This window comes from Vibrio sp. NH-7, assembly GCF_053643215.1.
In genome coordinates, this window is record NZ_CM132187.1 from 2,651,813 (window position 1) to 2,882,498 (window position 230,686).

Below are 230,686 nucleotides of genomic sequence, written 5' to 3' on the forward strand. Positions count from 1 at the left end.
GATATTGGCGAGGCAATTGGATTCTTACCCGGCAGCGAGGAAGAGAAAATGATGCCTTGGCTTGCCGCTGTCACCGATACCCTCGAAGCGTTGCATAAGAATGATCACTGCACCGAAGGATCGCTCAAATACATCTGTGATAAAGCCAATATTCAATTCAAATCGATCAACTTTATGCGCGGTCGTTCGATCCAAAACGCTTTCGTTCTGCTTGATGAATGTCAGAACCTCACAGCCTCTCAGATCAAAACCATCATTACCCGCTGTGGTGAAGGCACTAAGATTGTTTGTTCCGGTAACTTGGCTCAAATTGACTCCCACTATCTAACCCCTGTGACGTCAGGTTTGACCTACATGGTCGAACGCTTCAAGAACTTCGAAGGCAGCGCCAACATTCACCTCAATGGTGTGGTTCGCAGTCGCCTTGCAGAATATGCTGAAGAGAATTTATAGTCACTTCTGCCGAGATATAATTCATATCTCGGCATTTATTTAAAATAATTATTCACAAACATTGGTTAAATATGTTTAACTAACTCCATTGAACGAATGAACATTCAAGGACTGGAGCATGGCCTTTAATCTACGTAACCGAAACTTCCTAAAGCTACTCGATTTCACTCCCAAAGAGATCCAATTCTTACTTGATCTCTCTGCTGATCTTAAAAAAGCCAAATACGCAGGGACCGAGCAAAAAAAGCTAGTGGGTAAAAACATTGCTCTGATCTTTGAAAAAGCATCAACGCGTACACGTTGTGCGTTTGAAGTCGCAGCGTTCGATCAAGGCGCCCAAGTCTCTTACATCGGTCCATCTGGCTCTCAAATTGGTCATAAAGAGTCGATGAAAGATACGGCTCGCGTTCTTGGCCGTATGTACGATGGCATTGAGTATCGAGGTTTCGGTCAAGAGATCGTAGAAGAGCTAGGCGCTTATGCGGGCGTGCCTGTCTGGAACGGCCTAACCGATGAATTTCACCCAACACAAATCTTGGCAGATTTTCTCACCATGCTTGAACATGGCCGCGGCAAGCAGTTGCACGAAATAAAGTTTGCTTACCTTGGCGATGCGCGTAACAACATGGGCAACTCATTGTTAGTGGGCGCAGCGAAAATGGGGATGGACATCCGCCTCGTCGCGCCAAAAGCCTACTGGCCGGAAGAAGAACTGGTCAACGCCTGCCTAGCTATCGCCAACAGCACTGGTGCTAAAATCACCCTAACAGAAAATGTTGATGAGGGCGTACAAGGTTGTGATTACCTCTACACTGATGTTTGGGTCTCTATGGGGGAAGCACCAGAAGCGTGGGATCAACGCGTCGCCATGATGAAACCATATCAAGTCAATATGGACGTCATTGCTAAAACGGGCAATCCGCAAGTTAAGTTCATGCACTGTTTACCGGCATTCCATAACGATGAAACCACCATAGGTAAAGAAGTCGCAGAAAAGTACGGCATGAATGGCTTAGAAGTCACGGACGAAGTGTTTGAATCCGAGCATTCCATTGTGTTTGATGAAGCAGAAAACCGAATGCACACAATTAAAGCTGTGATGGTGGCCACACTCGGTAGCTAAACAAGGTAGAATATCGACAGGAAAACCCTCGATGTAATCGCTTGCGTTAACAAATCTTCAGCGTATAATGCTCGGCAATTTGTCTGGAGGTAGTAAAAATATGCCACGTAATTCGTGCTCTACAAAGCGTATTACACTGGGTAAGCCAATGAGCTTATCGGCTCTCTATTTTACTATTTCCACCGATTTCTAAAGCCTCCCGTAATGGGGGGCTTTTTTGTGCCTAAAATTCATGACTGGGAAGATGATTATGACAAACACGCTTTACAACAAGCACATTATCTCAATTCCTGAGCTTTCTCGTGAAGAGCTAGAATTGATTGTCAAAACAGCGGGTGAGCTTAAAGCTGAGCCTAGGCCTGAGCTGATCAAAAACAAAGTGGTCGCAAGCTGCTTCTTTGAACCATCAACCCGTACTCGTTTGTCATTCGAAACGGCAATCCAACGCATCGGTGGTGATGTGATTGGTTTCGATAACGGCGGTAATACATCCCTTGCTAAAAAAGGTGAAACACTGGCTGACTCTGTGCAAGTGATCTCTTCTTACGTCGATGCTTTTGTTATGCGCCATCCTCAAGAAGGTGCAGCGCGCCTAGCGTCTGAATTTTCCAATGGCGTTCCCGTCATCAATGGCGGTGACGGTGCCAACCAACACCCAACCCAAACCTTGCTCGACCTCTTCTCGATTGCGGAAACTCAAGGTCGTTTAGATAACCTCAACGTCGCGTTTGTCGGCGACCTTAAATATGGTCGTACCGTTCACTCTTTGACTCAGGCACTTGCAAAATTCAACAACATCCGCTTCTTCTTTATCGCACCGGAAGCGTTAGCGATGCCAGATTACATCTGTGAAGAGTTAGACGAAGCAGGCATAGAATTTAGCCTACACACAGACATGGAAAGCGTCATTCCAGAACTCGACGTGCTCTACATGACGCGTGTACAAAAAGAGCGTTTCGATGAATCAGAATACGCACACATTAAGTCAGCTTACATCCTAACCGCCACTTTGCTGGAAGGTGCGCGCGACAACCTAAAGGTACTTCATCCTCTACCACGTGTGGATGAAATCACCGTCGACGTTGATAAAACACCTTACGCTTATTACTTCGAACAAGCGGAAAATGGCGTCTATGCACGTCAAGCACTGCTTGCGCTTGTTCTTAACGAAACACTGTAATCGAGAGGAAAATTACCATGTCTAAAGAAACTCAATTGCAGGTTGAAGCAATTAAAAACGGTACCGTTATCGACCACATTCCAGCGCAAATTGGTATTAAAGTGCTTAAGCTTTTCTCGATGCACAAATCAGAGCAGCGTGTCACTGTTGGTCTGAACTTACCGTCATCGGCACTTGGTCATAAAGATTTGCTCAAGATTGAAAACATCTTTATTACTGAAGAGCAAGCGAGCAAACTTGCCTTGTATGCGCCACACGCGACGGTCAACCAGATTGAAAACTACCAAGTGGTAAAGAAACTTGCGCTAGAATTACCAGAACAAGTGAACAACGTATTTGAATGTCCAAATACCAACTGTATTACTCATGGTGAGCCTGTAGAGAGCAGCTTTAAAGTATTCGAAAAGAAAGACGATATTCGTTTGAAATGTAAATACTGCGAAAAAGTCTTCTCTCGTGAAATTGTGACAGAGCGTTAATGCATAAGCTGCGGTAATAGCTCACGTTTTCACCCATCCCCGCCTATTCCAGCGGGGATTTTTGCTTTACCCAGCACGTAAATCACGGCAAACTGAGTTTCCTGTCCACTAACCCTAAACAGATGGAACATAACAATGACTAAAGTACTTCACACTGAATCAGCACCAGCAGCAATCGGCCCTTACGTACAAGGTGTAGACCTAGGCAACATGGTTCTGACTTCTGGCCAAATCCCTGTTAACCCAGCAACAGGTGAAGTATCAGCTGACATCGCAGAGCAAGCTCGTCAGTCTCTTGAAAACGTAAAAGCTGTCGTTGAAGCGTCTGGCCTATCTGTCACTGATATCGTTAAGATGACAGTATTTGTTAAAGACCTAAACGATTTCGGTACGGTAAACGAGGTGTACGGTGCATTCTTCGATGAGCACAAAGTAGCTAACTACCCTGCACGCTCATGTGTCGAAGTAGCGCGCCTGCCAAAAGATGTGGGTATTGAAATCGAAGCAATTGCTGTTCGTAAGTAATTGTCTTAGCAAATAGAAAAAAGCGAGCCTCGGCTCGCTTTTTTCTATTTAACGGTCTCGGTACTAGTAGTACTTATCACACCCTTGGTGTAGTTGCGGATTATCCAATAATTCATCAATATGAGCGGCAAATTGTTGCTGAGACTCGCGCCCTTCAAGTAAAACGGCTTGGGTCGTTTCATCTACCACCAACACACGTCCTACCCCATACTTGCTCTCAACCAACATGCCTTTTTTGATGCGACCAATATCCATGACGACTCTCCTCTTTTTATAGGGTTACGAGTCAGCCATAAAAACGATCAAAAAAGCCGACTCGAAAGCCGGCTTAAATTCATCTCGCTAATAGATGCTTACTTAGCGAAGTCGACACCCGTTTGGATATCACCATTAAGTGTTTCTAGCATACCGTCAAGTGCAGCCTTTTCGAAGTCACTTAAAGGACCGTAGCTTAGTACTTCCTCAACGCCTTCTTTACCTAGCTTCACAGGTTGAGCGAAGAATGGAGCATGCTCACCGTCACCTTCAACGTAAGCGTATTCAATCACTTCTTCACCTTGAAGAGCTTTAACAAGTGCAAGACCAAAACGACAAGCAGCTTGACCCATAGATAGAGTTGCAGAGCCTCCACCCGCTTTCGCTTCTACAACTTCAGTACCTGCATTTTGGATACGCTTAGTTAGAGCAGCAACTTCTTCATCAGAGAACTCAACGCCTTCTACTTGAGAAAGTAGCGGTAGGATTGTTACGCCTGAGTGACCACCGATAACAGGAACGCGAACTTCGCCTGGATCTTTGTCTTTCAGCTCAGCAACAAAGGTTTCTGAACGAATCACGTCAAGTGTTGTTACACCGAATAGACGACGTTTATCGTAAACGCCTGCTTTCTTCAGTACTTCAGCAGCAATTGGCACCGTTGTGTTTACTGGGTTAGTGATGATACCCACAAGTGCTTTCGGACATACAACAGCAATCTTCTCAGCCAAAGACTTAACGATACCCGCATTAACGTTGAACAGGTCAGCGCGATCCATACCAGGCTTACGAGCTACACCCGCAGAGATAAGAACAACATCCGCACCTTCTAGTGCAGGCGTTGGATCTTCACCCGCGAAACCTTTAATAGAAACTGGCGTTGGGATGTGGCTAAGGTCTGCAGCAACACCCGGTGTAACAGGGGCAATATCGTACAGGGCTAGATCAGAACCTGCTGGAAGGCGGTTCTTAAGTAGTAAAGCTAGGGCTTGACCGATGCCACCAGCGGCACCAATAACGGCTACTTTCATCGTAGTTCTCCTTGAGATGATTCTCTTATATATATCTTGTAGGGCGAAATGTAATTTGCTGTGACAAAACTAAACCAATCACAACCTGATTACAATCAATTAACGTCAGCTTTGCGACCTTGCGCAATCCGACAAAAACGTGCCACAAATAGGGTGCGCATTATCCTCTTGTTTGCCTTTAATGACAAAGGTTTAACTACCATTTTTGTTATCAATAAAAAGTAAGTTTACAGTGATATCTTAGACATAATTGGCTTCTAGTCTTGGCGTAGAATGCATAGCTATGCGAGAATATTCACTCGCTTTTTATAAACTACTGGTGAAATAACCATGCGCCATTCAGAAAAACAAGATAATCTCGTTCGCGCTTTTAAAGCCCTACTAAAAGAAGAACGTTTCGGCTCACAAGGCGATATTGTTGAAGCTCTAAAAAATGAAGGCTTTGAAAATATCAACCAGTCTAAAGTCTCTCGTATGCTGACCAAGTTTGGCGCGGTACGTACGCGAAATGCCAAAATGGAGATGGTGTACTGCCTACCAGCAGAACTCGGTGTACCGACCGTATCTAGCTCACTTCGTGAACTTGTTCTAGATATCGATCACAACAATGCGATTGTTGTCATTCATACTGGTCCAGGAGCTGCGCAGTTGATTGCGCGCTTGCTCGATTCACTTGGCAAAGCGGAAGGTATTTTAGGTGTGGTTGCTGGCGACGATACGATCTTCATCACTCCAACTCTTTCCGTCACAACAGAACAACTTTTCGACTCTGTTTGCGACCTGTTTGAGTACGCAGGCTAAGTCACATTCATCTCAAAAATAAGAATCACGCCGCCAATATTATGGCGTGATTCAGATCACATCTTAAACAAATCTTCGACGCTCAATAGTTAACCAGTAAGATATTGATTTAAAAGAATTTAAAAGCGTTAAACCCTCATATACATGGATTTAATAATCAGTCTTTTTTACTACATTCGTTAACAATCGTGTAATTATCTGCCGTTTTTTTGGTATTATTCAGCCACTTTTTCAACATACGGATTGAAAAAGATGCCGTTTCCATTAATAGGAAACTCCCAAAGCAACTAAACTTGCAATGGGGTTAATAATGAATAAAGGAAGGGAAATTCATGGCATTGAACAAACTTATTAAAGTTGGCGCTATTGCAGCTGCTGTAATGGGCGCTGGCGCAGTTAACGCGCAAGAATTCGTAACTATCGGTACTGGTTCTGTAACTGGTGTTTACTACCCAACTGGTGGTGCGATTTGTAAGCTAGTTAACAAAGGCCGTAAAGAACACAACATTCGCTGTTCTGTAGAGTCGACTGGTGGTTCGATCTACAACGTGAATACTATCCGCGCAGGCGAACTTGATTTCGGTATCGTTCAGTCTGACTGGCAGTACCACGGCTACAACGGCACAAGTAAGTTTGCTGAACAAGGCCCGTATAAAGACCTACGCGCTATGTTCTCTCTACACACAGAACCTTTCAACATTATTGCTCGTAGCGATGCTGGAATCGAAAACGTTTCTGACCTTAAAGGTAAGCGCGTAAACATCGGTAACCCAGGCTCTGGTGACCGTGCGACAATGGGTGTTGTGATGGAAGCGATGGGCTGGACCAACGATAGCTTCAAGCTAGCGTCTGAGCTTAAAGGTTCTGAGCGTTCGCAAGCACTTTGTGACAACAAAATTGACGCCTTCGTTTACGTGGTTGGTCATCCAAATGGATCAATCAAAGAAGCGACGACTTCTTGTGACGCAAAACTGGTTTCAGCAACGGGTGCTAAGATCGACGACATCGTAGCAAACAACCCATACTACGCGTACAGCACAGTACCTGCAGGTATGTACCGTGGCACAGACAAAGACGTGAACAGCTTCGGCGTTGCGGCAACAATGGTAACAACGGCTAACGTTTCTGACGATGTTGCTTACAACGTTGCAAAAGCAGTATTCGAAAACTTCGACACGTTCAAACGTCTACACCCAGCGTTTGCAAACTTGAAGAAAGAAGACATGGTTCAAGCAGGTCTTTCTATCCCTCTACACCCAGGTGCAGAGAAATACTACAAAGAGATCGGCCTACTTAAGTAAGCGCTCTTTGAACTAGGGAAGCATCGGCTTCCCTAGTCAATACCTAAGTGACGAACCCGTCACCACCTATTTGGAGTTTCAATGTTTGAAACTCTTCTCCGTTTTATACCTAAGAAAAACACACGATTGAGCAATATTTCATCTATTCACTAAACTGAAAGATGCAAAATAGAGGTTCATAACTCAAATAGTACGTGAACCACATATAACAAGGATAAAGTACATGTCGAAGACAACATCTCCGTCTCAAGATGTGCAAGATATGGTCGCTCAAGCCGATACTGGTGCCCGTTCTCCAAGTGGAATTCCTGGTCGCATCTTATGGTTTGTGCCGCTATGTTGGTCACTGTTCCAACTTTGGTACGCATCTCCTCTGCCGTTCATTTTTGATTTTGGCGTACTTAATGATACTGAAGCGCGTTCTATCCATCTGATGTTCGCCGTTTTCCTAGCTTTCACTGCCTATCCAGCTTTAAAAAACTCGCCACGCGATCGCATTCCCGCTGTGGATTGGGTTTTGGCTTTAGCAGGAAGCTTTGCTGCCGCCTATATCTATCTTTTCTATACCCAACTTGCGGGCCGCTCTGGTGCGCCTACCACTATGGATATTGTGGTTGCCGTGATGGGTATGCTGTTACTCCTTGAAGCGACACGTCGCGCTTTAGGTCCACCTCTTATGGTTGTCGCAGCCGTATTCCTGCTTTACACCTTTGGTGGCCCACACATGCCAGACGTTATCGCGCATAAAGGAGCTAGCCTAAACAAAGCCATGTCTCACCTATGGCTGACCACTGAAGGGGTATTTGGTGTTGCTCTGGGCGTTTCGACCTCTTTCGTTTTCTTGTTTGTACTGTTTGGTGCAATGTTAGAGCGAGCTGGCGCAGGGGCTTACTTCATCAAAGTCGCTTTCTCACTACTTGGTCATATGAAAGGTGGCCCAGCAAAAGCTGCGGTTGTCGCTTCTGGCTTGTCTGGCTTAGTTTCCGGTTCATCAATTGCTAACGTAGTGACAACCGGTACATTTACGATTCCGTTAATGAAACGAGTTGGCTTCCCAGGCACTAAAGCTGGTGCAGTTGAGGTTGCTGCTTCTACTAACGGCCAGCTAACGCCGCCAATCATGGGGGCAGCCGCTTTCCTAATGGTTGAATATGTGGGCATTTCCTACGTAGAGGTTATCAAAGCCGCTATCTTACCTGCGCTGATTTCATACATTGCGCTTATTTACATTGTTCACCTCGAAGCATGTAAAGCGGGTATGACGGGGCTACCTCGTCGCCGAGTGCCAACGGTGGTTCAAAGCCTATTATCATTTACAGGAACAATACTCGGTCTGTGCGTTATTAGCGCAGTGGTCTACTACGGTGTGGGTTGGACGAAAGATGTGTTTGGCGATGCAGCAACACCAATCGTAACCGTTGCCCTTCTGCTTGCTTATGTTGGACTTGTTAATATTTCAGCAAGATACGCCAAAGAAGGCGCGATCGAGATTGATGCGGAACTGACCGAAGTTCCCGAGCCAGGTCCGACGATCAAATCAGGTCTGCATTACCTATTACCTATCGTGGTATTGGTTTGGTGTCTAACCGTTGAGCGTTTTTCTCCAGGTCTCTCTGCATTCTGGGCAACGGTGTTTATGATCTTCATTTTGATCACCCAACGCCCACTAATGGCAGTGATGTCGAAGCAAGGCTCTATTGCAGAGCAGACCAAGCAAGGCTTCGTTGATTTACTTGAAAGCCTAGTGACAGGTGCGCGTAATATGATCGGTATCGGTGTTGCGACAGCAGCAGCAGGTACAGTGGTAGGTGTTGTAACGCTGACGGGTATTGGCCTTGTGATGACAGACTTCGTCGAGTTTATCTCTGGCGGTAACATCATTCTGATGCTGCTATTCACCGCGGTGATCAGTTTGATCTTAGGCATGGGCTTACCGACAACGGCAAACTACATTGTCGTATCAACTTTGATGGCTCCTGTCATTGTGACGTTAGGTGCACAAAGTGGCTTAATTATTCCACTGATTGCCGTTCACTTATTCGTGTTCTACTTCGGTATTCTCGCGGATGATACCCCACCAGTCGGTCTTGCTGCCTTTGCCGCAGCGGCGATCGCAAAATCGGATCCTATCCGTACGGGTATCCAAGGTTTTACCTATGATATTCGAACCGCAATCTTGCCCTTCATGTTTATCTTCAACACCCAGTTATTGTTGATGGGGATCGACAGTTGGTGGCATTTGATGCTCACGATCATATCTTCGGTTATCGCAATGCTGATATTCTCAGCAGCAACTCAAGGTTGGTGGTTTACGAAGAATAAATGGTGGGAAACCGTTGCACTGCTTGTGCTTACCTTTACCTTCTTCCGCCCTGGTTTCTGGTGGGATCAGATCTACCCTGCAAAAGTACTGCACCCGGGCACTGAAATCGCCGCAATTGCCGAAACTCTGCCCGTTGGTCAAGAAATCGAGTTGTTAGTTGCGGGTGAAAACCTTGAAGGTGATTACATTTCGAAAACGGTTCGTTTGCCGTTTGACGATAACGCAACAACCGCCGATGAGCGTATCTCATCTATGGGTCTGATGCTCAACGATACGAATGGTCGTATGATTGTCGATATGGTTGAGTTTGGTAGCCCTGCAGAATCGGCTGGTGTTGATTTTGATTGGGAGATCCGTTCGGTTGTTGTTGACGCAGACCGACCAATGAAAGAGTGGGTATTTGTGCCTGCACTTCTTATTCTGATTGGTCTAGCAATGAACCAAAGAAGACGAGCTCGTAGGGACGAATTGAGCGCGTAAGTTAATCAGCCCCGCCACTCCAGCGGGGCTATACTTAAGCTAAGGATGCAGTTATTCCGCTCTCATAAGCGATGATAAAGAGAATAATCAATGTATAAGCAAATTCTTGTTCCAGTCGATCTTAATGACAAAGGCTTTTCTGACAAAGCGATCGAGCAAGCTGTCTGGCATGCGAAACACGCGAACGCACAAATTCATTTGTTGAACGTTCTTCCTGGTATCCACATGTCGATGGTTGCCACTTACTTTCCTAAAGATGCCGCGCAAAAAATGCGTTCTGATGTCGAAGAACAGCTCAAAGCGTTTGCCTCTTCGCACATCCCTGAAGAGGTGGTTTACAAAGCGCACGTTGCCGAAGGTAAAGCGTACTCGACCATTCTCGACTACGCAGAAAGACTTGGTGCCGATTTGATTATTATGCCAAGTCATAAGCGCTCAAAGATTGACAAGGTTGTTCTTGGGTCTGTGGCAAGTAAAGTGGTACAAAACTCTCCCATCAATGTGATGGTGATTAAGCCTCAAGGCTAATCAAAACAACTTCAACAAGGCGCTCAATGAGCGCCTTTTTCATCGTCTTCACCTATCAAACTGATAGAATCAATCCAATTTATTTAATACGAATAATTCTCAATAATAGTCTTATCGAAACAAACACGATTGGACTATCCGATGAAAAAGACACTCACTTTTGCTGCACTTCACTTTACCATCGCGTTTAGCGTTGCTTATATCCTGACGGGTGACATCTTGCTTGGTAGTCTGATCGCGATGATTGAACCTTCCGTCAACACGGTAGCCTTTTACTTTCATGAGCGAGTGTGGATCCGAAGTCAATCACTGCAAGCGCTTGCTCGCTCGGCCAAAGTCAAAACCACTAGCTTTGCAGTGGTGCACTTCAGCGTCGCTTTTGGCGTGGTCTACTTACTGACAGGTGATGCGTTTGTAGGTGGTATAATGGCAGCTATCGAGCCAACCATTAATACGGTGGCCTACTACTTTCATGAAAAGGTATGGCAACGTAAGCACGCTCAACACCTTGCGTGTTGGCATGGTGCTCACGCCTAGTGGTAACTGAATCTCACAATGGGAAATGAGTAACACACAAGTCTTTACTAAGAGCAATGTTAAAGCGCTGAGTCTGACCATCTAACGTCACTTCCAATAGATAAAGGTCCGCAGGCTTGGGTTGCTTGATGTCAGCATAAATGGGCGCTTCAACTTGAAACAATGCACTAGTGTGACTGCTACGAACATCAATGGGTAAGTGGAATGTCATACCATTGAATTTGACTGAAGCCGATACAAGACCTGGAGAATAGGTTTTGTAATGGAGATCAACGAGGAACTCACAGCCACCACCATGATGCCAAATCTGTTCAGTCGAGATATGTTCTAAACGTACATGACGAATAAACTGCAAATACGGCGTCTTCCACACCCCGATTCGCGAGTCATGCTGTTTAACTTCTTCGCCTCCCAATGAGCACAGTTCAGCCCGCTCATCGTCAAACAAAAGATCTTCCTCTTCTTCCAAAAACAGGATCTCGAAGCGATTGCGACCTTTTTGCATATAAGGACGAATATCCTTTTTGTACTCACTTTGAGTGCCATCACAATCGAACACAGCCACGCCATTCAAACGCACTTCAGCATGAAAATCGACACCGCCAATGACTAAATCCACCGAAGGAAATGCCAGCATCGCATCATCCACTTCAATATCATGCATTAGATGCCACTCTTGCTCGGCGATTTGTTGCTCTGTCATAGAGTCAGGAAGCTTATCGCTGAGCGGCGCGGGAAAGGTAATATCATCTTGAGGGATAGAGAGATCGGTCAGCGGTGAGATTTGCCAAAGGCCGGCGAGAGAGAGCTGCATAAAAGAGTGTACCAGTCAAAAATTGCGCTAGATCAAATTAGAGCTGATTATAGTCAAGGCAATAAAAGAAAGATACAAAAATGCCAGCCTCAGAGGCTGGCATTTGTAACACATTTCGCGAATTACTCTTCGTCATCTTCTTCAGGGTACAAGGCATCTTCGCCTTCGTAGTAAGTCCCCCAACCGTCGTAAATGATGTCGTACTTTTCCGCTAGATGAATCAGTTTTTCTACTTGAGCATCAATCGCTTCGGCATCAAGCGCAGACTCCATGGTCGCATCGCAACACAATAGCTTGTTGCCATCTTCATCTTCCGTTTCTTCCGCTTCTAACACTTCAAAACCCATTTTGAATGCTTCAACTACGGCTTTTTCTAGCGTATCAAAATCTTCAGCGAATAAGTGGTGTTCAATTTCATACAACGCGTCTGGATCACTGCCATCTTCTCTTAAGGCTTGGATGATGTCGCGAGTCTCTTCCTTTTGAATCTCAATTAATTCTTCGACTGATAGATATTCATCTTCATGAGACATAAATAGTGCTCCAGATAGTGACAAAAATGATCGTAATTTAACGCAACGGACTATCGCATGGATCCACCGAAATTACTACCTAGAATACACTGAGATCCTGATCTTTCTGCGCGGATTATCCTTGCCCCTAAAACGATCAAGCTCACAACCTGACTCATTTAACATTTTTTATCAAATTGACGATTTAGAACTTTCTTTTGTGATGCTCGGAGGTTCCCACCACAACATTCTGCGTTTTTATTTTTTTCTACTGCATATTGTGAAGCAAAGCAATATTGCATAAAAAATGACTTTGGTGCGCCGCTTTAGCCTTAAGGTGAATAGCTATGCCGTAATGCGCCATGAACTACGAATCGTTAGACTCTTTTTATCGAATAGGGAATCACTCCAAGGCAAAGCCACAAAACTCATCCAAATGAAATTTAATAAAGAGAATGGCACAAAAAACAAAATATAAAACCAACAAAGCCATGTAAGTTAGTTTTAAAGACCAAGTTAAACGCTTGCATATTGATAACAACCTTGTCATAAATACTGGCTGGAACATAGTGTAAGGATACAAAATGAGTAAGCTGTATGTAGGCTCTGAAGTTGGCCAATTGCGACGTGTATTGCTAAATCGTCCAGAGCGAGCATTGACTCACTTAACGCCCTCTAACTGCCATGAACTGTTGTTTGATGATGTACTTGCAGTGGAAGCTGCGGGGGAAGAGCACGATAGGTTTGCCCAAACCCTCACCGAGCAAGGCGTTGAAGTTCTGCTTCTCCACAACCTACTTGTTGAGACCTTAGCGGTTTCAGAAGCCAAAACATGGCTACTCAACACGCAGATATCAGATCTACGCTACGGCCCTATCTTTGCCCGAGACCTGCGTAGTTACTTATCCGATATGGATAACGAACACTTAGCAACAGTGCTGCTCGGTGGTTTAGCCTATTCTGAACTCCCTATTAAATCTGCGTCGATGCTGCCTAAAATGCATCGCCCTCTCGATTTTGTCATCGAACCACTACCTAACCATCTATTTACTCGAGACACGTCATGCTGGGTATACGGCGGTGTATCACTTAACCCTATGATGAAGCCAGCTCGTCAACGTGAGACCAATCACTTACGCGCGATTTATCGCTGGCACCCTGTGTTCGCAGGCCAAGATTTCATTAAGTACTTTGGCGATGAAGATCTCCATTATGACAACGCCAACATTGAAGGTGGTGACGTGTTGGTAATCGGTAAAGAGTCAGTGCTGATTGGTATGTCAGAGCGTACAACAGCACAAGGGGTTGAAAACTTAGCCGCCAATCTGTTCAAACACGGTCAGGCAAAAGAGGTGATCGCGATTGATCTACCCAAGCATCGCTCGTGCATGCACCTTGATACTGTGATGACGCACATGGACATTGATACTTTCTCTGTCTACCCAGAAATCATGCGAAAAGACTTGGACACTTGGCGCTTAACGGCCAAAGATGATGGTGACATGAAGGTTGAGCAAGTACCAAGTTACATTCATGCAATTGAAGAAGCGCTCGAAGTCGATTACCTCAAGATCATTACCACAGGTGGTGATAGCTACGAAGCAGAGCGAGAGCAGTGGAACGATGCGAACAACGTTCTTACGGTCAAACCTGGAGTCGTCATTGGCTATGAACGTAATGTTTATACCAACGAGAAGTATGACAAAGCAGGCATCGAAGTTCTCACCATTCCTGGTAACGAACTTGGCCGCGGCCGCGGTGGAGCTCGTTGTATGAGTTGCCCAATCGAACGCGATGGCATCTAGGGTCAATCACAACGCAAAAAATAAGGGTTGATGCATTCACATCAACCCTTTTTGTTTTTATAGCGAGCCGTATAGCCGACTTAGTCTGTACCGCCTACGGTTAGAGAGTCTAATTTCAAGGTTGGCTGACCGACACCAACCGGAACACTTTGACCTGCTTTACCACACACGCCAACACCGCGATCGATGCTCAGATCGTTACCCACCATAGAGACTTGCTGCATCGCTTCAATACCCGAACCGATCAATGTGGCACCTTTAACTGGGCGTGTGATTTTACCATCTTCAATTAAGTAGGCTTCAGACGCTGAGAAAACAAACTTACCCGAGGTGATATCCACTTGGCCGCCACCAAAATTCGGTGCGTAAAGCCCTTTCTTGACGGTTGAAATGATCTCTTCTGGAGTATGCTGTCCTGGTAGCATGTAGGTGTTGGTCATACGTGGCATCGGTAGGTGAGCATAAGACTCACGACGACCGTTACCCGTTGGATTAACCCCCATCAGGCGCGCGTTGAGTTTGTCTTGCATGTATCCTTTGAGTACACCATTTTCGATCAACGTATTGTATTGACCCAAAACCCCTTCGTCATCGACGTTGAGCGAGCCACGTAGATCTTTTAGCGTGCCATCATCAACAATCGTACAAAGCTCAGAGGTGACCTTTTCACCCACCTTACCACTAAATACCGACGATTCTTTACGATTGAAGTCACCTTCTAAACCATGGCCAACGGCTTCATGCAAAAGGACTCCTGGCCAACCAGAACCAAGAACGACAGGCATTGCACCGGCGGGGGCCGCTTCTGCTTCAAGATTCACAAGCGCCATTCGAATCGCTTCATCCGCAAACTGATACGCAACTTGGCTACCTTGCGATTCGGATAAGAAGAAGTCGTAGCCAAAACGACCGCCACCGCCAGAACTGCCTCGCTCTCGACGTTCTCCGCGCTGAGCGAGTACGCTAATAGATAAACGAACCAGTGGACGCACATCTCCCGCGTAAGTACCGTCTGTCGCGGCCACCAGCATTTGCTCGTGCACGCCACTTAAACTGATCGACACTTCTTTGATCAATGGTTCCTTGGTTCTGATGTAGGCATCCAGCTCTTTAAGTAGCTGAGTTTTTTGCTCTTTTTGCCAGCTTTCCAGAGGATTAACGGCGCCGTAAACGGTTTGGTTATCCGTGCGTTTAAACGCCTGTACTTGACCATTTTGACCTTGTTGGGCAATACCACGAGCTGCAATAGCGCTTTGCTTCAACCCATCTAACTGAATCTGATCGGAGTAAGCGAAGCCAGTTTTCTCGCCGGTTACTGCTCGAACCCCAACACCACAATCAATGTTGAAAGAACCATCTTTAATAATGCTGTCTTCCAGTACTAGAGACTCGTGCCAGCTTGACTGGAAATAGATGTCTGCGTAGTCGATCTGACGCGTTGCTATACTCGCAAGGGTATCCGCTACATCTTGCTCGGTCAGACCTGCTGCACCTAGCAACGCATCCTCTACATGATTAATTGTCATACTTCGCTCTTATACTTTTAATTGATTGTGAAATCGTGAGTGCTGTAGCACTGGCATCGTCGTTCTTAGCTCTTCTACTTGAGCAAGTTCAACATCCACCACAAGATTTTGGGGCTGATTCGTAAGGCTTGCAACCACGTCACCCCAAGGGGAAATGACCATGGAGTGCCCCCACGTTTCTCGGCCACATGGGTGAACACCGCATTGATTGACTGCCACGATCCAGCTTTGGCTTTCTATGGCGCGCGCTCTGAGCAATGCTTCCCAATGCGCTTCCCCAGTCACCGCTGTAAACGCGGCAGGAACCAGCATCATGTTGGCACCTCGCTGCGCCAGTTCATTGTACAGCTGCGGGAACCGGACATCATAACAGATTGTAAGACCTAGATGACCGATAGGTGTTGGCAATGAAACAATGTGTGACCCAGGAGTAAAGGTTTCTGATTCACGGTAACGGCTGTGACCATCAGCAACGTCGACGTCAAACATGTGCAGCTTGTCGTAGTGAGCAACGCACTCGCCATTCGGGTCAAACACCAATGTTGTTGTCGTCACACCTTGGGCACGCTTAATCGGCATGCTTCCAATCACCAGCCAGATGCGATGCTGCTCGGCCAGTTGAGAGAAACGCTGCTGAGCAATGCCCTCTCCCATGATTTCTGCATTGTGGTGATAATCCAATCGACCACCAAATACGACACAGTTTTCAGGTGTGATGATGAGTGACGCTCCTGCATCAGCCAGCACCGCAACTTGAGTGGCTATATACTCCAAGTTGCGAGTGACGTCGGGCCCCGAGGTCATCTGAATTAAACCGACTCTTTCCATGAGTACTCTTCCTATTCCAAGGATTCTCGTAATTTTTCGGGTAACGCAAACTCGCCTTTGCTACGCGAAAGCTCTTTGACCACTGGCGAATCTAACGGCCCTTTAACTTCGTAGTTCACTTGGGTGAATACCTCGACCACCGGTGAGATAACCGTGGTTATCGCCAGCACATACAGTGCTGTTTGCGGGGTGACTGCAAAGGCGGTAAGTACGGGGATCCCTGATGTGATATCTGGAACGAAGTTGACTTCAGCATCAACGGTTTGACTGTTTAAGTTGGCAAGACCACGAATCGTCATCTCCCCCGCCACCGCATCCATTTTGATGTCATTCGTTAGGAAAACCCCATTTTTAATCTGACCACTGCCCGTAATCGAGTTAAACGCCATACCGTTGTCAAAAACGTCGGTAAAATCGAGCTGCATCTTTCGAATAATCGAATCGAGGCTGAACAATCCAAGTAATCTTGCCGCCCCACTCACATCGGAGATCATCCCTTTGCCCAATCGCGTGTTCACATCGCCTTGGAGAGATTCCACTTTCATCGACCATGGCGCCCCATCCCACTCGACGTTCGAACTGATGTCGAATGGCGCGCGCTGAATACCAGAAGAGACGCCAAAGCGTTCCATCACATCGCTGTTGTTCTCGCCCGATATTTGAATATTTAACTGCGTATGACTGCGAGTGTCGTCGAGCGTCCAACGACCGCTCATTTCCGCTTTGTTCGTCCCACTCTCAAAAGAGAGCTTTTTCCATTCGATCGAATCGCCTTGGCGCTGAACATCCATATGGGTTTTGCCCACTTTATACCCTTGCAACCAAAAGTCATCGATGGTCAATGTAATATTAGGCAAGAGTTCATGGAAACTCCGGTCAAACTCACTGATTAATGGGAGATCTTTTGCTTCAGGTTGAAACAACGATTTGTCTTTATACTCGGTGTCCAAGGCCGGAATATAAAGATGCAGTCGATCAAGTGCGACGGAAAGATCATAAGGTGCTAAGTAGCTTGCCTCACCGGATGCCTCTTGGCTTTCAAGGTTCATGTACCAGCCAAGTCCCTTTTTCTTTGCAGAGAAATCGACGTCGTTCCACTCAATGCCCGCCAAGGTCATCTCTTTGGTATTTATCTCAATACGTTGCGGCTTTGGAGTTTCAGGCGTGTTCATTTCGCTGATTGCCGACTGAGCGACAGGCTCAGGCTTGTTCATAAACTCAATCCAACCGTCGAGATCGAAGTGATTCGTCCTAACTTGAGCATGATGACCTGCAACAGGACTGATTTTAAAACTCCCCTTACCAAGGACCAAGTTGGTCGCTCTTAAGACCGGAGTATCAGGGCGAATATCAATCTCAGCTTGATACTTTAAGTTAGGCAATTGTAGACGCGCGGTAATACTTTCTTGGTTACCCGATGCCTGCAACCTAGCTTTACCCGACTGCTGAGTCAGCTTGTTAAGTGGGTATGGGTAATCGCTAGCAATCCAACGTAAATCCGCCGTTGTGTCAATTTGGTAGGTAAAACCGACGTCGTTAAGCTGGATGTCGACGCCCATTCGCCACGGCGCGTGACCTTGTAAAGGATCGGTCCATTTTCTACCAATGTACGGGCCAATTGGTTTGATGTCCCAATCGCCTACCACATCAATATCGACACCATAACCTTGAGCGACATTTTCACCGCTAAAATCGATGGCAATGTCTTGATCGAGCAGTTGTGCAGAGAGGCCAGCCGCTTTGACCACATCATTATCAAACTCGATACGTCCAGTCACATTTGAAAGGCTCATTGGTGGGGCGTCTATTTCAACATGATTACCAGCAAGATCGGCGTAGCCCCATGCTCGTGCATCTAGGTCAGTATCAAACGGGATATTAAGCTGAAAGCTCGATGTGACTGGACCTTGAACTTGAATCGCGGTTAGCGCAGCACCCACCGAGTCAACCAATGGAGTCGTGTTCATATAGTCACGAACGGCATTGCCCTGAGCAACAGCACTCGCTTCAATTTCAATGTGCCCGCCCTCGGCTAACTCTGGAATACGACCGGTAATTCGACTCGCTTTCACATCTTGAAGCGTTGCGCTGCTTGAATCCAAATACATCGCATCATTTTGAAAAAGGAGGTCCAATTGCAAGTCAGTGATTGGCGGCCAAGCTGTGTCAAAACTAAACTTCGCGTCTTTTAACCCCACCCAAGCTTGGAACATGCCGTCATTGTTTTTATAGGGGAAATTCGCCAGCTCGCCATACCAAAGCAACTTGGCGGTATCCACTTTACCCGCTTGGATTGCAGTCGAAAGGTAGTCAGTGAGCTCTTGTCCTAACGCCAACGTCGGCAGGTAACGCCAAGTCTCCCCCGCATTGTAAAGATCGGCTTCAGCGTAGAATGAAAGAAATGGACTTCGCTCTTTAGGAAACTCGAGTCGAAACGCGCCCAAGACCTGCAAATCGGGTGTGGCTGCGGTGACTTTATCTGCCCACAGACGCCAGCCTGAATCGTCTTGTTGCCAAACGATATCCACTTCGCCCTGCTTAATATTCAGCGGCGCTTGAAAGACGTCACCGTATGGTAAGGTGTCATCAATCAAGTTTAACTTCGCACGCGCTTGATTAAGATTACCGCTCACGGAAGCTGAGAGATGATGCAAGCCTGGTAGCAGGTCCCACTGAGACATCGAGCCATTGGACAGCTCCGCCGAGTATTTGAGGCTATCGAGATCTGCGCCCATTGAAATACGCACATCTTCAATCAGCCCACCAATAGCCAAGGTTTCTAACAGTTTGGTCGTTTGAACGGATTCTGGCGCAAGCTTAACGAACGGCGTGATCGCAGCGATATCCAACTGTGAAATGTTTAATCGCCACTGCTGTGGTTGCCAATCGAACGCCATGTCTAATTCTGGCCATGGAATATCGTCGGTGCGAAGCTCTAGTGAGTGAGCATTTACTTGCCAACCTTCATTTGTCGGTTCTAGCTCAAACACGCCCGATTCAATCATCAAATCATGGCGCTGACCTTCTTGCCAAATCAGCTCTGACGCTTCTAGTTCTAGATAAGCGCCAACGGGTTTGGAGTGTCGTAACGTGAGCCAGCTATTGAAACTCAGCTGGCCTTTTTCGATCCCGGTTTCTGTCTTCAGGTATTTGGTCAACCAAGGCGTCACCAAGACATTTTGCGCCGATAAATAAAACTCTCCACTCACATCACTGAGCGATCCATAGTCGACGAAATTGGCTTTGACTTTAGCTGAGTTAATACTGCTATCAGCAAAGCTCACTTCACCATCAGCAAGGTGATGACGGCCATTATTTTGCCAACGCAGCTTAGCGATCTCTAACTGACGCTCTGAGCCATCAACTCCTTGAAAGAGAATGCTCGAATCAAGCAGAGAAAAATCATCCATTTGCCTTAGCAGCAATGAATCGAGCTGCTCAACCACATTCTTTTGTGACCCTTTCGGTTCTAGAACCGTTTTGTCGTCGTCAGTTTTTACCGTTTCAATTGAGGTGATATCGAGGACAAGTTGATGGATGATCAGATCGGCAACAACAGGTTGGCGCCGAACGAGAGACTGGAAAAGGTCTAATTCAACTTCAACCCGATTGGCACTAAAGGCAATCCCGCTGCTTTTTGGGGTGTGCACTTCTACGCCTTGCAACGAAATAGAAGGGTGCGTATTGCGCCAAAAACCATTGATTTCAGCAATTTCGAGATCAAACCCCGTACTGTCGCTGACCCAGTTTTTTATCGGTTCTTGGAAATGGTTAAGTTGAGGTAACGTAATACGCAAAGCCGTCACCGTGATAGCGAGTAACACTAGCACTGTGACGACTACCCATAATACAAACCTTGCTAAACGCGTTGTTGCTGAGCTCACATACAACCTTTACATCATAACGACGTCAAACTGCTCTTGAATATACAAAGGCTCAGCTTGAATCTTAACTTGCTTACCAATAAATACTTCCAGCTCAGCAAGAGCATGTGACTCTTCGCCATGGAGAGTATCCGCAACAGCCGGGGAAGCGTATACAACAAATTTATCTGCGTCGTAGGCTCGGTTCACTCGAGTGATTTCACGTAGAATTTCGTAGCAAACCGTCTCTACCGTCTTCACGCTTCCACGCCCTTCACAAGTTGGACACGTAGAACAAAGGATATGTTCAATACTTTCACGTGTGCGCTTGCGCGTCATCTCGACGAGACCAAGCTGAGTAAAACCGTTAATATTGGTTTTGACGCGGTCTTTATCTAATGCAGCTTCTAATGAAGTAAGTACACGCTTACGGTGTTCATCTGAGGCCATATCAATAAAGTCGATAATGATGATGCCGCCAAGGTTACGCAAACGCAGTTGGCGAGCGATCGCCTGAGTGGCTTCGACATTGGTGTTAAAGATGGTCTCTTCTAAGTTACGACGGCCAACGAAAGCCCCAGTGTTGATATCAACCGTGGTCATCGCTTCGGTCTGATCGATAATCAGATAGCCTCCCGACTTGAGCTCCACTTTGCGATCAAGAGAACGCTGGATCTCATTTTCGGTGTCGTACATATCGAAGATAGGCTTATCCCCTTCGTACAGCTCCAGCTTTTCTGTCAGCTCAGGAACGTATTCGGAGGTGAACTCTTTGAGGTTCTCGAACTCTTGGCGCGAGTCGACTAAGATTTTGGTTAATTCGGTACCAACGAAATCACGCAAGATACGTTGTGATAAACCAAGCTCTCCGTATAAGGTTGAGCGGTTTTTGTACTTAGCTTTCCGCTCCATCACTTTCGACCACAAGCGCTTTAAGAAGGCTGCATCTTGAGAGAGCTCTTTATCTAACGCGCCTTCTGCCGCGGTACGAATGATAAAGCCGCCATTTTCATCGCAGTAATGACCCACAACCTTCTTTAAGCGATGACGCTCATCTTCACTTTCAATTCGCTGTGATACCCCGACGTGGCTGGCTCCCGGCATAAACACCAAATAGCGGGAAGGTAGGGTAATATCGGTCGTTAAACGCGCGCCTTTGGTGCCGAGCGGATCTTTGACAACTTGGACAACGATGTCCTGCCCTTGGCGAACAAGCTCAGAAATATCGCGGACTTGAAACTGCTGCTTTTCGTTTTCCGCGACGCACTCGGTGTGCGGGACAATATCGGACGCGTGCAAAAACGCCGCTTTCTCTAGACCAATATCGACAAACGCCGCTTGCATTCCGGGCAATACCCGACTCACTTTACCTTTGTAAATGTTTCCAACAATGCCACGTTTGGCTTCACGTTCAACATGGATTTCTTGTAGGGTTCCCCCTTCGATCATGGCCACGCGAGTCTCACTCGGGGTCACGTTGATCAGCAACTCTGCACTCATGAGCGCACCTCAATGTAAATTATAAAAATTTTTGCAGTAGCTGGTCAGTTTCAAATAATGGAAGCCCTACCACAGCGTGGTAACTGCCTTCGATACGGGTAACAAAACGCCCACCAATTCCTTGAATTCCATAACTGCCAGCTTTGTCGCACGGCTCACCTGTTTGCCAATATTGTTCTATTTCGTTCTCTGACAGGGTTTTGAACCATACGTCGGTCGATACAACGACCGTTTCTTGTTGTTCTTGACTCACGACGCTGACTGCGGTCATCACTTGATGCTCTCGGCCAGACAGCATCATCAGCATCTGTTTGGCATCTGCTAAGTTTAGAGGCTTTTCCAAGACTTTTTCGTCGCAGACAACGATCGTATCCGATCCCAGCACCACTGCATCAGGGTGAAGCGTTAATGCCGCCATCGCTTTGTCTTTTGAAAGTCGCGCAACGTATTGCTGCGCGGTTTCACTCTCTTGCTGTGACTCTTCGACGTTAGTCACCACAATGGTAAAGGGGTAACCCAGTTGCCCTAATAGTTCTTTGCGACGCGGAGAACCTGACGCCAAAATAAGTGATTTATTCATCGCTACCTTACATGCCAATGACGGCGAACACGACGCATCAGTAAGAACATCCACGGCCACAAAATGCAGTTAATCAAGCCACTCCATAAAGACACTGGATTGAAGGTAACATCTTGAATTAAGTATTCACCAAAGAAAATTAACACGTCGAGCAGCATGGAAAAGAGACCAATTAAGATCGCTTGCTGCCACAAAGCCATGTTTCGAATAACCAAAAAATTCAATGCGACTAGGTAGATAACAACCGACATCATCATACCTCGAATGCCTAACGTGGAACCAAGCAAAAGATCCCAAAGCAATCCGAGAATCAAGGCACTACCGACATTTACTCGATGAGGTAACGCCAGTACCCAGTAGCAAGTCACGAGTAATAACCAAGATGGGCGAATCAGATCTAACGTTCCTGGCCACGGGATGGTTTGCAAGGTCAGTGCAATCAGGAACGAACAGAGAATGACCAAGCGCCCTTTAAAGATACTATTCGCCATCCGAGACTACCTCTTGCATATTTTCCGGCGCAGCCTGTTGAATTTTTTCCTGACGCAAATCACTTGGCCAAATCAGAAGCAAGTAACGTAAACGTTCAAAATCAACCACGGGCTCCGCTTCAATCAGGGCAAACTCACGAGCATTATCGCGCTCAACATTCGCCACATGGGCAACGGGATAACCTTCAGGGTACACCCCTCCCAAACCAGAAGTTAGAAGCAAATCGCCTTCTTGAATATCCAAACTGATCGGAATGTGATCCAAGTTAATACGCTCCATATTGCCACTACCGGAAGCGATCACTCGGATATCATTGCGGATCACCTGTACAGGGATCGCGCTCAAACTGTCGGTCAGTAGTAACACGCGGCTGTTGTGGGCAGAGACAAAGGTCACTTGTCCAACAATACCTTTTTCATTGGCCACTGGTTGGCCAACGTAAACACCATCAATCTGACCTTTATCGATCACGACTTGATGGCGATAAGGGGAAGTATCAACGGCCATCACTTCGGTCACCACTTTGCGTTCGTCACGAACAAAAGATGAACCTAGCAGCTTTCTGAGACGTTGATTTTCTTCTCGATATTGATCAAGAAGAAGGAGATCATTTTTGAGGCGCAATACTTCTCGTTTTAGCGTGAGATTACTTTCTACAAAGTTTTGGCGAACATTGAATCGCTCGTAAACGCCGTCAAACATCACACGAGGGACATCAGCTAAATACTGAATCGGCGCAACCATGCTATTAAGAAAGTAGCGTACTTGAGCAAACGCACCTAAACGACTATCAGCCAGCATAAGGCTGGCTGATAAAACAACGGCAAAAAACAGACGTAATTGAAGTGAAGGTCCTCGGCCAAAAATAGGCTTCATTGAATATGAGTTCCTTATTTCTATGACCCTAGCTTGTCACTAGGTACTACGATTATTCTTCGCTAAATAGATCGCCACCATGCATGTCGATCATTTCTAAAGCTTTACCACCACCACGAGCGACACAGGTAAGTGGATCTTCAGCAATCACAACTGGGATGCCGGTTTCTTCGGTCAGTAAACGGTCTAGATCTTTTAGTAATGCGCCGCCACCAGTCAACACCATACCATTTTCTGAAATGTCTGATGCAAGCTCAGGTGGACATTGCTCTAGAGCGACCATAACCGCAGAGACAATACCTGTTAAAGGCTCTTGTAGTGCTTCAAGAATTTCATTCGAGTTCAGGCTAAAGCTACGTGGCACACCTTCAGCTAAGTTACGACCACGCACTTCGATTTCTTCAACTTCATCACCTGGATAAGCTGAACCGATTTCATGTTTGATCTTCTCGGCTGTCGCTTCACCAATCAAGCTGCCGTAGTTACGACGAACGTAGTTGATGATCGCTTCATCAAAACGGTCACCACCGATACGAACTGATGACGAGTAAACCACACCGTTTAGTGAGATTACCGCAACCTCTGTCGTACCGCCGCCGATATCGACAACCATTGAACCTGTTGGTTCAGATACGCGTAGGCCAGCACCAATTGCCGCCGCCATTGGCTCATCAATCAAGTACACTTCACGCGCGCCCGCACCGAGTGCTGATTCACGAATTGCACGGCGTTCAACTTGAGTCGAACCACAAGGCACACACACCAGTACGCGTGGGCTTGGTTTTAGCACGCTATTGTCGTGTACCTGTTTAATGAAATGCTGCAGCATTTTTTCTGTCACGTAGAAGTCAGCGATTACGCCATCTTTCATTGGACGGATAGCAGAAATGTTACCTGGCGTTCGGCCCAGCATTTGTTTTGCTGCATGACCTACCGCAGCAACGCTTTTACCCGCACGGTTGCGGTCTTGGCGGATGGCAACCACTGAAGGCTCGTCAAGAACAATGCCCTGTCCTTTAACGTAGATAAGAGTATTGGCAGTACCTAAATCGATAGATAGGTCATTTGAAAATATGCCACGAAGTTTTTTGAACATATTCTTCGCTCGTCCTGAAAGAATTATAAGATAGAAAATTGCACTAAATGTACCAATGCCTTGCCACTACAGCAAGGCATTGAAGCGTAAACATGGGCTGAAACCCGCAATTTCTAACAGATTCCTAACGATAGGCAGATAAATGACAAAATTTACTGTCCGAATAACCCAGGCTCGCCACGGAAGATCACTCGATCGTTGCCGCGGAAAATACCAAAAGTGATTACCGCTGGGGGATCTTCATCACCATTGTTGCGCCAATTAAAACGTAACCAGCTCTGATCGTCGATAATGCCATCACTATTACATTGAATCACTTCCTCAGCCGGTAAAGCACTTGGTGGAGTTGAGTTAACACGCAACCAAACTCGAACCTGTTCCCTCAAGTCAACCGTCGAGTTATTGTGGTTTACCGCTAAATCACGAGAAAGACCTGTACCAACACTCCCAGATCCCGTCAGGGAAGCTCCACTTATCGCGGCTCCATCGCTACGCCAAATCACTTGACGGCAAAAGTCATCGGAATCGAATTGGCTGCCGTTATCATCGACATTGATAATAAATCGCGTCTGATCCCAATACTCCATTCTCAGTGGAATAGCTAAACCTGATTGCCCGGTAATCGTGCCACCACCGGTGAGGTGCATTCGGCCATATCGAAAAACAGGCTGTAAAGGGAAGGTAACTTCATTGACAAAAGTGTCCACACCTCCAAGCACCTCTTTAAACTGAACACCATCAACCGCATCACTAATCTCTAAACCAAATTCAGAGTTGGACGGTGTATAGGGCCCGTCGGGCTGTGTGGTGTAGTTACCGGAAGAGTGCGTAATGGTTTGTTTTTCGAAACTAAAGTCATTGAACTCCAATTCAAGTTTCGCGGTATCGACGCTACCGTTTTTTGCCAGTTGCCAATATGATCGATCCCCCCACACGCCACCGTTCCAATTGGTAGTCGCTATAACTCGTCCATTCAAAGACGTGCCATCATTCTGTCGCGCAAGATAGGTAAAATCTGAAATGAGAGCATCGCTGAACAAACCATAATTTGAAGTTGGATTATCACTGACATTTTGAGCTTCGACGGTAAAAGCGTGCCCTATCGGTTGGTTCATGTAAGCAAAGCCATTGTGTCCCGATGCGTACCTCCATTGCTGCGTAATCGACTGCATTGCAAAGTGCGCAGGATAAAAACGACCTATCGCTTGCATATCTTGGTCGAGAGCCATCCCCAAATATGTCGCACTCGTAGCGAACTGCAAGGTGCCGACTTCGTCCCAACTATGAACAACCTCTTTAGTTGAAGATGTCGGTTCAAAACCGCTAACAGTCGCAGGAGCGGGAGAACCTAAACGTCCCCCGCTTGGATAAAGAAGAGTATAAGCTACATTCAGGGGGCCACTGTCTTTGGCATAGTTCTGAGTGATCGCCAATGCACATTCATCACTGCTGGTGCCGCTAAACACCACAGGACGATACGTCACATCAAAATCCAGCCCTGAATTCAAGAATCCGGGACTTCCTGTCGTTGTGGCGGGGTTTGTATTTCCAATATTGCTGCTTTGGTGAATATCACACAACGCAATTTTCCAAGGTCGCACATTTAGGGTGAAACGGCCTGTTAATTCAGCGTTGCCTTCAATCGGACACCCCGACAACCCCGTGCAGTCAAAACGGTCATCAGTCAAGGTGACGGTAAAAACGCCAGACTCATTAATCGTTAGATCGTCTGTTGTTCGACCATTGTCTGAAGCAGAAAACTGCGGAGAAAAAGTCAGATTCCCGTTGATGCCCCCCTGCGCTAGAGCCGGTGTCACTATCGCGTGTGTGACCGTCGGAGTACCGGTATAGCTCTGCGCGACAACTGGGTTGTTGTTTTCGTCACAAGCCAATACTTGACTGCTAACACTTTGTGCTTTTCCAGCGACAGCATCTACATCATCAATCGAAAACTTAAACGGAACAAACTTGTAAGTCGTTGTTTGCGTCTTTGTACTATCTAATGCCATTTCCACGCGCAAGCGATATGAAGTATTCAGTAACGTTGCTGATGGATCTGTCGAGGAAATCGCAAGGTTCAACTGACCATTCGCATTGGTTGTAAATTGACTACCTGAGCCACTGCCAACTCCCCCCTCGACCGAAGCCTGAAGAAACGACGCATCACCGAACGACGCTCTATAAAGCTGAATATTAACTTCTGTGGAAATGGGTGAACCGTTGTTTGTGGTCGTCACCGAAAACTGAGGAAAGTCTGTTCCACACATCAAACCAATATCGGTAGGTGGTGTTACCGACACCTGATAATCATTAGTTGGTGCTGAACATTGCCGTGGAGGCTTAAGATCCATACGGATATTGTTGTTGTTAGTACGGACGGTTTGAGAAGAGATTGATCCCTCAAAGTTCAGATCATTTCCTGAGTAAGTAAAACCATCCGCCGACTCGATATAGAGCAACGCCTTCATTCTTAAGTTTTGTCTCACCGCCTGAATTTGCGAGATACTTCCGTGCCCAATCAGAACAAGATCTTCGTAATCTCCAGTCCAGTTGAGATCTACGGAGTTACCATTCACGTTGAGTCGACGATAATGTATGAAAACTTGACCATTAGTAACAAGATCTGCGCCATTAGCGAAGTTTAAGGTATCAACCCAGTACACCCCCGCAGACAATGTCAAACGACGATTGTTATTGATTAGGAGCGATTGGTAGGTGCCAGGAGAGGCTGAGCAGTTATTTGAATTACAGTTAATGGTTGCCGTTCCCGATTGAAATGGAGGCAAAGTCGGAGGAAAGTCTGGATATGTCACCGACGCATCAAAAATACAGCGCTCTAGAGTACTACCATCATATATGCAGCCGCTGTTTCTTCCTGATAATGAGACTGAGGTAAACGAAAGTGGAGATCGATCTGGTAGATAGACTTCGCTGTTATTACCACTAAGAGAGAAAAGACCTGACGCTGGAAACCCATTTACATAGTAATTGTTCTGTGCCGAGCTAGGAAAGTACTCACATAAGTCAACCGTTGGGGAACCGTAGACAAAATAACCGATCGACTCTGACACGGGGTGACTGCGATTGGTCGCATCCTCTTCTAACGTGAAAGTGAAATGATCATCTGCAGAAAGATCACACGCTCTTAGCCAGCCGCCATCTCCCCCATTACGGGTCTGCTTCTTGGCAACGATCCCATAATTGGTATAGCTTCGGGGCAAATCGGCTCTATTGTTATTACATGATGCTCGCAACCCATTGGTTCCATTGCCTTGATTATATTGACGACTAGGTAAAACAAAAGAAAAATCAATACCTTCAGCCGTTACACCAGAAAATGGAGGCGCGGCTAAATAGCCAAATGTCCGAGTTCTTATATTACTATTCGGCAATGGCTGACGACCAAATTCAAGCGCGTAACGAAAACTGGTGCTACTCACATTATCGACGGTTGAATTTACCCAGAACGTTCTTCCAGCATTCGGTTGTATTTGAGAGAAAACGATCGGGGTTTGACCATTAAAACTGGTGCTAAAAGTACGAGTGTGCCAACTTTCACCAGTTCTATTTCCCTGTCTTTGATAGCGCGAAGCATTCAACTTACCAACTTCAACACGCATAGTCGGCTGGCTTGGGTCTGGCGCCCATACACCCGGTTCAGCAACAAAGTAATATATAGGGTCCATCGTCAAATTAGTGCCACTAAAAACATTGTCCTGCCGTATTTGAGCTTGCGTTGTTGTCACACTTTCGACAACAGCCAAAGCAGGATTGTCGTTTGCCAAGTTATTTTGCTTGATTGAAGACATGAGGAAAACGACGGGCGGCTCAGAGTAGCTTTTGGTAAATCTAATTTCGCACGAACTGCTCTGGCAGTTTTGCCCAGTTATCACACCAAATTCAAACTGAGCAAAAGCCGCTGAACTCATGAGAGCGCAGCCAATTAACAGCCAATGGATAATTCTAATGATCATGGTTCAGCCCTTAGCCACACTTCCTGACGACGCTGCATCAGGTTAATTCCGGTCCCACATTCTGCGCTAGATGACAGTACATACATTTGTTGGCCATCGGCCAATACCCCACCACGTGCCGAACAACTGATTTCAACAGCCGCACAATTCACCCTAGATGGAACTATAACCACAGTGCCATCCGCAGCGTTACAGGCACTTGACACGTCAAACGAGTCAGTTAGAGCACCTCTTGGCGGATAAATGTCCCGGAGAACGCGTTCATTTGCTGAAAACGCGAGAAGGGAAGCTTGCAGCCCAATGATATCTTTTGTATGCGCATCACTGTTTGACCACTCAATACGACTCAGGCTGGTTGCGAGAAAACCCATCACAACCAACACAAAAACAACAACGATGTAAAGGCTCCCTCTCTGGTAATTTTTATGGCACATTCAACACCTGTATGTCTTGGCGATAATTGGTCGACTCATCGCCTTCTTGATTGGTAAAGTTTAGATTAATATGCACGACCCCATTGTGCTGAACAGTCGCGGGCATGTAGTTAAGGCTGCCTCTCACTCCACCATCAGAGATTGGAACTACGTTGACACGGTTAACTAAACGTTGCACCCGTTGATTAATAAGGCAATAGCTCACTTCACCACTCGGGTCATAAATGTAATGCCGATTGGAAACAGACTGACTTACAAGATCGTTAGCAACGCCAGTTAACGTAAAAACATCATTAGCACTAGATACTGAGTTCAGCGGGAACACATTGTTCGTTGGCTGTGATTGTGTTGGGTTAACCACCAGCCTTAGCGAGTCAATGTCCGTCGTTGTTACCCCTTCACTGCCGACAACAAATTGAAGGTCTGCACCTGACACTGCATAGAATCCAGACGTTACAATAGGGAAGAATGAAATACAGTCTGTAGCCCCCAAAAAAACCAGATCATTACTAAACATGTTGGGAACAGCATGGCGTATTTCACGATTCATTTTTTCTAATACAAACTTCGCTTGAGTCTGCATGCGTTGACGGTCAATTGTGTCACTGTACCCACGAGCCCCCAAGTCAACAAACCCTGCGATACCTAATACCAAGATACTCCCGACGATCAACGTCAACACCATCTCAATAAGAGTGAAGCCATGTCTTCGCATCAATAATTACCTCTGTAGGCATGGAGTTCTATTGGGGCTTGGTTTAGTGCAGAAATCGTCAACTCAACACGCTTGAGCAAATCCAGCTCTTGGTAACTAACCGCAATGTCTACACGAAAATTGGCATAAGTTGTATTACCTAGTCCATCACCAAGCAAGATATTGAGGTCTTTGCAGCCATTGGCACCATTGGGCTCCCAGCAACCGATATAATCATCCACATCATTATATTCTGCGATACCTTCACCATCATCCCCCAGCTGATTAATTGAGGGGTTTACATCAGTCTCTTCAGAACAAAACTCGTGGGCCGTACCTATAGCAGCCCCCTCACCACAACGAAGACCTGCACCGCTGAAATCACCATACTGGTCAAAGCCACGCGCCAACACAGTAGACATAATGCTTTGCCCAAGTGCCGCTGCGCGAGCTTGATAATGTGGATTCGCTGAACGCGTAATTTGTGGAACTAGAAATTGGGTAATAGTCACCATAGCTAATCCCATCACCACAATCACAATGACACTTTCAATCAGTGTAAAGCCTCGAGTCGAGCTCATGAGCACCCTCCAGAGAACACATAACCCTGAGAGTTTAGATTGACGACACAGTTCTGGCTGGCTGACCGAACGCGAATTGCAGTCCCTGCAATTGAAGCACCAATAGGATTACCCAACAGGTCAAATTCGATTGGAGAGACCGAAGTAGAAAAAGAAACAACGTCTGAGCTAACCCAGTCACTGCGTGCTTCGTCTCGAGTAGTACAAGCTGCTTGCGAGCCAACACAGTCACTTTCCACCACCAGGGTAAAATCATTTGTCGCAGTGGCGGAGCTTAGCTCAACGTTAGATTGCATACGGTTAAGTTGTACTTGCCGGACAACAGAAATTACTTGCTCCTGAAGCACCTGTGCAGCGACGCTTGCTCGACCAGAAAAGCGACTCGCGGCATAAGCGGAGATAATCGCAAGCAAAAGGATGACAACAATTAACTCAACCAAGGTAAAGCCTTGTGTCCGTCTAAGTTTCATAGAAACCCTAAGTAATGAAATTTACTGCTTTGATTATAAATGAGATTGCGTGCGTGAGAGGCAAATTTATGCAGTTTTGAGAACGATTTAGAAGATGAGAAAAGAAAAGGCCAGCAATGCTGGCCTTAAGTATCACTAACAACCAGTGTTAGTCACAGTAATAGTAGGAGCCCCCGCAGATGCGTTAGTTTCGTAGGAAACGAAGCATGTCGTATCACTGGCGCTACCGGAAAAGCTATAGTGAATCACAGGTGGTGTCGCTGTTGAACCAGAGCCCGAGACTGCAATCCAGTCTCCATCATTTGCACCTAGTCCATCTACCGCGTTGCCAATACCATCTGTGGTTGCAGCAGGGTAACCAAACACAAGAGCAACCCCCGACGCACTGGATGCAGCAGTTACCGCCGCTTGTGTTTCTACACCATCAATAGCTGCTCGGCCATAAACGATCCCAGCAGCGCCAGCCATCGCTCCTTTTAAACCTTGTAGCGAGGACTCGCGTGCATCTGACTGTAAGTTAAGGAATCGCGGTGCCGCAGTTACAGCCAAGATACCCAAAATAACAATTACCACCACGAGTTCAATCAGGGTGAAACCGCCTTGTCTTTTCATAGTTTCTGTCTCTCTATGTTGTTAGCGCAGATCTACTGCAGCGTTACGGTCACACGACCAGTCTCTATTTCATACACGAACTGATGCTCGGTGCCTCCCTCTTGCTGAATATAAGTGCAAGTTGAGGCTCCATTGTCAGCCTGTGCTGAATATTTTACGTTTGAGTTAGTTCTTGCATTCGCCACAGTGTCGACACTTGGTGGGTTTTGCAAAAGATTGTCCATCAAATCAATACAAGCCTGATCCGTTAAGCTTGTTGGGAACGACGTATCATCCTCATTCAGAGCATAAGGATAACCGTCGCGAAATCCTGTATCAGCTCCGCTGCTGTCTTTTGAGCGCGTTAACCAGAAATCAACGCCATCATAATCGACTGTATTGTACTTTTCTGTGCCGACAGTCCTTGAAGGACGAGCCAAGGCTTCCCACTGAGCTCGTGCTGACAGGACACCTGTAGCAAAGCCGCCCGCTACACCTTCAATGCTCGCTTTTTTAGCTTCATCAGTAACATCCAAAAACCGAGGCAATGCAGCAACCGCGAGTAAGCCCACCACAACAATCACAACCACAAGTTCGACTAACGAAAAGCCAGACTGTTTTCTAAACATATAAATTAATCCACGTATCAGTACTGTTTATTATACTGCCAAGCCACAATATCGCTATTGCTCTTGGGCAAAAAATCACTCTGCGACCAAAACAATTTTAGCAGAAAAATGCTTATAGTTCAGATCGATAACAACATGTCGATTCATGCCGTAATCATAATCACAACGATAATGAGAGCCGTCAGAATGATTATGAATATTGATAGGTAAACTCTCCAAAATCTGCTTATCCGGATAGAGTACCTTCAGCCAATAATCGCAATCAATGTCCCCCGCCTCGTTGATAGGCAGCACCCAACCATTTTGCGAAAGAGTTAACAGCTCAGAGTCAATTTCGAGATGACTCGGTTGCTGTTGTAATAGCCACTTCTGCTTATAAAAGCTTGCTCTTTCAATGATTCGCTTGCTAGCAACTAAAAACGCGCTGTCATTAGCCTCAATCTCCACTTTTTGAAAAGCTGACATAAAGCTCGCGGTTAACACCATGACAACAAGTAACCAAACCGAGAAGCGCATCCGCCTCAGCATCAGGATGGCGTTACCCTTTGATCGCATCCAACATTCCCCACATAGGTAGGAAAATACCCAGTGCGAGAATCAACACCATGCCTGCAACAACAAGTAGCAGTATCGGTTCAATTCGCGCGGTTAGGGTTTTAAGATCGTAATCAACTTCTCGATCATAGAAGTCCGCTACTTCTAACAGTAGCTCATCAATTCGCCCTGTCTCTTCCCCGACAGAAATCATCTGAATGACAAGAGGTGTAAAGATGCCGCTATTTATTGCCGTTGAGGAAATGGTTCCACCCGCTTCAATGGAAGATTTCATTTCAATCAAGCGGTTCTCAAGAAACTTATTCCCGAGCGCTTCAGCCGCCAGTGCTAGCGATTGGTTTAACGGAACACCCGCTTTTAACATCAACGCAAATGTCCGAGAAAACCGCGATAATTGAGCTCGATTAACAAGGGGACCAACGATTGGCATTTTTAGGCGAAACTTGTCCCATTTTTCACGTCCATTGGCCGTTTTGACCCAAGCATTAAAGCCAAACAACACGCCTACTATCACCGCGATCATGACCAACCAGTAGTTGACGAAAAAATCTGACATAGTAATCAGAATCCGAGTAGGCAGAGGAAGGTCGACCCCAAAGCGGCTGAACATCGTTGAGAACTGGGGAATCACTTTCACGTTCAAAATGAACAACGCGATAACAATAAAGCTAATAACAAATGTTGGGTAACGCATAGCCGTTTTGATTCGTTTGCGCGTTTCCACTTCTTGTTCATAGTAATTCGCCAACTGCAACAGCGCCTGATCCAATCGACCCGTATTTTCACCAACATTGATCATCGAGACAAAGAGCGGGCTGAAGACTTTCGAATGCATCTGCATCGAACCTGCTAGGCTGCGACCATTTGTCAGCTCCTGAGTCACTTCCTCAAGCGCGTGTTGAAGCTGTTTGTTTGAACAATTGGAACTTAGCCCTTTCATTGAACGCAATAAGGGGACACCCGCTTTGGTCAAACTATAGAGCTGACGACAAAAAATAACCAAGGCTTCAAGAGGAACCGCGGGCGTAAATAGCTGATTGAGGTCAAACTCAAACGCAGATTTACCGCCTCCGAGCGTCAACTTGGTAGGGATGACGCCTTTGTTCATCAACTGTTCTGCAGCCGCTTCTTGATTGGCGGCTTCGATTTGCCCCGAAGCAGCAGAACCATCTAAGTTACGACCTTGATACCGAAATAATGCCATGCCCGAACCTAGATATAGATCGCTTTTTCTACGCCTGATGAATCACCTTCACCTAGGCTCATTACCTCATCGAGGCTGACGACTCCGCTTATCGCAAGCTCCATCGCAGAAGCGAGCAACGGCTTGTATGACGCAGATTCACGAGCAACGCGGGCAAAACCCACAGCATCACTCGCACGAAGCATATCCATCATATCTTGCTCCAATTCAAGCATCTCGAAAACACCAATTCGACCTCGATAGCCGGTAAGGTTGCAGTTTTGGCACCCGCGACCGCGAGAGAATGATGTCTCTACTTGGTTAGGGAATCGCTGCGCGAGCCACTGCTTCCTTGCTTCATCAACGTGCTCTTCGGTTTTGCAGTCAGGACAGATCTTACGAACCAGTCGCTGAGCCACGACCGCTCGCACTGCACTTGCAACCAAGTAGCCTGGTGCGCCCATATCCATCATCCTCAGCGCGCTATCGACCGCGTCATTAGTGTGCAGAGTGCTCAATACAAGGTGACCGGTTAATGCGGCTCGCAGTCCTATTTCGACGGTTTCTTGATCGCGCATCTCACCAATCAAAATAATGTCCGGGTCTTGGCGTAAAAAGGTTCTTAGCACCGTAGAGAAGTCGAGGTCGATTTTAGGGTTAACTTGAACCTGATTGATACGAGGCAAGCGATACTCAACAGGGTCTTCTGCGGTAATGATTTTCTTCCCTGGTACATTGAGTTCACTGAGCGCACCATAAAGTGTCGTGGTTTTACCGGAACCAGTAGGGCCAGTAACGAGAATCATGCCATGAGGACGTTTCAACTGGCGACGAAGACGCTCAAGTAGATGGGAAGGAATACCAGAGTCATCCAATTTACGTACGCCCGACGACTGATTTAGGAGACGCATTACCACCGATTCGCCGTACTGGACGGGCATCGTGGACATACGAATATCAACCGATTGACCCTTCGCCTTGATATTAAAACGGCCATCTTGTGGTAAACGCTTCTCAGAAATATCGAGGTTGGCCATCAGCTTCAAACGCAGCACAAGGGCTGGAGCGATGTTGACCTCATTGAGCAAAGTCTCGTGTAACACACCATCAATCCGCTGCCTTAATCGCAATACATCAGCGTCAGGCTCGATATGAATATCTGATGCGCCGATCTGGATCGCATCTTCAAATAGAGAGTTGATCAGTTTGACTACGGTAACTTCATCGCTGTCTTCGCCTTCAATACTAAAATCGAAGGCTTCTGTAACTTGGTGCTCCGCTTGAAGTTGCTCAGCAAAGGACGCGATCTCTTTTGTCCGACGATAATAGCGGTCAAACCCATCGACGAGCTGCTTTTCAGGAGCGATGACAAACTCAATACCATATTGAGGCAGTTGCCCCAACAAAGCTTCTTGAGCAAACAAGTCTGCCGGGTCACTCATCGCAATACGTAACGTATCTTGCTGGCGACCAATGACCAAAGCGCGCAGTCGACGTGCATGCACTTCTGGCAGTAACTGGACCGCCTCGACATCGACGTTTGCTCGGCTCAAATCAATCAGCGGAATATCCAACTGTTGAGAGAGGAAAGTCAGCATTTGATGTTCAGTGAGGAACCCTAACTCAATTAAGGCGGCGCCCAACTTTCTGCCCGTCGACTTTTGCGCAGCCAGTGCTTGTTCTACCTGCTGTTCGGAGATAATGCCTTCTTCAACCAGCAAATCACCAAGACGTTTTCGAAGTTTGATTTGCACTATTTTGACTCCCCTAACTGCTTGATCAAAGCCAAACGGTCATGAATAAATTGCTGCGACTGTCCCGACAACCCGAATCCAGCCAGCGCTTTGTTGTACGACTGCTGCGCTTGCTCAAATTCAAGTGCTCGCTCTTGCTGAATCGCCAAGCCTAACCACCAGCGACCACTTTCCGGTTCAATCTCTACTAGCTTTAGATAACTCGATAACGCCATCTCATTTTGATTGTTCTGCTGCGCGAGCACACCACGAAGAGAGAGATACTCAACACTTGCCTCTTCTGGTAGCGCCGACAAAGCCGTTAGAGCTGCAGCGTTTTGCTTCTCTTTCATTAACAGTTTTGCTAGCGCGAGTCGCAACACGACACTCTCTTTGTCAAGGCTTATGCCCTTTTGTAAAAGCTCGCCCGCTCTACGCACATCACCTTTGCCGTAATAGAGAGCTGACAGGGTTTGGCGAACCTTTGTGTCATACGGTGTGTATTTCAGTGCCTCACTGTAATTTGCTAATGCTTCATCTAGGTTATTGCTATCTAGGGCTTTCTGCGCCCTTTTTTGAGCATTATTAGAAAGCTGCTCTGCCGTTAGCTCGACCTGCTGAATCACTATGTCACCTGAGTTGGCTTTTGAGCTTACCTGCTCGGATTTATTACCCGCCACTTTTGGCTGAGAAGATGACTCAACTTGAGCAAGTGCAATGACAGGTTGATTTCTCGTAACAAGGGATAAAGTTTGGTCAGCCTCTGACAGCGCAGAAGGGAGACTTTTCACTTCGGAGCGATATATAGTTCCACCCTGAGTGGTCGCTTTCGCCGTTGGAGAGGGCACATGGTTGTTAGTTGCTGCAGACTCATTAAAAACCGAGGACAGTTCAGGTGCTATTTGCTCTATCTGAGAAGGTTGTTGATAGGAGATCGCCCATCCACCGACACCTAAACTGATCGCAAACGTTCCAACAACCCAAGGCACAACGGAGCGTTGCTTTACGGGTGACACGCGAATCTGCTCAATCTCAGAAAGCTTTCCCCCTTTCTTACGAGCTAATTCAGACAATGCTTGGTTGATTGCACTCATTATTCTCTCCACCCCCAAAATATGGGACGTTTAAATTTTGGTTTTCTGCTGTCGTACGTATCGTGGATTGCGTCATAAAGATGTTCGTTGCAGACCTTTTTTTCATCACGGCTGCTCGCTACAACCAGTGCTTTGTGACCAATTTGATTGATTAGCCGAGGAATTCCACGGCTTGCGCGCCAGATGGCTTTTTTCTGCTCACTGCTGAACAATTGTCGACTACCGCCCGACTTTTCCAGCCGATTATCAATGTACGCCACCACTTCATTGAGATTCAGCGTGCGAATATAGGCGCTGAAGGTAATTCTTTGACGAAGCTGGCGTAAATGATGCTGCTGCAGCCTTGCCTCTAGCTCTGGCTGACCTATGAGGACAATGTGAAGCAGTTTCCTATCTTCTGTTTCCAAGTTGCCAAAAAGACGAAGCACTTCAAGGGCATCATCAGGCAGAGCTTGCGCTTCGTCGACAAACACCACCACTTGTTTTCCTTCTCTTGCCAGCTCAATCAAACGGCGTTGAATCAACTCGACCAATGTATTGGTGGTGTGCTCTTCAATACCTAACTCGGCAGCGACCGCAACCCGCAGTTCCTCACCATTGAGTGCAGGGTTGGGCAAGTAAACCAACTGAACGTGATCAGGCAGATACTTGACCATCATGCGGCACACCATCGTTTTACCAGTGCCCACTTCCCCAATCACCTTCACCAGCCCCTCTCCAAGCTCCAAAGCGGAATGGACAGTATGAATCGCTTCATAGTGTGGCCCTAAGCCGAGAAAGAGCTCAGTCGAAGGGGTTAGCCCAAACGGTAATTGTTCGAAGCCAAAATAGTCCAAATACATCCGTTATTGCTCGTCAGGAAACCACTCTTGAAGCAAATCTCGAGATCGCTCTAATTCCTTTTGCCACGTATTTACACCAACGACGGTAGGCTTGAGTAGGATGACTAATTCGGTTTTTTGCGTCAGCTTCGACGTATTTCGGAATAAATGCCCCAAGACTGGCACATCACCCAACACTGGCACTTTCGACACTTGATCAACAGTGTTGGACTTCATTAAGCCCCCTATCACGACCACGTCTCCATCTTGTGCTCGAATCACCGAGTCAGACTCGCGAATAGAGCTTCGCGCTAACGGCAAAGTAATGCGCGAATCGCCAAAACCAATCTCTTTCACTTGTTCATTAACATCGATAACGGCGGGGTGCACATGCAACAGCACGTTGCCTTGGTCATCGATTTGTGGCGTCACATCAAGAGAAATACCTGAGAAGAAAGGCGTCAACTCCACCTCAGGAGAAGGCTCTGAATTGTCACCGTTACCCACCACACTGGAGAGATCGGTAACGAAGTATTCGTCAGTACCCACTTTGATGACCGCTTTTTGGTTATTTGACGCCGTCACACGCGGGCTAGAAAGGACGTTCAAGTCACCTTGGGTTGCCATAAAGCTCAATACGGCGTCGAAACTGCCGCTCGAGATCACCAAGTTTGATTGCCCACCAAGCAAGGTTCCGATTGCATCTAATCCCGGTAGCACTGCGGGAATAATGCTGCCGCTGGTGTCTTTCACGATGGAGCCCTGACCAATGGTGTAGTTGGTACCATTAGAGCTGAATGCCTTAGACCAATTGATCCCTTGTTGATAACCATCACTCAAGGTGACTTCTAAGATCTTGGCTTCGAGGATCACTTGGCGCTGCATTCTCTGCTGTGACACGCCTAAAAACTCTCGCACTTCGCGGATTTCATCTGGGTAAGCTCTTACCGTAATCACGCTAGCTTGAGGCGTTACCACCACACTCTGCCCCTCTCCACCACCGATCAACTGTGTCACTGCCAGTTGTAATTGAGGCCAAAAATCACTTTCACTGATGGTCTCAATCTCTGTGCCGCCTTTCGCAGAGCTCGTTGAGCGTGAAGAGCTTGAGCTATCAGAAGAGTCAGAAGAGCCGCTGTCAGTATTGGTAATGGTACCGGTAGAGATAGAGGTTAATGAGCGACCTGAACGTTTGAACTGTAGATAGTCAACTGGGATTGTGACGGTGCGCAAGCCGGCTGGGTAGACTTGAATAACATTGCCTGTTTTCACCACATCATAGCCATACATATCTCTGACGACGTTAAGCACCTCATCCAAAGAGACGTCCGTCAAGTTGACTGTAATCGTTCCAGCCACGTCTGGGTGGATTGCTGCACTAAACTCAGTTCCTTTAACTAAACTGGTGAAAAAAGCTTTCGCTGACACTGCATTCGCCTGAATACGAAAGCGCTTTACGGTATCGAATGAAGTAGCACTGTCAGAAGAAAGCTCAGGCATCAGGTCTGCTTCAACAGACGCAGGTAATTGCGCTAAGCTACGACTATTCGCTTCATTGATTGCTTCATTCAATGTTTCTTTCGCCTCTATGGGATCTCTGTGCCCCATGGAGCATCCCATCAACGACGCAATCATCACGGCTACGGCGAGTCTACGCATATAATTCCCAATACCTTACTGTTTTATATCCAAAGAAAAGAGCTCTAACGTCCATTGCTTGCCTTTGCGAGACAGCACGACTCTTTCCGATTCAATGTTATTTACGTAGTAGCCACTGACACGCTCCCCCGCCATGACTACTTTTCCATTCAATATTGCTTTGCAAGGCACGTCGGCACCGCAGACAATACTTTGCAGTTTTGGCAGTCGATAACTGACTGGCTTTTTTGCCGGTTGAGCAACTTTTGGCTTCTGCCAATTTAAAGGTGCCGTCGGGTCCTGCTGCGCCCAAGCCAGTGAAGTATTTACAAGCAGCAGAAAGGCAAAAAATCTAACCACCGATAAACTCCTCTCTCGTGCCAAGGGTGTAGACCTCTAGAATCAAACGCGCACTTGGGTACTCTTCGACTTTATAGCTAAAAGTACGCCAATAGTATTTGACGGGCATAGACTCAAGTGACTCTAAGTATTGAACAATGTCAAAATAGCTGCCTGTCAGCTCAATGCGAACGGGATGTAGATAGTAGCCCGAACCGTGATTGTCATTCTCGCGGCTCACTATCGGCTCTGCGCGCTGTGAAACCAGAGAAACTAACTTGAGTTTCTTAGACTCTCTGAGAACGCTTTCTAAAAGATTTGCCATTTCACTAGGAGAAATCAAATTCTCGATGATGTTCGATAGCTGTTCTGAAAGTAGCTGACTTTCTGTCACTAGCTGCTTATAGCGCATATTGATCTCTTGATCAGGATCTTTAGAGAGCTTGGCCGTCATCAAAAGCACATCCGCTTCCAAACGTTGGCTATTGAGCTTTGTAGTCGAGATTTGTTGCTCAAGCTGTTTCTTGGCTAAATAAGCCGGTTCCACCAAGAGCGTAAAAAGCCCCAATATAATTGCGACAAACCCACACAGTGTGATCAACCACTTTTCTCGAGCAGAGAGCTGAGCAAATTTATCACTGGCTTGCGACCAATAGTGTTTCATTGCTTATCTCCTCGGGTTTTCAACTCAAAGATCACAATGTCTTGATCATTTCGACCAATCTGTAACTTTTCAAACGTTCGCCCTACTAAGTTGAGCTCTGTTTTAAACTGGTTGATCCAATTCGGGATGACTTGTGGCTCCCTTGCGTAACCTTGCAAATCTAAACCCGTACTATCAATCGTAATTGAGTTTAGTGAGATGTCGTTTCGCCCAAGTTGAGCCAACGAACGCATAACGCCCGAATAGCCCATCTGCTGGGCATCGTCATATTCACTAACGGCTTGCAAAGATTGACGCTTGGATTCTATTTCCTGTTCTAATCTTGCTACCGCTGCCACTTTAGCGGGCGTTGGTTGGTGCTTAGCCAAGCGCTGGGTTAATGTATCCACTTGAAGGCGAAACTCAGATTCCTGAGATTTCAGAGCGGATAGCTCACTACTCAAACCACTCTTTTGGGTGACAAGCACACAATAGGCTCCGCCCAATAACAGAGATGTTATCCCCCACCCTAAAGCAACGTTTTTTAACGTAAAGTGTTCTTTCTTTGGTTTTAAGTGGTCTGGGAATAAGTTAACTGATTTGTCACCAACCGCAGCAACACTCTTGAGCAAGATAAGCCCGGACGGCTCTTCTCCCTCAACGAGTGGCGAGGCTTTGACGCTCAAACGTTCAGAAAGCTCAGTGGCGACCGTGGCTTGATCTTCTTCGTCACAGCACACTTTCATCTGGTGTAATGACGCCGAACGCAATTGGGAAGAGAGATAGTCGACTGAGCGTTGGAGCTCCAACGCCAAGCTGTCTAGCTGCAACGCGCTACTCGCAACCCCAGTCAATGGAGAAGCAACTCCGCGAATCGTTCTTTGGAACGCACACTGGCCATCAACAAACGCACTGACTTTAAATTGCCCTTTGTGGCTACGCTGAAGGAGTAAGAACTGTGCTAGCTCCCCTGCAGAGTGAGCCCACACTTCGTCCTCGACCAATATTCGTGTCAGTTCGATATTAAACTGCCCCAAAGCACTGTTAAGAGCCTCGACCAAGTGACGATTGACGACAAAAACTTGTAACTTATTGCCGATTGGTGACGGGGTAAAATCAGCGATGATGTCGCTAACGCGCTCAGAAATCAGATCTTTCAGAAGAAATGGCAATGCCGCAGAGAGTTCTTCTTCCGGCATCGAGGGCTTATCAATTTGATAGGTTTGATATAGGTTTGCGCTCAGCACGACTTGTGCCGACAAATCAGAAACGTCAGCGTCTTTAAGTGCCTTAACTAGGGCATCCTGCCAAGACACACCATCGTAGTTGACTTGACTGGGTAGATTACAGCTTGGTAGCGGCGAAAAAAACAAGGCATGAGGTAAAACAACAACCGTAAGTTGCGTCTGTTTGTGAGCGGTTTGCCTGAATTTACCGAATAAGGATTGCATATTCATTTGTCGTTATTTGTCACCAGCGTTTTCGTCGACCAATTTGTACTTTCTTAAACTCAGCGGTTTGCTTATGCTGAATGTGTTGAGGAATCAGTTGTTTCTCTGATTCAAAATATCGCCCCTGAACCCCATGAACACCAAGTTGAAGCACTGTTTTGTGCTCTTGCTTACTGTCGACTCCGACCGCAATCAGTTTGGTGTTTAAACCCGCGCAAGCCCCAAGCAAGCTACGAATGAACAACTGGTTTTCATGACGCTGATCGATCTGTTTCACTAAACTTCGATGCAACTTCAAGTAGCTAATCGGTAACTCTTTTAAGTAGTAAGTGCTAACAATGGAGCGCCCAGCTTGACCAACCGCTACTTTACAACCTAGACCAGAAATCATTTTAGCGACAGGTCTCATATAATCGAGATGCTTCACTAAACGCGCCTCAGCAAACTCAAAAATCAGCTGTTTTCGCTGCTCAGTAGACAACTGCAATAGCTCATCACGAAACCATTTAAAGTAGGCTCGGTCGGCAAAAGGGACGACATGCAAATTTATAGAGTAACACATTGAATCCTTAGAAACTTTCAAATAACGCAGGATAGTTCTCAATACTGCTTTGTCTAAGATTATTTCGTAACCAACTGATTCAATTGCTGAATTAAAACGGGACGCTTTAATTACCCCCTTTTCTGGATCGTTGATCCTTGCAAACAGTTCACAGTGCTCTAGTTGGTTATCTTGCTGATCATCTAACTGGAAACACGGCTGTGAAAAGACGTGCAACTTGTCAGGCTTCAACACTTGATCGAAAAGCGTGCGCCAACGAACGCTACCTCGTTCTTCCTCTGGACTGACATGCTTGTGGAAGCGGCTCCATGTGTTAGAGCGCTGCAACTGAGCACTCTTAAGTGCCGTTTCTGATTCATCAATAATGCGACCTTGACTTTCGCCTTCCCGATATAAACTGACCCCAATGTGAACCCAGTTTTCTGGATCCAGTACGTCGGGAGGCGTAAGACGGGCTAACTGCTTAATACAGCTTGCAGCAATCGCAGAGACTTCTTTGCTCGATAAACTCGGTGCAAAAATAGCGAAATCAGAATTGTAATAGCGAGATAAGATGACATCAGGGTAACGCTGGATGACTGTGGTCAGACTATCTCCGATCTCAATTAAAAAATCATTGGCGACGGTTTTCCCGTACTCTTCTTTGAGTTGCTCCCAATCATCAATACGAATAAGAAGCACACCGCCATGAGAGCCACTTTCTGAAAGCGCTGCTTCGAGCTTGCTGTCGAATAAAACACGGTTTGCGGTACCAGTCAGCTTATCTAGAAAAGTTTGCGAACGAATGAAGGTATCAAAGCGACTGCGTTCTTGACGAGCGTCTCTTAGCTCTTCAATCAATCGATCAAGCGCTTCACTGGCGGTAAAAGGCCACTCTTTAGGATCGCCTTGCGCATACTCTTCAACCCTTCCCGCGAGGATCATTCTGCCTCGCTCTTCCAGCATCTCAGATCCGCTCAGCTGTTCTTTCAGCCATTTCACCCCTTGCATCAAACAGAAGATAATGAGTACCACCGCTAACGTGATGGACCATAGTGCCTGCATCGAATAGCCGTAGCCAATATAAGGAGGGACCGCTTTAAACCGAATTTGATACCCATCGTTGCGTTCGAGTTGATATTCAACTTGGTAAAGCAGTGCAGGGTCCACTTTCGATGACGTATCTTTGAAGCGATAAATAGTACCGTACGTCGATGCTAGCTCCATTTCGACAATGTTCGACGCCTGCAGCATCTTCGGCATCCAGCGTTGCAGTGAATACGCAGCATCCGGATCTTCCATCTCCTTATCTACTACGTTGACGATCCCCTTGAGAGAATGATCTAAGTATTCTTGACCAAGGCGCTTAAACGACAATGTTCCTCCCAAAAAGAGAATGAACATGGCAATAATCACAATCATAGTGACAAAAGCGACCAAGCGGGTACTCAGTTTTAAGGTAGGGGTATACCTCATAGAAATAGAATTCCTTTTCTAATGCAGCTTCAATAAAGATGGTGCTGAGCTACAAGCGGGCATTGGGCAATTCCACGCTATAACGTTAGGGCAATTGATTACTCTAACTATATAAAAAAGCCGCGATTTTCGCGGCTTTTTTTCAGTTCAGGACTCTTAGAATGGGATGTCGTCGTCAAAATCCATCGGCGGCTCATTGTATTGAGGCTGAGCTTGCTGCTGTTGTGGCTGAGAGTATTGCTGTTGCGGTTGGCTCTGCTGAGCTGCAGGTTGCTGAGGCTGCCCCCAACCTTGCTGTTGAGGTTGACCCATGCCTTGACCTGGAGCACCACCTTGAGCACGGCCACCTAGCATTTGCATTACGCCATTGTAGCCTTGTACTACGACCTCGGTAGTGTAACGGTCTTGACCGCTTTGATCTTGCCATTTGCGCGTCTGCAATTGACCTTCAACATACACTTGTGAGCCTTTACGTAGGTACTCACCAGCCACTTCCGCCAACTTGCCAAACAGTGCCACACGGTGCCACTCTGTTTTTTCACGCTGTTCGCCTGTCGCTTTATCTCGCCATGTTTCAGACGTTGCGATGGTGATATTAGCGACAGCACCACCACTTGGCATGTAACGAACTTCCGGATCTGAACCCAGATTACCGACTAAAATAACTTTGTTTACTCCACGGCTGGCCATGTTTCGCTCCGTCTAAAAATTTAGGTATATTTGAATAGCCCAATAGCATAACACGCTTTGCTTTTGGGACAAAAGCCTGTCTACGTAATGCCTGATCAATCTTCATCGCAATCCAATGAGCAGCTAATTTTTCGAGAAAAATCAAAGATTATTTTGGGTGAGCGATAAGTTAATTACTTATCCGCTTGAAACTAAACGCAATGATTCAACCTTGATTCGCTCTGATCGAAAAAATCCTTCAAGCTCATTCCATAAACTAAAATCACAAAGGTTTTATTATGAAGAATAGTTATATGCGTACCATTCATTTCTTATGTGAAGATAAGAAGGTTACTCATCCGATAGTTCAAAAAATAGAACAAGCGTTAGAGATCAACATTCCCTATATCGAACCGCAAGATCTTATGCTCGCACTCCAAACGAGCAAACATCGCATTTTGATGATCGACCACCATGACTATTCTCGTCTGAATAATCAGATACGCGATCTTCCACTGGCAAACAAAACCTTTGAAAACATCGTCATTAATGTTCAATGCCGCTTAACCACAGATGAAATCCTCAATTTTGGTCATCTAAAAGGGTTGTTCTATGAAAACGACTCCGTAGAGGTAATCAGTAAAGGCTGTAGCGAAATTATCAACGGACAGAACTGGCTACCTCGCAAGGTCGCCGCACAACTGTTATTTCACTACCGCAACATGGTAGAAACTCAGTCAGCACCAGTTACCGTTGATCTCACCACTCGCGAAATCCACATATTAAGAAGTTTAATGACAGGTGCTTCCAATAGCCAAATAGCAGAAGACCAATTTATTAGTGAGTTCACCGTCAAATCCCATCTTTATCAGATATTCAAAAAGTTGTGCGTAAAAAATCGAGTACAAGCTGCCGCTTGGGCAAAGCAACACCTGTTGTCTTAATTTTACTACGCACGTAAAATTTCATTACTTTGGGCGAATGGATCGATGATCACTTCGCCCAAAGCATGTTATTGTCGCGTCAGCTAATTTTCGAATAAAAATATATAGGGTTTAACATGATCAAGAAGTGCCTTTTCCCGGCAGCAGGCTACGGTACACGCTTTTTACCTGCCACTAAATCCATGCCAAAAGAGATGATGCCAGTGGTAAACAAACCACTCATTGAGTACGGCGTTGAAGAAGCAATCCAAGCAGGTATGAACGGTATGTGTATCGTTACCGGTCGTGGTAAGCACTCAATCATGGACCATTTCGATAAGAACTACGAGCTTGAGCACCAAATCAGTGGCACCAACAAAGAAGAGCTACTAGTCGATATTCGCGACATTATTGAGAGCGCAAACTTTACCTATATTCGTCAACGTGAAATGAAAGGCCTTGGCCACGCAATTTTAACCGGGCGTGAACTGGTGGGCGATGAACCGTTTGCTGTGGTACTCGCTGATGACCTTTGTGTTAACGAGCAAGAAGGTGTACTTGCACAGATGGTCGCACTCTTCAAGCAGTTCCGTTGCTCTATTGTCGCAGTGCAAGAAGTACCTGAAGATGAAACTCACAAGTATGGCGTGATCTCTGGTGAAATGATCAAAGATGATATCTTCCGTGTTGACGATATGGTCGAAAAACCGGAGCCAGGAACTGCGCCAAGCAACCTTGCCATCATTGGCCGCTACATTCTAACCCCTGATATTTTTGAGTTGATTGAAAATACAGAGCCTGGCAAAGGCGGTGAAATACAAATTACCGACGCTTTGCTTAAACAGGCGCAAGCAGGCTGTGTTCTTGCTTATAAATTTAAGGGCCGACGTTTCGACTGCGGTAGTGTCGAAGGTTATATCGAGGCAACCAATTACTGTTTCGAAAGCCTATACCTGAAAGACTCTAAAAAGTCAGAGCTTGGCAAACAAAAAACGACCAAAGAAGAGGCATAAACCGACGCTTCGTTTAAAAGGCAGCTCATCGAGCTGCCTTTTTTGTTACTGTTTTTTTATCCAGTATTTCTTTGAACATTTCTCACACTATGTAATACTTAGCTGACTAATTTTTGCATTGAGTGATAAGAATGGATCAGATAGAAGTTCGTGGTGCACGCACGCACAACCTGAAAAATATCAATCTTACGATACCAAGAGACAAGCTGATCGTGATTACAGGCTTGTCAGGTTCGGGTAAGTCATCACTAGCCTTTGATACCTTGTACGCTGAAGGCCAACGACGCTATGTAGAATCTCTATCCGCCTATGCTCGCCAATTTTTATCTTTGATGGAAAAGCCTGACGTTGACCACATCGAAGGGTTATCCCCCGCGATTTCTATCGAACAAAAGTCAACCTCACACAACCCAAGATCAACGGTTGGTACCATTACCGAAGTTTACGACTATTTACGACTCCTTTATGCTCGAGTCGGTGAACCTCGATGTCCAGAGCACCACGTTCCCCTCGCCGCCCAAACTGTTTCACAAATGGTAGATAAAGTGCTTGAGCTGCCTGAAGGGGCAAAAATGATGCTGCTCGCTCCGATTGTCAAAGAAAGAAAAGGCGAGCATGTCAAAACGCTGGAAAACTTAGCCGCGCAAGGTTTTATTCGCGCTCGTATTGACGGCGAAACGTGTGATCTCTCTGATCCTCCAACCTTAGAGCTACATAAAAAGCATACTATCGAAGTCGTTGTTGACCGCTTTAAAGTACGCAGCGACTTACAACAAAGATTAGCTGAATCCTTCGAAACTACACTCGAACTGTCCGGTGGTATCGCGGTTGTCGCACCTATGGATGGCACCGGCGACGAAATCGTGTTCTCCGCAAACTTTGCCTGCCCTCATTGTGGGTACAGTATGCAAGAGTTAGAGCCTCGCCTCTTTTCATTTAACAACCCAGCAGGGGCTTGCCACACTTGTGATGGTTTAGGTGTGCAACAGTATTTTGATCCGGCCCGCGTGATAGTCGATGACTCTCTTAGCCTAGCTGAAGGTGCAATTCGAGGTTGGGATCAGAAAAACTACTATTATTTTCAGATGCTCACATCATTAGCGGACCATTACGGGTTTGATCTGCATACCCCGTTCAACGCTTTGCCCAAGAAAACTCGTGACATAATTTTAACCGGGTCTGGACGTACAGAAGTCGAGTTTAAATACATCAACGACAGAGGCGACATTCGGGTAAAACGTCATCCATTTGAAGGGATATTAAATACCTTGGAGCGTCGTTATCGAGATACCGAATCTAACGCCGTACGTGAAGACTTGGCCAAGTATATCTCAACAAAAACCTGCTCAAGCTGTGATGGAAGCCGACTTCGCTTAGAAGCTCGAAATGTTTTTATAGGCAATACGACTTTGCCAGAAATCGTTGAGCTAAGTATTGCTGATGCACTGAACTTTTTCTCTTCGCTACAGTTAGAAGGTCAACGCGCTCAAATCGCGGAAAAAGTGATGAAAGAGATTAATGACCGCCTTCAGTTTTTAGTTAATGTAGGACTCAATTACTTAAACCTTTCTCGCAGTGCAGAGACCTTATCCGGTGGCGAAGCGCAGCGCATTCGACTCGCAAGCCAAATTGGTGCGGGTTTAGTGGGTGTTATGTATGTACTCGATGAACCTTCGATTGGCTTACACCAACGAGATAATGAACGCCTACTAAAAACACTGACTCACCTTCGTGACTTGGGTAACACCGTCCTTGTTGTGGAACATGATGAAGACGCAATCCGCATGGCTGACCATGTCATTGATATCGGCCCAGGTGCTGGCGTTCACGGAGGTACGGTCGTAGCAGAAGGCACAATGGAACAAATTGTAGCGAATCCAAACTCTCTCACTGGCCAGTACTTGAGTGGCACCAAGGAAATTGCTGTACCAAAGGAGCGTACAGCACGAAATCCTAAGAAAACGGTACAATTGCTCGGTGCATCAGGAAACAACCTAAAAGACGTTACATTAGAGATTCCTGTTGGCCTTTTTAGCTGTATTACGGGTGTTTCAGGATCAGGAAAGTCAACACTAATCAATGATACCTTCTTTAAAATTGCCCACACCCAACTTAACGGTGCGACGACGGCGGTACCCGCACCGTACAAAAAAATCAAAGGGCTTGAGCATTTTGACAAGGTGATCGACATCGACCAAAGTCCGATCGGTCGAACGCCTCGTTCAAACCCAGCAACTTATACGGGTATTTTTACCCCGATTCGTGAACTATTCGCGGGTACGCAAGAGTCCCGCTCTCGAGGTTACAAACCTGGCCGATTTAGCTTTAACGTGCGTGGTGGCCGATGCGAAGCGTGTCAAGGCGACGGTGTTATCAAAGTGGAAATGCATTTCCTACCTGACGTCTATGTACCGTGTGATGTCTGCAAGGGTAAGCGCTATAACCGAGAAACCTTGGAAGTACGCTACAAAGGCAAAACCATTGATGAAGTACTCGAAATGACAGTAGAAGATGCTCGCGAGTTTTTTGACCCAGTACCTGTCATCGCGCGCAAGTTGCAAACTCTCATTGATGTCGGTCTGTCCTATATTCGCTTAGGTCAAGCCGCTACGACGCTATCTGGCGGTGAGGCTCAGCGAGTGAAATTGGCGCGTGAGCTCTCGAAACGAGATACGGGCAAAACCTTGTACATTCTGGATGAGCCAACCACTGGATTGCATTTCCATGATATTCAACAGCTACTCACGGTACTACATCGTCTGCGAGACCATGGTAATACTGTGGTCGTCATTGAGCATAACCTAGACGTCATAAAGACCGCAGACTGGATTGTGGACTTAGGCCCAGAAGGTGGTCAAGGAGGCGGTGAAATTGTCGCTCAAGGAACACCTGAAGATGTGTCGTTGGTCGAAGGTTCTCATACGGCAAGGTTCCTTAAGCCTATGTTAAAATAACAATTAATAGTAAAGTAAACAGGCCAGTGTCATTCTCACTGGCCTGTTTTTATTAGGATATGGACCCCATGGCTACCACACACGTTTCCGGGACAAAACTAGCAAAGCAAAAACCAAAGGTACCGCTGAATAAACCCTTCTTGGTCGCATTTGGCGCCATCTACATCATCGCAATGCACTTTTTTATGCCTAACCCCGGGGGGGCTGGGTTGGCGCTTTCATTCAACCCGACCACTTGGCTCGCACTCAGTTTTGCTCTCGCTATTGGCCTTTATCAAGTCGGAACCGAGGGAGCCTTGCGTTACAACAAGCTCACGATTGCTTTCTTCATTTGCTGTCTGCTTATCACGTTACCTGTTTTCTATCCAAATTCGGTTGTGGAGCTCTCTATTGGCAAGTTAACTGGCTTATGGGCAGGCTATCTGCTGTTCGTCGTCTTGCAACAGTTTCGTTTCAGCAATAAACAGAAGCAGCGCTTGCTATGGTTCATCGTCATCGCCGTTACCATTGAAGCTCTCTTTGGTTGGGTGCAATACTTACTATTAGAGCCCGACAACCTTATTGGCTACAACACGGTAATCAACCGCCCTTATGGAATTTTTCAGCAGCCCAATGTCATGGCAACTTTTCTCGCAACAGGGCTTGCTATATCAGGCTACCTACTAACGCGACAACCGATTAAATATCAAACCAAAATCAGTGATGTTGCACTTCTGTATGTAATCCCTGCACTCACCGTCCCCCTACTTATAGTACTTGCGTCGCGAACGGGATGGCTAAGTGCGATTCTTGTGATCCTAGGGGTACTGCCTTATCTCTACAGATTCGCAACCAAGAAACGTTTTTGGGGTTGGGTTATCTCACTCAGTTTAGGGATGATGCTGGGCTTGATACCAAATATCGCTCAACATAATGTAGATTCACCCAAAAACCTATCGGCTCAAAAAGTAAACCTTAAAAGTCCAAGGGAATACCACATTCCTCAAGCGCTAGATATGCTAATCGAGAAGCCGTTTTCCGGATATGGTTATGGCAAATTTGAGTCTGAATACATTGTCTATAGCGCTCGCCAACATCAACTTAATCCAGAGTATCATCCAGGCCTCCCCGCTCTTGACCATCCACACAACGAGCTCTTGTATTGGGGCGTTGAAGGTGGCTTAGTGCCAATACTGGCTATTTTCTTAGCGGCCACTCTAGTATTGATAAGGGTCTATCAAGGTAAAAAAGGCACCCGGTTGGCGCTCTTTGCGTTGTTCATTCCAATTGTGCTGCATTCGCAGTTGGAATACCCCTTCTATCACTCGGCGATCCATTGGATCACCTTCATCACTCTACTCTATTGGGTTGACCAAAGAGCCAATAAGTATCGGAGCGTGACCTTTAGTTTTGTTTCTCAAACTGGACTGCGTGTGTCCAGTTTGGTAATGCCCATCTTAGTTAGCTTTTATATGGTGAGTGCCCTGCATACCAATTACATTCTCACTCAGTTTGAAAAGTCTAACCCAAAAGATCCTGAGATTTTGAATCAAGTCACCAACCCAATTGCATGGCAAGATCGATATGACTGGGACATTTACAGCACTTATCTCAATATTGGCCTGTATAAACATGACCCTGAGTTTATTCAGCCATACATCGACTGGTCACTGGAGATCATCAAAAACAAACCAAGGCCCGCTTTCTATAACAACCTGATCCTGGCTTATCAAGGTATTGGCGAAGAAGAGAAAGCGCAGCAGATCCGAAGTGAAGCACAGTTCCTATTCCCAAATCGCGACTTTAGTGAAGTGCAGTATGTTCCACCAAACATCGACGCACTGGCCACAGAGGCAAGTAAACCAGCAGAATAAAGAAAGGCGACCTTAGGTCGCCTTGTCATTCATTGAGTCATTGACTCTTCTAGTGCTCTCAAACAAAGAGCGACATTCTCCGATCTCGCTCCGTATCCCATTAGGCCGATACGCCAAGCTTTTCCTGCGAGAGCACCTAAGCCCGCGCCAATTTCTAGATTATAAGTATCAAGCAAGTGGCTACGCACTTTAGCCTCGTCTACCCCTTGAGGTACGTAAATTGCGTTCAACTGAGGCAAACGAGATCGCTCCTCAACAACAAATTCAAAACCCAGCTTCTCTAATCCAGCTTTTAGCTTTTCGTGCATCTCGAGATGGCGTTGCCAAGCGTTTTCTAACCCTTCATTTTGCAAAATGAGCAGAGATTCATGAAGCGCATAAAGGCTATTAACAGGTGCAGTGTGATGGTAGCTGCGCTTGCCTTCCCCGCTCCAATACCCCAACACAAGGCTTTGATCAAGGAACCAACTCTGGACTGGTGTCTTTCTCGCTTGGATTTTATCAATGGCTGCTTGGGAGAGTGTCACTGGCGATAAACCTGGCACACACGACAAACATTTCTGGCTACCGGAATAAACCGCATCCAACTGCCACTCATCAACTTTTAGTGGAACGCCACCTAAAGACGTTACCGCGTCCACAATCGATAACACGCCGTGCTGCTTAGCGAGCTTACCGAGAGCCTCTGCATCACTGCAAGCACCTGTCGAGGTTTCAGCATGAACAAAAGCAAGAATCTTCGCATCTGGGTTGGCTTTCAGAGCCTGTTCCACTTTCTCTACCGAGACCGGTGCGCCCCACTCGTCGTCAACAAGCTCAACCACACCGCCTGCACGGACGACGTTTTCTCTCATGCGCTCGCCAAATACGCCATTTCGACAAACAATTACTTTGTCACCTGGCTCAATCAAATTGACGAAGCAAGTTTCCATTCCTGCACTCCCGGGCGCAGAAACTGCAATCGTGAATTCATTTTCCGTTTGGAATGCATACTTAAGTAGCTGCTTAAGTTCGTCCATCATCTTGATAAATAGAGGATCCAAGTGACCAACCGTTGGACGACTCAACGCCTGCAGCACTTGAGGTGAAATGTCCGAAGGTCCCGGTCCCATCAGGATACGGTGAGGTGGAATAAAACTTTGAATCGTCATTGGCAGCTCCTTTTGCAAACTATTTTATTGTTCTGTTGAAGGTTATTGATTCACCTTAATCCAATTCAAACGCCTCAGCAATTAGCCCAAAGTCTTGAGGTCAAACCAGTGTCACAAGTTTGTTAATTTACCAAGAGCATAAAGTTACAAAATACCGTTGACATTGGTCACATAAAAACGTTCAATGCTGGATAGGTGGCGAATATTTATGCCACGCAACTTAAATTGTTGCAGAAGAGGAGCACTGCCCAGGTAGATGTGTCGTGGAACCACAATTCCGAGACAACACATTGAGGGGGAGCAGTGCCGAGGTAAACCAAAAGTGTGGTTTTGGTTTGTCGGTTGACTTGGGTTGAGTCCCATCAACTGTCATCAGCACAGCCTGATGATGAGCTTCTGAGGTCAATAGCATTTCAAAAATACCTCTTTTTCGCTCATTCTCTCTTCAAGCAAACATCGGATGTTGGGTTAACCCCCAGTTTTATTTTCAGGAAGTCGTGGGAGAAATGCCGTGGGCAGTTTCAATGTTGCTAAGTTTGGTGGGACAAGTGTTGCAAATTTTGAGGCGATGAGTCGCTGTGCAGCCATTATCGAATCAAACCCCAATACCAAATTAGTTGTTAGCAGTGCGTGTTCAGGTGTCACCAACTTATTGGTCGAGTTAGCCAATGGTGTGCAAGACCAAACACATCGAAGTGAAATATTAACCAAACTGGCTGAGATCCATAATGCTGTTTTGGACCAACTCGAAGATTCAACCCAGGCTGCAGCCGAGGTCTACACCATTCTAGATACGGTGACGAGCCTTGCAGAAGCCGCTTCAATCCAAGCTAGCCGTAAGCTCACAGACCACTTAGTCGCGTGTGGTGAGCTGATGTCGACTCACCTGCTTACCCAATTAATGAGAGAGCGAGGAATCGCCGCCACACGTTTCGATATTCGAGATGTACTGCGCACCGACAGCAACTTTGGCAAAGCAGAACCAGAGCTAGATAGCATCCGTCAGCTTGCCGAAGAAAAGCTCATTCCACTATGCCAAGAATCCGTAGTGATCACTCAAGGCTTTATCGGCTCAGACGCAGAAGGCAATACGACAACCCTAGGTCGCGGCGGCAGTGACTACAGCGCCGCACTGATTGCGGAGGCGGTTGAAGCGTCAGGCTTGGAGATTTGGACTGACGTTCCCGGTATCTACACCACCGATCCTCGTATCGCACCGAAAGCGTCTCCAATCCCAGAAATCAGCTTTAGCGAAGCCTCTGAGATGGCAAACTTTGGCGCGAAGATCTTACACCCATCGACTCTCGTTCCGGCACTGCGTCATGATATTCCAGTTTTTGTCGGCTCATCAAAAGAGCCAGAAAAGGGCGGGACTTGGATTCGCCATCAAGTGGAGAGCTCACCGCTATTTCGTGCATTAGCCCTTCGCTGCAACCAGACAATGGTGACACTACGCAGCGCAAAAATGTTCCACGCATACGGCTTTTTAGCCCGTGTTTTTGAGATTCTAGCCAAGCACAAGGTATCGGTGGATTTAATCACGACCTCAGAGATCAGCGTCTCACTCACATTGGATCAAACTGATACCTCAGGCGGAGCGCCTCAGCTGCCGGAAGCCGCTCGTATTGAGTTAGAAGAGCTATGTAGCGTCGACGTAGAGCACAACTTATGTCTGGTAGCGCTTATCGGCAACAACATGAGCGAAAGTAAAGGCTACGCGAAGCAAGTCTTTGGCACATTAGAAGACTTCAATCTACGCATGATCTGTTACGGTGCAAGTCCGCACAACCTCTGCTTCCTAGTGCATGAGTCCGTCTCAAAGCAAGCCATTCAAAAGCTGCACACTGAGTTGTTTGAGGGCTAAGAAAAACAAAAGGTTGGCACTATGCCAACCTTTTTTATTCAAGCCAAAATATAGGGGATTACTACTCGCCTGCCACCTTCATAGACTCAAGCAATATAGAACCCGTTTGAATTTGTGAACGCGTTTCCACATCATTACCGACAGCGACAATGTTCTGGAACATCTGTTTAAGATTGCCAGCAATGGTAATTTCTGACACAGGGAACTGGATCTGACCATTCTCCACCCAGAAGCCTGCCGCACCACGAGAATAATCGCCTGTCACGATATTGACACCTTGGCCCATGGTCTCTGTAACCAATAAGCCTGTGCCTAGCTCTTTCAGCATTTGTTCGAAATTCTGCCCCGTTGATTGCACATACCAGTTATGAATACCACCAGCATGGCCTGTTGGCGTCATATCCATTTTACGTGCGGCGTAGCTCGTTAGCAGATACGTCGCTAGCACGCCATCGGTAATGATCTCTCTGTCTCGGGTGAAGACGCCTTCACTATCAAAGGGACTAGAGGCAAGACCACGCAGTACATGAGGCTTTTCTGCGATGTTAAACCAATCAGGCAGAACCTTTTCACCCAGTTGATCGAGCAAGAATGAGGATTTGCGGTATAAGTTGCCACCGCTGATCGCCATCACCAAATGACCAATCAAACCGGTTGCCACATCTGCAGCAAACATGATCGGGTATTGACCCGTTTTGAGCTTTTGCGCATCCAAACGACTGATGGTTTTTTCTGCCGCTTTTAGCCCTACCGCTTCAGGAGACCAAAGATCGTCTTTATGACGTGACAAAGTGTAGTCGTAGTCTCGCTCCATCTCACCATTAGCGCCCTGACCAATCACACAACAACTTGTACTGTGACGGCTCGAAGCATAACTCGCCAGTAAACCATGGCTATTACCATATACCTTCAGCCCATAATGGCTATCGTAACTCGCACCATCGCTTTGTTTAATTTTGTCGCTGTACTCAAGCGCCGCTTTCTCAGCGGCAATGGCGACCTGAGCAGCATAATCTGGATCAGGCGTGTCTGGGTGGAATAGATCCAAATCTGGGATCTCTTTGACCATCAACTCTTTAGGCGCAGGACCAGCATAAGGGTCTTCAGAGGTATACTGAGCAATATCGAGCGCAGCCAATACGGTTTGTTGAATCGCTTTTTCACTTAAGTCAGAGGTTGATGCACTGCCCTTACGTTGACCACGGTAAACCGTAATGCCCAACGCACCATCACTGTTGAATTCCACATTTTCCACTTCACACATGCGAGTAGAGACACTTAGGCCAGTGGTTTTCGTGATCGCGACTTCTGCACCATCAGACTTCTCTGCCGCCATCTCTAACGCTTTAGCGACTGCGGCTTCTAACTCAACGCGCTGTTGAGCAACTTGCTCTCTTACGTCCATATCAACTTAGTTCTAAAGATTTGTTCTCTCTAGGATAACAAGAATTTCGCTTTCTCCCCACGATTCTTGTTAAAATAGAGAAATAGATGGTCAAATTAAGGCAGAGAAATGGCACGTAAAAACCAAAAAGCGCCATGGGAAGAGGAAGAAGAAATCATCTGGGTAAGTAAGACCGAGATGAAACGCGACATGGAAGAACTGCAGCAGTTAGGTGAAGAGCTCGTGAGCCTAAAACCTTCTGTGCTGGAAAAGTTTCCGCTTAGCGAAGATCTCGCAGAAGCAATCAAAGATGCGCAACGATTCAAAAACGAAGCGCGTCGCCGCCAACTGCAATACATTGGTAAATTGATGCGCTTTGAAGATCCTGAGCCACTGCAAGCCGCATTAGACAGGGTTCGCAATAAGCACTCACAAGCAACAGCGCACCTGCATAAGCTAGAGCAGTTGCGTGACCGCATTGTTGAAGAGGGTGATGCAGCCATTGGCGATGCAATGGAACTCTATCCAAACGCAGATCGCCAGCGCCTGCGTCAACTTGCTCGCCAAGCGGCAAAAGAGAAAAAAGCAGGTAAGCCTGCGAAATCTTACCGCGAAATCTTCCAAGTTCTAAAAGCGCTGAGCGACGAAGACGTTTAGCACCAAATACAAAAAGGATTGATGCACGCACATCAATCCTTTTTCTTTAAGCCCTCTATTCGCCTGCTCTGACGAACTCACTCAATGCTTGGTTACTGTGGTTGGAAACGAGCTGTTCAACGCCTGCTGCCACTTCCACTCGCCCGTTGGCAACAAAGATAAAATCGGAGCCAATGGCTTTAGCGTCACTGATGTGGTGCGTCACCATCAGCACGGTGATATTTCTCTCTTTGGCTAACTTTGCCACCAGCGATAACATTTCTTCACGTAAGATAGGATCGAGCGCGGAAAACGGTTCATCGAGCAGCCAAACTGGATGAGACTGCACAAAGCAGCGCGCCAAGGCGACTCGTTGACGCTGCCCGCCAGATAACTGCTCTGGCAATCGGTCAAGATAGTCAGCCACGCCCACTTGCTGCGCCGCCAACTCCACTTTCCGTTGCTGCTCATCACTGAGCTTTAGCCCAGGGTGCAAACCAAGCCCAATATTTTGTCTGACGGTCAGGTGAGCAAATAGGTTGTGTTCCTGAAATAACATCGCAAAAGGTCGCCGGTGCGGTTCTAAACCAACAATGTCACGCCCTTCCACGCTAATCGAACCACTGACAGGCTCGATGAATCCCGCCACTAATGCCAGCAACGTCGACTTGCCCGCCCCACTTGGTCCCATCAAGGCGGTGATCGAACCTTGTTCAACGGATACATCAAAATGAAACAACTCGTTGTGGTAGTAATAATCCACTTTAGTCAGAGATAACATGATTGACCTTTTTGTTCGCTTTAAACAACGTTTCGATGAGCGTGAAACAGCCAACACTGAGAAGAAGCAATGTCAGGGAAACGACCGCCGCCGCATCCATCTGATAGCTTCCCAGCAACTGGAACAGATAGAGTGGTAGAGTGCGAAATTCTTGACTACCAAACAAGGCAATCGCGCTCAGATCGCCAATCGCAAACATGAAGCTAATAGCAAATGCGTGCGCCATCGGTTTTTTAAGCGCCCGCCACTCAACCACTTTAAACCGTTGCCACCCTTTCATCCCAAGGCTTGCACACACATACTGATACTGTTGCTCGACCTGTAGCATCGGCTGAGAGAGCGTTTTAATCACATAGGGAAGCCCCATCAGCGCGTTCACCGCCACGACCACCACGAAAGCCAGACTGAATACATCCGTAAATGAGCGCAGCAACAAAAACAACCCAGTCGAAACAACCAAGCCGGGGGTGACCAAAATAATGGTGCCGATCAGTTCAATATGATCCGCTTGCCGCGCTCGAGCATTAAGCCGGAGTCGACGACTGGTGATCAAGATGGTAATACCCGCCAACAAAGCGATCATACTCGCAAGGGTCGCCACTTTCAGCGATGCCCAAAGTGCATGCCAAAAACGCGGATCTGTAAAGACTTGGACCGCATGGCTATTGATACCGCTGACAATGACCATTGCCAAAGGAGGCAGAACCAATATGGCGGCGAGCCCAATCCAACTGTAATCCCACACTTTATTGCGCCAATGATTACCGGCTAAATAGGGGTTGTTCGTAGTACTCACGGAGCTTACTGATATCGGTTTACCCAAACGCTGAATGATCAGCGCCATGATGCCACAAAGCGTCATCTGCCATATCGCCAATAGCGCACCGGCTTGCAAATCGAAATCAAATTTGATCGCTTGATAGATGGCGAGTTCAATGGTCGTCGATTTTGGTCCGCCACCAAGCGCCATTACGGTCGCAAAACTGGTAAAGCAGAGCATAAACACTAAACCACAAACATGAGCAAGCTGCTGCTTTATGCGTGGCCACTCAACCCAAACGAACTTTTGCCACGCCCCCATACCAAGATGCGCACAGAGTTTGTGCTGCTCTTCTGGGATGGACTCTAAAGATTGCAGCAAAAGCCGACTCGCATAGGGCAAATTAAAAAACAGGTGCGCCAGCAAAATACCGTTCAAACCATAAATCGAAAAAGGCAGTTTGCTATCAAAGTAGGCAAAACCATCGGCCAACAAACCACTATTGCCATAAATGGCAAGCAAGCCAAACACTCCGACTAAGACAGGCAATACCAACGTGGTTGCGAACAGCTTCAGCAACAAGTTTTTACCCGGAAATTGACGACGAGAAAGCGCGTGAGCTACTGGTATAGCGAGCCCAACACTTAACAGCGTCGAAAGAAAAGATTGGTAAAAACTGAACTTGGTAACGTGGCGGTAGTACGGGTCTTGCCACACCTGAGCGAGATTCAAAGAGGGCGCTTCAATCAGTAAAGCGGCTAAGGCAGAAATAATAAAGGTCGCGATGAACATCGCGACCCATAAGCCTATTTTGGGAATGCTTCGCAAAAAATACCCTTAGAACGTCAGCCCACTTTGCCATTCACGGATCCAAGTCTTACGGTTTTCCGCAACTTTATCCGCACTGAAGCTCAATGCCTTGTTTGGCACAGTCAAGGTTTCAAATCCTTGAGGTAACTCTACGCTTGTTACTGGGTACATCCAGTTACCCGTTGGCATCACAGATTGGAACTCATCACTGAGAATGAATGCCATAAATTGATCTGCAAGAGCCTGATTATTCGAGCCTTTCACCTTTGCTGCCACTTCAACTTGCGTGTAGTGACCTTCCGCAAAATCGGCCGCAGCAAACTTCGCGTCCCCTTCCGCAATCAAGTGATACGCAGGTGAGGTGGTGTAAGAGAGAACCAAATCAGACTCCCCTTCTAAAAACATGGAGTACGCTTCTGACCATCCCTTAGTCACAGTGACGGTCTTCTTCGCAAGGTTTTGCCATGCTTGAGTCACTTCATCACCATACACCGACTTCATCCACAACATCAGACCTTGACCCGGTGTTGAGGTACGCGGGTCTTGATAAATCACCTTTAAGTCATCACGAGAATCCACCAACTCTTTGAGGCTTTTTGGTGGATTCGCGAGTTTTTCTTTGTTGTAGACAAACGCAAAGTAGCCGTAATCGTAAGGGACAAAAGTGTTATCGCTCCAACCATTTGGCAGTGTCACTGAAGTCGTATCGACACTGTGCTCAGCGAGTAAGCCTGTCTTTTTTGCTTCCGCCATCAAGTTGTTGTCTAAACCAAGAACGATGTCAGCTTTGCTGTTCTCTCCTTCTAGACGTAGGCGGTTAAGGATAGAGACACCGTCGTCTAGCGCGACAAAGTTCACGTCACAACCGCATTGAGCTTCAAAAGCTTTTTCGACTTTAGGACCAGGGCCCCAATCGGCTGCGAAAGAGTCATAAGTGTAAACTGTCAGCGCTTTTTCTGCGGCGGTAACGGAAAATGAAGATAGTGTGGCCAACGCAACTGCGCTGAATGAAATGGTGCTCAGAGTGGTTTTCACTGCTCGCTCTCTCCTTGTTGAGCGGCACAGGTTTGAGGGACAATTGGATTGAAAATCAGCATGTCCTAACTCAATTCCTACGCCAGCATTATCTGGTTCAGGTCTACGGGTCCCACACACTTACCGCGAAATGGTAAGGGTTCGATCTCAGCTTCATTGACTCAATGAATAGCTCCCCGATGAGTATCGGCTTGATTGTAATAGTTATGAGACTCAATAGCTAGAGTCGTTCCTCTAACCATCAATCTCGGTGATCATATCCCCAGCGAGGAACCAAACCTTGTTCCACACCCAGATGATCCAAAATACGAGCGACCATGAAATCGATCAAATCCTCAATCGACTTGGGCTGATGATAAAAACCGGGCGCAGCTGGCATGATCGTAACGCCCATTTGGGACAATTTGTGCATATTCTCAAGGTGTAACGTCGAGAACGGGGTTTCACGAACAACCAACAATAGTTGACCGCGCTCCTTCATCACCACATCGGCTGCGCGTTCAATCAGGTTGTCTGACATGCCGTGAGCGATCGCTGCCACGCTGCCTGCAGAGCAAGGGCAAACCACCATCTGCTTCGGTGCCGCAGAGCCCGACGCAACCGGAGAGAACCAATCGTCCTTACCACAGACTATCAGTTTATCAGCGTCACACTTTAGATGTTCGACCAACGCTTGCTTGGCCGACTCAGGGTTTGCAGACAACTTTAAGCCGTGCTCTGTGGCTAACACAACGCGGGCAGCTGAGGAGATCAAAAGAAAAACTTGGTAGTCGGCAGCGATCAAACATTCTAGTAGGCGCAGCCCATAAGGCGCGCCAGATGCCCCTGTGAAGGCTAATGTGATCGCTTTCTGTTTATTGTTCATTGAATGCATACTTCTTTGCTAATTTGCCTTGTTTGCCAATTGGTCGAGTAATTTACCGTGAATGCCTTCAAAGCCACCGTTACTCATCACCAGAATCTGATCGCCGGGCTGAGCCTCAGCAACAATCATCTCGACAAGCGCATCGACATCCTTAGATGTCCAAGCGGGTTGAGTGCATTGCTGAGCCACATCCTCCACAGACCAATCAATGGAGTCAGGCTGATAGAGGAATACAGAATCAGCGGCTCGCAACGATGCAGCCAGTGTCTCTTTATGGACACCGCGCTTCATGGTTGCACTGCGTGGCTCAAGTACGGCAAGAATTCGACGTTGACCTACCTTGTTACGTAAGCCACCCAAAGTGAGTTCAATCGCCGTTGGATGATGGGCAAAGTCATCGTAAACCGTCACGCCTGCGATTTCTCCCTTACACTCCAGACGTCGCTTAGTATTAATGAACTTTCCGAGCGCGTCACAGGCAAGATCTGGCGTTACACCGACGTGCCTTGCTGCTGCGATAGCCATAAGAGCGTTGTCGACATTATGATCGCCCACCAAATCCCAGCGCACTTCCCCAACTTGGTTGCCTTGGAAAAAAACCTTGAAGTGAGAACCATCATTCACCACTTTTTCTGCTTGCCAGTCACCCTGCTCGCCACTGAATTCCGTTTCGCTCCAGCAGCCACGCTCGAGCACATCGGCTAAAGCCTTATCTTGTTTCGGAGCAAAGATACGGCCATTGCCCGGCACCGTACGCACTAAATGGTGGAATTGGCGCTGAATCGCTTCAAGATCATCAAAAATATCTGCGTGATCGAACTCTAGATTATTCATCACTAACGTGCGCGGGTGGTAGTGGACAAACTTAGAACGCTTATCGAAAAAAGCACTGTCATATTCATCTGCCTCCACAACAAAAAACATACTTTCGCCCAATCGAGCAGAAACGCCAAAATTGCCGAGTACACCACCGACTAAGAATCCAGGCTGGTAACCGCAGGCTTCCAAGATCCAAGCTAGCATACTTGATGTAGTGGTTTTACCGTGCGTACCTGAGACCGCTAGAACCCAGCGATCGTGCAGCAAAAACTCTTGTAACCATTGCGGTCCAGAGGTGTAACGCAGATTAGTGTTAAGTACGTGCTCGACACATGGGTTGCCGCGACTCATCGCATTACCTATCACCACAAGGTCTGGCGCAGGCTCAAGCTGGGAAGGGTCAAATCCTTCTATAATTTCAATACCTTGAGATTCAAGCAACGTGCTCATCGGCGGGTAAACGTTGGCATCGCTCCCCGTCACTTTATGACCAAGTTGACGAGCTAATACTGCAGCACCACCCATAAATGTGCCGCAAATCCCCAAGATATGAATATGCATAAACTGACCCTGTTTCAGGCAAATAATAGTGGACTCATTATGGCGATAAAGCCTTAAAAAGCGAACAACTTTGATCACTGTATGACACAAGCCTTACTCAACCGCACACTCCGTGTACAGCTTGATTCCAGCCAAACGAGTCATGAAAACACAGCAAAGAGTCGACAAATAAATTGAGATCTCAAGCAGTTAGTTCATTACCAATAAAAAGATCCTGCTCTTACACTTAGCTCAGGCATTTCGAAACGATCCAAATAGAGATCATCCATGCCACATCCCCCACTATTTAGAAGCGACTTTTAAGGAATAACCATGTCTGGAATGCGCACCCTTGGCGAGTTCATTGTTGAAAAGCAAGCGGACTTCCCCCACGCTAGCGGTGATCTATCATCCCTACTTTCTTCAATTCGCCTTGCTGCAAAAATTGTAAACCGTGAAATCAACGCCGCAGGCCTTGGTGACATTACAGGTGCAGTCGGGACAGAAAATGTCCAAGGTGAAGATCAGCAAAAGCTCGATGTCTACGCCAACGAGAAGTTTAAAGCAGCGCTAGAAGCTCGCGACCAAGTTTGTGGTGTTGCGAGTGAAGAAGAAGACGAAGCAGTAGCATTTAATAAAGAACTCAACAAAAACGCAAAATATGTTGTGCTGATGGACCCACTTGATGGTTCGTCAAACATCGACGTGAACGTTTCAGTGGGTACGATTTTCTCTATCTACCGTCGTGTTTCACCGATTGGTACTCCGCCAACCGAAGAAGATTTCCTGCAACCTGGTCACAAACAGGTTGCGGCTGGTTACGTGATCTATGGCTCGTCGACCATGTTGGTATACACCACTGGTAACGGAGTTAACGGTTTCACTTATGACCCATCACTTGGCACATTCTGCTTGTCACATGAAAACATGATGATCCCAGAAGACGGCACTATTTACTCCATTAACGAAGGAAACTACATTCGCTTCCCAATGGGTGTGAAAAAGTACATCAAGTACTGCCAAGAAAATGCGCCAAGCGAGAAGCGCCCTTACACTTCGCGCTACATCGGCTCCTTAGTCGCGGACTTCCACCGCAATCTACTCAAGGGTGGTATTTACCTCTACCCAAGCACGCAAAGTCACCCAAGCGGCAAACTGCGCTTACTATACGAATGCAATCCAATGGCTTACATCATCGAGCAAGCTGGTGGCGTGGCGTCAGATGGCGTGAATCGCATTATGGACATCAAACCTACCGAACTACATCAGCGTGTACCGTTTTTCGTGGGCTCAAAGAACATGGTGAAAAAGGTTGAGGAGTTCCTCGAGCTCAATCGAGACGACGATCAATAACCTTCTACAAAGGCGCTCATCGAGCGCCTTTTCTTTATTCATACATGAATAATCTGATTTTCTTGAGCAAAGTCTCGCCGCAAATATTTACAAAAAACCGAGTTTAGCAGTAAGGTATTTTGGTTAAATTTCAGCCCATACTTAGACAAAAAGGAACTTTAGCAATGAGCTTAAACGACGTACCAACAGGCAAATCTCTACCCGATGACATCTATGTTGTGATTGAAATTCCCGCCAATGCTGATCCGATAAAATACGAAGTCGACAAGGATTCTGGCGCGGTATTTGTCGACCGATTTATGTCTGCCCCGATGTTCTACCCATGTAACTACGGTTACGTAAACCACACGCTATCACTCGATGGTGATCCGGTAGACGTACTCGTACCAACACCGCACCCGCTGATGCCAGGTTCAGTGATTCGCTGTCGTCCAGTTGGCGTTTTGAAAATGACTGATGAATCAGGAGAAGACGCCAAAGTCGTCGCCGTGCCACACTCTAAACTGTCAAAAGAGTACGACCACATTCAAGATGTGGGCGATATTCCTGAGTTACTTAAAGCGCAAATCACGCACTTCTTTGAGCGTTATAAAGAGCTTGAATCAGGCAAGTGGGTGAAAGTCGATGGTTGGGAAGACGTCGCTGCCGCTCGCCAAGAAATTTTAGAATCTTACGAAAGAGCGCAAAAATAGCGCCCTCAAAACACAAAAAAGTCCGCACAAAGCGGACTTTTTCTTTTTGCGTCAACACTCTCAGACACATCTAGATGCGTTGGCACCAGTCCCCTGAAGCCAACAAGCTATCCAACTGACTGGTATCTTGATAGAGGTAGATCCAAGCGCGACCAAATGGCGTGTCTATTTGCTCACGGCGGTACTCAACCGGCACATCTTCAAGCACATCAATTTTAGCCAAGGTGTCGTCATCAATAAGGTATACCTCACCAACGATTGAGCTGTGCCCTGCCGTGACCGCTGGGTAAGCCCCCAAGTCATACAATGCATACTCTGACAAAGTTTCATGTTGACCAAGAAACTCCGCGGTATCTAAGAAGCTTTGATTGCTTTGACCTTTGCGCAAGGTACCGTAAACAAATAATAAATGTTGCATTGTCTGTCCCTAACTTAGCTATCTTTCAAATCTAGTCGAACTCAAACTGATAAAGCAAGTCGACCGCGCTACTGACCCCTGTTACAGCCTCAACATAGAGATCTTTCATCAGTCGATAACGTACCGTAAATTCGCCAACAGAATCAAAGATGCCAACACCATATTTGACCTGTAACCCAGGTAATACATACCCGCTGACCGTCACTTGAGAGTCCTCACCCGAGCCTGCTGTATCAAGTTGAAGATCCTGTACACCAAACGCTTCACCAATCTCACCAACGACACGACCACTCTGTGCAAGGCTCAAACCAATTAACGTGGTTGTCATAGCGTTGCCACCCGATTCGCCATCAATGTCCTGCCCTCGCAGTAAATAAGATAACGCATTAGCTTGTGGCATCGCGGGATCAGAGAAAATCGTCACGACCGGTTCAGTCGCAGGCCCCGTCACTTTGACCCCGGCGGTAACATCATCTCGGGTATTGTCCGGATTGCGAATCGCCTTGATTTGAACATAAGGTTGATCGACGGGTCCATTCATCAAGATCTTACCTTGCTCGATTATCAAGTCTTGACCAAACGAACGGTACGAACCCTCAACGATGTTGACTTCGCCGGTGATAAACGGCCCCTTATCTCGCTGCGCGACATTAAGTTTGCCTATCAAGCCACCCTCAAGACCAAACGCCGATAACTTAAAGTCATCGCCAATGGAAATGTTGATGTCCGTTTCCACCGCAAACGGAATACTCGAGTTGATATTTTCCGGTTGTAAATCATTGTTAAGAATAACTTGATCCTTAGACACACCTATCGCACTTGGTGGCAGCTCTTCAACTACGATGCGCCCCCAAGGCAGCGCAATGTCACCTTCAATCTTGGCGTATTTGGGAGACGCAGAAATCGTCATATCTGGCACCACCTTGATCGCGACCATAGGCGGTACATCAACTTTCAATTCGGTCGCAAAAACACGTAAATGACTACGCCAATCTTGCAGATCGAGCCAATCAGCATCACCCGTTAATTGCAATGTGCCATCTGGCGTATTCAGCGCCGACGTTAAAGTCGCTTGATATCCGTTAAAGTTGACTTTCAACTCTCCCGAATCAATCTGAACTGGAGAGATTTCGCCTTGGAGGAGAATATCGTCTACGAGGAATTGCCCTTCGACCTTGGGTTGCAATAGCGGCCCAGTGAATGCGAGATCGGTACTGATGCTCGATTTCAACTGGCTGTATTGACCAAGCAACGGCGAAAGAAAATCCAAATCAAAGGTCGTTAAGGTCAACTTGCCATCGAGTTGCTTGTCATCCACAGCGACATTAGGAATCATCGCTTGGCCGGAAATATCACCGTTGTCGGTAATATCAACCAGCCAATCAGCTTGCAAGCGATCTTGTTTGAGCGTGGCATTGAGCTTGATTGTTTCCCAACCGATCGTCAGTGGCACTTCAAGATCTTGCGTTACGCCCCCCTTAGGAAGCTCGACCGACGCGTTAACCTCTGGTGATTGTCCTTCACGCCACTTCGCCCAAGCCTGAGCGTTAACTTGACCTTCTAATGAGGTCCCCTCTGGGATAAAGCCCTCAAGCTGCGTGAAATCAAACTGTTTCAGGCTTAGGCTTGCTTCACCATCTTTACCTACGTCAATGTTGTCGTTTAAGCAAAGTGATGAATCCGCTTGCAACCAACAATGCGCAGCCACCGCGACACGTTGAGTCGCCATATCAAAGCCTATCTCCGTCGACTTTTCCAATGCCCACTCACCTTGCTCGCTAGATAACTGCATACGCTCCAGCGCACCATTCCACGCGATATCCGGCTTGTCCGTTAACGTGCCAGCAAGGGCAAAACTGGTTGATGCAATATTTGAAATAACGTCTAACGTAAAACGGTGAGATTGCTGCGAACCATTAAAACGCAGCTCAACATCATCAATCACATAGTCTTGATAACTGGCACTCTTCACAACCAAACTCAGATCGCCACTCGGAGCTGGCAATGGTGTGACCTCACCTTTCAGGGTGATGTGCTGCACCTGCGCTTGCTGTTGCCAATCGACAGAATCAATATCTAACGCCAATGAAACATCGGGCTCTTTAAGCGGTCCGCGCAATCTTACATCGCCAATCGCTTTGCCCTTTAAGTCAGGGACCGACTTGGCCAGCTCCGGGAGATCGAGTGATAAATCCATGCGCCAAGTATCATTGAGCGTACCTTTTGCATGAATATTATTGGGGCCATGAGAGAGCACGAGTCCCGGCGTATCGATATTAAACTCGCCTTTACCTTTCATATCGGAGGCGTTCAATGTGCCTTCAATATTCAGTGGGTAGTCACGCAATACGCCATCAATATCTAGCTGGCTCACTGCCACTTGCCACCCACCCGCTTCGGTAAGAGAGCCGGTTGTTGACACTAAACCGCTAATATCACCTTCCGCTTCTTGCCACTGCAAACCAGGCTGGATATGAGTGAGAGAGAGGTTTGCCGCCCAGTTGATTGGCTGCTGCCAATTGGCCATGACATCCCCAGAGATGGAGCCCCCAAGCGTTTTAAGTAGAATGGAACGCAAGGTTATCTGCTCTAAGTTACCGGAGCCTTCAACGCTTAGATCAAGATCGGGCAGATCTTTACCTTGGATAACGGTCGCCAACTTAACATCATAGCCTTTTAATGAGCCTTGAGTTTCTAACGTTTTAAGATCGACAAAGTAGTCACTTTGCCCATGTAATGGCCACTGCACCTTACCTTTCTCGATGGCAACATCGAACGGCAGATCCGGCTCCAATGGCTGCAGTGTGGCTTGAATATCTGCGCTCGCCAAACCAGACAGTGACGCATCTAAGCTAAGATCAGCGACGCTTCCCTTTGCAGACAATGACAAGTGTTGACCTTTTGCCGTCTCTTCTTTCACCGTCGCTTGCAAATTCAAGTTAAGCGGATATCCCTGATTCAACGTAATTTTACTGTCGAGGGTAGCCTCGACTTCAGGCATGTCGAGCTCTAGCGTTGATATCGCCACTTGAGATGCCGATGCCTTAGCCTCCAATCCCAAATGATGGACAATAACGGGCGTTTCCTGCTTGAGTTCAAAGTCATGGATATCAATACGCACAATATCCATCTGCAATGGCAGAACGACTGCAGGCAGTTCAATGGTTGCGGGCTCTGCGGGCGTTGGCGGCGGTGTGACTGGCTGATCCTCTGACTCGGCCAGTTCTACATTAATGCCACTTAATAGGGTTTTGTTTAAACGTAGCTTATTGCCTTGAAAAAACAGGCCAGTCGAGAAACGTTGCCAGTCAATTTTGTTACCAAGGACATCGAGCGTTATATCATTCAATGCAATTCGAGAAACACGAATTGGCACCGGGGTTGAGATGTTCCCATTTGCGGTCGATTCCGGCTTTGGCTCGGTTGATGGCGCACTGTCAGGCATGGAAAAGGTCAAGCCATCAATGGCTATCTCATCAATGCAGACGCTCGGCTCTGTAAAACAGGTCGGGTTAATCGCGAGCGTAACCGAACGTATCTGGGTATCCACACCCAAATCGGGATCATTAAATGCAACTTGCTTTAACGTAAAATGTGGGAAAAGAGCTCCCTGATAAGAGGCGACTTTAAGCTGAGGAACAAATTTCTCTGCCGCCCATAACGCTGCACCTAGACCGGGTTGCGTAAAGAGCAAAAAACTCACGGCTAAGATTAGCGTCAATGCGAACCCAAGCAGAGAAAACGATAGCCATTTCGACCACTTTAATACGACTTTGGTCATAGTTCAGGCCCCAAGGTAAAATGCACTTTGAATCGTTTATCTGGATCTTCATCAAGACCCCAAGCAAAATCTAATCGAATCGGTCCCACTGGTGATGCCCAGCGAACACCAAAACCTGTCCCTCGTTTGAATTCAGGTGACTCATTGAACGCATCACCGTAGTCATAAAACAGAGCGCCCCACCAGTCACCATAGACACGATATTGATACTCTAATGACGTGGTGACCATGTATTTCGCACCGGTCAGAGCATTACTTTCATCTCGGGGAGAGATAGATTCAAAGCCGTAGCCACGCAAGTTGTTGTCACCACCCGCGAAGAAGCGAAGTGACGGTGACAGTTTCTCGAACTCTTCCGCCACGTTTGCCCCGCCATCAATTCTGAACAAGCCACGATGGTTCTTTCCTGCGCTGCGTATCCATGTCATGCCACCTTGAAAACGTGCCACTCTGGTTTCAGAAAAGACACTTGGATCGCCATATTCAAGAGTAAAACTTTGTCTGTCTCCCCACATCGGCATCGACCCACCTCGAATTCGGCTACGTGAGAAGGAAATACCAGGCAACACAAATTGAGCGGTATCATCTTGCAAACCTTGCTCGTAGTTTTCGATCAAGTAGCGAACAAATACCGTTCTATGCCAGCCATTATCAAGAATCCAGTGGCGCTCCACAGCCAAGTTGGATTCCAGACTTTTTGTGTCTCGATTATCGAGGTTCTTCATTCCATATTGAATCCGGTAGTAGTCTTTCAAGACGTCATCGAGCGGAATGCGATAGCCTGCGGTAATGGTTTGCTCTGGCTTAGAAAGAGAGATACTGCTGTCGAAGCTGTGGCCACGATCGTTCACCCAAGGTTTTTTCCACTTTAGCGATCCTCGCACGCCCACATCGGTGGAGTACCCCAAACCCGTCTCGAGTTTGTTGCGTGCTTGCGGCGCGAGAGAGATCTTCATTGGCAGCTCTCTTCCTTCACCGAGCTTAGACAGATCAGGCTCAACGAACACAGACGAAAACCAGTCGGTGTTAGACAGGTTCTGGTTATATTCTCCGACTTGCGACACTAAGTATTCATCCCCTTCTTCGTAAGGCGAAAGGGATTGCACACGCTCGAGCTCAATTTGACTGCCGGTAATCGTACTCGACCCGAAGTGGTAACGAATCCCGCTGTCAAAATGGAGACGCACAAACGCCTTGCGTACTCCGGGAGCGACCTCAAGGCGACTTAAGGTGTAGTCACCTTCAAAATAGCCTTTCTGCAACGCCAAATTGCGTATTTTAGACTTCAACCCATCATACAAACTGTGGTTTAGTCGCTCCCCTTTTTTCAGACCGCTGTTTTTGATCAGCGCAATGAAATCGGGATCATCCTTTGCCTCGCCAGTGATTTGGATATCGACTTCCGTCAAACGTATCGAATGCCCGCGATCGACAATAACGATCAGCTCATCGCCCTCAGGAGAGACTTCAAAAGTAAAGGTAGGATGGTAATAACCAACGGCGCTGAGCGCTTCGATAATGTTTCGCTTTACTCGTGCTTGGAAGCGCAAACTTGTGTCGTAATCTTTTTCAGGGATCGAAGATAAGTAAGCATCTACATTGTCTTTCACCGATCCCTTCAACCCCTCAATCGTAAGATCCACATCATTTGCCAATGCGGTAGGAGAGAGAAGAAGCGCAATCAAAACTGGTAAAGGTTTACGTAACATGCTTAATTATCTTTCTATATCAGGTTAGGGAATAATACCGCCTGAAAATGGATAAGTCTGTATGAAAACAGTCAATTGGTCGGTCTGTTTAATAAATTTAATCGACAAGGAAATAACGATGCTCGACAAACAAACTATGATTTCCGCGCAAGACGCACTGCCTGGCCGCGAAACGCCACTGCCACTTGACGACATTCACTTCGTCAATCAAAGCAGTATGACATCAGAGCCAGAGCAAGGTTGCGAAAAAATTGTTCTCGGTATGGGCTGTTTCTGGGGCGCTGAACGTTTGTTTTGGCAACTTGATGGCGTGGTCAATACTTCGGTTGGCTATGCTGGTGGCTTCACAAAGAATCCAACTTACGAAGAAGTGTGTAGCGGTCAAACTGGTCACACCGAGGTGGTACGTGTTGTATTTGATCCCACAGTGATCTCGCTCACTGCGTTACTCGAGACATTTTGGGAACGTCATGACCCTACTCAAGGTATGCGCCAAGGTAATGATCGTGGCACACAATACCGCTCAGCTATTTACGTTTACAGCGACGAGCAATATCAAACCGCCATGCAGTCAAAACAACGCTACCAAGAGTTACTGGGTGATCAGCATTCGCCAATTACCACTGAGATTCTACCAGCAGGTCCTTATTACTACGCAGAAAACTACCACCAGCAATATCTGGCTAAAAATCCGAACGGCTATTGTGGGCTTGGAGGAACCGGAGTCTGCTTCCCACCAGAAAAGTAAAGACCTCGACACAACCGCCTATCGAAATGGGCGGTTTTTATGCAGGTAGCGCTAAAATGGCTTGGTTGATCTGTTTATAGGCTTCCAGTTTGACTGGGTTATTCACATCTGGCAGAAGCACTTTGCCGTTATCAAACGAAAACTCCCCAATACCAGCGATAACAAACTTTCCTTTAAACAGTGTCTTAACGAATCGCGCCACCTGATGCGGGCGATAACGGGTAAATTCACGTAGCATAACCACTCCAATATTCCTTCGTGATACTGCTTTTATGCAGTTAAGCTCTTATCCTTAGAGCTCAGGCGCATTATAAAGCACTTTCGGTGAATTAATACGGTTTTTACAAAAGTTTGGACCATTTCACTCCATCAACGCCGAGCACAACACTTTTTCAAATTTCGGTATATACTTTTTGCGCTTACCAAAAGGAAGATAACAATGAAAAACAAAACTCTACTCGCTCTCGCGATCGCATGCTCTCCAGTGCTGGCGATGGCACACAACATCACACTTGGCCAAACCGTTCCGGCAGTCAATGTCGATAGCCATGGTGAAATTATCATTCAAGGTGATGACGCAAGCTACCAAACATGGACAAGCCAAGATCTGGTCGGCAAAGTCCGTGTCATTCAAGCCATTGCAGGACGCAGCAGCGCAAAAGAAATGAATGCCCCACTTATGGCGGCAATTACCGCAGCAAAGTTTCCCTCTGAGAGCTACCAAACTACGTCCATCATTAACCAAGATGATGCCATCTGGGGCACCGGCTCTTTCGTTAAATCATCAGCAGAAGACAGCAAGAAAGAATTTCCATGGTCGTCGATGGTATTAGATGAGGAAGGTAACGTAGCCAAGGCATGGCAATTGGCGGAAGAGTCCTCGGCGATCATCGTTCAAGACAAGCAAGGAAAAGTGCTATTTGTAAAAGAAGGCGCTTTAAGTGATTCCGATATCCAACAAGTACTTGGACTCATCAAAGATAACATCTAATCACAAATTGGATTTAGCGTTGTATAAGGAATTGTTATAGTATAACAGTTCCTTTTTTTCTCGGTCTGTTGTTGTGCTTACATCTCGCAAGATTTCACTACCATCTCCTGCTATCGCGCTCCTTGGCGTCATGCTGCTGTGGATGAACTTTGCGTTTATTCAGCACCAATACGATCTCGCCCCTTCCCATCATCAAGAGCATCATTGTGAGCTGTTTTCATCTGTTCATCACGCGATAAGCAGTACGGCTCTAAAAACAGAAAACGTATCACTTCCCGATCGCTTTGAACGACAGCCAAGTTATCAATATAAAGCACCTTCGATTGTCGTCTATCGAGCGCGTTCACCACCGACTCAATCCCTCGTTTAGTTACTCAGCTCTCAGATAGGGAGCAATCTTTATTACTATGCCAATATCCAGAGCCATAATAATGCTGGAATAGGCGCAATGACACTTAGGATTGAAAATGTACAAATTATCACCAATTGCCGCGCTCATCGCTGTTACTGTTAGCCACGTTGCGATCGCTGAAGAAGGATTTCGTCAACATGAAGCGCATGTTCATGGCGAAGTTGAGCTAAACATTGCCCAAGACGGGAAAGAGCTACTGATGGAAATCACTGCACCCGGTGCCGACGTAGTTGGTTTTGAGCATGCTCCAAAAAATGACGAGCAGAAGAAAATCCTAGCCGATGCTGTAGCAACACTTAATCAAGCAGACTCCGTCTTTACATTAAGCTCAGCGGCTGGCTGTCACGTTGAACATGTTGCCGTGACTCATACATTGGGTAAAGAGAGTGCTCATCACGACCATGATGAACACAAACATGATGGCCATCATGATCATGACCACGAAGAGCACAAGCACGATGACCATCACGATCATGACCACGATAAACACAAGCACGACGACCATCACGATCATGACCACGATGAGCACAAGCACGACGACCATCACGATCATGACCACGATGAACACAAGCACGACGACCATCACGATCATGACCACGACGAGCACAAGCATGATGATCATCATGATCATGACCACGAGCATTCGGGACATGGTGAGTTCACAGTGGAATACCATTACCACTGCGACAATATCGCCAAGCTTGAAACCATAGACACGGCTTGGTTTAAACAATTCCCAGCAACAGAAGCGTTAAAAGTCAACGTATTGACTGATACCAAGCAAGAAGCGCTTCGCCTACAACCTAAACGTACAGAGATCTCTCTATAAGGTTTACAGTGGCTTGGCATCGGTCAAGCCACTGACGCCATACTTGGAAAGCATGATGGATACAATAAAAGATCCAGCCATCATAAAGCTGGAACATGTGCGCTACACTTGGCCTGGAAATGACTCTCCAACTCTAGATATTCCCCACTTAACGATAAATCAGGGCGAACATCTGTTTATCAAAGGTCCAAGCGGATGTGGCAAATCAACCTTACTCAGCCTACTTACTGGCATCAACACGACACCTGAAGGCAGTGTAAAAGTGCTTGATAACGACCTTGGTCAACTGTCAGGCAGCATGAGAGATAGATTTAGAGCTGACCATATTGGTTATATTTTTCAGCAATTTAACCTACTTCCTTATTTAAGTGTCATCGAAAACGTCATCCTCCCTTGCCAATTTTCAAAGCAGCGGAAAGGGCAAGTATTCGGTGATTTGCAACGCAGTGCTGAGCAGCTCCTCAATAAACTGCACCTTGACCAATCGCTGCGCAATAAATCCGTCGTTGAGTTGAGTATTGGTCAACAGCAACGTGTCGCGGCAGCGCGCGCCTTGATCGGAAACCCTGAAATTATCATCGCCGATGAACCAACCTCCTCACTTGACTACGATAATCGAACTGCCTTCATCGAGCTGCTACTTGATCAAGTGAACCAAGCGAACTCAACCTTACTGTTTGTCAGCCACGACCCGACATTGGAGCCATTGTTTGACCGCAGTCTCGATCTCCGCGAGTTGAATCAAATAGGAGGCCACGTATGAGCCCTACCCTGTCCCTCGCTTGGAAAAGTGCTCGCAACCGTAAGGTAACGGCAATCCTAACCATTTTAACCGTCGCGATTTCAGTGATCCTGCTGCTTGGGGTCGAGCGTATTCGCACAGAAGCAAAAAGCAGCTTCGCCAATACCATCTCGGGAACCGATTTGATCGTAGGCGGGCGTTCAGGACAAGTGAACCTGTTGCTTTACTCGGTATTTCGAATTGGTAATGCAACCAATAATATTGACTGGAAAAGCTATCAAGAATTTAGCCAACACAAAGCGGTCGATTGGGCAATTCCTATCTCACTTGGTGACTCTCACAAAGGCTTCCGTGTGATGGGCACCAACCACAGCTATTTTGAACACTATCGCTATGGTCAGAAGCAACATTTAGCGTTCAAAGAAGGAAGCGAGTTTAATCGCTTGTTTGAAGCAGTCATTGGTGCAGATGTGGCCAAAAAGCTGGGTTACACCATTGGTACAGAGATCATCATTGCGCATGGCATAAGCGATGTTGGCTTTAGTCGCCACGACAACTTGCCTTTTAAAGTGGTTGGCATTCTCGCGCCAACAGGAACCCCCGTCGATAAAACCGTTCACGTCTCCTTGGAAGCGATTGAAGCAATTCATGTCGGCTGGGAGTCTGGCGCAAACCTTGGCAATAACCCGACAGCAGAACAACTGGCAGTGATGGACTTTAAACCTAAGCAGATTACCGCCATGCTGCTTGGTCTCAAGTCAAAGATTCAAACCTTCGCTCTCCAGCGTCAAATCAACACCTACAACAAAGAGCCTCTCAGTGCCATCTTGCCAGGGGTCGCACTTCACGAGTTGTGGGGCATGATGTCGGTGGCTGAACAAGCGCTGATGGCGGTCTCAGTGTTTGTCGTTTTCGCGGGTTTGCTTGGGATGCTCTCGAGCTTGCTGACGAGCCTACAAGAGCGACGCCGCGAAATGGCAATCTTGCGCGCAATGGGGGCAAGACCAAGGCATGTGTTTGCCCTGCTTATCTTAGAAGCAAGCGCACTCACCTTTATCGGGATAATTATCGGCACGCTTGGTCTTTACGCTTTGTTAGCGATTGCAGCGCCAATCATTCAACAAACGTACGGTATCACCCTTTCATTGATGACCTTATCACACTATGAGTTAGTGCTGCTTGCCATGGTTCAATGTGCTGGCACAGTCATCGGTTTTATCCCTGCGTTAAGAGCTTACCGACAGTCTCTGAGCGACGGTATGACAATACGAGTATAGAGAAATGAAGAAAGTAATATTACTGGCATTGGCAATGCTGAGCTTCAGCTTACCAAGTTTCGCCAACCAAGAAGACATCTTGACACTGGATTGGATTGATCTCATTCCTCAGAATGAACGCAATCAATTTGACAGTTATGGAATGCCCGCCGCCGACCACTCAGGTGGCGCAATGGAGCAATCAAAAGTGGGTTCGGTCAGACAAGAGCTCAACGGAAGTAAAGTCAAAATACCAGGCTTTGTGATTCCATTGGAAGGGGACGCCAATATGGTGACAGAGTTCTTATTGGTTCCTTACTTTGGGGCGTGTATTCACGTACCACCACCGCCACCAAACCAAATCATCTACGTCAAATTCCCAAAAGGAGCACCAATCCAGCAACTTTGGGATGTGATTTATTTAGTAGGAACCTTAAAAACGGAAACCGTCAGCCATGAACTCGCAGAAACAGGCTATGTGATTGAAGGAATAGCCATCGAAGAGTACGACGACTACTAAGCAAATTAACAAGTGCGCAACCTGTTAATCGCCTATATTAAGAAAGGTATTGAGAAAGATAACCTAGCACCGCTAGGTAAACCAATAATAATAGTGCGATTGACAGGTGTTTTTTCAGTTTATTCTCATTGAAATACTTCATAAACCCTCTCAATAATTACCAACCAGATTTTAACAATTTGTTAGCATGTGTGGTAGCACTATTTTTGACACCCGTCTCACACACTTTCTGTGGCAGCCCATGGTTATCCGAGGTACATTTATAGATAACATTATGATGGCTAAGGAAATCCCATGTCAGAGAGCAACCAACCCGTCGTTATAGATCACGAGCCCACTCAATCCAATCGACAAGAAAAAAAGTCTAACTACATCAAAGACAGTGCGAGTCGTATCTTTAACATCGCCGAGACTTACGGTTTAGACGCTCTCCTTCAGCCAGAAACACCCGAAAAAAACACCTTAGAGCGTGCGCTCATCCGAGAACGCAAACGCAAAGAGTTGCGCCAAAAAAATCTCGAACAAATTCTTAAGCTCGCCCACGTTTCTTGCAAAGACGAAACCGCAGGAGCCCCTGATCAGGATTGGCTGTATCGTTTTTTCGATATGGCGCAAGAAGTTCACAACAGTGCCATGCAACGTTTGTGGGCTCAGGTGCTCAAACGAGAGGTAACGAATCCTGGTTCTACCTCGATGAAGGCGTTAAAAGTCCTACAAGATATGACGCCAAAAGAAGCGCAAATCCTACAGCGCGCAGCATCACTGGCCTGCAGTTTTGGCGGGGATAATAGCCGCAAACTTCTGGTTGGCTATCGCGCTCAAGGTGGGATTTTTAGCTTTGGTAAACGCAATACCACCAACAACATTAACGTTGGAAACTACCAGTTGCCGTATTCAAGTCTGCTGGTGTTATTTGAATTGGGGCTGATGCATGGCACCGAACTGGAATCAGGCGAAATCGAATTGGATTCTCCTCTACCTTTGCTCTACCAAGGGAAACAGCTCTCACTCCAAGCGCACAGTAAAGGCGTAAGATTGCTTTACTACCGTTTTAGCCCAACGGGTAATGAACTCTGCAAGCTGTTAGGTAACAAGCCCAATATGCAGTACTACGATCAAATGGTCGCCCTGTTAGGACAGAAATTTACCGCCAGCACCGATGCACAGCCTAGCGTCGATACCACTGTGTAACAACAATCGCTACGTTAGATCCATCTTCCAATAAAAAAGCGCCAACCCTTCGGTTGGCGCTTGTCGATCTATTTTCTAAGTGAGAATTAATGAAGCAAAGCGACCAATAAATCCTGCCTTGTGAATACAGCGGCTATCTGTGAATCAAGCCGCTGATATACCTTGGATTTATACCAGTTACCGTTTCATCTCACCGAGAAATTTAAGCTTTGAACGCTTTAAATGCGTTGATCAAACCATTCGTAGAACTGTCGTGTGAGCTGATTTCAGACTCATCCGCAAGCTCAGGTAGGATTTGGTTAGCTAGTTGTTTACCTAGCTCAACACCCCATTGGTCAAAGCTGAAGATATTCCAAATCACACCTTGCACGAAGATCTTGTGCTCGTACATTGCGATTAGGTTACCCAATGTACGTGGCGTAATTTGCTTAACTAGGATTGAGTTAGTCGGGCGGTTACCTTCAAATACTTTGAATGGTGCAAGTGTCGCCGCTTCTTCTTCACTCTTACCTGCTTTAGCAAATTCCGCTTTCACTGTCGCTTCATCTTTACCGAATGCCAATGCTTCTGTTTGAGCAAAGAAGTTAGACATCAGCTTCTGATGATGATCGCCTGCTGGGTTGTGGCTGATTGCTGGCGCAATAAAGTCACATGGGATCAGCTTAGTGCCTTGGTGAATCAGCTGGTAGAACGCGTGCTGGCCGTTAGTTCCTGGCTCACCCCAAATGATTGGGCCAGTTTGGTAAGTCACAGCGTTGCCGTCACGGTCAACGTACTTACCGTTTGACTCCATATTGCCTTGCTGGAAGTAAGCAGCAAAGCGGTGCATGTACTGGTCGTAAGGCAAGATAGCTTCAGATTCCGCGCCATGGAAGTTGTTGTACCATAGGCCAACAAGCGCAAGGATTACCGGGATGTTGCTTTCTAGCTCAGTAGACGCGAAGTGGTTGTCCATTTCGTGTGCACCGTCTAGTAGCTCGATGAAGTTGTCGTAGCCTACAGAAAGCGCGATTGAAAGACCGATTGCTGACCATAGAGAGTAACGACCGCCAACCCAATCCCAGAACTCAAACATGTTGTCTGTATCGATACCAAACTCTGATACTGCAGGAGCGTTAGTAGAAAGTGCTGCGAAGTGCTTAGCAACGTGTGCTTCATCGCCAGCTGACGCTAGGAACCAATCACGCGCACTATGGGCGTTAGTCATTGTTTCTTGTGTGGTAAACGTCTTAGACGCCACTAGGAATAGCGTTGTTTCTGGGTTTACTTTCTTCAGCGTTTCAACGATGTGCGTGCCATCAACGTTAGACACGAAGTGCAGGTTTAGGTGGTTTTTGTATGGTGCTAGCGCTTCAGTGACCATGTAAGGACCAAGATCAGAGCCACCGATACCGATGTTTACGATGTCAGTGATTGCTTTGCCAGTGTAACCTTTCCACTCGCCGCCAATTACGCGCTCAGTGAACGATTTCATTTTCTCTAGCACAGCATTTACTGCTGGCATTACGTCTTCGCCATCAACCATCACTGGCTTGTTGCTGCGGTTGCGAAGTGCGGTGTGAAGTACGGCGCGATCTTCTGTCTTGTTTATCGCCTCACCACTGAACATCGCTTCAATAGCTGACTTTAGCTCAGTCTCGTTAGCTAAAGCGAAAAGATGCTGCATGGTTTCTTCATTGATTAGGTTCTTAGAGTAATCAACGAGAATATCACTGCCAAAACGAGCAGAGAATTTGTCAAAACGAGCTGAATCTTGTGCGAAAAGTGCTTTCAGATCCATATCTTGTGCAGATTCAAAATGCGCGGTTAGCGCTTTCCAAGCTTGTGTTTGCGTTGGGTTGATATTTTTCAACATGGTTACGATCCCGATGTTCAGTAGGTTCTATTCCATACAGTCTAGCGAAAACTGAGGAATCCCCGATTAAGCAAAATAATAATATTAGGTATGTTAGGGCAAATTGCCACAAAACAAGACTTTGTAATTTTTTTTCAGGCCAGCATTATGACCCAGCCGACTCTCACTCACATTGAGTTAGGTCACGTTCCCTGAGTCAAATTTAAACAAATCTGTTACCCGCTTTAGGATATTACCATCAAGCTAGGTTAAGCTTAACGTCTGGTTAACGAAATATCGATTACAGGCTCTGTTATGTGGCAGCAAAATGTCTTACGTCTCCGCGCTCGTTCAAGAGGCTTTCATCTCATTACCGATGAAATTGAACAACAATTACCTCAAATTGCTGACTATTCTGTCGGATTATTACAGCTCTTCATCCAACACACGTCTGCCAGTCTGACCATCAATGAAAACGCAGACCCAACGGTAAGACACGATATGGAAAAACACTTTAATAAATTTGTCCCTGAGCGTGCGCCTTATTATCAGCACACCTATGAAGGGGATGACGACATGCCCGCGCACATCAAAGCCTCGACGATTGGTTGTAGCGTGACGATTCCTATCAGCAACGGGCGACTCGCTCTAGGCACTTGGCAAGGAATCTATTTAGGTGAGCATCGAGACTACGGTGGCAACCGCAACGTGATCGCCACATTACAAGGTGAGTTAAAATAGAAACGGAGCCACAAGGCTCCGTTTAGCTAACGGGTAAAGGCTCGAGTTCCAACTAGCGAGAGTATTCCATCTCTACACGAGATGTCAGCTTCGTCACCAGTTCATACGCGATGGTCCCGATGTGCGCTGCGACTTGCTCGGCAGGGAGATCTTTCCCCCATAAGATTGCCTCATCACCCACGTTATCTGTCGCTTCTGGGCCAAGGTCGACGGTCAACATATCCATCGAGACGCGCCCTGCTATCGGCACCTCTCGGCCATTGACTCGAACCGGAGTCCCATTCGGCGCGGTGCGTGGATAGCCGTCACCGTAGCCAATGGCAATAACACCAACCTTAGTGTCGCGCTCACTGGTCCACTTGCCACCATAACCGACACTCTCACCAGCTTTCACATCACGTACTGCAATCAGGTGCGATTTAAGCGTCATCACAGGTTGATAGCCCAACTGCTGGGCATGTTTATCATTAAACGGGGACACACCGTACATAATTATGCCGGGTCTAACCCATTCGAGCTGACTCTCCGGCCAAGCTAGCAACCCCGCGGAGGCTGCTAATGAGCGTTCACCTTCACACCCTTGCGTCAACTTGAGAAACAGCTCGGTTTGTTTGTGAGTCGTGTCTTTGTCCAGTTCATCGGCACAGCCAAAATGACTCATATAACGCAGCGGTTTAGCCACATTACTGCAAGTCTTGAGTCGCGATACAAAGTCATCATACTGCTCTGGACGCACCCCTAAACGATGCATCCCACTGTCAATCTTCAACCACACTACCACTGGCGTTTCTAGCTCTGCTTGCTCTAAAGCAACCAACTGCTCCTCACAGTGAACCACCGTTTGAATGTTGTTGGTCACTAAAACGGGCAAATCACCCGGAGAGTAAAAACCCTCGAGCAGTAGAATCGGCTTAACCACACCACACGCTCGAAGTTGCAACGCCTCTTCGATACGCGCGACACCAAATGCATCCGCACCGGTGGCGTTTTTGGCAATGTGACGCAATCCATGACCATAGCTGTTGGCTTTAACCACCGCCATTACCTTACTGTTTGGCGCCTGCTGTTTAATCTGCTCGACATTGTGTTGTAGAGCGCTTAGGTCAATGTAAGCCGTCGCCGCTTTCATGTAACTCATGCTGTTATTCATCATCCATGTCAAACGCAGGGCCTGCGTAGTTGTCAAAACGAGACCATTGACCTTGGAAGGTCAAACGTACTGAGCCGATAGGACCGTTACGCTGTTTACCAAGAATGATTTCTGCAGTTCCTTTCATTGAGCTGTCTGGGTTGTACACTTCATCGCGGTAGATGAACATAATCAAGTCGGCATCCTGCTCAATAGAGCCTGATTCACGTAAGTCTGAGTTCACTGGACGCTTATCGGCACGTTGCTCTAGGGAACGGTTAAGCTGAGATAGCGCAACCACTGGCACATTCAACTCTTTGGCCAGTGCTTTTAGAGAGCGCGAAATCTCCGCAATCTCAAGGGTACGGTTGTCAGAAAGTGCAGGTACACGCATGAGCTGAAGGTAGTCGACCATGATCATAGATAGGCCGCCGTGCTCTCTGGCTATACGACGAGCACGAGAGCGCACTTCAGTCGGCGTCAGACCCGAGCTATCATCGATATACATGTTCTTCTTCTGCATGAGAATCCCCATGGTCGAAGAAATACGAGCCCAATCTTCATCATCAAGCTGACCGGTTCGAATTTTGGTTTGATCAACACGTGAAAGCGATGCCAGCATACGCATCATGATCTGTTCAGATGGCATCTCTAGCGAGAAAATCAGCACAGGCTTGTCTTGTGACATTGCCGCATTTTCACACAAGTTCATCGCAAAGGTCGTTTTACCCATCGATGGACGCGCCGCTACGATCACCAGATCAGACCCTTGTAAGCCCGCGGTTTTCTTATTCAGATCGGTAAAGCCCGTATCGACACCTGTCACACCATCTTGCGGCGTTTTGTACAGCAGTTCGATACGTTCAAGCGTCTTCTCTAGAATATTGTCAACGTTTTGCGGACCTTCGTTTTCGTTGGTTCGCGACTCAGCGATGGCGAAGACTTTGCTTTCCGCAAGATCAAGTAAGTCTTCTGAAGAGCGGCCCTGTGGGTCGTAACCTGCGTCCGCAATTTCATTTGCCACACCAATCAAATCACGTACCAAAGCACGCTCAGCAACAATGTCGGCATAGGCATTAATGTTCGCCGCACTTGGCGTGTTTTTCACCAGATCAGCAAGGTAAGCAAAACCACCCACATCATCGAGTTGCTCTCGAAGCTCTAAAAATTCTGACAAGGTAATCAAATCGAGAGGCTTGCTCTCTTCGAGAATGGATTTCACCGCCTCGAAAATCAGTCGATGAGGTCGGCTGTAAAAATCTTTGGCCACCACGCGCTCGGCAACCGTGTCCCAACGCTCATTGTCCAATAACAAACCACCAATAACGGACTGCTCTGCTTCCAATGAATGTGGTGGTACTTTGATAGCATCAACCTGTGCATCACTGAATTTTTTATTTCGATTATCTGTTCTTGGGTCAGCCATGATATTGCTCTACAACTTTCTCTAGATCGCTCATTATAACGAGATCGAAACTATTGTCTGTAGCCAAGAGAGAGTTTATCGGCTTCTCATCGATAATTAACCCAGCATTGACGGATACAGGCTAAATTACCTTTACTATCCGTTATTCAGTTCATCCATATAGAGGTCATTAGTGTCTAAGCATTGGTTACTTGCGGTCGGCTTATTAAGTGCGACGCACTGCTATGCTTCAGCAGAAAAGGATCAGGGAAGCACAGATATTGATGTACCTTCACCATGGAATACGGAAGTAGAGTTTGGCTATCAATCGCATACGGGGAACTCGGATTCTCGTTCCATGAATGCGCGCCTTGGTGCGGACTATATATCAGGTCGACATCGCAGCAGTGGAGAATGGAAATACTATTTGCTCTACAAAGATGGCGAAGAGGACAAGCGCCAATCCACCTACACGTTGCAAAGTGACTATAAACTAGGCGCAAAAACTTACCTTTACGGCAGTTTCAAAGGGGTAGACTCTCTGTATAGTGCCTACTTTCGTGATTTCACACTATCTGGCGGTCTCGGTTACCAGCTTTCCAATACCGAACAGTGGGTGCTCGAAATGGAACTCGGTCCAGGTTTTCGATATCAAGAGCCCAATCTCGATGAAATAGATGACGACGACATCATCTTCCCAGAAATTGTCGAAGAGGCTATCTTCCGAGGAAAAGTAACAACACGCTGGCAAGCACTCGACAACTTGAGTATTGACGCATCAATGACTCTAGTCTCAGGTAAAAGCAATACCCGTACAGACAGTGACATCAGTGTCACCAACAACATAACCGAAGATATCGCTCTTAAACTGTCACACTCGCGACAGTTCCATGACAAGGTGCCTGATGGCCTAGAAAAAGCCGACAGCATCTTCTCGGTTAATCTACTATTTGTTTTTTAACACTTACCTTTCTACAGATATAAAAAAAGCACCTCGAAAGGTGCTTTTAACATACGTCTTGATACTGAATTATTCAGCAGCAACAACTTGAAGAGTAACAGTTGCGAAAACTTCAGAGTGAAGTTGAACGCTGATCTCGAACTCACCAGTGTTACGTAGTGCGCCTTCTGGAAGACGAACTTCGCTCTTAACAACTTCAACGCCAGCTGCAGTGATTGCATCAGCGATGTCGCGAGTACCGATAGAACCGAATAGTTTACCTTCGTCACCAGCTTTAGACGCTAGAACAACAGCTTCTAGAGCGTTGATCTTTTCAGCGCGTGCTTCTGCAGCAGATAGCTGCTCAGCTGCTTTCGCTTCTAGTTCAGCACGACGTGCTTCGAACATTTCAACGTTAGCTTTAGTAGCCATAACTGCTTTACCTTGAGGGATAAGGAAGTTACGAGCGTAACCAGACTTAACGTTAACAGTTTCGCCTAGAGCACCTAGTTTGCCGATTTTATCAAGTAGAATAACTTGCATTGTTTAATTCCTCTTTTTAAAAACGAACCGATTACTGATGCTTGTCAGTGTACGGTAGTAGAGCTAGGTAGCGAGAACGCTTGATCGCGCGAGCTAGTTGACGTTGGTACTTAGCGCTTGTACCAGTGATACGGCTAGGTACGATTTTACCAGCTTCAGTGATGTAGTTTTTAAGAGTTGCTACGTCTTTGTAATCAATCTCTTGTACGCCTTCTGCAGTGAAACGGCAGAATTTACGACGACGGAAGAAACGAGCCATGGGCTATCTCCTGATCTTAAATTTGAGTAATGTTGTCGGCATGAAGCACTAATTTTCCCACACCATTTCGGCCGGTTTGGTAAGCGACAAAGCCCCCTACCTTAATGCTACTGCCTTGTACTAAATTCTGAGTTAATGCTTGTGACCTTTGCCCGCTGACAACTACCGGCATGCGACAATAAACTTGTCTCGGTAAATCAGCTTCGATAACCGTAGAGCGGTGCTCTAACCAAAATCGACAGTGTTCAATACCACTAGGGCTTTTACTTCGAATGGGCGGTTTGGCAATGGTGCCGCTCAGCTCCATTCGATTGGTCATAAGAGAAATTACTCAGCAGCTGCTTCTGGCTTAGCTTCAGCACGCTCTTCGCGACGAGGAGCACGCTCTTCTTTCTGCTTAAGCATGATAGATTGCTCAGTGATCGCTGTTTTAGTACGCATGATCATGTTACGTAGAACTGCATCGTTGAAACGGAAAGCTGTTTCTAGCTCATCGATTACAGCTTGGTCAGCTTCAACGTTCATTAGAACGTAGTGAGCTTTGTGAAGCTTGTTGATTGGGTAAGCCAGTTGACGACGGCCCCAGTCTTCTAGACGGTGGATAGTACCGCCAGCTTCAGTGATTGAACCAGTGTAACGCTCGATCATGCCAGCAACTTGCTCGCTTTGATCTGGGTGCACCATGAATACGATTTCGTAATGACGCATTGGTTGCTCCTTACGGATTATTCAGCTTCCACAAATGGCCCGGTCATCCAGAGGAAGCAAGGAACTAAAGATAATTGACCGAGTTTAAGGAGAGCGAATAGTACAGAAAGAAAGCAGTTGAAGCAAGGAAAATGTGAAGAGATACAAAAACAGCTACTTTGGTAAAGTAGCTGCCTATAAAATTCAATTTTGAGAGTGACAGAGCTTAATCTTCATCGACATATTGGGCTTGTAGGTAGTTTTCAATACCAGACATCTCAATCAACCCTAACTGAGTCTCAAGCCAATCTACATGCTCTTCCTCATCTTCTAAGATCTCTTGGAACAAGTCTCGAGAAACATAATCACGAGTATCTTCCGCATACGCGATGGCATCTTTAAGATCAGGGATCGCCGCCATCTCAAGTTTTAAGTCACACTCGAGCATTTCTTTAGTGTCTTCTCCGATACTCAACTTACCGAGATCTTGTAGATTTGGTAGACCTTCCAAAAATAGGATGCGCTCGATCAAATGGTCAGCGTGTTTCATCTCATCAATGGACTCATGATACTCTTTATCGGCAAGATGTTTTAAGCCCCAATCTTTATACATCCGGGCGTGAAGAAAATACTGGTTTATTGCGACGAGCTCGTTACCGAGCACTTTATTGAGATGTTGGATTATTATTGGATCGCCTTTCATGACAAAGCCCTCCTCTTTGGCTCCTATAACTCTAGTTCCAAATGAGAAGCTGTCAAAAAGAAAGCTTATTTTTTGCGCAGGTTAGCTTGCCTGCTTATACAGCACAACGGCTGATTCATTGATGATATCTTTCGCCATTCGAATGCACTTGCCACACTGAGTTCCCAATGCCGTGCATTTTTTGATCCCCTTAATATCCGTCACTCCCTGCTCTGACACTAACTTACGAATTTTCTTGTCCGAGACACCGTGACACAAACAAACGTACATACTGGACCCTATATAAAATCTACAGCAGAAATATAAAAAAGAATCATTATTATTACCAGTGGTATTTATTCTCTTTCTAGAACGATTGGTTATAGCGGTTTTAGCGAAATCGAGTGAACACTTCTAGTTAAAAGAGATGGATGGCAGACAGTAAGTTCAACTCCCTGTATTTTTTAGTTAAAACAGTACCGAGCGGTTACAGCTAAACGAAAATTCCTTATAACCAAAATGCAAAAAGGGAAGCCTAAGCTTCCCTTTTCAGATGCGCTTTCTTCTAAAGAAGAAGGCTGCAAGACTCAACTAATAATTAGTCGAAGATCTTAGCAACAACACCAGCACCTACTGTACGGCCACCTTCACGGATCGCGAAACGTAGACCTTCGTCCATTGCGATTGGTGCGATTAGCTCAACAGTCATCTTAACGTTGTCACCTGGCATTACCATTTCTACGCCTTCTGGTAGCTGGATGTCACCAGTTACGTCAGTTGTACGGAAGTAGAACTGTGGACGGTAGCCTTTGAAGAATGGAGTGTGACGACCACCTTCATCTTTAGACAGTACGTATACTTCTGACTCAAACTTAGTGTGTGGGTTGATTGACTTAGGAGCAGCTAGTACTTGACCACGCTCTACTTCGTCACGCTTAGTACCACGTAGAAGTGCACCAACGTTCTCACCCGCACGACCTTCGTCTAGAAGCTTACGGAACATCTCAACACCTGTACAAGTAGTTGTTGTAGTTTCTTTGATACCTACGATTTCTACTTCGTCACCTACAGTTAGGATACCGCGCTCGATACGACCAGTAACTACTGTACCACGACCTTGGATTGAGAATACGTCTTCGATTGGCATTAGGAATGGCTGATCGATTGCACGCTCTGGCTCTGGAATGTATGAATCTAGCGCTTCTGCTAGTTCTACAATCTTAGCTTCCCACTGCTCTTCGCCGTTTAGTGCGCCTAGTGCAGAACCTTGGATAACTGGTAGGTCATCACCTGGGAAGTCGTACTCAGATAGAAGTTCACGAACTTCCATTTCTACTAGCTCTAGAAGCTCTTCATCATCAACCATGTCACATTTGTTCATGAATACGATGATGTATGGGATACCAACCTGACGGCCTAGTAGGATGTGCTCACGAGTTTGTGGCATTGGGCCATCTGTCGCAGCAACAACTAGGATACCACCGTCCATCTGTGCAGCACCTGTGATCATGTTTTTAACATAGTCAGCGTGTCCTGGACAGTCTACGTGTGCGTAGTGACGTGATGGAGTGTCGTACTCTACGTGAGAAGTAGCGATTGTGATACCGCGCTCACGCTCTTCTGGAGCGTTATCGATAGATGCGAAGTCTTTCGCTTCACCGCCGTACACTTTAGCTAGAGTAGTACAGATTGCAGCAGTTAGAGTTGTTTTACCGTGGTCAACGTGGCCGATAGTACCAACGTTAACGTGCGGTTTAGTACGTTCAAATTTTTCTTTAGACACGATCGTGTTCCTTCCTAGTTATGATTCGCCGCGAACGTTATTGATCACGACGCGCCAGAATTTGCTATTTTATGCGCCAACGTCGGTCAGCGCAATATTTGGACGTATTGATCTTAAAAAAAAGCTCGACTTTTTTCTCGATCAAGACGTTTTATTAGTAACCACGGTCCGCAATGATTTTCTCTGCGAAGTTTTTCGGTACTTCAGCGTACTCGTTAAACTCCATAGAGTAAGACGCACGGCCTTGAGTAGCAGAGCGTAGATCAGTTGCGTAACCAAACATCTCAGATAGAGGTACTTGTGCGCGGACGATCTTAATACCGGCCACACCTTCATCCATACCTTCGATCATGCCGCGGCGACGGTTAAGGTCACCAACAACATCACCCATCCAATCTTCAGGCGTAGTTACTTCAACATTCATCATAGGTTCTAGAAGCACAGGCTGCGCTTCAAGTGCACCTTTCTTGAATGCCATCGAGCCGGCGATTTTAAACGCCATCTCGTTAGAGTCAACATCGTGGTAAGAACCATCAAACAGCGTTGCTTTAATATCTAGAACCGGATAACCCGCTAGAACACCACTGTTCATTTGCTCTTCGATACCTTTCGATACCGAGCTGATGTATTCCTTAGGAACCACACCACCCACAATTTCGTCAACAAAGACAAAACCTTCGCCAGGTTCAGAAGGCTCCAGTTTGATCCATACGTGACCGTACTGACCACGACCACCAGATTGACGAACAAATTTACCTTCCACTTCCGCGCTGCCACGGATAGTTTCACGGTAAGCAACCTGTGGTTTACCTACGTTACAGTCGACGCTGAATTCGCGCTTCATGCGGTCAACGATGATATCTAGGTGAAGCTCACCCATACCAGAGATCAGAGTCTGACCTGTTTCGTCGTCCGTTTCGACACGGAAAGATGGATCTTCAGCTGCTAGTTTACCTAGTGCGATACCCATCTTCTCTTGATCAGCAACAGAGCGAGGTTCAACGGCGATCTGAATAACCGGATCAGGGAATTCCATACGCTCTAGAATAACCTTGTGGTTAGCATCACAAAGCGTATCACCTGTTGTTACATCTTTAAGGCCGATTGCTGCGGCAATATCGCCCGCGCGAACTTCCTTAATTTCATCACGCTTGTTCGAGTGCATCTGTACGATACGACCAAAACGCTCTTTTTTCTGCTTAACAGAGTTGTAAACTGCATCGCCAGAGTTAACCACACCCGAGTAAACACGCATAAAGGTTAGCGTGCCCACGAATGGGTCAGTGGCGATCTTAAATGCCAGCGCTGCAAACGGCTCGTTGTCATCTGCGTGACGCTCAACTTCGTTGTCGTTGTCGTCAACACCTTTGATCGCTGGAACATCTACTGGTGAAGGCAAGTATTCAACAACTGCATCTAGTACTGCTTGAACACCTTTGTTTTTGAACGCACTACCACAAGTGGCCAGTACGATTTCGTTGTTTAGTGTACGAGTACGTAGAGCTTGTTTAATCTCTGCTTCCGTCAGTTCACCTTCTTCCAGGTACTTATCCATCAGCTCTTCTGTTGCTTCTGCTGCTGACTCAACTAGGTTGTTGCGCCACTCTTCAGCAAGCTCCATCATATCTGCTGGGATATCTTCATAAGTAAAGGTTGTACCTTGGTCTTCTTCATTCCAGTTGATCATCTTCATCTTGATCAGGTCGATAACACCTTTGAAGTCCTCTTCCGCACCAACGTTAAGTTGAATAGGAACAGGGTTCGCACCAAGACGGTTTTTGATTTGATCAACAACACGTAGGAAGTCAGCACCTGCACGGTCCATCTTGTTGACGAATACCATACGTGGAACATGATATTTGTCAGCTTGACGCCATACAGTTTCAGATTGAGGTTCAACACCCGATGAACCACAGAACACAACAACCGCACCATCAAGTACGCGCAATGAGCGCTCTACTTCGATCGTGAAATCTACGTGTCCAGGGGTGTCGATGATGTTGATGCGGTGGTCTTGGAATTGCGCTTCCATACCACGCCAGAAAGTTGTAGTTGCAGCTGAGGTGATTGTGATACCACGCTCTTGCTCCTGCTCCATCCAGTCCATGGTAGCAGCGCCATCGTGAACTTCACCGATTTTATGAGAAAGACCAGTGTAGAACAGAATACGTTCACTTGTGGTTGTCTTACCTGCGTCTACGTGAGCGACGATACCAATATTGCGGTAGCGCTCAATAGGTGTTTTACGAGCCACGATTGAATCCTCTTGAATTAGGGACTATTGCTATTTCTAGATAATTTTAGGACTGCTCAACGCAATTTTCCCTACCCCTAGATATAGCAATAGTTCCTAGGCTTGCGCATAGGAACTAGAGTAGCGCCGCAGGGATTCCTGCGGCACAGAAAGGTATTACCAACGGTAATGTGCGAACGCTTTGTTTGCGTCAGCCATGCGGTGAACGTCTTCACGTTTCTTAACCGCAGTACCTTTGTTCTCAGACGCGTCTAGCATTTCAGCAGCTAGGCGTTGAGCCATAGATTTTTCACCACGCTTGCGCGCAGCTTCAACCAACCAACGCATAGCAAGTGCGTTACGGCGAACCGGACGAACTTCTACAGGAACTTGGTAAGTTGAACCACCTACACGGCGAGATTTAACCTCTACCGCTGGGCGAACATTTTCAAGAGCTTCTTCAAATACAGCTAAGTGATCTTTACCAGATTTCTCAGCCATAGCATCTAGTGCAGTGTAAACGATTTTCTCTGCAGTAGATTTCTTACCGTCAACCATTAGGATGTTAACGAATTTTGCCAGCAGTTCAGATTTGAACTTTGGATCTGGAAGGATCTTACGCTGACCAATGACGCGACGACGTGGCATGGATTTTCTCCGTTGTCTTCTTCAGGTTTTATCCAAAACTTTTCAGTTTTTTCAAAAAATTAAAAATAATTTAGTGTTTGGCCTTACTTAACGGATACCATTAAGACTTAGGACGCTTCACACCGTACTTAGAACGACCTTGCTTACGGTCATTTACGCCAGCACAGTCTAGTGCACCGCGTACTGTGTGGTAACGTACACCCGGAAGGTCTTTAACACGACCGCCACGGATTAGAACAACTGAGTGCTCTTGAAGGTTGTGACCTTCACCACCGATGTACGAAGTTACTTCGAAACCGTTTGTTAGACGTACACGACATACTTTACGTAGTGCCGAGTTAGGTTTTTTAGGTGTAGTAGTGTAAACACGAGTACATACACCACGTTTTTGTGGACACGCTTCTAGTGCAGGCACGTTGCTTTTAACAACTTGCTTTGCACGAGGCTTACGTACCAACTGGTTAATAGTTGCCATTAACTAGCTCCTGATTTACTTGAAAGTAAGCTTTGTGAAAAATCTATCCCTAATCACCAATGGCAATTAGGGACGCAAAATTCTATGCAGCAGTGGGATGTGTGTCAAGAAATATACGGATCTTTTTTTGTTCAATTGGACTTTTTATCCGTAAAGTGAAGATGACGCTCGAGCGGTCAATTCCAAGTGAGGGATTGCGGGTGTTTGACCGTCATTGACACAAAGCCGTTGTAGTCAACAATTTCGAGTTGCGCACTGACGCGATTTATCATTGCTCGAGCATCGAGGTCTGGCTTTAGAACTGAGCAACAATGCCCATCTAACAACGGATAAGCGTGATGCTGAGGATTGGCTGCGTAGACCGCATCTTCAATCAGCAACAGTTCATCTTCTTTGCTACAAGCATTGACGGCATCATTCAAAGCTTGAACCGATTTAATAATATGCAGCATAACGCGCCTTTAAAATGAGAGTAGCTTGCCAGCAAGTTGTAACTGACTTTTGAGAGAGGTCAAAGATAGCGGTTTCGCATCAATCATCAGATCTGCGTGAGATAAGCCTCGCTTGGCAAGAGAATCTGCGCAGACGTACACTTGTTCAATATCATACAGATCAAAAAGCTTTAACATCGGCGCGTAGTCTTTACTTAAGATATCAGCCGGCGCCTGGCCTTGCAGAAGTTGATACACACCGTCACCCATAAAGATCACGCTGATGTCTTCACAATAAGCTGAAGCTGCAAGCAAAGCGTCAATCCCTTCTCTTCCGGCCGAACTGCCATGGGGAGCGCTACGAAATAGGTAAGTTAACTGACTCAAAATTGCACCACTCTATCTTGAGTTAACATCGCCTCTGCCAAACTGCCTAATCCAGCTTGAGCAAACCCTTTTGCAAGGTTGCTTTGCGCTAGACCATGCTGCTGCGCCTCATCTTCACTGATCACACCACGACGCAATGCCGCAGCGACACAGGTTTCTAATCTTACTTGATGCGTCTGAGACAACGTAAGCCAAGCTTTGGTGAGATCAAATTCATCATTAGCAGGAACGGCTAAAGCAGTGCCATTTGTCACACCATCTTGATAGAAAAATACACTGACTAAGGTGTGTCCCTGTTCAATTAACGCTTTAGCAAACTGATAAGCAGTGCGCGCTGATTGGCTGCCATAAACAGAACCGTTAACAACAAGCGTGTAAGTCAAAGAACTCACCTCTCTTCATCCTCAGTCTTACGCTGACGAATGTAGAGATACACCGTATGCTTGGAGATATTCAAGCGGTCGGCAACACGGTTGATGGCATCCTTAATGTCGAAGATGCCTTTGTCATATAGCTCCATCACGATCTGACGATTTTTCGTGTTATTCGATACTGATTTATCGGCGTTGATCTCTTCGATAGTTCTCTCAACCGTTTGATCCACCAGCTCCTCAACATCACTTGCGAAGTTAACCGATGAGGCGGCTTGTTTCGCTTCCTCGGTTGGCATGAACGATTGAAGCACTTGAGAAAATGGCGCATCTAGGTTGACGTTGATACAAAGCAAGCCAATCACTCGGTTTTCGCCATTGCGAATCGCCACCGTGATCGACTTCATCAACACGCCACCTTTAGCACGTGTGAAATAAGAACGCGAAAAGTTACGCTCAGAACCTTCTATGTCTCGCAACATTTTTAGCGCAAGATCAGTGATCGGCGAGCCCACCTGACGACCTGTATTTTCACCATTGGCAATCTTAATCGCGGAGGTATTGAGGTCTTCTAATGAGTGAAGAACAATTTCACAAAATGGACCAATCAGACTCGCGATACCATCGACCACCGCTTCATACGATCGAAGAATAATTTTATCGTGCTCACTAAATGGCATCACATTGACAGATTCCATTTCGAGCAACATATCCGTATTTACTGTTTCTGTAGTTGTCACTTTTTAAGCCTTCGAGCGAAAAATCAACAAATTGGTGTAAGTTTATCAGAAATTTTGAAGAGCACACCTAGCTAAGAGACTATCTAGTGATTTAGGACAAATAAATGAGTGCTGTTCGCCACACAAAAGAAAGAAAAAGGCCTGACATATGCCAGGCCTTTAGAATGAGAACGTTAGAAACCGTTATTGAACCGCTTCTTCACCGTTATCGATTTTCAGCAACTCAACTTCAAATACCAACGTTGAGTTTGCTGGAATGGTTGGTGTATCTTGCTGGCCGTAAGCAAGCTCTGGTGGAATGACGAACTTGAACTTAGAGCCAACTGGCATTAGTTGAACGCCTTCAGTCCAGCCTGGAATCACTCGGTTTAGTGGGAACGTAGCTGGCTCGCCGCGTTCGTAAGAGCTGTCGAACTGAGTACCGTCAATCAATGTACCTTTGTAGTGAACTTGTACCGTATCGGTATCTTTCGGTTGTTCACCTTCCGCTGCGGTCAATACTTGGTAAAGCAAACCCGTGTCTGTCTTCACAACACCGTCTTGTTTTTCAAATTCAGCGCGGTAATCATCACCCGCTTTTTTAGCCGCTTCTGCTTTCTCAGCGGCCTGCTTTTGCATCGTTTCAGCAACACGCTTATCTAGAGATTCTAGCGCAGCACGCGTCTCTTCTTCGTTTAGCTCTGCTTTGCCTTCAAAGACATGTTCAATACCTTTAAGAACCAAGTCTTTGTTGAGCGTAATACCAATCTCGCTTGGCTTGTCTAGGCTAGTGCTTAAGTAGTTAGCAAAAGAGACACCGATGGCGTAAGCAGCTTTGTCATCTTCGGTTTTAAAGTGAACCGCTTTACCTGCTTCTGCTTGAACTTGCTCTACTGCTGGAGCAGCTTCTGTCTTTGGCTCTTCTTCTTTTTGGCAGCCAACAGCTAGCGCAACAGTTGCAGCAAGCAGTGACACTTTAAAAATTGATTTCATTGAACTCTCCAATTGAGACTTTTGTCTTTGTGCACAAATCTTTAAGAAAGACTGGTGTGCATTCGCATGTTGTACCAATATAACCAATATGCGTCTGAAATAAACGTAAACCAAGTGGATAATTGGACTTGATGCGAATAATTTTTAACACTCTACTTATTACGATTGTCATCACAACGTTAAATGGCTGCTTTTTCTCCAACCAAGATGTTCAACGTTGGGATATCGAACTTAAAGGCACCACCAGCTTCGCATTGAGTCGTGATGCTCGCTTTGCCCTGCTTTACTCAAAAGAGCACCAACTCGTTCTATGGGATCTTTTTGAAAACCAACAATTGGCTTCATTGGGCGAACAAGACCCTCAGGCAAGCACCGTCTCCCGAATCCGCATTTCCGACAATGGCCGCTTCGCGATCACCGCCACTCAAATCAACTTTGCCGTTTGGGACCTTGCATGGACTCAGGCTGAGGGGCTTTGGTCAATTTCAGATGGCCTAATTCGAGATGTTGATATCGCAAGTAATGGTGACCAAGTACTACTTGGTTTATCCAATGGTAAAGCCATCTACGTCAACTTAGTCACCGGACGACGATTAGAGTTCCTCGCTCACAATGAAAAAGTCAATTCAGTCTCCCTATCACCCAATGGTCGTTTTGCGCTATCAGGAGGAAATGACTATAAGGCTTACCTATGGGATACCAATACCGGACAGATATTGCATACGTTTGAACATGAACAACGCGTAAACCGCGTCGCGCTGCAAAGAGATGGTAAATATGCCTTTACCTCAGACGGAGGGAATCAAGCCATTGTGTGGGACTTAACAACAGGTAAAGCCCTGTCAGAGCTGAGCAGCTTCTCAAGACAGTTAATCTTTTCCACCGCCCGCTTTTCTGATGACGGCCAATATCTCGCGACAGGCACTCCGTCGGGGCGTTTAATGGTTTGGAACAGCCTCACTGGCAAACGCATCGACCGCTATGACGTAGAACCATTAAAAGATACTCGCCCTCCCCGCGCAGTGGTGTATGATGCTGCCTTTGACAGCCAAAGTCGTATTATTTCGGCAACCTCGGCTGGTATTGCCCAAGCTTGGAATGTGGACTACTAGAAATGACAGATAAGCGAGTTGAACAGTTGGAAAATCGCGTGAATGACCTTGAGTGTCAACTCGCGTTTCAAGAGCAGACAATCGAAGAGCTCAACGAAGCATTGAGTCAGCAGCAGCTTTTGATCACCAAAATGCAAGATCAGATGAAGTATGTTGTCGGCAAAGTCAAAAACATGGATTCATCCAACCTTGCAGACCAATCTGAAGAGACGCCACCTCCTCACTACTGATCGCCTCTAGCCGAATACATACGCGATTACTGCACCAGCAACCACTAGGCAGCCGCCTATACGGCGCAATTGATTATCAGGCTGGCGACTGAGCTCTGCCACCATATTGCGCCAACCGTTTGGAGCGATCAAAGGACCTAACCCTTCGACGATAAGCACCAAACCTAATGCAAACCAAAGTGAATTCGACATAACTACCTCAGAACAAAAAATAAAGGCTCCACGTGGGAGCCTTTAACCTATCTTAATTTCAATTACTTCGCTTCTGCACCAGCTGCGTTATTCATGTACTGGAAGAAGTCACTCTTCGGATCCAATACAAGAATGTCACTCTTGTTGCTGAACGATTTCTCGTATGCTTTTAGAGAACGCATAAAGCTAAAGAACTCTGGGTCTTTGTTGTAAGCATCCGAGTAGATTTTCGCAGATTTCGCATCCGCTTCACCTCGTGTTACGCGCGCAGTCTTGTCCGCTTCTGCTAGAACAGTTGCCACTTCTAGATCAGCTTGTGCACGGATAACTTCTGCTTTTTCACGACCTTGAGAACGGTGGCGACGAGCAACAGACTCACGCTCAGCTCTCATACGGCGATAGATAGACTCACTGATTTCATCAGGTAGGTTGATTTTCTTCATACGGAAATCAACAATCTCGACACCCAAATCTTTCATCGCACTGTCCGTTGTACCGACCAGAACGTTTTCCATAATTTGGTCACGTTCACCGTCAACTTCTAACGCTTCAAGAGCCGCTTCGGTTGTTACTTCTTCACTGTCGCTATCAGGCAAAACGTCTTTGTTGCGCGGACCGGAAACAATCTGCTTAATCTCACGTGCACCGATTTCAGAACGCAGCACGTCTGTTACTTTACGTTCAAGTAACGCTTCTGCTGTCAAGGCATTACCACCACCTGTTGTTAGATAGTAGCGACCGAAATCAGAGATACGCCATTTGACGTAAGTATCGATCAGTACGTCTTTTTTCTCAGATGTCACGAAACGGTCAGAACGGCCATCCATTGTTTGGATACGCGCGTCCAATGTTTTCACTCTGTCGAACAGCGGCATCTTGAAATGCAGACCTGGTTCGTAAATCTTAGACACACCGTTGTCATCAAGAACACGACCAAATCGAATTACCAATCCACGCTCGCCTTCTTGAATGACAAATACTGACATTAGCAGTAGAACAATAGTAACGACCAATACAGGGATCATTAACTTACGCATTCTTAATATCTCCCTTGACGTGAACCAGTTGAACGAGATTGCGAGTCTGAAGTGGTTTCAGTTGACTGAGTTTCTAGCTCAATCTGGTCATAAGCTGAAGACGACTTCGTGCTACGTTTGGTTGGAGTGTTACCTTCACCCGCTAACTTGTCGATTGGTAAGTAAAGCAGATTGCCGCTAGATTCAGAATCAATCAGAACCTTAGAGGTGTTGCTGTAAACTTCTTCCATCGTGTCTAGGTATAGACGGTTACGAGTAACTTCAGGTGCGGCTTGGTACTCAGGGAGTAGCTTCTCAAACTGTGCTACTTGACCAAGAGCTTCGTTAACAACGCGCTCAGAGTAACCCAATGCTTCTTTCTTCAAACGCTCAGCTCGACCTGTCGCTTTTGGAAGAATATCGTTTCGGTATGCTTCTGCTTCACGCTCAAAACGCTCTTCATCCTCACGAGCCGCGATTGCATCATCGAAAGCATCTTTAACTTGCTCAGGCGGACGCGCTGATTGGAAGTTGACATCGACAATGACAACACCCATATCGTAGCTGTCTACGATCTCATTTAGAGTTTCCTGAGTGCTTTGACGAATTTGCTGACGACCCGTTGTCAGGATGCTATCCATCAGCGAGTCACCGATTACAGCACGGAGCGCAGAGTCGGTAGCTTGACGTAAGCTGTCATCTGCGTTTGTTACGCGGAATAGATACTTGTATGGATCCGCAACACGGTACTGAACATCCATCGCAACCGTCACTACGTTTTCATCTTTAGTCAGCATTAGACCTGATGAACGCAGTGAGCGAATCGCCTGAACGTTAACCGGTGTCACTTCATCAATGAAGCGAGGACGCCAGTTTAGACCTGGATCGACCACACGATCGTATTTACCAAGGCGCAGAACTACGCCACGTTCAGCTTCACCGATAGTGTAAAAACCAGCAAAGACCCAAATTGCTATTGCGATTGCTGCAATAACGCCTAGACCTAGAACGCTACCACCACCGCCAATAGAAGGGCCGTTGCCGCCTTTTCCACCAAACTTTCCACCCAGTTTCTGACTCAGTTTATTAAATACTTCGTCCAAGTCTGGCGGTCCTTGATCACGGCCACCTTTGTTACCACGATTGTTGTTACCCCATGGGTCATTATCGCGGCCGTTGTTGCCGTTGTTATTACCAGGCTCATTCCACGCCATTAGAAAGCTCCATCATTTGATATGACGTTATACTGTAGCAGTCATTTAAGTAACTATAAAGTCACGTAAAACTGCCTCTTCTCTTTTTTCAAGTCTAGACCAATCTACTTGCTGCATTCGAACATCAATCAACAAGTTACCGTCTTGGTCATATTCTTCATGTTGAATACACTTCATCTGGAAGAATGTACTACGAAGTCTGCCTTGATGCTGTGGCGGAATTCGCATTTGGTACTGAACCATTTGACTGGCTAACCGCTCGGTTAATGCCTCAAATAAAAGCTCAATGCCTTTACCTTCCATTGCTGAAACCCAAACCGTTTGCACAACGCCTTCGTCGTCACGCTCAATTCTTGGGTTTTGACCATCGAGGTTATCGATCTTGTTCATGACGATCAAAGCGGGGATTTCATTCGCTTCAATTTCTTCAAGAACATCATGAACAGCCTGAATATTCTCACGAAAACGCTCATCACTGGCATCGACAACATGTAACAAAATGTCAGCTTCTTGCGTTTCTTGTAGCGTTGCTTTGAACGCCGCTACCAGATCGTGTGGTAGGTGACGAATAAACCCTACCGTGTCCGCCAAAATAGCAGGACCAACGTCTGATAACTCGATCTTACGTAAAGTTGGGTCCAAAGTAGCAAACAATTGATCCGCAGCGTAAACACCCGCTTCGGTAATTCGGTTGAACAGTGTTGATTTCCCTGCGTTGGTATAACCAACTAGGGAGACGGTTGGGATTTCCGCTCGACTTCTAGCACGGCGACCTTGTTCACGCTGCTTAGCGACTTTTTCTAAACGGCGTAATATCGTTTTGATACGTACACGCAATAAACGTCGGTCAGTTTCTAGCTGAGTTTCACCTGGCCCCCGTAAACCAATACCACCTTTTTGTCTCTCTAGGTGAGTCCAACCACGAATCAGTCGAGTAGAGATATGGCGAAGCTGGGCCAATTCGACCTGTAGCTTACCTTCGTGAGTTCGGGCACGCTGAGCAAAAATATCCAGAATAAGACCCGTTCGGTCCAACACTCGACATTTACACAACGCTTCTAGGTTACGTTCTTGGGCAGGAGAGAGGGCGTGATTAAAAATCACAATATCAGCGCCAGCTAACTGCACAGCTTGTGCAATTTCCTGAGCTTTACCCTCTCCGACATAGTATTTAGGGTGTGGTGACTGGCGGCTTCCGGTTACGACTTGTAACGAAGAAACTCCAGCTGAAGAGACCAGCATTTCAAACTCGCTGAGATCTTCCCACTCCCCTTCTTGCGTAAAGTTGATATGAACAAGTACGGCTCGCTCACCGGCTTCATAACGGTCAAACAAGCAATCAACTCCTTAAAATAATGCTCGAATTAGCAGTCAGGATATTAATCTTCTGACTTCTCTTGCTGACGCTCACCGCCTTGTGGACGGTCACCGCTGTGGTGGCTCACTGGACGAGCAGGTACCACAGTAGAAATTGCGTGCTTGTATACCATTTGGTTTACTGTGTTTTTCAGCAAGATAACAAATTGGTCGAAAGACTCGATCTGACCTTGTAGTTTAATTCCGTTTACAAGGTAGATAGACACTGGAATACGTTCACGACGTAATGCATTTAAGAATGGGTCTTGTAGAGATTGCCCCTTAGCCATTTTATTTTCCTTATTTTGTAATTTTGTTTTAGTTATTTAGCTAGTGGTGCGCTGCATAAAGGATGCGGCTTTTGAATCTGAGCTAAACGTATAAAAAAACGCCCTGTCATTACCTGTTATGACGACTTTGAGTCGAAATTTCAAGTAACAGATCCTTTACAGGGTACATTCACGCAAAAGCGATCACATTATACACAGCTAAAACCGTCAGATGCTATTGCATTTGAAACAGTTTCCAATGCTTCGTCAATGTTCTCACTATCTAACCAAGTTAAATTATCCCAGCTGCGTAACCAGGTAATTTGTCGCTTGGCCAACTGGCGGGTTGCACAAACGCCCTTAAAAATAGCGTCATCAAGTGTACAATTCCCATCCAAATAGTCCCACATCTGCCTGTAGCCGACACATCGAATAGACGGTAGATCAGGGTTAAGATCGTCACGAGCATATAATGCTCGCATCTCATCCTCGAACCCCGCTTCCATCATTTTCTCAAATCGAAGCTCAATTCGGCGATGGAGCTCAGCCCTTTCCTTGGGAGCTATAGCAAACTGCTTAACCCTAAATGGCAACGAATCGCCTTTTGTTTTAGTCAGTTCAGTAAGAGTTTTACCTGAAATTCGATAAACTTCCAATGCCCGTGACAATCTTTGTGGATCGTTTGGGTGGATTCGCTCAGCTGAAACAGGATCTATCTCTTTCAGTTGATCGTGCAGCACGTCCCAACCAAGAGTCAACGCTTCTTGTTCAATTTGCTGACGAATCTCAGGGTTTGCAGCTGGAAGTGGTGACAAACCTTCTAACAACGCTTTGTAGTAAAGCATGGTTCCACCAACAAGAAGTGGGATCTTGCCTTGTTCTACAATCTTGTTCATTTCATTTAAGGCATCGCGACGAAAGTCTGCAGCTGAATAAGCCTCGCTTGGATCAAGTATGTCGATCAGACGATGCGGTGCCAGCATTTGCTCACGCTCGTCAGGCTTGGCGGTGCCTATATCCATTCCTTTGTAAATCAACGCGGAGTCGACCGAAATAATTTCTACGGGATATTTTTGGCGCAAGCGGATCGCCAACTCTGTCTTTCCAGATGCCGTTGGTCCCATCAAAAATAGAGCCAAAGGTAGTTGTTTATTTTTCATAATTCTAATGCTGCAATGGTCGCAGAGAAATCGACCGGTTTTACAAACGTTTGATCGTTTAACGGAAGGTTCCCCTGCCAGAGCTGTTCGATATCAGCAATGATTTGAATCGCTTCCGACAAAGTGTAGTCGCTTTTCACTTGAGTGATATGGCTACTTAACCAATTTGCCAATCGAGAAGGCTCGAGATTGGCTTGCTCTGCCAAAGACGAAGCCGCGTAAGATAACAGATCTGGTAGCAATTGTTGTAAGTTTTGTTGGCGCAGCGGCTGTGGTACACCCATGACCATCATTGCTTGATGGTTGCGCTTCTTTAGCTCAATGCCAAATGTCAGCAGTAAATTTTCAAGCCTCTCGGCGACCTGAATCTGCTCAGGATCGAGTTTTAATGACAGTGGGACAAGCAATGGCTGACTTTTCAATGACCCATTACGCGTCGACAATTGGCCATTCACACGTAACCATTCCGCTTTCGCCAGGTTAACTAAGTGTACCCCTTGCTTATTGCCCATCGCGACATAACGACCTGATGCCATGCAAATCGCTTTACCTAATGATTCGACGACCGCAGCTGGCGAAGGTTCATTTTCTTCAGCGTTCCGATCCTGTCCGACAGGCGCAGAAATAGGCTCTAGATCTGGCGTTTTGAGTAACTCTTGGTAGGCTCGTACTTCTTGCTTACTCGGGGCTGGTTCAGCATATCGCTCAGAGGTCTTTGCTTTGTTAGGCTGAGGTTTTGATTCGATCCACTCACTGCGGACAGAGGCCTCGCGAACTTCAGAGCGGCGCTCGTTGTAATCAGCCCTTCCAGGATATGAGGGAATCTTTTCTACAGCGTCATAAACACGCTCACTGACTGACTGATGAGTCGCCCCACTATTTAGCCCTTTATCAGCGTCATTTGACGGCTCTTGTGTATGGAAAGCAGACGCCGTGATCTCCGGCTTATCAATATGCGCACTTTGGGCGAGTGCATCACTGAGCGCTTGATAGATAAAATCATGCACCAAACGAGCTTGATGGAAGCGAACTTCATGTTTTGCTGGGTGCACATTGACATCTACCTGATGCGGGTCGAGCTCGATAAACAGAACGTAAGTAGCAAACTGCTCTGGTTTGAGGCTGGTTTCGTAGCTCTGTCTAATGGCGTGATTGATTAATTTGTCACGCATCATCCGGCCATTGACGTAACAATACTGCAAATCACTTTGTTGACGTGCGCCCTCTGGAGTTGTGATCCATCCGTGTAACTTAAGCCCTTGATGCTCAAGTTCAATCTTAAGCATGTTACGGACAAACGCACTCCCGCAAACCGTGGCAATGCGCTTCTCAGCTTGTACTTCGGTTTTCGCCGCTCGATATTGCTTAACCATCTTACCGTTGTGACGAAGATTGATCGTCACATCAAAACGGCTAAGGGCGATTCGTTTGATCAGCTCATCAATATGAGAAAACTCGGTCTTCTCTGTGCGAAGAAATTTACGACGAGCTGGGGTATTAAAGAAAAGATCAAGAACCTCGACAGTCGTACCAATCGGATGTGCTGTAGGTTGAAGCTTCACAGCCATTTCCCTGCCCTCAGTATAGGCAGACCAAGCTTGCTCTTGGGTGGCTGGGCGAGATGTCATGGTCAAACGCGCAACAGAGCTGATACTGGCCAGCGCTTCACCGCGAAAACCTAAACTGATGATGGCTTCGAGATCATCTAAGGTGTGTATTTTGGAAGTAGCGTGACGGCTTAACGCTAAACCGAGTTCATCTTTGACGATACCTTTGCCATTGTCTCGGACTCGGATCAGCTTGGCTCCACCTTTTTCGATATCGATATCGATTCTAGTGGCGCCTGAGTCAAGGCTATTTTCAACCAGCTCTTTAACAACGGAAGCCGGTCTCTCAACCACTTCACCCGCGGCAATTTGGTTTGCCAAACGTGCTGGAAGAATTTTAATTGTCATAGCCCATCACCATCAGTTGTTGGGAATAATTAAAACTTGGCCAATCGCAAGCTCATCACTGCGCAGGTTATTCGCCTCTCGAAGACTTTTAACACTCACCCCATACTTACTCGCTATTTTACCTAAGAATTCACCACGCTGAACCTTGTGCTTACGCAATGGCTGATCTTTCATGCTTACGGTAATTTTGAGTTTCTGCCCCAACTTCAACGTATCTGATTTCAGCTTGTTTTCACGCTTAATATCAGCCACTGCCACTTTGTATCGAGCGGCGATTTTTCCTAAATATTCACCGCGTTGAACCACGTGAGTGATCGTTTTTGTCTCAACAGGGTTAGTCACCACAGGCACAGGTATTGCGCCTGACGAACCAGGGATTGTGAGAATTTGACCTATCGCAATATTACTGCTCTTAAGCTTATTCGCTTGCATTATCGCCTTAGTTGAAGAGCCATATTTCTTCGCAATCAGAGAGAGCGACTCACCTCGTGAAACCTTGTGTTTAATCGCTTTGCCACGATTTGCGAATAGAGTGCCTTCTGGAGGATTGGCTTCAAAATATTGCACGATCGCCTTAGATAGAGAGCGTGCTAGCTTGTCTTGATGACTGCGCTGGAATAGCAGTTTTTCTTCTGTCGGGTTGGAGATAAACCCAGTTTCAACCAGTACCGAAGGTATATCTGGTGACTTGAGTACCGCTAGACTCGCATTGACTGGCTCTTTCTTGTGTAAATGCACACCAGCTCGCGACATCTCTCGTAAAATCTTCGTCGCGACCTTGTAACCCTCTTTCTGGGAATGACTAAACTGCAAATCAAGCAGAGTTTGACTGACGTTTCTGTCGCTATTGTTTTTCGCCAACACTTCTCCAGCACCGCCCAGAAGCTGTGACTGCTCTTCATGGTTTTCTACCCAACGCGCAATTTCCGAGTTGGCGCGGCGCGTATTCAAAACAAAGACAGAACCACCACGAGGTTTCGGCGAATGAAATGCGTCGGCGTGAATAGACACCAACAAATGCGCTTTGTTTTTACGCGCGATTTCAGAGCGTTTATTCAAATTCACGTAGTAGTCGCTACGACGTGTCAGTACCGCTTTCATACCCGGTACCGCGTTAATCTGATCGGCAATCTTTTTCGAAATCGCTAACGTTGCGTGCTTTTCATATTTTCGTGTTGGACCAATTGAGCCTGGGTCTTCACCACCATGACCAGCATCAATCGCTACAACAATATCCGCACTGCCGGCAAGTTGAGAAGCATCTCGACTGACAGCGTTTGGTTTCGAAGAGGTATCACTGGCTTTGGGTGTCGTGTCCGACGCCCCATGCGGGATATCAATCACCAAACGGTGACCATATTGTCCACCAGGTGTTGGCGCTAGTTTGAATATTTGCGGAGTGGTTTTCTTTTTTAGCTCAAACACCAATCGATAAGTGCCTTTTGCCGGGGGTGAGCTTTTACGAATTTTTTTAAGAACCGGGCTATCCGGCACATTGATAGGCAACTTGGTACCTAACGTCGTTTGCTTCAAATCCACCACTAATCGCTCTGGACTGCTGAGCGTGAAATAGCTGTACTCAGCTTCAGACTTCAGATCGATAACAACACGAGTTTCATCTGGCGACGGCCAAACGCGCACCCCTTCGAGCGCGTTGGCGAAAACATTGGCAGAAAATAGAGTAAGAGCTATGAGAAAAGGGAAGAATGCAGCTCGTAACAGTTTACTGATTAACATAACTCCAACTGTTCAAGTAATTGAGACCCATATGTGTTATTGGCGGTCAGCTCGGCGACACGCTGTTCACCGTTATAACGTAATTCAATGTCCAAATCTGCCGATGGCAGCAAGCCTTGACCTTTTTCAGGCCATTCAACCAAACAAATTGCATCAGGCGTGAAGTAATCACGAATCCCCATAAACTCAAGCTCTTCAGGATCCGCCAAACGGTAGAGATCAAAGTGGTACACCTGCCAAGCGTCGAGTTGATACGGCTCCACTAGCGTGTAAGTTGGACTCTTCACATTCCCATCGTGACCAAGAGCACGCACGAAGCCGCGGCTAAATGTCGTTTTCCCCGCGCCCAAATCCCCATGCAAATAGATAGTGGTTTGCTGTGAACAAAGTTTCGCTAAAGTTGTTCCTAGCAAAATCGTTGCTTGTTCATCTTTAAGGGCAAATTGTTTGGTGCTCATGAAGATCATTCTCTACGTCGTGTCTGTGTAAAACTTAAAAGAACAAGAATAGTAAACTGGGTTGGTTTTAAGAGACAAGCGTTGTTGTGTAAGTAAAAGCCAAAAATAAGCAAAATCTTGCTGTAATAGTTAGGATCATTGGCTAGATCCAGAGTTTAAGATCCGTTAAGATCCCGCCCCCATTTAACCAGAGCGATCAGCATGAACTATCAAGAGCTCGCCGACAAGATCAAAATTTGGGCTCAAGAGCTCGGTTTTCAAAAAGTTGGTATCTGTGACGTTGATTTAAGCGAGCATGAAGCCGAGCTTCAGAAATGGCTCGATGCTGGTTATCACGGGGAAATGGACTGGATGGCCCGCCACGGCATGATGAGAGCAAGACCAGACGAGCTGTTACCTGGGACCATTCGCGTCATCAGCGCTCGCATGAACTACCTACCTCCAGAAGCTCAATTTGCCTCAAACCTGTCAGATACCACCCAAGCATATATCAGTCGATACGCGTTGGGTCGCGACTACCATAAATTGGTTCGCAATCAACTCAAGAAGTTAGGTCAACGCATAGAAGAAGAAGTTGGGCAATTCGGCTATCGTCCTTTTGTCGACTCTGCGCCGATTCTAGAGCGTCCACTCGCCCAGAAAGCAGGCTTAGGCTGGACTGGTAAACACTCACTTATCTTAGATAAAGAGTGCGGTTCGTGGTTTTTCTTGGGTGAGCTACTGATTGACCTGCCTCTTCCAATTGATACACCTAGCGAAGAGGCATGCGGGAAGTGCAAAGCGTGCATCACTTCCTGTCCGACCTCAGCCATCGTTTCGGAAGGCGTTGTTGATGCCCGTCGCTGTATTTCCTATCTGACGATTGAATTTGACGGTGTAATACCAGAAGAGTTTCGTAAGCCAATGGGGAACCGTATCTATGGCTGCGATGATTGCCAACTTGTTTGCCCATGGAATCGATTCTCAGACATCACAGAACAAAGCGATTTTCACAGACGCAGTACACTCACTAACGCAGACCTCGTTCAACTATTTTTGTGGGATGAAGCCACGTTTCTAAAAAACATGGAAGGTTCAGCGATTAGGCGTATTGGTCATATTCAGTGGATGAGAAACTTATCTATCGCCATGGGAAATGCCCCTTTCTCCCCACGCATTATTGACGCTCTCAGAGCTCGAGCAGGCATAAACGACGTTCTTGACGTCCATATTGATTGGGCGATTGAGCAGCAACTAGGCCAAGAATCGATCGCAGGCACTGATACGAAGCAGCAACGGTTGATACGTATTGTAGAGAAGGGACTGCCTAGAGATGCATAAAACTTGCCTATGTGCCCTATGCGCAATTTGATTTAGCTCTAAAAATGGAAATGTGGAAAAAAGACAAGAGGATTGCTTGTTTTCTTACAGATGGAAAAGTTAATCACAATACCAACAAATGACTAGGATCAAAAAACAGTCACTTAATGATCATCTACCACCTCAATTAATGGTGGCAAAAACCCATCAAAACACAACAAAAACAACCACTTAAGATAAACCACATCATTGGAAAGAAAGTTTCAGTAAAAGAAAGATCCTACAAAAAAGCGGTTATACATAGCGTAAATTCAGGTTACCCACCAAGTTATCCACATCGCTTGAATTGTGGATAAGTCTGTTAATGGATGTCGAAAGCCCTAGTTCACCTAGGCTCACCATGATTTTTTACTTGAGCACATCCCGTGCTGGATAGAAATTAGAGACATAAAAACGCCCACCTGACTTCAGGAGGACTCGATTATGTTTTTGGTTGATGCTTCTCAGCATTAGATAAAGAGCGGTGGTCTCAATGACCGTTTCAAATGATTGTGTCATTTGAAGGAGATCTGGAGCGTCTCGGCTGGACTCAGTCACGAGGTTCCTCGTGTAAGCCAAGCACTCTAAAATTTGGAGCGACACACGAGGTTCGAACTCGTGACCTCAACCTTGGCAAGGTTGCGCTCTACCAACTGAGCTAGTGTCGCTTCTTGTCATCGTTAAGTACGATGAGGACTATAAATTGGAGCGACACACGAGGTTCGAACTCGTGACCTCAACCTTGGCAAGGTTGCGCTCTACCAACTGAGCTAGTGTCGCTTCTTGTCATCGTTGAGTACGATGAGGACTATAAATTGGAGCGACACACGAGGTTCGAACTCGTGACCTCAACCTTGGCAAGGTTGCGCTCTACCAACTGAGCTAGTGTCGCATATCAACAGCTAGTGCTATTGATGAAATTTGGTTGCGGGAGCCGGATTTGAACCGACGACCTTCGGGTTATGAGCCCGACGAGCTACCAAGCTGCTCCATCCCGCGTCCGTATTTCACCGTTAAGTACGATGATGACTTTAAATTTGGAGCGACACACGAGGTTCGAACTCGTGACCTCAACCTTGGCAAGGTTGCGCTCTACCAACTGAGCTAGTGTCGCATATTCTCTTGAAGAGAAATTGGTTGCGGGGGCCGGATTTGAACCGACGACCTTCGGGTTATGAGCCCGACGAGCTACCAAGCTGCTCCACCCCGCGTCCGTATTCACCATTTGAGGCATGATGAAAGCCTATTAATTTGGAGCGACACACGAGGTTCGAACTCGTGACCTCAACCTTGGCAAGGTTGCGCTCTACCAACTGAGCTAGTGTCGCATATCAACAGCTAGTGCTATTGATGAAATTTGGTTGCGGGAGCCGGATTTGAACCGACGACCTTCGGGTTATGAGCCCGACGAGCTACCAAGCTGCTCCATCCCGCGTCCGTATTTCATCGTTAAGTACGATGACAACTTTAAAATTGGAGCGACACACGAGGTTCGAACTCGTGACCTCAACCTTGGCAAGGTTGCGCTCTACCAACTGAGCTAGTGTCGCATATTCTCTTGAAGAGAAATTGGTTGCGGGGGCCGGATTTGAACCGACGACCTTCGGGTTATGAGCCCGACGAGCTACCAAGCTGCTCCACCCCGCGTCCGTATTCACCATTTGAGGCATGATGAAAGCCTATCAATTTGGAGCGACACACGAGGTTCGAACTCGTGACCTCAACCTTGGCAAGGTTGCGCTCTACCAACTGAGCTAGTGTCGCATCAACAACGTTTCCGTCGTTCAGGGCTGCGAATTATAAGAGCATTTTTTTGTGATGCAAGTCCTTCATGCAAAAAAAAGTTGTTTTTTTTCCGTTTGATGAAAAAGCACACAGAACTGAATATTAATCGCTCAAAATTGACGCCAAGCCCCTCCAGACTCACGAAACGGCTTGGCTATCAAATATTAAAAATCGTTTGACGGTAGTATTTTAGCTCTGCAATAGATTCTCGGATGTCATCCAACGCCAAATGACTGCCTGACTTTGAAAAACCGTCTAATACTTCCGGCTTCCAGCGGCGAGTCAGCTCTTTCAAAGTACTCACATCAACATATCGATAGTGGAAGTACTCTTCTAACTCAGGCATGTGCTTGTACAAAAAGCGACGATCTTGGCCGATGCTATTGCCGCAAATCGGTGATTTCCCTTTCGGCACCCACTTCTCAAGAAACTCAATGGTTTGGCAAATCGCGTCTTGCTCAGTAACTTGGCTGGCTCGTACTCGAGCAACTAGGCCGCTGCCCGTATGAGTGGTGGTACACCATTCATCCATCTTTTCGAGCTCAGACTCTGGCTGGTGAATGGCAAGTACTGGTCCTTCAGCTAAAATATTTAGCTCACTGTCAGTTACAATGGTCGCGATTTCGATAATTTTATGGGTTTCCGGGTCCAGTCCGGTCATCTCCAGATCCATCCAAATTAAGTTTTGATCGCTAAAGGACATAAATCGGTGCCTATTGGTTTTCTGATAAAAAAGGTACTATACCCAAATTCCGATCCTCAAGATAGCTATCATCGAGGATCCATGTAAGACGATAAATGAGTTAAGTAGACGATTGTGGCAAAGAAAAAAAAGCTCACCAAAGGTCAAGTAAGACGCGTACGCAGCAACCAAAAACGCAAGCTGAAAAATGAAGAATCCGTACAATGGGATGAATCCATGCTCGGCGGTACTCAAAAAGGCTTGGTGATTACTCGTTTTGGCCAACACGCGGACATCGAAGACTTGGAAAGTGGCGACGTTCACCGTTGCAACCTGCGCCGCGGAATAGAGTCTCTCGTATCCGGTGATAAGGTGATCTGGCGAGCGGGTTTGGAGTCAATGGATGGCATTTCAGGCGTGGTCGAGGCGGTTGAAACTCGTACTTCGGTCCTTACTCGACCTGACTACTACGACGGTTTAAAACCTGTCGCAGCCAACGTTGATCAAATGATTATCGTCTCTTCTGTGCTTCCCGAACTATCTTTGAACATCATTGATCGTTACTTAGTCGCCGCTGAGACCTTGCAGATAGCGCCGCTCATCGTGCTCAACAAAATCGACTTATTGGAAGCCGAACAACTCGAGCAGTACAAAACGTGGCTCGCTGAATATGAGCGCATCGGCTATAAAGTCCTGTTTGTCAGTAAGCAAACTGGCGAAGGTATCGCTGCGCTAGAAGCCGAGTTAAGTGACCGTATCAATATCTTCGTTGGCCAATCTGGCGTCGGTAAATCGAGCTTGGTCAATGCGCTTATGCCTCAATTTAATGTTGAGGAAGGTGAGATTTCTGAGAACTCAGGTCTTGGCCAACACACCACCACCGCGTCACGCCTCTACCACATTCCTACAGGCGGTGATTTGATTGATTCACCAGGAGTACGAGAGTTCGGTTTATGGCATTTGGAAGCTGAAGAAGTCACCAAAGCGTTTGTGGAATTTCAACCCTACCTTGGCGGCTGCAAGTTCCGAGACTGCAAACATCTCGATGACCCTGGCTGTATCTTAGTGGAGGCCGTAGAACGAGGTGACATCAGTGAAATTCGCTTTGAAAACTACCATCGTATTTTGGAAAGCATGGTTGAAAACAAAGCAAACCGTCAGTATTCGCGTAACAAAAAAGCAGACTTGTAACGCCTTATTGCACAATTGAACCACGCTTTATACTGACTTTTGATGCGTTTTTGAGTAACATTCCGCGCCCAAAAGTAAACAACATCTAGTTAACATTGGAAAAGACGACAATGGATAAGATTAAAGTTGGACTGCAATACTGGATCCCCCAGCACGGTCTAACCCGCTTAGTCGGTAAACTTGCTTCCGCTAAAGCTGGCGGTCTAACTACTGCTATCATTCGCTGGTTTATCAAACAGTACAACGTGAATATGGATGAAGCACTGCATTCCGATCCTAAGCACTTCAAGACATTCAACGAATTCTTCGTGCGCGAGCTGAAAGATGGCATGCGCCCTATCGCTGAAGGTGAAAATGTAGTGACTCACCCAGCCGATGCCTGTGTGAGTCAGTTTGGTCCAATTACTGACGGTAAGCTTATTCAAGCAAAAGGCCATGACTTTACGGCTCAAGAGCTATTAGGTGGTGATGCAGCATTAGCTGAAGAGTTCGCTGATGGTGAATTCGCAACGCTATACCTGTCTCCACGTGATTACCACCGTGTTCACATGCCATGTGACGGTACACTTCGTCAGATGATCTACGTTCCAGGTGACCTATTCTCTGTGAACCCGCTGACAGCAGAAAACGTTCCCAACTTGTTTGCTCGTAATGAACGTGTTGTGTGTATTTTCGATACCGAATTTGGCCCAATGGCACAAGTGCTTGTTGGGGCAACAATCGTTGGCAGCATTGAACAAGTTTGGGCAGGAACGGTGACACCACCTCGCGGCAACAGCGTTTACAAATGGGATTACCCAGCGGAAGGTGATAAAGCGGTTATCTTGAAGAAAGGTGAGGAAATGGGCCGATTCAAACTTGGTTCTACCGTGATTAACCTATTCACGAAAGACGCAATCACGTTTGATGAAACAATGCAAAATGGTCAAACGACGGTAATGGGCACACCTTACGCGCATTTAAAGCAAGATAAGTAATTAAAACACCATTTTCATACACTAAGCCTCGATTACTCGGGGCTTTTTTTTGACCGAAAACAATTCAAATGCAACATTTTTAACCAGCTTGCAAAACTTCAACCTCAGTCTAAGACCCTAATTCGATTATTAATTATCCTTGTCATCAAAACTCTGTTACAAGGTGAATCATTCTATGCCCAAAATCGATCATGGGATCTTGGTGAAGCTACTGATTTGTTTTAGCTTACCTATTGGGGTCCTGTTCATGCCCATCGATGCAATTCCGATCGACGATCTGACGCTCATTCAGCACCGACTGCTGGCGATATTTCTGCTCGCAGCACTACTTTGGGTCCTTGAGCCGGTGCCCGTTTTTGCGACCTCGATATTGATCATCGCCCTAGAGCTGATCATGATTTCAGACAAGGGGCTACATTGGTTCCGAACGCCTCCTGCGGGGCATGATCTCGGTGAGTTGATGCAATACACCGATATTTTTAGCGCCTTCTCGTCACCCATTATTATTCTTTTTATGGGTGGTTTTGCGCTGGCGATAGCGGCATCCAAGTATGAACTCGATAACAACCTCGCTCGCGTGCTTCTCAAGCCTTTCGGCCACCAGCCTAGGTTTATCATGCTTGGCTTAATGCTGATCACGGCTGTGTTTTCCATGTTTATGTCGAACACAGCGACCACGGTCATGATGCTCGCATTGTTGGGCCCTATTGTTGCCTCTGCGCCCAAAGGTGATCTTGGGATTAAAGCCTTAGTGCTTTGCATACCGATTGCTGCTAATACTGGTGGTATTGCGACCCCTATCGGTACCCCTCCCAATGCAATCGCACTGCAATATTTGACGGGAGAGAATAGCATCGACTTTTTAAGCTGGATGATGATGGGGCTTCCGTTTGTGGTTGTTCAATTGACCATCGCATGGTTCTTGTTGCAGAAGTTATTCCCTTCCTCTCAAGCGACGATGAAACTTAAGCTCGACGGACAATTCCAAAAAAACTGGCGCGCTATCGTTGTATACATCACTTTTGCTGCCACCATTTTGCTTTGGATGACAACCAAACTGCACGGTATGAACACCTATGTTGTCTCGATCATTCCATTAGCAGTATTCACATTAACGGGCATCATGGGTAAGCCAGAGTTAAAGCAGATAAACTGGGATGTACTTTGGCTGGTTGCCGGCGGGATCGCGATTGGTATTGGCCTAGACAAGACAGGATTAGCCGCCGCCCTCGCTCACGCGATTGATTATGAAGCACTTTCCCCTGTCGCAGTTGTGATTACCATGTCGATTGTCTGCTGGTTGATGGCAAACTTTATGTCAAACACGGCGACAGCCAACTTGTTGATGCCCATTGCAGCAGCAATCGGGGCCTCAATGGAGAGCCTATCTGCTGTCGGCGGACTACAAGGTTTGCTTGTCGTGGTCGCTTTCTCGGCTTCACTCGGTATGATTTTACCCGTTTCTACTCCGCCAAACTCATTGGCTTACTCTACGGGGCTGATTGAAAGCAAAGATATGGCGAAAACAGGAGTCATCATCGGTATCATTGGCTTACTCATTGTTTACGCCGCCGCACTGATTATCACTTGATCCCACTCCAGACTTCCTACTTTATGTTTTGGGTAGGAAGTCACACTTCCAACAAAAGGTTTAGAAACGTCGATATTCCACTATCTGAATAACAATATAGATCAAACATATAGCTGGCCATTTTCTATACCATCAGAGTGATAATCTAATCAGCCCACTAAATATTTTACTTTTGCCATTCTCTGGGCGAACTCCGTAGGTGAATCTTCTAGGAAGCAAAGGTTTTTTACTTTCAGTTTGTTGTCTAATTTATGAAGGAAAGGCAATGAAATACACAATAAAACTTAAAATTCAAATCGCCATTGCAATCATCATTGCGGTTGTCAGTGGGGTTCAGGCTTGGATATCCGTCAGCCAACTCAAGCAGGAAACAACGTCCGCGTTGAACAGCGAAATGGCCAATATCAGCCATGCGACTGCACGTTATGTCTCAGACTGGCTTGAGATTCGCAGCGACATGATGCTTGCGAATGAAAAGAACATTCTTGAAGCAAGCGATGCAGACCGAGAGATGCTCGTGACCAAGCGTGCGGGTAACTTTCTATCTGTTTATGCTGGCTTTGAAGATGGCTCCATTGCCTATGGCGATAAAACCGAAGATTGGCCAGCCGATTACGATCCTCGCACGCGCCCTTGGTATCAAGATGCAATGGCGAGCAGTGGTTTGATCATCACAGAGCCTTACCAAGATTTTGATGGCAGCATCGTCATCAGCTTTGCCAAAGCATTCCGTGGCACAAAAGAGGGCGTGCTAGCAGCGGATCTGACGGTCACTAACATCATTGACGAAGTACTCAATGTTTCATTGGATAACGACGGCTTTACCTTTTTGGTCGACGGTAACAACAACATCGTTGCTTACCAAGATGAGAAACTCAGCCAGAAGCCACTCACCCAGCTCAACCCGTCTCTTAGCGCTCAAAAGATTAGCCAACTGATCGACACGGCCTACATCTCTACCATCACTTGGCCAGAGCAAGGTGACAAACTGATCTTCGTCGCCAATATTCCTTCCACCGATTGGTCACTTGGTATTGTCGTCGACAAAGAGCTGGCTTTTGCCTCGGTATCGGAGCAGATTCAATTTACGGCCATTGCATCGATTCTACTGTACCTAGTGATCGCGACGGTCAGTACTTATGTGGTCACTCGCTTGCTTAAACCGCTGCAAACATTATCTGCAGCCCTATCTGATCTCGCAGAGGGTGAGGGAGACTTAACGCAACGCATCGAAATTCGTCGTATGGATGAAATCGGTGAGCTCGCGACCCATGTCAACCAGTTCCTAAGTCAAATGCAGGCCATGATCGCCAACATCATCACTCACAGTGAGCAGTTAGCCAACCAAGCAGCGCAAGCGAACCAACTGTCACAACAAGCTTCTCAGCAAGTTGAAACTCAGCAAAATGACGTCAACCAAATTGCAACGGCAATCCACGAAATGTCCGCTACCGCAGCGGAAGTGGCCAGCCATGCAGAAATGACCGCAACGGCCTCTCAAGGGTCAGCATCAGCGTGTGAAGATGGCCAGCTCGTGATTGAGAAAAACCGCGGTGCGATTGTTGATTTGGCTGAGCAAGTCTCTTCTGCATCAGGCATTATTTCAGAATTGGAAAACAATACTCAAAGCATCAACCAGATACTCTCCACCATTCAAGAAATCGCCGAGCAAACCAACTTACTTGCACTCAATGCCGCGATTGAGGCGGCTCGCGCAGGTGAGCAAGGCCGTGGCTTCGCCGTGGTCGCGGATGAAGTCCGAGTACTGAGTCAACGTACGCACGGCTCAACGGAAGAGATCCGCAACATGATTGAGACGCTGCAAAACAACACTAAACTGGCCGTAAATAGTATGCAGGCAAGTACTTCGCTTGCCGACACCAGTGTTGAATACGCCGAAAAAGCCTCACAGAGTTTGAACACCATCACCTCCGCCATCAATGAAATCAATGACATGGCGCTACAAATCGCCAGTGCGGCGGAAGAGCAACGAGCAGTAAGTGAAGACATTAGCCGTAACACGCAAGGCATCAAAGACGCGTCGGATATGTTGGCTTCACAAGCGGTTCAAAGTAGCGATAGCGCGAATCAAATGCGTGACTCCGCTGAAACCATGCGTATGGAGGTTGGACGCTTCAAAGTGTAAACGCTTTGTTTTAACGATAATTTGATGCATATTGTCAGCCATTCCCTTTACCTAGTCACAAGGATATCGTGTCAATGGGCTTTGAATGGCTGGCCTTGGCGGCAGCATTTTTATGGGCTGTCGCCAGCTTACTTTCGGTCACTCCCGCACAACATTTAGGCACCTTTGCCTACAGCCGATGGCGAATGGGCTGCACATCGCTCATTTTGGGGACGATGGCGATGGTTACCGGCGGATGGTCAACCGTCGAAACATCGGCAATTTCGGCGATGATGCTGTCAGGTGTCATTGGTATATTCATTGGCGACACTGCGCTCTTTGCTTGCCTGAACCGCATGGGACCAAGACAAGCTGGCCTTCTCTTCTCGTGTCACGCCGTTTTTTCAGCGATTTTGGGTTACTTCCTGTTTAGTGAAACCATGACCAATATGGAGCTACTGGGCTCTCTGCTTGTGTTCACTGGCGTAATCACTGCGATTTTCTTTGGCCGAAAAGGGCAAACCGACAACCAATTGGAAGCAATCAAAGGTAAAGTTTGGATTGGTGTTGGCCTAGGATTGGTCGCAGCACTTTGCCAAGCACTCGGTGGCATCATTGCCAAACCCATCATGCAAACAGACATTGATCCTGTTGCTGCCTCAGCCATGAGAATGATGACCGCTTTTGCCGCCCATTGTCTGTTTTTCTTAAGTGGCGCAAAACTCGCTCGAGCCACTCAACCTATGAACATCAAGATATTTTCAATTACTGCCATCAACGGTTTTCTTGCCATGGCAGTCGGCATGACACTTATTCTCTATGCACTGCAAGAAGGTAATGTCGGCATGGTGGCGTTGCTGTCCTCTACTACTCCAATCATGTTATTGCCTATACTTTGGATTTACTCAGGTAAACGCCCCAATCGCTTTGCATGGATTGGGGCAATCGTAGCCGTTGTCGGCACAGGAATTTTGGTGCAATAACCTATTACAGAAATCGGTGATATCTGCTTTTCTTTCTCTACCATTGAGAGAGAATCACACTTGAAAAAGAGTAAAACGCACTGGGCAAACGTATACATACAAATTATAGGGTGAAAGATAACAACAATATTTCACAAACAATATTTGATCTTAACCTACAGTTTTGGTTAAAAAGTGTAGTAAAATTACGCTAATTTAGTTTCCAAAGTTACTTTGAAATTTGACGAGGTCATCACTATGACAGCTAAGAAGCCTATGGCTCTAGTTATTCTTGACGGTTACGGTCACCGTGAAGATACAGCAAGCAACGCAATCGCAAACGCGAAAACTCCTTTCCTAGACAGCCTGTTTGCTAATAAACCAAACACTCTAATCTCTGCTTCTGGCATGGATGTTGGCCTACCTGACGGTCAAATGGGTAACTCAGAAGTTGGCCACACTAACATCGGCGCAGGCCGCGTGGTATACCAAGACCTAACTCGCATCACTAAATCTATTACTGACGGTGAGTTTGCTGAAACTCCAGCTATCGTAGAAGCGATTGATTCAGCGGTTAAAGCGGACAAAGCAGTCCACATCATGGGTCTAATGTCTCCAGGTGGCGTACACTCTCACGAAGATCACATCTACGCAGCCGTTGAAATGGCAGCTGCACGTGGCGCAGAGAAGATTTACCTGCACTGCTTCCTAGACGGCCGTGACACGCCACCACGCAGCGCAGAAAACTCACTAAAACGCTTTGACGAGCTATTCGCTAAACTAGGCAAAGGCCGTGTGGCTTCTCTAGTTGGTCGTTACTACGCTATGGACCGTGACAACAACTGGGATCGCGTACAAGTTGCTTACGATCTTCTAACTCAAGCGAAAGCAGAATTCACGTTCGATTCAGCTGTAGCAGGCCTTGAAGCGGCTTACGCTCGTGACGAAAATGATGAGTTCGTTAAAGCGACAGCAATCAAAGCAGAAGGTCAAGAAGATGCAGTAATCGCAGACGGCGATGCAGTAATCTTCATGAACTACCGCGCTGACCGTGCTCGCCAAATCACTCGTACTTTCGTACCTGCGTTTGATGGCTTTGAGCGCGCTGTATTCCCTGCAATCAACTTTGTGATGCTAACGCAATACGCAGCAGATATCCCACTAGCGATCGCATTCCCACCAGCGTCTCTAGACAACACTTACGGTGAGTGGCTATCTAAGCAAGGTAAAACTCAGCTACGTATCTCTGAAACTGAGAAATACGCGCACGTAACTTTCTTCTTCAACGGCGGTGTTGAGAACGAGTTCGAAGGCGAAGAGCGTCAACTTGTTGCTTCACCAAAAGTAGCAACTTACGACCTACAGCCAGAGATGAGCTCAGCTGAACTGACTGAGAAGATGGTTGCGGCTATCAAGTCTGGTAAGTATGACACCATCATCTGTAACTACCCGAACCCAGATATGGTTGGTCACACTGGCGTTTACGAAGCAGCCGTTCAAGCAATTGAAGCAATGGACGAATGTGTAGCTAAAGTAACTGCCGCTATAGAAGAAGTCGGCGGTCAAATGCTGATCACTGCTGACCACGGTAACGCAGAAATGATGGTAGACCCAGAAACAGGTGGCACTCACACTGCGCACACTAACCTACCAGTGCCGCTAATCTACGTTGGTGACAAAGACGTTGAGTTCAAAGAAGGCGGTAAACTGTCTGACCTAGCGCCAACAATGCTAGCGCTAACAGGTCTAGAGATCCCAGCTGAAATGACTGGTACGGTTCTTGTGAAGTAAACCTTCTAGAATGACGAATACAAACCCGAGCTTTGCTCGGGTTTTTTTGTGCCCACCGATTTAGTGCGCTTGAATTAGAACATAGTCAATTCAAACAATAACGAGATAGCTGACGTGCAACTTTTCACATTCTCCTTTCTTCCCCACAAAAGGTTTGGGTATACTGTTTTTCTCTCAAAGACATAGCTCAGATAGGATATAGATTGTGATTCGACCAAGGACTGTTTCTGCGTATTTCACGTTGTGCGCGCTTGGGTTCATCCTTTCCCTGAGTTCAACCTCTATCAGTTATGCTGCCTCAGATGCAGAGTTGAAGGGCGTGAGCGGTGAAATATCGCGCCAAAAACAATCCTTAAGTAGCCAACAAAAAAAACTCGACGACCTACAAAAGTCACTCCGCAATCAGGAAACCACAATTGCGCGTTTACGCAGTGATATCAAAAAGACTAAGGCATCACTCGATCAAACCAATCAGAACATTGAGTCCCTGCAAGAGAACATCTCGCGCTTAGAAGCGCAAAAGAAAGCGCAAAGCGACAAGCTTGCAGAGTTAGTCCAAACCTATTACATCACCCAACGCGCTAAATCCTCTTCTAACATACTCAATCATGGTGTCGAAGAAGATAGGATAAGTCAGTATTTTCAACACTTAGCCAAACAACGTGCTGAGACAATTCATGAGCTAGAGCAAACGGTCGAGCAACTTGAACTCAGCCATCAGCAACTCAAACTTGAGCAACAAGAGATAACGGCACTCCTAACGCAACAAACCCAAAAAAGCGATCAATTAACAAAAACACAAACGCAGCGCAAAGGAACGGTCTCGAAAATTAAGAAGAGCATTTCAAACGACAAAGTGTACCTGTCAGAACTTCAGCGCAATGAAACTCGCCTAAAAGCAGAAATCGCCAAAGCCGCGAAGCGAAATGTGGTGCCTATGGACGGTTTAGCTCGCCAAAAAGGCAAACTGCCTTGGCCGGTCAAAGGTAGAGTTCTGCATAATTACGGGACAAAACAAACTGGCCAGCTTAACTGGAAAGGTATGGTCATCAACGCCAACTACGGTCAGTCAGTGAAAGCCGTCTATTCAGGCACGGTGGTCTTTGCGGATTATCTACGTGGCTATGGCTTGGTTGTTTTGCTTGACCACGGCAAAGGCGATATGACGCTATACGGCTTTAATCAAAGCCTGCTAAAGAAAGAAGGCGACAAGGTCACTGCGGGGGAAACCATCGCCCTAGCTGGAGATACTGGCGGACAATCAAGACCATCACTCTACTTTGAGATTCGCCGAAACAGCAAAACCCAAAACCCTAAATCGTGGTTAACCCGCTAATTCACTTAAATGGACTGACCGCGATAGTAAGCCTCAACAATCTCAATAAAGTGCTCAAGCTGCTCTTTAGGTAAAGCGTTCACACCGGCGGCGGCTGCGCGACCACCGCCAGTGACGAACTGAGAACAAATATCTCCGGCACCTTGCTTGTTATTCAATGGTGCTCTCAATGAGACGGTATACGTTCCATCACTGTTTTGGGTCAATACGGCATGCGCACGATCGGGAGACTGGTTGGCTAAGAGATTGCCATACACACCACTGATTCTTCTTGAGGCGGCACAATTAGGCAGTTCGAACACTCCTAACACCTCACTTTGATATCGCGCTTCGGTTGTTAACGCTAAGTCCATATCCTGCTGATACGCAGACTGAAGTACGTAGAATGGCGATGATTTGTCAGCAAGTAACGCAAAGGGGGTATCATAAGCTAACAGCGCTTTAAAAAGATCATCCGGAGCATAATGAAGATCGCCAACATTCGCGCCATATCCATTGTAGTTGATCAGGGTTCCTAGCTCTTTGAGTTGCGCTTTCTCCAAGACGCTCAAACCCGCCTTGTCAGCCAGTTGTTCCGCTTTAGCTACCAGATTGTCACCATATGCAGCGGTAATCGCCCAAGTATGGAAGCGGCCGTTTAACAGCTCATCGACTATCAGTGCGGTACAAGTGTTTGCGTCTAGGTCAATATGCGCCTCTAGATTCTGATGGTCAGGAATCTCTCCTGCTTTATGGTGATCCGCGTAAAACACTCGAGCGCCGCTAGCCAACGCCTGACGAAGTTCAGCATGGTTCTGAGCCATAGAGATATCAAGAACGGTAAGAGTATCACCAGCAGATACCGACAACGTCTTTAGCAGTTGAACATCTCGCTTAACTCCCGTCACTAACGTGGATTCCATGGGCTGAGCCAAGCGCAGTTGCAACAGAGCGATGATGCCATCCGCATCGCCATTAAAAACATCGTAGTGCATAGAATAAACCCATCAAAGTATCTGACTACACTTTAATGGGTTCGAAAACTGAGGACAATTTGAATTGGTTATATCTTAGGTAAGATTCGATGCTAGACAAGCACTTATGCGTGGATTGCTTTTACTCCATCTTCCAGCAGCTGTAGTTGCTCAAGACCTTGTTCGGTCGCTTTGGGCTTCACCACAGCGATCATTTGCAACATACCTTGGTGGATGACTTGCTCCGTGATTTGAGTCTTTGGTGACATCGCGGCTTGATAGCCTAGCCAGCTGCACGCAATCAGATGCAGTGTCGTCACGAGAGGCTTCATTTCGCTCTCTTCGACATCCAGCAGCTCCAACCCGACAAAGACTCGCATAATGTTAACTAGATTGGTTTGTAACTTTTCCTGTACCTGAATGTATTCCTCATGCAACTGTTCGTCTCGCTGCAGAATCTCTGGCAAGTTGGCGTAAAAGAATCGGTATTTCCACATCAAAGTAAAAATAGAATCCAGATAATGCTTGAGCATCACTAGACTTTCCTGCTGAGCTTGGATTGGGGTGAAGCGCTCTAGAAGCTCATTCGAATAAAGTGCAAAAATCTCGCGGACGATCTCTTGCTTGTTGCGGAAGTGGTAATAAAGGTTTCCCGGACTGATGTCGATATGCGCTGCAATGTGATTCGTGGTGATGTTACGTTCACCATGTTGATTAAATAGCTCTAACGCTGCCAACACTATTTTGTCGCGTGTTTTCATTATTATTCCGTACCCTCTTCCATTTCTATTGTGCAGTATAGCGGTTAGTGTAACCCATAACAAAAAAGCGCCTGGTCATATCAGGCGCTCTCAATCAGTTACTTAGTTATTTGTGGTACGGCTTAGATAGCTCATGTACGGCTTCGACAAACACACCTGCGTTTTCTGGCGGAACATCCAAATGGATGCCGTGGCCTAGGTTAAATACATGGCCTGTACCTGCATCGCCAAACCCTTCAAGGATTGTCGCGACTTCCTCACGAATACGTTCTGGCGATGCGTACAACATAGATGGATCCATATTGCCTTGCAGTGCCACTTTATCGCCAACACGCTTCACCGCGTCTTGGATATTAATTGTCCAGTCTAGACCTACCGCATCACAGCCAGTCGCAGCGATCTGCTCCAGCCACATGCCACCATTCTTAGTGAATAGGGTAACAGGAACGCGACGACCGTCGTTTTCACGGATTAGACCTTCGACAATCTTGTGCATGTATTGCAGCGAGAATAGGTTGTAGTCACGAGGAGTCAGCACGCCACCCCATGTATCAAATACCATCACAGATTGCGCACCCGCTTTGATCTGCGCGTTTAAGTACTCAATCACGCTATCTGCTAACTTATCAAGCAATAGATGTAGCGTTTGTGGCTCAGCGTACATCATCTTTTTGATCTTAGTGAAGGCCTTAGAGCTACCACCTTCAACCATGTAAGTCGCGAGCGTCCAAGGGCTACCAGAGAAACCGATCAATGGTACATCGCCGTTCAGATCTTTACGGATCTGACGCACAGCGTTCATTACGTACTTCAGCTCACCTTCAGGATCGGGAATACCGATCTTTTCTACGTCCGCTTTGCAGGTAATTGGCTTGTCGAATACTGGACCTTCACCGGCAGCGAAACGAAGTTCAAGACCCATTGCGTCTGGGATAGTTAGAATATCAGAGAATAGAATCGCAGCATCCAAAGGAAAACGACGCAGTGGCTGAAGAGTTACCTCTGACGCGAGCTCAGCGTTTTTGCACAGTGACATAAAATCACCGGCTTCAGCACGCGTTGCTTTGTATTCTGGAAGGTATCGACCTGCTTGGCGCATCATCCATACTGGTGTGTAATCGACTGGCTGCTTGAGCAGAGCGCGCAGGTAACGATCATTTTTTAATTCTGTCATTCCGTATATCCGATTCTTTAGACTCACTTTTTGTGGCCATTATTCTAACACTGTTTGGCTCGCAAAAGCTGTGTGCTTTGCAACCTAGATCAAGTTATTAACTATAAAATCAGTGCTTAATTTGCACCCATTCAGTAAGGGTGTTAAAAATTTGTTTGCTAGCGAAAACTACAATTATAAACCGAGCACTCAGTGCTTGGCATCTCATAACGACATCTTACTTACCCCCTCCTTCTCGGAGGGTTTTTTTTGCCTATTTTTCAAGACTCTAAGTCATTTATTAGCTGGCATGTCGTTTCAATAAGTTCACGAGCAATCGTCCCTTTGGGGGCGACTGGCGGCATATCGTTAGGGTGGAACCAACGAGCATCACTCAGCTCACTATAATCTGGCTTTAACGTGCCAGATTGATAATCGGCAAGAAACCCCATCATCATACTGGATGGAAACGCCCATGGCTGACTGCCAACGTAGCGAATGTTGGTCACCTCAATACCGGTTTCTTCTTTGACTTCGCGGGCAACACATTGCTCTAGGGTTTCTCCTACCTCCAAGAAGCCCGCAATGACGGTATACATACCATTACGATGCCTTGGATGTTGGGCAAGCAGCAGTTGGCTGTCTTTACGGACAGCAACGATGATGCATGGAAAAATTCTTGGATAATGCAATGTCCGACAATCACCACATTGCATGGCCAGTTGATTGTGATTGAGGTGATTACGGCCTCCACATTGGGGACAAAAGCGCATTGATTGGTTCATATGGCCATATTGAATGGCTTTGCTCATCAGCAAAAACAAGGGCTCAGGAAAATGTAAACAATCTCGCAGTGACGTTAACACATAGTCGCAGCTCAAATCCGCTTCATTAAGCCACATCACTGGCATCCCTTCATAGACGCCCACTTCAGTGGCAAGCTCTAGAGGTAGGTCTAACTCATGGCTGCTGCCTTTGGGTAATTTTCCGTCTAACAACCAAATGTCACTCCCAGACACAACACACCAGTAACAGTTATGCATAGGGTTGATGTCACCTTTATTTAACATTGTCCATCCTCTTCACTTGCAGTCAAACCATTTTACTGGCAATCTAAATTCATACCAGAGTTTGTAGTAAGGCAATTTTCTGGCTATAAATTCTAGTAAGGACAAGAGGTTGTATCTCTAGAACAGCTTTGTTACTACAAAGCGTAATGATCACCGGAGTGTGATCCGATCATGAGGGCATGGTCATGCTAAATAAACTAAAAAGAACACAAGAACAGTGGGGTGGCTCAAGTGAAGTCATTGACCATTGGCTAGAAACTCGACAATCACTGATTGTTGAATACTGTAAACTCGGTTCTCTCCAGCCCGTCAATGGGCACAGTAACGTAGTTGAACTCCCTTCTCCTAAGCAAATTAGCTCTTTTTGCGATCACGTTGTCGACTACATCTCCGAAGGCCATTTCAAAATTTACGACATGGTAATGGAAAAGTGGCAAGCTACCGGCTTTAAGACAAACAACGAGATTGATGCTGCCTACGCTAAGATTGTACTCACGACCGACCCACTTTTGGAATTCAACGACAAGTACGTTAATGTCAGCGCAGAAGATGAACTGCCTGACTTCGAAGCCGACATGTCCTCAGTTGGTGAAGTGTTAGAAATGCGTTTTGAGGTAGAAGACAGCTTAATTCAGTTGATCGCTGACAGCTTAGCCATCCCACCGGGCGCATAACCAGGAAAATAACTTGCCATCACGACGGGTTAACGTAAACACGTTGACCCTATGCTTTTGCCTCCAGGCACAGCTATCAGCAACAAAAGTCCCATGATATAGACACAAAAAAGGCACCCGAAGGTGCCTTTTGTCATTTCTTTATCTGCGATTACTCGTCAGATGAGAAACCTGCGTTAAGCAGTGCTGCAAGGTTGTCTGTCGCTTGTTCAGCTGAAGGACCTTCTTGCTCTTCTACACGCTTAGCTTGACGCTCTTGGTGGTATGCGAAACCTGTACCTGCTGGGATTAGACGACCAACAATTACGTTTTCTTTCAGACCACGTAGCTCATCACGCTTACCAGAAACCGCGGCTTCTGTTAGTACGCGAGTTGTCTCCTGGAACGATGCCGCAGAGATGAACGATTCAGTCGCTAGAGACGCCTTAGTGATACCTAGTAGTTCACGTTCGAAGCGTGCTGGCTCTTTGCCTTCTGCTTCTAGTTGACGGTTAGCAACCTTAACGTTCGCGTATTCAACCTGCTCACCTGCTAGGAACTCAGAGTCACCAGCAAATGTGATTGTACACTTACGTAGCATCTGACGAACGATAGTCTCAATGTGCTTATCGTTAATCTTAACGCCTTGCAGACGGTATACTTCTTGAACTTCGTTCGCGATGTATTCAGTCACAGCGTGTACGCCACGTAGACGTAGAATGTCATGTGGAGACTCTGGACCATCTGCAATTACGTCACCACACTCAACTTTTTCACCTTCGAAAACGTTAAGCTGACGATGCTTAGGAATCATCTCTTCGTACGCTTCACCACTCTCTTGAGTGATAACTAGACGACGCTTACCTTTGGTCTCTTTACCGAAGCTAACAGTACCCGTCTTCTCAGCAAGGATCGCAGGCTCTTTAGGCTTACGTGCTTCGAATAGGTCCGCAACGCGTGGAAGACCACCGGTGATATCTTTGTTACCGCCAGACTTCTGAGGAATACGTGCAAGTGTATCACCCACACCTACTTCTGCGCCGTCTTCGATGTTCACGATCGCTTTACCAGGTAGGAAGTAGTGAGCTGGCATTTCAGTACCAGGAATCATTACGTCGTTGCCTGCTGCATCAACAAGTTTGATAGCTGGACGCATATCTTTACCTGCAGATGGACGAGCTGCTGCGTCAGTGACTTCGCTTGAAGATAGACCTGTTAGGTCATCTGTTTGACGAGAAACTGTTACGCCATCGATCATATCTACGAACTGGATGCGACCTGCCACTTCAGTGATGATTGGCATAGTGTGCGCTTCCCAGTTAGCTACTGTTTCACCAGCTTCAACTGCGTCGTTGTCGCCTTTAGTCAGTAGAGAACCGTAAGGCAGTTTGTGTTTCTCTTTCGTACGGCCGAACTCATCAATGATGGTTAGTTCAGATGCACGAGAAGTGATAACAAGCTTACCGTCTTTGTTCGTTACAAACTTCGCGTTGTGAAGTTTAACAGTACCTGTGTTCTTAGCTTGGATGCTGTTCTCTGCTGCTGCAGTAGATGCTGCACCACCGATGTGGAACGTACGCATCGTTAGCTGTGTACCTGGTTCACCGATAGACTGAGCAGCGATAACACCCACTGCTTCACCTTGGTTCACTAGGTGACCACGTGCTAGGTCGCGGCCATAACACTGAGCACAACAACCGAAGTCTGTGTCACATGTTACAACTGAGCGCACTTTCATGCTGTCTACAGAGTTTTCTTCCATGATCTGACACCACTTCTCATCAATTAGAGTATTACGTGGGATCAGAACATCTTCAGTACCTGGCTTAAGAACGTCTTCAGCAACTACACGACCAAGAGCTAGTTCAGTAAGAGCAACCTTAACATCACCACCCTCGATGTGAGGCATCATGTGAACGCCTTCGTGAGTGCCACAGTCGTGCTCTGTAACTACAACGTCTTGAGCAACGTCTACTAGACGACGAGTTAGGTAACCCGAGTTCGCTGTTTTCAGTGCCGTATCCGCAAGACCCTTACGAGCACCGTGCGTTGAGATAAAGTACTGAAGTACGTTTAGACCTTCTTTAAAGTTCGCAGTGATCGGCGTTTCGATGATTGAACCATCTGGACGCGCCATCAGACCACGCATACCTGCTAGCTGACGAATCTGAGCTGCAGAACCACGAGCGCCCGAGTCAGCCATCATGTAGATGCTGTTGAATGACTCTTGCTGCTCTTCATCACCGTCGCGGTTAACAACAGTTTCAGAAGATAGGTTCTCCATCATCGCTTTCGCTACGCGATCGTTGGTCGATGCCCAAATATCGATCACTTTGTTGTAGCGCTCACCCGCAGTTACAAGACCAGATTGGTACTGTTCTTGAATTTCGCGAACTTCTGCTTCCGCTTCTTCGATCTCAGTGTACTTAGCTGCAGGTACAACCATGTCGTCGATACCAACAGAGACACCAGAAAGTGCTGCGTAAGCGAAACCTGTGTACATGATTTGGTCAGCGAAGATTACAGTGTCTTTAAGACCTAGCTTACGGTACGCCTCGTTAAGTAGGTTAGAGATTTGCTTCTTACCTAGCTTTTGGTTAACGATGCTGTACGGAAGACCAGCTGGCACGATTTGCCATAGCATTGCACGACCGATAGTTGTATCAACTAGCTTAGTTTCTGTAGTGCTGTTGCCATCTTCGTCTTTAACAGTCTCAGTGATACGAACTTTAACGCGAGCGTGTAGCTCAGCAGTCTTAGTGCGGTATGCCTTCTCAGCCTCTGCTGGGCTAGCAAGGTACATACCTTCGCCTTTCACGTTGATCTTGTCACGAGTCATGTAGTAAAGACCCAATACAACGTCCTGAGAAGGTACGATGATCGGATCACCTGACGCTGGCGACAGAATGTTGTTTGTCGACATCATCAGTGTACGAGCTTCAAGCTGTGCTTCTAGAGTTAGAGGCACGTGAACCGCCATTTGGTCACCATCGAAGTCGGCGTTGTATGCCGCACACACTAGTGGGTGTAGCTGAATCGCTTTACCTTCGATCAGTACTGGTTCAAACGCCTGGATACCTAGACGGTGAAGTGTAGGTGCACGGTTCAATAGTACTGGGTGTTCACGGATTACTTCGTCTAGGATATCCCAAACGACCGCTTCTTCACGCTCTACCATCTTCTTAGCAGCTTTGATTGTAGTCGCAAGACCACGAGTCTCTAACTTGCTGTAGATGAATGGTTTGAATAGCTCAAGTGCCATCTTCTTAGGAAGACCACACTGGTGTAGACGAAGGTATGGACCTACTGTGATTACAGAACGGCCAGAGTAATCTACACGCTTACCTAGAAGGTTCTGACGGAAACGACCTTGCTTACCCTTGATCATATCAGCAAGAGATTTCAGAGGACGCTTGTTCGAACCTGTGATCGCACGACCGCGACGACCGTTATCTAGAAGTGCATCAACAGACTCTTGCAGCATACGTTTTTCGTTACGTACGATGATGTCCGGAGCAGCTAGCTCTAGAAGACGCTTCAAACGGTTGTTACGGTTGATTACGCGACGGTATAGGTCGTTCAGATCAGAAGTCGCAAAGCGACCGCCGTCTAGTGGAACTAGAGGACGTAGATCTGGCGGAAGTACCGGAAGCACAGTTAGGATCATCCACTCTGGGTTGTTACCAGATTGAACAAACGCTTCAACTAGCTTCAGACGCTTAGTGATCTTCTTACGCTTAGTCTCTGAGTTAGTAGACTGAAGCTCTTCACGCATTTCTTCGATTTCAGCTGGAAGATCCATAGACGCAAGTAGGTCTTTGATCGCTTCCGCACCCATCTTAGCCGTGAATTCATCACCCCACTCTTCTAGACGATCCAGATACTCTTCTTCAGTAAGCATCTGAGATTTTTCTAGATCCGTCATACCTGGTTCAGTTACTACGTACATTTCGAAGTAAAGAACACGTTCGATATCACGTAGAGGGATATCCATTAGTAGACCGATACGAGACGGTAGTGATTTTAGGAACCAGATGTGAGCAACTGGTGATGCAAGCTCGATGTGGCCCATGCGGTCACGACGAACTTTAGTTTGTGTAACTTCAACGCCACACTTCTCACAGATAACGCCACGGTGTTTCAGACGCTTGTATTTGCCACAAAGACATTCGTAGTCTTTTACTGGACCAAAGATACGCGCACAGAACAGACCATCACGCTCAGGCTTGAACGTACGATAGTTGATCGTTTCAGGTTTTTTAACTTCACCGAAAGACCATGAACGGATCATGTCTGGTGAAGATAGACCGATTTTGATTGCATCAAATTCTTCGGTCTTATGCTGCGCTTTTAGAAAGTTTAATAAGTCTTTCACAATCAGCTCCTGTAAGGAGTTAAAAGGAGCTCACCCGCAAAAGTGAGCACCTTCTACCAAATAATCTCTCTTTCTATTTAGAAAGAAGGGATTACTCTTCGTCTTCTAGCTCGATGTTGATACCTAGCGAGCGAATCTCTTTCAACAGTACGTTGAACGATTCTGGCATACCAGGTTCCATGCTGTGGTTTCCGTCTACGATGTTCTTATACATCTTAGTACGGCCGTTAACGTCATCCGACTTAACGGTTAGCATTTCTTGAAGCGTGTAAGCAGCACCGTATGCTTCTAGTGCCCATACTTCCATCTCACCGAAACGCTGACCACCGAACTGAGCTTTACCACCAAGTGGTTGCTGAGTTACTAGGCTGTACGAACCAGTTGAACGAGCGTGCATCTTGTCATCAACAAGGTGGTTCAGTTTCAGCATGTACATGTAACCAACAGTTACTGGACGCTCAAACTCGTCACCTGTGCGACCATCAAACAGCTTAAGCTGACCTGATTCTGGCAGATCACCTAGTTTCAGAAGCTCTTTGATTGATTGCTCAGAAGCACCGTCAAATACTGGAGTCGCGATCGGTAGACCACCACGTAGGTTCTTGATCAGCGTACGAACTTCATCATCAGATAGAGACGCTACGTCTACTTTCTGACGAGTTTCACCAAGATCGTAAACCTTCTGTAGGAAGTCACGGAACTTAGCAAGCTCTTGCTGCTCTTTCACCATCTGGTTGATCTTGTCACCGATACCTTTCGCTGCCAGACCTAAGTGTACTTCTAGGATCTGACCGATGTTCATACGCGATGGTACACCCAGTGGGTTTAGTACGATGTCAACCGGCTGACCTTTCTCATCGTAAGGCATGTCTTCAACAGGGTTGATCTTAGAGATTACACCCTTGTTACCGTGACGACCCGCCATCTTATCACCAGGCTGGATACGACGTTTAACCGCTAGGTAAACCTTAACGATCTTCAGTACGCCAGGTGCTAGATCATCACCTTGTGTGATCTTACGACGCTTAGTTTCAAACTTCTTATCGAAGTCAGCTTTTAGCTCGTCCCACTGCTCAGCAAGTTGCTCAAGCTGTGATTGTTGTGCATCGTCTTCAAGCGTTAGCTCTAGCCACTTCTTACGGTCGATAGCGTCTAGTTTCGCTTCAGTGTAACCACCATCGATGAGTACAGCTTTAACACGGTTTAGAAGGCCACCCTCAAGAATCTGGAATTCTTCAGTAAGGTCTTTCTTCGCTTCTTTCAGCTGCATCTGTTCAATTTCAAGTGCACGTTTGTCTTTTTCAACACCGTCACGAGTAAATACTTGAACGTCGATGATCGTACCTGATACAGAGTTTGGTACGCGTAGAGACGTATCTTTAACGTCTGACGCTTTCTCACCGAAGATAGCACGTAGTAGCTTCTCTTCAGGCGTTAGCTGAGTTTCACCTTTAGGCGTTACTTTACCTACAAGGATGTCACCGCCTTTCACTTCCGCACCGATGTAAACGATACCTGACTCGTCTAGTTTAGACAGAGCAGACTCACCTACGTTTGGAATGTCAGCTGTGATTTCTTCAGCACCAAGCTTAGTATCACGCGCCACACAAGACAGCTCTTGGATGTGGATAGTCGTGAAACGATCTTCTTGAACTACGCGCTCAGATACTAAGATCGAGTCTTCGAAGTTGTAACCGTTCCAAGGCATGAATGCGATACGCATGTTCTGACCAAGCGCTAGCTCACCAAGGTCTGTTGAAGGACCATCAGCAAGAACGTCGCCACGTGCTACTGGTTCACCCGGCATCACACATGGACGCTGGTTGATACACGTGTTTTGGTTAGAACGAGTGTATTTAGTTAGGTTGTAGATATCGATACCTGCTTCACCAGGGATCAGCTCGTCTTCGTTAACTTTAACAACGATACGAGAAGCATCTACAGACTGGATTACACCACCACGTTTCGCTACCGCTGTAACACCAGAATCAACGGCGATGTTACGCTCGATACCAGTACCAACTAGAGGCTTATCAGCCTTAAGTGTTGGAACTGCCTGACGTTGCATGTTGGCACCCATCAATGCACGGTTCGCATCATCGTGTTCTAGGAACGGGATAAGCGATGCAGCGATAGATACAACCTGGTTAGTTGCAACGTCCATGTAGTCAACATGTTCGCGTGGGTGTAGGCCAGATTCACCTTTCTGACGAGCAGTGATTAGCTCTTCAGCAAATGTGCCTTCTTCAGTCAGAACCGTGTTCGCCTGAGCGATAACGTACTGACCTTCCTGAATAGCAGATAGGTAATCTACTTCGTCTGTTACTACGCCATCTACAACACGACGGTATGGAGTCTCTAGGAAACCGTACTCGTTACAACGTGCAAACGCAGATAGAGAGTTGATCAGACCGATGTTTGGACCTTCCGGCGTTTCGATAGGACATAGACGGCCGTAGTGAGTTACGTGTACGTCACGTACTTCGAAGCCAGCACGTTCACGAGTTAGACCGCCAGGACCCAATGCAGAAATACGACGCTTGTGCGTAACTTCTGATAGCGGGTTGTTTTGGTCCATGAACTGTGAAAGCTGTGAAGAGCCAAAGAATTCTTTAACCGCAGCAGAGATCGGCTTAGCGTTGATTAGGTCTTGAGGCATGATTGCATCAAGGTCACCAAGGCTTAGACGCTCTTTAACAGCACGTTCAACACGTACTAGACCAACGCGGAATTGGTTTTCTGCCATTTCGCCAACGCTGCGGATACGACGGTTACCTAGGTGGTCGATATCGTCCACTTCACCGATGCCGTTACGGATAGCGATAAGCTTCTTCATCACTTCAACGATATCAGTTTCGTCAAGTGTGCCTTGCTCTTGGGCATCTTCACGTTCGATAGAGCTGTTGAACTTCATACGACCAACAGTCGATAGATCGTAACGCTCTTCAGAGAAGAATAGGCTTTCGAATAGTGCTTCAGCAGCTTCTTTCGTTGGTGGCTCGCCAGGGCGCATCATGCGGTAGATTTCTACCAGAGCAGAAATACGATCAACAGTGCTGTCGATACGTAGCGTTTCTGACATGAATGGACCGTGGTCTAGATCGTTCGTAAATAGAACTTCTAGTGCTTTATGGCCAGCTTGCGAAAGGTTCGCTAGTGCTTCAAGACTGATCTCTTGGTTTGCACCAACAATGATCTCGCCAGTCGCTTCGTTGATGTAATCTTTCGATGCAACTTTGCCTACGATGTACTCAACAGGTACTTCGATATGATCAACGCCATCTTTCTCAAGTTGACGGATGTGGCGTGCAGTTACACGACGACCAGTTTCAACGTAAACTTTGCCGTTTGCTTCGATATCGAATGACGCAGTTTCACCACGTAGACGATCAGGAACAAGCTCCATAAGTAGAGTTTGATCTTTAACTTCGAAGTTCACCTTCTCAAAGAAGATGTCCAGGATCTCTTCTGTCGTCTTACCTAGTGCGCGAAGAATGATAGATGCTGGTAGCTTACGACGGCGGTCGATACGTACGTATAGGTTATCCTTAGGATCAAACTCGAAGTCAAGCCATGAACCACGGTAAGGAATAACACGTGCGTTATAAAGAACTTTACCTGATGAGTGGGTCTTACCCTTATCGCTGTCGAAGAATACGCCAGGGCTTCTGTGCAGCTGGGATACGATAACCCTCTCGGTACCATTGATTACGAAGGTACCATTGTCTGTCATAAGCGGAATTTCGCCCATGTAGACTTCTTGTTCTTTAATATCTTTTACAGTACCTGCTGGCGCGTCTTTATCAAAGATAACTAGGCGTAGTTTAACGCGTAGAGGTTTTGAATAAGTTACGCCGCGGATTTGACATTCTTTAACATCAAAAACTGGCTCACCAAGACGGTAGCTAACGTATTGCAGCTCGGAATTGCCGTTGTAGCTCTGAATTGGAAATACAGAACGGAAAGCAGCTTCAAGACCGTATTGACCTTCAGGATCCTGTTCGATGAATTTTTCGAACGAATCGAGCTGGATCGATAGCAGGTATGGAATGTCCAAAACTTGTGGACGAGTACCAAAGTCCTTACGGATGCGCTTTTTCTCGGTATAAGAGTAAACCATGGGGTTCCTCAGCTCGCTGATAAGTGACCCAAACTGTCTCCAATCGTTATGAGACAGTGACTGAACAACTGTTTAACTGTAGTGACATTTCGTTAAGAGATAATGAAATGTTTTTTGCTTGGAGGTAGGCGCCTAAACAGCGGAAAAATCACCTAACCCCTACAGCGCAAAAAGGCCGGTGGTTATAAAACCACCAGCCATAGCCGTTAGGCTAAGAAGCTTAAGTAATAATTACTTAACAACAACAGTTGCGCCAGCTTCTTCTAGCTGAGCTTTAAGAGCTTCAGCTTCGTCTTTCTCGATGCCTTCTTTAAGAGGTGCTGGAGCACCGTCTACTAGAGCTTTAGCTTCTTTAAGACCTAGGCCAGTTGCGCCACGTACTGCTTTGATTACAGCAACTTTGTTACCGCCAGCAGATTCTAGGATTACGTCGAATTCAGTTTGCTCAGCAGCAGCTTCGCCTGCAGCAGCGCCGCCAGCTACAACAGCAGCAGCAGCAGAAACACCGAATTTCTCTTCCATTGCTTCGATTAGTTCAACAACTTGCATTACAGACATTTCTGCAACTGCGTCTAGGATTTGCTCGTTAGTGATAGACATAACAATTCTCTTTTAAATCAACAATAAGTTTAAATAGCAACCAGTGAAAAGCAAGGCTTAAGCAGCAGCTTCTTCTTTTTGGTCGCGTAGTGCAGCGATAGTACGTACCAGCTTGCCTGCAGAAGCTTCTTTCATGCACATCATTAGGCGTGCGATAGCTTCGTCGTAAGTTGGTAGTGTCGCTAGTACTTCAGCGTCAGTTAGCGCGCCTTCAAATGCAGCAGCTTTGATCTCGAAGTCTTTGTTCTCTTTAGCGAAGTCTTTGAAAAGACGCGCTGCAGCACCTGGGTGCTCGTTAGAGAATGCGATTAGAGTAGGACCAGTGAAAGTGTCAGTTAGACACTCGTAGTCTGTACCTTCAACCGCACGACGCATAAGCGTGTTACGAACAACACGTACGTAAACACCAGCTTCACGAGCTTGTTTACGTAGTGAAGTCATAGCGCCTACTTCTACGCCACGAGAATCAGCTACAACTGCAGAAAGTGCACCACTGGCAGCTTCGTTGACTTCAGCAACAATTGCTTTTTTGTCTTGAAGGTTTAAAGCCATCTTGGATTTACTCCTGGTTGTCGTTACACCGCTCACTATCATCACGACAGTGAGAGTTATTTAGGTGCTTCCCAGAAGAAAGTTAACTATTTACATAGAGCTTTCTGTCAGTTCGGGCACCATCTACGTAGGAAATATTAAGTTTAAACTTGTAAAACAAATTCAAACACCTACGGTCTTGGACGGAGACTGGGTCATAATTCAGACTAAATTCAAAAAGAATTTAATGAACCAAAGTTCAGCCCCAACCACAAATATTAGGCGCAGAATTATACACTAATTTTGCGCCTAAGCAAATTTATTAGCTTGCTTGAGTGTTCAGGCTACCCTGATCAACAGCAACACCAGCACCCATTGTAGTAGAGATGCTTACTTTCTTCAGGAAAGTACCTTTCGCTGAAGATGGCTTAGCTTTCTTCAGAGCAACTAGAAGAGCTTCTAGGTTCTCTTTGATCTGCTCAGCAGAGAAGTTTGCTTTACCGATAGTAGTGTGGATGATGCCGTTCTTGTCGTTACGGTAACGAACCTGACCAGCTTTAGCGTTCTTAACCGCTTCAGCAACGTTAGGAGTTACAGTACCAACTTTAGGGTTTGGCATTAGACCGCGAGGACCTAGGATAGTACCTAGTTGACCTACAACGCGCATTGCATCTGGAGAAGCAACAACTACGTCGAAGTTCATTTCGCCTTTCTTCACTTGCTCAGCAAGATCTTCCATACCAACGATGTCTGCGCCAGCTTCTTTAGCTGCTTCAGCGTTTGCACCTTGAGTGAACACTGCAACGCGGATTTCGCGGCCAGTACCGTGAGGTAGTACAGTTGCACCACGTACGTTCTGGTCAGATTTACGAGCATCGATGCCTAGGTTAACAGCAACGTCTACAGACTCAACGAATTTAGCAGTCGCTAGTTCTTGAAGAAGAGCTACAGCTTCGTTGATTTCGTATTCTTTAGTTACGTCAACTTTTTCGCGGATTACGCGCATGCGCTTAGTTAGTTTAGCCATCTTATTAACCCTCTACCACTAGGCCCATTGAACGAGCAGTACCAGCGATTGAACGCTTCATTGCTTCGATGTCAGCACCAGTCATATCAGCAGCTTTAGTTTCTGCGATTTCTTGGATTTGAGCGTCAGTTACAGTACCCACTTTTTCAGTGTTTGGACGGCCTGAACCAGACTTAACGCCAGCAGCTTTCTTTAGAAGAACAGCAGCAGGTGGAGTCTTAGTTACGAACGTGAAAGAACGGTCGTTGTATACTGTGATAACAACTGGAGTAGGTAGACCTTTCTCGATAGATTCTGTTTTCGCGTTGAACGCTTTACAGAATTCCATGATGTTAACACCGTGTTGACCTAGTGCAGGACCAACTGGTGGACTTGGGTTCGCCATACCAGCTGCAACTTGTAGCTTGATGTAAGCTTCAACTTTCTTAGCCATGATAATTCCTAAGTTTTGGGTTCAAACGCCAATCGACTGATCAGCTCCCCGTTTACGTAAAATTCTTTTTACTTCATCAGAAGTAAAAAGGCGCGAAATTATAGTCATAATTCGCGCCTTATACAACCCTAAAAAGGTCGTTATTTAATCAAGTTTTTCAACCTGACCAAATTCAAGCTCAACTGGTGTTGCACGACCAAAGATCGACACAGACACTTTCAGGCGGCTCTTCTCGTAATCCACTTCTTCAACAGTACCGTTGAAGTCAGCAAATGGACCATCTGTAACACGTACCACTTCACCCGCTTCGTACATAGTACGTGGACGAGGAGCTTCACTCGCTTTCTCAAGACGGTTAAGAATAGCGTCAGCTTCTTTATCAGTGATAGGAGCTGGACGGTCAGAGGTACCACCAATGAAGCCCATGACACGCGGCACACTGCGTACTAGGTGCCATGATTCATCGTTCATGATCATCTGAACTAGGACGTAACCTGGGAAGAATTTACGCTCAGATTTACGACGTTGACCTGCGCGCATTTCCACTACTTCTTCAGTAGGGACTAAAACTTCACCAAATAGCTCTTCCATGCTATGCATTTTGATATGCTCGCGAAGAGATTGAGCTACACGACCTTCAAATCCAGAGAAGGCTTGAACCACATACCAGCGTTTTTTTGGAGCTTCACTCATGTATAAAAACCCTCTATACCCCAGTCGCTAAAGCAACAAGACGAACCATAATGCCGTCAATGCCCCATAGCGCTAGAGCCATTACAATACTTACAGCTAAAACGATCAAAGTTGTTTGCATAGTTTCTTGACGCGTTGGCCAAACCACTTTGCGAACTTCCATACGAGATTCTTTAGCAAAATCGATCGCAGCTTTACCTTTAGTTGTTGTAGCAGCAACACCTAGTGCCGCAGCAATAAGTACAACAACGCCTGCAGCGCGAACCACTACAGACATTTCACCATACAGGTAATTACCCACAACAGCGGCAGCTAGCAGAGCAAAAGTGACAATCCACTTGAAGATATCTGCGCCATTTGAGCTATCAGGAGTTTCAGCATTATTAGCTTTCATAAAACCAACCTGTCACAAGTCTTAATATAGACGAAAACAACCCCGCTGTTGCAGGGCAAATCCATGAAACGGCAATCGTAATCGATTGACGTACTCTTTTCATTGATCGAGACATAACATCACGACCAAAAAATCCTGCTTAATGCTTGCTTGGACAAGAAATCGGCAAACATTATATTTAGTGCAGAAAAAGGGCATCAAATGATGCCCTTTTTGCTACTGGTTCGTCAAATCTTATTCAAAGATTTTTCCGAAGACTTCAGCTATTCGTAAAGAATTAGTCGAAGATCTTAGCAACAACACCAGCACCTACTGTACGGCCACCTTCACGGATCGCGAAACGTAGACCTTCGTCCATTGCGATTGGTGCGATTAGCTCAACAGTCATCTTAACGTTGTCACCTGGCATTACCATTTCTACGCCTTCTGGTAGCTGGATGTCACCAGTTACGTCAGTTGTACGGAAGTAGAACTGTGGACGGTAGCCTTTGAAGAATGGTGTGTGACGACCACCTTCATCTTTAGACAGTACGTATACTTCTGACTCAAACTTAGTGTGTGGGTTGATTGACTTAGGAGCTGCTAGTACTTGACCACGCTCTACTTCATCACGCTTAGTACCACGTAGAAGTGCACCAACGTTCTCACCCGCACGACCTTCGTCTAGAAGCTTACGGAACATCTCAACACCAGTACAAGTAGTCGTTGTAGTTTCTTTAATACCTACGATTTCTACTTCGTCACCTACAGTTAGGATACCGCGCTCGATACGACCAGTAACTACTGTACCACGACCTTGGATTGAGAATACGTCTTCGATTGGCATTAGGAATGGCTGATCGATTGCACGCTCTGGCTCTGGAATGTATGAATCTAGCGCTTCTGCTAGTTCTACAATCTTAGCTTCCCACTGCTCTTCGCCGTTTAGTGCGCCTAGTGCAGAACCTTGGATAACTGGTAGGTCATCACCTGGGAAGTCGTACTCAGATAGAAGTTCACGAACTTCCATTTCTACTAGCTCTAGAAGCTCTTCATCATCAACCATGTCACATTTGTTCATGAATACGATGATGTATGGGATACCAACCTGACGGCCTAGTAGGATGTGCTCACGAGTTTGTGGCATTGGGCCATCTGTCGCAGCAACAACTAGGATACCACCGTCCATCTGTGCAGCACCTGTGATCATGTTTTTAACATAGTCAGCGTGTCCTGGACAGTCTACGTGTGCGTAGTGACGTGATGGAGTGTCGTACTCTACGTGAGAAGTAGCGATTGTGATACCGCGCTCACGCTCTTCTGGAGCGTTATCGATAGATGCGAAGTCTTTCGCTTCACCGCCGTATACTTTAGCAAGAGTAGTACAGATTGCAGCTGTAAGAGTTGTTTTACCGTGGTCAACGTGGCCGATAGTACCAACGTTTACGTGCGGTTTCGTACGTTCAAATTTTTCTTTAGACATGGGTTGTCCCTCTAGGTACGGATTTAGGTGGCTTTGATGACCACGCAACCAAAAGTATTGGTGTTAATCTTACTTTCAATGACTAAACGTAGTTTAGTAAAAAGAAAGTATCAAAAGGAAATGCTTGCTTGAGAGCTGGTGCTGATAGGCAGACTCGAACTGCCGACCTCATCCTTACCAAGGATGCGCTCTACCACCTGAGCTATATCAGCACTCAAATTGAGTGGAGCGGGCAGCGGGAATCGAACCCGCATCATCAGCTTGGAAGGCTGAGGTAATAGCCATTATACGATGCCCGCAACACGTAACTCTGTGAGCTATTCCCTAAAGAATATGGTGGAGGGGGACGGATTCGAACCATCGAAGGCAGTGCCAGCAGATTTACAGTCTGATCCCTTTGGCCACTCGGGAACCCCTCCAAATTTTTATTCCATTCCTCTCGTTCTCTAAAAAGAGATAAGCGGAGAAATGGTGCCGACTACCGGAATCGAACTGGTGACCTACTGATTACAAGTCAGTTGCTCTACCTACTGAGCTAAGTCGGCATAAGTGGTGCGCATTCTATTGAAGGAATTCCAACCTTGCAATAGCAAAATCAAAAAAAATCACGATTTTAATCAGTTTCCGCTCTTTTGCTGAAAAAACACACAGATTGAGCGCAAAATGCAACTTAATCGTCCCCTTCTCATTTGCTTTCGGCGCTTGTTGTTGTATTTTCGCTGCTCTTATCGTGATATTTGGGTTAGGAAGACTATGACACCTTATCTCTCTTTTAATCGTCAGCAATGGGCAGAATTGCGCAATTCTGTGCCAATGACGCTATCCGAAGAGGATTTGATCGAACTGCAAGGTGTTAACGAAAGCCTCACAATGGAAGAGGCCGTTGAAATCTATCTGCCTCTCGCACGTCTTCTGAATCTTTACATTTCTGCCAGACAAAGCCGAAATACTGTCCTTAATAACTTTCTTAGTAATCAGGAATCGACCCCGCCGTTTATTATTGGGATCGCAGGAAGCGTTGCAGTGGGTAAAAGTACCACAGCGCGATTACTCAAAGCCTTGCTCTCTCGTTGGGAGAAACACCCTAAAGTGGAGTTGGTGACGACCGATGGCTTCCTTTATCCAAAGAAGGTTTTGAATGAGCGCGGCATTATGCACCGTAAAGGGTTTCCGGAGTCTTATGATATTAAACGCCTTGTCGAGTTTGTCTCCGATGTCAAAGCCGCAAAGCCTAATCTCGAAGTGCCCGTTTATTCGCATATTACCTACGACATTACTGATGAGGTGAAAGTTGTCGACCGCCCTGATGTCTTGATCATTGAAGGTCTTAACGTTTTGCAAAGTGGCATGGACTACCCTCATGATCCGCACCGCGTGTTTGTTTCTGACTTCCTCGACTTTTCAATTTACGTCGACGCTGACTCTGATGTCATTGAAAACTGGTACGTTGAACGCTTTCTTAAGTTTCGTCAGGGTGCGTTTACCAAACCGGGCTCCTATTTTAGCCACTACACCAAACTCAACAAAGTGGAAGCCATCGATAAAGCTCACGATATTTGGCAAACCATCAATGGCATCAACCTGACGCAGAATATTCTCCCCACCAAAGGGCGCGCCCAACTTATTTTGAAGAAAGGCCAAGATCACCATATAGAAGAAGTGCTGTTAAGGAAGTAGCGAGAAGAGAGAATCTGCTAAGGGTTGGCTTGAGATGCCAACCCTTTTTTATGGCGTCAGAACATCTCAACGCCATTGATAACTACTTTTTAGCTCCGGTTACTTTGGCTCCGGACCGTATGAGTTATCGCCCGCCTGCCCTTTTAGCAACCCGCACTCAACGAAAATCCAGATTCCGCACACGAGCGAGATTGTGTAAGCGATCATTTGCTCTGTTGAAGGAGAAGCCATTGGCTCTCCATCCATTGGCGCCATTAAACGACCGACAATCAGTGGCACGTTCATCAATAACCACCAGTTAGATTTTCCGCGATCGTGCCAGCGTTTCGCTGTAATGGCTAAATCGGGAAGTAAAGCTGCGATGAGAAATATCGGCAAAACTAGGTGAGAAATGGCAGGAAAGAGAACATTCATTCCTATTCCGAAGCCAAATATCGCAATGTAGTAAACCAAATTCCATGTCCAGTAGACTTTTCGACCTACGCGACCTTGGAAAGAAAACAATAACTCTTTAATTGACATCCCATTACCTAAAAAATAAAAACTAATTAATGACCTTCTGGAAGCAATCTTTGTCCATATCTCGAATGTTGACGGTTAAACTTCGAACATGGCTGGCTTGCTCTTGCAAAACAGTCATTAATTGACGAGATAAGTCTCTCTTCTGTTCAGCGGTTCGGCCATCCAGTAATTCAAAACTGATATGGATAAAATCGACGCTGTCGGCTTCCTCGCCAATCAACCAATTGTGGCAGCGCAACGCTCGTGATTTTACCGAGCCAACATCAAATAACCCGCTTTGTAAGGCGACTTGGTGCAAATCTTCCAGCAGGCCTTGCACATTAACACGCTCATCGACTGAGTTGGAGTATTCCATTACTAGGTTTGGCATTGTTATCCTCAAATGTAAGAGAGTTTCATCATTACGAACTATACTCCTTCCACTATTAACAATTTCTAAGCAGGTTTTGCAGCCAAAGGACACTATTCTGCATAACGGATCACTCTAGTCAGCGCAAGATAGGTCAATTATGTGCAGTGACAGCTCCAACCATTGAATGAGATCCGGTTAAGACATGATACTAGTCATGATCTGGCGAATTTATTCTGTTATATTCCTACGAAGATTTTTTACATTAATTGAATTTTTACATAAGAGATAAGGGAGATATTCCTATGCGTCGTCCTGTAGTGATGGGTAACTGGAAACTGAATGGCAGCAAAGCAATGGTGAAAGAGCTGCTAACTGGTCTTAACGCTGAGCTTGAAGGCGTTGAAGGTGTTGACGTAGCCGTAGCGCCACCAGCACTTTACATCGACCTTGCAGAGCGTGTAATCGCTGAAGGCGGTAACAAGATCATCCTAGGTGCACAAAACACTGACCTAAACAACAGCGGTGCATTCACTGGCGATATGTCTCCAGAGATGCTAAAAGATTTTGGTGCTTCTCACATCATCATCGGTCACTCTGAGCGTCGTGAATACCACAACGAATCTGATGAGTTCATCGCGAAGAAATTCAACTTCCTAAAAGAGAACGGCTTAAAACCTGTTTTCTGTATCGGTGAATCTGAAGCACAAAACGAAGCGGGCGAAACGGAAGCAGTATGTGCACGTCAAATCAACGCAGTGATCGACACTTACGGTGTTGAAGCACTGGACGGCGCAATCATCGCTTACGAACCAATCTGGGCTATCGGTACTGGTAAAGCAGCAACAGCTGAAGATGCACAACGCATCCACGCTTCTATCCGTGCTCTAATCGCAGCGAAAGATGAAGCAGTTGCAGCACAAGTAATCATTCAATACGGCGGCTCTGTTAAGCCAGAAAACGCTGAAGCTTACTTCTCACAACCAGACATCGACGGTGCTCTAGTTGGTGGTGCTTCTCTAGACGCTAAGAGCTTCGCAGCAATCGCTAAAGCAGCTGCAGCAGCAAAAGCGTAATTTATTCTTAACGAATAACGATTTTTAAGGTCAGCTTCGGCTGGCCTTTTTTGTACCTGAGAATTGGTCGTATCGCCATAGATCAAGTATGCTACGTTTTTCCTCCAAGCAAACAGTAGCTCTCAATGCAGGATAAGCACGGCCTGTTGACCGGCCCCATCCCTACCGTTTTACGTCAAATGACCGTACCGATGACGTTCGGGCTTATCGCGATCTTGATGTTTAACCTTGTCGATACGTTTTTTATCTCGCTATTGGGCACTGAAGCGTTGGCTGCCATCAGTTATACCTTTCCCGTTACCTTTGCGGTTAACTGCATAACGATGGGAATAGGTATGGGCTTATCCACCAATATTGGTCGCTTACTTGGCCAAGGACAGCCCCAAGACGCCGCCCGTTTTTCTTCCCATGGATTGTTGCTTGCAGTTGTTCTCGTCGCCCTAGCCTGCACTCTCGGACTACTGACGATTGAGCCTCTGTTTCTTCGCTTGGGCGCCAAAGCAGAACTTATTCCCCTCATCGAACAATACATGTTTATTTGGTACCTAACGATCCCACTGCTGGTCATTCCCATGGCGGGCAATAGCGCAATTCGTGCGACAGGGGATACCAAAACTCCGGCAAAAATCATGATGCTGGCAGGTTGTATTAACGGGGTGCTCGACCCATTGCTCATTTTCGGTATTGGCCCGTTTCCGGAGTTGGGTATTCAGGGAGCCGCAATCGCAAGTGCGCTGAGTTGGTTGGGGGCTTTATGCGGTTCGCTCTACGTTCTTATCAAACGAGAAAAATTGCTCGGGCTGCCGAATGTGACACAAATAAGCCACGATTGGCGTTTGATTCTTAAGATCGGTACCCCTGCTGCGTTATCCAACGCAATGACCCCGATCTCAGGCGCCATTCTTATGATGATGCTCTCGAGTCATGGGACCGCCGCCGTTGCAGCTTATGGTGCAGCTCAAAGAGTTGAATCTATCCTAATCTTAGTTTTGATGGCACTAACCTCTGCTTTGACTCCCTTTGTGGCTCAAAACATGGGCGCCAATAACCCTCATCGAAGCTTTGCGGGAATTTTTCTCAGCATGCGCTTTTCGATGGTACTCCAACTGGGTATTTTCATCATGATGGTGCCATTGAGTATTCCGTTAGCCGCCCTATTCTCTCAAGAGCAAGCTGTAAAGGATTTACTGTGGCACTACCTACTTGTGGTGCCATTCAGCTATGGTTTTCAAGGTGTCATCATGATGTTGGTTTCAGGACTGAATGCATTGCACCAACCATTAAAGGCATTTCAGTGGAGCTTTATGCGTTTGTTCATTTTTACGCTGCCGTGCGCTTGGTTGGGGAGCCTGTTGTATGACATCGAAGGGTTATTTATCGGGATTGCACTCGGCAATATCCTTGGCGGACTGTTAGGGTATCTATACGCGCTGAAGCTACGCAAACAATACTTAGCTTACGAAACAAAAACACCGGCCTAAGCCGGTGTTTTTGTTTATTCTTCGATGACGTCTTCATCAAGTTCTAAGTCGATATCCAATGGTTCTTGAGAAAGAATCACGCCCGTATTGTCAGCATAGAGGTAATCCTCAGGCAAGAAGGTTACACCGCCAAAATTAACGGGCACATCCACTTCACCTATACCTTGCGACGTCGCCCCAACGGGAATAGAAGCCAATGCATGAATGCCAATACTCAAGTCTTCTAATTCATCGACTTCTCGAACGCATCCATAGGCAACAATGCCTTCCCAATCATTCTCTTCTGCAAGCGTTGCAAGCTCTGCATCAATCAAAGCCCGACGCAGCGAACCGCCACCATCGATCAACAGTACACGACCTAAACCATCTTGCTCTAGGATCTCACGAATCAAACCGTTATCTTCAAAACATTTGACGGTTGTAATTTGTCCAGCAAAAGAGGCACAACCACCAAAATTACTAAACATAGGCTCTACAACATCGACCTGTTCTAGGTAAATGTCACATAGGGCAGAGGTATTGTATTCCATCGTGTTCCTTCCCATCGCGTTCGTCATCTCCATCGAGTATATAGGGACATTAAGTCATTGCAATGACACGCATCACTTAACTCACCAGTGTTTGTGCAATTACAACTCCGGCAAAAAGCAAGTTAGTGACCAACGAGCACTTAACGATCACAGGCATCATTGGTGCAATTTGCGCGGGTTGCTCTGCTCGCCACACGGCTTTTCCGTGCTTATAAACAATCAGAGCGCTAATCAGGAAAGGAAAACTAAACCAGATCGGGCTCGGCTGAAGCACTAAATAGGCGATAAACGACACTAAGGCTCCGACAAGCAACAGAGAATGGTATTGCTTCGCTTTGTGTTGACCTAATCGAACCGCGACCGTGCGCTTTCCACACTCTTCATCATTTTCAATATCACGCATATTATTGATATTCAAAACCGCAACAGCGAGCAAACCGCACCCTATGGCTGGCAACGTCAGCAGCGGTGCAATCACTCCCGTGTGCAAGAAAAACGTGCCGGCAACACCCAACAAGCCAAAAAAGATAAAGACTGACACATCACCAAGACCCACATAGCCATAAGGCTTATTGCCCACGGTATAGGCGATCGCCGCGACAATCGCGAGTACTCCCAAACCAATGAACGCGAGAATACTTTGCAGGCTATCCAATGCGTACAGCACCAGTGCCATACCGGACACCATCGTCAATACAATATTGATAATGATCGCTGATTTCATGGCGCTTTGGCTCACCTCGCCCGATTGAATAGCTCGCATCGGCCCTAACCGTTTTTCGTTGTCGGTGCCCTTTACTGCATCGCCATAATCATTGGCCAAGTTGGATAATATTTGTAGCAAGGTGGCAGTTATAAATGCCAGCAAAGCAACCGGGAAAGAAAACTGATGCGTGGAGTACGCCAATACGCTACCCGTCAAGATAGAAACCAGTGCCAGTGGCAAAGTCTTTGGGCGCGCGGCGTCAAGCCAGATACGTATAGACTGATTCATGAGTTTTAGTTTAGTCACATAAAGCGTAGTAAAGATTGTGGCACATCAAGCACCGAGCAGAAAAACAAAAAAGGCCACCGAAGTGACCTTTTACTGAAACTTAACCAAAGTCTATTTATTTTACACGACCAACGTATTCGCCAGTACGAGTATCCACTTTGATTACTTCACCGATAGCGATGAACAGTGGTACGCGAACCACAGCGCCAGTTGAAAGCGTTGCTGGTTTGCCACCAGTGCCTTGAGTATCGCCTTTTAGGCCTGGGTCAGTATCTGTCACTTCAAGCTCAACGAAGTTTGGTGGTGTCACAACGATTGGGTTACCGTTCCAAAGAGTAAGCATACACGTGTTGTTTTCTACCAACCATTTCGCGTTTTCGCCAACCGCTTTTACGTCTGCAGCGATTTGCTCAAACGTTTCGTTGTTCATAAAGTGGTAGAATTCGCCGTCGTTATATAGATAATCTAGGTCGATATCCATTACGTCTGCAACTTCACAAGTTTCACCAGACTTAAAGGTTTTCTCTAGCACTTTACCAGAAAGAAGTTTACGAATTTTCACGCGGTTGAACGCTTGGCCTTTACCTGGCTTAACGTATTCGTTTTCCAGGATAACGCAAGGCTCGTTATCAAGCATGAGTTTTAGACCGCCTTTAAATTCATTGGTGCTAACAGTAGCCATTTTTTCCTCTTTACATTCTTAGAGCTAAATTCAATGCCGCATATCATAACCCGAAAAGCCGTTTCTGTTGAGCAAAACTGGCTTCAACAGCTAGCGAATGGGATCTCTGATCCTGCCAAATTGCTCGAAAAGCTGGAAATCGATCCTGCTAAATGGCAAGACGGATTTGCAGCGAGAAAGCTATTTGCGCAGCGTGTGCCGCAAAGTTTTGTCGATAGAATGGAGAAAGGCAATCCTCATGACCCGCTTTTGCGTCAGGTTTTACCACTTTCACAAGAATTTGAAGTGCACGCGGGCTATTCCAACGACCCTTTACAAGAGCAAGGTAATGAGACACCTGGGTTACTGCATAAGTACCGCAATCGAGCGCTAATGATTGTGAAGGGTGGATGTGCCGTGAACTGCCGTTACTGTTTTCGCCGTCATTTCCCCTATCAAGAGAACAAAGGCAACAAGTTAGTTTGGCAGCAAAGTCTTGATTACATTCGCCAACAGTCAGAGCTCAATGAAGTCATTCTATCGGGCGGTGACCCATTAATGGCGAAAGATGAAGAGCTGCAGTGGCTCATCAATCACATCGCTGATATTCCACATATCAAACGCATCAGGATCCACTCGCGTTTACCCGTTGTCATTCCGGCACGAATCACGCCGGAGCTACTCGAGATACTCAGTGAAAGTCGCTTACAAGTGATCATGGTGACGCACATTAATCACGCCCAAGAGATCAATCACGAACTGAAACGCGCGATGCATGATCTCAAGCAAGCGGGGGTCACCTTGCTAAACCAAGGAGTTATGCTCAAAGGCGTCAATGATTGCGTTGAGGCACAAGTGGCGCTCAGTGAAACTCTTTTTGACGCTGGAATTCTTCCTTACTACATGCACGTTCTCGATAAAGTTCAAGGGGCTGCGCACTTCTATATTTCGGATCAGCAAGCCAAAGCCATCATGGCAGGTCTGCTTGAGCGCGTCTCAGGATACTTGGTGCCCAAACTCACTCGCGAGATAGGTGGCCGCAAGAGTAAAACCCCTCTGGACCTGCACTTAGAGTAATCTAGACGACAAAAATAATTCGTTCGATAGACAACGCTATCCTGTGCATACTCCGACGCTTTGGAGGTCAAAATGCAACCATCAATCGAACAATTTCTCGATCTTGGGCCATTCACATGGCCTGCTCTACTTTGCTGCGCCGTCAACGGCATTCTGGTCGGTGTCGAGCGCCAGACTCGTGGCAAACCCGTTGGAATTCGCACCTCGATACTGATCATATCGGGGACTTACTTATTTATGTCAATGGCTGTCTCCTTGTCACCCAATACGCTAGACCAAGCTCGCGTGCTCGGACAAATCATTACTGGGGTTGGTTTTCTTGGTGCAGGGGTCATGATGACGCTCGATGGCAAGATTCATGGCGTCACGTCGGCAGCCGTCATTTGGGTGCTTGCTGCGCTTGGAATGATGATTGGTTTGGGGTACTTGCAGCAATCGGTTGTTATTACTCTGCTGGTACTGAGCGTACTGCTTGGGGTCGACAGAGCCGAAAACAGGGTCAAAGCACTGCGCCGTGGTGTACACCAAAAATTCCATAGCCGGAAAATCTCGCGTCCAAAACCATGATCGTTGCGGCGAATTAGCAACCTGACGATGGTTACTGCGCCGCAATTTGACAAAAAACAAAGAAGCCGCCGATAACGCAAACTCTGTGCCAGATAAGCATAGAACTTCACATTTCCACCTACCACTTTTGGATAGCATGAACCCTACTTCTGTTACCTTGTAGGGTTTGATTATGTTTTACGTACATATGCTTCTGCTTCTGACGGTGATATTTATCGGTATCCGCCATGGAGGCATTGCTTTTGGTCTACTCGGGGGCCTAGGCGTTTCGGTTCTCGCGTTTGTATTTGGGGTCGCTCCAGGTTCACCACCAATTAGTGTCATGCTGATTATTTTGGCCGTGGTTGCCGCGTCCGCTACGTTGGAAGCGACAGGGGGCCTAAAACTGCTCGTGAAATTTGCCGAGCGTTTACTGCGTAAACATCCAAGTCAAATCGTCTTTCTTGGACCGCTCTGTACTTACTCCCTTACCGTATTGGTTGGCACTGGTCACTCGGTTTACCCACTTCTGCCCGTGATTTACGATGTCGCCTACAAAAAAGGTATCCGCCCAGAGCGCCCTATGGCGATGGCAACCGTTGCCTCTCAAATGGGGATTACGGCGAGTCCTATTGCGGCAGCTGCGGCCGTGGTCATGGCGACAGCCGCCGATAACCACTTAGACATCAGCTTGGTCAACGTTTTGCTCGTTACTATACCGGCAACGTTAATCGGCGTATTGGTTGGCTGCTTATGGAGCCTGAAACGTGGTAAAGAGCTCGACCAAGATCCAGCATTTATTGAGCGTTGCCAAGACCCTGAATTCAAGGCACAACTGATTGATGCTTCCAGTGAAGAAGATGAGAGCCCAGCACACGAAGGCGTGGCAAAAAAAGGATTGGCGATTTTCTTAGCGGGTATCGCTACCGTCATCTTTGTTGCCATGTTTGGTAAAGATCTCGGATTGCTACCAGCTGGAGTGAAAATGTCGGTGGCTATTCAGTTCTTGATGTTGTCTGTTGGTGCTCTGATTCTCCTCACCACGAAAGTTGAGCCGAAGAAGATCGTTCACAGCAATGTCTTCATTGCGGGTATGACCGCCGTCATCATCATCTTTGGTATTGCATGGATGAGTGACACCATCATCGGTTTCCACAAACCGTACCTGATTAGCCTAGTCAGTGACATTGTTGCTGCCCACCCATGGACCTTTGCGATTGCGATGTTTGTGGTCTCGGTCTTCTTGAAGAGCCAAGCTGCGGTGCTCACCATCATGCTACCACTTGGCTTCGCGATGGGGATTCCTGCGCCAGTGCTGATTGGTGTACTCCCGGCTTGTTACGCCTACTTCTTCTTCCCATTCTATCCAAGTGACTTAGCGGCGATAACCTTTGACCGCTCTGGTACAACACAGATTGGCAAGTATGTACTTAACCACAGTTTCTTACTGCCTGGTTTCATTGGTGTGGTCACGGCAACGACTGTTGGTTACGTACTTTCAACCATGCTAGTCAACTAACCTGATCCCTGTCTCGTCCTAAAATACGTTGACAGTTTTATACTAAGCCAACTGCGTTAGCAGTTGGCTTTTTCCATGAACCTCATTTGGGGTTTTCATCCCGAGACTAAGATGCGGTCTCATATTGTTATAGATACTAATAGACTCTTTTACTAGTTGGTTGAGTTCTTTGATGTCTTGACACCTATTGAGTAGGAACTCTTGTTTTAGTATCCCGTTGACTCTCTCTGCTAACGCATTCTGGTAGCAGTCATACCCATCGGTCATGGATGGCTTTATGCTCCCACTTTTCAGCTGCTCTTGATAAACTGTTGAGCAGTATTGAAGACCGCGGTCTGAGTGATGAATGCAAGAGCATCGATATTGACGCGCTCTTATTGCCTTACGCAGAGCTTTTACAACATCTGTTGCTTTCATCTCATGACTCAACTCATACCCCATGATTTTTCGACTAAATGCGTCTGTAACCAGAGATAAATAGTGAACACCTTTATCCGATTGGACGTAGGTGATATCGCTGACCAATACTTCTTCGGGATGACTCGGCTTAAGATCCTTCAGTAAGTTAGGATGCTTTTGCATCCAGTGTTGGCTATTGGTTGTCTTGATAAAACTACGTTTTGGTCGAACAAGAAGTCTCTCATTGCGTAAGTAGTCAAAGAGCGCATCCCGACCTAGTTTAATGCCTGCTTTTTCTAGCTTTGGCTTGAGTAAGAAATACAGTTTTCTTGTTCCAACTCGAGGCATATAACGTCGGAGCTCTAAAACCATTTGCTTTACGGGAGCGAGCTTAATTTGACGGGCAGCTGCTCGCTTTTCTCCTTGGTAAACACTTTGTCTCGATATGCCACATAAGCGGCAAATTCTAGCTAGACTGACCCCTTTTTGTTTTTGAAGGCTTCTCGCTCCTTGGCGAGATACTTTTTTCTTAGGCTTGTCCCATGCTCAGCGTCAAGAATATCAACCACTTCATTCAAGAACAGATTTCTTATTCGCTCATCTTCGAGTTCTTTTTCAAGACGTTTAATTTTTTGAGCGGGAGACTCACTAGGTTTGGTCGTTTTATGCATAGCGTTTCTCCTTGGGTTTTGCGTCCAATCCATTTTTCCGTGCTTTCTCAGCCAAGTTAAAACAGTTGAGCGACCTTGGATACCATAGATGGCTTGTGCTTGCTTGTAGGTCATTTCGCCTTTTTCTACGGCATCAACAACCTGCAATTTAAAGCCTAGTGTGTAATCACGCTGAGTGCGCTTAATGTAGAGTTTATTTGAAGTAGTCATAATTCGTCCTCAATGTGTAAACACATTTCAGGACGGGACACCCATAAACAAAAAGCCAGTTGGTTTCCCAACTGGCTTTTTTATCTGTGCTTAAGCGTAAAACTTAGAATAGCTCTTCTGCAACCTTGAATAGGTCTTCACGAACTGGACGCTTCATGTTCTCGATAGCGTCAATGATGTCATGGTGAACCAACTGCTCTTTTTGGATACCGACACAACGACCACCGTGACCATCCATCAATAGATGAACGGCATAGTTACCCATGCGAGAAGCAAGAACACGGTCGAACGCAGTTGGACGACCGCCACGCTGAATGTGGCCAAGAACTGTCGCACGAGTTTCACGACCTGTTGCCGCTTCAATCTCTTTCGCTAGTTCATTTGCATCCATCATAAGCTCTGTCAGCGCAATAATGGCGTGCTTCTTACCTTTTGCAATACCGTCTTGGATATTGCTGATCAGCTTCTCTTTGTCTAGACCCGTTTCCGGTGTGATGATGTACTCACAACCACCTGCAATCGCAGACATAAGAGTTAAATCGCCACAGTGGCGACCCATGATCTCAACAATCGAAATACGTTGGTGAGAAGATGAGGTATCACGTAGACGGTCAATCGCATCAATAACTGTGTTTAACGCAGTTAGGTAACCGATGGTGTAATCTGTACCTGCGATATCGTTATCGATAGTGCCAGGAAGACCGATACATGGGTAACCCATTTCAGTCAGTTTCTTCGCACCCATGTAAGAGCCGTCACCACCAATAACCACTAACGCTTCAATGCCGTGCTTTTGTAGGTTTTCGATCGCTTTTTGACGCACTTCTACTTCTTTGAATTCTGGGAAACGCGCAGAACCTAGAAAAGTACCACCCCTGTTGATCACGTCAGAAACGCTTGAACGATCCAGTTTCTGGATACGGTCTTCATACAGGCCTAGGTAGCCATCAAACACGCCGTAGACTTCTAACCCTTCTGACAGTGCAGTACGTACTACGCCACGAACAGCTGCGTTCATACCAGGTGCGTCACCGCCACTTGTTAAGACACCGATCTTCTTAATCATGCTCACCCTCGATTTTTGGGAATCTTATTTCAATTTTTACGTCAGCAGCTTACATTAAGCGTCTGACTTAATTCCTTAACTGTGCAATATGTTACCTTTCCTAACTAGGAATACTACTTTTATTTGCACGAAATTATGTAACTTTTCTACTTATGTAAGAGTATTACAGCTTTGCAATTTCACTTACTTGATACACATCAGGATCACAGTTAAAAGTGAACCCGCTGAAAAGATAGTCAATAAGTGATGCTTTGTCGCGCTAACCTCAATTACCAATCTTGAGATTTCTGCACTCTTTCCGCTCCAAAGACCACAGAATAAGGGTCTTGATGGATCAGTACATCCGACTCAGGAAACAGTTCAAGAAGTTTATCTTCTACTTCGTCAGAGATTCGATGCGCTTCAATTAATGCGAGCTGATCTTCTAGCTCTAAGTGCAACTGGATAAAACGTGTCGGGCCAGACATTCGCGTGCGCAACTGGTGAACCCCTAATACCCCCGGAACAGAGAGACACACGCTGCGAATGTCGTTGAGTTCGCTGTCTGGTAGCTTGCGGTCCAATAGGGTTTGCGTCGCTTCACGAACCATTTTAAATGCGCTGTACAGGATGTAGATGCCAATTCCCACAGCGAACACAGCATCCGCCTGCTTAATACCAAACCAACTCAACCCGAGCGCTAACATGATCGCAGCGTTCATATAAAGATCGGACTCATAGTGAAGCGAGTCAGCCGCAATGGCTTGGCTGCCTGTTTTCTTCACCACATGCTTTTGAAAACGCACTAGTGCAAATGTCACCGCAATGGCGAACAGGCTAACGTAAACACCATACTCGGGGGATTGAAGATCATGAGGTCTAAAGAATCGGTCGATACCATTAAGAATCAGAAAGACCGCCGATCCAGAAATAAACATTGCTTGAGCCAATGCCGCCAACGACTCCGCTTTACCGTGTCCAAAGGCATGCTCTCTGTCTGCGGGCTGAAGAGAGTATCGAACCACGACTAAATTCACCAACGAGGCAGCAATATCCAGCATCGAATCGATCAGCGATGCCAGTAAGCTCACCGACCCCGTCACCCACCAAGCACCAACCTTAACAATCAACAATAAGGTTGCCACTATGGTCGCCGTCCAAGCCGCCATGGTCACAAGGCGCGCATATTCATGTTTCATAAACAATTGATCAATAAACAAACATACTCTTAGTATAACGCCTCACATGTTGAATAAAAATGGCATAAAAAAAGCGACCATCTGGCCGCTTATTCACACAAATATCATTACTTGTCTGCGAAACGCTTTTGCATTTTCTCTGCGCATTTGCCCATTCGCTCTTGCTGCAGTTCAGTAAACTTCGCTTTCTGTTCCGGCGTTAAAATACTAAGCATTTGATGCTGCTTCTCCAGCATTTTCACTTTGCGCTCGGTCTGCTTCTCAACCATCGCCTTCGCAAGTTCATCCGCAGCAGCTTGGTCGAAATTATCAGCCAGAACTAACTGCTGTACTTTTGCGTGGTGAGCTTGCATCTCTGCCTGACGCTCCGAAAAATTGCCTTTAAAGTTGGCTTTCATCTCTTGCTTGCCCGCTTCGCGCATCTCTTTCAGTTGTTCTTTTTGTGCATCAGTAAGATCTAGCTGGCGCATCATACCGCGGTCAAAACCACCGCCGCATTCACCGTGACCACCTTTCTTATGATCTTTGCCACCAAACGCGAAGGCACTTGCAGTACCTAAAGTCAGAGGAAGAACAACTGCCGCTACTACTAATTTTTTTGCCATTTTCATAATCGTACCTTTCACTGTATTTGTTGGATTAAGCTGCCTTTCTCTGCAGCGCTTGAGTGTAGAATACGACATGCTACGTAAAGCAACGTTTAGCGAGCGTAAAGAAGCGTAAAGAGCTCAATTTGCACTCAATCTCCTGCTCATTTCGCAGTAAACTTAGCGTATCCCCAGATAAAGAGATTTCCCCATGCCAAACATCCTACTCATTGACGATGACATCGAACTGACGAGCTTATTAAACGAAGTGCTGACCTTCGAAGGGTTTGACGTAACCGAAGCCAACAATGGTGAAGAAGGGTTGGAAAAGCTTGATGACCGCATTGACCTCATTTTGCTTGATGTGATGATGCCTAAGCTCAATGGCATGGAAACGCTGAAACGACTCAGGGAAAACTGGGACACCCCGGTATTGATGCTGACAGCCAAAGGGGAAGAGATCGATCGTGTCATTGGACTGGAACTTGGCGCTGATGACTACCTACCCAAACCATTCAGTGATCGAGAACTGTTGGCAAGAATGCGAGCAATTTTGCGCAGAACTCAGTCGAGTACCACTACCAAATCAGATAAACGCACCGACTGCATTGAATATCAAGACATCCAAATTTTCCCCGGTAAACAAGAGGCTTACTGCCAAGAGCAGCTGATAGAGCTAACCACCACAGAGTTTGCGCTGCTCAGCCACTTTGTCCAACACCCAGGAGAAACGCTCACCAAAGAAGTACTCAGTTTGGATGTGTTAGGGAAACGCCTTGCTGCCTTTGACCGTGCCATCGACATGCACGTCTCTAACTTACGTAAAAAATTACCTGAACGAAGTGACGGCAAATCGAGAATAAAAACGCTGCGAGGTCGTGGCTACTTACTGGTTGAGGAAGATTGATGCGTTTACCCAAAATCACCAGCTTGTATGGTCGTATTTTTGCTATTTTCTGGTTCACCATGCTTCTTGTCTTGGTGGCGGTCTTATCGCTTCCTCACCTTGATCCGCGTAAAGCCCGTGATATTCCTGCCGACCATTACAACCGCTTGGTAGACATCACGCGCAGTATTGAAAAACGATACGCACAAGATGACAACTTAGCCAGGGTGCTCTTTAACCTAGAAGGACCTAATCGTTCGCCTAAAGATCCGCGTCCTCGCTTTTTCGTGACCGACCAAGACGGCAACATACTGACAACTCAAGACCGAAAAAACTTTCGTTACCGCGCACTGCAAAACTTCATCACTAGTATCGACGTGCCTGGTCAGCCGCAGCAAAAACTGTACGGCCACTATATGGTTGCCGGTCCGCTGCCCGTCACTTTGGCGAAACAAGACTTACTGCTCTACATCGGCGTGAAGTGGAATGAGCCACCGCCATTTTTACTGCGCATGTTTGATAAGCCTTTCCAACTGCTGTTTGCCGTTATGCTAGTCAGCACACCGTTACTGCTTTGGTTGGCGTGGGCATTGAGCCAGCCAGCACGCAAGTTGGAGCGAGCCGCCCAACGGGTAGCAAAAGGTGAGTTCATTGTCGATCCAGAACTGGAAAAAGGCACCAGTGAGTTTCGCCAAGCAGGCGCGAGCTTTAACCAAATGGTAGAAGCGGTGAATCAAATGATTTCGGGCCAGCAACGCCTGCTGTCTGACATTTCACATGAACTGCGTTCACCACTGACTCGGCTAAGGATGGCCAGTGCGCTTGCGACCAGAAAACAAGGAGAGAGCCCAGAGCTGACAAGAATTGATACCGAAGCTCAGCGGCTTGAGCAGATGATTGGTGAGCTATTGGAACTGTCGCGCATGCAAGCAGATAGCCACCTAACACGAGAAAAGCAGCCATTGAGCAGTCTATGGGAAGCCATCTTGGCGGATGCCCAGTTTGAAGCGGAGCAAATGGGGAAAAACCTCACCTTCACTCCAATCCCTGACCGAATCATCTCTGGGACACCTAAGCTATTGATGAGTGCCCTCGACAACATTGTCCGTAATGCAATCTATTACGGTCAGGATCGTATCGACATCCAATTTACCGAGTCCGATCAGCAGATCACTATTATCGTGGATGACAATGGGGAGGGGGTACCTGACCATGAACTGGAAGCGATTTTCAGACCGTTTTACCGCGTCTCCACCGCTCGAGATAGACACAGCGGCGGCACAGGACTTGGTCTTACAATAACCGAAAGTGCCATTCGCCAGCATAGTGGTCACATCGTTGCGACACGCAGTCCACTGGGCGGACTTCGCGTGGAAATCACTCTCCCTTTAAGCATTGGTGAATAACCCTACAAACACTTAGTTGATAATGGATCTCATTATCATTTATAGTAAATCCTTCAATTATGGAGGATTTACTATGTCTCACACCTTTCCAGAACTGCCTTATGCTTACGATGCACTAGAACCCTATATTGATGCAAAAACCATGGAAGTGCATTACAGCAAGCATCACCGCACTTACTTTGACAAGTTTACCGCAGCGATCAAAGACAGCGAACTCGAGTCCACAAGCCTTAGCGAGATTTTCGCGACAATCTCCAATCACCCACCTGCGATTCGCAATAATGGCGGGGGTTACTACAACCATATTCTTTATTGGAACTGCATGAAACCAAATGGTGGCGGCGCACCAAACGGTCATTTGCTTGAGGCGATCATCGCTCAGTTTGGTAGCTTTGCTCAATTTCAGCAATTGTTCACTGAGGCGGCGATTAATACTTTCGGCTCTGGTTTTGCCTGGTTGATCGTCAAAGAGGGCGAACTTCATGTCACCTCAACCACCAATCAAGATAACCCACTTATGGATGTTGCCGACATTCAGGGTGAACCTATCCTTGCTTTAGATGTATGGGAGCACGCCTACTACATCAGTTATCAAAACCGCCGTCCAGAGTACATTGATGCGTGGTGGAATGTGGTGAACTGGGATGCGGTGAGCGAAAACTATTCTGCCGCCCTTGCTCAAGGTAAATAAGCGAGAAAACACGAATACTCACAATGTCAGGCTTGGCGGTCATTCGTTGTGACCTTATACTTTCTGACCTAAATTCCATAGTGCAAGAATAACAACATGTTTGATATCGCCCTTTATGAGCCAGAGATCGCCCCAAATACGGGCAACATTATCCGCTTGTGTGCCAATTGTGGTGCTAACCTTCACCTGATCGAGCCATTAGGTTTTGATTTAGAGGAGAAGAAAGTGCGCCGCGCAGGATTGGACTACCACGATCTCGCGCGAGTCACTCGCCATAAAGATTATCAAGCCTTTGTCGAGTACCTTGAAAAAGAGCGTGGTGACTATCGAATCTTTGCTTGTACTACGAAAACAACGGGTCATCACGTCGATGCAAACTTTCAAAAAGGTGACGTATTGTTGTTTGGCCCAGAGACGCGTGGTTTACCTGCAGAGCTCATTGAAAGCATGTCAATGGCACAGCGTATTCGTATTCCGATGATGCCAGACGCTCGGAGCTTAAACCTCTCCAACGCAGTCGCAATTATTGCGTTTGAAGCATGGCGACAAATGGGCTTTGAAGGCGCTCAATAGAATCATCAAAGACAAAAAAACGGACTCCTTGGAGTCCGTTTTTATATCGGATGAATTCGCGGGTTATGGACGAGCTACAAAACCCACCGCTTCATACGCTTTCTTCAACGTTTCTGCAGCGCGAGCAGATGCTTTCTCTGCACCCTGCTTCATCACTTGATCCATGTACGCACGGTCGGCACGAATACGGTGGTATTCAGCTTGAATCGGCTCAAGCATCGCAACCAGAGCTTCACCAACGTCTTTCTTAAATGGACCGTACATTTCAACGCCTTGGTACTTCGCTTCAATTTCTTCAAAGCTCATACCTGTCGCCGCAGAGTACAGACCCATTAGGTTCGAAATACCCGCTTTGTTGTCCCAATCGTGGGCAATACGCGGTGGCGTTTCTGTGTCGGTTTGCGCCTTGTTGATCTTCTTAAGAATCGACTTCGGCTCTTCCAAAAGCGTAATCACGTTCTTACGGTTATCATCCGACTTGGACATCTTCTTCGTCGCATCCTGCAAGCTCATGACACGCGCATTCACGGTTGGAATGTACGGCTCTGGCACTTGGAAGATTGGCTGCTCAGGCGAGTAGATGTTGTTAAAACGGTTCGCAACATCACGTGCTAGCTCTAAGTGCTGCTTCTGGTCACTGCCAACTGGCACTTGATGTGCGCCATAAAGCAGAATGTCAGCCGCCATCAACACAGGGTAATCAAACAGACCAACATTGACATCACCAAACTGGCTAGAAGAGTCTTTCGAGTAACGTGCTGACTTATCTTTAAACTGAGTCATACGGCTCAGCTCACCCATTTGGGTGTAACAGTTAAGAAGCCAACCAAGTTGAGCATGCTCTGGTACATGTGACTGAACAAATAGCGTGCTCTTTTGCGGATCAACACCAACGGCGAGACAGATTGCTAATGCGTCGAGGGTCGCTTCATGCAGCGCTTTCGGGTCTTGGCGAACCGTAATTGCGTGAAGGTCTACCACACAGTATTGGCAATCGTAATCGTCTTGCATTTGCTGCCATTGACGTAGAGCACCCAAGTAGTTACCGATACTTAGTTCACCTGATGGTTGAACACCACTCAATACAATGGGTTTGCTCATGGGAATAGTTCCTTTGACTTCTTAATCTAAATAAATGAAAAACCGTGTCGATTCAGGGTCTACCACCCAATGACACGGTTTACTCAGTGTACTCATTGATGAGTATTTTGGAAGATCTTTTGTCGCCGTTACGCCGAAACAGCGACCGCTTCGACCAAATCTGCGATGGTGTCGGCGACAAAATCTGGATTCGATGCCGCGATAGGCTCACCGTGGTTATAACCGTATGTCAAACCAAATGAGTGGCAGCCCGCATTTTTCGCCGCTTTGATGTCGTTACTAGAGTCGCCCACCATCAGCATCTCTTGCGGCTGACAATTGTGTTTCTCAAGCAACCAGTTCAACGCCATTGGATTTGGCTTCTTCTCAGGGAAGGTATCACCACCAATCACATCGACAAAGTACTTATCGATACCATGCTTGGCTAATACTTCAGGGACAAACTTCGATGGCTTGTTGGTTACAAGCGCCATAGTGAAGCCCGCTTTGTGCAGCTCGGCTAAGGTCTCTTTTACTGCTGGGTAGAGGTGGCTCAGTTTGTGACCGCTCTTTTCGTAGTAGTCATCAAATAACACTCGAGCCTTAGCCAATAGCTCAGAAGACAAATCTGGTGATACCGTTAGGCTACGACTTAACGAACGACCAATAAGTACGTCTGCACCATTGCCGACGTAGTCACGGACTTGCGCTTCCGTTACTGCTGGGTAACCCAGCGCTTGTACCGCTTGGTCTGCCGCGACGGCCAGATCTGGAACGCTATCGAGCAGCGTTCCGTCCAAATCGAATGCGATTAATTTTATGTTGCTCATTGAATTAGTTAACCTTTGCTAGCTCAGCGCGCATCTGGTCAATCACTTCTTTGTAGTCTGGCTGGTTGAAGATTGCAGAGCCTGCAACAAACATATCTGCGCCCGCTTCCGCGATTTCTTTGATGTTTTCCACTTTCACACCACCATCGATTTCAAGGCGAATATCACGACCCGATTCGTCAATCATCTTACGAACGGCACGCAGCTTATCGAGTGTTTTAGGAATGAAAGATTGGCCGCCAAAACCTGGGTTCACCGACATCAACAAAATCATGTCAACTTTATCGATAATGTACTCAAGGTGAGAAAGTGGTGTTGCTGGGTTTAGAACCACACCTGCTTTACAGCCGTGCTCCTTGATCAGCTGAAGCGTGCGGTCAACATGCTCAGACGCTTCGATATGGAAGGTGATCATTGACGCGCCCGCTTTCGCGAAATCGGGGATAATGCGGTCAACTGGCTTCACCATAAGATGCACATCGATAGGAGCAGTAATCCCGTAATCACGCAGTGCCTGACAAATCGGGGCACCAAAAGTCAAGTTAGGTACGTAGTGGTTATCCATTACGTCAAAGTGAACCACATCAGCACCAGCTGCGAGCACTTTCTCTACGTCTTCACCAAGACGAGCCATATCCGCAGACAAAATTGATGGAGCGATAAGGAAATCTTTCATACCTGACCTCTAGTAGTAATTGGCATCATTGCACACTGAAGAAACTTTGCGCGCAATTCTACCTAAGCTAAAGGTCAGAAGATAGGGAAGCGTAATGAAATGTGATTATTTGCCTGAAACAGGGCGGAATAGAGCAAGAAGCTCGTCGACCTTGTTGCGCCCTGCGCCATTGCGACTGATGGTACGTTTCACTTTAACCACATTCAGCTCCGCACCATGATAGAGGCGTCGGGTTAGCGTTGTATCGTGGTTGGAAATTAGAACAGGAATACTGCGCTCTGTGGCTGCGCGCTCCGCGACATCTGCCAATGCGGCTTGATCATCAAGAGTAAACCCATTGCCTGCGTAAGAGGTAAAGTTTGCCGTTGTCGAAAGGGGGGCATACGGTGGATCGCAATAGACCACGCTGCCTTTGCGCGCTCGTTTGAAGGTGTCATGATAGCCTTCGCATACGAACGTCGCTTTCTTAGCTTTCTCAGCAAAAAATTCGAGTTCGGCTTCTGGGAAATAAGGCTTTTTGTAAGAACCGAATGGGACATTAAAACCACCCTTTTTGTTGTAACGGCACAAGCCATTAAAACCAAAACGGTTCATGTACAAGAAGGCGAGCGAGCGATACATCACGTCATCTGTCGCGTTAAACTGCTCACGAATATGCAGATACGCCTCTTTTCGGTTGTTCTCTGGGCAAAACCAACGCTTGGCTTCAGAGATATACGTCTGCGGGTCGTCTTTGAGCAGGTTGTATAAGTTGATCAAATCTGGATTGATATCCGCCAGCAGATATTGTTCATAGTCCGTGTTTAGGAATACAGAACCAGCACCAACGAACGGCTCCACCAGCTTACGTGCCTCTGGCAAGTGACGCTGGATATCTTCGACAAGTCCGTATTTTCCACCCGCCCATTTCAGGAAGGCACGCTGCTTCTTCATCTACTGCTCTATCTATCAACCAAAATCGAGGCTGCGGAATGTAACATATTTTGCGTCGAATCTCAGACTATTTTCCGCGTTCAATCTCTCTATGAACCTGACTCAGTGATTTTGCCCAAGGTTCAAGCTGTTGTAACTCATCGGAGAGTTCTGCCACGCCATCTCGAGCGACTTGGATGGTCGGGAAGTTATCGTAGGTGATAATGAACCATTCCACATCATTGCGGACAGTTGGGTAGATATAAACGTTCTGTTTGAGTTGATAGGTGTCGAGGAATGCTTGTACATCAGCTAAATCAGTCACCGCTGCCAATTGCAAGGTATAGCTGCGTGGTGAAAATGCTTTCAGCTCCTCTTTGGTGAAAGAAAAGTTCACGACGGGTTGCGGTGCGACTTCTGGCTCAGATGCACTTTCAGGCTCTGGTGTTTCATCTTCAGGAATCGACGCCTCAACCACTTGGTCAATCGCCGAAGTGTCCACCGTTTCTGGTTTGTCATCAAGCAGGGCGTCAACCACTTCTGAGGTAATCACCACGCGTTGATGCCCATCATCACTGCTGCCGACACTCGTCACTTCGCTCGTTACGGCTGGCGGCAAAGATTGCGAGTCATCTTCGGCGCTTGCCAGCATAGGGTCAACCACAGGATCTGGGGTAATGATTGCTGAGTTAGATTCGGTTGATTCTGCGCTAGAAGTGGCATCGGGTAGCGTCGGTATCACGGTTTGTTCAACAGACTGCGTGATCTGCTGCATCTTATCGTTTGGTGAAGGCTGAGACATCATCCACCAGTAGCCAGCCCCAACAAGTAGCAGGAGAGTCACCACCACTAAGGCGATATTGATAGGCGAGCCGATAATCGAACGGATAATGATCCTTTTTTCCACTTTGTGATCCCCTAATGCCATTATTTCGCCAGGACGGCGAGCCACTGTGCGATACGCATTACGTACTCGCTTCTCCATGTCATCTTCAACATATCTAACCACCAATTGCTCAAAAAATCGATCCGCTTCCGACTCGGAAAGGGCATCGATCTCGAGATCAATGGGTTTGTGTTCTTGCCCATAACTTAGACGCGTGAGCAATGCATCCAGTGTGTTTGACTGTGCAAACAACAAGACATTAGCGGTCCAAAGTGGGTTTTGCTGAGATTCCAGAACCAACATCCATAGCTCTGAAATAAACGACTCACTGAGTAAATGCGCATCATCAATGGTGATAACAATGTCACACGCTTCCCCTTCCATCATTCTGACGAAAGATTCCACCAAAGAGTCTGAGGGATTAAAAAGCGGCTCCGACACCAACTGCGACAATACCGTCATGCGACGTTGTTCATCATCTTGATTCGGAAAACACAGCAGCAATGCTTGATTCTTCTCTAATGCCCACGCTTCAAGATAACGCTGAGCGAGCCAAGTTTTACCCGCGCCGTTATCACCAGCGATCGTCACTAAGTTAGAACCAAAGTTAGTCAACAACTGCAGTCTCTCAAGCAATTCTACTTGAGAGTCTAACTCCAACACATGCGAGTCATGCGCCATGTTCATCCGCCACCCTAAAGATAATACTCAAAGATACCAACTCAGCGGCTTATACAACGAATTGTTGAGCTGTTTTCTGGGCTGGTATCACACCAAGGTAAGATTAAATATCGCGACCAAAATCAATTGCTTGCTTGATAATGGCTTCAGGTACACCTTTTACAACGTCTGCGGTACCAATGCTTGTTGGTAACACCAGTCGAAGCTCACCCGCCAACACTTTTTTATCGCGCATCATATGACGCATAAAATCGTCAAACGTCATTTGCTCTGGAGTGTGTACAGGAAGTTTTGCTTTTTTAAGTATAGAGACAATTCGCTCAACTTGCGCTTCAGAGATAAGCCCATGAAGCTGGGCCGTTTTTGCCGCCATGACAGTGCCAGATGAGACCGCCTCGCCATGAAGCCAGTTGCCGTACCCAAGTTCCGCCTCAATCGCGTGGCCAAAGGTATGCCCTAAGTTCAGCAATGCACGAATGCCTGACTCTTTTTCGTCTTGAGCCACAACCTCTGCCTTAATCTCACAACAGCGCGCGATTGCGTAAGTCAGTGCGGTTTCATCGAGAGCGTAAAGCTTGTCTAGGTTTTCTTCTAACCAAACAAAAAAGTCCTGATCGTAGATAATGCCGTACTTGATTACTTCAGCGATACCCGCCGCAAACTCACGTTCAGGGAGTGTTTTCAAACAATCGGTGTCGATCACCACCGCTTTAGGTTGGTAAAAAGCACCAATCATGTTTTTACCTAGCGGGTGGTTGACTGCGGTTTTTCCGCCAACCGAAGAGTCCACTTGTGACAGAAGCGTGGTTGGGATCTGAATAAAATCAACGCCACGCTGGTAACAAGCAGCTGAAAATCCGACTAAATCGCCAATCACACCGCCACCTAACGCAATCACAACCACATCACGAGCGAAGTTCCCTTCTAGCAAGTAACTCATTACGGTATTGAAGGTCTCGAGTGATTTGTATTGCTCACCGTCTGGCAGTTCCAATAGCGAGGATTCACAACCAAGCTGGTCAAGTAAAGAGAGGGTTTTGTCGGCATAAAGTGGCGCTACAGTGACATTAGAAATCACCACCACTTTTTGTTTCTGCGCTAAGAAAGAAAGGTGGGCCGGATTATTAAACAATCCGGCACCAATTGAGATTGGATAGCTACGTTCGCCTAAGCTGACCGTAATCCGTTCCATGGGTATTCTCCAATTGCTAAAAGTCTTAACGTTCTTCTAGCATTTTTACGATCTGGTTGGCTACCACTTTTGCACTTTGATCGTCTGTACGTACTGTGTAATCCGCAATTTCTTCGTAAAGTGGGTTACGTTCACCTGCTAGGGCTTCCAACACTTCACGTGGATTATCAGTTTGTAATAATGGGCGCTTCTTGTCGCGGTTAGTGCGAGCAAGCTGTTTTTCAATCGTTGTTTCTAGGTAAACCACGATCCCGCGAGCAGAAAGACGATTGCGGTTTTCTTTGCTCTTGATTGAACCACCACCTGTCGCAAGAACAATGCCTTGCTCTTCGGTAAGGTCGTTAATCACTTTTTCCTCGCGATCACGGAAGCCTTCTTCACCTTCTACGTCAAATACCCAAGCGATATCTGCGCCTGTACGTTCTTCAATAACGGTATCAGAATCAACAAACTCCATATGAAGTTGTTGAGCTAGGTGTCTACCGATTGTGCTTTTGCCGGCACCCATTGGGCCAACAAGGAAAATATTGCGTTTCTCAGCCATGTTTAGCAGTAATTTACAACGTTAATTCAATGACATCGCCACAAGAAATGCCAGTCTATAACTAGCGATGAAGATGCTTGTGGCACCGATTCCTCACAGATAATTCGTGATAAGACCCGAAATTATCTAGATATGGTGCCACTAATGCAAATTTATTTTTTCAAAGTCACCATTTCTTACTGAATCACGACTTTCGGCGTAACAAAAATAAGCAGCTCACTTTTGCCCATTTGTTGATAAGAACGTCTAAACAACGCACCCAAAAGCGGTAAATCACCAAGCAGAGGCACCTTATCCACCGTGTCGGTAACACTGTGCTGGAAAATGCCCCCTAGTACGACCGTCTCGCCATTCTCAACCAACACTTGGGTACCAATGCGCTGGGTATTGATCGCCACCGCTTCCCCCGTTCCGGTTTTGACTACGTCACCAGGTCTATCTTGGGTTACATTTAAGTCCAGAACCAGACGGTTATCGGGGGTAATCTGCGGCGTAACTTTTAAACTGAGTACTGCTTTCTTAAATGTCACCGTAGTCGCACCACTTGATGAGGACTCCAAATAGGGAATTTCTGTACCTTGTTCAATGTAGGCAGGCTTTTTGTTTGTGGTAATCAGGCGCGGACTTGAGATCACTTCAGCTTTTGACTCACGTTGCAAGGCTGAGAGCTCCAAGTCTAACAACAGATCTGAGCCTAATTTTGCCACTTGAAACGCTATCGAAGACGCAGTCGCTGACGTAGCCCCCAGGTTTACATTTAAGAAGTCATCCACTGGCAAGTTGTCACCTTCAAGCAATCCTGCTTGGAACAGGTTACTCTCAATAGAGCCGCCAACCGTGTTGTTTCCATTCGTAGAGGTAAAGCCCCAACGGACACCTAGCTCGTCTAAGTTACCTTCGTTGACACTGACAATGCGCGCTTCGATTTGAACCTGTTTTACAGGAATGTCGAGAGTGTCGATAATGTCGCGAATAACATCAATATTCTCTTTCAAATCACGAATCAAAAGCGCATTAGTGCGTTCATCCACAGTTAAAGAACCGCGCTCAGAGAGCATACTGGCAGCTCCCTGCCCGCCGATCATTTCTGCAATTTCCGAAGCTTTGGCAAATTTAATTTTGATTATCTCTGAGCTCAAATCACCCAACTCTTCTTCTAGACGTGACTTTTCCAGCATCTGCTGTTCACGCAAATCTAGCTCAGCCTTAGGTGCAACAAGAACCACATTGCCGTCGATACGCTTATCTAAGCCTTTCACCTGAAGGATAATATCCAGCACTTGTTGCCAAGGCACACCATCAAGACGAAGCGTTAAATTGCCTTGAACCGAATCTGATACGACTAAGTTAAAGTCGTTGTAGTCCGCGATAAGCTGAAGCACGTTACGAACTGGGATATCTTGAAAATTAATCGATATTTTTTTGCCACTTTTTTCAAGAATACTTTTCTCTTGAGGCTTCGTTTCTACCTTGGGCTGAGTGACGACCACTTCGAGATAGTTGCCCGTCAAATGGTAGTCGTAGCCATAATCACCATCGACACTGGTCAGCAAAATGACACGATCTTCTTTACGGAACACCTCTATCGACGACACATTGGTAGCGAAGTCTTTCACATCCAAAACGTAAAGCTTGTCGTCGGAAACGCTCGTGTCCATCAGTTCAATACTCAGACCTTCTTGCGCTTTATGAATATCGACAGCGATGTGAGGCGTGGCCAGTTCGACCACTATTTTGCCGTTTTGCTGCGAATCAACCCGAAAGTCTATCGAATTTAATTGATTCATAGCCTGCTGAGCATAACTGGTCGGCAATAGCACCAGCGCACAAATAACCATAGCGCCCTGAAGGAGGTAACTTAATGGGTTTCTTAATCCTTTCATCTCTAACCGTAATTCCTACTTGAGCGCCAACTTTACGCTACGTTTATTCCAACAACCTAATCCATCTGGAAGGGTCTCATTTATTTTTAGATAGTCATCTGCCACGTGTGTGACTTTGCCATTGTTCAATCCGATGTATTGCCCAGAGCTCACTTTCACTACATTGCCTTCAGGAGTTTGAACCAAGGCCGAGACTCTCCCTCCACTGCCCATGACGCCTTTAAGACGCAGTTTGCTGAGCGGGAAACGTTCAAGCTGTCCAGTTTTTCTCCGCTGTGCAGGTTGCCAACAGTCTGCCTTCGCTAGAGGCTGATTGAGGACAAGCGCCGCTTGAGGCAATACAAAAGGCTCGCGCTGGTTATGTGATTGATAGGCGGAGATTTGAAAATCGAACACGGGCTTTAAGTCCACCACATCTTGTCTTGCTTTACGTTCAACTTGCGCGACAAACTCGTCGAGAGACTCCTCATTCGCTTGGCAGCCAAGCAGAAACAGAGATAAGCCTAATAACGCCAACTTATTTTTCATCTTCTACCTCCGGCTTAAATTGATAGGTGTAAGCTCGAACGCGAAAATGCAGCGTGCTGCTCTCCTGACTAACGCGCTGCCAATCAATATCGTCAAAATTGATGATGCGCGGCAGCTCGGCGATCGCTTGACTGAAGTCTCCGATGCTGTGGTAGTGGCCAGTAAGTTCTATGTTGAGAGGCAAGCGATAAAGGAACTCTTGATTCTGTTTTTGCCCCCAATCAATTCGCGTAAATGTGAGCGAATTTTTTAACCCTTCTTCGTTAACCGATGCCAACATGGAAGCGAGTTCTTTTTGGACTGGCAACTGACGTGATAGATAATCGTAACGCTCCGACAGCTCATCTAACTGAGCTTGGAGCTTGGGCAGAGTAGCGACTTTATTGGCTTTGATGGTCGCCGTGGATTTTAAGGTCACCTCTTGTTGGCGAAGTTGTTCTATCTGCTCCATTTGCGGTTGCAGATAAAACCAATAGCCTGCCGCCTGAATCAAACCCGCGATTAGGAGTATGACAACCAGTTGAGGGAGCAAGGGCCATTCTGCCAACTCTTCTATGTCTAATTCGTTGTAACTAGCCATTGCTGCTTACCTCTACATTCTGTTTATTTGGTGCACTAGCAACAAAGGAGAAAGAGACATTAAAGCTTTGAAATTTCTTATTGAACCGCGGGGTGTCATGCACGATGGAGTGCATCTCTACGTTTCGAATGTGGGTGGAGCTCTCTAAGTTATCGAGCATGGTTGCCAAACGAGAAGTGGTATCGCTGATCCCTGATACACGCACCTGCAAACCATTCATTTTCACCTTGTCGACATAGACACCTTCAGGGATGAGTTGCGGCAATGTATTCATAAAGTCAGTGGTTTTATTACGCTGATTTTGTAGCTTCTCGACCACTGCAAGTCGCGTTAACAACGCCTTATGCTCCTGCTCTACTTCTTTTAAGGCATCAATCTGCTTATCAAGTTGGGAAATGTAGGCGTTGAGGTAATTCAAGCGAGACTGCTGTGCTTGGGTTTGGCGTTGAAGGTAGCTTGCCGCCCCCCACTGAGCGGCTACGGCAACCAGGACGCCAATTAACAGCAAGCCAACGAATCGGTGTTTGTGGCGGTCGCGTAGTTGGTCACGCCATGGGATTAAATTGACACTATGCAGCATGATCTTGCTCCAACCAATCCAGGCCTCTTAACGCCAAACCTGCAGCTGTTGCGTACGCATGGCCTGTCGAATAACTGGCGGATTTCTTGTTGTTTTGCCGCTCAAATAGCGCCAACGGGTTGAACAGCTCACACTCGGTGTTCAGCCGCCTAGCGATTTCTTCTGCCAACATCGGCGTAACGGCGCCTCCTCCCGCAAGCCAGATTCCTTGCACCGAAACACCATGAACCGAAGTGAGCATTTGAATGTTGCGCTGCAACTTATCGACCAGAGCAAAAATAAAACGCTCTGTACTCCCGTGGACTAGGTGCTCCAATTGATGATCGTTTTCAATCAGTTGCGTCCCTAAAGCAATCTCTTTGCAAAAAGGCGCCTTATCTTGCAAGTCCATACACACCGAGGTTTGGCTCAAGCCAACGTCCACCAGCAACCAATCAAACTTGTGCTGCATTCTTGATGCCATTTGCCAAATATGGACCAGGCTGTGCGTTTGCACATCGAGTAATACGGGTTGATAGCCAGCTTTTGTCGCGGCCTGAACTCGGCTTTCAGCGACATCACGTTTGGTGGCATACACTTGATAGCTGGCCAAAGCTTGTGATGCACTCGCTCGGTTCACTTCAACGAAGTCAAGGTTGAGCTCTTCGATAGGAAATGGCGACTGATGAGCAAACGCTTGGAAAATCGCGTACTCTCTTTCCTGCGCGTCTAATGCGCTATCTATCTGTAAAACCTTACTTATTACAGCATTGTCTGGTATTGCCAACGCAACTTTGCGACTAAATAGCGGTAGGGACTTCCTTAGTTCTTTGAGTTTCTTTACAATTTTCTGATAATTTAACATGTGGTTATCAGTGAAAATGTCGGCTTCGATTGGCAACTCTTGGTAACTCACGAGTGTAAACGTGCCTTTTGAGGGCTTGAGAGCTACCGCTTTTATACTGTGGTGGCCAATATCAACGCCGATGACTAGAGATTTACCCATGCTTTGCTCCATGCTGTTGCTTAGCTCTATGTTCGTAAATTGATGGTTTCTTACCGCACACTAACCAGACGAGCTAAGGTTTTAGCTTAAAGTACAATGGTTTGCATATAGTGAACCTAATTAATCAGGGATTCTCCGGTGAAGTTCATAAAGCGATTGTTCATTTTTTCACTGGTTTGCATGATTCTTGGAGTCGGTACAATTTTCGGCTTCTATTTCTATGTCAAACCAGAGCTACCCGATGTAGCGACTTTAAAAGACGTAAAGCTGCAAACGCCCATGCAGGTGTTCAGTCAAGACGGCAAACTGATCTCTCAGTTTGGTGAAAAACGTCGCATACCGGTTAGCTATGACGAGATTCCTCAACACCTAATCGAAGCGCTAATCGCGACTGAAGATAGCCGCTTTTATGATCACCCAGGGATCGACCCAATTGGCATCACGCGTGCAGCGGTTGTCGTTGCAATGTCGGGGTCGGCAAAGCAAGGGGCAAGTACCATAACCCAGCAGCTTGCGCGAAACTTCTTCCTCTCCAATGAGAAGAAGATCATGCGCAAAATTAAAGAAATCTTTATCGCCATCCATATTGAACAATTGCTGAGCAAGCAAGAGATCATGGAGCTTTACGTCAACAAGATCTTCTTGGGTTACCGTTCGTACGGCTTTGGCGCCGCTGCACAAACGTATTTTGGTAAAGATCTTAAAGATTTAACGCTGAGTGAAATTGCCACTCTGGCTGGCATGCCAAAAGCACCGTCAACCATGAACCCTATTTATTCTGTTGATCGCGCTACCAACCGTCGTAACGTGGTTTTACTGCGTATGCTCGATGAGAAATACATTACTCAAGAAGAGTACGACCAAGCTCGCGCTGAAGAGATTGTTTCCCGTTATCACGGCGCAGAAATCGAGCTGAGTGCCCCTTACGTGGCTGAACTCGCTCGCGCATGGATGGTAGCTCGCTACGGTGAAGAAGAAGCGTATACGTCTGGGATGAACATCTACACCACTGTAGATTCCAAGCTCCAAGCTGCGGCGAACAAAGCCGCAATCAATAACCTGATTGACTATGACATGCGTCATGGCTACCGCGGCGCTGAAAAAGTGTTGTGGAAACCGGAGCAACCTGCTTTTGATGAAGACGAGATCAACAAAACTCTACGTAGTGTGCCAAGCTATGGTGACATCACTCCTGCGGTAGTCACTAAGGTGAATGGTAAGCAAGCATCCGTTGTGATTAAGAATGAAGGTAGTCAAACACTTAACTGGGATGGCATTAAGTGGGCACGCAAGTTTTTAACCGATGATCGCCAAGGAGCAGCACCAAAATCCGCAGCCGACGTTTTGGCCGTTGGCGAACAGATTTGGGTGCGCCAAGTCGTAGCTGTGGACGAAAGCGAGCAACCAACCTCAACGTGGGAACTAAGCCAAGTACCAAATGCGAATACCGCGTTTACAGCAATGAACCCAGAAAATGGTGCCGTGCTTGCATTGGTCGGGGGCTTTAACTTTATCCATAACAAGTTCAACCGCGCAACTCAGTCGGTACGTCAAGTAGGCTCAAGTATCAAACCTTTCATCTATTCGGCAGCGATTGATAAAGGATTAACATTGGCAACCTTGATTAACGATGCGCCAATCAACCAGTGGGATCAAAGCCAAGGTACCGCTTGGCGCCCTAAGAACTCGCCTCCGACTTACGTTGGTCCGACACGCCTGCGCATCGGCCTTGCTCAGTCAAAGAACGTAATGGCGGTTCGTGTACTGCGTGAAGTAGGATTGGATGAAACTCGCCAATACTTGACGCGTTTTGGCTTCGATATCGATCAGGTACCACGCTCAGAAACGATCGCTCTTGGAGCGGGTAGCTTAACACCGATGAAAATGGCGCAAGGTTATTCAGTATTTGCCAATGGCGGCTACTATGTTGAACCTTTCTACATCAGTCGTGTAGAAGGCCCATTTGGCGATTTAGAGTTTGAAGCGACACCAAAAACCATCTGTCGCGATAATTGCGACGCCGAAGAGACTCTCATTGAGCAAAACGAATTTCAAGAGCAAGATGTTGCCCTCGAAGATACGACGCTTGACGAGAACACTGAGCCTCAGTACGCCCCTCAAGTCATCTCGGAGCAGACCGCATTCCTAGTACGAGAGATGATGTACAGCAATGTTTGGGGTGGAGGTAATTGGCGTGAAGGGACAGGCTGGAATGGTACAGGCTGGCGAGCTCAGAAGCTGAAACGCCGAGACATCGGCGGTAAAACCGGTACCACCAACGATTCCAAAGATGCTTGGTACAATGGTTACGGTCCGGGCATGGTTGCTGTAGCATGGGTCGGGTTTGATGATCACAACCGAAAACTGGGTCGCACGACACCCAACAGTAACCTTGGCAAAAGCCAAACATCTGGTGCAGAAGCGGGCGCAAAAACAGCGCAACCTGCTTGGGTAGATTTCATGCACGATGCGCTAGAAGGTGTGCCTCAGGTCGACAAATCTATCCCACCAAACATTGTTCGCGTGCGTATTGATCGCGACACAGGCCTGCTAACCAACAAGTTTGATGGCAGCGCGATGTTTGAATACTTTTTGGAAGGAACGGAACCAAAAGAGTATGTGACAAACCAAATCACAGACAGCATCTATACGTCAGACGACGGCAGTGAAGAGCTCTTCTAAGTGATGAACCAAAGAGGCTGATGTAACCCATCAGCCTCTTTTTTATTGCCTCAATACTGTCATACGGCGCAGCCTAAGGTGACCAGCCGCAATTTAAATCTCCGCAACACACAGGCTAATTAGACTCAATACTCGCCAGTTGCTCTTTGATTGCGTTCGCTAGTTGCTCAAAACGAGTTCGAAGCGGTGATCCAGGTCGATACACCAGAACAATACTGCGTGACGGCACAGGATTAATGGCACGAACGTAGCAAACTCCATCCTTTTGTTTCTCTTTCGGCAAAGAGAGCTCGGGCAATAACGTAATCCCCGCTCCCGCAGCAACCATATTGCGTAAGGTCTCTAGGCTCGTCGCTTTAAAGCGCTCATCATCTTTTGCCCCAGCAGCGAAACAGAACCCCAAAGCCTGATCACGCAAGCAGTGACCATCTCCGAGCGCTAACACCGTGCGCCCATTGAGCTCAAGCATATCGACCTCATCCAATGCCGCCCATTCATGATCGCAAGGCACCGCAACACTCATTGCCTCATTGAAGACTTCGATTTCTTTAAAGGGTGCCGTTTCTGCGACAGAGGCCAGCACAAGGCAATCCAGTTTTCCATCTTCTAGCTGCCTAACCAACTGATGCGTCTGCGCTTCATGAAGAAAAAGTTCAAGCTGTGGAAACTGCTCTTTCATCATAGGGACAATTCTTGGCAACAAATAAGGCCCAACTGTCGGAATAAATCCGATGTGCATAGGGCCCACCATTTCACCTGCTTGCCCACTGGCCATATCTTTAAACGTTTTCACTTCCGATAGAATACGCTTAGCTTGGTCGACCAATTGCAACCCTGCATCAGTAAATAGAACACGGCGACTGCTCCGTTCTAACAATGCGGTCCCCAACTCATCTTCGAGTTTTCGAATTTGACCACTCAACGTTGGCTGACTCACAAAACACGCTTCAGCTGCCTTGCGGAAGTGTTTGTGTTCAGCTAAAGCTACTAAGTACTCAAAGTCGCGAATATTCATTGTTGGTTGCTCCCACAAGGTAGATAGAAAGAATCTATCAAAACCATAGCATTAAACGATTAGAGCTATCAAAGAATTTCTTTAATAATAACTCCATCGAAACAGAGCACAGTGAACACACTGATAAGACTCACTGAAAATTTACATAAATCATCAAGGAAACTCATATGTTCGTATCGAAAGAAGGTCAAAGCGTTCCACAAGTTACTTTCCCAACTCGTCAAGGTGACGCATGGGTCAACGTGACAACAGACGATCTGTTCAAAGACAAAACCGTTATTGTGTTTAGTTTACCCGGTGCTTTTACACCAACGTGTTCTTCAAGCCACCTGCCGCGTTACAACGAGTTGTTCCCTGTATTTAAGGAGCACGGCGTGGATGAGATCTTATGTCTGTCGGTGAATGACACCTTCGTGATGAATGCATGGAAAGCCGATCAAGAAGCCGAAAACATCACTTTCATTCCTGACGGCAACGGCGATTTTACCGAAGGTATGGGCATGCTAGTCGACAAAAATGATTTGGGCTTTGGTAAACGCTCATGGCGCTACAGCATGCTCGTGAAAAATGGCGTGGTTGAAAAAATGTTTATCGAGCCAAACGAGCCAGGCGACCCGTTCAAAGTATCCGATGCCGATACCATGCTGAACTACATCGCTCCAGATTACAAAACGCAAGAGTCCATTACGGTGTTTACTAAGCCAGGTTGTCCTTTCTGTATGAAAGCGAAACAAAATCTGATTGACCACGGTCTTCAATATGAAGAAGTGATTCTTGGCAAAGATGCAACCACAGTGAGCTTGCGTGCTGTAACAGGTCGCTCAACCGTTCCTCAAGTCTTCATCGGTGGTAAACACATCGGTGGTAGTGAAGAACTAGAAGCGTTCCTAGGCTAACTCAATGCCCTCAGTCTCCCGATGCCAACCTGGCTCGGGGGACACCCTACTCACTTCCTTGAGTCTTGATACTTGGTTGTCTTAAACCAGTCCAACAACGTATCAGGATTGACCCCAATTACCTTCCCAAGCCCCACACTGGCTTGGCTAGAAAAGCGAGAACCGTTATGAAACAGTTAAACGTTGATGTTGCCATTATTGGTGGTGGTACAGCAGGTCTTGGTGCATACCGCGCGGCCAAAGCGCACACGGACAGTGTTGTGATGATTGAAGGTGGTCCATATGGCACCACGTGTGCTCGCGTGGGTTGCATGCCTTCAAAGCTGCTTATCGCAGCAGCGGAAAGCGTTCACCAAATCGAAAAGGCTCCAGGCTTTGGCGTTTACCCGCAAGGTGATATCACCATCAACGGACGTGAAGTAATGGATCGTGTGAAACGCGAACGCGACCGCTTCGTTGGCTTTGTGCTTGAAGGCGTTGATGAAATACCCGCTCAGGATAAGATCCAAGGCTACGCGACTTTCCTCGATGACAATACGCTCATGGTGGATGACCACACTCAGGTTAACGCTAAGCGAATCGTGATTGCGACGGGTTCTCGACCCGCATATCCAGCCGTGTGGAACGAACTGGGTGATCGACTCGTGATCAATGATGATGTGTTTGACTGGGATGACCTACCTGAATCAGTGGCGGTATTTGGCCCAGGTGTTATTGGCCTTGAGCTTGGTCAAGCCCTGCACCGCTTGGGAGTCAACGTGAAGTTATTTGGCTTGGGAGGTCAAGTTGGCCCGCTCACGGACCCCGAGGTTATGGCGTACGCCGATCAAGCGTTCAAACAAGAGTTCTACTTAGATGCGGACGTGAAAGTAGAGAGCATGAAACGCATTGAAGGCGAAGACAAAGTTGAAATTCAGTTTATCAATCACGATGGTGAACTTGAGAGTTTTATCGTCGATTACGTCTTGGCTGCCACTGGACGTAGACCGAATATCGATAAGCTAGCGATTGAAAACACCAACATTGAGTTAGATGAACGCGGTGTGCCGACCGCTGATCACTACACGCTTCAAACGTCAGTAGAAAGCATTTTTATTGCAGGTGACGCAAGTAACCAAATTCCATTACTTCACGAAGCCGCAGATCAAGGTCGTATCGCGGGCGACAATGCAGGTCGTTTTCCTGATATTCGAGCGGGACTGCGTCGCTCTCCGATTTCAGCGGTCTTCTCTGATCCACAAATTGCGATGGTCGGTGAAACCTATAAGCAGTTAACAACACGTTTAGGCAATTGTGGCTGTTTTGCGACGGGTGAAGTTTCTTTTGAGAACCAAGGCCGCTCGCGAGTCATGCTACGCAACAAAGGTATCTTGCATGTCTATGGTGAACAAGGTACCGGGCGTTTCCTTGGCGCAGAAATGATAGGACCCAATGCCGAGCATCTCGCTCACTTGCTTGCTTGGGCACATCAAAACCAAATGACGGTGTCTGAAATGTTGGATATGCCTTTCTATCACCCTGTTATCGAGGAAGGCGTTCGAACAGCCTTACGCGATCTCAACGCGAAACTGCATCTTGGCCCAGAGATGATCAAACATTGCCTAGATTGTGGTCCTGGTTGTTAATCCGACTAAAAATAAAAAACGAGCCAAGTGGCTCGTTTTTGTCTCTAGCGTTAGAAGAAATTATTTTTCTGCGGCAATCACTGAGATCTCAACCAATAAAGCCTCACGCGCCATATCACCCGTCACACAAGCTCGCGCTGGTGCATGCCCCTCTGGTACCCACGCATCCCAAACAGCATTCATCGCTTGGAAATCTTGCATGTCTTTGAGGTAGATGGTCGCCGACAACATGTGTTCTTTATCGCTGCCCGCTTCAATCAATAGTTGTTCGACTTTATCAAGCATAGTCTGCGTTTGCTCGGTAATACCTTGTGTTGCATCAGCGCACACCTGACCACATAGATAGATGGTGCCATTGTGCTTCACAATTCGGCTCATACGTTGTTTCGTGTGTTGGCGCTCGATCATTTTTCTCACTTTCTCATTCATTTACGATATTCTAGTAACACGCTATGTTACCTAAATTCGTATCCTCATGACATGCCCTTACTGCAAAGATAACTGGTTCTGGCAAAAGATTGGCCGCTGTAAACGCTGCATGGATCAACTTACCGTTCTGTCTGTTTTATGCTGGATCGTCTGGTGGTTTTTGTTCAAAGACAACCCAAAAAGTATTGAGTCCATCGCGCTACTTATGGCGGGCTTTGCATTCAATGCACTTCTCGCCCTTCACCTATGGATGCGCTTTGTGATCATTCCTTGGCAAGAGCGCAACAAAAACAACCGGTAGACGAATTTGAGATCGGATAAAAAAAGCCCCAAGGACAATGTGTCCTTGGGGCTCTCTTAGATTCGTCTAAGAAAAAGCAGTGGTATTTTAATAGACCCAGCTTTTTATAAAAGGTTCCCAAATTGATCGATCTTTTTTGATCTTTCTTCAAAAACCTTCCAATTCATACTCTTATGCCACATTGGCACGAGCAATGGATTTCTCGACTAAGTTAACTTCTAATGCGACTTCATCACACGCATGTTGACGTGGACACTGCTCGCAATCTTTGAGCACTTTTTCAGGCAATAGTGACTTCGAGGTCGGTAGGAAGTTTTGCTTCATAAAGAATTCTGGCGTACGAGTCAGCACAAAGACTTTTTTGATCGCCATCTGACGCGCTTTCTCCACCAAATACTGCACAATAGCACTGCCTTGTCCCTGACCTTGCCAGCCCGCTTCGACACCCAGTGAACGCACTTCGGCTAAGCCTGAATCGTACACGTATAAAGAGGCACAACCTGTCACTTCACCGTGATGCTCCGCAACCGCAAATGAACCAATGTCGCGCACCAACTCATTACGAGAGCGTGGCAAGTTTTCTCCCATGTTCGCCCAATGCGTCACCATGCCTTCAAGCGCTTCAATGTCGGTTAAACGTGCAGGGCGTACTTTGACTGTCGAAGTGTCACGTTGAGTTAAACGCGATTCCGCTTGCTCAACCGCATGTGCGACTTGTTTTGGAGAGACCCCTCCCAATGCGCTGCGCTTCTCGAGACAAGATTCAATGGTTAAGATGTCGTACACATCCTCTTCAATCACATCTGAAAACTCTTTCAGTTCAGCGATAGAGAGCTCTTCTAGTGCACAGCCTTTAGCAATCGCTCCGACAACCGCAACCCCAACAATATGGTGCGCCTCACGGAATGGGATTCCTTTCGCTACAAGGTAGTCAGCCAGTTCAGTCGCGTTCGCGTAGCCTTGTTTCGCCGCCTCTAGCGTACGCTCACCATTGACTTTAATACCGTCAAAACAGAGCGCAGCCATTTCCATACAGTCATTCCATGTATCGAGTGCGTCAAATAAGCCCTCTTTGTCTTCCTGCATATCTTTGTTGTATGCAAGCGGCAGCGCCTTCACTGTCATCATCATTCCAGCTAGGGCGCCGTAGACTCGACCGGTCTTACCACGAATCAGCTCAAGGGCATCTGGATTTTTCTTCTGTGGCATTAATGACGAACCAGACGTGACGGTATCAGCCAGTTCGATGAAGTTCGACTCACCCGAGTTGTAGAAAATCATATCTTCAGCAAGACGCGAAAGGTGCAGCATGGAGATCGACGCAATCGACATCAGTTCCATCACATGATCGCGGTCCGAAACTGAATCAAGCGAGTTACGTGTTGCACGGCGGAAGCCTAAACTATGTGCAAGCTCTTCACGATCCATTGGGTATGCGGTACCAGCCAATGCGCCAGAACCAAGTGGGCAAGTGTCAAGACGATGAATGGCATCATTTAGACGAGAGTAATCACGCTCAAACATCTCAACGTAGGCTAGACACCAATGCGCAAAAGTGACCGGTTGAGCACGTTGCAAGTGCGTATAGCCAGGCAACACCGTGTCTTGGTGTACTTTCGCCACGGATACCATTTGCGATTGCAAACGATCAAGCGCCATAAGCAATTGCTGACCTTGCTGACGACACCAGAGCTTGAGATCGGTCGCCACTTGATCATTACGCGAACGCCCTGTGTGGAGTTTTTTACCTAAATCACCCACTTTGCTGATCAGTTGCTGCTCAACCCAAGAGTGAATATCTTCCGCATCTGAGCGAAGGATCTGATTCGGATCTTCCATCACTTCAAGCTTGAGTTCATTCAAAGCTAACTCAAGCTTCTGCTGCTCTTCTTCTGTTAAGACGTTAACGGAAAGCAAAGCCTTGGACCAAGCAATAGAGCCGACAATATCTTGCTCAGCTAATCGGTAATCAAAGCGCAATGAGTCATTAAAATCTTTAAATCTCGTATCTGCCGCTTGGGTAAATCTTCCGCCCCATAATGCCATCGCGTTTCTCCTGATTACCAGTGCTCACTATTTGTGCTAGTAGCTATATTGCTTAAAAAGACTCTGAATTATCTTCAGTATTTTATGATGGTTCAAAGTTACGGCAAATCAAACTAAAAATAAAGTATTAATTCATTATTTTTACATATTTATTCATGACAACTTGATTAATATCCAAAGAAAGAAAAAGCCCACTTGGCGTCCAAGTGGGCTTGTATCAATCAGTGGGAAGCATTACTTCTGATTTTTCAGAGCTCTGATACGGCTCGAGAGCGAGTAGAGGCGGATGAAGCCTTCTGCGTGACTTTGGTCATACACTTCATCTTCACCAAAGGTAGCAAACTCTTCACAGTACAAGCTGTTGTCAGAACGCTTCTGAGTCACGGTTGCTTGACCTTTGTATAGCTTCACAACCACTTCACCGTTCACATCTTGCGCCAGCTCTTCTGACGCCGCTAGGATAGATTTGCACAGTGGCGTGAACCAACGACCATCATAAACAAGATGAGAGGCTTTGACGCCCAACTCTTCACGGAACTCAAAGGACGTTTTATCCAAAACAAGCTGTTCAACGGCACGCAGAGCTTCCATCATGATGGTGCCTCCTGGCGTTTCGTAACAGCCGCGAGACTTCATCCCCACTAAACGGTTTTCAACGATATCAATACGACCAATACCGTGTTTCGCCCCTTTCTCGTTTAAGTAAACCAGCGCGTTGTATGGCGTCATCTGCTCACCATCGACTCCAACGACTTCACCTTTTTCTACTTTTAGCGATACGTATTCAGCTTCGTTGGGAGCTTGTTCTGGATCCACAGTCCAAGCCCAGCAATCTTCGTTTGGTGCATTCCATGTATCTTCTAGTACGCCACCTTCTGTAGAGATATGCCATGCGTTTGCATCACGTGAATAAATTTTCGTTAACGATGCGGTACAAGGGATATTACGCTCAGCCAAATAGTCGAGACACTCTTCACGACTCACTAGGTCCCATTCACGCCACGGTGCAATAACGTGTAGGTCTGGTGCAAGTGCCGCAAAAGCGCCTTCGAAACGAACTTGGTCGTTACCTTTACCCGTACAGCCATGACATAGGGCATCAGCGCCCACTTTACGTGCAACTTCAACCTGAGCTTTAGCGATGATTGGACGAGCCATAGAGGTACCAAGCAGGTATTTCCCTTCGTAGTAGGCGCCCGTTTTCAGCGTAGGGTATATATAATCCGCGACCATCTCTTCTTTTAGGTCCGCGATATAACATTCAGAGGCGCCAGACGCTTTCGCTTTTTCTTCAATGCCAGCAAGCTCTTCTTCGCCCTGACCAACATCGGCAACAAAGGCAACTACTTCGCAATCGTAGTTCTCTTTCAGCCAAGGGATGATGACCGATGTATCCAGACCGCCAGAGTATGCGACAACAACTTTATTAACTTGAACTTTGCTCATTTTCTTTTCTCCAAATCCCGGCGCTGCGCTTGGCGGTCAGTGCTACGGGTTACTTCCTAGTTATTCTGTTTGCCTTACCGCATTTGCGTTAAGGCTAATTCATTCTCGTTACTGCTTTGGCAGAAACTGAGTTCCAATACTTTGGCCTGCAAATAGCTCGACCAATTTTTCAGGGTAGCGCCAAGTGGCGACCTCAATTGGGCGACCTAAGTCATTGGCAGCTTCTAGCGCAGCGTTTACCTTAACGATCATCCCGTCAGTAATGACGTGCCCCTGAATCAAGCTTTGCGCTTCTTGAGCGTTTAAACTCTTAATCAAGTGGCCTTTCCCGTCGAGCACACCGCTCACATCCGATAGCAGCACCAACTCTGCATCCAACGCACCAGCCACCGCGACAGCCGCTTGGTCAGCATTCACATTCATCATTTGCCCCTGCGCCGTCAGGCCAATTGAGCTAATGATCGGCAATGCCCCTGTTTCTAAAACGGCTTGCAGTACTGATGAGTCGCCCGGTGTCGCTTTGCCCACCGCACCCAACTCAGGGTCCAACTCTTCTACTTTGCACAAGCCGCCATCTGCGAGGCTTAAGCCTACTGCGTTCAACCCATCTTTGATCGCTTGACCCTGTAGCATTTTATTTGCGGTACCGGCCAAAGCGCCTGCGATAACTGGGATCTGCTCATACGGTGTAACGCGCAGCCCCTCTTTCTTCACGGTCTTTAGTTGCAGTTGAGCCATTAGATCGTCCACCAGATAACCTCCTCCGTGGACGATCACAATTCGTCGCTGAGCCTGCTTTTGATAATTGGCTATCGCACCAAATACCTGGCTAAGAGTCTCAGTACAAGACAGTGCAGCACCGCCTAATTTGATCACTAATGGAGTTTGTTTGTTATCTGTCATTACTCGTCCCTTTACCTACTTGCTTAAGCTTTACGCCTAAATAAGGGCAGTTAACTCTGGAAATCCGTAGTGGATGTTTAAACATTGCATCGCTTGACTCGATGCGCCTTTGAGTAAGTTGTCTATCGCTGAAACAACGATGATGTGCTCACCCTGAACCTTCCAGCCGATATCGCAGAAAGGTGAATTCTCTACATTTTGGATTGAGGGCAGTGTCGATTCGAGAAGACGTACTACAGGTTTACCCTCGTATGCTTTTGCAAATGCAGTCGCAACCTGTTGTTCCGTTGCACCACAGGCCAACTTCATTGTTACCGTGGCCAAAATGCCGCGTTTAAAATTGCCCAAATGTGGCGTAAAAATTACGTCGCGACCCAAGTGGCTTGCGATTTCTGGCTGATGGCGATGATTGAACACGCCGTAGGGCTGTAAACTCACTTCGCAGAAGCTGTTGGTTAATGTCGCCTTTCTCCCTGCACCTGAAACACCACTCGTGGCGTTAATAATTGGCCATTGCACCGTATCAAGCAGTTGTGCTTCGATAAGTGGTTTGATAGCCAGTTGAGATGCCGTCGGGTAACAGCCAGGAACGGCAACAAGTTGTGCTTGTTTAATCTCTTGCGCGTTCCACTCTGCCAATCCGTACGATGCCTTATCAAGCAAGTGCTCATACTGATGTTCAAAGCCATAAAATTCGCTGTAGAAACCCTCTCTTTTCACGCGAAACGCACCCGAGAGGTCAATAACCTGACAACCTTGATCTAAAAACTGGAAAGCCAAATCGTGGCTCACTTCATGTGCAGTCGCTAAGAACACCACATCACAAGCCTTCGCTGCAGCTGTCACATCTTTAAGCGGCTGCACAGGCTCACTGATTACGCCAGCCAATTTTGGATGCAACTGTGAAATGCTCTTACCAGCGTCCACACTATTGGCGGACACATATAAACCTGATAGCGTAAGTCGAGGGTGTTTGTGCACCATGAGTGCCAACTCTGCACCGGTGTAACCGCTTGCGCCAATGATTGTGGTTTTCAGCATTTCGACATCCATTTTTTCAAAAAACGCCACTCAATAGAGTGACTACAAATTTACAAAAACATCGCTTTTATCGGTTTTTTATTCATTAAAAGTGATTTATTATGTGTTTTACCTTCTAAATTGATTTATGTCAACAGGGAAAGCAAACTAATTATGCAATTGCCGAGTTTCAAAGAGGTCTATCAGGGCCTAATTTCTACCTCTTCTATTAGCTCGACCGACCCGAGTTGGGATGAAGGTAATGCGCAAGTCATTGAGAAACTTGCAGGATGGTTGAAAGACGTTGGATTCCAAGTCGAACTGACGGAAGTGGAATCAGGGAAGTACAACCTCATCGCTAAAAAAGGCGCAGGTGAGGGAGGGCTGCTACTCGCCGGTCACAGCGATACCGTCCCCTTTGACGAAGGTCGATGGAACTTTGACCCGCACGCGTTGACCGAAGCAAACAATCGCTTTTACGGGCTAGGCACCGCCGATATGAAAGGCTACTTCGCTTTTATTATTGAGGCGGTCAAGAAAGTCGATTGGAGCAAACAGACAAAGCCGCTGTACATCTTAGCCACCTGCGATGAAGAGACGACGATGCTCGGTGCACGCCACTTTACTGATAATGCTCCGTTTAAACCGGATTACTGCATCATTGGTGAGCCCACCAGCTTAGTGCCGATTCGCGGCCATAAAGGCCATGTTGCTAATGCCGTGCGCGTCACTGGCAAATCCGGTCATTCATCTGATCCCGCTTTGGGAGTGAACGCCATTGAGATCATGCATGAAGTCTTGTTTGCATTAATGCAGTTGCGAGACAAGCTGATCAAGGAATATCATCACCCGGGTTTTGCCATTCCAAGCCCAACGCTCAACTTGGGCCATATTCACGGTGGGGATAGCGCCAACCGCATCTGTGGCTGTTGCGAGCTGCATTATGATGTCCGCCCTTTACCTGGAATCAGTTTGGATGGCTTAGACAATATGCTGCGCGGAGCGCTCAAAGAGGTCGAAGCCAAATGGCCAGGGCGAATTGGCATCACCCCACTGCATGAGCCTATCCCTGGTTACGAATGTCAGCACGACCATCCCTTTATTGGTGGTGTCGAAGAGATCTGTGGCATGAGCTCAGAAACCGTCAACTACTGCACCGAGGCGCCTTTCTTGCAGCAGCTTTGCCCGACACTCGTACTCGGACCGGGGTCCATTGATCAAGCGCATCAGCCAGATGAATTCTTGGCATTCGAATTTATTGACCCGACCATCGATGTCCTATCCAAAGCCATGTACCGTTATTGCTTTGACTAAATCCAAATGACAACTGGGCTAGCTTGAGTGTAGCTAGCCTTTTTTGTAATAAAATTTCAGCATACTTCACATCAATCTGTTGCTTACTTGGGTTACATTCCTTTTCATAATATTTGCAAACTTTGCATGCGATAATTGACTCCACACGACATTTTTCGCTAGATTGTTTGCTTAACAAAAGAACATTGGATGTAATTTTTTTACAAGGCAGGATGACAATGAACGAGAAATACTCTGCTCTGCGAAGCAATGTGAGCATGCTAGGACACTTGCTCGGTAACACCATCAAGGATGCACATGGTGAGGAACTTCTAGAGAAAGTAGAAACGATTCGTAAACTTTCCAAGTCCGCCCTAGCTGGTAATCAGGCTGATAGAGACAGCTTGATCGAGGAAATCAAAAACCTTCCAAATGAGCAGCTGACCCCTGTTGCCCATGCATTCAACCAATTCCTCAATCTGACCAACATGGCAGAGCAGTACCACACTATCTCTCGTCATTGTGATGCACACGTTTGTGAACCAGACGCTCTCAATACGTTTTTCTCTAAGTTGAGCCAAAACGACATCAGCAAGTTAGACACGGCTCAAGCAGTCCGTGAACTGAATATTGAACTTGTCCTGACCGCTCACCCAACAGAGATCACGCGTCGCACCATGATCAACAAGCTTGTTAAGATCAATGAGTGTCTATCTAAGCTTGAGCTCGGTGACCTGTCAGTCAAAGAACGAGCAAAAACAGAACGTCGCCTTGAGCAATTAATCGCTCAGAGCTGGCATTCCGATACCATTCGTAAGCAGCGCCCAACGCCTCTTGATGAAGCAAAATGGGGCTTTGCCGTTGTCGAAAACTCTCTGTGGGAAGCAGTACCAGATTTCTTGCGTGAGATGGATGGTCGTCTAAAGGATTATCTTGGTGAAGGGCTGCCGATTGATGCTCGCCCTGTACACTTCTCCTCTTGGATGGGCGGTGACCGAGATGGGAACCCATTCGTCACTCACACCGTCACTCGCGAAGTGATGCTTCTCTCACGCTGGAAAGCGGCCGATCTTTACCTCAACGATGTCAATGAGCTTGTTAGCGAGCTGTCGATGACCAAATGTAACGACACCATTCGCGCACTTGCCGGAGAAGACGAGCACGAACCTTATCGTGCGGTTCTAAAAGAGTTACGTAACCTGCTCAACGAAACCAAAGAGATTCTAGATGCGAAAGTCCACGGCCAAAAACTGGCGGTTAAGGCTCCTCTGCAGCGTATCGAACAACTTTGGGAGCCACTGTACGCGTGTTACCAATCGCTGCATGAATGTGGCATGGGCATCATCGCTGATGGCTCGCTGCTAGATACTCTTCGTCGCATTAAAGCGTTCGGAGTTCACCTCGTTCGCCTAGATATTCGCCAAGAAAGTACTCGCCACTCAGATGTGCTATCTGAGCTGACTCGCTACTTGGGTATTGGTGATTACGATCAGTGGAGCGAACAAGATAAGATTGCCTTCTTGACCAACGAATTGGCATCGAAACGCCCGCTTCTTCCCCGTGATTGGGAACCATCAGAGGCAGTCAAAGAAGTCCTGGATACCTGTAAGATTGTCGCCGCTCAGCCGCGTGAAGCTTTCGGTGCTTACGTCATCTCAATGGCACGCACAGCCTCTGACGTACTGGCAGTTCACCTGCTGCTTCAAGAGTCCGGTTGCCCATACCGTATGGACGTTTGTCCATTGTTTGAAACTCTAGACGATTTGAACAATGCGGAATCTGTAATCAAGCAACTGATGGGGATTGACCTCTACCGCGGATTTATCCAAAACCACCAGATGGTAATGATTGGCTACTCTGATTCAGCAAAAGACGCGGGTGTAATGTCGGCAGGCTGGGCTCAGTACCACGCGATGGATTCATTAGTGAAAGTGGCTGAAGAAGAAGGCGTGGAGCTTACCCTCTTCCACGGTCGTGGCGGTACAATTGGCCGCGGTGGTGCACCTGCTCATGCCGCGTTACTGTCTCAGCCACCGAAGAGCCTAAAAGGCGGCCTTCGCGTTACTGAGCAAGGTGAAATGATCCGCTTTAAACTGGGCCTACCCGATGTTGCGGTAAACAGTTTCAACCTGTACGCCAGCGCTATCTTGGAGGCGAACCTGCTACCGCCACCAGAGCCAAAACAAGAATGGCGTGACCTGATGGATGTACTGTCTGAAGTCAGCTGTGAAGCATACCGCAGCGTTGTACGTGGCGAGCCAGACTTTGTTCCATACTTCCGTCAAGCAACTCCAGAGCTCGAGTTAGGCAAACTACCGCTTGGCTCTCGCCCGGCAAAACGTAACCCTCAAGGCGGCGTAGAAAGCCTACGAGCGATTCCGTGGATCTTCTCGTGGAGCCAAAACCGTCTGGTGCTGCCTGCATGGTTGGGCGCGGGTGAAGCTATTCAGTACTCGGTCGACAAAGGTCACCAAGCGCTGCTTGAGGAGATGTGTCGCGAGTGGCCGTTCTTCTCAACTCGTCTAGGCATGTTAGAGATGGTCTACACCAAGTGTAACATCGAGATCTCTCGCTACTACGATGAGCGTCTCGTCGATCCTAAACTTCAGCCTCTGGGTGATCGTCTACGTGACCAGCTTAAGAAAGACATCAAAGCGGTGCTTAACGTAGAGAACAACGAAAACTTGATGCAAAGCGATCCGTGGGGACAAGAGTCGATTCGCCTACGTAATATCTACGTTGAGCCTTTGAACATGCTTCAAGCAGAGCTTCTGTACCGCACTCGTCAGAGTGAAGAAGCATCGACAGAAGAGCTTGAAGAAGCGCTAATGGTCACCATTGCGGGTATTGCTGCAGGTATGCGTAACACTGGTTAGTGTCCATTTCCACTCTATGCAAAGGGTTAGCTGAAAGGCTAGCCCTTTTTTATTCTTCGCTATTGGTTAATAGATAAACAGCAAAAACACTAACAAAAGAAGACTTTTATAACCAATAAAAAGAATTATAAACCGAATTTTTCAATTATTGAGAAAATTATCAGTTTTTTGGTATATTTTGTCCTTCTATTCTACTTTATGCTTATTATTTAGATATACTACTCGTCCTCTGTATGTATATAACAATTCTTAACATACAGTTTCTTCGACTCCTTCGTGATTCGATCTAGGTGATAAACGGCTTTTTTAAGGTGACATGGCCAACATATGTTGGCGCTGCTTAAAGATTACCTCATACGGTATTCCACTGATTATTAAGTGCCATAGAAGCACAACAGTAGCTAAGCAGTCGTATTTGAGTTTATTGACCATTTGGATTGAAGACATGTCATTACCACACGTTATTCTGACAGTACTGAGCACACGCGATGCTACTGGCTACGATATCACCAAAGAATTTTCAGCAACCATCGGCTACTTCTGGAAAGCTAGCCACCAGCAAGTCTATCGTGAGCTTAACAAAATGGCTCAAAACGAGCTTGTAACTTGCGTATTAGAACCTCAAGAAGGCAAACCTGATCGTAAGGTTTACTCCATCACAGACGCGGGTCGCACAGCGCTTGGTGAATGGTTCGACCAACCAACTGCGCACCCAACAGTGCGTGATGAATTCTCAGCAAAACTCATGGCGTGTGCCGTTCAACCATCGGCGCCATACCGAGTTCAGCTAGCAGAGCTGGTTGAGGAGTCTCGCAAACTCGTTGCGCATTACCAAGAAATTGAAAGTGCGTACTACTCAACACCATCTACTTTGGACAAGCAGCAACGTCTAGAGCGCTTAACATTGCGCCGCAATCTTCTGGTTCGCCAAGCTTGGATTGAGTGGGCAGACGAAGTACTCAGCGAGCTTGCAGAGCTAGGCTAATTACCGCGCTATTCCATACAAGCCGAATCCACGGATTCGGCTTTTTAGTGCCTGCCATTTTGAGTTCCGTCGTAACTTTATAAAAGCAAAAGGAATTGTGTGCAAAACCACGTCACTATATGCCCTTCTATGTGACTAAAGGACATTTCCCCTGATGACGAGACCAACCTCCAAGCTCATTGCGAACCTATTTCTTTGTCTGATACTCAGTGGATGCGTTAACCAAGCGCTGCTGGATGCGCAGCCAGCATTGGTCACAGCGCAAAGCACGAATCTCACCCCGCAGTCCCCTGATAAGGTTGAGATGTATTTTGTGGGCTTTGCTGCGGACTCTTCCCAGAACGTATTCATGAAAGAAGTCAGTTATGTCCAGCAGCTATTTGATCAACGGTTTGAAACCGAAGGGCGCTCGCTACTACTGATCAACAATCGCCAGACTCAAAATGATTACCCAATGGCGACATCAGACAACTTGTCCGCAACCCTCACCGCTATTGGCCAGCAAATGGATGTCGACAACGATATTCTGTTTCTTTACCTCTCTGGGCATGGTGAATTTCGCTTTGGCTTGAATGTGAGTTTTGGGCCAAATCACAACGAAACCATTTCGCCTAAAGAGCTCAAGACGATGTTAGACAACTCAGGGATCAAATGGCGAGTGGTTGTAGTTTCAGCCTGCTTCTCTGGCAACTTCGTGAGTCAGCTTGCCGATTTAAATACTCTAGTCATTAGCGCCTCCGATCATAACCACCCCTCGTTTGGATGCACCAATACCGCAGAATTCACCTTCTTTGGTGAAGCCTTCTTCAAAAATAATCTGACAAGAACACACTCCTTTTTCCAGGCTTTTCTCGCGGCCAAAGAAGAAGTCACACTGAGAGAAACCAAGCTCGGTTTTGATAACTCGAACCCATTGTACCAAAGTGCTAAACCAATCGATGACCAGCTGTCTTTGATGGACCTGTGAAACAAAAAAGCCAGCTAGATAACTAGCTGGCTTCTTAGATGATCATTTTCAAAGGGCTATATCCCGTCGCCACCAATAAAGCTTTGGGATTTACCATTGAATTGTTGGTCCATATCCAATGACGGCTTATCGGTTTTTGGTCTACCGACAATCTTGGCAGGCACCCCCGCCACGGTCGTATGAGCAGGCACGGGTTGCAATACTACGGAGCAAGAACCAATCTTAGCACCCTCACCGACCTCGATGTTACCGAGAATTTTCGCCCCAGCACCAATCATCACGCCTTCACGAATTTTCGGGTGACGATCCCCGCACTCTTTACCTGTACCGCCAAGTGTCACATCTTGAAGGATGGAGACATCATTCTCCACCACAGCGGTTTCACCAATCACAATACCCGTTGCATGGTCTAACATGATGCCACGGCCAATGCGCGCTGCTGGGTGAATATCCACCTGACAAGCCACCGAGATTTGGTTTTGAAGATACGTCGCAAGAGCGACTCGACCTTGCTTCCAAAGCCAGTTAGCAACGCGATACCCTTGCAGCGCGTGATAGCCTTTCAAATAGAGTAATGGCATTGAGTACATTGCGACCGCTGGATCTCGGTTTACCGTCGCGCAAATGTCACACGCTGCGGCTTCGGTAATCTTTGGATCGGCATTAAACGCCTCTTCAACGACTTCACGTACCGCCATAGCCGGCATTGAAGCAGTATTGAGCTTGTTGGCAAGAATGTAGCTCAACGCCGACGCTAAGCTGTCGTGTTTAATGATCGTGGCATGATAAAAGCTCGCAAGCATAGGCTCTTGCTCCGAGAGCTCTCTTGCTTCACGAACAATCGCTTGCCAAACGTTCTTTTTTTCGCAATGTTTCATGTGCTTTCCTAGTATCCAATCCTTGTTGCTAGATACGATCTTTCTTCTAGTAGCTGGGTAGCCTTATGCCTCTGCCTTCTTATCGCGAGCAAGAAGATCCTTCGCAGCGAGTCGCGCATCCTTTCCTTGATACAATACTTGATAGATTTGATCAACAATTGGCATCTCAACGCCCATGCGTTCAGCCAACAAAAACACTTCTTTGGTATTGCGATAGCCTTCAACCACCTGACCAATTTCATTCTGTGCCGTATCCACATCCTTGCCTTGACCTAAAGCCAAACCAAAGCGGCGGTTACGTGATTGGTTATCTGTACAAGTCAGTACCAGATCGCCAAGACCCGCCATGCCCATAAACGTTTCCGCTTGTGCACCTAGAGCAGCTCCCAAGCGGCTCATTTCCGCGAGACCACGGGTAATTAATGCGGTACGAGCGTTCGCGCCAAAACCAATGCCATCTGACATACCCGCGCCAATCGCAATCACGTTCTTCACCGCGCCGCCCAACTGCATGCCAGTAAAGTCACTGTTTGCGTACACTCGGAATGTTTTACTGCAATGAATTTTTTCTTGGAGATCGGCAACAAACTCGGCATCTGGTGAAGCTACTGAGATAGCCGTCGGCATACCCATCGCTAACTCTTTCGCAAACGTCGGGCCAGATAACACTGCCAGTGAGTAGCCTTCCCCTAGCGCGTCGTAAGCCACATCTTTTAACAAACGACCCGTTTCTGGCTCCAACCCTTTCGTTGCCCAGCAGATGCGCGTATCGTCGCGCAGGAAAGGCTTCACACTGTTCAATACAATACCAAACACATGGCTCGGTACGACAACCAAAAGGTCACGGCTAGACTGAACCGCTTTTTCTAGATCAGACTCAACGATTAAACTCTCTGGAAAATCAATACCAGGTAGAAACTCATGGTTAGCGCGATCGGCTTCCAAACGCGCCATGTGTTCTGGCTCGTGCCCCCAGATTACGATGTTCGCACCGTTGCGAGCCAACGAGATTGCGAGCGAAGTGCCGTATGACCCCGCTCCAAGAACCACCATTGAAATCTCTTTACCGTAGGCATTGTTGGTATTTTTATCTGTCATTGTTCCGCCTGATTGTCGTGTAAGTGACTAGAATCCAGTTGTCATCGCCTTGATGAGTAAGACGCTGAAAACTCCACTCTACTTAAAGAAAAAATGCACAGCGCATCAACATGAAGATACTCTGTGCATTTGATTCCCGCTCTGTAAAAACAGAGTCAGTCAATTAAGCTTCCGCTTGGCCTTCCGCCTGAGCTTGTTGCTGTAGGTAGTTCATAAACAGTGCATCAAAGTTAACTGGTGCAAGGTTTAGTTGTGGGAACGTACCTTTAACAACTAGGCTAGAAATCGTTTCACGAGCGTATGGGAATAGAATGTTTGGACAGAACGCACCTAGACAGTGAGCTAGTTGACCCGCTTCCATTTTCTCTGCTGTGAAAATACCGCCTTGCTGTACTTCACATAGGAACGCTGTCTCTTCTGCATTTTTCACAGTAACAGTCAAACGAAGCACAACTTCGTAAACACCTTCACCCAGTTCACGGCTTTGCGTGTCTAGATCCAGTTTCACATCTGGGTTCCACTCTTTTTGGAACATGTCTGGTGAATTTGGCGCTTCGAAAGAAACGTCTTTTAGGAAGATACGTTGAATTGCGAAGTTTTGAGCTTCTTGTTGCGGTGCTGCTTCAGCCATTATAAAAATCCTTTAATCTTGAATTATGAGTCTGTTTCGAGACTAACTGAGAGTGCTTACGCTGACTAGGTTTCCACGCTATTTCGTGGGAGTCTTCACATCTCTCAGCGATAAACGCTGACTTTTCAATCAACGCTCCAAGCATTCGTTGTGTAAATTACTTCTTACCTTTAACCAAAGGTAGGTTTGCTTCATTCCAAGCAATAAGACCATTCTTAAGCAAGTTCACTTTTTCAAAGCCTGCTTTCGCTAGAAGGTTAGCGCTCTCTTGCGCCGTTTGACCTGTCTTGCATACTACGATGATTGGGTCACCTTTGCGGTTTTCAAGGCTACCAAAGTTACCTGCTTTAATATCAGACGGCAAAATGTGAACTGCATCGGTAATATGACCTTTGCGGAACTCATCTTTCGCACGAATATCAACCACAACGCCATTCTCACGGTTCATCAGGGTGGTCACTTCGTTGGCAGTGATTTCTTTGTAGGCTGCTGTCGCAGACTTAACGATGTTCATGATAAGGGCGACCAAAAGACCTACCCATACCAGAGATAGAATCATGTTCTCTTGAAAAAATGCGATGTACTCTTGCATGTCCTGTGCTCTTCGATGATAGAGCTGCCACTTCAAATATGAAGGCTATAGCAGCTCTAGACTAAAATTCAGATTGGGAGTATAGCGAGGTTAAGGTGCCTAAGCGAGCCAAATGCACGCACAATCCCCATCTGTTGCGTATTTCGTCACGCTCTTGGGAATGGGAAAGCAGTCACCTGATCAATGTGATCACAGCCGATCGCCAGCATAATCAGGCGATCAACGCCCAGTGCGACGCCTGCGCACTCTGGAAGCCCTGACTCCAAAGCAGCGATCAGGTGATGATCAATCGGTTGAGGCTCCAGCCCCATCTCAACACGCTTAGCGTTGTCTTGCTCAAAACGTTTCAACTGCTCTTTGGGGTTATCAAGCTCATGGAAGCCGTTTGCCAGTTCAATCCCTTTAAAGTAGACCTCAAAACGATCGGCGACTCTTGGATCCTGTCGATTTATTTTCGCCAAAGCGGCTTGGGAGGCTGGGAAATCATAAACAAATGCCGGAGTCTTTTGGCCTATCTTAGCTTCGACACCGATGCTAAATAGCAATTGAAGTAGGGTATCGCGATCGTCTTCAGGCTCTGCAATATCACTCAGTCCCAACTTGGCCGCCACCGCTTTGAGTTCCTGCATCGAACCTTCTAACGGGCACACACCAAGTACGTCCATGAAAGCTTGCTGGTAAGTCATTCGCTCAGCAGCGCCACACTTCAATACCCGTTGCAGTAGGTGGTCCATCTCATCCATTAACTGGTGATGGTCAAAGCCAACTCGGTACCACTCGAGCATAGTGAATTCGGGATTGTGGTAACGACCATTCTCCTCATTACGAAATGCTTTATTGATCTGATAGATACAACCACTACCCGCCGCCAAGAGACGCTTCATATGGAACTCAGGGCTCGTCATAAAATAGAGCTTACTGCCATCGGCGTAACCTGGACCAACAAACTCCGTTTGGAACGTGTGTAAGTGAACATCGGTCACCGTCGCATGGCTCATTGCGGGTGTATCAACTTCCAATACATCACGCTCTAGGAAAAACTGACGGATCTGGTTTAACAAATGCGCACGTTGACGCAATTGTTCTACCGAAGCGGTGGGCTGCCAATCTTGGTTCATAGGAACTCTCTTTAGATGTTTGATGGCGGCAAAGTATCAATTTTGTTCTTCTTTGCCTAGTGAATGCCATTTTACCGACTTAGCCCCCTCAAAGCAGCTTTAAAATGGGCGAAGCTGAAGCAAGCATTTTGCGTATTACAGCTCAAAAAACATCCGTCGCAACACGAACTATCCATGCCTGTAATGTCACGCAACAGCCGTTTAACAAAGTTCCTCGCAAGCCAAAAAGTCATAAAATCCTTTGCCGTGATTGCAGTCACATAACCTGCAAAATTTATGCTCTTACATGCATTAGTGGAGCAAAAACCTGATTACATCAATTTTTCTGAAAAAAAGCTCTTCTACACTAACCCTACCACTTTTGGGGAGTAACCCCATTTTATTATAACAAGCGGATATTTCCGCAATTTCACACTGGAGGATAACTGTGCAAACTATCACCACAGATATCGCAGTGATCGGCGCAGGCGGCGCTGGTCTTCGCACTGCTATTGCAGCAGCTGAAGCAAACCCTGACTTAGAAGTTGCTCTGATTTCTAAAGTGTACCCGATGCGTTCTCACACGGTCGCTGCAGAAGGTGGCTCAGCCGCAGTTATCAAGGATGAAGACAGCTTAGACAACCATTTCAACGATACCGTTGGCGGTGGTGACTGGCTTTGTGAACAGGATGTCGTTGAGTACTTCGTAAAGAATGCAACTCGTGAAATGATTCAAATGGAACAGTGGGGCTGTCCATGGAGCCGTAAAGAAAACGGTGAAGTGAACGTTCGCCGTTTCGGTGGCATGAAAGTCGAACGTACTTGGTTCGCTGCCGACAAAACTGGCTTCCACATGCTTCATACCCTATTCCAGACGTCGATGAAGTACGACAACATCAAACGTTTTGATGAGTATTTTGTTGTGGATCTGCTTGTTGATGAAGGTGAGGTTCAAGGCCTGATCGCGATTCACATGTCAGAGGGTGAATTAGTGACCATCAAAGCAAAATCCGTTGTATTGGCAACAGGTGGCGCAGGTCGCGTTTACCACTGTAACACCAACGGCGGCATCGTAACGGGCGACGGCATGGCGATGGCTTACCGCCACGGCGTTCCTCTACGTGATATGGAATTCGTTCAGTATCACCCAACGGGTCTTCCTGGCACAGGTATCCTGATGACTGAAGGTTGTCGTGGTGAAGGCGGTATCATCGTTAACAAAGATGGCTATCGTTACCTACAAGACTACGGCATGGGCCCTGAGACTCCAGTGGGTCAACCTAAAAACAAATACATGGAACTGGGTCCTCGAGACAAAGTTTCGCAAGCTTTCTGGCACGAACAACAGAAAGGCAACACCATCAAACACCCTCTTGGTGATGTGGTGCATCTAGACCTTCGCCACCTAGGTGAAGAGTACCTACAAGAGCGTCTCCCGTTTATCTGTGAGCTAGCGAAAGCTTACGTGAACGTTGACCCTGCAAAAGAGCCAATTCCAATTCGCCCAACGGTTCACTACACCATGGGTGGTATTGAAACCAACGGCGAATGTGAAACTCGCATCAAAGGTCTATTCGCAGTCGGTGAATGTGCCTCTGTGGGTCTTCACGGTGCAAACCGTCTTGGTTCTAACTCGCTGGCTGAGTTCGTAGTATTCGGTCGCGTAGCGGGTGAGCAGGCAGTGAAACGTGCAGCAGAATTCAAAGGCTGGAACGAAGAGTCAATTGCAGCTCAAGTGAAAGCAGTTGAAGAGCGCATTGCCGCACTGATGAACCAAGAAGGCGATGAAAACTGGGCAACCATCCGCACTGAAATGGGTCACACCATGGAAGCAGGTTGTGGTATCTACCGCCAAGAAGATCTAATGCAAGCAACGATTGAAAAAATCACTGAGCTGAAAGAGCGTTACAAGCGCATTAGCATCAAAGACAAAGGCAAGGTGTTCAACACAGACCTTCTTTACGCTATCGAAGTCGGTTACGGCCTAGAGGTGGCAGAAGCGATGGTTCACTCTGCAATCTTGCGTAAAGAGTCACGTGGTGCGCACCAGCGTCTAGACGATGGTTGTACAGAGCGTGACGACGTGAACTTCCTGAAACACTCTCTCGCATTCTTCAAAGAAGACTCTGCACCAAGTATCGACTACAGCGATGTGACGATTACTAAGTCACAACCAAAAGCACGTCTATACGGTGAAGCAGCAGAGAAAGCCGCTGCAGAAGAAGCAGCGCAAGCGGCAGAGAAGCAGGCAGAGGAGCAAGCATAATGTCAGCAAATCGCATCCAAAAAGTAGAAGTTCTGCGTTATGACCCAGAGAAAGACGCAGAACCGCATTTTCAAACCTTTGAAGTGCCATTTGATGAAACCATGTCAACGCTTGATGCGCTTGGCTACATCAAAGACAACCTAGACAAAGACCTGTCTTACCGCTGGTCTTGTCGTATGGCGATCTGTGGTTCCTGCGGCATTATGGTCGACGGCGTGCCTAAACTTGCGTGTAAGAGCTTCCTACGTGATTACCCAAATGGCGTGAAGATCGAGCCACTAGCAAACTTCCCAATTGAGAAAGATTTGATCGTTGATATGACGCCGTTTATCGAGCGCCTAGAAGCCATCAAACCTTACATCATTGGTAACGACCGTAAACCAGAAGACGGCACAAACCTACAAACACCTGAGCAAATGGCGAAGTACAAGCAGTTTGCTGGCTGTATCAACTGTGGTCTGTGCTACGCAGCCTGTCCTCAGTTCGGTTTGAACCCTGAGTTCATCGGTCCTGCTGCCCTCACTCTGGCACACCGTTACAACCTAGACAGCCGTGATAACGGTAAAGCTGAGCGCATGGCGTTAATCAATGGTGAGAATGGTGCCTGGGGCTGTACCTTCGTCGGTTACTGTTCTGAAGTGTGTCCGAAAAACGTAGACCCAGCAGCAGCGGTAAACCAAGGCAAAGTAGAGTCTTCAATGGACTTTGTTATCTCCATGTTCAAGCCTGATGGCACTCCAACAAAAACAGCAGAGGAGGCGTAAGATGAGTAACCGTAAACCTTACGTTCGTGAAGTAAAACGTACATGGTGGAAAGATCATCCGTTTTACCGCTTCTACATGCTGCGTGAAGCAACCGTACTGCCTTTGGTGCTATTTACTTTGTTCCTGACATTTGGTCTTGGCGCACTAGTAAAAGGCCCAGAAGCATGGCAAACCTGGCTCAGCTTTATGGCTAACCCTGTGGTAGTTGCGATTAACATCGTGGCTCTGTTAGGTAGCCTCCTGCACGCACAAACCTTCTTCAGCATGATGCCTCAGGTGATGCCGATTCGCTTGAAAGGTAAGCCAGTCGATAAGAAGATCATTGTTCTGACTCAATGGGCTGCTGTCGCTTTCATCTCACTTGTCGTCTTGGTCATCGTGTAAGGAGCTTTAACAATGAAACCAAATTTTTCAGTAGATAGAGCACCAAAGCGTTCTGATGAGCCAATCTGGTGGGGGCTATTTGGCGCAGGTGGTACCTGGTTTGCAATGATCACCCCTGTTACGATTTTAGTGCTGGGTATTTTGGTACCTTTAGGCGTCATCAATGCTGATGCACTGAGTTATGAGCGTGTGTCTGAGTTTGCCACCAGCATCATTGGTGCACTGTTCATTATCGGTACACTCGCACTGCCAATGTGGCATGCCATGCACCGTGTACACCACGGTATGCACGACCTTAAGTTCCATACTGGTGTCGTTGGCAAAGTGGCGTGTTACGCGTTTGCAGGTTTAATTTCTGCCCTAGCGGTAATCTTTATCTTTATGATTTAAGAGACAAGCTAAAATCAAAAAGAGGCTGATAGATACTATCAGCCTCTTTTTTCATACCTTCTCGAGCTTTAGGTTACCCATGTACCTATTGCTGGGTCACCTTCTTTGTTTGGTCCATAAGCCCCAGAGCGCCAAAGCCAGTGATTACGTCCAAGTTGGTTTTTAAGCCTGTTTCATCACTACCACCGATGTAGTTTTGCGGCATCTGAACTTGGAAGTTCTGCAAATTACTATACAAGGAGTTCGCCACATCGCGATTTAGCTCCGCCAAGTACACTTCACGGTTAGCGCCCAGTGCAGCGTACTTCGCTTTTAGAACTTCTGCTTCCGCTCGACCTTTTTCAAGTATCGCTTTGGCTTCAAATTCTGCCGATAGCGCGTTAGCTTTTTGGATGGCTAGGTTGGCTTCTGCTATCGCGAGCTCTTTCTCTTTTTCTACCTCTGCTAGGCGTTTGGTTTTTTCAACTTCAACGATCTCACGCTCTGCAATTTGCCTCGCTACTTCAACTTCTTTCTGCTGAGAAATGATCGCCAGTTCCTTCTGACGCTGAGCGTCTTGTACTTCACGAGTTCGCTGGATCTCTTTTCGCAACTGCTCAGTTTCCGCTTGAGCTTTCGACGTCTCTTGCTCCTGAATTGCACGGATACGGTCGGCAACCAAACGCTTCTTGTCCGCTAATAGCTGATCAAGCTGCTTCTCTGGCTGAGGGTCGCCAATGGTTACCTGAGTCACTTGGATGCCATACTGCTGCAGAGGGTTATCTTGACGAATCGGTTGACCACTTGAGTCCACAACAGGCACGGTTTTCCAGACCAGTTGGTTGGTGCGTTGCAACTGATTAGCATTCGATTGATCAACCCCTACAGGTGCAAGATCTAGCTGTTCGACTTCAACCTGACGACGCTCTGTAGTGTAGATACCATCACGCAGTTGATCGCCAAGCTTAGATTTAAACTGGTTCAGCCCACCCTGAAAGAACTCTTCACCAGTGTATTGAGTTGCAGTAATCACCGTCACGTTACGCGCATTTTTCACCAGCAAGGCATCAATTAAGTTGCTGTTGTTGCGAAACTCTCGGTGCATTTTCTTCACTGCTTCTGGATCATTACTCAGTTTGAAGCGAAATGTCACCGGGATTTGACCAATATAAGTATCGGCAAAACGCACTTGCACGGGATCAAGACGTTGATAAAAGTCTTCCCCTTTGCTGTTGCCGAATGAAACCGTAATCACCTGATCATACTGAGTGATTTTGGAAAGAAACGGCATTCTGAAGTGAATTCCAGGCTCGGTGAATACATCCAGTTCACCGGTGATGTTGTTTTGATGCACGTAACTGTAACCCGCGTCAGTCATCAAAACAGAGCTATTAATCGTTAAACCCAATGCGAGCAGCGGCACACCAAATACCGCGGCTTTTATTCCTCGGTGTAGCATCTGGCGACGCTGTTCGACTTTCGTTGTCTGTCCTAAGCCAATATCGTTCATTCTAATTCTCCTATACGTTGAATGAGTCCTCTTAAAACCAAACAAAAACAGAATGTTATAGAGACTCGCTTCAACGACGTTAAATGTAACAAAACATTTAACTTAGGAATAATCGAAAGATTCACATTAATTGCATGTTTTTTCCGAAATATACACAAATCTTATTTATGAGCCGCAGATACAAAAACGCCGACCCCAAGGTCGGCGCTTTCAATGCTTCAGTGATTAAAGAATAAAGCGGCTTAGATCTTCATCTTCAATGGTATCGCCCAGTTTAGCTTTCACGTAGTCAGCGTCGATTGTTAGCTTAGAGCCTGATTTATCCGTTGCTTCAAACGAGATCTCATCCATCAAGCGTTCCATTACCGTGTGCAAGCGACGAGCGCCAATATTTTCCGTGGTTTCGTTAACCGTCCACGCCGCTTCAGCGATTTGCGTGATGCCGTCTTCAGTAAACTCGATATCAACATCTTCGGTCTTCATTAGCGCAACGTATTGCTCTGTTAGAGACGCTTTAGGCTCCGTCAAAATACGTTTGAAGTCATTGCTTGAAAGCGCTTCAAGTTCAACACGAATAGGCAAACGACCTTGCAGCTCTGGAATCAAATCTGATGGCTTCGCCACTTGGAACGCACCTGATGCTACAAATAGGATGTGGTCTGTTTTCACCATGCCGTGCTTGGTAGACACTGTGCTACCTTCGATTAGAGGCAGTAAGTCACGCTGTACACCTTCACGAGATACGTCAGGGCCTGAGCTTTCACCGCGCTTACAGATCTTGTCGATTTCATCAATGAAGACGATGCCGTTGTTCTCAACGTTAAAGATTGCCTGCTCTTTTAGCTCTTCCTGGTTGACCAATTTTGCCGCTTCTTCTTCCGTCAAAGCTTTGAATGCATCTTTGATTTTAAGCTTGCGCTTCTTCTTAGTGTCACCCGCGAGGTTTTGGAACATGCCTTGAAGCTGATTCGTCATCTCTTCCATGCCCGGAGGCGCCATGATTTCCACGCCCATTTGCGGCGCAGCCACATCAATTTCAATCTCTTTGTCGTCGAGCTTGCCTTCACGTAGCTTCTTACGGAAGATTTGACGAGTGTTTGATGAGCTTTCATCTTGCTGCTCATTCTGACCCCAAGCATCACGCGCTGGCGGCAGTAGCGCGTCAAGAATACGCTCTTCGGCCTGTTCTTCAGCACGGAATTTTACTTTTTCCATCGCTTGCTGGTGCGTCATTTTGATTGCTACGTCTGTCAGATCGCGGATGATGGTTTCCACTTCCTTACCTACGTAGCCAACTTCGGTAAACTTCGTCGCTTCAACCTTGATGAAAGGCGCATTGGCCAGTTTCGCCAGACGACGAGCAATCTCTGTTTTACCGACACCGGTTGGACCAATCATTAGGATGTTCTTCGGTGTCACTTCTACACGCAAGCTTTCTTCCAATTGCATACGACGCCAGCGGTTACGCAGCGCAATCGCAACTGAGCGTTTCGCGTTTTCTTGACCAATGATATGGCGGTTGAGTTCATGAACAATTTCGCGAGGAGTCATTTCAGACATAATCAGTTTCCTTAAATTTGTTTGCCACTATCTTTGGTTATTCAGCGATTTTCTCAGCTGGAATTTCTAGTTCTTCAATAGTGTGGTGATGGTTAGTGAATACACAGATATCACCGGCAATTTTCAGTGATTTCTCTGCGATTTCACGCGCATCTAATTCAGTATTTTCAAGCAGAGCCGTTGCCGCGGCTTGAGCAAAGTTGCCCCCTGAACCAATCGCAATCAGGTCGTTTTCAGGCTGAACGACATCACCGTTACCCGTAATGATAAGTGATGCTGTTTCGTCAGCCACCGCTAGCAAAGCTTCTAACTTACGAAGTGCGCGATCACTACGCCAATCTTTTGCCAGCTCCACTGCTGCTTTGGTCAAGTGACCTTGATGCATCTGCAGCTTACTTTCAAACTTTTCAAACAGCGTGAAGGCATCAGCCGTGCCACCAGCAAAGCCCGCTAGAACTTTGTTGTTATAGAGGCGACGCACTTTGCGCGCATTGCCCTTCATTACTGTGTTACCTAGAGATACTTGTCCATCACCAGCGATGACGACTTTGTTATTACGACGTACAGATACAATGGTAGTCACGAGTAGGGCCTCATAGTTGTTTTAATCTCAGTGTTAAAGATTATATGAGGCTACCCAAAGAGGAATTCAAGGGAACAACCTTGAGATAGAAATGAAAAACGAACCCCGAGAGGTTCGTTTTTTGTGTTTTACTGTGCTTCTTTCCAAATCGCGCAAGGCTCGATCTTAGCGCGTTGAAGTTTGTGCTTATCTCGCTCTGCATCACGCTTAAATTTGTAAGGCCCTAGTACCACGCGATACCAACTGCTGCCCTCTTTTTTGCGGATTTTGCTATTGATACCCTGAAATGCGATATCCAGTTTGCGTGCTTCCGCTTGCTGAGCGTTTTTGTACGCACCACACTGCATGATGTAAGGGATTTCGGAAACCACTTGCTCCTTCGCTTGCACTTCCACTTCGCGGTTTGGCAAGCTTTCAACGTAATCCCATTTCTCTTCAGGAGGAGGAGGTAACGTCGCTTTTGGTTTCGGCTTTGGCTTAGGTTTTGTTTCGACAACAGGTGCTGGCGGTTCAGGATCTGTGCTTAGGGTATACAAGCCATAACCAAAGACAGACACCAGTAGAATGGCGATAAGTCCACTACGCCAGGGTTTTCGACGGGGAGCCGCTTGTTTGCGTGTAGGTTTACGCCCACTGCTGCCTCGGCCACGTTTTACATAATCTTTGTTTGCCACTGTTGTACATCAATCATAGGTGAGCCACTGCCGATATGGTAATGCAGATTGCCAAACGATGACAGAGGGGAAATGGAAGCGGCGCAGCAAAATACGCCGCTTTTGGGTGTCGTTACAGTACTCTTGGTGGCGCCGCGCTCTCTCTCACCACAAGATTCGTCTCGAGCAGCCTTGAACCAGCACGTACATCATGCCCTCGAAGCAGCTCAAGCATCATCAACATGGCTTGGCGCCCAATCTCATACCTTGGCTGAGAAATCGTGGTTAGCGGCGGATCGCAATACTGGGCGAACTGAATGTCATCGAAGCCAACGACAGACAAATCTTGTGGGACCCGTAGCCCTAACTTCTTCGCTTCTTGGATCGCGCCAATGGCCATCGCATCATTGTGACAGAATACCGCGGTAGGCGGCTCTTTGAGCGCAAGTAGTTGGCGAACCGCCTTTGCACCCGCTTCAAAGGTAAAGTCTCCATTAGTGCAGTAGTTGGCGTTCATGGTGATGCCCGCACGACGCAGCGCTTGTTGATAACCTTGATGGCGGAACTGACACAAAACCGCGGATTCTGGACCGGAAATTTGTGCGACACGTTTGTGCCCCATTTGCGTCAAATAGTTCACCGCCTCAAACGCCGATGTTAAGTTGTCGATATGAACTGTAGGAAGCTCTAGCTCAGGTGCAAATTCACATGCCATCACCATCGGAGGCAGGTTTTTTTGCTCTGGCTTACTGACATCAAAAGGAAGGTCGGTACCAAGTAGCAACATGCCATCTGCCTGCTTGGTAAAGACGAGATTCACAAATGAGCTTTCACGTTTTTTCTGTTGGCCGCTGTCGCCAAGTAAAACGATGTAGCCATGTTCCATTGCTGCGTCTTCGATTCCACGGATGATTTCTGTGTAATAGGGGTCACAGATGTCTGGAATGATAGCAATGATGGTTTTGGACTCATTGCGACGCAAATTACGCGCTAAAGAGTTCGGTGAGTATCCAGCTTCTAGAACTGCATCTTCTACTCGTTTCCTGGTAGCAGAAGACACTTTTTCGGGATTCATCAACGCACGAGAAACCGTCGCTGTCGAAACGCCTGCTAGCTGGGCAACATCCTTCATTGTCGCCATAAAAATTTTACCCTCTTCAATTTCCAACATTGGTAGCGCGGTGCCACCTAAACCTTGTTGAGTCACATCCTCTCGTTCTGATTGTCGGGAGTGACGATGATGAGCTAAAGCTCATTCTTATGGTTCATTTGCACGAAGCAAACGATTAACTTGCCGCGATATCGTGGGCATAGTCAAGTAATACTTGGTCTAGTTTATTCATTTCGTCATTCAAAGTTACGGGAGATTTAACAAAACGAGCAGCTCAAACAAGATCTCAATCACAAATAAATGAAAAACATGCAAATCATTAATCTTGCAGCAACTAATTCATCCAATATTAATAACGCAAGCGAATGAATCCCACAAAAGGACTAGCTGAGATCTTGCGGTTCAATATCCAAAGTCCAACGCACTTTTTTCGCGCTAGGCAGCATTTGAATGACAGGCTTGGCGCTCGACAGTAATTTTTGCATTGTAGAGCGTTGCTGGGTTTGCAGTAGCAAGTGCCAACGGTATTTACCTGCACGCTTGGCCAAGGGGGCGGGCGTCGGTCCTAACACTTGGCAACCATCATCAAACAGCGGATGAGCCTCTAGGGTGTGACGGACTTGACGTAAAAAGTCCTCGACCAATGGGCTTTGATTGGCCTCAGCTCGAAACAAGGTAAGGAATGTATACGGCGGTAGCATCGCCAGTTTGCGCTCTTGAAGCGCGGTCTCTGCAAAATGACGATAGCTCTTGGTTAGTAGCGCCTGCAATAAACTATGTTCAGGGTGGTGGGTTTGCAGCACAACTTCCCCAGGTTTACTCGCGCGCCCTGCACGGCCAGCAACTTGAATGAATAGCTGAGCTAAACGTTCAGAAGCGCGAAAATCACTGCTGTAGAGGGAGCCGTCAACATCCAACAGCCCGACTAACGTGACATCGGGGAAGTGATGCCCTTTAGCAAGCATCTGGGTTCCAATCAGGATCTGATACTCACCATTTCGGATCGCAGAGAGCGCGGACTCAAGGCTCCCTTTTCTGCGAGTGCTGTCTCTATCAATCCGTATCGCTTTGTAATCTGGAAATAGCTGAGCGAGTTGTGCTTCTAATTGCTCAGTTCCGACACCGACCGTCACCAAGTGCGTCGAGCCACATCCTTGACACTGGTGAATAATGGGTTGCTGAGATCCGCAGTGGTGGCAACGAATCTCATTACTGTACTGGTGGTAGGTATAGTAGGCATCACAGCGTTTACATTCTGCAATCCAACCACATTCGTGGCACATAAGAGCCGGAGAGAAGCCACGTCGGTTAAGAAACAGCATCACTTGATTGCCAGCCTGTAAGTGCTTACGCATTTCGGCAATCAAAGGCGCAGAGATACCACTCTCTAAGTACAATCCTTTGATATCTAGTACTTTGTTGGTGGTTGGCGTCGCATTACCCGCACGCTTAGAGAGGATCAAATGGTGATACTTGCCTTGCAGTGCGTTGTGGAGCGTTTCCAGCGCAGGGGTCGCAGAGCCAAGCACAATGGGAATCTGCTCTTTGTTCGCTCTCATAACCGCAACATCCCGAGCATGGTAGCGGAGACTGTCTTGCTGTTTATACGAAGCGTCATGCTCTTCATCAACGATGATAATGCCCAAGTTGTGAAACGGCGTGAGTAGTGCTGACCGAGTACCAATAACAATCCCCGCCGCGTTGTCTCGAGCCGACAGCCACGCGTTCAATCTTTCGCTATCATTCAATCCTGAGTGAATCACTTCAACAGGAACCGTGAAACGCTTTTTGAATCGATTGATGGTTTGAGGAGTAAGGCCAATTTCCGGAACCAGGACTAACGCCTGCTTTCCTTTCTCAAGTACAGGTTTTATCAAGTTGAGATACACTTCGGTTTTACCTGACCCCGTTACCCCTTCCAGCAAAAAGCAACCAAAGCCATCTGTACTATTGACGGTCGCAATCGCCACCGCTTGTTCAGTGTTGAGCTTCGGCTTCTCAACAGACGCTTCAACGTCTTGGCTCCAATCTCGAATAACGGGTTTGCGCTCAATCGATTCTATCCACCCTTTCTCACTTAACGTTTTTAGAACGCTAGAACTGATGTCTTGATCAATAAACGCCTGGTGAGGAACAGGTCCAAGCTCGAGCATGTGCATCACTTTCGCCTGTTGTACTGCTCGACCAAACCCCTGCATGAATTGGTCACGCCCCAGCGACGTCAGTTGCCACTCCACCAGCGCGGCAAAATCGGCAGGCTTGCCCTTTCTTAAGGCACTCGGCATAGCATTAAGTAAGGTATCGCCCAGCGGGTACTGATAGAACTGGCTACACCAATGCAACAAAGAGTAAAGCGTATCTGACCATACAGGTTGGCTATCAAGTACTTGTTTGATCGGTTTGAGCTTATCAACCCCAAATTCCGACTCATTCACCAACGCGGTAACCACACCAACCAGAGTTTGTCGACCAAACGGCACCGACACTCGTCCGCCGATAATCGGAAACGCATGTGAAGGGATCTGATAATCAAACTGTTTGTCCAGTGGAACAGGTAACGCCACTCGCGCAATCGTTGGTCGCATAATAGCCATTAAAGAAGTGTAAAGTGAGACCAAACCAGTGTAAGGGAAAAGGTCAAAAGTAGAAAGAGACGGGATTTGTTGACCAAAACTTGGCTTGAGTGAATACCAACAAGTGCCTTTGCCATATTCGGCTAAAAAAGTAGCACTTTTCTCTGTAAACGGGTTGATTCAGAGAGATGGATTCATTACTATAGCGCGCCTTAGAGATATGGCTCGCCAATGGCAGCGGTATCCAAGCTATTTTTTAACTACGTGTGGTGTCCGGCTAAGATTCGGATAGCGACACGGCCTATATTAGAGGTTCTCCCATGAAAGCTGGTATCCACCCAGAGTACAAAGCTGTTAAAGCAACATGTTCTTGTGGCAACTCTTTTGAGTTCAACTCAACTCTAGCTAAAGAGTCAATCCACCTAGACGTATGTGACAAATGTCACCCATTCTACACTGGTAAGCAACGTATCGTTGATACAGGCGGCCGTGTTGATCGCTTCAACAAGCGTTTCGGTGCTCTATCAAGCAAGAAGTAATCACTTCTTAGCCGAATCTAAAAAGGACGCCCTGGCGTCCTTTTTTGTTTTCCACGTTCAGAAAAGTCTCTATTAACGCAGTGTATTGCTTCATCAATATTGAGAATTCCTAGCGACATCTCTATTCATCTGGTCTAATCTCCAGTGAATTGACACCTTTTGGCGTTACAGGTCGCATTCTGACCTTTGCAGCTTGACTTAGTTACTCTAGAATGGATTCCCCCTTTCCAAACATTAATAACGAGTACCTACACCTATGTCATCTGACAATCACCAAGAACTATCCCCTGAAGAACAATTCCGTCAACAGGCGTTGGATTACCATGCTTACCCAACAGCCGGTAAGATCTCTGTTGAACTTACCAAACCTGCGGAGACCGCAACTGACCTCGCGTTAGCATACAGCCCAGGTGTAGCGGAGCCCGTTCGTGAGATCGCGCAAAACCCAGACAATGTTTACAAATATACGTCTAAAGGCAACATGGTTGCGGTTATTTCAAACGGTACTGCGATTCTTGGTCTAGGTAACTTAGGTCCGCTGGCCTCAAAACCAGTCATGGAAGGTAAATCACTGCTATTTAAACGCTTCGCTGGTTTGGACTCGATTGATATTGAAGTCAAACACCGCACTATTGAAGAGTTCGTTGACACTGTCGCTAACATTGCTGACACCTTTGGTGGTATTAACCTAGAAGACATCAAAGCACCGGATTGCTTCGAAATTGAAAAGCAACTGATTGAACGTTGTGATGTTCCTGTTTTCCACGACGACCAACACGGTACTGCAATTGTTACTGCGGCGGGCATGCTTAACGCGATCGAGCTACAAGGTAAAAAGCTAGAAGAGGCGACGATCGTTTGTTTGGGCGCAGGTGCTGCCGCTGTAGCTTGTATGGAGCTACTGATCAAATGTGGCGCGATGCGTGAAAAGATTTATATGCTTGACCGTAAGGGGGTCATTCATACTCGTCGTGACGACCTAAATGAGTACAAGCAGCTATTCGCCAACAATACAGATAAACGCACGCTTGAAGATGTGATCGAAGGCGCGGACCTGTTCTTAGGTGTATCTGGTCCTAACCTACTTCCGGCGGAGGCTCTAAAGCTGATGGCCGACAAACCTGTTGTGTTTGCTTGTTCTAACCCTGATCCAGAGATCAAGCCGGAACTGGCACATGAAGTGCGTGATGACCTCATCATGGGTACGGGCCGCTCTGACTATCCAAACCAAGTGAACAACGTTCTTTGCTTCCCATTCATCTTCCGTGGTGCATTGGATGTTCGCGCAAGTGAAATCAATGATGAAATGAAACTTGCAGCGGTTGATGCGATTCGTCAACTGGCAAAAGAAGAAGTGCCGGCAGAAGTCCTTAAAGCTGCGGGCGTAGACCACTTAGAGTTTGGACCAAGCTACATCATTCCAAAACCAATGGATGCTCGCCTACTACCTCGCGTTGCTAAAGCTGTGGCACAAGCGGCCGTTGACTCTGGCGTTGCACGTATCGATATGCCTGAAGGCTACATGGAAGCGTAATCGTCACGCCTCTGAAAACCAAAAGCCGCTAACCTAAAGTCAGCGGCTTTTTAGTATCTGAAACAAATCGACGACAGCAAATTAAGAGGTGCGTTTGTTACCAATTATGGACTAACCAAGGCGTGTTTTTATTCTTCGTCAAACGCTTCGTACTCGATCCCCATTTCTTCCATCAGTTTTTTCACTTCTGCAGGGATATCATCTGGGCGATCTTTTCGTAAATCTTCATCCGTTGGTAGTGGCTGACCGGTATAGGCATGCAAAAATGCTTCACACAATAGCTCACTGTTTGTTGCATGGCGTAGGTTATTAATCTGACGACGAGTACGCTCATCCGTTAATACCTTCAATACTTTCAATGGAATAGAAACCGTGATCTTCTTTACTTGTTCGCTTTTCTTTCCATGCTCAGCGTATGGGCTTATGTATTCGCCATTCCAGTCTGCCATTGCGCACCTTAATTCATTTTTATGTTTAGTTGAGTAAAGCGCAATTTTAGCGGTATTTATAGCCACAAGCAAAGACATATAGACGTCTAGAAGTGTTGACGTCTCTAAAAATGAGAAGTAAAGTGGTGAGATATGGAGATGGAATAACATATATCTAACATCCATCAGGTATATCGTATTCCCTACAAGTTGTCACCACTGTTCGAAAGGAAACACTTATGAGCGCCCATAAGCCAGCCACCATTGCCGTACGTACTGGTATTGAATCAGATACTCAACACCACGCTGTTGTTCCCCCTATTTACCTCTCGACAAACTATGGCTTTCCAGCCTTTGGTGAAGTTCCTCAGTATGACTATACCCGCTCCGGCAACCCGAACCGAGGTTTGCTTGAAACTGCATTGTTTGAGTTAGAGTCAGGCAAAGGCGCGGTAGTGACAAATTGTGGCACCTCTGCGCTCAACTTATGGGTGTCTGCATTTTTGGGCCCAGATGACCTCATCATCGCGCCTCATGACTGCTACGGTGGCACATACCGTTTATTCAACACGCGCTCACTGAAAGGTGACTTCAAAGTGCAGTTTGTTGATCAATCGGACGAGCAAGCACTCGATGCCGCCATTGCGCTAAAACCGAAACTCATCCTGATTGAAACCCCTTCCAACCCTTTAGTGCGCGTGGTCGATATCGCAAAAGTATGCGCCAAAGCAAAACAGGTTGGTGCGCTCGTCGGTGTCGACAATACCTTTTTAACACCAGTGTTCCAAAAGCCTCTCGAATTAGGCGCAGACTTCGTTATTCACTCAACCACCAAGTACATTAATGGCCACTCAGATGTCATTGGTGGCGTGGTCGTTACTAAAACCGAGCAACATGCAGAGGAGCTTGCTTGGTGGGGCAACTGTATCGGCGCGACAGGTACTCCATTTGACAGTTATATGACCCTACGTGGCATACGCACCTTAGGGGCTCGCATGAAGGTGCATGAAGAAAGTTCGGCGCAAATCCTTGAGTACCTCAAAAACCAAGACCTTGTTGGAGCCATTTATCATCCGAGTCTTCCGGATCATCCAGGACACGAAATAGCGAAACGACAGCAGTCTGGCTTTGGCTCTATGCTCAGCTTTGAGTTTGCAGGAAGCTTTGAGCAGCTCAAACACTTCGTTGGCCAGCTCGAACTCTTCTCACTAGCCGAGTCTTTGGGTGGCGTAGAGAGTTTGATCTGCCACCCAGCTTCGATGACACACAGAGCGATGGGTGAAGAGGCGCTTGCAGAAGCGGGAGTCACTCATCAGTTGCTCCGCTTGTCAGTCGGTTTAGAAGATGCCGGTGACCTAATTGCAGACTTAGACCGCGCCTTTAATCAAACCAAGGAGGCATGCTAATGACTGCTTCTCGTCAGCTGCATAAATTTGGCGGCAGTAGCCTCGCCGATCCCGAATGTTACCGCCGCGTAGTCACCATCTTAAAAGAGTACTCCAACAGCGAAGACCTGATTGTCGTCTCTGCAGCAGGAAAAACCACCAACCGACTGATCGAGTTCCTTGAATCCCTCAACAAAGATGGTCGACTAGCGCATGAAGTGCTGCAAAGCCTCCGCCAGTTCCAAACTTCCTTGATTGAAGAGTTGATCACATCGGAAGAACAAGACGCCTTGTTGGCAATACTTCATGATGAGTTTTCAACATTAGGCGATTTGACCGCACCACTCACTGACGCGGAGAAAGCGGCGGTACTTGGCCACGGTGAAGTATGGTCATCACGTCTCCTAGCGGCGCTCCTTAACCAAAGCGACCTAAACGCCGTTGCACAAGATGCTCGCGCCTTCTTACGAGCAGAGATAGGGACTCAACCAGAAGTCGACAGAGGTGCGTCATACCCGCTATTAAAGGAAGTGTTGGTACAGCATGCTCATCACCGAGTGGTGATTACAGGCTTTATGGCGCAAGATAACCACGGCCAAACCGTGCTGCTTGGTCGAAATGGCTCCGATTACTCCGCAACCGTCATCGGGGCACTGGCTGAAGTCAGCCGCGTGACTATCTGGAGTGATGTTGCAGGGGTATACAGCGCGGATCCACGTATAGTGAGTGATGCATGTTTACTGCCATTACTCAGACTAGATGAAGCCAGTGAACTCGCTCGTCTCGCTGCCCCTGTCTTGCATAGCAGAACGCTACAACCCGTCGCTCAAAGCGCAATGGATCTGCATCTTCGCTGTAGCTACGAGCCAGAGTCGGGGTCAACTCGCATAGAGCGTGTATTGGCTTCTGGTCGAGGAGCAAAAATCATCTCCTCGCTTAGTGAAGTACTGCTTATCCAACTCAATTTTTCTGCGGGTCATGATTTTTATCGACTCGAAAAAGAAGTCCTTTCAGGCCTGAAACGCGCTCAGCTTGAGCCATTGACATACGAGGTTCAACACGATCAGCATACTCTGCGCCTTGCTTACACCGCAGAAATTGCCGGCGGTGCACTAGAGCACCTGCAAGATGCCGCAATCGAAGCGGAAATTAAACTAAAGGAAGGCTTCTCATTGGTCGCAGCAGTAGGTGCGGGAGTGACCAAAAACGCCAACCACTGCTATGGTTTCTATCAAAAACTGAAATCCTCGCCTGTTGAATTTGTTTCTGAATCTCAATCTGGCTTGAGCTTGGTCGCCGTTTTACGCAAAGCCGACACTACTCCGCTAGTAAAAGCTATTCACAGCCAGTTGTTCCAAGCTCAAAAACGCGTTGGCATCGCCCTGTGTGGCAAAGGGAATATAGGTTCAAGTTGGCTAACCCTATTTGCTGAACAAAAAACCGAACTAGAGAAGCGCCGCGGTATGAACTTTGAGTTAGTTGCTGTCATCGACAGCCAAACATATTGGTTCGACCCGCAAGGTATTGACGCCGCAACTGTGAGTGCCCGCTTTGACGATGAAGCCACCGAGTATCAACCTGGAGAGTGGATTACCAAGCTTGGTTCGATTCAAGGTTACGATGATGTCGTCGTCTTGGATGTCACCGCAAGCAAAGAGCTGGCAAGCCAATATTTGAAAATTGCAGAGCAAGGTATGCATCTAATATCGGCGAACAAAGTCTCGGGTTCGGCTTCAAGCAAATATTATCATCAAGTCCAAGATGCCTTCGCAAAGATAAATCGCCATTGGCTATACAACGCAACTGTCGGAGCAGGACTTCCTATCAACCACACAGTGCGTGATTTGCGAGAAAGTGGGGATGACATCCAGGCACTATCAGGAATCTTCTCTGGAACACTCTCATGGCTTTTCCAGCAGTATGATGGTTCGGTGCCTTTTGCCGAGTTAGTTGATTTAGCCTGGCAACAAGGCCTTACCGAGCCCGACCCACGCAACGACCTTGATGGTTCGGATGTTATGCGCAAACTGGTAATCCTTGCCCGTGAAGCAGGGTTAGCCATAGAGCCAGAAGCCGTCAAGGTCGAAAGTCTAGTTCCTGAAGAGTTGGCAGCGCTCTCACTCGATGACTTTCTAGACAAGAGCCAACTGCTCAGTGAGCTACTTGCGGAACGACTCAAGAAAGCACAGCGTGAAGATAAGGTGCTTCGTTACGTTGCCCGTCTCGAGAAAAATGGCCAAGCGAGCGTTGGCGTCGAAGCATTAAGCAAAGAACATGCACTGGCTAATCTACTGCCATGTGACAACATTTTCGCGATTGAGAGCAAATGGTACAAAGACAACCCACTCGTTATCCGTGGACCAGGCGCAGGAAGAGAAGTGACCTCTGGCGCGATTCAATCGGATCTCAATCTACTTTCTAGCCTCCTTTAAACCTATCTAGGGCTGTTTCATACAGCCCTTTTTCATCCTGACTCGCAAACTCTGTCTAAAATCATAGACAGAGAACTCCAGTAAAGTGAACTTCAATATCGCTCATGATCAACTTGAATAAAATTCATAATTAGATTATTGACATTAAATGGTATTCAAGACATTCTGTGGACATATAGACGTCTAAACGTCAATTTAGGGATTTGGATTTGAGCGGGCAGAGTTGCCACAGGGAGAGTAAGATGGGATACACACACGCAGGTCATATTGACGCCTTAAACCAGAATATCGCTGAACTTTCTGACAACATCAATGTGTCATTTGAATTTTTTCCGCCAAGTAGCGAGAAAATGGAAGAGACGCTTTGGAACTCTGTGCACCGCCTAAAAACACTAAAGCCGAAGTTTGTTTCTGTGACCTATGGAGCTAACTCAGGCGAACGTGACCGTACCCACTCAATCATCAAAGAAATCAAAGCTGAAACTGGCTTGGTCGCAGCACCACACTTGACCTGTATTGATGCGAACCGTGAAGAACTCATTCAAATCGCTGATGACTACTGGAATAACGGCATTCAGAGTATTGTTGCACTGCGTGGCGATATCCCACCGGGTGGTGGTAAGCCTGATATGTACGCATCCGATCTTGTTACATTATTAAAAGAGCGTCATGACTTTGATATCTCGGTTGCCGCTTTCCCTGAAGTCCACCCTGAAGCGAAAAGTGCGCAAGCTGATCTTCTGAACCTAAAGCGCAAAGTCGACGCTGGTGCAAACCGTGCCATCACCCAGTTCTTTTTTGATGTCGAAAGCTACTTACGATTTCGTGACCGCTGTGTCGCAGCCGGAATCGACGTAGAAATAGTACCGGGCATCCTGCCAGTATCAAACTTCAAGCAAGCCTCACGCTTTGCTGCACAGAACAACGTAAAGGTACCGAGCTGGATGGCTAAACAGTTTGAAGGTCTGGATGATGATCCGACAACTCGCCAGCTAGTTGGTGCTAGCCAAGCGATTGATATGATCCGAGTGCTCAGTCGCGAAGGTGTGAAAGATTTCCATTTCTATACGCTTAATCGTGCGGAAATGACATACGCCCTGTGTCATACACTAGGTGTTCGACCTTCCGCTTCATAATCGATAAAACGTAAAAAGGTTGGCATTCGCCAACCTTTTTTCAATTCAGTCACAGATAAGTGTTCAACTTACTCGACTTCATCCATTTTACCTAGAAGGTTACGGATGCGATCTTGCCATGCAGCATGTTCTTGTTGCATCTGTTGAGCCTTTTGCTCCAATTCTTCGCGGCTAGAACGTAGCTCATTCGCCTCAAGAGCAAGCTTTTCTTTCTCTTCTTTCAGCTCTTCAACTTCCATCTGTAGCAAAGAAATAGTGTCGACTGCTGTTTGGATTTTCGCTTCTAGTTGTTCTAGTACTTCAAAAGACATCTTAGCCTACCTTTAGTGATTCGTTTATGTGAAGGGCTCTCCACTCAATACCTTCATTCTACTCAGCCCGAGAATGATAAACACGCCCTATATTCGATATTTTGTGCCATTCGGTCAAAAAAACAGCACAGCTTGACAATCCCCTGACTGAAAGAGATTCAAAGTGCGAACTCGAGGAATTTCGACGCTGCTTTGATCGAGTTCAATTCAAATCACACGAAATAGCAAACGTTTTCCTGTCATTGTGTTAGAATCCTGCCGATTTTCTCATTCCCCCTTACTTTGGAGCTATCATGAAACGCGATTTAGCAATGGCATTTTCTCGAGTAACAGAAGGCGCTGCATTAGCAGGCTATAAATGGCTTGGCCGAGGCGACAAAAACGCCGCCGATGGGGCCGCTGTTGAGGTGATGCGCTCACTGCTCAACAAAACAGAGATCAGTGGTGAAATTGTGATTGGTGAGGGTGAGATCGATGACGCGCCAATGCTGTATATCGGAGAAAATGTCGGTATCGGGGGCGATGAGGTTGATATTGCAGTCGACCCTATCGAAGGGACGCGCATGACCGCAATGGGGCAGTCTAATGCGTTAGCCGTTCTTGCTGCGGGAGAAAAAGGAAGCTTCTTGAAAGCGCCAGATATGTACATGGAGAAACTCGTTGTTGGTCCTGGCGCAAAAGGCTGTATCGATCTCCATAAGCCATTAAAAGAAAACCTAGAGAATATTGCTCAGGCACTGAACAAGACACTCGATACCTTGGTCGTCATAACACTCGCAAAGCCACGTCATGATGATGTCATTGCTGAAATGCAATCAATGGGTGTCAGAGTCTTCGCCGTGCCTGATGGTGACGTAGCAGCGTCAATCCTGACTTGTATGCCAGACAGTGAAGTTGATGCGATGTACTGTGTAGGTGGCGCTCCAGAGGGCGTAGTCTCCGCCGCTGTCATTCGTGCACTGGACGGTGATATGAATGGACGACTACTCCCTCGACATGAAGTAAAAGGGAATAGCGAAGAAAACCGCATCTACGGTGCTGCAGAGCTAAAACGTTGTGAAGAGATGGGTGTTGAAGCGAATGTAGTCTTAAAGATGGAAGACATGGCACGCAGTGATAATGTTGTGTTTTCAGCTACGGGTATCACTAAAGGGGACCTATTAGAAGGTATTACACGCCAAGGCAATATCGCAACGACAGAAACTCTGTTGATTCGCGGTCGCTGCCGCACGATTCGCCGTATCAAATCAATTCACTACCTTGAACGCAAAGACCCAGAAGTCAGAGATATTATTCTTTAACTCTCAGAGAGCATTATGATTTAAGGTCAGCTTCTGCTGGCCTTTTTATATCCGGAACAATTTGGGAATTGAAAGAGTACGCCTGCAATAGGTATACAGATTTAACCTCGTTGTATCCCTTCCAGAGCCCTCAACAAGTAATGAAACCCTCAACCTAAACTTTCCTAATGATTAGTATGCAAGCATGAAACGAAGCTTATTGTTATAGATTCAGCGATAGGAAAGTTACAGGCCAAAGACGTTTTTAGACTGGCGGCTCAGAATGGCTAGGCTTACATCCAATTAGAGCTCTCTGACACGCGAAGGCACGTAACGTTTAACAAAGCTCGCTATTTCTTGTTCTTACGGAGCTTGTTCATGAACAATCGCAGGCTATTTGGATAATACGGCTGAGAGTCATTGGTCAGCACAGAAGTTTTCTTGACCCAGAAACAACGAAAGCCTAGTCGCAAGACTAGGCTTTCAAATAAGTAGCAAAGTGATTGAATTGATACTCTATTGCATGGGTGAGCGCACGGGCTCGACGGTTCGATATTTCGGTTCGCAAAAAGTACGCAGCATTTTCAGAAATCTGAAACGTAAAAAAGCCCTAGTCTCTCGACTAGGGCTTAGTATAAGTGGCGGAGTGGACGGGACTCGAACCCGCGACCCCCGGCGTGACAGGCCGGTATTCTAACCAACTGAACTACCACTCCGCAGTGGCGTACTCGCTATCAAGCAAGTATCCATCTTTTGTCTTCACTTTTAAAAAGTGAAAATAAATTGGAAGCCTGGCGATGTCCTACTCTCACATGGGGAAGCCCCACACTACCATCGGCGCTAATTCGTTTCACTTCTGAGTTCGGCATGGAATCAGGTGGGTCCAAATCGCTATGGTCGCCAAGCAAATTCTTTAATTCGGAAAGCTGTTTGTGCTCTCAAAACACAATCAAGTAATTCTTCTATTGAGTCCATCAAAACCCTTTGGGTGTTGTATGGTTAAGCCTCACGGGCAATTAGTACAGGTTAGCTCAATGCCTCACAGCACTTACACACCCTGCCTATCAACGTTCTAGTCTCGAACAACCCTTTAGGACCCTCAAGGGGTCAGGGAAGACTCATCTCAGGGCTCGCTTCCCGCTTAGATGCTTTCAGCGGTTATCGATTCCGAACTTAGCTACCGGGCAATGCGTCTGGCGACACAACCCGAACACCAGAGGTTCGTCCACTCCGGTCCTCTCGTACTAGGAGCAGCCCCCTTCAATCTTCCAACGCCCACGGCAGATAGGGACCGAACTGTCTCACGACGTTCTAAACCCAGCTCGCGTACCACTTTAAATGGCGAACAGCCATACCCTTGGGACCGACTTCAGCCCCAGGATGTGATGAGCCGACATCGAGGTGCCAAACACCGCCGTCGATATGAACTCTTGGGCGGTATCAGCCTGTTATCCCCGGAGTACCTTTTATCCGTTGAGCGATGGCCCTTCCATTCAGAACCACCGGATCACTATGACCTGCTTTCGCACCTGCTCGAATTGTCATTCTCGCAGTCAAGCGGGCTTATGCCATTGCACTAACCTCACGATGTCCAACCGTGATTAGCCCACCTTCGTGCTCCTCCGTTACTCTTTGGGAGGAGACCGCCCCAGTCAAACTACCCACCAGGCACTGTCCGCAACCCCGATAAGGGGTCAACGTTAGAACATCAACACTACAAGGGTGGTATTTCAAGGACGGCTCCACCGATACTGGCGTACCGGGTTCAAAGCCTCCCACCTATCCTACACATGTAGGGTCAATGTTCAGTGCCAAGCTGTAGTAAAGGTTCACGGGGTCTTTCCGTCTAGCCGCGGGTACACTGCATCTTCACAGCGATTTCAATTTCACTGAGTCTCGGGTGGAGACAGCGTGGCCATCATTACGCCATTCGTGCAGGTCGGAACTTACCCGACAAGGAATTTCGCTACCTTAGGACCGTTATAGTTACGGCCGCCGTTTACCGGGGCTTCGATCAAGAGCTTCGTGCAAGCACTAACCCCATCAATTAACCTTCCGGCACCGGGCAGGCGTCACACCGTATACGTCATCTTACGATTTTGCACAGTGCTGTGTTTTTAATAAACAGTTGCAGCCACCTGGTATCTGCGACTCTCAATAGCTCCATCCGCGAGGGACTTCACCGTCAAGAGCGTACCTTCTCCCGAAGTTACGGTACCATTTTGCCTAGTTCCTTCACCCGAGTTCTCTCAAGCGCCTTGGTATTCTCTACCCGACCACCTGTGTCGGTTTGGGGTACGATTCCTTACAATCTGAAGCTTAGAGGCTTTTCCTGGAAGCATGGCATCAATGACTTCACTACCGTAGTAGCTCGACGTCGTGTCTCAGCCTTAGAGAGAGCCGGATTTACCTAACTCTCAAGCCTACGCACTTGAACCTGGACAACCGTCGCCAGGCCCACCTAGCCTTCTCCGTCCCCCCATCGCAATTGTAAGAAGTACGGGAATATTAACCCGTTTCCCATCGACTACGCCTTTCGGCCTCGCCTTAGGGGTCGACTTACCCTGCCCCGATTAACGTTGGACAGGAACCCTTGGTCTTCCGGCGAGGAGGTTTTTCACCCCCTTTATCGTTACTCATGTCAGCATTCGCACTTCTGATACCTCCAGCAAGCTTTACAACTCACCTTCAACGGCTTACAGAACGCTCCCCTACCCAATGACTAAAAGTCATTGCCGCAGCTTCGGTTTATAGCTTAGCCCCGTTACATCTTCCGCGCAGGCCGACTCGACTAGTGAGCTATTACGCTTTCTTTAAATGATGGCTGCTTCTAAGCCAACATCCTAGCTGTCTAAGCCTTCCCACATCGTTTCCCACTTAGCTATAATTTGGGACCTTAGCTGGCGGTCTGGGTTGTTTCCCTCTCCACGACGGACGTTAGCACCCGCCGTGTGTCTCCCGGATAGTACTTACTGGTATTCGGAGTTTGCAAAGGGTTGGTAAGTCGGGATGACCCCCTAGCCTTAACAGTGCTCTACCCCCAGTAGTATTCGTCCGAGGCTCTACCTAAATAGATTTCGGGGAGAACCAGCTATCTCCAGGTTTGATTGGCCTTTCACCCCTAGCCACAAGTCATCCGCTAATTTTTCAACATTAGTCGGTTCGGTCCTCCAGTTGATGTTACTCAACCTTCAACCTGCCCATGGCTAGATCACCTGGTTTCGGGTCTATATCCAGCAACTCGACGCCCAGTTAAGACTCGATTTCTCTACGGCTCCCCTAGATGGTTAACCTTGCTACTGAATATAAGTCGCTGACCCATTATACAAAAGGTACGCAGTCACACCACGAAGGTGCTCCTACTGCTTGTACGTACACGGTTTCAGGTTCTATTTCACTCCCCTCACAGGGGTTCTTTTCGCCTTTCCCTCACGGTACTGGTTCACTATCGGTCAGTCAGTAGTATTTAGCCTTGGAGGATGGTCCCCCCATATTCAGACAGGATATCACGTGTCCCGCCCTACTCGATTTCACTGAACACACATCGTCAACTACGGGACTATCACCCTGTATCGTCGGACTTTCCAGACCGTTCGTCTAACGCGTGTAAAGCTTAAGGGCTAGTCCAATTTCGCTCGCCGCTACTTTCGGAATCTCGGTTGATTTCTTTTCCTCGGGGTACTTAGATGTTTCAGTTCCCCCGGTTCGCCTCCTGCTGCTATGTATTCACAACAGGATACTTACTTATGTAAGTGGGTTTCCCCATTCGGAAATCCCAGACTCAAATGGTTTTTACTACCTAATCTGGGCTTATCGCAAGTTAATACGTCCTTCATCGCCTCTGACTGCCAAGGCATCCACCGTGTACGCTTAGTCACTTAACCATACAACCCCAAAGGGTCTTTGTTAGTAACCAAAGTTGTCTGCATTTTTATACATGTGCAGACACGATTTTGCCGGACTCAAATTCCAAGAACACTTGAATGTGTTGTATTGGTGTTTGTCTTAAAGACAAACATTGAGAACTTTACAATCAACAATAATTTGTTGATTTGTCAGCTTTCCAAATTGTTAAAGAGCTAGATTTTCTGATGAAAACCATGTTTAAAGATTCTTGTGAAAGAACACTTAAAGATGGTGGAGCTATGCGGGATCGAACCGCAGACCTCCTGCGTGCAAGGCAGGCGCTCTCCCAGCTGAGCTATAGCCCCATCAAGGTGTCGATACTGTATGCCAATTTCAAGGAAATTGGTGGGTCTGAGTGGACTTGAACCACCGACCTCTCGCTTATCAGGCGAACGCTCTAACCACCTGAGCTACAGACCCAGTATCGTCTCTAAAACGTATAAACCATCAATCTGTGTGAACACTCATCGCAATAATCATCGTATAAGGAGGTGATCCAGCGCCAGGTTCCCCTAGCGCTACCTTGTTACGACTTCACCCCAGTCATGAACCACAAAGTGGTGAGCGTCCCCCCGAAGGTTAAACTACCCACTTCTTTTGCAGCCCACTCCCATGGTGTGACGGGCGGTGTGTACAAGGCCCGGGAACGTATTCACCGTGGCATTCTGATCCACGATTACTAGCGATTCCGACTTCATGGAGTCGAGTTGCAGACTCCAATCCGGACTACGACGCACTTTTTGGGATTCGCTCACTCTCGCAAGTTGGCTGCCCTCTGTATGCGCCATTGTAGCACGTGTGTAGCCCTACTCGTAAGGGCCATGATGACTTGACGTCGTCCCCACCTTCCTCCGGTTTATCACCGGCAGTCTCCCTGGAGTTCCCACCCGAAGTGCTGGCAAACAAGGATAAGGGTTGCGCTCGTTGCGGGACTTAACCCAACATTTCACAACACGAGCTGACGACAGCCATGCAGCACCTGTCTCTCAGTTCCCGAAGGCACACTCGTATCTCTACAAGCTTCTGAGGATGTCAAGAGTAGGTAAGGTTCTTCGCGTTGCATCGAATTAAACCACATGCTCCACCGCTTGTGCGGGCCCCCGTCAATTCATTTGAGTTTTAATCTTGCGACCGTACTCCCCAGGCGGTCTACTTAACGCGTTAGCTCCGAAAGCCACGGCTCAAGGCCACAACCTCCAAGTAGACATCGTTTACGGCGTGGACTACCAGGGTATCTAATCCTGTTTGCTCCCCACGCTTTCGCATCTGAGTGTCAGTATCTGTCCAGGGGGCCGCCTTCGCCACCGGTATTCCTTCAGATCTCTACGCATTTCACCGCTACACCTGAAATTCTACCCCCCTCTACAGTACTCTAGTCTGCCAGTTTCAAATGCAATTCCGAGGTTGAGCCCCGGGCTTTCACATCTGACTTAACAAACCACCTGCATGCGCTTTACGCCCAGTAATTCCGATTAACGCTCGCACCCTCCGTATTACCGCGGCTGCTGGCACGGAGTTAGCCGGTGCTTCTTCTGCAGCTAACGTCAAACGAGCACGCTATTAACGTACCCGCCTTCCTCACTGCTGAAAGTACTTTACAACCCGAAGGCCTTCTTCATACACGCGGCATGGCTGCATCAGGCTTGCGCCCATTGTGCAATATTCCCCACTGCTGCCTCCCGTAGGAGTCTGGACCGTGTCTCAGTTCCAGTGTGGCTGATCATCCTCTCAGACCAGCTAGGGATCGTCGCCTTGGTGAGCCCTTACCTCACCAACTAGCTAATCCCACCTGGGCATATCCTGACGCGAGAGGCCCGAAGGTCCCCCTCTTTGAGCCGAAGCTATTATGCGGTATTAGCCATCGTTTCCAATGGTTATCCCCCACATCAGGGCAATTTCCCAGGCATTACTCACCCGTCCGCCGCTCGACGCCGTTATCGTTCCCCGAAGGTTCAGATAACTCGTTTCCGCTCGACTTGCATGTGTTAGGCCTGCCGCCAGCGTTCAATCTGAGCCATGATCAAACTCTTCAATTTAAGATTTTGTCGGCTCAATGAATACTGAACATTACATAAGTAATGTTTGAATTGACTGTGCTGAATCTTTCGATTCAATGGTCACTTCGTTTCATTGAAACCTAATTTGATACCGAAGTATCTAATTGGATTATCATCAACGAGTGCCCACACAGATTGATAGGTTTATATTGTTAAAGAGCTTTGCTTTCAGTGCCTTAGCACTTAAGCAGGACGCGTATATTACGCGATTGACTGTTGAAGTCAACATAAAACTCTAAAATAATTTAGAACTTTATGGTGACTTGCTTAGTAAATAAGCAAAGTCAAAATTAAAGCCTGGCGATGTCCTACTCTCACATGGGGAAGCCCCACACTACCATCGGCGCTAATTCGTTTCACTTCTGAGTTCGGCATGGAATCAGGTGGGTCCAAATCGCTATGGTCGCCAAGCAAATTCTTTAATTCGGAAAGCTGTTTGTGCTCTCAAAACACAATCAAGTAATTCTTCTATTGAGTCCATCAAAACCCTTTGGGTGTTGTATGGTTAAGCCTCACGGGCAATTAGTACAGGTTAGCTCAATGCCTCACAGCACTTACACACCCTGCCTATCAACGTTCTAGTCTCGAACAACCCTTTAGGACCCTCAAGGGGTCAGGGAAGACTCATCTCAGGGCTCGCTTCCCGCTTAGATGCTTTCAGCGGTTATCGATTCCGAACTTAGCTACCGGGCAATGCGTCTGGCGACACAACCCGAACACCAGAGGTTCGTCCACTCCGGTCCTCTCGTACTAGGAGCAGCCCCCTTCAATCTTCCAACGCCCACGGCAGATAGGGACCGAACTGTCTCACGACGTTCTAAACCCAGCTCGCGTACCACTTTAAATGGCGAACAGCCATACCCTTGGGACCGACTTCAGCCCCAGGATGTGATGAGCCGACATCGAGGTGCCAAACACCGCCGTCGATATGAACTCTTGGGCGGTATCAGCCTGTTATCCCCGGAGTACCTTTTATCCGTTGAGCGATGGCCCTTCCATTCAGAACCACCGGATCACTATGACCTGCTTTCGCACCTGCTCGAATTGTCATTCTCGCAGTCAAGCGGGCTTATGCCATTGCACTAACCTCACGATGTCCAACCGTGATTAGCCCACCTTCGTGCTCCTCCGTTACTCTTTGGGAGGAGACCGCCCCAGTCAAACTACCCACCAGGCACTGTCCGCAACCCCGATAAGGGGTCAACGTTAGAACATCAACACTACAAGGGTGGTATTTCAAGGACGGCTCCACCGATACTGGCGTACCGGGTTCAAAGCCTCCCACCTATCCTACACATGTAGGGTCAATGTTCAGTGCCAAGCTGTAGTAAAGGTTCACGGGGTCTTTCCGTCTAGCCGCGGGTACACTGCATCTTCACAGCGATTTCAATTTCACTGAGTCTCGGGTGGAGACAGCGTGGCCATCATTACGCCATTCGTGCAGGTCGGAACTTACCCGACAAGGAATTTCGCTACCTTAGGACCGTTATAGTTACGGCCGCCGTTTACCGGGGCTTCGATCAAGAGCTTCGTGCAAGCACTAACCCCATCAATTAACCTTCCGGCACCGGGCAGGCGTCACACCGTATACGTCATCTTACGATTTTGCACAGTGCTGTGTTTTTAATAAACAGTTGCAGCCACCTGGTATCTGCGACTCTCAATAGCTCCATCCGCGAGGGACTTCACCGTCAAGAGCGTACCTTCTCCCGAAGTTACGGTACCATTTTGCCTAGTTCCTTCACCCGAGTTCTCTCAAGCGCCTTGGTATTCTCTACCCGACCACCTGTGTCGGTTTGGGGTACGATTCCTTACAATCTGAAGCTTAGAGGCTTTTCCTGGAAGCATGGCATCAATGACTTCACTACCGTAGTAGCTCGACGTCGTGTCTCAGCCTTAGAGAGAGCCGGATTTACCTAACTCTCAAGCCTACGCACTTGAACCTGGACAACCGTCGCCAGGCCCACCTAGCCTTCTCCGTCCCCCCATCGCAATTGTAAGAAGTACGGGAATATTAACCCGTTTCCCATCGACTACGCCTTTCGGCCTCGCCTTAGGGGTCGACTTACCCTGCCCCGATTAACGTTGGACAGGAACCCTTGGTCTTCCGGCGAGGAGGTTTTTCACCCCCTTTATCGTTACTCATGTCAGCATTCGCACTTCTGATACCTCCAGCAAGCTTTACAACTCACCTTCAACGGCTTACAGAACGCTCCCCTACCCAATGACTAAAAGTCATTGCCGCAGCTTCGGTTTATAGCTTAGCCCCGTTACATCTTCCGCGCAGGCCGACTCGACTAGTGAGCTATTACGCTTTCTTTAAATGATGGCTGCTTCTAAGCCAACATCCTAGCTGTCTAAGCCTTCCCACATCGTTTCCCACTTAGCTATAATTTGGGACCTTAGCTGGCGGTCTGGGTTGTTTCCCTCTCCACGACGGACGTTAGCACCCGCCGTGTGTCTCCCGGATAGTACTTACTGGTATTCGGAGTTTGCAAAGGGTTGGTAAGTCGGGATGACCCCCTAGCCTTAACAGTGCTCTACCCCCAGTAGTATTCGTCCGAGGCTCTACCTAAATAGATTTCGGGGAGAACCAGCTATCTCCAGGTTTGATTGGCCTTTCACCCCTAGCCACAAGTCATCCGCTAATTTTTCAACATTAGTCGGTTCGGTCCTCCAGTTGATGTTACTCAACCTTCAACCTGCCCATGGCTAGATCACCTGGTTTCGGGTCTATATCCAGCAACTCGACGCCCAGTTAAGACTCGATTTCTCTACGGCTCCCCTAGATGGTTAACCTTGCTACTGAATATAAGTCGCTGACCCATTATACAAAAGGTACGCAGTCACACCACGAAGGTGCTCCTACTGCTTGTACGTACACGGTTTCAGGTTCTATTTCACTCCCCTCACAGGGGTTCTTTTCGCCTTTCCCTCACGGTACTGGTTCACTATCGGTCAGTCAGTAGTATTTAGCCTTGGAGGATGGTCCCCCCATATTCAGACAGGATATCACGTGTCCCGCCCTACTCGATTTCACTGAACACACATCGTCAACTACGGGACTATCACCCTGTATCGTCGGACTTTCCAGACCGTTCGTCTAACGCGTGTAAAGCTTAAGGGCTAGTCCAATTTCGCTCGCCGCTACTTTCGGAATCTCGGTTGATTTCTTTTCCTCGGGGTACTTAGATGTTTCAGTTCCCCCGGTTCGCCTCCTGCTGCTATGTATTCACAACAGGATACTTACTTATGTAAGTGGGTTTCCCCATTCGGAAATCCCAGACTCAAATGGTTTTTACTACCTAATCTGGGCTTATCGCAAGTTAATACGTCCTTCATCGCCTCTGACTGCCAAGGCATCCACCGTGTACGCTTAGTCACTTAACCATACAACCCCAAAGGGTCTTTGTTAGTAACCAAAGTTGTCTGCAATTTTTATACATGTGCAGACACGATTTTGCCGGACTCAAATTCCAAGAACACTTGAATGTGTTTATTGGTGTTTGTCATAAAGACAAACATTGAGAACTTTACAATCAACAATAATTTGTTGATTTGTCAGCTTTCCAAATTGTTAAAGAGCTAGATTTCTAATGAAACCATTTTTAAAGACTCTGCCTTCTATTTAAAGAAAGAAGAACACTTAAAGATGGTGGAGCTATGCGGGATCGAACCGCAGACCTCCTGCGTGCAAGGCAGGCGCTCTCCCAGCTGAGCTATAGCCCCATCAAGGTGTCGATACTGTATGCCAATTTCAAGGAAATTGGTGGGTCTGAGTGGACTTGAACCACCGACCTCTCGCTTATCAGGCGAACGCTCTAACCACCTGAGCTACAGACCCAGTATCGTCTCTAAAACGTATAAACCATCAATCTGTGTGAACACTCATCGCAATAATCATCGTATAAGGAGGTGATCCAGCGCCAGGTTCCCCTAGCGCTACCTTGTTACGACTTCACCCCAGTCATGAACCACAAAGTGGTGAGCGTCCCCCCGAAGGTTAAACTACCCACTTCTTTTGCAGCCCACTCCCATGGTGTGACGGGCGGTGTGTACAAGGCCCGGGAACGTATTCACCGTGGCATTCTGATCCACGATTACTAGCGATTCCGACTTCATGGAGTCGAGTTGCAGACTCCAATCCGGACTACGACGCACTTTTTGGGATTCGCTCACTTTCGCAAGTTGGCTGCCCTCTGTATGCGCCATTGTAGCACGTGTGTAGCCCTACTCGTAAGGGCCATGATGACTTGACGTCGTCCCCACCTTCCTCCGGTTTATCACCGGCAGTCTCCCTGGAGTTCCCACCCGAAGTGCTGGCAAACAAGGATAAGGGTTGCGCTCGTTGCGGGACTTAACCCAACATTTCACAACACGAGCTGACGACAGCCATGCAGCACCTGTCTCTCAGTTCCCGAAGGCACACTCGTATCTCTACAAGCTTCTGAGGATGTCAAGAGTAGGTAAGGTTCTTCGCGTTGCATCGAATTAAACCACATGCTCCACCGCTTGTGCGGGCCCCCGTCAATTCATTTGAGTTTTAATCTTGCGACCGTACTCCCCAGGCGGTCTACTTAACGCGTTAGCTCCGAAAGCCACGGCTCAAGGCCACAACCTCCAAGTAGACATCGTTTACGGCGTGGACTACCAGGGTATCTAATCCTGTTTGCTCCCCACGCTTTCGCATCTGAGTGTCAGTATCTGTCCAGGGGGCCGCCTTCGCCACCGGTATTCCTTCAGATCTCTACGCATTTCACCGCTACACCTGAAATTCTACCCCCCTCTACAGTACTCTAGTCTGCCAGTTTCAAATGCAATTCCGAGGTTGAGCCCCGGGCTTTCACATCTGACTTAACAAACCACCTGCATGCGCTTTACGCCCAGTAATTCCGATTAACGCTCGCACCCTCCGTATTACCGCGGCTGCTGGCACGGAGTTAGCCGGTGCTTCTTCTGCAGCTAACGTCAAACGAGCACGCTATTAACGTACCCGCCTTCCTCACTGCTGAAAGTACTTTACAACCCGAAGGCCTTCTTCATACACGCGGCATGGCTGCATCAGGCTTGCGCCCATTGTGCAATATTCCCCACTGCTGCCTCCCGTAGGAGTCTGGACCGTGTCTCAGTTCCAGTGTGGCTGATCATCCTCTCAGACCAGCTAGGGATCGTCGCCTTGGTGAGCCCTTACCTCACCAACTAGCTAATCCCACCTGGGCATATCCTGACGCGAGAGGCCCGAAGGTCCCCCTCTTTGAGCCGAAGCTATTATGCGGTATTAGCCATCGTTTCCAATGGTTATCCCCCACATCAGGGCAATTTCCCAGGCATTACTCACCCGTCCGCCGCTCGACGCCGTTATCGTTCCCCGAAGGTTCAGATAACTCGTTTCCGCTCGACTTGCATGTGTTAGGCCTGCCGCCAGCGTTCAATCTGAGCCATGATCAAACTCTTCAATTTAAGATTTTGTCGGCTCAATGAATACTGAACATTACATAAGTAATGTTTGAATTGACTGTGCTGAATCTTTCGATTCAATGGTCACTTCGTTTCATTGAAACCTAATTTGATACCGAAGTATCTAATTGGATTATCATCAACGAGTGCCCACACAGATTGATAGGTTTATATTGTTAAAGAGCTTTGCTTTCAGTGCCTTAGCACTTAAGCAGGACGCGTATATTACGCGATTGACTGTTGAAGTCAACATAAAACTCTAAAATAATTTAGAACTTTATGGTGACTTGCTTAGTAAATAAGCAAAGTCAAAATTAAAGCCTGGCGATGTCCTACTCTCACATGGGGAAGCCCCACACTACCATCGGCGCTAATTCGTTTCACTTCTGAGTTCGGCATGGAATCAGGTGGGTCCAAATCGCTATGGTCGCCAAGCAAATTCTTTAATTCGGAAAGCTGTTTGTGCTCTCAAAACACAATCAAGTAATTCTTCTATTGAGTCCATCAAAACCCTTTGGGTGTTGTATGGTTAAGCCTCACGGGCAATTAGTACAGGTTAGCTCAATGCCTCACAGCACTTACACACCCTGCCTATCAACGTTCTAGTCTCGAACAACCCTTTAGGACCCTCAAGGGGTCAGGGAAGACTCATCTCAGGGCTCGCTTCCCGCTTAGATGCTTTCAGCGGTTATCGATTCCGAACTTAGCTACCGGGCAATGCGTCTGGCGACACAACCCGAACACCAGAGGTTCGTCCACTCCGGTCCTCTCGTACTAGGAGCAGCCCCCTTCAATCTTCCAACGCCCACGGCAGATAGGGACCGAACTGTCTCACGACGTTCTAAACCCAGCTCGCGTACCACTTTAAATGGCGAACAGCCATACCCTTGGGACCGACTTCAGCCCCAGGATGTGATGAGCCGACATCGAGGTGCCAAACACCGCCGTCGATATGAACTCTTGGGCGGTATCAGCCTGTTATCCCCGGAGTACCTTTTATCCGTTGAGCGATGGCCCTTCCATTCAGAACCACCGGATCACTATGACCTGCTTTCGCACCTGCTCGAATTGTCATTCTCGCAGTCAAGCGGGCTTATGCCATTGCACTAACCTCACGATGTCCAACCGTGATTAGCCCACCTTCGTGCTCCTCCGTTACTCTTTGGGAGGAGACCGCCCCAGTCAAACTACCCACCAGGCACTGTCCGCAACCCCGATAAGGGGTCAACGTTAGAACATCAACACTACAAGGGTGGTATTTCAAGGACGGCTCCACCGATACTGGCGTACCGGGTTCAAAGCCTCCCACCTATCCTACACATGTAGGGTCAATGTTCAGTGCCAAGCTGTAGTAAAGGTTCACGGGGTCTTTCCGTCTAGCCGCGGGTACACTGCATCTTCACAGCGATTTCAATTTCACTGAGTCTCGGGTGGAGACAGCGTGGCCATCATTACGCCATTCGTGCAGGTCGGAACTTACCCGACAAGGAATTTCGCTACCTTAGGACCGTTATAGTTACGGCCGCCGTTTACCGGGGCTTCGATCAAGAGCTTCGTGCAAGCACTAACCCCATCAATTAACCTTCCGGCACCGGGCAGGCGTCACACCGTATACGTCATCTTACGATTTTGCACAGTGCTGTGTTTTTAATAAACAGTTGCAGCCACCTGGTATCTGCGACTCTCAATAGCTCCATCCGCGAGGGACTTCACCGTCAAGAGCGTACCTTCTCCCGAAGTTACGGTACCATTTTGCCTAGTTCCTTCACCCGAGTTCTCTCAAGCGCCTTGGTATTCTCTACCCGACCACCTGTGTCGGTTTGGGGTACGATTCCTTACAATCTGAAGCTTAGAGGCTTTTCCTGGAAGCATGGCATCAATGACTTCACTACCGTAGTAGCTCGACGTCGTGTCTCAGCCTTAGAGAGAGCCGGATTTACCTAACTCTCAAGCCTACGCACTTGAACCTGGACAACCGTCGCCAGGCCCACCTAGCCTTCTCCGTCCCCCCATCGCAATTGTAAGAAGTACGGGAATATTAACCCGTTTCCCATCGACTACGCCTTTCGGCCTCGCCTTAGGGGTCGACTTACCCTGCCCCGATTAACGTTGGACAGGAACCCTTGGTCTTCCGGCGAGGAGGTTTTTCACCCCCTTTATCGTTACTCATGTCAGCATTCGCACTTCTGATACCTCCAGCAAGCTTTACAACTCACCTTCAACGGCTTACAGAACGCTCCCCTACCCAATGACTAAAAGTCATTGCCGCAGCTTCGGTTTATAGCTTAGCCCCGTTACATCTTCCGCGCAGGCCGACTCGACTAGTGAGCTATTACGCTTTCTTTAAATGATGGCTGCTTCTAAGCCAACATCCTAGCTGTCTAAGCCTTCCCACATCGTTTCCCACTTAGCTATAATTTGGGACCTTAGCTGGCGGTCTGGGTTGTTTCCCTCTCCACGACGGACGTTAGCACCCGCCGTGTGTCTCCCGGATAGTACTTACTGGTATTCGGAGTTTGCAAAGGGTTGGTAAGTCGGGATGACCCCCTAGCCTTAACAGTGCTCTACCCCCAGTAGTATTCGTCCGAGGCTCTACCTAAATAGATTTCGGGGAGAACCAGCTATCTCCAGGTTTGATTGGCCTTTCACCCCTAGCCACAAGTCATCCGCTAATTTTTCAACATTAGTCGGTTCGGTCCTCCAGTTGATGTTACTCAACCTTCAACCTGCCCATGGCTAGATCACCTGGTTTCGGGTCTATATCCAGCAACTCGACGCCCAGTTAAGACTCGATTTCTCTACGGCTCCCCTAGATGGTTAACCTTGCTACTGAATATAAGTCGCTGACCCATTATACAAAAGGTACGCAGTCACACCACGAAGGTGCTCCTACTGCTTGTACGTACACGGTTTCAGGTTCTATTTCACTCCCCTCACAGGGGTTCTTTTCGCCTTTCCCTCACGGTACTGGTTCACTATCGGTCAGTCAGTAGTATTTAGCCTTGGAGGATGGTCCCCCCATATTCAGACAGGATATCACGTGTCCCGCCCTACTCGATTTCACTGAACACACATCGTCAACTACGGGACTATCACCCTGTATCGTCGGACTTTCCAGACCGTTCGTCTAACGCGTGTAAAGCTTAAGGGCTAGTCCAATTTCGCTCGCCGCTACTTTCGGAATCTCGGTTGATTTCTTTTCCTCGGGGTACTTAGATGTTTCAGTTCCCCCGGTTCGCCTCCTGCTGCTATGTATTCACAACAGGATACTTACTTATGTAAGTGGGTTTCCCCATTCGGAAATCCCAGACTCAAATGGTTTTTACTACCTAATCTGGGCTTATCGCAAGTTAATACGTCCTTCATCGCCTCTGACTGCCAAGGCATCCACCGTGTACGCTTAGTCACTTAACCATACAACCCCAAAGGGTCTTTGTTAGTAACCAAAGTTGTCTGCATTTTTATACATGTGCAGACACGATTTTGCCGGACTCAAATTCCAAGAACACTTGAATGTGTTGTATTGGTGTTTGTCTTAAAGACAAACATTGAGAACTTTACAATCAACAATAATTTGTTGATTTGTCAGCTTTCCAAATTGTTAAAGAGCAATAATAGCTCGAAGCTTACGCTTCAAAACCATCAATCTGTGTGAACACTCATCGCAATAATCATCGTATAAGGAGGTGATCCAGCGCCAGGTTCCCCTAGCGCTACCTTGTTACGACTTCACCCCAGTCATGAACCACAAAGTGGTGAGCGTCCCCCCGAAGGTTAAACTACCCACTTCTTTTGCAGCCCACTCCCATGGTGTGACGGGCGGTGTGTACAAGGCCCGGGAACGTATTCACCGTGGCATTCTGATCCACGATTACTAGCGATTCCGACTTCATGGAGTCGAGTTGCAGACTCCAATCCGGACTACGACGCACTTTTTGGGATTCGCTCACTCTCGCAAGTTGGCCGCCCTCTGTATGCGCCATTGTAGCACGTGTGTAGCCCTACTCGTAAGGGCCATGATGACTTGACGTCGTCCCCACCTTCCTCCGGTTTATCACCGGCAGTCTCCCTGGAGTTCCCACCCGAAGTGCTGGCAAACAAGGATAAGGGTTGCGCTCGTTGCGGGACTTAACCCAACATTTCACAACACGAGCTGACGACAGCCATGCAGCACCTGTCTCTCAGTTCCCGAAGGCACACTCGTATCTCTACAAGCTTCTGAGGATGTCAAGAGTAGGTAAGGTTCTTCGCGTTGCATCGAATTAAACCACATGCTCCACCGCTTGTGCGGGCCCCCGTCAATTCATTTGAGTTTTAATCTTGCGACCGTACTCCCCAGGCGGTCTACTTAACGCGTTAGCTCCGAAAGCCACGGCTCAAGGCCACAACCTCCAAGTAGACATCGTTTACGGCGTGGACTACCAGGGTATCTAATCCTGTTTGCTCCCCACGCTTTCGCATCTGAGTGTCAGTATCTGTCCAGGGGGCCGCCTTCGCCACCGGTATTCCTTCAGATCTCTACGCATTTCACCGCTACACCTGAAATTCTACCCCCCTCTACAGTACTCTAGTCTGCCAGTTTCAAATGCAATTCCGAGGTTGAGCCCCGGGCTTTCACATCTGACTTAACAAACCACCTGCATGCGCTTTACGCCCAGTAATTCCGATTAACGCTCGCACCCTCCGTATTACCGCGGCTGCTGGCACGGAGTTAGCCGGTGCTTCTTCTGCAGCTAACGTCAAACGAGCACGCTATTAACGTACCCGCCTTCCTCACTGCTGAAAGTACTTTACAACCCGAAGGCCTTCTTCATACACGCGGCATGGCTGCATCAGGCTTGCGCCCATTGTGCAATATTCCCCACTGCTGCCTCCCGTAGGAGTCTGGACCGTGTCTCAGTTCCAGTGTGGCTGATCATCCTCTCAGACCAGCTAGGGATCGTCGCCTTGGTGAGCCCTTACCTCACCAACTAGCTAATCCCACCTGGGCATATCCTGACGCGAGAGGCCCGAAGGTCCCCCTCTTTGAGCCGAAGCTATTATGCGGTATTAGCCATCGTTTCCAATGGTTATCCCCCACATCAGGGCAATTTCCCAGGCATTACTCACCCGTCCGCCGCTCGACGCCGTTATCGTTCCCCGAAGGTTCAGATAACTCGTTTCCGCTCGACTTGCATGTGTTAGGCCTGCCGCCAGCGTTCAATCTGAGCCATGATCAAACTCTTCAATTTAAGATTTTGTTCGGCTCAATGAATACTGAACATTACATAAAGTAATGTTTGAATTGACTGTGCTCTTATTGGTTTTCACTTTTGAAAAAGTAAAACAAAACAGCTCAAGGCTGCTTCCCAATTCGAATGGTCACTTCGTATCATTGAAACCTAATTTGAAGCCGAAGCTTCTAATTGGATTATCATCAACGAGTGCCCACACAGATTGATAGGTTTATATTTTTAAAGAGCTTTTTCTAACAACCACTTGGCTTAACACCGTGTTGCTAGGGGTGCGTATCTTACGCTTCCCGATTTGAGAGTCAAGCGTTATTTCAAACTTTCTTTTCTCTCTTACCGAGCGGTTTGTGACTTTCGTCTCACTCCGTGTCGGTGAGGCGGCATTATAGGGAGGTCTGAACGGATGACAAGTGTTTTTTTGAAATTAATTTTTGTTTGCTCAAAAAGAAATCAAAACGGTTGAAATAGAATAAAATTTCAACATTTGAGTCATGTCACATCAATGCGTTGGAAAAACGACAACCATATACGTAATATCTCTGTGTCTATTTTGTTAACAGTAGATACCGTTTTTTTAGTAAACCAATAGTTGTATTCCAATATGAATTCAAACAAATCGACCTTAATGATTGTCGCCGTCGCAATCATAGGTGCAATCCTCTTTTCGCAGGTCGCGTTATCACCTGCTATTAGTTTTGTGATTGGTGTTTTTGCTTGCGCTTTTGTTATCAAATTTTCGAACACCACTCCAATCGACGTGCCACATAACGACCCATCCACTAACACGCTCTACGTGGGCAACCTGCCATATAAAGCAAACGAATCTAACGTTAAGGAATTATTTTCTAAACATGGTGAGGTGTTCGCGGTCCGGTTAATGAAAGATAAACGAACAGGTAAAAGGCGAGGTTTTGGTTTCGTCGTGATGGCTGCAGCCGATGCACCGAAAGCGATTGAAGCGTTAAATGAAAATGAATACATGCAACGCACACTGAAAGTGCGCATTGCTAACGACCCTAAATCTTCAGCGGATAATGCTGAACAGAGCTAAACTGTAATTGGTTTAGTGCTCTATTCAATGCTCCCTCTTCCCAAGGGGGAGCGGTTGAAAAAATACTCCTTTCTCCACACTTCTCTTGTTTATTCACATCAAGAAGCGCTTCTACTCTTCTGGCAATAGCTTCACCTGAGTCCACCAGCAACACTGACTCTCCAAGCACACTCTGAATCTCCTCTTTAATAAGAGGGAAGTGAGTACACCCTAAAACTGCTACATCTATATGATGACGAAGAGGCTCTAATATATTGGTGAGTTCATCCAAGCAGATAGCTTTGCCACGTAGTTTCTCTTCTGCCATATCAACCAGTCGTGTCGAGCCAAGCATTTCTACTGGCTTACTTTGAGAGAAACTACGGATAAGATCGTGAGTGTATTCTCTTGTCACTGTCGCAGGGGTTGCGATTAAGCCGACGGCCTTATTCGCCATATTGGAAGCTGGCTTAATTGCAGGTACCACACCAACGACAGGAATAGTTAATTGAGAACGAAGCGTAGGAAGGACTATCGTACTTGCGGTATTACAAGCGATTACCACCAGATCAATGTCTTTTTCTACAACGAGACAGCCAATCAGTTTTTCGACTCTTGCAATCAAAGTATCATGGGCTAGCTCACCATAGGGGTAGGCTTCATTATCGAAGATATAGGTATAGTTAAGATGCGGAAGCTTATTGGCAATTTCTTGGAAAACCGACAGTCCGCCTACACCAGAGTCAAAGATAAGGATATTTGAATGATTCGTCACTTGAGTAACCCACGATAAGAGATGTGGCAATCATACTCAGTTCGGCGCTTTTGGCAATCTCTTGGCCGTATAACGTTGATATGAGAAGCGTCCATCACTATCCATATGCGTAGGCGTTACCTCGATACAACCTTGATAACTTCGAGTCTGCGTCACTAAGGTATGGAATTCTCCATTTTCACCACAAGGATCGACGTTATCAGGAAGTGCTGTTAGAAACTCTTGGCTATACCACTGACCGCAAAACTGCTGACTCAGAGCGTTACCATCAGTGGTAACAACAAGGGTCTTTATTCCTCGCTGAAGAATTTCTTGCGCCAGTTTTTCACTCTCCTCCCCCATTAAGGGGAATAAACACTGCCAGCCAGCAGGTTCGATATAGCTACGGCGATAATCAGCAATGCCATTGCAGAACATGTCACCAAACGCAACAGCATCTATTTCTATCCCACTCGCCTTCAAGCTTTCAACAATTCGTGACTGGTATACTTCATTGGGAGGAAAGGTTTCTGGTAGTTCAACTTTAATCAAAGGCAGTTGCAGTAATTGGGCCTGCATATCCAACACATGAAGAGGCGTTGCTTGGAAAGGCACTTCATCTTTCACATAGGTAGTATAGAGGGCGACCACATTAAACTCTGGGTTATCTCGAAGCCTCTCCAGTACTAAGGTCGAATCTTTTCCGCTCGACCAACTGATGATGACGTTGTTTTTCATACTGTTTATCTATCGGTAAGAAAAAACCGCCCGAAGGCGGTTTTAAGTACTTAGAATTGGTAAGTTAGGTTAGCAAAGTAGCGACGCTCTGGTGCGTTGTAACTTAACGTTGTTTGATACTTCTCATTGGTTAAGTTGTCGACACGTGCTCGAACAACGAGATCTTGAGATACCCAATACCCAACAGAGGCATCCCACAAACTCACAGATGGCAGCTCATTTTTCGGGTCGCTCACTTCTTTAGGATTGCCCAACCGCTCTCCTGTATAGGTATAAGTCAGATTAAAATCGAAATCTTCGTAAGATGCATCCAGTAACCATTTGTAGTTTTCATCCGCACGCTTAGCGAGCTTATTACCACCTGAATCTTGGTGGTCTTTGAACTCGGCAACAAGCGTATGGTGAATAAAGCCCGTATTGAATGTTCCGCTAATTTCAAGGCCACGTAATTCTGCGTCCACATTCTCTGGGTACCACCAAGGAGAACCTTCGTACCATATGATAAGGTTATCGACATCATTGTCGTAAGCGGTAACATCCAAAGTGAACAACTCAAACTCGCCCGTGTATCCGATTTCACGACTGAGCGCTTCTTCTGGTTTCAAATCTGAGTTGTTAGTTAAGTCGGAGTAACTCGGCGCTTTAAAGGAAGTGCCCAGTGCGGCTCTTAAAGAGTGAGCTTGCGTCAGGTGATAGCGGGTTCCTAGCGACCAAGTAACATGGTTATCGTAAGTATCGTGCTTATCATTACGAACACTACCCGTAAGTTGTAAGTCTCCAAACTGAACATCAGTAGAAAGATACACGCCCGTTGTATTACGAGACTCTCCCGCTAATTTATCTGGGTTTCCATAACTTAGCGCATCATCATCCAACTTTTCTCTGCGCCAATCGGCACCGCCGCCAACCGTAAAGTTTTCAGAAACCGTATATTGATTAAGAAATTGCAGGTTCGTCAGAGAAATCTTCTTCTCAGTACCTGCATTATCTTTACCTTGAGCCTGAGAGTAGTTTAGGTTTTCAATAGCTTGTTGGTTGGCTCGAAACGTCGAACTGAGTTTGTCACCGTGATATTGAACATCCGCAGTAATACTCAAGTTTTCTGAATAACCGTAGTTTTTACCGCCTGAATCATATTCAGTTAAACTGTCATACCAACGAACCGATGCAGAGCCTGAGAACTGCTCGTTGAATGCCTGAGAATAGGAAGCAAACAAGTTTTGGCTTTCATACCCATAATCTAAGCCCGTTGCTGGATCTTTAATATCAAAACCATCGGTCTCTTCAAAACCACCAGCGAGTTTTAAAATGCCGCCGTTAGCAAATGCGCGCGTCGTCGAGAAATTCGCTTCTTTTTGAGCATCGCTTCCTGCGCCCAAAGAGACAACTGTGCCTTCATTTGATTCACTTGAAGAGGTAATGACGTTAATCACACCAGCGATTGCATCAGACCCGTAAAGGGCGCCACCAGGGCCTTTGATGACTTCTACACGCTCGATAATGCCAACAGGGATATGGTTAAAACTAATCCCACCAGCCGCAGAATTGATACGTACGCCGTCAACCAAAAACAAAACTTGATTGCTATTAAAGCCACGGATAAATACGGAGGCAGAGTGACCACGGCCGCCACTTTGAGAAACTTCAACGCCTGGTACTCGCTTTAATACGTCAACCAGAGACTTAGCTTGAATCGCTTCAATTTCTTGCTTTGAAACAACCGTCGTTGAAGTGATAACTTCACTAAGAGGCTGCTCAAAACGATTCGCTGTGATCACAATTGTCTCATCAACCGAGACATCTTGGGCAATGGAATAGGTAGAGGGAAGCAGCGATGCCATAGCCATCGCTAAAATAGATCGGTTCATTTTTTTGTCCTAAATCGCGTAAATCCTACCGAGCTTGAAGCGTTTGCTTCCAGTGATTGAGCTCAGCTGCTGGCAGGTATTCGGACTTAAGAGCTGTTAGCCTAGTGCCTCGACTTCCCGCATATTCCTCTATGCAGTGTCTATTGAGGGGTCGTTCTCTTTTACCGCTGCGCGTCAGTTCTGGAGTTACACCAGATTCCCTTATTTCAGCCATCTATACATCCAGATAGCACCAGCTTGGGGCCGATGTTATTCAGCTATTGATATTTTGTCTAGTTAAGATTGGTATAAGCTATAGTTTTTACAGCAGGTTAGTGTCGTGATTACGAACCAACACTGGACATCAAGCGGGGATTGAATAAAATCTGCGCTCTCAAATAAAACGCACTAAGCACAGGCAATAACCCAAAGGTAATAATCATGGCTACTCTTGATGTAAACCCACAACGCTACCAAGAACAACTGGCAGAAAAAGTTGAGCGCCTTACCGAAATGTTCGCTCCTTACAACGTGCCAGAATTGGAAGTGTTTGAATCTCCAGAGCAGCACTACCGTATGCGAGCAGAGTTCCGTGTTTGGCATGAAGGTGAAGACCTTTACTACATCATGTTCAATCAAGAGACTCGAGAAAAGTACCGCGTCGATCAATTCCCTGCGGCGAGCCGTTTAATCAACGATCTCATGCCTTTGCTCGTTGATGCAATGAAAGACAACGATTCACTGCGTCGTAAACTGTTCCAAGTTGACTTCCTCTCTACACTGAGCGGTGAAATCTTGGTGTCTCTTCTTTACCATCGCCAGCTCGATGATGAGTGGACTAAGAATGCTAAAGCGCTTAAGCAACGGTTAAATGACGAAGGCTTCAACCTTAATATTATCGGCCGTGCGCGTAAGATGAAGATTGTTCTCGACCGTGATTACGTGATCGAAAAGCTGGATGTGAATGGCAAGCCTTACATCTACCAGCAAGTTGAAAACAGCTTCACTCAACCAAACGGTAAAGTCGCTGAGAAGATGCTGGAGTGGGCGGTCGACTGCACTCAAGACAGCCAAGGTGATCTACTGGAGCTTTACTGCGGTAACGGCAACTTCTCTCTTGCGCTGGCGCAAAACTTTGAGCGCGTGTTAGCCACCGAGCTCGCTAAGCCTTCGGTTATCTCGGCGCAATACAATA

At 47.0% G+C, this 230,686-nt stretch carries 195 protein-coding genes, 20 tRNA genes, 9 rRNA genes and 3 riboswitches (2 of these 227 cut by a window edge); of the genes, 70 read left to right on the forward strand and 154 right to left on the reverse strand.

Translation table 11 applies throughout. The annotated features are described in order from the left end of the window. The 5 genes from ACUALS_RS12275 to ACUALS_RS12295 all read left to right on the forward strand — a co-directional run. On the forward strand, nt 1-453 hold the end of the coding sequence (locus tag ACUALS_RS12275) for a PhoH family protein (RefSeq protein WP_005472638.1). Its footprint begins 924 nt before the window's first position; only the last 453 of its 1,377 coding nucleotides appear in the window; its start codon lies beyond the left edge, outside the window; the stop codon is at nt 451-453. Nucleotides 454-571: 118 nt separating this feature from the next. Then, complete coding sequence (locus tag ACUALS_RS12280; protein WP_039486523.1) at nt 572-1,576, forward strand: ornithine carbamoyltransferase; 1,005 nt, start codon at nt 572-574, stop codon at nt 1,574-1,576. A gap of 250 nt (nt 1,577-1,826) precedes the next feature. Continuing rightward, nucleotides 1,827-2,756, forward strand: coding sequence for an aspartate carbamoyltransferase (gene pyrB / locus ACUALS_RS12285; protein ID WP_334475341.1), 930 nt, complete (start codon nt 1,827-1,829; stop codon nt 2,754-2,756). A 17-nt stretch (nt 2,757-2,773) separates the two neighbouring features. Further along, nucleotides 2,774-3,235, forward strand: a complete 462-nt coding sequence (gene pyrI / locus ACUALS_RS12290; protein ID WP_038140359.1) for an aspartate carbamoyltransferase regulatory subunit — start codon at nt 2,774-2,776, stop codon at nt 3,233-3,235. A 135-nt stretch (nt 3,236-3,370) separates the two neighbouring features. Continuing rightward, nucleotides 3,371-3,760 (forward strand): RidA family protein, encoded by a 390-nt coding sequence (locus ACUALS_RS12295; RefSeq protein WP_005472743.1) that lies wholly within the window; start codon nt 3,371-3,373, stop codon nt 3,758-3,760. A gap of 63 nt (nt 3,761-3,823) precedes the next feature. On the opposite strand, the gene ACUALS_RS12300 is transcribed toward ACUALS_RS12295, so the two are convergent. Both ACUALS_RS12300 and mdh read right to left on the reverse strand, forming a co-directional pair. Continuing rightward, complete coding sequence (locus ACUALS_RS12300; protein ID WP_005472763.1) at nt 3,824-4,015, reverse strand: hypothetical protein; 192 nt, start codon at nt 4,013-4,015, stop codon at nt 3,824-3,826. Between the two features lie 98 nt (nt 4,016-4,113). Beyond that, the gene (gene mdh / locus ACUALS_RS12305; protein ID WP_005472715.1) at nt 4,114-5,046 is read right to left on the reverse strand and encodes a malate dehydrogenase; all 933 of its coding nucleotides are present in this window, start codon (nt 5,044-5,046) and stop codon (nt 4,114-4,116) included. Between the two features lie 330 nt (nt 5,047-5,376). Between mdh and argR the strand changes: the two genes are divergently transcribed. From argR to ACUALS_RS12330, 5 genes are all read left to right on the forward strand, one after another. Further along, complete coding sequence (argR, locus tag ACUALS_RS12310; RefSeq protein ID WP_005472752.1) at nt 5,377-5,847, forward strand: transcriptional regulator ArgR; 471 nt, start codon at nt 5,377-5,379, stop codon at nt 5,845-5,847. A gap of 332 nt (nt 5,848-6,179) precedes the next feature. Continuing rightward, a complete protein-coding gene (locus tag ACUALS_RS12315; protein WP_005472741.1) occupies nt 6,180-7,148 on the forward strand; it encodes a TAXI family TRAP transporter solute-binding subunit in 969 nt (322 codons plus the stop codon). Nucleotides 7,149-7,371: 223 nt separating this feature from the next. Next, entirely contained in the window at nt 7,372-9,951 is a 2,580-nt protein-coding gene (locus tag ACUALS_RS12320) for a TRAP transporter permease (protein WP_454448446.1), read from the forward strand. A 90-nt stretch (nt 9,952-10,041) separates the two neighbouring features. Further along, entirely contained in the window at nt 10,042-10,479 is a 438-nt protein-coding gene (locus ACUALS_RS12325; protein ID WP_005472660.1) for a universal stress protein, read from the forward strand. Between the two features lie 141 nt (nt 10,480-10,620). After that, nucleotides 10,621-11,016 carry a DUF2061 domain-containing protein gene (locus ACUALS_RS12330; RefSeq protein WP_454448447.1) on the forward strand — a complete coding sequence of 132 codons (396 nt, stop codon included), beginning with the start codon at nt 10,621-10,623 and terminating at the stop codon, nt 11,014-11,016. A 13-nt stretch (nt 11,017-11,029) separates the two neighbouring features. Here ACUALS_RS12330 and ACUALS_RS12335 read toward each other — a convergent pair whose 3' ends face one another. Next, complete coding sequence (locus tag ACUALS_RS12335) at nt 11,030-11,830, reverse strand: glycosyl hydrolase 2 galactose-binding domain-containing protein (RefSeq protein ID WP_454448448.1); 801 nt, start codon at nt 11,828-11,830, stop codon at nt 11,030-11,032. A 122-nt stretch (nt 11,831-11,952) separates the two neighbouring features. Beyond that, on the reverse strand, nt 11,953-12,363 hold the full coding sequence (gene rraB, locus ACUALS_RS12340; RefSeq protein ID WP_005472754.1) for a ribonuclease E inhibitor RraB: 411 nt from the start codon (nt 12,361-12,363) through the stop codon (nt 11,953-11,955). Between the two features lie 563 nt (nt 12,364-12,926). Here rraB and arcA point away from each other — a divergent pair. Continuing rightward, a complete protein-coding gene (gene arcA, locus ACUALS_RS12345; RefSeq protein ID WP_005472749.1) occupies nt 12,927-14,147 on the forward strand; it encodes an arginine deiminase in 1,221 nt (406 codons plus the stop codon). 80 nt (nt 14,148-14,227) lie between these two features. On the opposite strand, the gene tldD is transcribed toward arcA, so the two are convergent. The 26 genes from tldD to ACUALS_RS12475 form a co-directional block, all read right to left on the reverse strand. Further along, nucleotides 14,228-15,673, reverse strand: a complete 1,446-nt coding sequence (gene tldD / locus ACUALS_RS12350; protein ID WP_454448449.1) for a metalloprotease TldD — start codon at nt 15,671-15,673, stop codon at nt 14,228-14,230. A 9-nt stretch (nt 15,674-15,682) separates the two neighbouring features. After that, nucleotides 15,683-16,501, reverse strand: a complete 819-nt coding sequence (locus tag ACUALS_RS12355; protein WP_039478256.1) for a carbon-nitrogen hydrolase family protein — start codon at nt 16,499-16,501, stop codon at nt 15,683-15,685. Nucleotides 16,502-16,512: 11 nt separating this feature from the next. Further along, nucleotides 16,513-20,385 (reverse strand): YhdP family protein, encoded by a 3,873-nt coding sequence (locus ACUALS_RS12360; protein ID WP_454448450.1) that lies wholly within the window; start codon nt 20,383-20,385, stop codon nt 16,513-16,515. Between the two features lie 9 nt (nt 20,386-20,394). Continuing rightward, a complete protein-coding gene (rng, locus tag ACUALS_RS12365) occupies nt 20,395-21,864 on the reverse strand; it encodes a ribonuclease G (protein ID WP_005472701.1) in 1,470 nt (489 codons plus the stop codon). A gap of 19 nt (nt 21,865-21,883) precedes the next feature. Beyond that, complete coding sequence (locus ACUALS_RS12370; RefSeq protein WP_005472703.1) at nt 21,884-22,444, reverse strand: Maf family protein; 561 nt, start codon at nt 22,442-22,444, stop codon at nt 21,884-21,886. Nucleotides 22,445-22,446: 2 nt separating this feature from the next. Further along, complete coding sequence (mreD, locus tag ACUALS_RS12375) at nt 22,447-22,935, reverse strand: rod shape-determining protein MreD (RefSeq protein ID WP_005472647.1); 489 nt, start codon at nt 22,933-22,935, stop codon at nt 22,447-22,449. Next, complete coding sequence (gene mreC, locus ACUALS_RS12380; RefSeq protein ID WP_005472635.1) at nt 22,925-23,812, reverse strand: rod shape-determining protein MreC; 888 nt, start codon at nt 23,810-23,812, stop codon at nt 22,925-22,927. The genes mreD and mreC overlap by 11 nt, the downstream gene beginning before the upstream one ends. A 52-nt stretch (nt 23,813-23,864) precedes the next feature. Further along, nucleotides 23,865-24,908 carry a rod shape-determining protein gene (locus tag ACUALS_RS12385; RefSeq protein WP_004747218.1) on the reverse strand — a complete coding sequence of 348 codons (1,044 nt, stop codon included), beginning with the start codon at nt 24,906-24,908 and terminating at the stop codon, nt 23,865-23,867. Between the two features lie 152 nt (nt 24,909-25,060). Next, on the reverse strand, nt 25,061-28,882 hold the full coding sequence (locus ACUALS_RS12390; RefSeq protein WP_454448451.1) for a DUF6701 domain-containing protein: 3,822 nt from the start codon (nt 28,880-28,882) through the stop codon (nt 25,061-25,063). Further along, entirely contained in the window at nt 28,879-29,316 is a 438-nt protein-coding gene (locus ACUALS_RS12395; protein WP_331399044.1) for an MSHA biogenesis protein MshP, read from the reverse strand. Before ACUALS_RS12395 ends, ACUALS_RS12390 begins: the two co-directional genes overlap by 4 nt. Then, complete coding sequence (locus ACUALS_RS12400) at nt 29,306-30,031, reverse strand: PulJ/GspJ family protein (RefSeq protein ID WP_043887013.1); 726 nt, start codon at nt 30,029-30,031, stop codon at nt 29,306-29,308. Before ACUALS_RS12400 ends, ACUALS_RS12395 begins: the two co-directional genes overlap by 11 nt. After that, nucleotides 30,031-30,591 (reverse strand): type IV pilus modification PilV family protein, encoded by a 561-nt coding sequence (locus ACUALS_RS12405; protein WP_005472765.1) that lies wholly within the window; start codon nt 30,589-30,591, stop codon nt 30,031-30,033. The genes ACUALS_RS12400 and ACUALS_RS12405 overlap by 1 nt, the downstream gene beginning before the upstream one ends. Continuing rightward, entirely contained in the window at nt 30,588-31,061 is a 474-nt protein-coding gene (locus ACUALS_RS12410; protein WP_454448452.1) for a type II secretion system protein, read from the reverse strand. The genes ACUALS_RS12405 and ACUALS_RS12410 overlap by 4 nt, the downstream gene beginning before the upstream one ends. 135 nt (nt 31,062-31,196) lie before the next feature. Then, nucleotides 31,197-31,673, reverse strand: coding sequence for a type II secretion system protein (locus ACUALS_RS12415; protein ID WP_005472688.1), 477 nt, complete (start codon nt 31,671-31,673; stop codon nt 31,197-31,199). Nucleotides 31,674-31,705: 32 nt separating this feature from the next. Further along, nucleotides 31,706-32,281, reverse strand: coding sequence for a prepilin-type N-terminal cleavage/methylation domain-containing protein (locus tag ACUALS_RS12420; protein WP_038140424.1), 576 nt, complete (start codon nt 32,279-32,281; stop codon nt 31,706-31,708). Nucleotides 32,282-32,356: 75 nt separating this feature from the next. After that, nucleotides 32,357-32,836: an MSHA biogenesis protein MshF gene (locus ACUALS_RS12425; RefSeq protein ID WP_454448453.1), complete on the reverse strand. Its 480-nt coding sequence runs from the start codon at nt 32,834-32,836 to the stop codon at nt 32,357-32,359. Then, nucleotides 32,820-34,040 (reverse strand): type II secretion system F family protein, encoded by a 1,221-nt coding sequence (locus ACUALS_RS12430; RefSeq protein ID WP_454448454.1) that lies wholly within the window; start codon nt 34,038-34,040, stop codon nt 32,820-32,822. Before ACUALS_RS12430 ends, ACUALS_RS12425 begins: the two co-directional genes overlap by 17 nt. An 8-nt stretch (nt 34,041-34,048) precedes the next feature. Next, nucleotides 34,049-35,773: a GspE/PulE family protein gene (locus tag ACUALS_RS12435; protein WP_334475329.1), complete on the reverse strand. Its 1,725-nt coding sequence runs from the start codon at nt 35,771-35,773 to the stop codon at nt 34,049-34,051. Then, a complete protein-coding gene (locus ACUALS_RS12440) occupies nt 35,773-36,846 on the reverse strand; it encodes a tetratricopeptide repeat protein (protein WP_454448455.1) in 1,074 nt (357 codons plus the stop codon). The genes ACUALS_RS12435 and ACUALS_RS12440 overlap by 1 nt, the downstream gene beginning before the upstream one ends. Beyond that, on the reverse strand, nt 36,846-37,688 hold the full coding sequence (locus ACUALS_RS12445; RefSeq protein ID WP_454448456.1) for an ExeA family protein: 843 nt from the start codon (nt 37,686-37,688) through the stop codon (nt 36,846-36,848). The genes ACUALS_RS12440 and ACUALS_RS12445 overlap by 1 nt, the downstream gene beginning before the upstream one ends. A gap of 3 nt (nt 37,689-37,691) precedes the next feature. Further along, nucleotides 37,692-39,326 (reverse strand): pilus (MSHA type) biogenesis protein MshL, encoded by a 1,635-nt coding sequence (mshL, locus tag ACUALS_RS12450; protein ID WP_269978588.1) that lies wholly within the window; start codon nt 39,324-39,326, stop codon nt 37,692-37,694. Nucleotides 39,327-39,341: 15 nt separating this feature from the next. Next, nucleotides 39,342-39,665 carry an MSHA biogenesis protein MshK gene (locus ACUALS_RS12455; RefSeq protein ID WP_052238263.1) on the reverse strand — a complete coding sequence of 108 codons (324 nt, stop codon included), beginning with the start codon at nt 39,663-39,665 and terminating at the stop codon, nt 39,342-39,344. Further along, a complete protein-coding gene (gspM, locus tag ACUALS_RS12460; RefSeq protein ID WP_038191664.1) occupies nt 39,658-40,308 on the reverse strand; it encodes a type II secretion system protein GspM in 651 nt (216 codons plus the stop codon). Before gspM ends, ACUALS_RS12455 begins: the two co-directional genes overlap by 8 nt. Next, entirely contained in the window at nt 40,305-41,744 is a 1,440-nt protein-coding gene (locus tag ACUALS_RS12465; RefSeq protein ID WP_454448457.1) for an MSHA biogenesis protein MshI, read from the reverse strand. Before ACUALS_RS12465 ends, gspM begins: the two co-directional genes overlap by 4 nt. Nucleotides 41,745-41,757: 13 nt before the next feature. Next, nucleotides 41,758-43,755 carry an RNase E specificity factor CsrD gene (csrD, locus tag ACUALS_RS12470; protein WP_454448458.1) on the reverse strand — a complete coding sequence of 666 codons (1,998 nt, stop codon included), beginning with the start codon at nt 43,753-43,755 and terminating at the stop codon, nt 41,758-41,760. 156 nt (nt 43,756-43,911) lie between these two features. Then, nucleotides 43,912-44,445, reverse strand: a complete 534-nt coding sequence (locus ACUALS_RS12475) for a single-stranded DNA-binding protein (RefSeq protein WP_038140437.1) — start codon at nt 44,443-44,445, stop codon at nt 43,912-43,914. A 275-nt stretch (nt 44,446-44,720) separates the two neighbouring features. On the opposite strand from ACUALS_RS12475, the gene ACUALS_RS12480 reads away from it, so the two are divergent. The 4 genes from ACUALS_RS12480 to ACUALS_RS12495 all read left to right on the forward strand — a co-directional run bounded on the left by ACUALS_RS12480 (nt 44,721) and on the right by ACUALS_RS12495 (nt 51,167). After that, nucleotides 44,721-45,368, forward strand: a complete 648-nt coding sequence (locus tag ACUALS_RS12480; protein WP_038140438.1) for a LuxR C-terminal-related transcriptional regulator — start codon at nt 44,721-44,723, stop codon at nt 45,366-45,368. A gap of 116 nt (nt 45,369-45,484) precedes the next feature. Then, nucleotides 45,485-46,360 (forward strand): UTP--glucose-1-phosphate uridylyltransferase GalU, encoded by an 876-nt coding sequence (galU, locus tag ACUALS_RS12485; RefSeq protein WP_454448459.1) that lies wholly within the window; start codon nt 45,485-45,487, stop codon nt 46,358-46,360. 131 nt (nt 46,361-46,491) lie between these two features. After that, a complete protein-coding gene (uvrA, locus tag ACUALS_RS12490; protein ID WP_454448460.1) occupies nt 46,492-49,314 on the forward strand; it encodes an excinuclease ABC subunit UvrA in 2,823 nt (940 codons plus the stop codon). A 68-nt stretch (nt 49,315-49,382) separates the two neighbouring features. Beyond that, complete coding sequence (locus ACUALS_RS12495; RefSeq protein ID WP_454448461.1) at nt 49,383-51,167, forward strand: PglL family O-oligosaccharyltransferase; 1,785 nt, start codon at nt 49,383-49,385, stop codon at nt 51,165-51,167. A 29-nt stretch (nt 51,168-51,196) separates the two neighbouring features. On the opposite strand, the gene ACUALS_RS12500 is transcribed toward ACUALS_RS12495, so the two are convergent. Next, nucleotides 51,197-52,318, reverse strand: coding sequence for a pyridoxal-phosphate-dependent aminotransferase family protein (locus tag ACUALS_RS12500; protein ID WP_454448462.1), 1,122 nt, complete (start codon nt 52,316-52,318; stop codon nt 51,197-51,199). 226 nt (nt 52,319-52,544) lie between these two features. After that, nucleotides 52,545-52,722, forward strand: a riboswitch (Lysine riboswitch). A gap of 107 nt (nt 52,723-52,829) precedes the next feature. Here ACUALS_RS12500 and lysC point away from each other — a divergent pair. Continuing rightward, a complete protein-coding gene (lysC, locus tag ACUALS_RS12505) occupies nt 52,830-54,182 on the forward strand; it encodes a lysine-sensitive aspartokinase 3 (RefSeq protein ID WP_038191674.1) in 1,353 nt (450 codons plus the stop codon). A gap of 61 nt (nt 54,183-54,243) precedes the next feature. Here lysC and pmbA read toward each other — a convergent pair whose 3' ends face one another. Continuing rightward, entirely contained in the window at nt 54,244-55,587 is a 1,344-nt protein-coding gene (pmbA, locus tag ACUALS_RS12510) for a metalloprotease PmbA (RefSeq protein ID WP_454448463.1), read from the reverse strand. Nucleotides 55,588-55,695: 108 nt separating this feature from the next. Between pmbA and yjgA the strand changes: the two genes are divergently transcribed. Next, a complete protein-coding gene (gene yjgA, locus ACUALS_RS12515) occupies nt 55,696-56,223 on the forward strand; it encodes a ribosome biogenesis factor YjgA (protein ID WP_454448464.1) in 528 nt (175 codons plus the stop codon). A gap of 55 nt (nt 56,224-56,278) precedes the next feature. On the opposite strand, the gene thiQ is transcribed toward yjgA, so the two are convergent. From thiQ to mpl, 5 genes are all read right to left on the reverse strand, one after another. After that, nucleotides 56,279-56,983, reverse strand: coding sequence for a thiamine ABC transporter ATP-binding protein (gene thiQ / locus ACUALS_RS12520; RefSeq protein ID WP_038191680.1), 705 nt, complete (start codon nt 56,981-56,983; stop codon nt 56,279-56,281). Continuing rightward, complete coding sequence (thiP, locus tag ACUALS_RS12525) at nt 56,967-58,571, reverse strand: thiamine/thiamine pyrophosphate ABC transporter permease ThiP (RefSeq protein ID WP_454448465.1); 1,605 nt, start codon at nt 58,569-58,571, stop codon at nt 56,967-56,969. The genes thiQ and thiP overlap by 17 nt, the downstream gene beginning before the upstream one ends. Before the next feature lie 9 nt (nt 58,572-58,580). Further along, nucleotides 58,581-59,588 (reverse strand): thiamine ABC transporter substrate binding subunit, encoded by a 1,008-nt coding sequence (gene thiB / locus ACUALS_RS12530; RefSeq protein ID WP_454448466.1) that lies wholly within the window; start codon nt 59,586-59,588, stop codon nt 58,581-58,583. 57 nt (nt 59,589-59,645) lie between these two features. Continuing rightward, nucleotides 59,646-59,777: riboswitch (TPP riboswitch) on the reverse strand. Nucleotides 59,778-59,829: 52 nt separating this feature from the next. Beyond that, nucleotides 59,830-60,453, reverse strand: a complete 624-nt coding sequence (locus tag ACUALS_RS12535) for a flavin prenyltransferase UbiX (RefSeq protein ID WP_005472692.1) — start codon at nt 60,451-60,453, stop codon at nt 59,830-59,832. Nucleotides 60,454-60,471: 18 nt separating this feature from the next. Beyond that, nucleotides 60,472-61,833, reverse strand: a complete 1,362-nt coding sequence (mpl, locus tag ACUALS_RS12540; protein WP_454448467.1) for a UDP-N-acetylmuramate:L-alanyl-gamma-D-glutamyl-meso-diaminopimelate ligase — start codon at nt 61,831-61,833, stop codon at nt 60,472-60,474. A 312-nt stretch (nt 61,834-62,145) separates the two neighbouring features. On the opposite strand from mpl, the gene fbp reads away from it, so the two are divergent. Together fbp and ppa are read left to right on the forward strand one after the other, a co-directional pair. Further along, nucleotides 62,146-63,165 carry a class 1 fructose-bisphosphatase gene (fbp, locus tag ACUALS_RS12545; protein ID WP_005472641.1) on the forward strand — a complete coding sequence of 340 codons (1,020 nt, stop codon included), beginning with the start codon at nt 62,146-62,148 and terminating at the stop codon, nt 63,163-63,165. 164 nt (nt 63,166-63,329) lie between these two features. Continuing rightward, nucleotides 63,330-63,857 carry an inorganic diphosphatase gene (gene ppa, locus ACUALS_RS12550; protein ID WP_454448468.1) on the forward strand — a complete coding sequence of 176 codons (528 nt, stop codon included), beginning with the start codon at nt 63,330-63,332 and terminating at the stop codon, nt 63,855-63,857. 70 nt (nt 63,858-63,927) lie between these two features. Here ppa and ACUALS_RS12555 read toward each other — a convergent pair whose 3' ends face one another. Genes ACUALS_RS12555 through tamA form a run of 3 tightly spaced genes read right to left on the reverse strand, consistent with a single transcriptional unit; the run spans nt 63,928 to nt 69,765 of the window. Beyond that, the gene (locus tag ACUALS_RS12555; RefSeq protein ID WP_454448469.1) at nt 63,928-64,275 is read right to left on the reverse strand and encodes a gamma-glutamylcyclotransferase family protein; all 348 of its coding nucleotides are present in this window, start codon (nt 64,273-64,275) and stop codon (nt 63,928-63,930) included. A 31-nt stretch (nt 64,276-64,306) separates the two neighbouring features. Continuing rightward, complete coding sequence (tamB, locus tag ACUALS_RS12560; protein ID WP_454448470.1) at nt 64,307-68,056, reverse strand: autotransporter assembly complex protein TamB; 3,750 nt, start codon at nt 68,054-68,056, stop codon at nt 64,307-64,309. Beyond that, nucleotides 68,053-69,765 carry an autotransporter assembly complex protein TamA gene (tamA, locus tag ACUALS_RS12565; protein WP_454448471.1) on the reverse strand — a complete coding sequence of 571 codons (1,713 nt, stop codon included), beginning with the start codon at nt 69,763-69,765 and terminating at the stop codon, nt 68,053-68,055. The genes tamB and tamA overlap by 4 nt, the downstream gene beginning before the upstream one ends. 118 nt (nt 69,766-69,883) lie before the next feature. Between tamA and msrA the strand changes: the two genes are divergently transcribed. Further along, a complete protein-coding gene (gene msrA / locus ACUALS_RS12570) occupies nt 69,884-70,513 on the forward strand; it encodes a peptide-methionine (S)-S-oxide reductase MsrA (protein ID WP_005472781.1) in 630 nt (209 codons plus the stop codon). Nucleotides 70,514-70,550: 37 nt separating this feature from the next. Here msrA and ACUALS_RS12575 read toward each other — a convergent pair whose 3' ends face one another. After that, nucleotides 70,551-70,751 (reverse strand): DUF1107 family protein, encoded by a 201-nt coding sequence (locus ACUALS_RS12575; RefSeq protein ID WP_005472658.1) that lies wholly within the window; start codon nt 70,749-70,751, stop codon nt 70,551-70,553. A 201-nt stretch (nt 70,752-70,952) separates the two neighbouring features. On the opposite strand from ACUALS_RS12575, the gene ACUALS_RS12580 reads away from it, so the two are divergent. From ACUALS_RS12580 to ACUALS_RS12610, 7 genes are all read left to right on the forward strand, one after another. Further along, nucleotides 70,953-71,504 (forward strand): YtfJ family protein, encoded by a 552-nt coding sequence (locus ACUALS_RS12580; protein WP_331398543.1) that lies wholly within the window; start codon nt 70,953-70,955, stop codon nt 71,502-71,504. Nucleotides 71,505-71,577: 73 nt separating this feature from the next. Beyond that, entirely contained in the window at nt 71,578-71,874 is a 297-nt protein-coding gene (locus ACUALS_RS12585) for a DUF2607 family protein (protein ID WP_454448472.1), read from the forward strand. Nucleotides 71,875-71,971: 97 nt separating this feature from the next. Next, the gene (gene zrgA, locus ACUALS_RS12590) at nt 71,972-72,745 is read left to right on the forward strand and encodes a zinc uptake protein ZrgA (protein ID WP_454448473.1); all 774 of its coding nucleotides are present in this window, start codon (nt 71,972-71,974) and stop codon (nt 72,743-72,745) included. Between the two features lie 55 nt (nt 72,746-72,800). Then, nucleotides 72,801-73,508: an ABC transporter ATP-binding protein gene (locus ACUALS_RS12595; RefSeq protein ID WP_454449259.1), complete on the forward strand. Its 708-nt coding sequence runs from the start codon at nt 72,801-72,803 to the stop codon at nt 73,506-73,508. After that, a complete protein-coding gene (locus ACUALS_RS12600; RefSeq protein WP_454448474.1) occupies nt 73,505-74,764 on the forward strand; it encodes an ABC transporter permease in 1,260 nt (419 codons plus the stop codon). Before ACUALS_RS12595 ends, ACUALS_RS12600 begins: the two co-directional genes overlap by 4 nt. Before the next feature lie 4 nt (nt 74,765-74,768). Next, a complete protein-coding gene (locus tag ACUALS_RS12605) occupies nt 74,769-75,263 on the forward strand; it encodes a DUF3299 domain-containing protein (RefSeq protein ID WP_038140482.1) in 495 nt (164 codons plus the stop codon). A gap of 294 nt (nt 75,264-75,557) precedes the next feature. Then, the gene (locus ACUALS_RS12610; protein WP_005472681.1) at nt 75,558-76,454 is read left to right on the forward strand and encodes a TIGR03899 family protein; all 897 of its coding nucleotides are present in this window, start codon (nt 75,558-75,560) and stop codon (nt 76,452-76,454) included. A gap of 202 nt (nt 76,455-76,656) precedes the next feature. On the opposite strand, the gene pgi is transcribed toward ACUALS_RS12610, so the two are convergent. Further along, nucleotides 76,657-78,309 carry a glucose-6-phosphate isomerase gene (gene pgi, locus ACUALS_RS12615; RefSeq protein WP_038216347.1) on the reverse strand — a complete coding sequence of 551 codons (1,653 nt, stop codon included), beginning with the start codon at nt 78,307-78,309 and terminating at the stop codon, nt 76,657-76,659. A 294-nt stretch (nt 78,310-78,603) separates the two neighbouring features. Here pgi and ACUALS_RS12620 point away from each other — a divergent pair, with 294 nt between their 5' ends. Next, nucleotides 78,604-79,029, forward strand: a complete 426-nt coding sequence (locus tag ACUALS_RS12620; protein WP_005472716.1) for a secondary thiamine-phosphate synthase enzyme YjbQ — start codon at nt 78,604-78,606, stop codon at nt 79,027-79,029. Nucleotides 79,030-79,081: 52 nt separating this feature from the next. On the opposite strand, the gene alr is transcribed toward ACUALS_RS12620, so the two are convergent. Further along, complete coding sequence (gene alr, locus ACUALS_RS12625) at nt 79,082-80,167, reverse strand: alanine racemase (RefSeq protein WP_454448475.1); 1,086 nt, start codon at nt 80,165-80,167, stop codon at nt 79,082-79,084. Nucleotides 80,168-80,171: 4 nt separating this feature from the next. Continuing rightward, on the reverse strand, nt 80,172-81,584 hold the full coding sequence (locus ACUALS_RS12630) for a replicative DNA helicase (protein ID WP_005472719.1): 1,413 nt from the start codon (nt 81,582-81,584) through the stop codon (nt 80,172-80,174). A gap of 172 nt (nt 81,585-81,756) precedes the next feature. Between ACUALS_RS12630 and ACUALS_RS12635 the strand changes: the two genes are divergently transcribed. Beyond that, complete coding sequence (locus tag ACUALS_RS12635) at nt 81,757-82,524, forward strand: DUF481 domain-containing protein (RefSeq protein ID WP_454448476.1); 768 nt, start codon at nt 81,757-81,759, stop codon at nt 82,522-82,524. 69 nt (nt 82,525-82,593) lie between these two features. Here the strand turns inward: ACUALS_RS12635 and rplI are convergent, their stop codons facing one another. The 15 genes from rplI to fkpA all read right to left on the reverse strand — a co-directional run bounded on the left by rplI (nt 82,594) and on the right by fkpA (nt 92,714). After that, nucleotides 82,594-83,046, reverse strand: coding sequence for a 50S ribosomal protein L9 (gene rplI / locus ACUALS_RS12640; protein WP_005472678.1), 453 nt, complete (start codon nt 83,044-83,046; stop codon nt 82,594-82,596). Nucleotides 83,047-83,077: 31 nt separating this feature from the next. Then, a complete protein-coding gene (gene rpsR, locus ACUALS_RS12645) occupies nt 83,078-83,305 on the reverse strand; it encodes a 30S ribosomal protein S18 (RefSeq protein ID WP_000090472.1) in 228 nt (75 codons plus the stop codon). A gap of 16 nt (nt 83,306-83,321) precedes the next feature. Continuing rightward, complete coding sequence (gene priB / locus ACUALS_RS12650; RefSeq protein WP_008073614.1) at nt 83,322-83,624, reverse strand: primosomal replication protein N; 303 nt, start codon at nt 83,622-83,624, stop codon at nt 83,322-83,324. Nucleotides 83,625-83,632: 8 nt separating this feature from the next. Further along, the gene (gene rpsF, locus ACUALS_RS12655) at nt 83,633-84,013 is read right to left on the reverse strand and encodes a 30S ribosomal protein S6 (RefSeq protein ID WP_005472655.1); all 381 of its coding nucleotides are present in this window, start codon (nt 84,011-84,013) and stop codon (nt 83,633-83,635) included. 205 nt (nt 84,014-84,218) lie between these two features. Then, on the reverse strand, nt 84,219-84,695 hold the full coding sequence (gene bfr / locus ACUALS_RS12660; protein WP_038140490.1) for a bacterioferritin: 477 nt from the start codon (nt 84,693-84,695) through the stop codon (nt 84,219-84,221). An 81-nt stretch (nt 84,696-84,776) separates the two neighbouring features. Next, nucleotides 84,777-84,965: a (2Fe-2S)-binding protein gene (locus ACUALS_RS12665; RefSeq protein ID WP_005472761.1), complete on the reverse strand. Its 189-nt coding sequence runs from the start codon at nt 84,963-84,965 to the stop codon at nt 84,777-84,779. A 307-nt stretch (nt 84,966-85,272) separates the two neighbouring features. Then, entirely contained in the window at nt 85,273-86,457 is a 1,185-nt protein-coding gene (gene tuf / locus ACUALS_RS12670) for an elongation factor Tu (protein ID WP_322413806.1), read from the reverse strand. 154 nt (nt 86,458-86,611) lie between these two features. Next, nucleotides 86,612-88,711, reverse strand: a complete 2,100-nt coding sequence (gene fusA / locus ACUALS_RS12675) for an elongation factor G (RefSeq protein ID WP_038141586.1) — start codon at nt 88,709-88,711, stop codon at nt 86,612-86,614. Between the two features lie 156 nt (nt 88,712-88,867). Beyond that, nucleotides 88,868-89,338 carry a 30S ribosomal protein S7 gene (gene rpsG, locus ACUALS_RS12680; protein WP_004415829.1) on the reverse strand — a complete coding sequence of 157 codons (471 nt, stop codon included), beginning with the start codon at nt 89,336-89,338 and terminating at the stop codon, nt 88,868-88,870. Nucleotides 89,339-89,438: 100 nt separating this feature from the next. After that, nucleotides 89,439-89,813, reverse strand: coding sequence for a 30S ribosomal protein S12 (rpsL, locus tag ACUALS_RS12685; protein WP_004399892.1), 375 nt, complete (start codon nt 89,811-89,813; stop codon nt 89,439-89,441). Nucleotides 89,814-89,989: 176 nt separating this feature from the next. After that, nucleotides 89,990-90,265, reverse strand: coding sequence for a sulfurtransferase complex subunit TusB (gene tusB, locus ACUALS_RS12690; protein ID WP_454448477.1), 276 nt, complete (start codon nt 90,263-90,265; stop codon nt 89,990-89,992). A 9-nt stretch (nt 90,266-90,274) separates the two neighbouring features. After that, nucleotides 90,275-90,631, reverse strand: coding sequence for a sulfurtransferase complex subunit TusC (tusC, locus tag ACUALS_RS12695; protein ID WP_038192846.1), 357 nt, complete (start codon nt 90,629-90,631; stop codon nt 90,275-90,277). Further along, complete coding sequence (tusD, locus tag ACUALS_RS12700; protein WP_038141580.1) at nt 90,628-91,023, reverse strand: sulfurtransferase complex subunit TusD; 396 nt, start codon at nt 91,021-91,023, stop codon at nt 90,628-90,630. Before tusD ends, tusC begins: the two co-directional genes overlap by 4 nt. Continuing rightward, nucleotides 91,020-91,742 (reverse strand): helix-turn-helix transcriptional regulator, encoded by a 723-nt coding sequence (locus tag ACUALS_RS12705; protein WP_038141572.1) that lies wholly within the window; start codon nt 91,740-91,742, stop codon nt 91,020-91,022. Before ACUALS_RS12705 ends, tusD begins: the two co-directional genes overlap by 4 nt. A gap of 183 nt (nt 91,743-91,925) precedes the next feature. Further along, a complete protein-coding gene (gene fkpA, locus ACUALS_RS12710) occupies nt 91,926-92,714 on the reverse strand; it encodes an FKBP-type peptidyl-prolyl cis-trans isomerase (RefSeq protein WP_331398999.1) in 789 nt (262 codons plus the stop codon). A 131-nt stretch (nt 92,715-92,845) separates the two neighbouring features. Between fkpA and ACUALS_RS12715 the strand changes: the two genes are divergently transcribed. Beyond that, nucleotides 92,846-93,826, forward strand: a complete 981-nt coding sequence (locus ACUALS_RS12715; RefSeq protein WP_038141566.1) for a WD40 repeat domain-containing protein — start codon at nt 92,846-92,848, stop codon at nt 93,824-93,826. Nucleotides 93,827-93,828: 2 nt separating this feature from the next. After that, the gene (locus tag ACUALS_RS12720) at nt 93,829-94,056 is read left to right on the forward strand and encodes a SlyX family protein (RefSeq protein ID WP_005476762.1); all 228 of its coding nucleotides are present in this window, start codon (nt 93,829-93,831) and stop codon (nt 94,054-94,056) included. Nucleotides 94,057-94,062: 6 nt separating this feature from the next. Here the strand turns inward: ACUALS_RS12720 and ACUALS_RS12725 are convergent, their stop codons facing one another. The 9 genes from ACUALS_RS12725 to tsaE all read right to left on the reverse strand — a co-directional run bounded on the left by ACUALS_RS12725 (nt 94,063) and on the right by tsaE (nt 103,413). Beyond that, nucleotides 94,063-94,248, reverse strand: coding sequence for a DUF2065 domain-containing protein (locus tag ACUALS_RS12725; RefSeq protein WP_005476758.1), 186 nt, complete (start codon nt 94,246-94,248; stop codon nt 94,063-94,065). A gap of 62 nt (nt 94,249-94,310) precedes the next feature. Continuing rightward, entirely contained in the window at nt 94,311-95,285 is a 975-nt protein-coding gene (gene hflC, locus ACUALS_RS12730; RefSeq protein WP_038141563.1) for a protease modulator HflC, read from the reverse strand. A gap of 2 nt (nt 95,286-95,287) precedes the next feature. Next, entirely contained in the window at nt 95,288-96,478 is a 1,191-nt protein-coding gene (gene hflK / locus ACUALS_RS12735; protein WP_038192838.1) for an FtsH protease activity modulator HflK, read from the reverse strand. Between the two features lie 45 nt (nt 96,479-96,523). After that, nucleotides 96,524-97,813 carry a ribosome rescue GTPase HflX gene (hflX, locus tag ACUALS_RS12740; RefSeq protein ID WP_005476746.1) on the reverse strand — a complete coding sequence of 430 codons (1,290 nt, stop codon included), beginning with the start codon at nt 97,811-97,813 and terminating at the stop codon, nt 96,524-96,526. A gap of 44 nt (nt 97,814-97,857) precedes the next feature. After that, entirely contained in the window at nt 97,858-98,124 is a 267-nt protein-coding gene (gene hfq, locus ACUALS_RS12745; protein ID WP_005476744.1) for an RNA chaperone Hfq, read from the reverse strand. Between the two features lie 188 nt (nt 98,125-98,312). After that, nucleotides 98,313-99,263, reverse strand: a complete 951-nt coding sequence (gene miaA, locus ACUALS_RS12750; protein WP_454448478.1) for a tRNA (adenosine(37)-N6)-dimethylallyltransferase MiaA — start codon at nt 99,261-99,263, stop codon at nt 98,313-98,315. Then, nucleotides 99,260-101,218, reverse strand: a complete 1,959-nt coding sequence (gene mutL, locus ACUALS_RS12755; protein WP_454448479.1) for a DNA mismatch repair endonuclease MutL — start codon at nt 101,216-101,218, stop codon at nt 99,260-99,262. Before mutL ends, miaA begins: the two co-directional genes overlap by 4 nt. A 12-nt stretch (nt 101,219-101,230) precedes the next feature. Beyond that, nucleotides 101,231-102,955, reverse strand: a complete 1,725-nt coding sequence (locus ACUALS_RS12760; protein ID WP_454448480.1) for a LysM peptidoglycan-binding domain-containing protein — start codon at nt 102,953-102,955, stop codon at nt 101,231-101,233. Continuing rightward, entirely contained in the window at nt 102,949-103,413 is a 465-nt protein-coding gene (gene tsaE, locus ACUALS_RS12765; protein WP_039477189.1) for a tRNA (adenosine(37)-N6)-threonylcarbamoyltransferase complex ATPase subunit type 1 TsaE, read from the reverse strand. The genes ACUALS_RS12760 and tsaE overlap by 7 nt, the downstream gene beginning before the upstream one ends. A 201-nt stretch (nt 103,414-103,614) precedes the next feature. Between tsaE and queG the strand changes: the two genes are divergently transcribed. After that, complete coding sequence (gene queG, locus ACUALS_RS12770; protein WP_454448481.1) at nt 103,615-104,733, forward strand: tRNA epoxyqueuosine(34) reductase QueG; 1,119 nt, start codon at nt 103,615-103,617, stop codon at nt 104,731-104,733. A gap of 610 nt (nt 104,734-105,343) precedes the next feature. On the opposite strand, the gene ACUALS_RS12775 is transcribed toward queG, so the two are convergent. The 12 genes from ACUALS_RS12775 to orn all read right to left on the reverse strand — a co-directional run bounded on the left by ACUALS_RS12775 (nt 105,344) and on the right by orn (nt 107,239). Then, nucleotides 105,344-105,419: transfer RNA gene (locus ACUALS_RS12775), tRNA-Gly, on the reverse strand. A gap of 36 nt (nt 105,420-105,455) precedes the next feature. Then, nucleotides 105,456-105,531, reverse strand: a tRNA-Gly gene (locus ACUALS_RS12780). 36 nt (nt 105,532-105,567) lie between these two features. After that, nucleotides 105,568-105,643, reverse strand: a tRNA-Gly gene (locus ACUALS_RS12785). 30 nt (nt 105,644-105,673) lie between these two features. Beyond that, a tRNA-Met gene (locus ACUALS_RS12790) sits at nt 105,674-105,750 on the reverse strand. A 39-nt stretch (nt 105,751-105,789) separates the two neighbouring features. Continuing rightward, nucleotides 105,790-105,865, reverse strand: a tRNA-Gly gene (locus ACUALS_RS12795). 20 nt (nt 105,866-105,885) lie between these two features. Continuing rightward, nucleotides 105,886-105,962 (reverse strand) — tRNA-Met (locus ACUALS_RS12800). A 41-nt stretch (nt 105,963-106,003) separates the two neighbouring features. Further along, nucleotides 106,004-106,079 (reverse strand) — tRNA-Gly (locus tag ACUALS_RS12805). 30 nt (nt 106,080-106,109) lie between these two features. After that, nucleotides 106,110-106,186: transfer RNA gene (locus ACUALS_RS12810), tRNA-Met, on the reverse strand. A 39-nt stretch (nt 106,187-106,225) separates the two neighbouring features. Further along, a tRNA-Gly gene (locus ACUALS_RS12815) sits at nt 106,226-106,301 on the reverse strand. Between the two features lie 20 nt (nt 106,302-106,321). After that, nucleotides 106,322-106,398: transfer RNA gene (locus ACUALS_RS12820), tRNA-Met, on the reverse strand. 41 nt (nt 106,399-106,439) lie between these two features. Then, nucleotides 106,440-106,515, reverse strand: a tRNA-Gly gene (locus tag ACUALS_RS12825). A 178-nt stretch (nt 106,516-106,693) separates the two neighbouring features. Continuing rightward, entirely contained in the window at nt 106,694-107,239 is a 546-nt protein-coding gene (gene orn, locus ACUALS_RS12830) for an oligoribonuclease (protein ID WP_454448482.1), read from the reverse strand. A gap of 114 nt (nt 107,240-107,353) precedes the next feature. On the opposite strand from orn, the gene rsgA reads away from it, so the two are divergent. The 7 genes from rsgA to ACUALS_RS12865 all read left to right on the forward strand — a co-directional run bounded on the left by rsgA (nt 107,354) and on the right by ACUALS_RS12865 (nt 117,191). Continuing rightward, a complete protein-coding gene (gene rsgA / locus ACUALS_RS12835; RefSeq protein ID WP_038140663.1) occupies nt 107,354-108,409 on the forward strand; it encodes a small ribosomal subunit biogenesis GTPase RsgA in 1,056 nt (351 codons plus the stop codon). A 110-nt stretch (nt 108,410-108,519) separates the two neighbouring features. After that, a complete protein-coding gene (asd, locus tag ACUALS_RS12840; protein ID WP_454448483.1) occupies nt 108,520-109,386 on the forward strand; it encodes an archaetidylserine decarboxylase in 867 nt (288 codons plus the stop codon). Nucleotides 109,387-109,561: 175 nt separating this feature from the next. Further along, nucleotides 109,562-110,977, forward strand: a complete 1,416-nt coding sequence (locus ACUALS_RS12845) for an SLC13 family permease (RefSeq protein WP_454448484.1) — start codon at nt 109,562-109,564, stop codon at nt 110,975-110,977. A gap of 265 nt (nt 110,978-111,242) precedes the next feature. After that, complete coding sequence (locus ACUALS_RS12850) at nt 111,243-113,123, forward strand: methyl-accepting chemotaxis protein (RefSeq protein ID WP_454448485.1); 1,881 nt, start codon at nt 111,243-111,245, stop codon at nt 113,121-113,123. A 74-nt stretch (nt 113,124-113,197) separates the two neighbouring features. Then, nucleotides 113,198-114,085 (forward strand): DMT family transporter, encoded by an 888-nt coding sequence (locus ACUALS_RS12855; protein WP_005476268.1) that lies wholly within the window; start codon nt 113,198-113,200, stop codon nt 114,083-114,085. Between the two features lie 237 nt (nt 114,086-114,322). After that, complete coding sequence (gene gpmM, locus ACUALS_RS12860) at nt 114,323-115,855, forward strand: 2,3-bisphosphoglycerate-independent phosphoglycerate mutase (protein ID WP_038140675.1); 1,533 nt, start codon at nt 114,323-114,325, stop codon at nt 115,853-115,855. Nucleotides 115,856-116,114: 259 nt separating this feature from the next. Continuing rightward, the gene (locus ACUALS_RS12865; RefSeq protein WP_454449260.1) at nt 116,115-117,191 is read left to right on the forward strand and encodes a murein hydrolase activator EnvC family protein; all 1,077 of its coding nucleotides are present in this window, start codon (nt 116,115-116,117) and stop codon (nt 117,189-117,191) included. A 5-nt stretch (nt 117,192-117,196) separates the two neighbouring features. Here the strand turns inward: ACUALS_RS12865 and ACUALS_RS12870 are convergent, their stop codons facing one another. The 4 genes from ACUALS_RS12870 to nudC all read right to left on the reverse strand — a co-directional run bounded on the left by ACUALS_RS12870 (nt 117,197) and on the right by nudC (nt 121,128). Continuing rightward, nucleotides 117,197-118,165, reverse strand: a complete 969-nt coding sequence (locus tag ACUALS_RS12870; RefSeq protein WP_454448486.1) for a DHHA1 domain-containing protein — start codon at nt 118,163-118,165, stop codon at nt 117,197-117,199. A 104-nt stretch (nt 118,166-118,269) separates the two neighbouring features. Continuing rightward, nucleotides 118,270-118,905 (reverse strand): TetR/AcrR family transcriptional regulator, encoded by a 636-nt coding sequence (locus ACUALS_RS12875; protein ID WP_454448487.1) that lies wholly within the window; start codon nt 118,903-118,905, stop codon nt 118,270-118,272. A 106-nt stretch (nt 118,906-119,011) separates the two neighbouring features. Beyond that, entirely contained in the window at nt 119,012-120,079 is a 1,068-nt protein-coding gene (gene hemE, locus ACUALS_RS12880) for a uroporphyrinogen decarboxylase (protein ID WP_454448488.1), read from the reverse strand. Nucleotides 120,080-120,339: 260 nt separating this feature from the next. Further along, a complete protein-coding gene (gene nudC / locus ACUALS_RS12885) occupies nt 120,340-121,128 on the reverse strand; it encodes an NAD(+) diphosphatase (protein ID WP_454448489.1) in 789 nt (262 codons plus the stop codon). A 179-nt stretch (nt 121,129-121,307) separates the two neighbouring features. Between nudC and ACUALS_RS12890 the strand changes: the two genes are divergently transcribed. Then, nucleotides 121,308-121,802, forward strand: a complete 495-nt coding sequence (locus tag ACUALS_RS12890; RefSeq protein WP_005476304.1) for an Rsd/AlgQ family anti-sigma factor — start codon at nt 121,308-121,310, stop codon at nt 121,800-121,802. A 151-nt stretch (nt 121,803-121,953) separates the two neighbouring features. Here the strand turns inward: ACUALS_RS12890 and rpoC are convergent, their stop codons facing one another. The 13 genes from rpoC to ACUALS_RS12955 form a co-directional block, all read right to left on the reverse strand. Then, nucleotides 121,954-126,156, reverse strand: coding sequence for a DNA-directed RNA polymerase subunit beta' (gene rpoC / locus ACUALS_RS12895; protein WP_005476288.1), 4,203 nt, complete (start codon nt 126,154-126,156; stop codon nt 121,954-121,956). A gap of 91 nt (nt 126,157-126,247) precedes the next feature. Continuing rightward, entirely contained in the window at nt 126,248-130,276 is a 4,029-nt protein-coding gene (gene rpoB, locus ACUALS_RS12900; RefSeq protein ID WP_005476270.1) for a DNA-directed RNA polymerase subunit beta, read from the reverse strand. Between the two features lie 231 nt (nt 130,277-130,507). Then, complete coding sequence (gene rplL, locus ACUALS_RS12905) at nt 130,508-130,876, reverse strand: 50S ribosomal protein L7/L12 (RefSeq protein WP_005476299.1); 369 nt, start codon at nt 130,874-130,876, stop codon at nt 130,508-130,510. Nucleotides 130,877-130,933: 57 nt separating this feature from the next. Then, on the reverse strand, nt 130,934-131,428 hold the full coding sequence (gene rplJ / locus ACUALS_RS12910; RefSeq protein ID WP_004415880.1) for a 50S ribosomal protein L10: 495 nt from the start codon (nt 131,426-131,428) through the stop codon (nt 130,934-130,936). 301 nt (nt 131,429-131,729) lie between these two features. Continuing rightward, nucleotides 131,730-132,434, reverse strand: coding sequence for a 50S ribosomal protein L1 (gene rplA / locus ACUALS_RS12915; RefSeq protein WP_038140688.1), 705 nt, complete (start codon nt 132,432-132,434; stop codon nt 131,730-131,732). A 4-nt stretch (nt 132,435-132,438) separates the two neighbouring features. After that, a complete protein-coding gene (gene rplK / locus ACUALS_RS12920) occupies nt 132,439-132,867 on the reverse strand; it encodes a 50S ribosomal protein L11 (RefSeq protein WP_008078231.1) in 429 nt (142 codons plus the stop codon). Nucleotides 132,868-133,011: 144 nt separating this feature from the next. Next, a complete protein-coding gene (nusG, locus tag ACUALS_RS12925) occupies nt 133,012-133,560 on the reverse strand; it encodes a transcription termination/antitermination protein NusG (protein ID WP_008078233.1) in 549 nt (182 codons plus the stop codon). A gap of 13 nt (nt 133,561-133,573) precedes the next feature. Further along, entirely contained in the window at nt 133,574-133,954 is a 381-nt protein-coding gene (secE, locus tag ACUALS_RS12930; protein ID WP_038140692.1) for a preprotein translocase subunit SecE, read from the reverse strand. A gap of 277 nt (nt 133,955-134,231) precedes the next feature. Beyond that, nucleotides 134,232-135,416, reverse strand: coding sequence for an elongation factor Tu (tuf, locus tag ACUALS_RS12935; protein WP_322413806.1), 1,185 nt, complete (start codon nt 135,414-135,416; stop codon nt 134,232-134,234). A gap of 136 nt (nt 135,417-135,552) precedes the next feature. After that, nucleotides 135,553-135,628, reverse strand: a tRNA-Thr gene (locus tag ACUALS_RS12940). Between the two features lie 12 nt (nt 135,629-135,640). Beyond that, nucleotides 135,641-135,715 (reverse strand) — tRNA-Gly (locus tag ACUALS_RS12945). 35 nt (nt 135,716-135,750) lie between these two features. After that, nucleotides 135,751-135,835 (reverse strand) — tRNA-Tyr (locus ACUALS_RS12950). 50 nt (nt 135,836-135,885) lie between these two features. Beyond that, a tRNA-Thr gene (locus ACUALS_RS12955) sits at nt 135,886-135,961 on the reverse strand. A 208-nt stretch (nt 135,962-136,169) separates the two neighbouring features. Between ACUALS_RS12955 and coaA the strand changes: the two genes are divergently transcribed. Further along, nucleotides 136,170-137,093, forward strand: coding sequence for a type I pantothenate kinase (gene coaA, locus ACUALS_RS12960; RefSeq protein ID WP_038141256.1), 924 nt, complete (start codon nt 136,170-136,172; stop codon nt 137,091-137,093). A 99-nt stretch (nt 137,094-137,192) separates the two neighbouring features. Here coaA and ACUALS_RS12965 read toward each other — a convergent pair whose 3' ends face one another. Together ACUALS_RS12965 and ACUALS_RS12970 are read right to left on the reverse strand one after the other, a co-directional pair. Next, on the reverse strand, nt 137,193-137,615 hold the full coding sequence (locus ACUALS_RS12965; protein WP_005476829.1) for a DUF805 domain-containing protein: 423 nt from the start codon (nt 137,613-137,615) through the stop codon (nt 137,193-137,195). A gap of 22 nt (nt 137,616-137,637) precedes the next feature. Beyond that, the gene (locus tag ACUALS_RS12970; protein WP_038141253.1) at nt 137,638-137,985 is read right to left on the reverse strand and encodes a 5-carboxymethyl-2-hydroxymuconate Delta-isomerase; all 348 of its coding nucleotides are present in this window, start codon (nt 137,983-137,985) and stop codon (nt 137,638-137,640) included. Between the two features lie 284 nt (nt 137,986-138,269). Between ACUALS_RS12970 and tpiA the strand changes: the two genes are divergently transcribed. Together tpiA and ACUALS_RS12980 are read left to right on the forward strand one after the other, a co-directional pair. Further along, entirely contained in the window at nt 138,270-139,040 is a 771-nt protein-coding gene (tpiA, locus tag ACUALS_RS12975; RefSeq protein WP_454448490.1) for a triose-phosphate isomerase, read from the forward strand. 125 nt (nt 139,041-139,165) lie between these two features. Beyond that, nucleotides 139,166-140,521 (forward strand): MATE family efflux transporter, encoded by a 1,356-nt coding sequence (locus ACUALS_RS12980; RefSeq protein WP_454448491.1) that lies wholly within the window; start codon nt 139,166-139,168, stop codon nt 140,519-140,521. A 14-nt stretch (nt 140,522-140,535) separates the two neighbouring features. Here the strand turns inward: ACUALS_RS12980 and rraA are convergent, their stop codons facing one another. From rraA to efp, 3 genes are all read right to left on the reverse strand, one after another. Continuing rightward, on the reverse strand, nt 140,536-141,051 hold the full coding sequence (gene rraA / locus ACUALS_RS12985; RefSeq protein WP_038141248.1) for a ribonuclease E activity regulator RraA: 516 nt from the start codon (nt 141,049-141,051) through the stop codon (nt 140,536-140,538). 76 nt (nt 141,052-141,127) lie between these two features. After that, nucleotides 141,128-142,045 carry a 1,4-dihydroxy-2-naphthoate polyprenyltransferase gene (locus ACUALS_RS12990; protein WP_038217569.1) on the reverse strand — a complete coding sequence of 306 codons (918 nt, stop codon included), beginning with the start codon at nt 142,043-142,045 and terminating at the stop codon, nt 141,128-141,130. A 115-nt stretch (nt 142,046-142,160) separates the two neighbouring features. Next, nucleotides 142,161-142,727, reverse strand: coding sequence for an elongation factor P (efp, locus tag ACUALS_RS12995; protein WP_005476836.1), 567 nt, complete (start codon nt 142,725-142,727; stop codon nt 142,161-142,163). Between the two features lie 33 nt (nt 142,728-142,760). On the opposite strand from efp, the gene epmB reads away from it, so the two are divergent. From epmB to ACUALS_RS13010, 3 genes are all read left to right on the forward strand, one after another. Beyond that, nucleotides 142,761-143,783: an EF-P beta-lysylation protein EpmB gene (gene epmB / locus ACUALS_RS13000; RefSeq protein ID WP_454448492.1), complete on the forward strand. Its 1,023-nt coding sequence runs from the start codon at nt 142,761-142,763 to the stop codon at nt 143,781-143,783. A gap of 72 nt (nt 143,784-143,855) precedes the next feature. Beyond that, nucleotides 143,856-144,350, forward strand: a complete 495-nt coding sequence (locus ACUALS_RS13005) for an MgtC/SapB family protein (protein WP_005476820.1) — start codon at nt 143,856-143,858, stop codon at nt 144,348-144,350. Between the two features lie 172 nt (nt 144,351-144,522). Next, the gene (locus ACUALS_RS13010) at nt 144,523-145,848 is read left to right on the forward strand and encodes an anaerobic C4-dicarboxylate transporter (protein ID WP_038186767.1); all 1,326 of its coding nucleotides are present in this window, start codon (nt 144,523-144,525) and stop codon (nt 145,846-145,848) included. Nucleotides 145,849-145,890: 42 nt separating this feature from the next. Here ACUALS_RS13010 and ACUALS_RS13015 read toward each other — a convergent pair. The 4 genes from ACUALS_RS13015 to ACUALS_RS13030 form a co-directional block, all read right to left on the reverse strand. Continuing rightward, a protein-coding gene (locus ACUALS_RS13015; protein ID WP_454448377.1) for an IS3 family transposase occupies nt 145,891-147,128 on the reverse strand; the annotation gives its coding sequence in 2 pieces (ribosomal slippage) (nt 145,891-146,754 and nt 146,757-147,128; 1,236 coding nt in all). 103 nt (nt 147,129-147,231) lie between these two features. Continuing rightward, the gene (gene pfkA, locus ACUALS_RS13020; protein WP_331398705.1) at nt 147,232-148,194 is read right to left on the reverse strand and encodes a 6-phosphofructokinase; all 963 of its coding nucleotides are present in this window, start codon (nt 148,192-148,194) and stop codon (nt 147,232-147,234) included. Between the two features lie 269 nt (nt 148,195-148,463). After that, entirely contained in the window at nt 148,464-149,372 is a 909-nt protein-coding gene (fieF, locus tag ACUALS_RS13025) for a CDF family cation-efflux transporter FieF (protein ID WP_454448493.1), read from the reverse strand. A gap of 107 nt (nt 149,373-149,479) precedes the next feature. Further along, nucleotides 149,480-149,983 carry a CpxP family protein gene (locus ACUALS_RS13030; RefSeq protein WP_038141240.1) on the reverse strand — a complete coding sequence of 168 codons (504 nt, stop codon included), beginning with the start codon at nt 149,981-149,983 and terminating at the stop codon, nt 149,480-149,482. A gap of 187 nt (nt 149,984-150,170) precedes the next feature. On the opposite strand from ACUALS_RS13030, the gene ACUALS_RS13035 reads away from it, so the two are divergent. The 4 genes from ACUALS_RS13035 to trmL all read left to right on the forward strand — a co-directional run bounded on the left by ACUALS_RS13035 (nt 150,171) and on the right by trmL (nt 153,515). Next, nucleotides 150,171-150,866, forward strand: coding sequence for a response regulator (locus ACUALS_RS13035; RefSeq protein WP_039627055.1), 696 nt, complete (start codon nt 150,171-150,173; stop codon nt 150,864-150,866). Then, nucleotides 150,866-152,251 (forward strand): envelope stress sensor histidine kinase CpxA, encoded by a 1,386-nt coding sequence (gene cpxA, locus ACUALS_RS13040; protein ID WP_454448494.1) that lies wholly within the window; start codon nt 150,866-150,868, stop codon nt 152,249-152,251. Before ACUALS_RS13035 ends, cpxA begins: the two co-directional genes overlap by 1 nt. A gap of 73 nt (nt 152,252-152,324) precedes the next feature. Continuing rightward, nucleotides 152,325-152,942, forward strand: coding sequence for a superoxide dismutase (locus ACUALS_RS13045; RefSeq protein ID WP_454448495.1), 618 nt, complete (start codon nt 152,325-152,327; stop codon nt 152,940-152,942). A 96-nt stretch (nt 152,943-153,038) separates the two neighbouring features. Then, on the forward strand, nt 153,039-153,515 hold the full coding sequence (gene trmL / locus ACUALS_RS13050; RefSeq protein WP_454448496.1) for a tRNA (uridine(34)/cytosine(34)/5-carboxymethylaminomethyluridine(34)-2'-O)-methyltransferase TrmL: 477 nt from the start codon (nt 153,039-153,041) through the stop codon (nt 153,513-153,515). A 63-nt stretch (nt 153,516-153,578) separates the two neighbouring features. Here trmL and trpS read toward each other — a convergent pair whose 3' ends face one another. From trpS to pilM, 12 genes are all read right to left on the reverse strand, one after another. Next, nucleotides 153,579-154,616, reverse strand: coding sequence for a tryptophan--tRNA ligase (trpS, locus tag ACUALS_RS13055; RefSeq protein WP_038141229.1), 1,038 nt, complete (start codon nt 154,614-154,616; stop codon nt 153,579-153,581). A 128-nt stretch (nt 154,617-154,744) separates the two neighbouring features. Then, nucleotides 154,745-155,425, reverse strand: a complete 681-nt coding sequence (locus ACUALS_RS13060; RefSeq protein ID WP_269978522.1) for a phosphoglycolate phosphatase — start codon at nt 155,423-155,425, stop codon at nt 154,745-154,747. 4 nt (nt 155,426-155,429) lie between these two features. Then, on the reverse strand, nt 155,430-156,101 hold the full coding sequence (gene rpe / locus ACUALS_RS13065) for a ribulose-phosphate 3-epimerase (protein ID WP_038141224.1): 672 nt from the start codon (nt 156,099-156,101) through the stop codon (nt 155,430-155,432). Nucleotides 156,102-156,206: 105 nt separating this feature from the next. Then, complete coding sequence (locus ACUALS_RS13070; RefSeq protein WP_005474179.1) at nt 156,207-157,034, reverse strand: Dam family site-specific DNA-(adenine-N6)-methyltransferase; 828 nt, start codon at nt 157,032-157,034, stop codon at nt 156,207-156,209. Nucleotides 157,035-157,101: 67 nt separating this feature from the next. Then, nucleotides 157,102-158,586, reverse strand: coding sequence for an AAA family ATPase (locus ACUALS_RS13075; protein WP_454448497.1), 1,485 nt, complete (start codon nt 158,584-158,586; stop codon nt 157,102-157,104). 97 nt (nt 158,587-158,683) lie between these two features. Then, entirely contained in the window at nt 158,684-159,772 is a 1,089-nt protein-coding gene (aroB, locus tag ACUALS_RS13080) for a 3-dehydroquinate synthase (RefSeq protein ID WP_454448498.1), read from the reverse strand. A gap of 25 nt (nt 159,773-159,797) precedes the next feature. Continuing rightward, nucleotides 159,798-160,316 carry a shikimate kinase AroK gene (gene aroK, locus ACUALS_RS13085; protein ID WP_005474150.1) on the reverse strand — a complete coding sequence of 173 codons (519 nt, stop codon included), beginning with the start codon at nt 160,314-160,316 and terminating at the stop codon, nt 159,798-159,800. A 176-nt stretch (nt 160,317-160,492) separates the two neighbouring features. Continuing rightward, nucleotides 160,493-162,154: a type IV pilus secretin PilQ gene (locus ACUALS_RS13090; RefSeq protein ID WP_052131376.1), complete on the reverse strand. Its 1,662-nt coding sequence runs from the start codon at nt 162,152-162,154 to the stop codon at nt 160,493-160,495. Between the two features lie 60 nt (nt 162,155-162,214). Further along, a complete protein-coding gene (locus ACUALS_RS13095) occupies nt 162,215-162,727 on the reverse strand; it encodes a pilus assembly protein PilP (RefSeq protein WP_005474229.1) in 513 nt (170 codons plus the stop codon). Then, on the reverse strand, nt 162,717-163,307 hold the full coding sequence (pilO, locus tag ACUALS_RS13100) for a type IV pilus inner membrane component PilO (protein WP_005474200.1): 591 nt from the start codon (nt 163,305-163,307) through the stop codon (nt 162,717-162,719). Before pilO ends, ACUALS_RS13095 begins: the two co-directional genes overlap by 11 nt. Continuing rightward, a complete protein-coding gene (locus ACUALS_RS13105; RefSeq protein WP_005474158.1) occupies nt 163,300-163,887 on the reverse strand; it encodes a PilN domain-containing protein in 588 nt (195 codons plus the stop codon). Before ACUALS_RS13105 ends, pilO begins: the two co-directional genes overlap by 8 nt. Next, entirely contained in the window at nt 163,877-164,872 is a 996-nt protein-coding gene (pilM, locus tag ACUALS_RS13110; protein ID WP_038141211.1) for a type IV pilus assembly protein PilM, read from the reverse strand. The genes ACUALS_RS13105 and pilM overlap by 11 nt, the downstream gene beginning before the upstream one ends. A gap of 138 nt (nt 164,873-165,010) precedes the next feature. Between pilM and ACUALS_RS13115 the strand changes: the two genes are divergently transcribed. Then, nucleotides 165,011-167,554 carry a penicillin-binding protein 1A gene (locus ACUALS_RS13115; protein WP_454448499.1) on the forward strand — a complete coding sequence of 848 codons (2,544 nt, stop codon included), beginning with the start codon at nt 165,011-165,013 and terminating at the stop codon, nt 167,552-167,554. A gap of 115 nt (nt 167,555-167,669) precedes the next feature. On the opposite strand, the gene oxyR is transcribed toward ACUALS_RS13115, so the two are convergent. Further along, nucleotides 167,670-168,569, reverse strand: a complete 900-nt coding sequence (gene oxyR, locus ACUALS_RS13120) for a DNA-binding transcriptional regulator OxyR (protein WP_005474154.1) — start codon at nt 168,567-168,569, stop codon at nt 167,670-167,672. A gap of 167 nt (nt 168,570-168,736) precedes the next feature. Here oxyR and ACUALS_RS13125 point away from each other — a divergent pair, with 167 nt between their 5' ends. Next, nucleotides 168,737-169,465 carry a redoxin family protein gene (locus tag ACUALS_RS13125; RefSeq protein WP_005474181.1) on the forward strand — a complete coding sequence of 243 codons (729 nt, stop codon included), beginning with the start codon at nt 168,737-168,739 and terminating at the stop codon, nt 169,463-169,465. Between the two features lie 167 nt (nt 169,466-169,632). Further along, a complete protein-coding gene (locus ACUALS_RS13130) occupies nt 169,633-171,090 on the forward strand; it encodes a dihydrolipoyl dehydrogenase (protein ID WP_454448500.1) in 1,458 nt (485 codons plus the stop codon). Nucleotides 171,091-171,150: 60 nt separating this feature from the next. On the opposite strand, the gene ACUALS_RS13135 is transcribed toward ACUALS_RS13130, so the two are convergent. Beyond that, nucleotides 171,151-171,498 carry a RidA family protein gene (locus ACUALS_RS13135; protein WP_038141263.1) on the reverse strand — a complete coding sequence of 116 codons (348 nt, stop codon included), beginning with the start codon at nt 171,496-171,498 and terminating at the stop codon, nt 171,151-171,153. A gap of 67 nt (nt 171,499-171,565) precedes the next feature. On the opposite strand from ACUALS_RS13135, the gene ACUALS_RS13140 reads away from it, so the two are divergent. Beyond that, nucleotides 171,566-171,820, forward strand: coding sequence for a DUF3624 domain-containing protein (locus ACUALS_RS13140; protein WP_039478733.1), 255 nt, complete (start codon nt 171,566-171,568; stop codon nt 171,818-171,820). Nucleotides 171,821-171,991: 171 nt separating this feature from the next. Here ACUALS_RS13140 and argH read toward each other — a convergent pair whose 3' ends face one another. The 4 genes from argH to argC all read right to left on the reverse strand — a co-directional run bounded on the left by argH (nt 171,992) and on the right by argC (nt 177,256). Continuing rightward, nucleotides 171,992-173,866, reverse strand: a complete 1,875-nt coding sequence (gene argH, locus ACUALS_RS13145; protein WP_038217604.1) for an argininosuccinate lyase — start codon at nt 173,864-173,866, stop codon at nt 171,992-171,994. Between the two features lie 234 nt (nt 173,867-174,100). Further along, nucleotides 174,101-175,312, reverse strand: coding sequence for an argininosuccinate synthase (locus ACUALS_RS13150; protein WP_005474198.1), 1,212 nt, complete (start codon nt 175,310-175,312; stop codon nt 174,101-174,103). A gap of 108 nt (nt 175,313-175,420) precedes the next feature. Continuing rightward, nucleotides 175,421-176,215 (reverse strand): acetylglutamate kinase, encoded by a 795-nt coding sequence (argB, locus tag ACUALS_RS13155; protein ID WP_005474182.1) that lies wholly within the window; start codon nt 176,213-176,215, stop codon nt 175,421-175,423. Nucleotides 176,216-176,251: 36 nt separating this feature from the next. Next, nucleotides 176,252-177,256 (reverse strand): N-acetyl-gamma-glutamyl-phosphate reductase, encoded by a 1,005-nt coding sequence (gene argC / locus ACUALS_RS13160; protein WP_454448501.1) that lies wholly within the window; start codon nt 177,254-177,256, stop codon nt 176,252-176,254. 153 nt (nt 177,257-177,409) lie between these two features. Here argC and argE point away from each other — a divergent pair, with 153 nt between their 5' ends. From argE to ACUALS_RS13180, 4 genes are all read left to right on the forward strand, one after another. Further along, nucleotides 177,410-178,549, forward strand: coding sequence for an acetylornithine deacetylase (gene argE, locus ACUALS_RS13165; RefSeq protein WP_005474163.1), 1,140 nt, complete (start codon nt 177,410-177,412; stop codon nt 178,547-178,549). 218 nt (nt 178,550-178,767) lie between these two features. Further along, nucleotides 178,768-181,404: a phosphoenolpyruvate carboxylase gene (gene ppc, locus ACUALS_RS13170; RefSeq protein ID WP_454448502.1), complete on the forward strand. Its 2,637-nt coding sequence runs from the start codon at nt 178,768-178,770 to the stop codon at nt 181,402-181,404. Between the two features lie 445 nt (nt 181,405-181,849). Beyond that, nucleotides 181,850-182,389 (forward strand): PadR family transcriptional regulator, encoded by a 540-nt coding sequence (locus tag ACUALS_RS13175; protein ID WP_038186710.1) that lies wholly within the window; start codon nt 181,850-181,852, stop codon nt 182,387-182,389. Nucleotides 182,390-182,543: 154 nt separating this feature from the next. Next, entirely contained in the window at nt 182,544-183,356 is an 813-nt protein-coding gene (locus ACUALS_RS13180; protein WP_454448503.1) for a C13 family peptidase, read from the forward strand. A 56-nt stretch (nt 183,357-183,412) separates the two neighbouring features. On the opposite strand, the gene cysE is transcribed toward ACUALS_RS13180, so the two are convergent. The 5 genes from cysE to epmA form a co-directional block, all read right to left on the reverse strand. Continuing rightward, the gene (gene cysE, locus ACUALS_RS13185) at nt 183,413-184,234 is read right to left on the reverse strand and encodes a serine O-acetyltransferase (protein ID WP_005474152.1); all 822 of its coding nucleotides are present in this window, start codon (nt 184,232-184,234) and stop codon (nt 183,413-183,415) included. A 63-nt stretch (nt 184,235-184,297) separates the two neighbouring features. Then, the gene (gene gpsA, locus ACUALS_RS13190; RefSeq protein WP_005474156.1) at nt 184,298-185,332 is read right to left on the reverse strand and encodes an NAD(P)H-dependent glycerol-3-phosphate dehydrogenase; all 1,035 of its coding nucleotides are present in this window, start codon (nt 185,330-185,332) and stop codon (nt 184,298-184,300) included. A gap of 163 nt (nt 185,333-185,495) precedes the next feature. After that, nucleotides 185,496-185,963, reverse strand: a complete 468-nt coding sequence (gene secB, locus ACUALS_RS13195) for a protein-export chaperone SecB (RefSeq protein ID WP_005474178.1) — start codon at nt 185,961-185,963, stop codon at nt 185,496-185,498. Nucleotides 185,964-186,120: 157 nt separating this feature from the next. After that, a complete protein-coding gene (locus tag ACUALS_RS13200) occupies nt 186,121-186,555 on the reverse strand; it encodes a rhodanese-like domain-containing protein (protein ID WP_038141193.1) in 435 nt (144 codons plus the stop codon). A gap of 146 nt (nt 186,556-186,701) precedes the next feature. After that, nucleotides 186,702-187,673: an elongation factor P--(R)-beta-lysine ligase gene (gene epmA, locus ACUALS_RS13205; RefSeq protein WP_454448504.1), complete on the reverse strand. Its 972-nt coding sequence runs from the start codon at nt 187,671-187,673 to the stop codon at nt 186,702-186,704. A gap of 427 nt (nt 187,674-188,100) precedes the next feature. Between epmA and frdA the strand changes: the two genes are divergently transcribed. Genes frdA through frdD form a run of 4 tightly spaced genes read left to right on the forward strand, consistent with a single transcriptional unit; the run spans nt 188,101 to nt 191,457 of the window. After that, nucleotides 188,101-189,918 (forward strand): fumarate reductase (quinol) flavoprotein subunit, encoded by a 1,818-nt coding sequence (gene frdA / locus ACUALS_RS13210; RefSeq protein ID WP_038141189.1) that lies wholly within the window; start codon nt 188,101-188,103, stop codon nt 189,916-189,918. Next, complete coding sequence (locus ACUALS_RS13215) at nt 189,918-190,682, forward strand: succinate dehydrogenase/fumarate reductase iron-sulfur subunit (RefSeq protein WP_454448505.1); 765 nt, start codon at nt 189,918-189,920, stop codon at nt 190,680-190,682. The genes frdA and ACUALS_RS13215 overlap by 1 nt, the downstream gene beginning before the upstream one ends. A gap of 1 nt (nt 190,683) precedes the next feature. Continuing rightward, entirely contained in the window at nt 190,684-191,067 is a 384-nt protein-coding gene (frdC, locus tag ACUALS_RS13220) for a fumarate reductase subunit FrdC (protein WP_334475589.1), read from the forward strand. Nucleotides 191,068-191,079: 12 nt separating this feature from the next. Then, nucleotides 191,080-191,457: a fumarate reductase subunit FrdD gene (frdD, locus tag ACUALS_RS13225; RefSeq protein WP_005474194.1), complete on the forward strand. Its 378-nt coding sequence runs from the start codon at nt 191,080-191,082 to the stop codon at nt 191,455-191,457. Nucleotides 191,458-191,542: 85 nt separating this feature from the next. On the opposite strand, the gene ACUALS_RS13230 is transcribed toward frdD, so the two are convergent. The 6 genes from ACUALS_RS13230 to priA form a co-directional block, all read right to left on the reverse strand. Further along, complete coding sequence (locus ACUALS_RS13230; protein WP_038141186.1) at nt 191,543-192,946, reverse strand: SPFH domain-containing protein; 1,404 nt, start codon at nt 192,944-192,946, stop codon at nt 191,543-191,545. A 225-nt stretch (nt 192,947-193,171) separates the two neighbouring features. Next, nucleotides 193,172-194,506 (reverse strand): HslU--HslV peptidase ATPase subunit, encoded by a 1,335-nt coding sequence (gene hslU / locus ACUALS_RS13235; RefSeq protein WP_005474183.1) that lies wholly within the window; start codon nt 194,504-194,506, stop codon nt 193,172-193,174. Between the two features lie 37 nt (nt 194,507-194,543). After that, nucleotides 194,544-195,089: an ATP-dependent protease subunit HslV gene (gene hslV / locus ACUALS_RS13240; RefSeq protein ID WP_005474218.1), complete on the reverse strand. Its 546-nt coding sequence runs from the start codon at nt 195,087-195,089 to the stop codon at nt 194,544-194,546. 128 nt (nt 195,090-195,217) lie between these two features. After that, nucleotides 195,218-195,763 carry a cell division protein FtsN gene (gene ftsN, locus ACUALS_RS13245; RefSeq protein ID WP_038186689.1) on the reverse strand — a complete coding sequence of 182 codons (546 nt, stop codon included), beginning with the start codon at nt 195,761-195,763 and terminating at the stop codon, nt 195,218-195,220. Nucleotides 195,764-195,875: 112 nt separating this feature from the next. After that, entirely contained in the window at nt 195,876-196,883 is a 1,008-nt protein-coding gene (gene cytR / locus ACUALS_RS13250; protein WP_038141259.1) for a DNA-binding transcriptional regulator CytR, read from the reverse strand. 353 nt (nt 196,884-197,236) lie between these two features. Next, nucleotides 197,237-199,438: a primosomal protein N' gene (gene priA / locus ACUALS_RS13255; RefSeq protein ID WP_454448506.1), complete on the reverse strand. Its 2,202-nt coding sequence runs from the start codon at nt 199,436-199,438 to the stop codon at nt 197,237-197,239. A 308-nt stretch (nt 199,439-199,746) separates the two neighbouring features. Between priA and rpmE the strand changes: the two genes are divergently transcribed. After that, nucleotides 199,747-199,965, forward strand: a complete 219-nt coding sequence (rpmE, locus tag ACUALS_RS13260) for a 50S ribosomal protein L31 (RefSeq protein ID WP_004743259.1) — start codon at nt 199,747-199,749, stop codon at nt 199,963-199,965. 256 nt (nt 199,966-200,221) lie between these two features. Then, nucleotides 200,222-201,499 (forward strand): malic enzyme-like NAD(P)-binding protein, encoded by a 1,278-nt coding sequence (locus ACUALS_RS13265; RefSeq protein ID WP_038141180.1) that lies wholly within the window; start codon nt 200,222-200,224, stop codon nt 201,497-201,499. Between the two features lie 128 nt (nt 201,500-201,627). Here the strand turns inward: ACUALS_RS13265 and metJ are convergent, their stop codons facing one another. Continuing rightward, complete coding sequence (metJ, locus tag ACUALS_RS13270) at nt 201,628-201,948, reverse strand: met regulon transcriptional regulator MetJ (RefSeq protein ID WP_038141179.1); 321 nt, start codon at nt 201,946-201,948, stop codon at nt 201,628-201,630. Between the two features lie 218 nt (nt 201,949-202,166). Here metJ and ACUALS_RS13275 point away from each other — a divergent pair, with 218 nt between their 5' ends. The 3 genes from ACUALS_RS13275 (at nt 202,167) to metF (ending at nt 206,880) form a co-directional block, all read left to right on the forward strand. Then, nucleotides 202,167-203,333, forward strand: a complete 1,167-nt coding sequence (locus tag ACUALS_RS13275) for an O-succinylhomoserine (thiol)-lyase (RefSeq protein ID WP_038186686.1) — start codon at nt 202,167-202,169, stop codon at nt 203,331-203,333. Continuing rightward, on the forward strand, nt 203,333-205,744 hold the full coding sequence (locus tag ACUALS_RS13280; RefSeq protein WP_454448507.1) for a bifunctional aspartate kinase/homoserine dehydrogenase II: 2,412 nt from the start codon (nt 203,333-203,335) through the stop codon (nt 205,742-205,744). The genes ACUALS_RS13275 and ACUALS_RS13280 overlap by 1 nt, the downstream gene beginning before the upstream one ends. Before the next feature lie 242 nt (nt 205,745-205,986). Next, on the forward strand, nt 205,987-206,880 hold the full coding sequence (gene metF / locus ACUALS_RS13285) for a methylenetetrahydrofolate reductase (protein WP_038186683.1): 894 nt from the start codon (nt 205,987-205,989) through the stop codon (nt 206,878-206,880). 68 nt (nt 206,881-206,948) lie between these two features. Here the strand turns inward: metF and zapB are convergent, their stop codons facing one another. Next, on the reverse strand, nt 206,949-207,191 hold the full coding sequence (gene zapB / locus ACUALS_RS13290; protein ID WP_005474192.1) for a cell division protein ZapB: 243 nt from the start codon (nt 207,189-207,191) through the stop codon (nt 206,949-206,951). Nucleotides 207,192-207,484: 293 nt separating this feature from the next. Between zapB and glpX the strand changes: the two genes are divergently transcribed. Then, nucleotides 207,485-208,492, forward strand: coding sequence for a class II fructose-bisphosphatase (gene glpX / locus ACUALS_RS13295; protein WP_038186679.1), 1,008 nt, complete (start codon nt 207,485-207,487; stop codon nt 208,490-208,492). A 618-nt stretch (nt 208,493-209,110) separates the two neighbouring features. Here the strand turns inward: glpX and ACUALS_RS13300 are convergent. The 14 genes from ACUALS_RS13300 to ACUALS_RS13365 form a co-directional block, all read right to left on the reverse strand. Continuing rightward, nucleotides 209,111-209,187, reverse strand: a tRNA-Asp gene (locus ACUALS_RS13300). A 73-nt stretch (nt 209,188-209,260) separates the two neighbouring features. Further along, a 5S ribosomal RNA gene (rrf, locus tag ACUALS_RS13305) occupies nt 209,261-209,376 on the reverse strand. Nucleotides 209,377-209,466: 90 nt separating this feature from the next. Further along, nucleotides 209,467-212,355, reverse strand: a 23S ribosomal RNA gene (locus ACUALS_RS13310). Between the two features lie 251 nt (nt 212,356-212,606). Continuing rightward, nucleotides 212,607-212,682 (reverse strand) — tRNA-Ala (locus ACUALS_RS13315). A gap of 38 nt (nt 212,683-212,720) precedes the next feature. Then, a tRNA-Ile gene (locus ACUALS_RS13320) sits at nt 212,721-212,797 on the reverse strand. 64 nt (nt 212,798-212,861) lie between these two features. Continuing rightward, nucleotides 212,862-214,413: ribosomal RNA gene (locus ACUALS_RS13325) — 16S ribosomal RNA — on the reverse strand. A gap of 316 nt (nt 214,414-214,729) precedes the next feature. Beyond that, a 5S ribosomal RNA gene (gene rrf, locus ACUALS_RS13330) occupies nt 214,730-214,845 on the reverse strand. A 90-nt stretch (nt 214,846-214,935) separates the two neighbouring features. After that, a 23S ribosomal RNA gene (locus ACUALS_RS13335) occupies nt 214,936-217,824 on the reverse strand. 263 nt (nt 217,825-218,087) lie between these two features. Continuing rightward, nucleotides 218,088-218,163, reverse strand: a tRNA-Ala gene (locus ACUALS_RS13340). A gap of 38 nt (nt 218,164-218,201) precedes the next feature. Continuing rightward, nucleotides 218,202-218,278: transfer RNA gene (locus ACUALS_RS13345), tRNA-Ile, on the reverse strand. Between the two features lie 64 nt (nt 218,279-218,342). Next, a 16S ribosomal RNA gene (locus tag ACUALS_RS13350) occupies nt 218,343-219,894 on the reverse strand. A 316-nt stretch (nt 219,895-220,210) separates the two neighbouring features. Then, nucleotides 220,211-220,326: ribosomal RNA gene (rrf, locus tag ACUALS_RS13355) — 5S ribosomal RNA — on the reverse strand. Between the two features lie 90 nt (nt 220,327-220,416). Then, a 23S ribosomal RNA gene (locus ACUALS_RS13360) occupies nt 220,417-223,305 on the reverse strand. A gap of 265 nt (nt 223,306-223,570) precedes the next feature. After that, nucleotides 223,571-225,122: ribosomal RNA gene (locus ACUALS_RS13365) — 16S ribosomal RNA — on the reverse strand. Together the 16S, 23S and 5S rRNA genes with 5 tRNA genes alongside form the textbook arrangement of a ribosomal RNA operon. Nucleotides 225,123-225,723: 601 nt before the next feature. Between ACUALS_RS13365 and ACUALS_RS13370 the strand changes: the two genes are divergently transcribed. Beyond that, nucleotides 225,724-226,173 (forward strand): RNA recognition motif domain-containing protein, encoded by a 450-nt coding sequence (locus ACUALS_RS13370; RefSeq protein ID WP_081984239.1) that lies wholly within the window; start codon nt 225,724-225,726, stop codon nt 226,171-226,173. Here the strand turns inward: ACUALS_RS13370 and murI are convergent. The 3 genes from murI to ACUALS_RS13385 are packed head-to-tail and all read right to left on the reverse strand — an operon-like array spanning nt 226,139 to nt 229,512. Beyond that, nucleotides 226,139-226,927: a glutamate racemase gene (gene murI / locus ACUALS_RS13375; protein ID WP_454448508.1), complete on the reverse strand. Its 789-nt coding sequence runs from the start codon at nt 226,925-226,927 to the stop codon at nt 226,139-226,141. The two genes, ACUALS_RS13370 and murI, sit on opposite strands and share 35 nt — an antisense overlap. 36 nt (nt 226,928-226,963) lie before the next feature. After that, nucleotides 226,964-227,644 carry a Dph6-related ATP pyrophosphatase gene (locus ACUALS_RS13380; RefSeq protein WP_454448509.1) on the reverse strand — a complete coding sequence of 227 codons (681 nt, stop codon included), beginning with the start codon at nt 227,642-227,644 and terminating at the stop codon, nt 226,964-226,966. Nucleotides 227,645-227,694: 50 nt separating this feature from the next. Then, a complete protein-coding gene (locus tag ACUALS_RS13385; RefSeq protein ID WP_454448510.1) occupies nt 227,695-229,512 on the reverse strand; it encodes a TonB-dependent receptor domain-containing protein in 1,818 nt (605 codons plus the stop codon). 54 nt (nt 229,513-229,566) lie between these two features. After that, a riboswitch (cobalamin riboswitch) is annotated at nt 229,567-229,764 on the reverse strand. A gap of 168 nt (nt 229,765-229,932) precedes the next feature. On the opposite strand from ACUALS_RS13385, the gene trmA reads away from it, so the two are divergent. Then, nucleotides 229,933-230,686, forward strand: partial view of a tRNA (uridine(54)-C5)-methyltransferase TrmA gene (gene trmA, locus ACUALS_RS13390; RefSeq protein WP_038216085.1) — the 5' portion only. Its footprint extends 353 nt past the window's final position; only the first 754 of its 1,107 coding nucleotides appear in the window; it begins with the start codon at nt 229,933-229,935; its stop codon lies off the right edge, out of view.

Bases quoted from the DNA above. Each gene is read 5' to 3' on its own strand.
- ACUALS_RS12280 (WP_039486523.1), top strand. From the start codon at position 572: ATGGCCTTTAATCTACGTAACCGAAACTTCCTAAAGCTACTCGATTTC.
- pyrB (WP_334475341.1), top strand. From the start codon at position 1,827: ATGACAAACACGCTTTACAACAAGCACATTATCTCAATTCCTGAGCTT.
- pyrI (WP_038140359.1), top strand. From the start codon at position 2,774: ATGTCTAAAGAAACTCAATTGCAGGTTGAAGCAATTAAAAACGGTACC.
- ACUALS_RS12295 (WP_005472743.1), top strand. From the start codon at position 3,371: ATGACTAAAGTACTTCACACTGAATCAGCACCAGCAGCAATCGGCCCT.
- ACUALS_RS12300 (WP_005472763.1), bottom strand. From the start codon at position 4,015: ATGGATATTGGTCGCATCAAAAAAGGCATGTTGGTTGAGAGCAAGTAT.
- mdh (WP_005472715.1), bottom strand. From the start codon at position 5,046: ATGAAAGTAGCCGTTATTGGTGCCGCTGGTGGCATCGGTCAAGCCCTA.
- argR (WP_005472752.1), top strand. From the start codon at position 5,377: ATGCGCCATTCAGAAAAACAAGATAATCTCGTTCGCGCTTTTAAAGCC.
- ACUALS_RS12315 (WP_005472741.1), top strand. From the start codon at position 6,180: ATGGCATTGAACAAACTTATTAAAGTTGGCGCTATTGCAGCTGCTGTA.
- ACUALS_RS12320 (WP_454448446.1), top strand. From the start codon at position 7,372: ATGTCGAAGACAACATCTCCGTCTCAAGATGTGCAAGATATGGTCGCT.
- ACUALS_RS12325 (WP_005472660.1), top strand. From the start codon at position 10,042: ATGTATAAGCAAATTCTTGTTCCAGTCGATCTTAATGACAAAGGCTTT.
- ACUALS_RS12330 (WP_454448447.1), top strand. From the start codon at position 10,621: ATGAAAAAGACACTCACTTTTGCTGCACTTCACTTTACCATCGCGTTT.
- ACUALS_RS12335 (WP_454448448.1), bottom strand. From the start codon at position 11,830: ATGCAGCTCTCTCTCGCCGGCCTTTGGCAAATCTCACCGCTGACCGAT.
- rraB (WP_005472754.1), bottom strand. From the start codon at position 12,363: ATGTCTCATGAAGATGAATATCTATCAGTCGAAGAATTAATTGAGATT.
- arcA (WP_005472749.1), top strand. From the start codon at position 12,927: ATGAGTAAGCTGTATGTAGGCTCTGAAGTTGGCCAATTGCGACGTGTA.
- tldD (WP_454448449.1), bottom strand. From the start codon at position 15,673: ATGACAATTAATCATGTAGAGGATGCGTTGCTAGGTGCAGCAGGTCTG.
- ACUALS_RS12355 (WP_039478256.1), bottom strand. From the start codon at position 16,501: ATGGAAAGAGTCGGTTTAATTCAGATGACCTCGGGGCCCGACGTCACT.
- rng (WP_005472701.1), bottom strand. From the start codon at position 21,864: ATGAGTGCAGAGTTGCTGATCAACGTGACCCCGAGTGAGACTCGCGTG.
- ACUALS_RS12370 (WP_005472703.1), bottom strand. From the start codon at position 22,444: ATGAATAAATCACTTATTTTGGCGTCAGGTTCTCCGCGTCGCAAAGAA.
- mreD (WP_005472647.1), bottom strand. From the start codon at position 22,935: ATGGCGAATAGTATCTTTAAAGGGCGCTTGGTCATTCTCTGTTCGTTC.
- mreC (WP_005472635.1), bottom strand. From the start codon at position 23,812: ATGAAGCCTATTTTTGGCCGAGGACCTTCACTTCAATTACGTCTGTTT.
- ACUALS_RS12385 (WP_004747218.1), bottom strand. From the start codon at position 24,908: ATGTTCAAAAAACTTCGTGGCATATTTTCAAATGACCTATCTATCGAT.
- ACUALS_RS12390 (WP_454448451.1), bottom strand. From the start codon at position 28,882: ATGATCATTAGAATTATCCATTGGCTGTTAATTGGCTGCGCTCTCATG.
- ACUALS_RS12395 (WP_331399044.1), bottom strand. From the start codon at position 29,316: ATGTGCCATAAAAATTACCAGAGAGGGAGCCTTTACATCGTTGTTGTT.
- ACUALS_RS12400 (WP_043887013.1), bottom strand. From the start codon at position 30,031: ATGCGAAGACATGGCTTCACTCTTATTGAGATGGTGTTGACGTTGATC.
- ACUALS_RS12405 (WP_005472765.1), bottom strand. From the start codon at position 30,591: ATGAGCTCGACTCGAGGCTTTACACTGATTGAAAGTGTCATTGTGATT.
- ACUALS_RS12410 (WP_454448452.1), bottom strand. From the start codon at position 31,061: ATGAAACTTAGACGGACACAAGGCTTTACCTTGGTTGAGTTAATTGTT.
- ACUALS_RS12415 (WP_005472688.1), bottom strand. From the start codon at position 31,673: ATGAAAAGACAAGGCGGTTTCACCCTGATTGAACTCGTGGTGGTAATT.
- ACUALS_RS12420 (WP_038140424.1), bottom strand. From the start codon at position 32,281: ATGTTTAGAAAACAGTCTGGCTTTTCGTTAGTCGAACTTGTGGTTGTG.
- ACUALS_RS12425 (WP_454448453.1), bottom strand. From the start codon at position 32,836: ATGCGATCAAAGGGTAACGCCATCCTGATGCTGAGGCGGATGCGCTTC.
- ACUALS_RS12430 (WP_454448454.1), bottom strand. From the start codon at position 34,040: ATGGCATTATTTCGGTATCAAGGTCGTAACTTAGATGGTTCTGCTGCT.
- ACUALS_RS12440 (WP_454448455.1), bottom strand. From the start codon at position 36,846: ATGAGTGCAATCAACCAAGCATTGTCTGAATTAGCTCGTAAGAAAGGG.
- ACUALS_RS12445 (WP_454448456.1), bottom strand. From the start codon at position 37,688: ATGTATTTGGACTATTTTGGCTTCGAACAATTACCGTTTGGGCTAACC.
- mshL (WP_269978588.1), bottom strand. From the start codon at position 39,326: ATGCGTAGACTCGCCGTAGCCGTGATGATTGCGTCGTTGATGGGATGC.
- gspM (WP_038191664.1), bottom strand. From the start codon at position 40,308: ATGAAACACTATTGGTCGCAAGCCAGTGATAAATTTGCTCAGCTCTCT.
- ACUALS_RS12465 (WP_454448457.1), bottom strand. From the start codon at position 41,744: ATGAATATGCAATCCTTATTCGGTAAATTCAGGCAAACCGCTCACAAA.
- csrD (WP_454448458.1), bottom strand. From the start codon at position 43,755: ATGAGGTATACCCCTACCTTAAAACTGAGTACCCGCTTGGTCGCTTTT.
- ACUALS_RS12475 (WP_038140437.1), bottom strand. From the start codon at position 44,445: ATGGCCAGCCGTGGAGTAAACAAAGTTATTTTAGTCGGTAATCTGGGT.
- galU (WP_454448459.1), top strand. From the start codon at position 45,485: ATGATCAAGAAGTGCCTTTTCCCGGCAGCAGGCTACGGTACACGCTTT.
- uvrA (WP_454448460.1), top strand. From the start codon at position 46,492: ATGGATCAGATAGAAGTTCGTGGTGCACGCACGCACAACCTGAAAAAT.
- ACUALS_RS12495 (WP_454448461.1), top strand. From the start codon at position 49,383: ATGGCTACCACACACGTTTCCGGGACAAAACTAGCAAAGCAAAAACCA.
- ACUALS_RS12500 (WP_454448462.1), bottom strand. From the start codon at position 52,318: ATGACGATTCAAAGTTTTATTCCACCTCACCGTATCCTGATGGGACCG.
- pmbA (WP_454448463.1), bottom strand. From the start codon at position 55,587: ATGGACGTAAGAGAGCAAGTTGCTCAACAGCGCGTTGAGTTAGAAGCC.
- yjgA (WP_454448464.1), top strand. From the start codon at position 55,696: ATGGCACGTAAAAACCAAAAAGCGCCATGGGAAGAGGAAGAAGAAATC.
- thiQ (WP_038191680.1), bottom strand. From the start codon at position 56,983: ATGTTATCTCTGACTAAAGTGGATTATTACTACCACAACGAGTTGTTT.
- ACUALS_RS12535 (WP_005472692.1), bottom strand. From the start codon at position 60,453: ATGAACAATAAACAGAAAGCGATCACATTAGCCTTCACAGGGGCATCT.
- mpl (WP_454448467.1), bottom strand. From the start codon at position 61,833: ATGCATATTCATATCTTGGGGATTTGCGGCACATTTATGGGTGGTGCT.
- fbp (WP_005472641.1), top strand. From the start codon at position 62,146: ATGTCTGGAATGCGCACCCTTGGCGAGTTCATTGTTGAAAAGCAAGCG.
- ppa (WP_454448468.1), top strand. From the start codon at position 63,330: ATGAGCTTAAACGACGTACCAACAGGCAAATCTCTACCCGATGACATC.
- ACUALS_RS12555 (WP_454448469.1), bottom strand. From the start codon at position 64,275: ATGCAACATTTATTATTTGTTTACGGTACCTTGCGCAAAGGTCAAAGC.
- tamB (WP_454448470.1), bottom strand. From the start codon at position 68,056: ATGACCAAAGTCGTATTAAAGTGGTCGAAATGGCTATCGTTTTCTCTG.
- tamA (WP_454448471.1), bottom strand. From the start codon at position 69,765: ATGTTACGTAAACCTTTACCAGTTTTGATTGCGCTTCTTCTCTCTCCT.
- msrA (WP_005472781.1), top strand. From the start codon at position 69,884: ATGCTCGACAAACAAACTATGATTTCCGCGCAAGACGCACTGCCTGGC.
- ACUALS_RS12575 (WP_005472658.1), bottom strand. From the start codon at position 70,751: ATGCTACGTGAATTTACCCGTTATCGCCCGCATCAGGTGGCGCGATTC.
- ACUALS_RS12580 (WP_331398543.1), top strand. From the start codon at position 70,953: ATGAAAAACAAAACTCTACTCGCTCTCGCGATCGCATGCTCTCCAGTG.
- zrgA (WP_454448473.1), top strand. From the start codon at position 71,972: ATGTACAAATTATCACCAATTGCCGCGCTCATCGCTGTTACTGTTAGC.
- ACUALS_RS12595 (WP_454449259.1), top strand. From the start codon at position 72,801: ATGGATACAATAAAAGATCCAGCCATCATAAAGCTGGAACATGTGCGC.
- ACUALS_RS12600 (WP_454448474.1), top strand. From the start codon at position 73,505: ATGAGCCCTACCCTGTCCCTCGCTTGGAAAAGTGCTCGCAACCGTAAG.
- ACUALS_RS12605 (WP_038140482.1), top strand. From the start codon at position 74,769: ATGAAGAAAGTAATATTACTGGCATTGGCAATGCTGAGCTTCAGCTTA.
- ACUALS_RS12610 (WP_005472681.1), top strand. From the start codon at position 75,558: ATGTCAGAGAGCAACCAACCCGTCGTTATAGATCACGAGCCCACTCAA.
- pgi (WP_038216347.1), bottom strand. From the start codon at position 78,309: ATGTTGAAAAATATCAACCCAACGCAAACACAAGCTTGGAAAGCGCTA.
- ACUALS_RS12620 (WP_005472716.1), top strand. From the start codon at position 78,604: ATGTGGCAGCAAAATGTCTTACGTCTCCGCGCTCGTTCAAGAGGCTTT.
- alr (WP_454448475.1), bottom strand. From the start codon at position 80,167: ATGAGTTACATGAAAGCGGCGACGGCTTACATTGACCTAAGCGCTCTA.
- ACUALS_RS12630 (WP_005472719.1), bottom strand. From the start codon at position 81,584: ATGGCTGACCCAAGAACAGATAATCGAAATAAAAAATTCAGTGATGCA.
- rplI (WP_005472678.1), bottom strand. From the start codon at position 83,046: ATGCAAGTTATTCTACTTGATAAAATCGGCAAACTAGGTGCTCTAGGC.
- rpsR (WP_000090472.1), bottom strand. From the start codon at position 83,305: ATGGCTCGTTTCTTCCGTCGTCGTAAATTCTGCCGTTTCACTGCAGAA.
- priB (WP_008073614.1), bottom strand. From the start codon at position 83,624: ATGACCAATCGAATGGAGCTGAGCGGCACCATTGCCAAACCGCCCATT.
- rpsF (WP_005472655.1), bottom strand. From the start codon at position 84,013: ATGCGTCATTACGAAATCGTATTCATGGTGCACCCAGATCAAAGCGAG.
- bfr (WP_038140490.1), bottom strand. From the start codon at position 84,695: ATGAAAGGCGATCCAATAATAATCCAACATCTCAATAAAGTGCTCGGT.
- ACUALS_RS12665 (WP_005472761.1), bottom strand. From the start codon at position 84,965: ATGTACGTTTGTTTGTGTCACGGTGTCTCGGACAAGAAAATTCGTAAG.
- rpsG (WP_004415829.1), bottom strand. From the start codon at position 89,338: ATGCCACGTCGTCGCGTCATTGGTCAGCGTAAGATCCTTCCAGATCCA.
- rpsL (WP_004399892.1), bottom strand. From the start codon at position 89,813: ATGGCAACTATTAACCAGTTGGTACGTAAGCCTCGTGCAAAGCAAGTT.
- tusB (WP_454448477.1), bottom strand. From the start codon at position 90,265: ATGCTGCATATTATTAAATCGGTTCAAGCTTTGAATGATGCCGTCAAT.
- fkpA (WP_331398999.1), bottom strand. From the start codon at position 92,714: ATGAAATCAATTTTTAAAGTGTCACTGCTTGCTGCAACTGTTGCGCTA.
- ACUALS_RS12715 (WP_038141566.1), top strand. From the start codon at position 92,846: ATGCGAATAATTTTTAACACTCTACTTATTACGATTGTCATCACAACG.
- ACUALS_RS12720 (WP_005476762.1), top strand. From the start codon at position 93,829: ATGACAGATAAGCGAGTTGAACAGTTGGAAAATCGCGTGAATGACCTT.
- ACUALS_RS12725 (WP_005476758.1), bottom strand. From the start codon at position 94,248: ATGTCGAATTCACTTTGGTTTGCATTAGGTTTGGTGCTTATCGTCGAA.
- hflC (WP_038141563.1), bottom strand. From the start codon at position 95,285: ATGCGTAAGTTAATGATCCCTGTATTGGTCGTTACTATTGTTCTACTG.
- hflK (WP_038192838.1), bottom strand. From the start codon at position 96,478: ATGGCGTGGAATGAGCCTGGTAATAACAACGGCAACAACGGCCGCGAT.
- hfq (WP_005476744.1), bottom strand. From the start codon at position 98,124: ATGGCTAAGGGGCAATCTCTACAAGACCCATTCTTAAATGCATTACGT.
- miaA (WP_454448478.1), bottom strand. From the start codon at position 99,263: ATGAAAAATAAACAACTACCTTTGGCTCTATTTTTGATGGGACCAACG.
- mutL (WP_454448479.1), bottom strand. From the start codon at position 101,218: ATGACAATTAAAATTCTTCCAGCACGTTTGGCAAACCAAATTGCCGCG.
- ACUALS_RS12760 (WP_454448480.1), bottom strand. From the start codon at position 102,955: ATGTTAATCAGTAAACTGTTACGAGCTGCATTCTTCCCTTTTCTCATA.
- tsaE (WP_039477189.1), bottom strand. From the start codon at position 103,413: ATGAGCACCAAACAATTTGCCCTTAAAGATGAACAAGCAACGATTTTG.
- queG (WP_454448481.1), top strand. From the start codon at position 103,615: ATGAACTATCAAGAGCTCGCCGACAAGATCAAAATTTGGGCTCAAGAG.
- orn (WP_454448482.1), bottom strand. From the start codon at position 107,239: ATGTCCTTTAGCGATCAAAACTTAATTTGGATGGATCTGGAGATGACC.
- asd (WP_454448483.1), top strand. From the start codon at position 108,520: ATGGATAAGATTAAAGTTGGACTGCAATACTGGATCCCCCAGCACGGT.
- ACUALS_RS12845 (WP_454448484.1), top strand. From the start codon at position 109,562: ATGCCCAAAATCGATCATGGGATCTTGGTGAAGCTACTGATTTGTTTT.
- ACUALS_RS12850 (WP_454448485.1), top strand. From the start codon at position 111,243: ATGAAATACACAATAAAACTTAAAATTCAAATCGCCATTGCAATCATC.
- ACUALS_RS12855 (WP_005476268.1), top strand. From the start codon at position 113,198: ATGGGCTTTGAATGGCTGGCCTTGGCGGCAGCATTTTTATGGGCTGTC.
- gpmM (WP_038140675.1), top strand. From the start codon at position 114,323: ATGACAGCTAAGAAGCCTATGGCTCTAGTTATTCTTGACGGTTACGGT.
- ACUALS_RS12870 (WP_454448486.1), bottom strand. From the start codon at position 118,165: ATGCACTACGATGTTTTTAATGGCGATGCGGATGGCATCATCGCTCTG.
- ACUALS_RS12875 (WP_454448487.1), bottom strand. From the start codon at position 118,905: ATGAAAACACGCGACAAAATAGTGTTGGCAGCGTTAGAGCTATTTAAT.
- hemE (WP_454448488.1), bottom strand. From the start codon at position 120,079: ATGACAGAATTAAAAAATGATCGTTACCTGCGCGCTCTGCTCAAGCAG.
- nudC (WP_454448489.1), bottom strand. From the start codon at position 121,128: ATGTTAAATAAAGGTGACATCAACCCTATGCATAACTGTTACTGGTGT.
- ACUALS_RS12890 (WP_005476304.1), top strand. From the start codon at position 121,308: ATGGTCATGCTAAATAAACTAAAAAGAACACAAGAACAGTGGGGTGGC.
- rpoB (WP_005476270.1), bottom strand. From the start codon at position 130,276: ATGGTTTACTCTTATACCGAGAAAAAGCGCATCCGTAAGGACTTTGGT.
- rplL (WP_005476299.1), bottom strand. From the start codon at position 130,876: ATGTCTATCACTAACGAGCAAATCCTAGACGCAGTTGCAGAAATGTCT.
- rplJ (WP_004415880.1), bottom strand. From the start codon at position 131,428: ATGGCTTTAAACCTTCAAGACAAAAAAGCAATTGTTGCTGAAGTCAAC.
- rplA (WP_038140688.1), bottom strand. From the start codon at position 132,434: ATGGCTAAACTAACTAAGCGCATGCGCGTAATCCGCGAAAAAGTTGAC.
- rplK (WP_008078231.1), bottom strand. From the start codon at position 132,867: ATGGCTAAGAAAGTTGAAGCTTACATCAAGCTACAAGTTGCAGCTGGT.
- nusG (WP_008078233.1), bottom strand. From the start codon at position 133,560: ATGAGTGAAGCTCCAAAAAAACGCTGGTATGTGGTTCAAGCCTTCTCT.
- secE (WP_038140692.1), bottom strand. From the start codon at position 133,954: ATGAAAGCTAATAATGCTGAAACTCCTGATAGCTCAAATGGCGCAGAT.
- tuf (WP_322413806.1), bottom strand. From the start codon at position 135,416: ATGTCTAAAGAAAAATTTGAACGTACGAAACCGCACGTAAACGTTGGT.
- coaA (WP_038141256.1), top strand. From the start codon at position 136,170: ATGACACCTTATCTCTCTTTTAATCGTCAGCAATGGGCAGAATTGCGC.
- ACUALS_RS12965 (WP_005476829.1), bottom strand. From the start codon at position 137,615: ATGTCAATTAAAGAGTTATTGTTTTCTTTCCAAGGTCGCGTAGGTCGA.
- ACUALS_RS12970 (WP_038141253.1), bottom strand. From the start codon at position 137,985: ATGCCAAACCTAGTAATGGAATACTCCAACTCAGTCGATGAGCGTGTT.
- tpiA (WP_454448490.1), top strand. From the start codon at position 138,270: ATGCGTCGTCCTGTAGTGATGGGTAACTGGAAACTGAATGGCAGCAAA.
- ACUALS_RS12980 (WP_454448491.1), top strand. From the start codon at position 139,166: ATGCAGGATAAGCACGGCCTGTTGACCGGCCCCATCCCTACCGTTTTA.
- rraA (WP_038141248.1), bottom strand. From the start codon at position 141,051: ATGGAATACAATACCTCTGCCCTATGTGACATTTACCTAGAACAGGTC.
- ACUALS_RS12990 (WP_038217569.1), bottom strand. From the start codon at position 142,045: ATGAATCAGTCTATACGTATCTGGCTTGACGCCGCGCGCCCAAAGACT.
- efp (WP_005476836.1), bottom strand. From the start codon at position 142,727: ATGGCTACTGTTAGCACCAATGAATTTAAAGGCGGTCTAAAACTCATG.
- epmB (WP_454448492.1), top strand. From the start codon at position 142,761: ATGCCGCATATCATAACCCGAAAAGCCGTTTCTGTTGAGCAAAACTGG.
- ACUALS_RS13005 (WP_005476820.1), top strand. From the start codon at position 143,856: ATGCAACCATCAATCGAACAATTTCTCGATCTTGGGCCATTCACATGG.
- ACUALS_RS13010 (WP_038186767.1), top strand. From the start codon at position 144,523: ATGTTTTACGTACATATGCTTCTGCTTCTGACGGTGATATTTATCGGT.
- pfkA (WP_331398705.1), bottom strand. From the start codon at position 148,194: ATGATTAAGAAGATCGGTGTCTTAACAAGTGGCGGTGACGCACCTGGT.
- fieF (WP_454448493.1), bottom strand. From the start codon at position 149,372: ATGAAACATGAATATGCGCGCCTTGTGACCATGGCGGCTTGGACGGCG.
- ACUALS_RS13030 (WP_038141240.1), bottom strand. From the start codon at position 149,983: ATGAAAATGGCAAAAAAATTAGTAGTAGCGGCAGTTGTTCTTCCTCTG.
- ACUALS_RS13035 (WP_039627055.1), top strand. From the start codon at position 150,171: ATGCCAAACATCCTACTCATTGACGATGACATCGAACTGACGAGCTTA.
- cpxA (WP_454448494.1), top strand. From the start codon at position 150,866: ATGCGTTTACCCAAAATCACCAGCTTGTATGGTCGTATTTTTGCTATT.
- ACUALS_RS13045 (WP_454448495.1), top strand. From the start codon at position 152,325: ATGTCTCACACCTTTCCAGAACTGCCTTATGCTTACGATGCACTAGAA.
- trmL (WP_454448496.1), top strand. From the start codon at position 153,039: ATGTTTGATATCGCCCTTTATGAGCCAGAGATCGCCCCAAATACGGGC.
- trpS (WP_038141229.1), bottom strand. From the start codon at position 154,616: ATGAGCAAACCCATTGTATTGAGTGGTGTTCAACCATCAGGTGAACTA.
- ACUALS_RS13060 (WP_269978522.1), bottom strand. From the start codon at position 155,425: ATGAGCAACATAAAATTAATCGCATTCGATTTGGACGGAACGCTGCTC.
- rpe (WP_038141224.1), bottom strand. From the start codon at position 156,101: ATGAAAGATTTCCTTATCGCTCCATCAATTTTGTCTGCGGATATGGCT.
- ACUALS_RS13070 (WP_005474179.1), bottom strand. From the start codon at position 157,034: ATGAAGAAGCAGCGTGCCTTCCTGAAATGGGCGGGTGGAAAATACGGA.
- ACUALS_RS13075 (WP_454448497.1), bottom strand. From the start codon at position 158,586: ATGAACATGGCGCATGACTCGCATGTGTTGGAGTTAGACTCTCAAGTA.
- aroB (WP_454448498.1), bottom strand. From the start codon at position 159,772: ATGGAACGGATTACGGTCAGCTTAGGCGAACGTAGCTATCCAATCTCA.
- aroK (WP_005474150.1), bottom strand. From the start codon at position 160,316: ATGGCTGAGAAACGCAATATTTTCCTTGTTGGCCCAATGGGTGCCGGC.
- ACUALS_RS13090 (WP_052131376.1), bottom strand. From the start codon at position 162,154: ATGGTTATTTGTGCGCTGGTGCTATTGCCGACCAGTTATGCTCAGCAG.
- ACUALS_RS13095 (WP_005474229.1), bottom strand. From the start codon at position 162,727: ATGAAAAATAAGTTGGCGTTATTAGGCTTATCTCTGTTTCTGCTTGGC.
- pilO (WP_005474200.1), bottom strand. From the start codon at position 163,307: ATGGCTAGTTACAACGAATTAGACATAGAAGAGTTGGCAGAATGGCCC.
- ACUALS_RS13105 (WP_005474158.1), bottom strand. From the start codon at position 163,887: ATGCTGCATAGTGTCAATTTAATCCCATGGCGTGACCAACTACGCGAC.
- pilM (WP_038141211.1), bottom strand. From the start codon at position 164,872: ATGGGTAAATCTCTAGTCATCGGCGTTGATATTGGCCACCACAGTATA.
- oxyR (WP_005474154.1), bottom strand. From the start codon at position 168,569: ATGAATATTCGCGACTTTGAGTACTTAGTAGCTTTAGCTGAACACAAA.
- ACUALS_RS13125 (WP_005474181.1), top strand. From the start codon at position 168,737: ATGTTCGTATCGAAAGAAGGTCAAAGCGTTCCACAAGTTACTTTCCCA.
- ACUALS_RS13130 (WP_454448500.1), top strand. From the start codon at position 169,633: ATGAAACAGTTAAACGTTGATGTTGCCATTATTGGTGGTGGTACAGCA.
- ACUALS_RS13135 (WP_038141263.1), bottom strand. From the start codon at position 171,498: ATGATCGAGCGCCAACACACGAAACAACGTATGAGCCGAATTGTGAAG.
- ACUALS_RS13140 (WP_039478733.1), top strand. From the start codon at position 171,566: ATGACATGCCCTTACTGCAAAGATAACTGGTTCTGGCAAAAGATTGGC.
- argH (WP_038217604.1), bottom strand. From the start codon at position 173,866: ATGGCATTATGGGGCGGAAGATTTACCCAAGCGGCAGATACGAGATTT.
- ACUALS_RS13150 (WP_005474198.1), bottom strand. From the start codon at position 175,312: ATGAGCAAAGTTCAAGTTAATAAAGTTGTTGTCGCATACTCTGGCGGT.
- argB (WP_005474182.1), bottom strand. From the start codon at position 176,215: ATGACAGATAACAAACAAACTCCATTAGTGATCAAATTAGGCGGTGCT.
- argC (WP_454448501.1), bottom strand. From the start codon at position 177,256: ATGCTGAAAACCACAATCATTGGCGCAAGCGGTTACACCGGTGCAGAG.
- argE (WP_005474163.1), top strand. From the start codon at position 177,410: ATGCAATTGCCGAGTTTCAAAGAGGTCTATCAGGGCCTAATTTCTACC.
- ppc (WP_454448502.1), top strand. From the start codon at position 178,768: ATGAACGAGAAATACTCTGCTCTGCGAAGCAATGTGAGCATGCTAGGA.
- ACUALS_RS13175 (WP_038186710.1), top strand. From the start codon at position 181,850: ATGTCATTACCACACGTTATTCTGACAGTACTGAGCACACGCGATGCT.
- ACUALS_RS13180 (WP_454448503.1), top strand. From the start codon at position 182,544: ATGACGAGACCAACCTCCAAGCTCATTGCGAACCTATTTCTTTGTCTG.
- cysE (WP_005474152.1), bottom strand. From the start codon at position 184,234: ATGAAACATTGCGAAAAAAAGAACGTTTGGCAAGCGATTGTTCGTGAA.
- gpsA (WP_005474156.1), bottom strand. From the start codon at position 185,332: ATGACAGATAAAAATACCAACAATGCCTACGGTAAAGAGATTTCAATG.
- secB (WP_005474178.1), bottom strand. From the start codon at position 185,963: ATGGCTGAAGCAGCACCGCAACAAGAAGCTCAAAACTTCGCAATTCAA.
- ACUALS_RS13200 (WP_038141193.1), bottom strand. From the start codon at position 186,555: ATGCAAGAGTACATCGCATTTTTTCAAGAGAACATGATTCTATCTCTG.
- epmA (WP_454448504.1), bottom strand. From the start codon at position 187,673: ATGAACCAAGATTGGCAGCCCACCGCTTCGGTAGAACAATTGCGTCAA.
- ACUALS_RS13215 (WP_454448505.1), top strand. From the start codon at position 189,918: ATGTCAGCAAATCGCATCCAAAAAGTAGAAGTTCTGCGTTATGACCCA.
- frdC (WP_334475589.1), top strand. From the start codon at position 190,684: ATGAGTAACCGTAAACCTTACGTTCGTGAAGTAAAACGTACATGGTGG.
- frdD (WP_005474194.1), top strand. From the start codon at position 191,080: ATGAAACCAAATTTTTCAGTAGATAGAGCACCAAAGCGTTCTGATGAG.
- ACUALS_RS13230 (WP_038141186.1), bottom strand. From the start codon at position 192,946: ATGAACGATATTGGCTTAGGACAGACAACGAAAGTCGAACAGCGTCGC.
- hslU (WP_005474183.1), bottom strand. From the start codon at position 194,506: ATGTCTGAAATGACTCCTCGCGAAATTGTTCATGAACTCAACCGCCAT.
- cytR (WP_038141259.1), bottom strand. From the start codon at position 196,883: ATGGCGACAATGAAGGATGTTGCCCAGCTAGCAGGCGTTTCGACAGCG.
- priA (WP_454448506.1), bottom strand. From the start codon at position 199,438: ATGCGACCAACGATTGCGCGAGTGGCGTTACCTGTTCCACTGGACAAA.
- rpmE (WP_004743259.1), top strand. From the start codon at position 199,747: ATGAAAGCTGGTATCCACCCAGAGTACAAAGCTGTTAAAGCAACATGT.
- ACUALS_RS13265 (WP_038141180.1), top strand. From the start codon at position 200,222: ATGTCATCTGACAATCACCAAGAACTATCCCCTGAAGAACAATTCCGT.
- metJ (WP_038141179.1), bottom strand. From the start codon at position 201,948: ATGGCAGACTGGAATGGCGAATACATAAGCCCATACGCTGAGCATGGA.
- ACUALS_RS13275 (WP_038186686.1), top strand. From the start codon at position 202,167: ATGAGCGCCCATAAGCCAGCCACCATTGCCGTACGTACTGGTATTGAA.
- ACUALS_RS13280 (WP_454448507.1), top strand. From the start codon at position 203,333: ATGACTGCTTCTCGTCAGCTGCATAAATTTGGCGGCAGTAGCCTCGCC.
- metF (WP_038186683.1), top strand. From the start codon at position 205,987: ATGGGATACACACACGCAGGTCATATTGACGCCTTAAACCAGAATATC.
- zapB (WP_005474192.1), bottom strand. From the start codon at position 207,191: ATGTCTTTTGAAGTACTAGAACAACTAGAAGCGAAAATCCAAACAGCA.
- glpX (WP_038186679.1), top strand. From the start codon at position 207,485: ATGAAACGCGATTTAGCAATGGCATTTTCTCGAGTAACAGAAGGCGCT.
- ACUALS_RS13370 (WP_081984239.1), top strand. From the start codon at position 225,724: ATGAATTCAAACAAATCGACCTTAATGATTGTCGCCGTCGCAATCATA.
- ACUALS_RS13380 (WP_454448509.1), bottom strand. From the start codon at position 227,644: ATGAAAAACAACGTCATCATCAGTTGGTCGAGCGGAAAAGATTCGACC.
- ACUALS_RS13385 (WP_454448510.1), bottom strand. From the start codon at position 229,512: ATGAACCGATCTATTTTAGCGATGGCTATGGCATCGCTGCTTCCCTCT.